The organism is Micromonospora sp. WMMD1274, from assembly GCF_049179035.1.
Taxonomy (GTDB): Bacteria; Actinomycetota; Actinomycetes; order Mycobacteriales; family Micromonosporaceae; genus Micromonospora; species Micromonospora tulbaghiae.
The window spans coordinates 5,857,501-6,088,186 of the sequence record NZ_JBMHMG010000001.1; the positions used below are offsets into that span (position 1 = coordinate 5,857,501).

A 230,686-nucleotide genomic window follows, 5' to 3' on the forward strand; every position below is an offset into this window, starting at 1 on the left:
TGTTTCAGAGCCTTGGAGACGAGCGGGAGCTCGTCGAGGCGCCAGGCATGGCCTGGTCTCGCATACCGCCGGCGGTGGCCGGGTCGTTGGTGTGGGGCTGTGGGTTGTGGGTTGGTTGTTTGTTGAGAATTGCACAGTGGACGCGAGCATCTTTGTGGTCAAGTTGTCAAGGGCGAACGGTGGATGCCTTGGCACCAGGAGCCGATGAAGGACGTGGGAGGCCGCGATAGGCCTGGGGGAGCTGTCAACCAAGCTGTGATCCCAGGGTGTCCGAATGGGGAAACCCGGCATCAGTCATGTGATGTCACCCGCACCTGAACACATAGGGTGTGTGGGGGGAACGCGGGGAAGTGAAACATCTCAGTACCCGTAGGAAGAGAAAACAAATAGTGATTCCGTGAGTAGTGGCGAGCGAAAGCGGATTGAGGCTAAACCGGCGGCGTGTGATACCTGTCAGGGGTTGCGTGGTCGGGGTTGTGGGACCCTGCTGAACAAGCTGACACTTGTTCGAGGAGTTACAAAGCCAGTGGTTAGTCGAACAGTCTGGAATGGCTGACCGTAGACGGTGATAGTCCGGTAGGTGAAAGCTGCTGGTCTTCTGTGGGTGTTCCCGAGTAGCGGCGGACTCCTGAAATCTGCCGTGAATCTGCCAGGACCACCTGGTAAGCCTAAATACTTCCTGGTGACCGATAGCGGACGAGTACCGTGAGGGAATGGTGAAAAGTACCCCGGGAGGGGAGTGAAATAGTACCTGAAACCGTTCGCCTACAATCCGTCGGAGCCTTGCGGGGTGACGGCGTGCCTTTTGAAGAATGAGCCTGCGAGTTAGTGGCATGTGGCGAGGTTAACCCGTGTGGGGGAGCCGTAGCGAAAGCGAGTCTGAATAGGGCGTTTTTAGTCGCATGCTCTAGACCCGAAGCGGAGTGATCTAGCCATGGGCAGGCTGAAGCGCGGGTAAGACCGCGTGGAGGGCCGAACCCACCAACGTTGAAAAGTTGGGGGATGACCTGTGGTTAGGGGTGAAAGGCCAATCAAACTCCGTGATAGCTGGTTCTCCCCGAAATGCATTTAGGTGCAGCGTCGCGTGTTTCTTGCCGGAGGTAGAGCACTGGATGGTCTAGGGGGCCCACAAGCTTACCGAAATCAGCCAAACTCCGAATGCCGGTAAGTGAGAGCGCGGCAGTGAGACTGCGGGGGATAAGCTTCGTAGTCGAGAGGGAAACAGCCCAGATCACCAGCTAAGGCCCCTAAGCGTGTGCTAAGTGGAAAAGGATGTGGGGTCGCATAGACAACCAGGAGGTTGGCTTAGAAGCAGCCACCCTTTAAAGAGTGCGTAATAGCTCACTGGTCAAGTGGTTCCGCGCCGACAATGTAGCGGGGCTCAAGCACACCGCCGAAGCTGTGGCATTCACATAATAACTTCGCCTGGCCTTGATGCCGGGTGCAGGTGTGTGGATGGGTAGGGGAGCGTCGTGCCGGGGGTGAAGCAGCGGGGTGACCCAGTTGTGGACGCGGCACGAGTGAGAATGCAGGCATGAGTAGCGAAAGAAGGGTGAGAAACCCTTCCGCCGGATGACCAAGGGTTCCAGGGCCAGGCTAATCCGCCCTGGGTGAGTCGGGACCTAAGGCGAGGCCGAGAGGCGTAGTCGATGGACAACGGGTTGATATTCCCGTACCCGCGAAAGAGCGACCCTGACGAACCTCGTTGTGCTAACCACCCGAGCTGCCGGCGGTCTTCGGACCAATGGTGGGGAGCGTGGGAACCTGGCGGGTAGTAGTCAAGCGATGGGGTGACGCAGGAAGGTAGCTGAGCCCGGCCGGTGGTTGTGCCGGGGTAAGCGTGTAGGCCGGTGTGTAGGCAAATCCGCACACCACTAGGGCTGAGACGTGATGCCGAGCCGATTCAGGTGAAGTCAGTGATCCTATGCTGCCGAGAAAAGCCTCTAGCGAGTTCTTAGCGGCCCGTACCCCAAACCGACACAGGTGGTCAGGTAGAGAATACCGAGGCGATCGGGCGAACTGTGGTTAAGGAACTCGGCAAATTGCCCCCGTAACTTAGGGAGAAGGGGGGCCGGAGACGTGAAGCCCCGCGCGGGTGGAGCGTTGTATGGCCGCAGAGAGCAGGGGGAAGCGACTGTTTACTAAAAACACAGGTCCATGCGAAGAAGTAATTCGATGTATATGGACTGACGCCTGCCCGGTGCTGGAACGTTAAGGGGACCTGTTAGCTCTTCGGGGCGAAGCGGAGAACTTAAGCGCCAGTAAACGGCGGTGGTAACTATAACCATCCTAAGGTAGCGAAATTCCTTGTCGGGTAAGTTCCGACCTGCACGAATGGCGTAACGACTTCCCCACTGTCTCAACCACAGGCCCGGCGAAATTGCATTACGAGTAAAGATGCTCGTTACGCGCGGCAGGACGGAAAGACCCCGGGACCTTTACTATAGCTTGACATTGGTATCTGAATTAGCTTGTGTAGGATAGGTGGGAGCCGGTGAAGTCCATACGCCAGTATGGGTGGAGGCAATCTTGAAATACCACTCTGGTTGATTTGGGTATCTAACTTCGGACCGTTATCCGGTTCAGGGACAGTGTCTGGTGGGTAGTTTAACTGGGGCGGTTGCCTCCTAAAGGGTAACGGAGGCGCCCAAAGGTTCCCTCAGCCTGGTTGGCAATCAGGTGTTGAGTGCAAGTGCACAAGGGAGCTTGACTGTGAGACTGACAGGTCGAGCAGGGACGAAAGTCGGGACTAGTGATCCGGCACTGGCATGTGGAAGCGGTGTCGCTCAACGGATAAAAGGTACCCCGGGGATAACAGGCTGATCTTCCCCAAGAGTCCATATCGACGGGATGGTTTGGCACCTCGATGTCGGCTCGTCGCATCCTGGGGCTGTAGCAGGTCCCAAGGGTTGGGCTGTTCGCCCATTAAAGCGGTACGCGAGCTGGGTTTAGAACGTCGTGAGACAGTTCGGTCCCTATCCGCCGTGCGCGTAGGATACTTGAGAAGGGCTGTCCCTAGTACGAGAGGACCGGGACGGACGAACCTCTGGTGTGCCAGTTGTCCCGCCAGGGGCACGGCTGGTTAGCTACGTTCGGAAGGGATAACCGCTGAAAGCATCTAAGCGGGAAGCTCGCTTCAAGATGAGGTATCCCACCCACATTTGTGGGGTAAGGCCCCCAGCTAGACGACTGGGTTGATAGGCCGGAAATGTAAGCCCGGTAACGGGTTCAGTTGACCGGTACTAATAGGCCGAGGACTTGACTACTAAGCTGCTACGCGTCCACTGTGCAACTCTGAACAAACCACCACCCATGTTGTTGGGTTGGTTGACATGTTCATAGAGTTACGGCGGTCATGGCGGAGGGGAAACGCCCGGTCACATTCCGAACCCGGAAGCTAAGCCCTCCAGCGCCGATGGTACTGCACTCGGGAGGGTGTGGGAGAGTAGGACACCGCCGGACAATCTTCCAGTCGAGGGCCGCCCCAGCAGGGGCGGCCCTCGACTGCGTTAGCGTTCTCGGCGGAAACGCCATCAGGAAGGATGTACCTGTGAGCTCAGGACCCCAGGGCGGGGACCGCCCCCGTCGTTACGAGGATCGCGCCGACCGCGGCCAGGGGCGTGGTGACGCCGGCCGCGACGGCCGTCGCGATGACCGTCCCTCGTACCGGGGCGGCCGCGACGACCGCCCCGGTGGCTTCCGTGGTGGTGACCGTGACAGTGGCGCCCGTGGCGGCGACCGTCGCGAAGGCGGTTTCCGCGGCGGCGACCGTCGCGAGGGCGGCGGGTTCCGTGGTGGCGACCGTGAGGGTGGCTTCCGCGGCGGTGACCGTCGTGAGGGCGGTTTCCGTGGTGGTGACCGCCGTGAAGGCGGCTTCCGTGGCGGTGACCGCCGTGAAGGCGGCTTCCGTGGCGGTGACCGTCGCGAGGGTGGCTTCGGCGGCGGTGACCGTCGTGAGGGCGGTTTCCGTGGCGGCGACCGCGAGGGTGGCTTCCGGAGCGGAGGCCGCGACGGCGGCGACCGTCGCGAGGGCGGGTTCCGTGGCGGTGACCGTCGTGAGGGTGGCTTCCGTGGGGGCGAGCGCCGTGAAGGCGGTGCCCGTGACGGTGGTTTCCGTGGTGGTGACCGTCGTGAGGGCGGCTTCGGTGGTGGTGACCGTCGTGAGGGTGGCTTCCGTGGGGGCGAGCGCCGTGAAGGCGGTGCCCGTGACGGTGGTTTCCGTGGTGGTGACCGTCGTGAGGGCGGCTTCGGTGGTGGTGACCGTCGTGAAGGCGGTTTCCGCGGTGGGGATCGTCGTGAGGGCGGCTTCCGTAGCGGGGATCGTCGTGAAGGCGGATTCGGCGGTGGTGACCGTCGTGAGGGCGGCTTCCGCGGTGGCGACCGTCGTGAGGGCGGTTTCCGTGGTGGTGACCGTGACAGTGGCGCCCGTGGCGGCGACCGTCGCGAAGGCGGCTTCCGCGGTGGCGACCGTCGTGAAGGCGGCGGCTTCCGTGGCGGCGACCGTGACGGTGGCTTCCGCGGCGGTGACCGTCGCGAGGGCGGTTTCCGTGGTGGTGACCGTGACAGTGGCGCCCGTGGCGGCGACCGTCGCGAAGGCGGCTTCCGTGGCGGTGACCGTCGTGAAGGCGGCTTCGGCGGTGGTGACCGCCGTGAAGGCGGCACCCGTGAGGGTGGCTTCCGTGGCGGGGAGCGTCGTGAGGGCGGCACCCGCGAGGGCGGTTTCCGCGGTGGCGACCGTCGTGAGGGCGGCGGGTTCCGTGGTGGCGACCGTGAGGGTGGCTTCCGTGGGGGCGACCGTCGTGAGGGCGGGTTCCGTGGTGGCGACCGTGAGGGTGGCTTCCGTGGCGGTGACCGTCGTGAGGGCGGTGCCCGTGAGGGCGGGTTCCGTGGTGGCGACCGTCGCGAAGGCGGTTACCAGGGCGGCGACAACCGCCGGGAGAGCTACGCCGGCGGCGAACGCCGTGAGGGTGGCTTCCGGGGTGGTGACCGTGAGGGCGGTTTCCGTGGGGGCGACCGTCGTGAGGGCGGTTTCCGTGGCGGCGACCGCGACCGTGGCTTCCGTCGCGACGACCGGCAGCCGGGCGGCTACCGGGGCGAGCGGGACGGTGAGCGCCGTGGCTACGGCGACCGGCCGGATGGCGACGACCGCCGGACCGGCAGCTACGGCCCGCAGCGGGAGCGCCAGGACGAACGTGGCGAGGGGCGTACCGGTGAGGCGCCGGAGCTGCCCGACGACGTCGTCGCGAGCGACCTCGACTCGGCCGTCCGGGCCGAGCTGCTCTCCCTCGCCAAGCCGGTGGCGGAGACGGTCGCCCGGCACCTGGTCGCGACCGGTCTGCTGATCGACGAGGACCCGCCGCTGGCGCTGGCGCACGCCATGGCGGCCCGCCGGCTCGCCTCGCGGATCGCCGCAGTGCGGGAGGCCGTCGGGCTGGCCGCGTACCACGCGGGTGAGTGGCAGACCGCCATCGCCGAGCTGCGGACGTACCACCGGATGACCGGCCTGCAGAGCCACCTGGCGGTGCTGGCCGACTGCGAGCGGGCGCTGGGCCGGCCGGAGCGCGCCATCGACCTGTTCCGCGGCGCGGACCGGGACAAGCTCGACCAGGCCGTCGCGATCGAGCTGCTGATCGTGGCCGCCGGGGCGCGCGGTGACCTCGGGCAGAAGGACGCCGCGGTGGCGATGCTCCAGGTCCGCGAGCTGACCGGGGACTCGACCGAGCCGTGGGCGGCGCGGCTGCGCTACGCGTACGCGGACGCCCTGCTGGCGGTGGACCGGCGCGAGGAGGCGCGGGAGTGGTTCTCCCGGGCCGCCGACGTCGACTCCGAGGGGGAGACCGACGCCGCCGAGCGGCTGCTGGAGCTGGACGGCGTGGTCATCGAGGGCGACGACGAGCCGGAGGACGACGCGGACGCGTCCGAGCCGTCGGCCGAGGCCGCCAGCGACGAGGACGACGACCTCGACGATGACGATGACGACGATGACGACGATGATGACGACGATGACGACGACCTCGACGACGACGAGGACGAGGACGACGAGGACGAGGACGACGATGACGCGCGGCTGAGCGGCGGCGACGACGTCACCTCGGGTGCCGGCGGGGACGCGGCACGGGCCGGCTACCGGGACCGTGACGCCGGCGATCTGGCCGACGACGAGCTGACCGACACCGAGGCCGGCTCGCTCGCCACCAGCACCGCCACCACCCCGACCTTCGTCGCGGCGAACGAGGAACCGGCCAGCACCGCGCCGACCGGCACCGCCGCAGCTGCCGAGGCACCGGCCGCCACCCCGGCGGACGAGGCCGACGGCGACGACCGGCCCGCACCGGGTGACACCTCGGGCGGCGAGGGCGAGGCGGCGGACCGCCGATGACCGGGTACGCCGGTGACTCCGCCTCCGGCGCGGATCGGGGACAACCCGACCGCGCCGGGGCGGGCGGCCCGCTGGCCGAGGCGTACTCGCTTGTCGTCTTCGACCTGGACGGCGTCATCTACCTGATCGACCGGCCCATCCCCGGCGCGGTCGAGGCGGTCGGCCGGCTGCACGCCGAGGGGCGGGCGGTCGCGTACGCGACGAACAACGCCTCCCGCCGCTCCAGCGAGGTGGCCGACCTGCTCACCGGCATGGGCGTACCGGCGCAGCCGGCGGAGGTGCTCACCTCCGCGGCGGCCACCGCCGAGCTGCTCCGGGACCGGCTGCCCGAGGGCGCGGCCGTGCTCGTGGTCGGCGCGGAGGCGCTGCGAGCCGAGCTGCGCGCGGTGGGCCTGCGGCCGGTGTCCACCGCTGACGAGGAGCCCGCCGCGGTGGCCCAGGGCTACGGCCCGCAGGTCGGCTGGTCCGACCTGGCCGAGGCGTCCCTGGCGGTACGGGCGGGCGCACCCTGGTACGCCACCAACACCGACCGCACCCTGCCCAGCCCGCGCGGCCCGCTGCCGGGCAACGGCTCGCTCGTCGCGGTGCTGCGTACCGCGCTGGGCCGCGACCCCGACGTGGTGGTGGGCAAGCCGGAGCCGGCGCTGTTCACCACCGCCGCGCGGCGCGCCGGAACCGGGCGCACGCTCGTGGTGGGCGACCGGCTGGACACCGACATCGAGGGCGCCCGCCGGGCCGGGCTGGACAGCCTGCTGGTGCTGACCGGGGTCAGCGACGCCGCCGAGCTGCTGGCCGCACCCGAGGAGCGCCGCCCCGCGTACGTCTCGTTCGACCTCGCGGGCCTGTTCGACCCGGCCGCGGTGGTGGCGGTGCCGGGCCGGGCGACGGCCGGCGGCTGGTCGGTGACGGAGTCCGGCGCGGACCTCGTGCTCGACGGCGCGGGAGCGCCCCTGGACGCGCTGGCCGCGCTCTGCGCGGTGGCCTGGTCGACGGCGGCCGGGCCGCGCGTGCGCGCGCAGTCCCCGGCGGCGGCGGAAGCGCTCGCCGCGTTCGGTCTCGACGACTGAGGCGCCGGCCCGCTCAGAGCAGCTTGCGGAGCTTCATCAGGTCGAACGGGTTCGCCTTGATCGACACCCGCCGGGAGGCCACCGCCGACATGACGTCGAGCCGGCCGTGCACCAGCGCGACGAGGTCGTCGCTGCCGGTGCTCAGCGCGACCTTCGCCTTCGGGTCGTCGCCGTCGGCCAGGTCGACCAGCCGGCCACCCTCCAGCCGCCCGTGGAACGCGGTGCCGAGGTCGGTGATCCGGCAGGCCAGGGTGCGGTCGAGGTCGATGCGGCCCTGTGCCTCGGCGTTGCGGTCCAGCCGCGCGGCCAGGTCCTGCAACGCCTGCCGGCACTCGTCCACGCTGGCCACATCGTCTCCTCACCACGAACCACGCCGTTCCCGGCACCGTACCGCAATGGGGCGTCCAGGGTGCCCGGTAGCGTGGCACCTGCACACCTCGCCCCGCGGAAGGACTCAGGCATGCAGGACGCGTGGCGCGCCTACCTCGAGCTGGCCATGGGCCTGACGGAGGCGCCCCGGAAGAAGGCACAGGACGCGGTCATGCGCGTCGTCGGCCAGGGCGGCGCGACGGCCGCCCAGCTCCAGACGCTCGCCGAGGAACTGGTCGCGACCGGCCTTGCGAACCGGGAGTCGCTGACCAAGCTGGTCCGCTTCGAGGTGGACCGGGCGCTGGGCGCGGTCGGGCTGGCCACCGCCGACGAGGTCGCCGAGCTGACCCGCCGGGTGCACGACCTGGAGCGGCAGCTCCGCGAGGCCCGCGGCACCCTCGAACCGGGCGCCACGCGGCCCGAGCCGTCCGCCGGACCGGCCGGGACCGCCCCGGCGCAGACCGAGCCGGACGCCGCCGAGTCGTCCGAGGCGGAGTCGCCCGAGGGCGGGCCGTCCAAGAGCGAGTCGTCCGAGGCCGGGCCGTCCGAGCCGGAGCCGTCCCACGCAGAGGCGTCCCCCGCCACGACGCCGCCGAACACCCCGGCCACGACACCCTCGAAGGCCCCGGCGACGACGCCGTCGAAGGCGGTGGCGAAGAAGACGGTGGCCAAGAAGGCGATCGCGAAGAAGCCACCGGCCACGGTCTCCCGCACTCCGGACGCCGCGCCGGCGAAGAAGGCCACCGGGCGCCGGGCGGCCGGCTCGTGACCGCGCCCCGGCCCGGTCCGCCGCCGGGTCCGCGGCCCGGACCGCCCCCGGGGGTACGCCCCGCGCCGGTCGAGGAGGTCGGCGAGGCGCGGCACCCGGCGGTGGACGCCGCGGTGCTCGGCATGGCCAACGCCGAGGCGCTGGCGCCGGCCGACCAGATCGCCCAGTACGAGGCGGCGTACGAGACGCTGCGCGAGACCCTCGCCACCATCGACCAGGCCTGAGCAGAGGCGGAGAGACACCTGATGGCTCGTCGTACCCGGCTGGACGCCGAACTCGTCCGGCGCGGGCTGGCCCGCTCCCGCGAGCAGGCCGCCGCGCTGGTGGAGGCCGGTCGCGTCCAGCTGCGCGGAGTGCGGGCGCGCAAGCCCGCGGCGATGGTCGACCCCGCCGATCCGCTGCTGGTCACCGGCGAGGACCCGGCGCAGGAGTACGTCTCCCGGGGCGGCCACAAGCTGGCCGGCGCGCTCGCCGCGTTCGCCCCCGGCGGGCTCACCGTCACCGGCCGGCGCTGCCTGGACGCGGGCGCGTCGACCGGCGGCTTCACCGACGTGCTGCTGCGCGGAGGCGCCGCCGAGGTGGTCGCCGTGGACGTCGGCTACGGGCAGCTCGCCTGGTCGCTGCGTACCGACGAGCGGGTCCGGGTGTTCGAGCGCACCAACGTGCGTACCCTCACGCCGGAGGCGATCGGCGGCCCGGTCGACCTGACGGTGGCCGACCTGTCGTTCATCTCACTGCGGCTGGTGCTGCCCGCGCTGGCCGCGTGCACCGGCCCCGGCGGTGACCTGGCGCTGATGGTCAAGCCGCAGTTCGAGGTGGGCAAGGAGCGCGTCGGCGCCGGCGGTGTGGTCCGCGACCCGGCGCTGCGGGCCGAGGCGGTGCTGGACGTGGCCGCGGCGGCCGCCGGGCTGGGCCTCGGCCTGGCCGGCGTGGCGGCCAGCCCGCTGCCCGGGCCGAGCGGCAACGTCGAGTTCTTCGTATGGTTGCGCGGGGACGCGCCCGCCGCGGATCCGGAGCGGGTCCGCGCGGTGGTGGCCGCCGGTCCGCAGGGCGCCGCCGCGACGGCGGCCACGACCGAGGAGGTGTCCGGGTGAGCCGTACCGCGCTGCTGGTCACGCACACCGGCCGTCGACGCAGCACCGAGCACGCCCGCGCGGTGGCCGCCGACCTGATCGCCGCCGGGTTCGAGGTGCGGGTGGTGGCCGAGGAGGCCGACGACCTGGACCTGCCGGGCGTGGTGCCGGTGACCGGCCCGGAGGCCGCCGAGGGCGCCGAGATCGTGTTCGCGCTCGGCGGGGACGGCACGTTCCTGCGCGCCGCCGAGCTGGCCCGCCCGGCCAAGGTGCCGCTGCTCGGCATCAACCTGGGCAAGGTCGGCTTCCTCGCCGAGGCGGAGATCGACGACCTGGACACCGCCGTGCGTGACGTGGTCGACCGCAACTACACGGTGGACGAACGGCTCACCCTCGACGTCACCGCCGAGTTCGAGGGCGGGCCGACCATCGAGTCGTGGGCACTCAACGAGATCAGCGTGGAGAAGGGCGAACGCGCCCAGATGCTGGAGCTGCTCGTCGACGTGGACGGCCGGCCGCTGTCCCGGTACGGCTGCGACGGCGTGATCTGCGCGACCCCCACCGGCTCGACGGCGTACGCGTTCTCCGGCGGCGGTCCGGTGGTCTGGCCCGAGGTGGAGGCGCTGCTGCTGGTGCCGATCAGCGCGCACGCGTTGTTCAGCCGCCCGCTGGTGACCGCGCCCACGTCGACGTTCGTCATCACCGTCGACCCGTTCACCACGCTGGCCGTGCTCTGCTGCGACGGGCGGCGCGTCTACGACCTGCCGCCCGGCGCCCGGGTCACGGTGCGCCGGGGCACGCTGCCGGTGCGCATCGTCCGGCTGCGGGCCCGCCCGTTCACCGACCGGCTGGTGGCCAAGTTCGACCTTCCCGTCCAGGGCTGGCGGGGCAACCGTCGCTGACCAGCGGCTCAGCGGAAATCTCCGTTCGGCCCACCGGTCCCGGCGCTCGCGCGCGTTACGGTGGGCGTACGGGCCGCGATGAGGTGAGTCCGGGCGCGGCGGTGAGGCCCGCCGCTTCCCGGATGCGGCCCACCTGTCGCGGGCTCGGCCAGGGGGTGGTCGGGGCCGCGACGGTCGGGACGCCGGAGCGTCGTAAGCCGGCCGCGGCGGGCGGACCGGCACGCCGTGTCCGGTCGGGTGTCGACCCCGGCCGGGCCGACAGGTCGCAGGGCGCCGCCGGAGGAAGCGGCGGCACGCGAGCTGGGCGACACGGTCTCCGGCGTCCCGGCCTCCACTCCGCCGTGCTCGTGTCCACTCGGCGACATGTCGCCGGTGCGGCGGCCCGTACCCGGTGACCCGGCAGCGGACGCCGTCGCAGACTCCGATCGCCGGCCTTACGAGGCCGGCCTCGGAGTAGAGGAGCGTCACATGCACCGGTTCCCCCGCTGGCTCGCCGCCGGCGTGGCCGGGGCGTTGGTGGTCGGGCTCGCCGTACCGGCGTCCGCCGTACCGCCCGCCCGGCCCGCCGGCCCGCCCCCGGGCACATCCGCCCAGGGTGCGCCGCCCGCCCGCGTCACGCTGATCACCGGCGACCAGGTCGAGCTGGTCCGGGCCGCGCCGGGCCGGATCGCCGCCACGGTCCACCCCGGGCCGGGCCGTGACCGGATCGTCTTCCAGACCACGCAGGTCGACGGCGGGCTGCGGGTGCTCCCCGCCGACGTCGTGCCGTACGTGTCGGCGGGCGTGCTCGACCCGGACCTGTTCGACGTGCAGGAGCTGGCCGAGCAGGGCTACGGCGACGCGGGCCAGAAGGCGCTGCCGCTGATCGTGCGCTACCGGGAGCCGGCCGCCGGGCGCGTGCGCCCGCTCGCCGTCGCCGCCGAGTCCCGTCCGCTGTCCAGCATCAACGGCGCCGCGCTGCGCGTCGACAAGGACGACCTGGGCGCGCTGTGGACGTCCCTGCGGCAGGCGCCGCAGGCCCGCGCCGCGGGCGCCGGAGCCGTCCGGCTCGGCGCCGGCGTGGAACGCGTCTGGCTCGACGGGCGGGCCCGGGTGGCGCTGGAGCACAGCGTCCCGCAGATCGGCGCGCCCGCCGCCTGGGCGGCCGGCCGCGACGGCGCCGGGGTGCGGGTCGCGGTGCTCGACACCGGCGTGGACGCCGGCCACCCCGACCTGGCCGGCCGGATCGCCGAGGCGCGCGACTTCACCGGCGGCGGCAGCGCCCGGGACGGCCACGGCCACGGCACCCACGTGGCGGCCACCGTCGCCGGCAGCGGCGCGGCCTCGGCGGGGCTGCGCAAGGGCGTCGCGCCGGGCGCGCGGCTGCTGGTCGGCAAGGTGCTCGACGACTCCGGCTCCGGCTACGACTCCGGCATCATCGCCGGCATGGAGTGGGCCGCGCGCTCCGGCGCGAAGGTGGTCAGCATGAGTCTCGGCGGCGCGCCCACCGACGGCACCGACCCGATGAGCCAGGCCGTCGACGACCTCACCGCCGAGACCGGCGCGCTGTTCGTGATCGCCGCCGGCAACGACGGCGAGCCGCGCAGCGTCGGCTCGCCCGGCGCGGCCACCGCCGCGCTCACCGTCGGCGCGGTCGACCGCGACGACGTGCTCGCCGACTTCTCCAGCCGCGGCCCGCGGCTGGGCGACAACGGCCTGAAGCCGGAGATCACCGCGCCGGGCGTCGGCATCGTCGCCGCCCGCGCCGCCGGCACCACGATGGGTACGCCGGTCGACGACGCCTACACCCGCGCCTCCGGTACCTCGATGGCCACGCCGCACGTCGCGGGTGCCGCCGCCGTACTGGCCCAGGAGCATCCCGGATGGACCGCCGCGCAGCTCAAGGACGCGCTGGTGAGCACGACCCGGCCGAGCACCGGCGCGACGGTGTTCGAGCAGGGCGCCGGGCGGGTCGACGTGGCCCGCGCGCTGCGCCAGCGGGTGTACGGCACCGCCACCGCCGACTTCGGCCGGCTGACCACCGGCGGGCCGGCCGCGACCCGGACGGTGCGCTACGTCAACGGCACCGCTGCCGCGCAGACGCTGCGTCTCGCGCTGGAGCTGCGCAACCTGGACAGCGGCGCGGCCGAGACCGACGGCCTGACGCTCGGCGCCGCCACGGTCACCGTGCCGGCCGGTGGCGGCGTGGACGTGCCGCTGCGCGCCGACCCGGTCCGGCTGGACCGGGGCCCGCACGGCGGCTGGCTGGTGGCCACCGGCGCGGACGGCGTGACGGTGCGCACCGCAGTCGGCCTGACGCTCAGCGGCCCGCAGCACACCGTGACGCTGCGCGCGCTGGACCTGGCCGGTCGGCCCGGACCGGCGCCGGTGGTGACGCTGTTCGGCGAACACCCCGAGTCGGACGCGCTGGGCTGGCTCGGCGGCGGAGACGAGTGGCAGATCCAGGTGGAGGAGGGCCCCTACCTGCTGCACGCGCTGATCGAGCACGGCGCGCCGCTGGACGAGCAGCTCACCCTGGTCACCGACCCGGAGCTGACAGTGGACCGGGACCTCACCGTGGTGCTCGACCCGCGGCGCGGCACACCGGTACGGATCGAGACGCCGAAACCCTCCGAGCAGCGGGCCATCCTCAGCTTCTACCAGCACCGGGTGTTCGGCAACGGCCGCCAGGTCGACCACGGCGTCATGACGTTCAGCACCGTGCAGCAGCTCAACGTGACCCCGACCCGGCAGGTACGCCGCGGCGAGTTCGAGTTCTCCTCGCGCTGGCAGCTCGTCGCGCCGATGGTCGACATCGACGTCAGCGGCGTGTCCGGCGCGCCGGACGTCAACCTGATGGGTCAGTCGCCGGCCCCGGCGGGGCGGCAGCGGCTGCGCCTGGTCGCGGCCGGCACCGGCGCGCCGGGTGAGCTGGCCGGGGTGCGGGGCGCGGCGGCGCTGCTCACCGCGTCCGCCGACCGGTCCGAGGAGGAGCAGGTGGCAGCCGCGGCGGCGGCCGGCGCGAAGGCGGTGCTGATCGTCCGGCCGGCGGACCAGAGCGCGTGGACGGTGTGGCGTCCGACCGGGGACCGGCTTCCGGCGCCGGCGCTTGCGGTGGCGTACGACGACGGGCAGCGGCTGCTCGCGGCGGCGCGTACCGGCCGGGCCCGCATCGACCTCACGCTGACCGTGGACAGCCCGTACCTCTACGACGTGTTCCAGGTGTCGCGGGGCCGGGTGCCGGAGCGGATCACCCACCGGGTGACCGCCGCCAACACGGCCGAGGTGACCGCGCGTTACGGCGACACCGGCGGCCTGGACTGGGCCACCGAGCAGCGGTTCGGGTGGCGGCCCTGGCAGGAGTTCTCCTGGAACGACGACCAGCGGATGGTGCGTACCGGGACGACCCGGCGGGAGTACGTCAGTTCCGGTGACTCGTGGTGGCAGCACCGGGTGCTGCACCGGCTGATGTTCTCCAGCATGGGGACGCTGACCGGCGGCCTGTCCGACCGGCCCCGGCGCTACGCGGCCACCGACCGGACCACCGAGTCGTGGCACGCGCCGCTGGTGCGCCCCGCGGTGCCGGCCGGCGCGGCCGCGCCGAGCCGGACCGCCGACACGCTCGACCTGCGGGTGGCCGAGTTCGTCGACGCCGACGGTCACGCCGGCGTGGACAGCCGCTCGGAGGAGCAGGACACGGTGACCCGCCGGGTCAGCCGGGACGGGCGGCAGATCGCCGACCTGTCCGACGGCTGGGCGCCGGTGCCTGCCACCGCCGGTCCGGCCCGCTACCGCCTCGACGTGACCACGGCACGGTCGTCGGCCCAGTGGCGGTGGGCGACCCGTACCGAGACGGCGTGGGAGTTCACCTCGGCCCGTCCGGCCGGTGACGCGGCCCGGCCGCTGCCGCTGCTGCAGGTGGACTACCGGGTGCCGGCCGACCTGCGTGGTGAGGTGCCCGGCAAGCGGAAGCACACAGTCGGACTGACGCTGCGCCACCCGGCGGGCCTGCCCGCGCCGGCCGGCGCGACGGTACGCGCCGAGGTGTCCTTCGACGGCGGACGCACCTGGCGCACGGCGCCGGTACGCGGCTCCGGCACCCGGTTCACCGTCGAGGTTCCGGCCGGACGCGGCACGGTGTCGCTGCGCGTGTCGGCGCGGGACCGGGCCGGCAGCGCCGTGACGCAGACCGTGGTCGACGCGTACGGGCTGCGGTGAGACGCCGGGGCGGGGCGGTCCTGGGGCCGTCCCGCCCCGGCCCCGGTCAGATCCAGCCGCGCCGGGCGGCCTGGAACGCCAGCCCGGGCCGGGTGTCGACGCCGGCGGCGGCCATCAGGTCGGCCAGCCGCCGCTGCACGGTACGGCGGCTCACGCCGAGCTGTGACGCGATCGACTTGTCCGGCACCCCGGCCACGAACAGCGACAGCAGCCGTGCCTCGTCGCCGTCGGGCTGGTAGCCGGTGGCGGCCCGGTCGGCCGGCGTGCCGAGCGGCGTGGCCATCAGCCAGTGGCTCTCGAAGAGCGCGACCAGCGCGTCCAGCAGCTGACTGCGGCCGATCACCGCTGCGGTCGGCTCGCCGCCGTCGCGGTCGGGCACCAGCGGGCAGACCGCGGTACGACCGTCCACCACGGCCAGTCGAACCGGCAGCCGGTCCAGCACGCGGGCCTGCTCCCCGGCGTGTACGCCCCGCTCCACGTCGGCCAGCGCGCCCGGCTCCAGCAGCATCGCCCGTTCGTAGATGGCCCGGTAGCGCACGCCGCGGGCGAGCGCGTCGAACTCCTCGACGTTCTCCGGTCCGGGCATCGCCAGCGGGTTCGCCCGGCAGAACCAGAGCACCTCCTCGCGCGCGCCGTTCTGCAGCTCGCGCAGCCGTTCGCGCAGCGCCCGCGCGCCGGTGACCACCTCGACCAGGTGCGCGGCGTCGTGGCGGCGCATCCCGGCCCGGTAGTCCTCGGCGAGCTGGGTCACCGCGGCGCGGGCCTCCTCCAGCGCCGACTGGCGGCGCAGCAGCGCCTCACCGAGCGGTACGTCCGGCGCGAGCGGCCGCAGCGGCGCGTCCGGTCCCGGCCCGGTCGGCAGCACGAGACCCTTGTCCCGCAAGGCGTCCAGCCGGGCGACGACCTCCGCGCGGGGCCGCCCCAGCCGCTGCGCGAGCTCACCGACCCGGGCCGTGTTCGCCCTGACCAGGCAGCGGTAGAGCTCCTCCTCGTCCGGGGTCAGGCCGATCTCCTCCAGCACGGGGCTGAACTGTACGGGTGCCCGCGCCCCGCCCTGCCGGCTGGTCAACTGTCACAGGGCGGGGCTACTGTCGGGTGCTGTGCTGGAAGAGCTGCGCATCACCGGACTGGGCGTCATCGAGGACACGACGCTGCCGCTGGCCGCGGGGATGAACGTCATCACCGGCGAGACCGGCGCCGGCAAGACCATGGTGGTGACCGGCCTCGGCCTGCTCTTCGGCGGCCGCGCCGACGCCGGCCGGGTGCGCGCCCAGCCGGGCCGCGCCGTGGTGGAGGGCCGGCTGCGCCTGAGTGGGCGGGTGGCCGAGTCGGTGCACGCCCGCATCGTCGACGCCGGCGGCGAGCCCGACGAGGACGGCTCACTGCTGCTCAGCCGCACCGTGACGATCGAGGGCCGCTCCCGGGCGCACCTGGGCGGGCGCGCCATGCCGGTGTCCACGCTCGGCGAGGTCGGTGAGCAGGTGCTCGCCGTGCACGGCCAGTCCGACCAGCTCCGTCTGCTGCGCCCGGCCGAGCAGCGCGCCTCGCTCGACCGGTTCGCCGGTCCCGAGCACGAGAAGCTGCTCGACGCGCTGCGCGAGACGTACGCCCGGTGGCGCACTGTCGTCGACGACCTGGCCGACCGGCGACGCAACGCCCGCGAGCGCAACCAGGAGGCCGACCTGCTGCGCCTGGGCCTGGACGAGATCACCCGGGTCGACCCGCAGCCGGGGGAGGACGCCGAGCTGAAGGCCGAGGCGCAGCGGCTGGAGCACGCCGAAGGGCTGCGCACCGCCGCACAGGTGGCGCAGCAGTGCGTGGCCGGTGGCGTCGAGACGACCGACGAGACGCCGGACGCGACGGCGCTGCTGGGCACCGCGCGGCGCACGCTGGAGGCGCAGGCCGGCACCGACCCGGCGCTGGGCGAGCTGGCGGCCCGGCTGGAGGAGGCGGCCACGCTCGTCACCGACGTGGCCGCGGAGCTGTCCACCTACCTGGCCGCGCTGGACGCCGACCCGGCCCGCCTCCAGACCGTCTACGAGCGGCGGGCCGCGTTGCGCGGGCTGACCCGCAAGTACGCCGACGACGTCGACGGCGTGGTGGCGTGGGCCGAGCGGGCGCGGACCCGGCTGTCCGATCTGGACACCTCCGACGAGCTGCTGGACGAGCTGGACCGCGAGGCGACCCGGCTCGCCGGTGAGGTGGCCGACCTCGCCGGCCGGGTCTCGGCGTCCCGGCGGGAGGCGGCGGTCCGCTTCGCCGAGGAGGTCACAGTCGAGCTGGCCGGGCTGGCCATGCCGCACGCCCGCATCGAGGTGGCGGTGCTGCCGCGCCCGGCGGGCCGGTCCGAGCCGAGCCTGCCGGTCAACGGCGTCGAGACCGGCGTTGGCGCGGACGGCGCCGACGAGGTGGAGTTGCGGCTGCTGGCGCACCCGGGCGCGCCGGCGCTGCCGTTGCAGAAGGGCGCCTCCGGCGGCGAGCTGTCCCGGGTGATGCTCGCCATCGAGGTGGTCTTCGCCGGTTCCGGCGGCCCGCCCACGCTGGTGTTCGACGAGGTCGACGCCGGTGTCGGCGGCCAGGCCGCGGTGGAGATCGGCCGCCGGCTGGCCCGGCTGGCCCGCAGCCACCAGGTGCTCGTGGTCACGCACCTGCCGCAGGTCGCCGCGTTCGCCGACCGGCACCTCGTGGTGGCCAAGGACACCGGGGGAGCGGTCACCACGAGCGGGGTGCGCGTGGTGGAGGACACCGAACGCGCCCGGGAACTGGCCCGGATGCTCGCCGGTTTGCCGGACTCGGATCTGGGTATCGCCCATGCCGAGGAGCTCCTGGCCGTGGCGGCCAAGGAAAGACGTCCGTGACGTCCCTATTGTGAGCGCAAGCACACCGCCGCGGGTTCCGGTGTGCTTCCCTGGGTAGGCGGCCCTGCTCAGGCATGTCGCGACAGCAAAACCTGCCTCACATGCCAGGATGGTCACGATGCGTCTACCCACACTGCGCCGGAGCCGGAACCCGGAGCCGGGCTCGATCATCGGCACCGCGCGCCTCGACCGCCGGACGAAACGGCTGGTCGGGCGCCTGCGACCCGGCGACATCGCGGTCATCGACCACGTCGACCTGGACCGGGTGGCGGCCGACTCGCTCGTCGCGGTGGGTGTGGCGGCGGTGCTCAACGCCAAGCCGTCGGTCTCCGGGCGCTATCCCAACCTCGGCCCGGAGGTGCTGATCTCGGCCGGCATCCCGCTGCTGGACGATCTCGGCGAGAGCGTCTTCGAACAGGTCCGTGAGGGCGACCGGGTCCGCATCGAGGGCAACACCGTCTTCGCCGGCGACGAGCCGGTCGCGCACGGCTCGTTGCAGGACGCCGAGACAGTCGCCAAGTCGATGGCCGACGCCCGGGAGGGCCTGTCGGTGCAGTTGGAGGCGTTCGCCGCCAACACGATGGACTACCTGCGGCAGGAACGCGACCTGCTGCTCGACGGCGTCGGCGTACCGGAGATCCAGACCCAGATCCAGGGCCGGCACTGCCTGATCGTGGTGCGCGGCTACGACTACAAGGCCGACCTGGACGTGCTGCGCCCGTACATCCGGGAGTTCAAGCCGGTGCTGATCGGCGTCGACGGCGGCGCCGACGCGCTGGTCGAGGCGGGCTACACCCCGGACATGATCATCGGGGACATGGACTCGGTCACCGACGACGTGCTGCGCTGCGGCGCCGAGGTGATCGTGCACGCCTACCCGGACGGGCGGGCGCCGGGCCTGGCCCGGGTCAACGGGCTCGGCGTACCGGCGATCACCTTCCCGGCGGCGGCCACCAGCGAGGACCTGGCCATGCTGCTGGCCGACGAGAAGGGCGCCTCGCTGCTGGTGGCGGTCGGCACGCACGCCACCCTGGTGGAGTTCCTCGACAAGGGGCGCGGCGGCATGGCGTCGACGTTCCTGACCCGGCTGAAGGTCGGTGGCAAGCTGGTCGACGCCAAGGGCGTCAGCCGGCTCTACCGGCAGAGCATCTCCGGGTCGTCGCTGCTGCTGCTGGTCCTGTCGGCGGTGGCCGCGATGGCCTCCGCGGTGGCGGTCTCCACCGTCGGGAAGGCGTATCTGGGCGTGGTCTCCGAATGGTGGGACAATTTCGTGTTCCAGCTCGGCCAGCTCTTCTAGCTCCCCGACGATCAAGAGGCTGCAAGCGTGATCAACTTTCGCTACCACGTGGTGTCCCTGACCGCGGTGTTCCTGGCGCTGGCGATCGGCCTGGTGGTCGGCACAGCCGCCCTCAACGGGCCGGTCGCCGACTCGCTCCGGGAGAACGTCAACGGCCTGCGCAAGGACAACTCGCTGATGCGCCAGTCGGTCAACAGCATGCAGAAGCAGCTGGAGACCGAGGAGGACTTCGCCGCCGAGATGGCCCAGCTCGTGCTGCCCGGCAAGCTGACCGGCCGCCGGGTGCTGGTGCTCACCCTGCCCAGCGGCCGGGACCAGGCCGAGGGCGTGGTGAAGATGCTCCAGACAGCCGGCGCCGACGTCACCGGCCGCATCGACGTGCAGGACAAGTTCGTCAATCCGGACAGCAACAACAACCTGCTGGAACTGGCGGTCACTGCGGCCCGGCCGAACAGCGCCCCCACCGGCAACCTGCCCGGCAACGGGCACGGCGTGGAGACCTCCAGCGCGTTGCTGGCCAACGTGCTGGTGGACCGCCCGGCCGGGAGCCCGCCGGTCAGCGACGCCGACCGGCGCGCCGTGCTGGAGCAGTACGCCACCGCCGGATACCTCACTCCGGCGGACCGGATCTCCACCGCCGCCGAGGCGGTGGTGATGGTCACCGGCCAGCCGTACGTGGACAAGGACTCGGCGAAGAAGGACGAGTCGGTGGTGAAGATCGCCGAGCAGTTCGACCGGGCCGGCGCGCTCGTGGTCGCCGGCATGGGCTCGACCGGCGGCAACCTCGTCTCCGTGGTGCGCGGCGACCCGGTGCTGTCGCAGACCATCTCCACCGTCGACAACGCCAACACCGTGCAGGGCCAGCTGGTCACCAGCCTCGCCCTGGCGCAGCAGCTCACCGAGAAGAAGACCGGCCAGTACGGCGTGGGCGACAACGCTGCCGCCCGGGTGCCTACACTGCCCCGGTGACCGCTCCGGGCCGCCCGGTCCGTGCCGCGTCGCGTTCGAAGTCCGGATCGAGGAGGTCCCGTGAGACTGGGTCGGCTGCTCGCAGTGGGCGCGGGGGTGCTGGCCGCCCGGTACACGCTGCGCCAGACGCGCACGTCGCCGGGCGGGCCGGCGCTGGAGCGCACCAACTACCGGGGCCGCACCGTGACCCTGGCCGCCGGTCCGGCCCTGGCCGTCGGCGCGGCCACCGGGGCCGCGCTGGGCGCCGGTAGCGCCCCGGCCGGCGCCGCCGCGCTCGTCGCCGGGCTCGGCGCGGGCGCTGTCGGCCTCTACGACGACGTGGTCGGCGCGCGCCCCGAACAGAAGGCCGCCAAGGGGTTCGCCGGGCACCTCGCCGCGCTGCGCGAGGGTCAGGTCACCGCCGGGATGGTCAAGGTCGCCGGGGTGGGCGTGGCCGGGCTGGGCGCCGCCGCGCTGCTCGCCGCCGACCGCCGGGTCGCCGCGCACCCGCGCCGCCGGCGCGCCGGGGCGTTCGGCCGAGGGCTCGACGTGCTGCTCGGCGCCGGCGTGGTGGCCGGCACGGCGAACCTGGTCAACCTGCTCGACCTGCGGCCCGGCCGGGCGTTGAAGTCCGGCATGCTGCTCGGCGCGCCGCTTACCACCGGCCCATACGGCGGCGTCGCCGCGGGCGCGGTCGGCGCGTCGGCCGCGCTGGTCGGTGACGACCTCGGCGAGCGGGTGATGGTGGGCGACAGCGGCGCCAACGCGCTCGGCGCGCTGCTCGGGGTGAGTCTGGCCGCGCGTACCGGGCCGCTCGGCCGGGCCGGCGTGCTGGCCGTGCTCGCCGCGCTCACCGCCGCCAGCGAGAAGGTCAGCTTCACCCAGGTCATCGCACGGACGCCGGGGCTGCGGCACCTCGACGAGCTGGGCCGGCTCCCGGACTGACGTGACGAAACCGGCTCCTCTCGCCGCCGCCGGCCGGGTCGCCGGGGCGGCCGCCCTCATCGCCGTCCTCACCGTCCTCAGCCGGCTCGCCGGCTTCGGCCGGACCGCGGTGTTCACCTGGATGCTGGGCCCCACCGATCTCGGCGGCGCCTACCTGGTGGCCAACTACGTCCCGAACTTCATCTTCGAGATCGTCGCCGGCGGGGCGCTCGCCAGTCTCGTCGTACCGCTGCTGGCCGGCGCCGTCGAGGCGGGTGACCGGCGCGCGGTGGCCGCCACCACCGGCGCGCTGCTGACCTGGACGCTGAGCCTGCTGGTTCCGCTGGCGGTGCTGCTGGCGGTGTTCGCCGACCCGCTGCCGGGTCTGATCGGAAACGGTCTCAGCGAGGCCCAGCAGGCGTCCGGCGCGCGGATGCTGCGGGTCTTCGCGCCGCAGTTGCCGCTGTACGGCGTGGGGATCGTGCTGACCGGTGTGCTCCAGGCGCACCGCCGCTTCGCCTGGCCGGTGATCGCGCCGCTGCTGTCGAGCGTCACGGTCATCGGCGTCTACCTGGGCTTCACCGCCGCCGAAGGGCGGCTGGCGACGATCGGGGAGGCCGGGCGCGGCGGTGAGCTGCTGCTGTCCGCCGGCACCACGCTCGGCGTGGTGGTGCTCTCGCTGTCGCTGCTGATCCCGGTGCGCCGGCTGCGGCTGCGGGTCCGGCCGGGCTACCGGTTCCCGGCCGACGCCCGGGCCCGGGTGGGCGGTCTGGTGGTCGCCGGGGCGGTGACGGTGGCCGCCCAGCAGATCGCCCTGGTGGTCGCGCTCAACCAGGTCACCTACGGCCGCACCGCCGACGTCAGCGTCTACAACCTCGCCCAGACCGTCTACTTCCTGCCCTGGGCGGTGCTGGCGGTGCCGCTCGCGGTGGCCGCGTACCCGACGCTCGTCGCGGCCCGGGCCACCGGCGACGAGCGCGCCTACCGGGAGACCCTGGCCCCGGCGGTACGCGGGGTCGTGCTGCTCAGCCTGCTCGGCGCCGCCGCGCTCGTCGGCACCGCCATCCCGGTCGGGCACTTCTTCTTCTCCGACCCCCTCGACGCGCGCACCGCCGCGGCCGGGATCGCCGGTTTCGCGCCCGGCCTGGTCGGCTACGGCTTGTTCGCGGTCCTCACCCGCGCGCTGTACGCGCGGGGCGAGACCCGGGCGGCCACCGTCGCCACCGCCGTCGGCTGGCTCAGCGTGCCCGTGCTGGCCGTCCTGGCCGCCCAGGTGGCGCCGCTGGCCGACCGGGTGCTCGCGGTGACGCTGGCGTCCTCGGCCGGCATGCTGCTGCTCGGCGCGCTGCTGATCGCCGCGGTCCGGCGGGCCGCCGGCGGCGACGCGCTGGCCGGGATCGGCCGGGCCGGGGCCGCCGGGCTGCTCGCCGCAGTGGTCGCCGGAGCGGGCGGGGCGGCCGTCGCGGCGGGACTCGCCGGGCTCGGCGACGGCACCCCGACGACACCGTGGGCCCTCGCGCAGGGCATGCTGTCCGGGGTCGTGGTCGGTGTCCTGTTCCTCGCCGTCGCCTGGCTGACCGACGCCCGCGACCTGCGGCCGCTGCTCGCGACCGTGACCCGCCGGCTGAGCCGGCGACGCCCGGCCGGCGGGGACGACGGCCCGCCGGCGCAGCAGCACCCCGGCGAGCGGGGTGACGGAAGGGAGACCGTTTCCTCATGACGGACGCCTCGCCGGCACCGCGCTGGCCCGGGTCGGTGGCCCTGGTGCTCGCCTCCAGCACCGGCGGGGTCGGGCAGCACGTCCGCTCGATCACCCGAGGACTGACCGAGGCCGGCGCGTCCGTACTGGTCTGCGGCCCGTCCGCGACCGAGGAACAGTTCGACTTCACCGGCGCCGGGGCCCGGTTCACGCCGGTGGAGATCCCGGCCAGCCCCACCCCGGGCGACGCGCGCGCGGTCACCGCGCTGCGCCGGGCGCTCGCGGACACGCCCGCCGACGTGGTGCACGCGCACGGGCTGCGCGCCGGCCTGGTCGCCGCACTCGCCCGTCCCGCCGCGCCGCTGGTCGTCACCTGGCACAACGCGGTCCTCGCCGGTGGCCTGCGCGGTGCCGTGTCCCGGCTGGTCGAACGGGTCGTCGCCCGGTCCGTGCGGGTCGCCCTGGGCGCCTCCGCCGACCTGGTCGACCGCGCCGCCGCGCTCGGCGCCGCCGACGCCCGCCTGGCCCCGGTCGCCGCGCCGGCGCTGCCCGCGCCGCGCCGCCGCCGCACGGCGGTACGCGCCGAGTTCGGCGTCGCCGCCGACCGGCCGCTGATCCTCTCGGTGGGCCGGCTGCACCCGCAGAAGCGGTACGACGTGCTGATCGACGCCGCCGCCCGCTGGCGGACCCGTACTCCCGCCCCGCTCGTGGTGATCGCCGGCAGTGGTCCGGCGTACCTGCCGCTGGCCGCCCGGATCTCGGCCGCCCGCGCGCCGGTGACGCTGCTCGGGCACCGCGGCGACGTGGCGGACCTGCTGGGCGCCGCCGACCTCGCGGTGGTGACGAGCGACTGGGAGGCCCGCCAGCTGTTCGCGCAGGAGGCGCTGCGGGCCGGCGTACCGCTCGTCGCGACCGCCGTCGGCGGGCTGCCGGACCTGGTCGGCGACGCCGCCGTGCTGGTGCCGCCCGGCGACGTGGACGCCGTCGACGCGGCCGTGCGCGACCTGCTCGACGACCCCGTACGCCGGGCCGACCTGGGCCGGCGCGGCCTGGCGCGGGCCGCGACCTGGCCCACCGAGGCGGACACCGTGGCCGCGCTCGCCGGCCTCTACGCCGAGCTGACACCCCAGCTCTCGACCGGGAACCGCTGATGCTGCGCAGACTCACCCCGGTGCTGCTGACCCTGGTCGTGGTGGCGCTGGGCATCACCGCGCTGTCCGCCCGCCCGGACGACGGCGCGACCCGGCCGAACGCCGACTTCGTGGTGCTCGTCGGCGCGGCGGGCCTGCGGTGGGACGACGTCGACCCGGAGAACACGCCGACGCTGTGGCGGATGGCCGAGCAGGGCGCGATCGGGTCGCTCTCGGTACGCTCCGCGCACCGCCCCACCTGCCCGGTGGACGGCTGGCTCACGCTCGGCGCGGGGAACTTCGCCGCCTGGCCCGGCGCCCGCCCGGGCGGTGGCTGCCCGGCCGCCGGGGTGACGATCGAGCGGCCCGATGGCATCGGCGCGAACCTGCCCGACCAGGCCAGCGCGGTCGTGCACAACCAGGAGCAGCTGTCCTGGGGCGCGACGCCGGGCGCGCTGGCCGAGTCGGTGCGCTGCTCGGTGGCGGTCGGGCCGGGCGCCGCAGTGGCCGCCGCCCGCCCGTTCGGCCGGGTCGACAGGTACGCCCCCTCGCTCCCCGAGAACCCGGCGGAACTGCTCGGCTCCTGCGTGCTGAGCATCGTCGACGTCGGCACCGTCGACGACGACGATCCGGCCGTACGGGCCGCTCAGGCGCGGCAGGCCGACGCCCGGCTGGCCCGGGTGCTCGCCGCCCGGCCGCCGCGCTCGCTGGTGCTCGTCGCCGGCGTGTCCGACACCGACTCCCCGTCCCGGCTGCACGTCGCCATCGCCGACGGTCCCGGCTGGGAGGGCGGCTGGCTGACCTCGCCCAGCACCGCCCGGTCCGGCTACCTGCAACTGATCGACCTGGCCCCGACGGTGCTCGCCGTGCTCGACAAGCCGATGCCGGAACGGGCGTTCCTCGGCCGGCCCGCGGTGACGGTCGACGACCGGCCGGACGACCTGCGGGCCGCGATCGAGGCGCCGGCCGACGCGGACCGGGAGGCAGCCGCCCAGCGCCGCGTCGCCGGCTGGTTCTTCACGCTGCTCGCCGCCGCCCAGATCGCCCTCGCGGTGGCGGTGCTGCCGCTGCTGCGCCGCGCCCGCCGGCTCGCCGGACCGCACGGGCCGGAACCGGTGTCCCGGCGGATCGTCGCGGTGGTGGAGTTGCTGCTGATCGCCGCCGCGCTGGCGGTGCCCGCGGCGCTGCTCGCGGACGCCGTGCCCTGGTGGCGCGGGGACCACGCCGGCCTCTGGTACGCCTCGGTGACCGCGCTTCTGATCGTCGGCGGCACCGCCGCGGTCCGGTTCAGTCCCGGGCACGAGCGCACGCTCGGTCCGCTCGGTGCGGTCGCCGGCCTGGCCACGCTCGTGGTCGGCGTGGACGTGCTCACCGGTTCCCGGTTGCAGCTCAACGGCGTGGTCGGCTACTCGGCGCTGGAGGGCGGCCGGTACGCCGGGCTCGGCACCGTCGGGCTGGGCGTGTTCATCGCCGGGGCGCTGCTGTGCGGCGGCTGGCTCGCCCAGCGGTTCCGCAAGGGCTGGCGGCCGATGGTGATGGTGACCGTCGGCGGGCTCGCCGTGGTGGTGGTGGGCAGCCCGTACCTGGGCGCCGACTCGATCGGCGCGATCGCGCTCACCGCCGGGGTCAGCGTCGCGGCGGCGATCTGCAGCGGCGGCTGGCTGACGGTGAGCCGGCTGGCCTGGGCCACCATGGCCGCGCTGGCCGTCACTGTCGGGTTCGCCCTGGTCGACCTGGGCCGTCCGGCGGACGAGCGCGGCAGCCTGGGCCGGTTCCTGGCCGCTGTGGGCGACGGCACCGGCGGGCTCACCGTGCACCGGTCCAGCAGCTCCAACATCCAGACGCTGGTGAACAGCCCGCTCACCGTGCTGGCCCTGGCCGGGGCCGCGCTGGTCTGGCTCGCGCTGCTCCAGCCGTGGGGTGGGCTGATGCGGCTGTTCGGCATCTACCCGGCGATCCGGGCGGCGATGGCCGGCACCGGCGTGGCCGTCGGGCTGGGCGGCGTCCTCGGCGGGTCGGCGCTGGACGTGGCGGGCGCGGCGGCGGCCCTCGTGGTGCCGATGGCGGCCCTGGCGGCGCTGCGGGTGCTCGACCACTCCACCGACCGCACGGTGCCCGACAGCGGCCGTGGCGGGGGCGAGACGGGGGCGGTCCCACCGGGCGGGCCGGACGGCTCCTCCAGGGGCGGCGCGGCCGGCGACGGCCCGGCCGCTGACCGTGCGAGTGGCGACGGTGCGGGTGGTGGTCGGTCGCCTGCCGGAGGCTCGGCCGGCGACGGTGCGGCCGGTGACGGCGCCGGCGACCCGGGGGAGGCCGGGGAGCCAGCCGGACCGGACGGGCAGGACTCCGCAGGCACGGAGGCGCCGGACGGGCAGGACTTCGCTGGCCCGGAGGCGCCGGACGGGCCGCGCGCCGCTGGCACGGCCCGTGGGGCGCAGGTGCCCGCACAGCCGACCCCGGCGTCCTCGGAGATCCCCGCCGGTTGACCCGGGCCGCCCGCGCGGCCCGCCAGGTCTGCCGCCCCGCCGGTCCGGGGAGGTGGCGGGGTCGAGGCCCGGTGGAAGGCACCACATCGGCGAGATGGTGTCGATCAAGGGCCCGGATCCGGGCCGGGGGAGGGCCGGCACCGGCCTCACGTGCGTCGACAGCGGGTGCGACGCCGGCTCACGGTCCGGATGGTGTTACCGTGGAATCCCGTGGATCGCGTGATCACTCTGCTGATCGGCACGGCGGTTCGCACGACCGCTACGGACGACACGGGAGCAGGCCTTGGCCCCAACAGCACGGACGACCAGGCACATTTTCGTCACCGGGGGCGTCGCCTCCTCGCTGGGTAAGGGCCTCACCGCCTCCAGCCTCGGCAGTCTGCTGACCGCGCGCGGACTGCGCGTGGTGATGCAGAAGCTCGACCCGTACCTGAACGTCGACCCCGGCACGATGAACCCGTTCCAGCACGGCGAGGTCTTCGTCACCGAGGACGGCGCCGAGACCGACCTCGACGTCGGCCACTACGAGCGGTTCCTCGACCGGGACCTCTCCGGCAAGGCGAACGTCACCACCGGCCAGATCTACTCGGCGGTGATCGCCAAGGAGCGGCGCGGGGAGTACCTCGGCGACACGGTTCAGGTCATCCCGCACATCACCAACGAGATCAAGGCCCGGATCCGCGGCATGGCCGACCCGGACGCCGACGGCCAGGTGCCCGACGTGGTGATCACCGAGGTCGGCGGCACGGTCGGCGACATCGAGTCGCTGCCGTTCCTGGAGTCGATCCGGCAGATCCGCCACGACCTGGGCCGGGACAACTGCTTCTACCTGCACGTGTCGCTGGTGCCGTACCTGGCGCCGTCGGGCGAGCTGAAGACCAAGCCGACCCAGCACTCGGTGGCGCAGCTGCGCAGCATCGGCATCCAGCCCGACGCGCTGGTGCTGCGCTGCGACCGGGAGATCCCGGACAAGGTCAAGGAGAAGCTGTCGCTGTACTGCGACGTCGACCGGGAGGCGGTCACCGCCGCGCCGGACGCGCCGAGCATCTACGACATCCCGAAGGTGCTGCACCGGGAGGGCCTCGACGCGTACGTGGTGCGCCGGCTCGGCCTGTCGTTCCGCGACGTGGACTGGACCCGCTGGGACGACCTGCTGGAGCGGGTGCACCAGCCCCGGCACACGATCACCGTCGCGCTCGTCGGCAAGTACGTCGACCTGCCCGACGCGTACCTGTCGGTGAGCGAGGCGATCCGGGCGGCCGGGTTCGGCCACCGCGCCCGGGTGCAGCTCAAGTGGGTGCCCAGCGACGACTGCGTGACCCCGGCGGGTGCCGCCGCCGCGCTGTCCGGCGTCGACGGCATCGTGATCCCCGGCGGCTTCGGCGTCCGTGGCATCGAGGGCAAGGTCGGCACCGCCCGGTACGCGCGGGAGAACGGCATCCCGCTGCTGGGCCTCTGCCTCGGCCTGCAGTGCATGACCATCGAGGTGGCCCGCCACCTGGCCAACCTCGACGGGGCGAACTCCCTCGAATTCGACGAGGAGGCGGTGCACCCGGTCATCGCCACCATGGCCGACCAGGAGGACATCGTCGCCGGTCGCGGTGACCTGGGCGGCACCATGCGGCTCGGTGCGTACCCGGCGAAGCTGGCCGAGGGCTCGATCGTCGCCGAGGCGTACGGCAGCACCGAGGTCAGCGAGCGGCACCGGCACCGGTACGAGGTGAACAACGCCTACCGCGACCAGCTCACCAAGGCCGGCCTGACCATCTCCGGCACCTCGCCGGACGGGCGGCTGGTCGAGTTCGTCGAGCTGGACCGCAACCTGCACCCCTTCTTCGTGGCCACCCAGGCGCACCCGGAGCTCAAGAGCCGGCCCACCCGTCCGCACCCGCTGTTCGCCGCGTTCGTCGGCGCGGCAGTGGCGTACTCGCAGGCCGACCAGCTGCCGGTGGACCTGGACGGCGCGTCGAAGAAGGCCGCCCGCGGCGGTGGCGCGAAGGCGTCCGCGAAGTGAGCGGCCGGTCCGCGCGAGCGTGCGGGGAGGCGCCGTGAGCGGCGTCGAGCACCGGTACGAGGTGACCGGCCGCCGGGAGATCTGGTCCGGCCGGATCTTCTCCGTGGTCAGCGACGACGTCACCATGCCCGGTGGCGGCAGCGCGACCCGCGACTACGTGCGGCACGTCGGCGCGGTCGCGGTGGTGGCGCTCGACGACGCCGGTCAGGTGGTGCTGATCCGCCAGTACCGGCACCCGGTCGGCCGGCACCTGTGGGAGCTGCCCGCCGGGCTGATGGACGTCGGCGGCGAGGACCTGGCCGCCGCCGCGCTGCGGGAGCTGGCCGAGGAGGCGGACCTGACCGCGGGCCGCGTCGACGTGCTCGTCGACCTGCACAGCTCGCCCGGGTTCGCCGACGAGGTGGTGCGGGTCTTCCTGGCCCGCGACCTGGACGACGTGCCGGCCGACCAGCGGCACGACCGGCACGACGAGGAGGCCGACCTCCAGGTGGTGCGGGTGGACCTGGACGAGGCGGTGCGGATGGTGCTGGCCGGCGAGATCACCAACGCGTCCTGCGTGGCCGGGCTGCTCGCCGCCGCCCGCGCCCGCGACACCGGCTTCACCGAGCTGCGCCGCCCGGAGGCGCCGCTGCCGCGCTGATCCGCAAACGGAAGGGGCCGCCCGGCGCACTGCGCGCCGGGCGGCCCCTTCCGTTTGCCGCAAGTCAGTCGCGCAGCGGGCGTCCCTGCCCGTCGACACCGCCGTTGACGAGGATCAGGATGCCGTCGACGAGGCCCCAGATCGCGCCGAAGCCGCACGTCACGAGCGTGACGATGAGCTGGATGACACCGGTCTTGGTGTCGCCCATGTAGAACCGGCCGATGCCGAAGCCGCCGAGCAGGATCTGGAGAACACCCGCGACGACCTTGCTCTTGTCCGAGACGCCCTGCGGGTACTGCTGATAAGGAGTGGTCATGAGCGGACACAATAGTGATCGGTTCACGTCCTGTCGGCCTCGCCACCCAGCCGGTGGGAAGATGTCATCGAAGTTTGTCCTCTCGGCGGATGGCGTCTCCACCGGGCAGTCCGACGCATGCCTGACACACCGTCAGGACCAACGGGCACCGGATGTCACAGTGTTGCCGTCCGTGGGCTTCCCACGGGCCTAGACTGCCGCCGGCGGGACAGGAGGACCGCGCCGGCAACGGAGCCGGCGCGGCCACGCAGTCGGGGGTGAGCCGCCCCGGAGGAAGGTGTCTGCATCGTGAAGGTCGGAATCCCCCGCGAGGTCAAGAACCACGAGTACCGGGTGGCGATCACGCCCGCCGGAGTCAACGAGTTCACCCGCCACGGCCACGAGGTCTTCGTGGAGGCAGGCGCCGGAGTCGGTTCCAGCATCACCGACGACGAGTTCGCCGCCGCGGGCGCGAAGATCCTGGCCACCGCCGACGAGGTGTGGGACACCGCCGAGCTGGTGCTCAAGGTCAAGGAGCCGATCGCCGAGGAGTACCACCGGATGCGCGAGGGGCAGGTGCTGTTCACGTACCTGCACCTGGCTGCGTCCCGCGAGTGCACCGACGCGCTGGTCGACCGGAAGGTCACCGGCATCGCGTACGAGACGGTCGAGCTGCCCGACCGGTCGCTGCCGCTGCTCGCCCCGATGTCCGAGGTGGCCGGCCGGCTCGCCCCGCAGGTGGGCGCCTTCTACATGATGCGCACCGGTGGCGGGCGGGGCGTGCTGCCCGGCGGCGTGTCCGGCGTGTACGCGGCCAAGACCGTGGTCATCGGCGCGGGCGTGTCCGGCCTGAACGCCGCCGCCATCGCGCTGGGCCTACAGTCCGAGGTGCTGCTGCTGGACAAGAACGTGGCCCGGCTGCGCTCCGCCGACGCCATCTACCGGGGCCACCTGCAGACCGTCGCCTCCAACGCGTACGAGATCGAGCGGGCCGTGCTCGACGCGGACCTGGTCATCGGCGCGGTGCTGGTGCCCGGCGCGAAGGCCCCGAAGCTCATCTCCAACGAGCTGGTCTCCCGGATGAAGCCGGGCAGCGTCCTCGTCGACATCGCCATCGACCAGGGCGGCTGCTTCGAGGACTCGCGCCCGACCACGCACGCCGACCCGGTCTACAAGGTCCACGACTCGATCTTCTACTGCGTGGCGAACATGCCCGGCGCGGTGCCGAACACCAGCACCTACGCGCTGACCAACGTCACCCTCCCGTACGCCCTCGAACTGGCCAACCAGGGCTGGCAGCAGGCGCTGCGCAACGACCCGGCGCTGGCGCTGGGCCTGAACACCCACGCCGGCAAGGTCGTCTACGGCCCGGTCGCCGAGGCGCACGGCATGGACGTGCTGCCGCTGGACGAGGTGCTGAGCTGACCGAGACCGCTGTGCGCGCGGCCGGCGCGGAACCCGCGCCGGCCCTGCGCCGTGCGGTCCGGACCTACCTGGACCACCTCACCGTCGAACGCGGGCTGTCCGCGAACACGCTCGCCTCGTACCGCCGGGACCTGGACCGCTACCTCGCCACGCTGGCCGCGGCCGGGGTGGACGACCTGGCCGCCGCCGGGCCCGCGCAGGTCGAGGCCCACCTGGCCCGGCTGCGCGCGGGCGACGACGACCACCCGCCGCTCGCCGTCTCGTCGGCCGCCCGCGCGGCCAGCGCGGTCCGCGGCCTGCACCGCTTCGCGCTGCGCGAAGGGCTGGCCGGCGCCGACCCCAGCCGCGACGTCCGCCCGCCCGCGCCGCCGCGCCGGCTGCCCCGCGCGCTGCCCGTCGACGCGGTCCTGCGGCTGCTGGAGGCCGCCGGCCCGCCCGGCGCCACCGGCGACCCCGCCGCCCGCGCGCTGCGCGACCGGGCGCTGCTGGAATTCCTGTACGGCACCGGCGCGCGCATCTCCGAGGCGGTCGGCGCCGCCGTCGACGACCTCGACCTGGACGCCGGCACCGTGCTGCTGCGCGGCAAGGGCGGCCGGACCCGGCTGGTCCCGGTCGGCGGGTACGCGGCCGACGCGCTGCGCGCCTGGCTGGTGCGGGGCCGCCCGGCGCTGCTCGCCGCCGGGCGCGGCACCCACGCGGTGTTCGTCAACGCCCGCGGCGGCCCGCTCACCCGGCAGGGCGCCTGGACCGTGCTGCGCAGCGCCGCCGCCCGCGCCGGCCTGCCGGTCGACGGACCCGACGCGGTCTCGCCGCACACGCTGCGCCACTCGTACGCCACCCACCTGCTCGACGGCGGCGCGGACGTGCGAGTGGTGCAGGAACTGCTCGGCCACGCCTCGGTGACCACCACCCAGGTCTACACATTGGTGACAGTGGAACGGCTGCGCGAGGTGTACGCGACAGCCCATCCCCGGGCTCGCTGAGCGCCGGCGTCGGGAGACCCGGCTGACGGGCGGCCGACACGCCGACCCGCTACCGAACGTGCTGCTGGCCGGTGGCGTACAGTCGGCATCGGCGCGGGCCTCCAGGTACGACGGACCGGGGGTGCGCAGCGGCGCCGCGAGGGACGTCGGACGGCTCCGACGCCGGGTGGTCGTCGGGAGGGGGCAACGAGGACATGGCAGGAAACGGTGACCGTGCCGAGACCTGGACGTCGGAGCTCCGTGAGCAGCAGGCGACGCTCGGTGCCGATCTCGGCCCCGCCGACCCGGCCGCGTACACCATGCGCAAGCCGATCCCCGAACCCATGCCGACCGACCGGCACGGCCCGGCGCGGATCATCGCGATGGCCAACCAGAAGGGCGGCGTCGGCAAGACCACGACGACCATCAACCTGGGCGCGGCACTGGCCGAGTACGGCCGCAAGGTGCTGCTCGTCGACTTCGACCCGCAGGGCGCCCTCTCCGTCGGGCTGGGCGTCAACCCGCACAACCTGGACCTGTCGGTCTACAACCTGCTGATGCAGGACGACGTCACCGCCGAGGACGTCCTGATCAAGACCGACGTGGCCGGGCTGCACCTGCTACCGGCGAACATCGACCTCTCCGCCGCCGAGATCCAGCTGGTCAACGAGGTCGCCCGGGAGATGGCCCTGGCGCGGGTGCTGCGCACCATCCGCAAGGAGTACGACTTCATCCTGATCGACTGCCAGCCCTCGCTGGGCCTGCTGGCGATCAACGCGCTCACCGTCGCGCACGGCGTGCTCATCCCGCTGGAGTGCGAGTTCTTCAGCCTGCGCGGTGTCGCGCTGCTGCTGGACACCATCGACAAGGTCCGCGAGCGGCTCAACTTCGACCTGGAACTCGAAGGCATCCTCGCCACCATGTACGACAGCCGCACCACCCACTGCCGCCAGGTGCTGCAGCGCGTGGTCGAGGCGTTCGGCGACAAGGTCTACCAGACCGTCATCACCAAGACGGTGAAGTTCCCCGAGTCCACGGTGGCCGGTGCCCCGATCACCACCCTCGACCCGGCCTCCTCGGGCGCGCGCAACTACCGGCAGCTCGCCCGGGAGGTCATCGCCGCCCAGGCGGACCGGTAGGTCGCACGCCGGCCGCCCGCCGCGTCGTCTACGGTTTCCCGGTGACCGCACCGCCCCTCGACCCGCCGCACGGCACCGGCGACGCCGCCGTCGCCGCGGAGCTGGCCGCCGAGGTCGACGGTGTGGTGCCCGCCGATCCGGGCACCGGCGAACAGACGAGTGGCTTCACGGTCCGGCTGGACAACTTCACCGGCCCGTTCGACCTGCTGCTCCAGCTGATCAGCAAGCACAAGCTGGACGTCACCGAGGTCGCGCTGCACAAGGTCACCGACGAGTTCATCGCGTACCTGCGCGCCATGGGCGACCAGTGGGACCTGGACGAGACGAGCGAGTTCCTGCTCGTCGCCGCCACCCTGCTCGACCTGAAGGCGGCCCGGCTGCTGCCCTCGGCCGAGGTCGAGGACGAGGAGGACCTGGCGCTGCTGGAGGCGCGGGACCTGCTGTTCGCCCGGCTGTTGCAGTACAAGGCGTACAAGGAGGCCGCGGCGCACATCGCCGAGCTGGAGGCGGTCGGCGGCCGACGCTACCCGCGGGCGGTCACCCTCGAACCGCGGTACGCCGAGGCGCTGCCCGACCTGGTGCTCGGCATCGGTCCGGAGCGGCTGCGCAAGCTCGCGGTCAAGGCGATGAGCCCGAAACCGGTGCCCGAGGTCTCCATCGCGCACGTGCACATGGTCCGGGTCAGCGTCCGGGAACACGCCGGCATCATCGCCGACCGGCTGCGCCGCGCCGGGGTCGCCACGTTCTCGCTGCTCTGCGCCGACTGCGAGATGACGCTCGAGGTGGTGGCCCGGTTCCTGGCGCTGCTGGAGCTGTACCGGCAGGGCCTCGTCGCCTTCGTGCAGGAGCAGGCGCTGGAGGAACTGACCGTCCGCTGGACCGGCCCGGTCGACGGCGAGGCGGAGCTGACTGTCGACGAGTACGCCGGCAGCCCCGAACCCACGACCACGTCCGTCCCCGCCGCCCCGGCCGACGACTCGGCCGCGGTGGCCGGCGATGCCGCCGAGTCCGCTGGCGCCGCTGTGCCGGGCGACGTCGCCGCAGATGCCGCATCCGACGCCGCCGTGCCCGCCGAGGCGGCGGACGAACACGCACCGACGCAGGAGTGAACGGATGAGCGACCAGGAACGCCGCGACTCCCTGGCCGACCAGGCCGCCGCATGGGTGCCACCGTGGGAGCGCCCCGCCCCGCCCAAGCCGGCGCCGGACGATTCCGACGCACCGGCCGAGCACCCGGACCCCGACATCGCGGACACCACCGATTCCCAGGGGGCAGATCTCGACGCGACACCGGATTCCTCGGCGGATCTTGGAAGCGAAGGGCCCTCAGAGGGGCCCATTCCTTCCAAGATCGCCACGGTTCAGGGGGATCTTGGTACGGAGACGCCCCTCGGAGGGCGGGACCGTACCAAGATCTCGGCGGAGAGCGTGACGGAGGACGCGGAACAGCGGGCGAGCGGGGGAGCGGGGGCTGACGGCGTACCCCCGAAGCGGGGACGGCGGCGGGCCGCGCCGGAACCGGTGCCCGCGCCGGTCCTGGACGACGCGGAGCTGCGCGGCGCCCTGGAGGCGATCCTGCTCGTGGTGGACCAGCCGGTCAGCGAGCTGGTCCTGGCCGAGATCCTCGAACAGGCCCCCGAGCGGGTCGGCGCGATGCTCGACGAGATCGCCGCCGGGTACACCGCCGCAGGGCACGGGTTCGACCTGCGCCGGGCCGCGGGTGGCTGGCGTCTCTACACCCGCCCGGAATACGCGACGTACGTGGAACGGTTCGTACTGGACGGGCAGTCCGTGCGGCTGACCCAGGCCGCGCTGGAGACCCTCGCCGTGGTCGCCTACCGGCAGCCGGTGACCCGTTCGCGCATCTCGGCCATCCGGGGTGTCAACTGCGACGGGGTGCTCCGTACCCTGGTGGGTCGCGGCCTGGTCGAGGAGTGCGGCACCGAGGCGGACAGCGGTGCCTACCTCTACCGGACCACCACCATGTTCCTGGAGAAGCTGGGGCTGAACTCGGTGGACGACCTGCCGCCGCTCGCCCCGTTCCTCCCCGACGACGTAGAAGAGCTTGCCGATGCGACGCGATGACCGTGCCCCGAAGCCCGACGCCCCCGTGTACGAGGGCGCCGAGCGCCTGCAGAAGGTGCTCGCCGCCGCGGGGGTGGGTTCCCGGCGCGCCTGCGAAGACCTGATCTTCCGGCGCCGGGTCACAGTGAACGGGCGGGTGGCACAGCTCGGCGACAAGGCCGACCCGGCCCGCGACGTGATCGTCGTCGACGGGGAGCGGCTGCAGGCCGACGTCCGCCTGGTCTACGTGGCGATGAACAAGCCGCGCGGCGTCGTCACCACCATGGCCGACGAGAAGGGCCGCACCGAGCTCGCCGACTTCATCGGCGCGCGGCTGGAGCAGCGGGTCTACCACGTCGGGCGACTGGACGCCGACAGCGAGGGCCTGCTCCTGCTCACCAACGACGGCACCCTCGCCCACAAGCTCATGCACCCGTCGTACGAGGTACTCAAGACCTACCTCGCCGAGGTCGCCGGGCCGATCCCGCGCAACCTGAGCAAGCGGCTGACCGCCGGCGTCGAGCTGGAGGACGGTCCGGTGAAGGTCGACGGGTTCAAGCTGGTCGACACGCTGGGCAAAACCGCCCAGGTGGAGCTGACCCTGCACGAAGGGCGCAAGCACATCGTCCGGCGCCTGATGGCCGAGGTGGGACACCCGGTGAGCCGCCTGATCCGTACCTCGATCGGTCCGATCAAGCTCGGCGACCTGCGCACCGGGCGGATGCGGCGGCTGACCAACGCGGAGGTCGCCGCCCTGTTCAAGGCCGTGGGTGACTGACCCCGACGATCGGGGTACGGCTCCCGGTAGGCTTCGACGCGGTCCGCGGGCCGGCACACGCCGGCCCGGCGGGACGCCCGCGCGGCGCGGGCATGATTCAAGACGGAACATCCGCTCAACGGCGCCCGAAAACCGGGCGACCCGCGAGGTACGGGCTGAGGAGGACAACGGTGGAGGAAAACGTACCGGCCGGGCGATGCGTGGTCGCTGTGGACGGGCCGTCCGGTTCGGGGAAGTCCACCGTGTCGCGGCGACTGGCCACGGGCCTCGGCGCCCGCTACCTCGACACCGGCGCCATGTACCGGGCGCTGACCTGGGCGGTCCTGCGCTCCGGCGTGGAACTCACCGACACCGAGTCGGTGGCCAAGGTCGCCGCCGAGGCCGACCTCCGCATCGGCACCGACCCCCAGGGGTACGCCGTGACCGTCGACGGCACCGACGTGTCCACCGCCATCCGCGGCGCCGAGGTGACCAAGGCGGTGTCCGCTGTCGCCGCCGTCGCCGCCGTACGCGAGCTGCTGGTGGACCGGCAGCGGCGGGTGATCGCCGACGCGGGCCGGATCGTGGTCGAAGGCCGGGACATCGGCTCGGTGGTCGCGCCGGACGCGGAGCTGAAGGTGTACCTGACCGCCTCCGAGGCGGCGCGCGCGAAGCGGCGCAGCGCCGAGGACGCGGCCGACGTCGCGGCGACCGCAGCCGACCTGGCCCGCCGGGACCGGCTCGACTCGACCCGCAAGGTCAACCCGCTCCAGCAGGCCCCCGACGCGGTGGTGCTGGACACCACCGAGCTGGGCATCGACGAGGTCGTGGCTCGCTTGCGCGAGATGCTCACGGAGCGGGGCGTGGCATGAGTGACAATGACTTCGGTGGCTGGGTGGAGTTGCGCGAGCCGGAGGCCGACTCCGGTGAGCCGACCGGCCCGCAGCCCGTCGTGGCAGTGGTCGGCCGCCCCAACGTCGGCAAGTCCACGCTGGTCAACCGCATCATCGGCCGCCGCCAGGCGGTCGTGGAGGACATCCCCGGCGTGACCCGGGACCGCGTGCCCTACGACGCGCAGTGGAACGGCCGGTCGTTCACAGTGGTGGACACCGGCGGCTGGGAGCCCGACGCCAAGGACCGGGCCGCGGCCATCGCAGCCCAGGCCGAGATCGCGGTGGGCACCGCCGACGTGGTGCTGTTCGTGGTGGACGCCATGGTCGGCTCGACCGACGTGGACGAGGCCGCGGTGAAGATGCTGCGCCGCAGCGCCAAGCCGGTGATCCTGGTGGCCAACAAGGCCGACAACACCAACATCGAGATGGAGGCGACCGCGCTGTGGTCGCTCGGCCTCGGTGAACCGTTCCCGGTGTCGGCGCTGCACGGCCGCGGCTCCGGCGACCTGCTCGACGCCATCCTGGACGCGTTGCCCGAGGCGCCGAAGATCGTGGAGAACCGGCCGCGCGGCCCCCGCCGGGTCGCGCTGGTCGGCCGCCCCAACGTCGGCAAGTCCAGCCTGCTCAACCGCTTCTCCGGCGAGGAGCGGGCGGTCGTCGACTCGGTCGCCGGCACCACAGTCGACCCGGTCGACAGCCTGGTCGAGATCGGCGGCGAGACGTGGCAGCTGGTCGACACCGCCGGCCTGCGCAAGCGGGTCGGCAAGGCCAGCGGCACCGAGTACTACGCCAGCCTGCGCACCGCCTCGGCCATCGAGGCGGCCGAGGTCGCCGTGGTGCTGATCGACTCCAGCGAGGTGATCAGCGAGCAGGACCAGCGGATCCTCACCATGGTCGTCGAGTCCGGCCGGGCGCTGGTCATCGCGTTCAACAAGTGGGACCTCGTCGACGGCGACCGCCGCTACTACCTGGACAAGGAGATCGACCGGGAGCTGCGGCGCATCCCCTGGGCGATTCGGCTGAACCTGTCCGCGAAGACCGGCCGCGCCGTCGACAAGCTCGCACCCGCGCTGCGCAAGGCGCTGGCGAGCTGGGAGACGCGCATCCCGACCGCGCAGCTCAACCAGTGGCTCACCGCGCTGGTCCAGGCCACCCCGCACCCGGTACGCGGCGGACGCGCGCCACGCATCCTGTTCGCCACCCAGGCCGGGGCGGCCCCGCCGCGGTTCGTGCTGTTCACCACCGGTCCGCTGGACGCCGGCTACCAGCGCTTCGTCGAGCGCAAGCTCCGCGAGGAGTTCGGCTACGAGGGCAGCCCGATCGAGATCTCGGTACGCCCCCGCAAGAAGCTGGGCCCCGGCGGCCGGGGCAAGGCCCACGGCTGACAGGGCTCTTCGCTGCACGCCACCCTCCTAGGACGCTCTAGGGGGTGTGGCGCGCGGCGCGGTAGGGGCCTCTGCGCACGGTGCGAAGATCCTGCGCTAAGCTGTACCGGCTGCCGCGGGGGAGACCTGGCGGGGGCATCGGGACGTGGCGCAGCTTGGTAGCGCACTTGACTGGGGGTCAAGGGGTCGTCGGTTCGAATCCGGCCGTCCCGACAAAGAAAAAGCCCTGACCAGCGGGAAAACTGGTCAGGGCTTCGATTTTCTTCGATGGAGATTTGAACCGCCCCCCGAAAACCCCCCGTTTACGCGGTGCGGCAACCAAGTTCGTCATCGGTGTGCATCGTTCTCTCCTGGTGACGATCCTTGGTTGCTCGGGTGGCTGCCGAGCCGTTCGAGGATGCCGGATACGTCTGGGGCTTGTACCGGCTTGGCGATGTAGTAGGTGTCGGTGACCTCCTCGCTGGAGTGCCCGAGTTGCGCTGCCGCGCTCTTGGTATCGATCTCCTCCTTGATGAGGGTGGCGACGGTCTTTCGGAAGGTGTGCGGGGTGACCCAGTCGAGGTCGGCTTCGGCGCGGGCCTGGCGCCACTGACGGCGGACGTTGTTGGGGGAGAGCCAGGTGCCTCGTCGGGAAGCGAAGATCGCGTCGTGGGGGTTGTCCGCGGCGGTGAGTTTGCGGGCCATGAGCATGCCGACCGCGAACCGGGGGAGGACGACCCTCCGGTAGCCGACGTCGCTCTTGGTCCAGGGCTGTCGGAAGAAGCCCTGGCTCTTGATGAAGACCAGCGTTCCGCAGATCGTCAGGGTTGGTCGTTCGGCGGCGAGGTCCAGGTCCTCCCAGCGGAGGGCCAGGATCTCGCCGATACGGGCGCCGGTGGCGAGCATGAGGTCGACGACGTCGGCCAGGTCGCCGCTGTGCCGGGGCCCGGGCTTGCCAGGGATCGGTCGCTGCCATTCGCGGATCGCCGTACGGACGGCTTGGAGTTGCTCGGCAGTCAGGACGACGACCGTGCGGCGGGGTTTACGGAGTCGGCCGGTGTCGCGGACCGGGTTGGTGGGGATGGCGCCGTGACGTACGGCCAGAGCGAACATCTGACTGAGTACGACCTTCACGCCTTTGGCGGCTGAAGGGCGGTCCTTGGCGATGTCGCGCAGGAACCGGTCGAGGCGTCCGACGCTGGCTTCCCGGATTCGGAGGTTGCCGAGGGCGGGCAGGATCGAGGTGCGGACGCTGGTCGCGTATCGGTGGATGGTTTGTGGCGCGATGCGTTCCTCGGCGGTGATCTCTTCGACCCACAGTTCGGCGAGGGCGCTGATGCGGGTTTCGCGGGTGATCTCGTCGTCGGTGGGGGTGGCACGGTCGCGGAGTTTGACCTTCAAGGCCCGTTCGGCGGCCGGGCCTGTGGTGTCGGTGGCCTCGATGTCGCGGGTGATGCCGTCGTAGTCGCGGAACCGGGCGCGTGCCCGGAATCTCTTCGGACCGAGTTTCTCGATCCGGATTTTTCCGGAGGTGCCGATGGCCAGTTCAGGTCGGGCCATGGTTCACCGCTCCGCGTCGGTGTGGTCTTCGAGCCAGCGCTCGACCTCGCTGCGCCGGTAGCGCAGGGTGTTGCCGACGCGGATGGCGCGAGGGCCCTTGCCTCGGCTGTGCCAGGCGTAGAGGGTGTTCTTGGGCTTGCCCAACCAGGCCGCGAGGTCGTCGATGGTCAGGAGCGGGTCTGGCCGCCATTCGGAGGCGGCGGGGCCGTTCATCGCCGGTCCAGGACGTCGGTCGAACCGGGCTGCCAGCGCCGCGTCGTGCGGTTGGCAGTCGGCCGGCGTGGGTCGGCACCTGGTCTGAATTCCGGGCCGGTTCGGGGTCGGGGCGGGCATGGATCGTGCTTCCTTTCGTTGGCCCGGCGTTGCTGGGGCCGGGGGTGAACGGGGTCGTCGCTACGACCCGCGGGTGCGGCATCTGACAGCTGTGGCCGTCTATCCATCCGTTGTGTCCCCCAGGGGTCAAGCCAAGGGCTGGGCTTGTCCTCGAAGAGGCATCGCAGGCTCGGTGTCGATTGCAGACGGACGGCGTCCCCCTGGTCCTGCGGACCGCTGGATGGCGGACAGAGGGCGTCAGTCGAGCCCTCGCTCGCCAGTTGCGAGACGCGGTGCGTCCCCGTACCGAGCTGGGTGTGGAAACGTGCGATCCGGGGCGCGGTGCTTGTGCGCCCGGTCATCTCGATGCAGATTGGGAAGTTCTGGAGTGTTCTCATCGTCAGTTGCCTTTCGGTCAGGCTGATGTGTGGGTTGGTGCTGGTCGTGGTCTGCGATATCCGGGCGCGTGGAACCGGTGACCTCCTTGCGTCAGAGGGCATGCGTGGCTGGCCCGCCGAGCAGAGAGGCTCGGCAGGCTGGCTGGATTGAATGGACGGCCCGCCTAGATCGGCGGGCCGTCATCTGTTGGAGCGCTGCCTGGTGCTCACGCCGGTGGCGCCGTCATTGGCCGGACAGCGGTGAGTCCCGAGGGTTGGCGCCGTTGTTTGCTCTGACGACTCGTCAGGCTGTGTGGCTGCTGCCCGCGAGTCGGCGCAATGCCTGCCCGGCGCCGGGGTAGGCGAGCCGCAATGTGTAAGCGGCGAGTTGGACGGCCCACCAGGTGAGGGCGACGAGGTAACCGACCAGCAGGGCGCTGCTGGTGTCGCTGGTGAAGACGATGGCGTAGCCGATGGCGAGGCCGGGGACTGTGATGGTGCGGGTGGTGCGGCTTCGGCTGGTGGTCAGGGCGGTGGCGATGCCGAGCAGTGCTGCTCCGGCGCTGCCGATGAGGCCGGGCATGCCGGTCAGGTCGACCGGTGGGGTGAGGGTGATCGCCGCGCGCATGAGGCAGATGCCGGTGGCGGCTACGGCGGCGGGCAGGGCCGCCGGACGGGTGCGCGCGAGCCAGTTGGACAGTTGCGGAGCCGCGATGCGGGGAGCGGTGGCGGCGATGATCGCCGCGCAGGCGGCGAGGGGGAGCGCGGAGCCGAGGGTCCATTTCAGGTATGGCTCGTAGCCGAACTGGACGGCGGTGCCGGTGGCGAGGCCGTAGAGGGCGGCGGCGGTTGATCCGCCGACGGCGGCGGCGAGGTATCCGCGTCTGATGAGGTGGCCGGTGGTGGGTCTGGTGGCTGCGTCGGTGGTGCCGGCGAGCCAGGTGGTGGGGGCGAGGTGCGCCACGGCGAATGCGGTGAGCATGGTGAGGGCACCGGCGATGCCCAGTTGAGGCAGGGAGAGGCGGACGCCGACGACCTGGACGGAGTAGGTCGTGACGATGTCCGCGGTGAGGATGGTCTGTAGGAGCACGGTGAGCGAGCAGACGCCGAGGATGATGGCGCTGGTCAGGTCACGGACGCGGAGCCGAACTCGTGGCAGTGCGGTGTCGTTGGCGGTAGTTGCTGTCTGGTGATGGGCTGCGGTGAGCGCGAGGGCGCCGTCAGCGAGGGCGTGGGAGTGACCGTCGAGGGCGGTCGGCGTGTGCCCGGTGACGGCCGCGAGGCGTTCCTGCAGGCCCGGGATTGCTCTGGCTTCCCGGTGGATCACGTGGCTGAGGTGCTGCTGGCCGATGTCGGCGGCGTCGAAGATGTCTTGCACGGCATTGGCGGTCTCGTCGAGGAGGGGCTGCGCTGCGGCGGTGACGTCGTCGCGGGTCAGAACGGCCGGCGGGCGGGGCGAGGGCAGGAGAACGGGTGCGCGTTCCTGAGTTGAGAGGGCGGTCCTGGCCTGGCGGATGGACTCCAGCAGTGCCGCGTCGGCTGGCTCGGGTGTGGCCTCTTTTTCGGTGCGGTGTGAGGGGTCGTCCGTGATGCTGCGGGTCAAGAGGTGCTGCGCGAGGTCTCGGTCCAGGTCGCGGCTCGGCCTCACCTGGCGGGTGGCGAGTTCCCGGTACCCGTCGGGGCTGACTTGCAGGACGGTCAGCGTGATTGGACGCCGCTCGGCATCGCAGATCAGCAGACATGTGCCATCCGGGACGTGGCCTGTCGTCGCGTAAGCGGCGAGTGCTGCTGGCGCGGTGACCATGGCCGGTGCGGGCAGGCCTGCCCGGGCTGCCGCGTCGGTGAGATGCCCCCGTCGGCGCGGTCCCCAGGCCGACGGGATGGTCACGGTCAGAGCGGCGACCGGTACGGCGACTTGGCGGACTGCCTGGTCCGCGACGTACCACAGCTGCCCGGCGAGCAGCTGTACGGCGTCCACCGGCGGCTCGGCGTCAGCCGCGTGCAGGAGGTCCACCGGGTCGCGGATGAACCGGTGACCTACCGAGGGCTCCGGCAGCCCGTTGACGCCGGGGTGTAGTTGACCGGCGGGGTCGATCACGATGCCGTGCGGCATGACGATGCGGCCGTTGAGCAGCACGGGGATCCGGGTGCCATCGAGGTCGACGGTGGCGGCGATTACCGACGACGTGAGATCGATCGATAGTCGCGTGCCCCCGCTTGGCATGCGAGGCAGTCTCTCCCGACCGGGGAGTAGATCGTCAACCACGTTCTCGTCCCGTGATCGATTGTGCGCGCATGGTGAGAATCCTTCCTGAGGAGATGGCCCTCGATGGGTATCGCCGTGTATGCGAGAGGAAAGGGATCTACCAAGCGGGGGGACGGACAGGATGTCGCAGCAATCCCCGGACAGCGGCAACCGGCTAGCCGAATACGCGCGTCCCACGGTGTACGTCCCGCCCGCGTCGACACCGCCGCGCCACACAGCGGGGCGGGTGTCCTCCGTGATCCGACCGGTCCGGGCCACCGTAGCCACGGTCGTGTTCCTGGCCGGGGTACCGGCGTTGCTGGTGTCCCTCGACGGCAACCCGCTGAGGAGGTGGCCGTCCTGGACGCAGGTGGTGGCATGGTTCGATCAGCCGAACGAACGGTTCACCTCGACCGTCCTGGCCGGCGCGGCTGTCTGGGCGGTGTGGCTGTTGTGGGCCATGCTCGCGCTGCTGCTGATCGCCGAGCTGATCGCGCTGGCGACCCGATGGCGGATCCCGGTGCTACGGCTTCCCGCACCACTGCACCGGTTCGTGTTCGGCCTGGCCGGCACCGCGGCGATCGCCGTCACCTCCGTCGGCCAACTGAACACCGGCGGCGTTCGACCACCGGCGGCCATCGACGCGGCCGAGGCAGTAGCTGTTCCTCAGCAAGCTCTCGCGCAGGGGCCGGCACTGATTCAGGTCGGCAACACCCGCTACCTGTACACCGTCGAGCGACACGACACCCTGTCGAAGATCGCCAAGCAGTGGCTCGGTGACGCCGGCCGCTGGCCGGAAATCTGCCGCATGAACAAGCACCGCCACTTCCCCCAGGTCGGCGGCACACTGCGTGACTGCGACTTGATCTACCCGGGCTGGGAACTGCGGCTACCCGCCGATGCCCAACCCCCACAGACCGCCATCCCGGGCCGCCCGCGCTCACCGCGACCTGGCACCGTCGCCCCATCCCCACCGCCGAGCAACCCGCCGGAAGCCCCGCAGCCCACCGATCCACCCACACCCGACAACCATGAGACGGTCGCCACGCCCAGAAGCTCTTCGCCGACCACACCCACCGCACCGGACTCCGGGTCACCCACCGACGCTCCCACGCGGCCTTCGTCCTCGCCGGAAGCCGACGGCGCGCAACGCCCGCAGGACACCGACCACCAGCGGGGTCTGCAGCTGACCTCCGCGGAGTGGCTTCCCTGGTCCCTCGCCGCCGCCATCAGCGCGGCCGCAGTCCTGGTGTGGCGGCAGCGCCGGCGCCGCTACACCGGCGACCCCCACGACGATCCACCCACCGACCTGCCGCCCTCGGTGGCCGAGCTACGCCGTGCCGTGGCCCGAAACCCCGACCTCCCGCACCCCGACGACGGGGCACCACTGGCCGCCCTTGTCCCGCTGCCGTCCGGTGGCGTCGGCCTCGTCGGCGACGGCGCAGCTCCCGCCGCACGCGCCACCCTCGTAGCAGTGCTGGCCTCCGGCGACCCGCAACACCCCGACGCGCGCGGCGAAGTCGTCATCGACGCCGCCACCCTCACCACGCTGCTCGGCACCGAAACGACGACCGTCAGATCATGGCCGCGCCTGCACATCACCGACACCCTCGACGACGCACTCACCACGATCGAGACCCAACTGCTGCACCGCAGCCGCCTTCTCGACGAACAGACACTGACCGACCCCGACGAGCAGCAACAACCCAAGACTCCGGAAGCAAAGGTTCTGCCTCCGGTCGTCCTCATCACAGAGACACCAGCCGCCGCAGCCGCAGCCCGCGTCGAAGCGGCTCTGGCCGCGGGCGCCAGCAGGCAGGTATTCGGGGTACTGCTCGGTGAGTGGCACCCCGGCGTCACCATTGACGTAGCCCCAGACGGACAGACCACCCTCATATCCGGTCAGCCAACCGAACCACTGCCGCCGCGCCTACCCGTGCTCGAACCCACCACAGCGATCCAGACCCTGACCACGCTGCGAGAAGCGCAAACCGGCGAACCTCCAGCGAAAACCTCGCCAGCCGGACCGGCCACGGTCATTGCCCTGCACGCCAGCCGGAACGACGCGGCATCTCAGGATCAGCCCGCGGCAACTGCAACTCCCTCCGCCGCTGTCGTCGGGAAGGCCCGGCTTCGGGTGCTCGGCTCGCCGCGGATCGAGGACATCACCAAACCGGGACGGCCCCTGCGCGCCAAAGCCCTCGAACTCGCCGTCTTCCTGGCCTGCCACCCCGACGGCGTCACCACCCGCGACATCGGCGAATACCTCGAACCCGACGCCCGCCTCAGCCAAGCCGACCAACGCGTACACACCAACGCCTCGAACCTGCGACACGTCCTCGGCCGTGCCGGCACCGCCGAGACGAAAAGCGCCTACGTCATCAAAACCGCAGGCCGGTATCGACTCGACCCGACGACGGTCGACGTCGACGTGTGGACTCTCCGTGACCTCATGCGTCGAGCCACCATCGCCACCGGACTGCGCCGCCACGAACTGTTGACCGCCGCCTGCGAGCTCTACGACGCGCCACTGGCCGAGGGGCAGGACTACGAGTGGCTGCAGCCCCACCGAGAGACGGTGCGCCGCTGGGGTACCGAAGCCCACCTACTCCTCGCCGAAGACCTGCTTAAGAGCTCCTAACGAAATGATGTTGGGCGTGTCCTCGGGACGCGAGGATCGTTCTGTCTGAACGTGAGGAGGGGTGAGCAGCCGCCGTGGGTCGTCTCGGACGAACTCTGGGCCGAGGTCGCACCGCTGCTGCCGCCCCGTCCGCCCCGGCGGCGACGGTTCCCGGGCCGCAAGCCTCTCGATGACCGCAAGGTGCTGTGCGGGATCTTGTTCGTGCTCTACACCGCGATCCCGTGGGAGTACCTGCCCCAAGAGCTGGGTTTCGGCTCAGGAATGACCTGCTGGCGCCGGTTGCGGGACTGGAACGACGCTGGCGTGTGGCAGCGCCTGCACGAGGTGTTGCTCGGCAGACTCCGCGCCGCGGGCCAGTTGGACATGTCCCGGGCGGTGATCGACGGCTCCCACGTCCGGGCGCTCAAGGGCGGCCCAAAACCGGTCCGAGCCCGGTCGACCGCCGCAAGCCAGGCTCGAAACACCACGTCATCACCGACGCGGGCGGCATCCCCCTCGCCACGGCACTGACCGGCGGCAACCGCCACGACGTCACCCAGCTCATGCCCCTGGTCGACAAGATCCCCCGCATCAAGGGCATCCGCGGCCGGCCCCGGCAGCGACCCGACCGCATCTACGCTGATCGCGGCTACGACTTCGACAAGTACCGCCGCGAGCTACGGACCCGCGGCATCACACCTGTCATCGCCCGACGCGGCGTCCCACACGGCTCTGGGCTCGGCACCCGACGCTGGGTCGTCGAGCAGACCATCGCCCTGCTGCACTGGTTCCGCCGCCTGCGCATCCGCTGGGAGATCCGCGACGACATCCACGAAGCGTTCCTCACTCTCGCCTGCGCCATCATCTGCTGGCGCCGACTCCAACGCTTAAAGAGTTAGGAGCTCTAAGCCAGACCCGCAGGCCGCATCTGACCTGCTGAACAAAGCCATCGTCCTAGACCGGTACAACGAATCCCTCTACACCAAGGCTATGCAGGCCCGGCACGCCCTCGGCGATGCGGACGGCATTCGTACTCTTTCGCGCGCCCTGACGAGAGTGCTCGCCGACCTCGACGCTCAACCGAGCGAAGACACGATCGCCCTAGCCGTCCGGCTCGGTGCGGACTTGACCCGTGGGTGACCCGAACACATGAGAATCCGCGCGGCGGCGATGCGGATCCGTACCGGTGTGAACGGCACGGAGGACACCGACGGAAAGGTGGCTGGCGATGATCTCCTCCGGTGAGGCGAGCGAAGGATCAATCTTTCAGCATTAGCAGAACGCTCCTGGGATTGGGGCGGTGGACGAGACCACGACGTTCCAGTTCTTTGACCACTGCGGTACGAATGCCTTTGACCTCGCGCCTATCGAGGCGGAACTCTTCCATCATCCACGGATAGAGCGGCTCGCGACAGACCCGGCACCCATCCTCAATCGTGGCGTGTTCCTGAATGAACTGGTAGACGGCCTCCGCGTATTCGGACGTCCGCGGCATGAGTTCCTCCTCCGAGCGCAAGTCGGAAGCTACAGCTACGCCTAGCCGATCGGTATCGTTCTCGTGGCGGATTTCCGAGAGCCGTGTCCGGCGATCCTGCGGCTTGGCGGTCGAGCCTCCGCTGGCTCTCGCGCCCAGCCATGCCTCCTGTCCTGCTCTTCTGCCGCCCTCAGAGTGGGCAGCCGGCGGGAGGCATGTGCGCGCCGGTCAGCTCACGGCGGGACCGTCGAGACAGCCGACTTCGGTCGAGCCCGAAGCGACGCGGACGTAATACCCCAGTGGCGTAGGACCAGCGCGACCCTTGTGGCGCCGACTGGGTTGGCGGAGTGGACGTTGATGACGCCGACGTCAAAGGGGCGCTTGTCGAAGGCCGCCCGTTCCAGGACCTCCACGACCGGCCAGATCGTGTCATCCCCGCCGAGGTCATGGTCCAGCCACAACTCGTCCAAGCGCCGGTCTCGGTACCGACCAAGGAGCTCAACTCCGGCGTCGCTGGTGCGGGCCACCTCGGCGGTGCGGCCATCCACGAACGAACGTAGGTCATCCACCAAGACGATCATTCGGCCAGCGTTCACACGATGATGATGCCTGGCACCGTCGCGATCCGGCATTCGGATTAGCCGCGATCCGAGGGCCAGTGAACGCCCACCGAGCACTCGTCGTGAGTAGCGGACTTAGGCCGTCGAGTTGCACTTGAGGTCGTTGGTTGAGCAGGCGCGAGGGCTACGACGGTCGGCAAGCGGCATCCGGCGGCATCGACTGTCCCGAACCCAGGAATGTGCCCTTCTCAAGCAGGCTCCTGAACGATCCGTCGGATCTTGGCGATCTGGTCATTCCAGCTGCTCAGCTGAGTGATCTTGATGACGTCGCCGGTCTGCGGTGCTTGGATGATGAGTCCTTCGCCGAGGTACATGCCGACGTGGCGTGGGTGGGCCGGGGTGCCGTTGCTGCCGGGGATCAGGATGAGGTCGCCGGGTAGCAGGCGGGTCGGGCTGGCTACTGGTGTGCCGGCGTTGGCTTGGTCGGTGGTGACGCGAGGAATGGAGATGCCGGCTGCTCGGTAGGCCGCTTGCATCAGGGATGAGCAGTCGCACTGTTTGTGGGGGTCGTTGGAGTGCGGGTCGGTGCACGAGCCGCCGAAGTGGTAGGGCGTGCCGAGCTGGGCAACGGCCCAGAACACCGCGGTTGTCACCGCTGGCGAGGTGTCGGAGGGCAGCGTGAATCCGGCAGGTAGGGCGGCCAGTGCATCGGGGGTGCAGTCGGCGAGGGTGCTGGTGAGTTGCTCCACCAGGCGGAGGGCATCGTTGGTCCATGTGGCGTACGCATCGGGGAAGGCCGAGGCTTGGACCGCCTGGGCGACCTGGGTGAGCGGCATCGACTCCCAGCCGGGGATTGTGAGGAGCTTGTCGAAGAACTTGCCGGCCTGATACGCGGGTTCAGCCAGTTGTGCGACGGTGCCCCATCCCTGGCTGGGGCGTTGTTGGAACACCCCGATGGAGTCGTGGTCGTTGCGGGTGCCTCGGTGGGGCAGGTTGCGGAGGCTGGATTCCTGCATGGCGGTGGCGACGGCGATGACCCAGCCCCATTGAGGGACGCCTTTGGTGACGCCGGTGTCGATGATGGTCGCGGCTACGTCAAGTTGCTCGGCATCCCAGGCGCCGACGGTGGGCGGTCGCCCGGAGGGATGCATGTTGGGTGTGGCGGCGATGCCGCACCCTTTGGAGCCAGCGCCCGTGACGGCCGTCAGCAGGAGCATGGGCAGGCCGAGGCAGGCAACGGCGACGAGGCTGACAATGCCGGTGATGGCTCTGGTCATGGCGGCGGCCTCTCAATATGGCTGGGATGGCGGATCGGACAGGAGCCGTCGCGAGCAGGCTCGTCGGCGGCGCGGTAGGCGCGGTGCATGGAGGGCCTTTGAAGGTGATGAAGCGGAGAATGACCGTGGGCTGCCTACGTGGGCGGCCCACCTCATTTGCTCGACCGGCCGATGAGTGCGCGGCGCGTCAACACCGGCTGCCCTCAGACCTCTGTACCTCGGTTGTGCCTGGACTGGTCCTTGGCCGTCTGGTCCTCGGTGACGCGGCGGTAGATCGCGATGCATCGGAGGATCAGCTCGTGTGATGGCAGGGTCAGTAGCCGCTGCCGTTTGTCCTCGCGGAGCTTGTCCCAGATGAGGACGGTGACGGTGGCGGACCACACGTCCACGAGAACGCCGTCGATCTTGGCGTACTGCCGGGCGGCGACGATGCGTCGCAACGTGTCGATGAGCGTGGCGTCGCCCGGTGGATGGTTGGCGTCGTCGGGCCGGGCGGCCTCGGGCAGCAGGGTGTAGCAGTCCTCGCAGGTGTAGTCGATGCGCGGCGGGTTGTCGGTCGCCCACTGCTGCACGTCGGTGGCGGGTAGGCCACATACCGACTGCCGTAGATCGCGGGGGTGGCGGAGGTGGCCGGTCATCGGCGGGCCCTTTGGTATGCATCGAGCCCTCGGGTCCTGGGCGGAGTCACGTGAGGTGTCCGTTCCTTCGGGCCGGGGCAGCGGCGCGGGTGACCGCTGCCCCGGAGGTGTGGGTGTGCGGTCAGATCTTCAGTAGGTCGAAGGCGGCGACTTTCAGGTCGCCGGTGTTGCCGGTCAGCACCCGGTTGGCGCGGACGAGGTCGTTCTTGGCGGGCTGGTAGTGGTCGAGGTATTCGGTGATGGCCTGGTATCCGGCCCACCGGCTGCCGGTGATGGCTTTCTGGGTGTCGGCCTCGCCGATCAGGTACTTGAGGGTGCCGAGGCGTTGCTTGGCGTTGTTCTTGGCCTGCTCGGACGCGGTGTCCTTGACCGGCCATACCTGCGCGACGACGTTCTCGAACTCCCGCATGGTCAGCTCCGCGTTGAGCATCCGTTCGGCGGCCTTCTCGAAGGTCTCCATGTAGGTCCACATCAGGCCCAGGGCTTCGCGGGCCTGGCTGATCTGGGAGTTGACGTTGGAGGTGTGCCGGAAGGTGTAGTGGCCGACGGTGTGCTGGAAGGCGGCGCGTTGGGTGTTGGCGCAGACCACCCGGATCGGGCTGGCGTCTACCCGCAGGGCGGCGCTGCCGTCGTGGGAGGTGGTGCCGATGAGGTACAGGTCGAGGCGGTCTACCCCGGCGATCTCCATCGCGTCGGGCAGCTTCATCGTGACGAATACGCTCTTGCCGCGGCGCAGGCTGCCGGCGGTTTCGAAGTGGGCGCCGCCGACCTGGTCCACGAGCCGGTCGAGCATCTCGGCGCACTGCTCGTTCTGGACGACCGTGTAGTCGGTGCCGACGATGCCCAGGTATTCGGTCTGGCCGGTGACCGGGTTGCGGCGTACGGTCATTCGCTTGTCGTCGGCGGGGACCTGTACCTCGGCTCCGTTGACGATGTCGATGCCGACGGTGCGGATGGTGCGGACGCCCCAGTCGCCGAGGCGGGCGGAGGCCATGATCTCTTCGGCCTTCATCGTGTCCTGGGTGACGGTGCCGAGCTGGTGCCAGGCCGACAGGCGTGCGCTGGCAAAGGCAGTTGTTCCGTCGGTGAAGGTTTCGAGTTCGTGCGGCACGGATTCTCCTCTCGATGTGCTGGCGGGGGCCGAGTACGCGGCTCGGCCCCCGCAGGGGAGTGGCGTTGGTCAGGACTGGTCGGTGCTGCCCGCGTCGGTCTCGACGGGGTTGTCGCTGTCGGGTTGCGTCGGGTGGACGAAGGTCAGCGGCGCGTCGGAGACCAGGACGATCCGGCCGCTGGCGGCGGCCTTGGTGCAGTTGTTTCGCACGGCCCCGGAGCTGATCGCGCGGCCGAGTTGGCCGGCGAGCACGGTGGCGATGTCCTGCGGGGTCATCTGCTGGCCGGGGTTGGCGGCCAGGACGTCGAGGGTGAGTTTTTCCAGTTCGCCGCGGCTGAACGGTGGGCTGCCGTCGGCGTTGACGGTCCCGTCACCGCGCGGGCCCGTGCTGCGGGCGACGCGCGGCGTGCGGCCGGGTGCGCGCAGCGGCATGGCGACGACGTGGGTCTCGCCGTCTGCGTCGACGACGTGCAGCGTGCCGTCCGGTTGGATCAGGGGCAGCACCGCCGCTGCGGCGATCGGCATGCTCGTTTGGCCGCGGATGACCTGGGAGCACAGCGGGCAGCGGGGCGGCTCCGGGTTCGGGTCCACCTCACTGGCCCGGGTCGGGCCGGCGACCCACCGCTCGGGCAGGCCGGGCAGTCGACGGGCGGCGGCGGCCTGTTCCATCGCGGTCAGCAGCCGGGACGCGGTGGCGTGTCCGATGCCGCTTTCGGCCACGATCAGGTCGATGGTGGCGCCGGCGTCGCCGTAGTCGGCCAGGACTCCCTTGATGGCCATGACCTTGCGGTCACCGGGCCGCGCCGGCTGCACCGCAACGACGGCGGAACTCTCACCGGCCTCGCTGCTGTCGTCGTCGCGTCCGCGGCTGTCGTCGTGATCGGTCTCGTCTCCCGCCTCATCCGGCGCCTTGTCCGCGTGGTCGTCGCGGGATGGATCAGCTGCGCCGCCATTGGCAGGTCCGCTCGCCGAGGTGTCGAGATCCGATCCGATGAGCTGCTCGCTCTCGTCCGCGGCGGCGGTCTGCTGGTCGCCGAGATCGACGGCAGCGTCCGGTTCCGCAGCGGCGGCGCCGTCCGGGGCGGGCAGGGCCCACCGGGTGGACGCGCCGTCGGCCGCATCGGCGTCGGTGTCCACCGCAACGATCAAGCCGGCGTCGGCCAGGGACTTGAGTGCCTTGTCGGTGGTCGAGCGCGCCTTTCCGGCGCGGTCGGCCAACTCGTGCACGTCGCCCTGGCCAAGGTCGGTCAGGGCGTCGAGGACAGCCTGCGCTGCAGGCGTCAGGGACAGGTCTTTCATGGGGTTCCTCTCTTGGGGACGTAGTTCGGATAGCGGCGCGAGTGAGGCCGCCCGGATGGTGAGCCGGGTCGCGGGTGACAGCCGGGGCGGCAGGCGCGCGTCGGGAGCGCCGTGTCGTGCGAGGTGTGCCATTCGTCGCCCGGTGAAGGGCGCCGCGATGCGACCGGTCACGCGGGCTGCAGGGTGTAGAGGCGGTTCTCGGTGCGGTCCCGGTAGATGCCGGCGTCGCTGTGGGACAGCCGCACCGAGCTGACGCTGCCGGGCGGCCGAAATTTGACGTCGGAGCTGCCCACCCTGACGTCGGCCGTGTGTCCCGCGAGGTTGCGGGCGCGGCAGGAGTCGGTGTGCGGCAGAACGACCAGCACGGTGTCGCCGGGGTCGACGTAGCGCCGCCGTACCTGCTGCCCAGGGTGGGTTAGCGCGTAGGCGGTCCGTGTCTCGTCGCCGATGAGGGCGTCGATCCGAGCGCGGGCGTTGCCGTACTCGCCGGCCAGGTTCTGGAGCGTCTTCGCCGATCCCGTGATGGCGGCGGCGGATGCGTGTAGGTCGTCTTCGTTGAGGAGTCTGGTGCGCAGGTGGTCGACGGCGAGTAGCAGCTCGTCGCGTAGGTGTCGGAGATCGTCGGCGGCCTCGGGTAGGTGCGCGGCGGCGGGGACGGGGTCGACGGCGTGTTGGTCGAGGGTGCGGCCGGTCGCCGCGGTGATCCACCGCTCGACCAGGTTGAGGTGCGGCATCACGCTGCGTCGTCAGTCGGTGAGGTGGGCGAGTTCGGCGGGGGTGAGCTGTGCGGGGGTGCGGTTGTGCCAGGCGTCGGAGTGGCGCAGGTTCCACCAGCGCAGCAGCGTCCGGCAGGCCGCGGTGAGCTCACCCCGGATCGGCAGGGAGTACACCGTGGCGAGCGGGACCTGATGCGCACGGGCGACGTAGGCGGTCGGCGCCCATCCCCGTTCGGTGTGGGTGACTTCGCCGACGATGCGCTGCGGGTAGGGGATGTCGAAGGCGGCGGCGGCTTCGGCGTCGGGTATCACCAGCCACGTGTCGGGATCCTTGCGTTGCAGGGTCGCCACGCCACGTGACGGGTCGCAACGCCGCAGAAGCAGGTGTCGCTCGTCGCCTTCGTTCATCGGCCGGTGGTTGCGCCAGGCTCGATAGCAGGTAGTGAGCGTGACGCCGAGGACGGTGTGCCGCTCGCGGGCGGCGAGCGCATCGGTGACGACCTGGTGGTGACCGGGGAGGTGAAGGCCGGCGTGCGCAGCCAGTCCTCGTCGGCCTGTTTCGGCGAGTGCAGCCAGTCGGGTGAGGGCCTGGTCGAGGTTGGTGGTGCTGTCGGTGAAGTCGAGCGCGGTCTTGTGCAGGAGGCGGGCGAGGTCACCGATCGGTTGGGCGGTGGCGGTGTCGTGGCGCCACTGTTGCTCGGGGAGGACGTCGTTGGTGTCGGCGGCGATGCGCCGCAGCACCGGATCGGTCAGGAACATCAGGGGTCTCCTTCCAACGGTGGGGAGATGGCGAAGGCCGGTCGCAGCGGGGCTGCGACCGGCCGTGGTGTTTCGGGTCCGGGAGGGGTGTCAGGCGATGGTGACGGCGCACAGCCGCGCGCGTGGGTCGAGGCTGCGCAGGTAGGCGCAGGCGTCGTTGAGGAAGCGGAACCGGTCGGCGATGGAGCCGCCTGCGGGGGTGAGGAGGCGACCGTCGGTGGTGATCAGCGCGTCGCCGACCAGGGCGATGCGCCAGTGCAGGCCGGTGTAGGTGGCTTCGCCGGCTTGGTAGGCGGGCAGTTCGTATGGGTCGAGGTGGTGGGCGAGCATCGCCAGGACGCGGGGTTGCTGCTCGAAGCGTCGGCGGGCCTCGTGGGCGCTGACCTTGGCGGGATCGGTGTGGTGCTGGGCGAGGTAGTCCTCGAACGGCCGGGCGACGGGAGTGGTCGCGGCGACGTGGGTGTGCCAGGTACGCCAGCGCAGGGCGGCGTCGTGTGCGGCGGTGGCGGCGGTGCCGGTCAGGTCGAGGCGATTCTTGCGGCCGCCGGCGGCGATGGTGATCGCGCCGAAGCGGCGGGCGGCGTCGAGCAGGTAGTAGCCGATGAAGCGGGTCAGCCAGCCGATGAGGCGGCGGTGTCGGACGCGGTAGCGGCGCGACGGCGTGCCGTTGGCTTGCAGGAGTTCGTGGACCTTTTCGGAGGCGGCGAACCAGTCGGCGTCCTGGCCGGGGGCGAAGCAGACGGTGATGACCTGGTCGGTGAGGGACGTGTTGGTGGGTGCGGGCATGACGGGGTGCTCCCTTCGCGAAGGCGCGGTTCGACTGCGGGTGTGGTGGTGCCACCGGGATGCGGCGTCTGTGGCGAAGTGCTGCCGGGAATGGCGGGGGCGGGGTCACGGGGCCGACCGGATGGTGGGCTGAGGGGTGACCCGCTGGCGCGGGCAGATCCGGGGAGAACAGACGGGCTGCGGTGCGAACAAAGAGAAGAAGCTGCACCGTAGCGTCGTGACCTGACAGCACGCCCTCGACCAGGAATCGTGATCATGTGCTTCACCTGCGTTGACAGGTTCCGGCGGGTCGGCTGACAGGTCGTGTCAGAGGACGAAGACTCCGTCGTCGTCGAAGTTGGGGTTGTCCGCCACCGGCTGACCGTGGTCGGTGGGTAGCTGCGCGAGTCCGACTCGGCCGGTGGCGCCGGCCGGCAGCCACACCGCTTGCGCCGGGTCCGTGTCATGGGTGGCGGTGGCGACGAGGACGTCGCCGCGTCGCCCGCGTAGGAGCCGGTGCAGGTGTTCCTCCCGGGCGGCGCTGCCGAGCCAGAACAGCACCGGGTACCGGATACCGACGCGTCGGGTCAGGGTGGCGTAGCGGTCGAGTTTGCCGGTCAGCCGGCCCAGCGGCTCGGTGCCGGTGTCGGCCTCCAGCCAGAACCCGACGCTGGCGTCGGCGGCGGTCCAGATGCCGTGGCCGTCGGCGGTGATGGTGCGGAACTGCCGGGTGGTGGTCCGCTCCGACCACCACCGGTCCAGATGCACGTCGGGATGGCGCCGGGTGTGGGTCTTGAGCCGGACGAAGAACTCGTTGACGGTGAGCAGGTGGGTCAGGGTCGGGCTGGCTGACACCCGTTGCACGGCTTGCCGGCTCGCCCGGGCGGTCGGCTCGGGGCGTTCGTGGGCGGCGGCCTGGAAACGACGCCCGTTGTGGCCGAGGGTCCAGTGCCACGGCTGGCTGCCGCCGCCGGTGCGCGCGAACCGGAACCGGTCCAGCAGGCCCAGTCCGTACAGCTCGCTGAGGCGGATCTGGCAGGTACGTCGGGCCAGGAAGAACAGCTGGTGGATCTGATCGGTGGTCAGGACCTGATGGTCGTCGAGGAGGTGGAGCAGCTGCCGGTCCCGGCTGGTGATGTGCGGGTAGATGGCCAGCAGGTCAGCAGAGCGTGATTGCGGCATGGGTACCCCTGCAGAGAGAGTCCCGGTAGGGAGTCTGGACGAGTTGATCTCGCGGACAGGCCGACGGCAGGCCAGGTGCAGGCAGGTCAGGAACCTGACAGGCCGGTGGGGGAGGGCTCGGGTGAGGTCTCGTCTCCCGGACACCCCCAAGCGAGCCCTCACCGCAGCACCCGGACGAGGCCCGAAACGAGCAGGCCTTTGCTCAGCGCTCCCGGCTGGCCATCCGCCGTTTCATCGCCGAGCGGGCGACCTGCTGCATCGGCGGCTCACCGTCGGCGCGGCGGTGCGCGGCGGCGCACTCCTGACGGATCGCGGTCGCCTCACCCACCACCTCCGCCGGCGGGTTGGTGGTGAACGTGAACGCAGGCAGCTCCCGGTTGCCGACCAGCAGCCGCGCGGCGGCGGTGTAGACGTCGAGGTGGGCGAGGTCGTGCTCGTCGAGCTCCGGTCTGGTGTGGCGGGACAGTTCCCGGGCGTCGGCCGGGTCGACGTTGAAGAACAGCTTCGACCGGGCGTTGGCGGACACTGCTGCGGCGACATCCTTCGGGAGCTGGGCCAGGTCCTGGTGCGCCAGCACCAGACCCAGCCGGAACCCTCGTGCCTCGGCCAGCATGTCCCCGACCGAGCCGGGCAGGGTCAGGAAGTTGTGACACTCGTCGACGTACAGCACGGCGTCGCGGCGCTGGTCCTCCGGGATGCTGGCGCGGGCGATGGCGGCCTGCCAGACGCGGGCGACGATGAGCGAGCCCAGGATCCGCGTCGTCTCCTCCCCGAGCACCCCCTTGGGCAGCCGGCACAGCAGCACCCCGCCGTTGAGCACCCGACCCATGTCGAACGAGCTGTGCGCGTTGCCGATGACCGACTTGACGAAGTCGCGCAGCAGAAACGCGCGTAGCCGGGCCAGGACGGGGGCGATGACCTGCCCGCGGAACTGCTCGTTGATGCCATCGTACCAGACCCAGAACCCGCCGAGACCGTCCGGGTCGTCCAGGCCGTGGGTGAACCGGGCCCGGAAGTCCTTGTCCTGCAACAGCGACGGCACGAGGCTCAGCGTCGGTTTGGCGTGGCGCATCAGCGTCAGGCACGCCACCCGCATCGTGTCGTCCATCCGCGGGCCCCACTGCCCTTGGAAGATCTTCGCGAAGATCCCCACCAGGTTGTCCACCGCCAGGTGCGGGTCTCCCCGGTCGTCGAGCGGGTTGAAGCAGCCGGGGTTCTCCTGGTCCGGGTCGATGATCACGATCTTGTCTGCGGAGGTGGCGGGGAGCCGGTCGAGGATGTCGGTGATCAGGTCTCCGCGCGGGTCGATGACCACCGTGCCGCGGCCGGCTTTGATGTCGCCGAGGATCATGTTCAGCAGCAGCGTGGACTTCCCGACGCCTGTCTTGCCGACCACGTGCACGTGCTGGCGGGCGTCGGTGACGGTCAACCCGATCTTGTGGCGGCCGATCTGCGCGCGGCCGAGCATCTTGACGCCACGCCCGCCGCCGGGGACCTGCACGGGCGCCAGCACAGCTTTGGCTCGGGCGCGATCCAGGCCGGGCACGGCGAGGTCTTGCGGCAACGCGGCGAGGGCCGCGAGTTCCGCCACGGTGGCCAGGAACCCCCGCCGTAACCGGCGCCCGGCGAGGGTGGCGATCGGGTGGGGCATCTTCATGCGCCGTAGCCGGTTCGGGCCTGTGTACGTGGCGGCGGCCGAGGCGATGGTGTGTCCCAGCCCGATCAGCCGCTGACGGGTCTGCCTGGCCCGCTCCGTGTTTGGTGGTGTGGTGTCCGGGTCGCGGGCGACGGCGAACCGGACCGCGATCTCGAAGTGCGGTACCCGCACCGCCTTGTCCACGACCGTGCGGGCCTCAGCCGCGGCCACCGGATCCCGCTCGGCCACCCGACCCGCCGCTGCCGAGGCGCGCGGCGGCCTGGACGGGCCGGTTGTGAACACGTCGAGCAGCCACAGCAGCGGCTCGACGGCCAGCCTCGCCATGCCCGACACCGCCCGCGCGGCCAGGTCCGGCCGCCCGTGCGGGTGGGTGGCGGCGGTTGCCGCGGCCCGGCGGGCGGCGCGGACCCGGCGGGCTCGCGCCGGCCGGGCGAGGACCTGCACGCAGGCGTGCTCGCGGGGGCCGACCTCGGCGCCGGCGGCGAGCAGCGCCCGCAGCGGATCGGTGTCGTGGTCGCTGCGCAGCGGCAGCCCATCGGGGTGCTGCGGCCAGTGCGCCCCACCCACCCCCTCACCGACCTGCGGCGGGATCGGCGCGGCGGCGTCTGTGGTGGTGATGGTGGCGGCGGGCCAGGCCGCGCGGACGGCGGCCTCGACCGCGCCGGGCGGCACCGTGCCGGGCACCCAGACCCGGATGGTCAGCGCGCGGCCGTTCCACGTGTACTCCCAGCCGACATGCGGGTAGCCGAACACCCGGCGGCGCCACACCGACGGCGTGAGGACGCCGGTGAGGGTGGTCCAGAACGCTGCGGCGGCCTCGGCGGTGACCTGCGGTGGGGCGGCGATGGTCAGCCATCGCGCGCCGGCGGTGAACCGCCGGTGCCGCCAGGCGAGCATCTGGTCATGCCCGAACACCGCCGCGACAACGATTGCGGCGGCGACGAAGGCCAGCCACGGCCGGGCGAGCACCCAATGCCCCATCTCGGCGGGCCAGCCCGGGGTGGCGGTCACTCGGTCTCCCCGATGCCCGTGACGGCGATCGTGTGCTCCGCGGCCGACCCGACGCTGCGGAACGGGATCCGCGACCGGCCCGCGACGAGCAACCCCTCGCCCCGGGGCGAGGCCAGCAGCAGCCGCGCCTCGCCCGCGGTGAGGTTGAACGCCTCCACGACAGCGTCGATCGACTGGGTGCTCTGGCGCATCAGCACCTGCGTCGCGGCGTTGGACACCACGGCGAGCCCCAGGTCGGTCGACAGCACATCAGCCGCGTCCTGCGTGACGACGCACAACCCCGCCGACCGCTTGCGGGCCGCCTTCGCCATCCGGAACAGGAACCGCGCGCCCTCGCCGTCGCGCATCAGCAGCCAGGCCTCATCCACCACCACCAGATGCCGACCCCGGCTAGGGCCGGCTGGCGGGGTGTCGATGCCCGACCAGATCGAGTCGAGCGCCAGCAGCGTGCCGATGGTCCGCAGCTCGTCGGGCAGGTGCCGTAGCGACCAGACCACCAGGTGCCCGTGCGGGACGGTGGTGGTAGGCCCGTCGAACAGGCCGGCGAAGTTCCCCACCGTCCAAGGGGCCAGCCGGGCGGCCAGCTGCCCGGCGGCCGGATCGCCGTCCCCGGCGAGCACCTCGGCCAGGTCGCGCAGCAGGGGAGCGGGTTTGGTCCAGGTGGCCGGGTCGGCGTTGATGCCGGCGCGGGCGTAGGTGGCGGTGATGGCCCGGTCCAGGGCGGCACGTTCGGCCGGCAGCGGGGCCGCGCCGAGCATGACCGCGATCAGCGTGTGCAGGTACAGGCCACGTCGGGTGAGCGTGTCCGGCCGCCGGTCATCGGGCAGGTCGAGCGGGTTGATGCGCACCCCGGGCACGCCCAGCTGCACGACCGTGCCGCCGACGTGGTCGGCCAGCGGCGTGTACTCGTCCTCGGGGTCGATGACGCTGACGGTCGTGCCCTGATAGAGGTTGCGCAGGACGTCGAGCTTGACGAAGTAGCTCTTGCCCGCCCCGGAGCGGGCGAGGACGACCGAGTTGTGGTTGTCCTGCGCCCACCGGTTCCACACCAGCACCCCGTTGGAGGTGGTGTTGACTCCGTACAACACCCCCTCCGCAGAGGCTATGTCGCCCGGTGTAGGGGCGGGAAGGTCCGGGGAGGCGAGGGGAAACGCCGCCGCGAGAGCGGTGGTGTCCAGCACGCGGCGCATCCGCAGCGGATCCACCCCGACCGGCAGCGTCGACAGCCATCCCTGCTGGTGACGGAACGTCGCCGGCTGCAGGTCCAACAGCACGCTCGCCGCAGCGGACTTCACGCCCGCGGTGAGGGCGGCGAGGTCGTCGAGGGTGCGAGCGTGGAGGGTGACGTAGATGCCGACCTCGAACAGCTTCGCCGCCCCGCGGGCGACCCGCTCAGCCAGGTCCGCAGCATCGGCCGCGGCGGCCTCGACCATCGGGTCGCCCAGCCGCCCGGCGTCGGCGTCGAGCCGGCGCGAGGATTCGAGGCGGGCGCGTTGCCGCTTCAGCATCGGCGCGGCCAACTGCGGCACCACCGGGTCCAGGTGCACGGCGACGTCGACGCGTCCCGGGTAGGACAGCAGCGGGTCCAGCCACGCCGGGCCGACCTCCGCCGGGTAGCCGCACACGACGTAAGTTGCGGCGTAGCCGTCACCAACCCGCACATGCGACGGGGTGACCGACAACGCGGCCGGCGACGGCATGCCCTCTACGCCTCGGACACTCTTCTTGGGGGTTTTCAACAGGTTCATGTGCTGCTCCGCAAGGTGATCGGGACGCCGGGCACCGCGCGGGGGCCGGGTGCCGGTGGGGAGAACGGGTCGACCGCGCCCGCGAGCGCGGCGCACACCGCAGACCCGTCCAACACGGCGGCGTGCACGCCGAGCCCGGACAACGCCCGCACCGCGGTGTCGCCCGCTCGCGCGCCGGCGACGACCGCCAGGACCTGCCGGCGCAACGGATCACGCTCGCCGTCAAGCTCCAGCAAGAACGCGGCGTGGTCCTCGGCGGCGGCCTGCAGCGCCCGGTGCGGCAGGCGCCGGGCGTTATGGGCGACAGCCCGCGCATGTGCGGCCAGGTCGTGGCGCTGCGCGGCGACGACGATCTGCGCCGGCCCGGTCAAGCCGTTGAGGAACCGGCCGAACCCGTCCAGCAACGCGCCCTGCTCCCCGCCGGTGCGCAGGTGAATGTTGGTGGTACCGCAGGCGATCACCACCTTGTCGCTGCCCCCGCTGGTGAGCACACCAGAGGGGCTGACCGCCGTCACCGGCGACCGCAACAGCGCCGGCACGATCGGCTTCCCCTCCACGGCCGCGCCCGGGACCGCGCGGGCCGTCCCGGGTGTCCGCACGCGAGGGCTGTGCGAGAGCGTGAAGGCGTACCGCAGCCACACGTCCAAGGGCAGACCGTCGCGGCGGCCGAGCGCCACCACGACCGCGACAGCGAACACGACAGCACCGCCGACGAGCCACACGGGCCGCGGCAGCAGATGCCCGAACGAGCGGTAGACACCGGCAGCGGCCAAGCCGACGCCGCCGATGATGCCGAGCTGACGGAAGGTGAGCCCGAACGCGACCCGGTCCGGCTCGTTGACGTTGGCCGGCACCACCGCACGCGGCGCCGCATCATCCAGATTGTTCATTGATCACTCCGGGCTGGGGTAGACGCCGGGCATGTGGCGGTAGGGCGGGCGGATGGGGTTGCTCGACGCCAGCGGCGTGCGCCGGACCGGGGCGGCTCTGAATCGGCCCAGGTTGCGGGTCATCCCCTGCACGGCCACCGTTCGCAGGACGACGCCGCCGATGCCGACGCTGCGGCCCTGCTGACCGGAGAACCGCCGCACCAAGCTCGGAACCTTGACCGTCATCCACAAGACGACGACCACGAGCAGCAGGTTCAGGGTGTCGGAGCCAGGCAGGCCGAGCAGGACCGGCAGGTTCCCCCGCGGATCGATCACCAGGTTGACGCCGGCCGAGAACGTGACCGCCTGGATCGTCGGGGTGGCCAGACAGCCCAGCACCGACCGCCACCACAACTGCGCGACCCCCTCGGTCCAAGGGGTCGCGTGGCACGCCAAGGCCACCGGCGCAACACCGGCCAACACGACCAGCACCGCGATGCGGGTCAGCCAGCCGCCGACGAGCAGGAACATCAGCACCACGATCAGCAGCCCGATGATCAGCATCAGCAGACCAGAACTCGGATCACCCACCGCGGAGGCGAGCCGCGCCTTGACGAAGGTGACCGCCTCGGTCGTCGGGGCGTCCACCCCGGCGATTGACGTAGTCAACGCGTTCGCCACCTCGATGAGCACGCCGGTCAACGGAACCGCGAACGCCGACAGGACCAACCCGACCACGAGCCGCGGCACGAGCTGCTTGACCGTGTAGCGGGTCTCGACGGAGTCGCCCAGCATGACCGCGGCGCCCGCGGCGACGATCGCGAGAATGAAGCAAGCGTCGACCACAAGGGCGCTCTTCCCGGCGATCGACTGCACCTGCGGCAGCCCGGTCACATCCGGCGACACGAAGATCCAGGACGTCAGGAAAGCCAGCAGCCCGCCGAGAAGATCGATCACCCGCTCGGCGAGCCAGCGGACCAGATCGTTCATCACCCAGGTGGTCATCCTCAGCCGCCGAGGATGCCCTGCAACACCTGCAGGATCACCGGGGCCAACACCGCCAAGGCGTAGCCGACCAACGCGGACTTGAAGTTGCCCTTGGCCTGCTCGACCTGGGCCGGGTCACCGCCGGCGGCCATGTACCGCAGACCACCAATGACCAGGAACATCGTCGCCACCAACGCGATAACGCCCATGATCCAGCCAGTGACGTTGGAGATGACCTGATTGATGGAATTGACCGCCACCGGCTGCGGCGCGGCGGCGATATCCGACAGGACGGACAGCGTCAGGTGCATGACGGCACTCCAGAACAGTTCTGTGTGCCGCCCGGCGGGGACCTCGGGGAGGGGCCGCTGTGAGTCGGTGGGGGCGCTCCTCCCTTGCTGTTTAGCGCAGGGACCACGGTGTCAGTACGCCGCGCCAGCCATGCCGAACTCACCTCAGACCCCGCCGCAAACGACCCCCGCCGGGCGGGCATGCCATGGAGGACATGCACCGCCCAGAACGGCGCTGTCAGACAGATCGAACTCGCCTGTCGCCTGTCACGCCCCGACACGACCAGTCAGCGAGCGAGCGAACATTAGACCCTTGGCCCTGCTCGGGCCGGCCCGGCGCCCGCTCAGCGCACGCTGCTGATGCTCCTACAACGCGCTCAACTGCCGATGAGCGGACGCCATTCTCGGATGATCAGCTGTGTACTGGTTTGATCACCTTCAGTATCGTGCGGGTGTGCTTCGCGCTGGGTTGAGGTGGGTCGGGCGCTGCTGGTGGGCGTTGCTGGTTCCGGCAGCGGTCGCTGCGGCGGCGGTGTGGGCGTTGGTCACGGATGACAAGCTGGGTTGGACGGTGTCGGCGGGCGCGACGGCGGCGGTGGTAGGAGCGTTCGCGCCGTCGGTCCTGGAGTGGGTTCGGGCCGCGCGGGAGCGGCGGGAGCGGCGGGAGCGGGTGGTCGCGAGGGCTTTGGTGGCGGAGTTGCCGGAGTCGGTGGTGTGGCTTCTGCGTCCGCAGGCGGCGGTGGTCGGGTTCGTCGGTCGTGGGTGGCTGCTGGCAGCGTTGGACGGGTGGTGCGCGGATCCGGACGCGAGCGTGGTGCGGCTGCTGGTGGGTGCAGGTGGGGTGGGCAAGACCCGGTTGGGTCAGCACTTCGCCGGCCGGTTGACGGGCTGGGTGTGCTGGCCTGTGGCACCCGGTGGGGAGGCGACGGTCGCCGGGCAGCTTGAGGCGGGTGACCGGCCGGGCCGGTTGCTGCTGACGGTGGATTACGCCGAGACCCGTGACGCGCAGGCGTTGGCGCACCTGTTGTGTGTCGCTCAGCGGGCCGGTGGTGTGCGGGTGTTGTTGCTGGCCCGATCGGTTGGGTTGTGGTGGTCGTCGCTGTCGGCGGCGTACCCGCCGCAGGCGCATCTGGTGGACGCGTTGACCGTGTCGGCGAACGTCATAGAGGTGCCGGCTCGTATTGAGGACCACTCCCCGCAGCAGATCGTGGCCCAGGCGATGGTGGCGTTCGCCGCCCGCCTGCGTCGCCGTCCTCCGGGTGATGTTCCACCGGGTGTGGCGGGTCCGGATCTTCCAGTGTTGCGGTTGCATGCGGAGGCGCTGCTGGCGGTGTTGGGCGGGCCGCGTGGGGATGACCGGTACGACGTGCTTGCTGAGGTGCTGGGCCATGAGGCTCGGTACTGGCGGCACCGGGCCCGCCGCGGCGGTCTACCGGGTGCGGGTGAGTCAGCTGCCGACGCCGTGTTGCGGCGGCTGGTCGCCGTGGCGGCGCTGCTGGGCGCGGACAACCGGGAGCAGGCCATGGAGTTGGTCCACCGGGTACCGGGCCTGGGCGGGGCACAGCCAGAGGTGGTCAACGGGTATGTGGACTGGTTGTATGGGCTATACCCGGGGACGGATGGCGGGCTAGGGGCGTTGCAGCCGGATCTGCTTGCCGAGTACCTCGCAGTCGCGGTCCTGTATGAAAGCACCCCGGCCGAGCGCAGCAGGATTCTGCAGGGGTTGGCTCCCGGTCAGGCGGGGCAGGCGTTGACGGTTCTGAGCCGCGCGCGCAGCCACCAGTCCGGCGCTGCGGAGATGATCGACGTGGCACTGAACGCGGATCTTCCGGTGATGACTGAGGCGGTGCTCCAAGTCGGCCTCCAGTTCCCCGGTCTGCTCGCTCCCCGGGTCACAGACCTGCTCGCCACGGCTGAACTCGACCCTGACTGGGCTTGCCGGACAGCGCGTCGGGTGCCGTACCCGTCGATCGAGTTCGGCCAGATCGCGGTCGCGTTGACCGCCCACGCCCTGCGCACCACGGCATCGGCGACCGCGCCGAACGACCGAGCGTCCTTACTGAACTGGCGTGCCCTTCGGTTGGGGGAGGCAGGGCGGCGTGTCGAGGCGCTGGCCGCCAGCCAGGAAGCCGTCAACGTCATGCGTAAGTTGGCCGACGGAAACCGCGACGCCCACCTGCCCAACTTCGCCACGTCGGTGAGCAACCATGCTCCTCGGTTGGCGGAGGTGGGGCGGCGTGTCGAGGCGCTGGCCGCCAGCCAGGAGGCCGTCGACTTGCGCCGTGAGTTGGCCGACGGAAACCGCGACGCCCACCTGCCCGACCTCGCCACGTCGGTGAACAATCACGCCATTCGGTTGGCGGAGGTGGGGCGGCGTGTCGAGGCGCTGGCCGCCAGCCAGGAGGCCGTCGACTTGCGCCGTGAGTTGGCCGACGGAAACCGCGACGCCCACCTGCCCGACCTCGCCACGTCGGTGAACAATCACGCTACTCGGTTGGCGGAGGTGGGGCGGCGTGTCGAGGCGCTGGCCGCCAGCCAGGAGGCCGTCGACCTGCGCCGCGAGTTGGCCGCCAGCAACCCCGACGCCCACCTGCCCAACCTCGCTGGGTCGGTGAACAACCACGCGAACCGGTTGGCGGAGGCAGGGCGGCGTGACGAGGCGTTGAACGCCAGCCAGGAGGCCGTCGACCTGTACCGAGGGCTGGCCGCCAGCAACCCCGACGCCTACCTCCACTACCTTGCCGGGTCATTGAGCAACCACGCGAACCGGTTGGCGGAGGCAGGGCGGCGTGACGAGGCGCTGGCCGCCAGCCAGGAAGCCGTAAACCTCTTCCGGAAGTTGGCAGACGGCAACCGTGACGCCTACCTACCCAGCCTCGCCAGGTCCCTGTGGGGCGTCGGATACGTAGCGCGCATTCTCGGAGTGGTGTCGGAGCAGATCCTTGATGCTGTTGCCGAAGGGGTGCGGTACTTCGACGAACTCGCAGCCGCCGAACCGCGGGCGTTCACCGCACGCCGAGACGCGGCGGCCTCCACCTTGACGGACCTGCGAAAAACACCGCTGTCCATCAGCGCGCCTACTGACACCACCCAGGACACTCCACTAAACAGCCCCTGACACTCGCGTAACTAGAACCTCAACTGGTCATCTCCACAAGCGGTCTCATCCAAGATCGGGTGCATGGACATGCGGCGGACCGGGCACCGCGCAGCGTCACGATCGCTTGAGTCAGGGGCCGTCCGGTCGCGCCGGTAACGGGCCGAAGGGATTACCGGTTGCGCTACGGATTGGCGGTCTGCTGGATGAACGACAAGACCCTCGGCAGGACGTGATAGAACTCGCCGCCACCCCACGAGTCTACGAGGCCACCGGCTCGTTCCATCGCATCCCAAAATGGCTCAGTCGAGCGGATGATGTCCTCAGCAGTAGCCGGATGGATGTCGATGGCAGCGCAGACAGCCGCCGTTAGCTCCGCGCGAGATTCGGCGGGCATGTCCTGCAGCGGATCATGAAGCATCCGCAGAAGCCACCTCAGGCGACGTCTACGCTCATGCCGTCGCGTGCGGAAGAGGCGCGGGTCGGTTCGTTGCGGGCTTCATGCCGCTGGCACCCGGTACCCGCAGGGAATTGGGCCGGACAGGTCGCCCCGGCTGACAGCGGCGGCCACGAGGTGCTCGGCGCGACGCCGGCGCATCCTCAGCGCGGGTGCGGTCACGCCTTGTTCGGCGGCTAGGTGCTCGATCAGGGCGTTGCCGAAGCGGGTCGCGCTGATCAGTTCGGCGGTGTCGGGGGTGATCAGGCCGGCGGCAGCTGCCCGGCCGAGCAGTAGATCCGGGTGCCCGTAGGGCATCCTGGGTGTCCGCGAGCCGGTTGCGAGCTCGGGTGGCAGTTCCTCACCGTCGTCGACCTTGACGACGGCGACTGCGGCGCGCCAGGCGGCCCAGCACAGCCGGAGCCATAACCGCGGCGGCGCCAGGTCTGCGGTGCGTAGAGCGTCAAGGAAGCCTGCGAGGACTTCGGAGTCGACATCGTCGGCGTGCCTCGGCCTGCCACGGCTGATCCTTGCTGCAAGGTGCGTCAGTGCGGGGAGCGCGACGCCGATCGCGCCGACGACCCAGGCAGGTCCCCACTCGCGGGCGTGGTGGGCCAGCTGTCGCCACAGCACGTCGGTGGTGTCGCTGCTGTGATGCTCGTCCAGCAGCAACGTGCGCAACTCGTCCAGTGGCAGTGGCCTGTCCGGTAGACCTGGGACCGGCCGTGCGTCGAACATCAGCGGTGCGGGTTCGTAGGTCAGCAGTTCGAATGCCTTCTCGGCGGTGGTCAACGCCGTGTGGGTCGGTGTTGCGTGCGTCGTTGGTGCCATGGTGAGGTCCCCTCGACCGGAGGACGTCGCCTGGTGCGACGTTCCCGAGGCCCTCGATTGGGTCAGCTCGGCCTGACACCAGGGTCGGTTGTCAGGGTCGGACGGTTCGTGTCTGGCCCTGACGGGTTCACAGCGGTCAGGGCGGGTCGTGCCTGCTGGCCTGGCGCCGCTTGCCGTCGGGGTGATGGGTCCTGTCAGACCGGGGGTGGGTTCGATCGGCCTGTCAGCGTGGTCCTGGGGATTGTCAGTACGTCCGCCGGTCCGGGGGCCACCGTGCCTATGACCGACAAGAAGCCGCGTCGCGCACCCGATCCTGTGGGGGATGTGGTGCCTGGCGACCCGCCCGTGCCGATCACCGTGTGGCCGGTTCCTGCGCCGCAGGTGGGGGAGACCATGTCCAACGCGATGGGGGTGCGGCTGGTCCACAATCTCAGCCACCGATCCGATCTGATCATCGATTTGGCGGTGGGGCCGCAGTTGGCCCGCGCGATCATCGGCACGCAGCGCCGTGCTCATCTGAATCTGGCGGGTCCCGGGGAGCGGGGCCTGGAACCGGCGACGCTGATTGTCTCCGGCTGGCCGCCCGCCGAGGCTGCTGCACCGGAGGAGTTCTTCACCCGCTGCCGGACGAGTCTGCTGCCTGGTGGCTGCGTCGCGGTGCTGCTGCCGCACGACGACGTTGCCCTGCCTGTCGATGTGGTCGTCGCCGCCAAGCGTGCCGGGCTGATGTATCTGCAGCACGTCGTGGCGGCTGACCGTCCGCCGTGGCGAGGCGTGCGCACGCATCTCGACATCCATACCGACGTGCTGATCCTGACCCGAGGCACCACGCAGCGCGGCGACGGCCATGGGTGACTCGCTGCCGGTCACCTCGGTGTGGCTGACCTGTCAGATACCCGCCCGTGACCAGCGGCGCGGCCGGTACGTTCCAATGACATCGAGCCATCCGGCCAAGATGCTGCCCCACGCGGCCGCTCATGCCATCACCACCTACAGCCAGCCGGGGGACCTGGTGTTCGACCCGATGTGCGGGGTCGGGACCACCCTGGTCGAGGCCATGCACCTCGGCCGTCATGGACTCGGCATCGACATCGAACCCCGCTACACCGCCATCGCCGAGGCCAACATCGCTCTCGCCGCCGAGCAGAACGCCCCCGGAACCGCGCGGATGTTCACCGGCGACGCCACCGGCCTGCTCGACCTGGTACCCGCCACAATCGTCGGCCAGGTCGCACTCGTGCTCACCTCGCCGCCCTACGGACGCGGCACTCATGGACTGGTCCAGACGACGAGCGCCGGCGTGCGCAAGCGACACCACCACTACGGGGACCGGCAGAGCGGCAACCTCGCCTACGGTGGTTGGTCGCGTCTACTCGACGGGTTCGCCGCGATCCTTGCCGCCAGCTACCGGCTTCTGCGCCCCGGCGGGATCGTCGTGATCACCTGCCGGCCGGTGCGCCGCCAGCGCGACGACCTGATAGATCTACCTGGCGAGCTGCTCACCGTCGCCCGGTCGGTCGGGCTGATTCCGGTGCAGAGGTGTGCCGCGATGCTCGCCGCTGTCCGCGACGGGCATATCGTCCACCGGGCCAACATGTTCGTGCTGCTGGCTGTGCGCCGCGCCCGCGACGACGGCATTCCCATGCACTTGATCGCGCACGAGGACGTCCTCGTGCTACGGCGACCATAGACGCCTGCGTTGGCGCCGCCGCCGAGCTGCCGGCATCGCGGTGGTGGGGCTGCCAGGGCCTGACAGATGGCCAGGTCTGACACGTCGGGCCCTGTCTGCGGGAGCCCGAATAGCCTGAGGGCTCCTTCATTTCTCTTCCTTTCGCGCTCGTCTGACGCGTCCGCGACGGCATCGCGCCCACCGCTTCCGGTCGGCCGCCACCGCCAGTGTCAGCCTCAGAACGCCGCAATCCATCAAGCCCGCTCGCGACTTTGGCGATCGGGCGCCCCATCCGTCAGTCAGGCGGCCACCAGTCGGGTGGCCGTCTGCTGCCGTATGTCACCAGCCGGACGCCGCCGCCGGTACCACCAGCCGGCATCAGGTCGACGAATCCCACCGGCCCGCATGCCGTCGGCAATCCCATCCCTCGACCCGAGTCACATCGTGGAGGTCATCGTGTCGTTACCCGAGAACAAAGTGACAGTCCGCTCGCCGGCCGATCTGGCCGCCGCCGTGCCGTATCTCATCGGTTTTCATCCCAGCGACGGCAGCGCCGTCGTCATCGCCTGCAACGACCGACGGATCGTCTTCGCCGCTCGCGGGGACCTGCCGACCGGCTCAGAGTACGCACACGAGCTGAACGCCTTCGCCGATCAGCTCATCCCCGTCGTGCAGCGGCAACAGCCACTCACCCACGTGGTGATCATCGGCTACGGCACGCCGGACCCCATCGACCCGGCGCTGCGCGCCCTCAGCGACGCCTTCGCCGCCGCCGGACTGCCCGTCGTCGACTTGCTGCGGATCGCTGGGGATCGCCTGTTCAGCCTTATCTGCGACAACCCTGCCTGCTGCCCGCCCCAGGGAACCCCGTTCGACCCCATCGCATCAACGGTCGCGGTCCGGGCGACCATCGCGGGCGTCGTGGTTCGACCCGACCGGGCGTCGGTCGCCGGCCAAATCACGCCGGTGAGCGGCGCCGCGCGCGACGCCATCCAACGGGCCAGCCGCGAGGCGCGCATCCGACTGGAGGCATTGCAGGTCGTCGGCGGCACCGCGATGTATGAGGCCGGTGAGCGGGCCGTCCGCGACGCGCTACGTCGACACGACGCGGGAGCGCGACTCACCGATGACGAGGTGGCGTGGCTGACCACATTGCTGGTCGACCGGGATATCCGGGACGTCGCCGTCGGCCTCACCGAGCCACACAGCCGGCACGTCGACTTCTGGGCCGACATCACCCGCCGCGCCGACGAGCCGCTCGTACCGGCGCCGGCCACCCTGCTCGCCGTCACCGCCTGGCGCTGCGGCGACGGTGTCCTCGCCGCCATGGCCGCCGAACACGCCCTCCACATCGACGGCACCTACCAGTTCGCCGAGACGGTCCTTCAAGCCCTACAGGCCGGGGTGCCCCCGACCGTCGTCGAGGAAGTCCTCGCCGACGCCGACTCCGAACCGACCGCCCTGCCCGACGACCCGGTGGAACAGGAGTAACGATCATGGATCCCGTTCGCGCCATCCTGCTGGCCCTCGCCCGTAGAGCACAAGAAGCCCGGCTGTCCTGGTATGCCGAGCGCGCCGCCCTGCGCGCCCGCGGCGAAACACCCACCCACGGCAACTCGTGGCCTTACAGCGTCCAAGCCGACCTCTGCCTGATCACCGCCATCACCGCAGCCGACCTGCCCGCGAACTTCCGTCTCTACGACACCTCGCTGTCCCGAGACCCCCTCGCCGCAGCCGCGCAACTCCGCGAGGTCGCCTCCGCCTACGACCACAGCGGCCCAATCGAGGCCGAACACGAAGCAGCCCGACTGGCGTACAAGCAGGCCTTCGCCGAACCGCTCACCCCACAGGAACAGCACTACGTCGACCTGCTCGCCGATCTTCCCGCCGCACGCCGAGACAAGATCATCGAGGCGGCGGAGGAACGTCTCCGACACCGCCCGGCTTGAGCCCCAGCTCGCCGCGACGCCTGCTACCAGGGAGGTCAGTCCCCCGTCGCGCCCGCCGCAGTACGCGCGTGACAGGCCCGAGCAGCGCCAGCCTTTCCCGCCGGGGTCAAGCAGGGGAGTGCGGCGCCGGAGCGCCAGTGCCGCTGGCGGCCTCCGGGCGGCCTTCGGCAGCCAGCAGGTCGTGGGAGGCAACGACTCGGCAACGTCGCGAGATCTCCACGAAAGGAACCCATGAGCCTCTACACCCTCATGCCCAAGCCGGGCTTCGACCGGTACACGATCCAGGTCGGCTGGAACCCACACCGCACCTACGTCGCCACCCTCATCGACTTCACCTGGGACCCGGTGACCGAACCCGATCGCCAACCCGACGTCATCCACCTCGGCCGGGTCGAGACCATCCTCGACCCGGCCGAAGTCCTCGCGGCCCTTGACCCCTACGCCGAGATCCCCGCCGACCTTCCGGCCAGACTCCGCGCCGACCAGGCCAAACACCCGGTACGCCGCTGACACCACCTCACGACCAGTCAGGAGGTGAAGAACGACTGTCATACCTGAAGCGCAGTCCGACGTGCCTCCGCCCGGCGTCGCCAGTCTGACCCTGGCCCGAACGCTCCCGTCACCAGTGCCACTAGCCCTTGCGGCAAGAACCGAAACCGGCCCGCCACTGGCGGGCCGTCGTCGTATCAGGACCCGGGACGCGCCGCCTGGAAACGACCGCGTCCCGGGTTCTCCAACAAGGGAGGACCCCAGTGTCCCGACCACTGCTCATGATCGCCACCGCGATGGTGGCCTACACCCTGGGCCGGCTCACCGCCTGGCCGACCATCCACCGCCTACGCCACCAACTCGCCGACACCCACCGCTCGATGCTCCACGACCCGCTCACCGGCATGCTCAACCGCGCCGGCCTTCACGCCGTCCACACCGCCCTCGCCGACGAGACCCCCGCCCAGCCGATCACCGTCGCCCTGATCGACCTCGACGACTTCAAGCACGTCAACGACACCCACGGCCACGACCATGGCGACGAACTCCTCATCGCCATCGGCGACCGCATCACCGACCTCGCCGCCATCCACGGCGGCGCCGCCGCACGGCTCGCCGGCGACGAATACGCCGTCCTCCTACCCACCCACGCTGGCGACCCGGACCGCATCGCCGACGCGCTCGCGACGATCATCGCCGAGCCCGTCGCCCTCGGCGCCAACAAGCACTCCGTCACCGCCAGCATCGGCCTGGCCCTCGTCGAAGCCACCGACCCGCTCACCGACATCGCGCTCCACCGGGCCGACGTCGCCATGTACCACGCCAAGCGCAACGGACGGAACCGTCACGCCACCTACCAGCCAGGCATGACCATGCCACCCGCCCCGCACCGCCGCGGACCACGCCTGCGCGACCGCCGTCGCCCGATCGACGGGACCCCAGCATGACCGCCCCGCCCGAGGAGATGGCCTGCCGCACCTGCCTGGTCCCGCTCAACACCATGGGCACACCACCCACCCACGTCCACCCGGTCCACCTCGCCACCGACGGACACGCCCCCGCGCCCGTCCCGGTCAGCCAACTCGCCACCGTCCGCCGGACCTGCGACTTCTGCGGCGACCCCTACCCAATCTGGACGCTGCACGGCGCAAACGTCACCGCCGTCGCCATCGGCTCCACCGCCACCCTCGTGCAGAACTTCGGCGAGACGTGGGCAGCATGCGCCACCTGCCAAACCCACATCGACGACGGCCGCCCAGATTTGGTCGTCGACCGAGCCGTCCAAGCCCTCGGCGTCGGTACCAACCCGGAGGTACGTGGGCGTATCGAGGAACTGCACCTGGCGTTCCTCGACGACCGCCTCCCTGGCCGCACGCTCCTCACCACGACCCCCTGGCCAGCGGCATCCATCGCAGCCAAGGACCTGCCCAAGGTGCGCGACCGGCTCACCCACTTCTACCGAGGCAACGACGACCTGCCTACTGCGCTCGGGCTCACCGGAGCACGCAGCCAGGTCGCTGACGGGCTCGACCAGTCGCGCCTGTTCTGGGTCGACGACGACTTCACCGACCTCGCGGAACACGCCGCTACCCAGCTCACCGCCCTCACCATCGGCCACAACCTCGGCCCGCCGGCCAACGTACTCATCACCTGGTCGCGGCCCATCACCCAAGACCAGATCACCGCCGCCTCCTGGACCTTGGCCAACGACGGCTGGCAGGTGGTCCTCTACCGCGCCATCGGGGCAGGCCTCGACGGCAAACCCCTGCAACGGCTCCGGGAGCAAGTCGGCTGGCTCGTACCCATGACGGCCGCCCACCTCGCCGAGCAGTATCTGATCGATGCCGACCACTCCGCGGCGACCCTGATAGCTACCTGGCTGCTGATCACCCAGAAGGCCGCGGAGGTCGACATCGCGAAAATCGACAAGCCCATCGCCAAGGCCTACGCCCGCTCCAAGCGGGACCTACCAGAGGTGCGCATCGTGCGGATCCGCGGCCGCCGCAGCCCGAGCGACGCAGCCGACGCGGGGCCAGGGGAGCAAGGGCGCCGTCAGAGTAGCCGGTTCTGGGTCTCCGGCCACTGGCGCAACCAAGCCCACGGACCAGGCCGATCACTTCGCCGCCCGGTCTACATCAACCCATTCCTGAAGGGGCCAGCCGAGTCGCCGGTGGAGACCAGCACCACCGTTCGCATGCTCAGCACCCACAAACCACAGGGTGAGAAGCCGACCCCACGACCAGCGTGACCTGATGTCAGGTGAGTGGCAGGGGCCTCGTCCCCTGTCACCACCAACAGCTCACCTCTGCGTACAGCAGCCTCCACGGCGAGACCATCGACCGACACTCACCAGGCACTTGCCATCGGAAGTCAAGGGGAGGATGCACCTCTATGGCTAGGGATGGTGACGCTTCGTCGTCCGGATCCCGGCCGAGTAGACGACTACGTTCACACCGAAGAGGTCACTGGTTCGATCCCAGTATCGCCCACCGTGAGTATGTGCAGGTAGGAAGCCCGTCACCGGTTCAGCCGGTAACGGGCTTCCGCGCTGTTGCCCCTTAAATTGGGAGCAGATTGGGAGCAGTGGCAACCGGCTCGCGATCTCGACCTCGGGGAACGCGGCACTCCTCTACGGCGCAGCAACGCGCTCGTCGATGTCGTCAACGACCTTCACGGCGACGCACCCGGTCAACCACCGGGTACCGATGTCGAGCGGTCCGCCCACCGTCTCTCTCAACGGCCCGCCCTGCTCAGGGCCGGCAGCTGAGCACCTTCGACGGCTGCTGGCCGGGCCTCGGCGGGGGGATCACCGTCCACTCGCTCAACGTCTGGCAACGCGCCGAGGAGCATGCCGTGATCGCCCAGCTCCGGGACCAGGCCGCGGCCGGACTCCTCACGCTGCGCGTCGCCGAAATGCTCTGGGCGAGGGCTAGAGGCGGTAAGAAGCCGGCTGCCGGCTGGTGGATCAAGCGTCGCGCGTGGGCAGGTAGGTGACGGTGTCGCCGACCGTGTGGGTGTGGCCACCTCCCGCCCAGTGTCCGGTGGTGAGCCACAGCTCGTAGTGAATGAGCCATTCGGCGGTCCAGGGCAGGATGGTGGCGGCCAGCAGCATGTGGTGGTTCCACTCGCCGGGGAAGTAGAGGCACAGTTCGTCGCCGGGGTAGACGTGAGGGAGCGCGTCCGCGCCGGGATGGAGCTCAAGTGGCGGATCGATAACGGTCACCCGAGGGCGGCGGCCGTGCCGGTAGATCAGGCGGACGGTGTAGGTCTGGCTGGCCGGGGTGGGCTGTAGCCGGGTGGTGCAGTCCAGCTCGCCGCGGCGGACGGTGCCCTCGACGTTGGGCAGCACGGCGGTGATCGCGACAAGCTGGCGGGTGAGGTTAACCGCGCGGGTCGGTGTGCTGGCCATGGAAGGTGTGCTGCCGGACCCGCGGCCCCGCCGTGGTCGTGGTGAGTAGGCCGCCGACGCCCATGCGGAGGGCGCCGGTCGTTGTCTGCTGCCGGAGGCGTTCGCCGTAGCGCTGCACCGAGCGCTGCACGGCGTCCGGGGTGAAGCTCTCCGACATCCGTGTGGCGAGCACGTGCAGCCCCTTGCGCTGCAGCTGGACGAGGTCGTCGAGGACGATGCTGAGGTCTGTGTGCCAGCGGATGAAGGCTTCGCGTCGCTCGGGGTACTCGTTCCACTTGTCGGCGAAGTTCTCCTCCTCGTGCGCGGGGTTGGGCACCCACCACCGGCCGTGACGGTTCTCGACGAAGTTGCCCATGCCATGGAGGACGTTGCGGGTGCCGGTGAACAGGTCGTGCTCTCCGGCGTAGGCACGGGCGGCCAGGGTGGTGATCAGGATCGAAGGGGGCCGGTTGTCCGGGTCGTCAGCGAAGTACAGCATGGCGTGCCATTTGAGGACCTGCACGAGCCGCTGCAGGGTGCTGCGGACGGCCCAGTCCGGCACGTCGGCGACGTTCGCGTGCCGCTTCGCCTCGACCAGGTGGCGGTCCAGCTGCGAGCGCAGCTGGAACCAGGTGGCGTAGCCGATCGGGTTGCTGTGCTGCCACGCGCGCAGCTGCTTGTCGGTGAGCAGGATGCCGGTCGGCGGGACCGCCGGGTCGGGGATGGTGGGCAGCACGTCGAGGTGGAAGCCGTCGTCGGGGTAGCTCAGCGTCCAGCAGCGGCGGGTGGCCTTACAGCTCGCGGGGCCGTCGCCGTGGCCCTGCCGCTGCTTCCAGTGCAGGAAGGCGTGCAGCATGCGCCCGACGCGCTCCTTCAGCTCGGCCTGCGTGGTGGACTCCTTGGCGATCGGCAGCCAGCACACGAGGTCGATGTCGTACTCCCCGGTCGGAGTGTTGGGGCGTACGACGGTGCCGAGCCGGAAGGATCCCTGGGGGTAGATGCGCCAGTCCGGCGTGCCGTGCTCGGCGAGCCAGCTGCCGACCTCCTCGTACTTGTCGACGGCGAGCTGGTGCAGGTGCGGGGAGATGTCGAGGGTCTCGACGGCACCGTCGAGCAGCATCGAGAGCATCTCTTCCATGGTGTCCACGGGTCAGTCCTTCCGGGCCGGGTAGTGGGGGACGTACGCCGGCGCGGTGTGGTCGGCGAAGCAGCGGGTGAAGGTCGGTGACGCGGCGCGGCTCTCGTGGCCGGCCAGGCCGATCAGGGCGTCGGCGTCGACCTTGTCCAGGGCGAGCGCGCCGGTGGGCACGGTGGGATTGAGCCGCAGCACCCGCTCCTTGCCCAGGAAGTGCCGGATCTGCTTATCGGCGCTCTCGCTCTGGGCTCGCATGAGGACCTCGACTGCGTCGCGGGCCCACGGCAGCAGACCGCCGCGGTCGAGGCGGCGGCTGCGGTGGCGCATGTCGGTCGTGGTGCCGAGGCTGAAGATCCGGATCTGCTCGAGCGGCACGCCGAGCGGGCCGACCGCCTCGGTCAGAGCGACCATGGCCGGATTGTTTGCCCAGACGCCGCCGTCGATGAGCCGCGCGCCGCCGAGCGCCATGCCGGGCAGGTAGGTCGGTGCGGCGGCGGTGGCCATCGCCACGTCGACCGCTCGTTCGCGCCAGTCCCGCTTGAGCGTCTCCAGGTGCGGGGTCCGGAACAGGTAGACGTCGTCGGCGCCGATGTTGTACGAGGTGATCAGAAGGCGCTTCGTGCTCTCGCCGAACGTGCGCTCCCCCAGCACCTCGGTCAGCGCCGCCCGCAGCGGTCCCGCCGCGTACTTGGCCCGCAGCATGTGCCGCATGCCGCGCAGCCGGCTGCGGTCGCGGAAGATCTGGGGACCGTGGTCGGTGTAGAACTGCAGGATCTGGCGGGGCGTGAGGCCGAGTCCGAGGCCCAGCGCGATGATCCCGCCGGTCGACGTACCGGCGATCAGGTCGAAGTGGTCCGTGACTTGCATGTCGAGGTCCTCCTCGAGACGCGCGAGGACCGCTGCGGAGAACATCCCCCGCAGCCCGCCGCCGTCCAGTGACAGGATCTGGAACCGCTCGCCGGTCACCGGACCGCACCCACTCTCGCCACGTCCGCGTCCTCCGCCTCTCCAACAGCCTCTTGTCGACCTTGGTCACCATACGCCATCGTCCGGGAATTTCATGCACCAGTCAGGTGTACGGAACAGTTCCCTGGATCGAACCCGTGCATGAAACGCTATAGTCCGGGGTGATGGACATCTGGTTCGGCGACGACGAGACCGCCGACTTGTGCAGCCGGGCCGCGAGGCTGACCGCACGCTGGGGATCGACGGGCGGTATGGCGGTCGGCCGCAAGCTCATCCAGATCGAGGCCGCTCCGACCGTGGAGGCGCTGCAGTCGCTGCCGGGCGACCTGCGCCGCGATCCGACCGACGGTTCCTGGATGATCAGCGTGGGCGGGGTGGCGATCATCAAGTTCGAGATCAACAACGGCACGGCCGACGGGACACACGTGGTCCGCGTGCTCGCCGTGACCGACCAACCAGCGGGAAGGACGCGCCGATGACAGGCACCAGCAGCACCCGGCGGTTCCGCCCCGACTACGCCATTCCGCCGGGCGAAACCCTGGTGGAGGTCCTCACCGAACGCGGCATGAGCCAGGCCGAGCTGGCCCGGCGGACCGGGTTGTCCACCAAACACATCAACCAGGTCGTCCTCGGCGCCGCCACGCTCAGCGCCGAGACGGCCCTGCGGTTCGAGTTCGTGACCGGCGTACCCGCACATGTATGGACGGCCTTGGAGTCGGCGTACCAGGTTGCCCAGACCCGACAAGACGAGTCCAACCGCCTGGAGAAGCAGGTTGACTGGCTGCACCAACTGCCAGTCGCTGAACTTATCCGCCGAGGATTCATCCGCAAAGACGCTCCACCAGTCGAACGCCTGCGCGATGCGCTCGCGTTCTTCAAGGTCGCATCACCGGACGCGTGGGGCCAGGTATGGGCAGCACCGACCGCGTACCGGCAATCCCGCGCGTTCGAGATCGACTATGGCGCCTTAGCCGCGTGGCTTCGGATCGGCGAGATCCGCGCCGAACAATCCGACCTGCCGCCGTTCGACCGCACCAAGTTCAAAGACGCGCTGCCCCGCATCCGAGCCCTGACCACACTCGAGGACCCGGAAGACTGGCTCCTGCAACTTGAAGCGCTCTGCGTCGGGGCCGGGGTCGCCCTCGTCATCGAACGCGAAATCGTTGGCGCACGCATCAACGGCGCCGTTCGCTGGCTCCCCAGCGAACGGCCGCTCATCCAGCTCAGCGTCCGGCACCGCTGGGCCGACATCTTCTGGTTCACCTTTTTTCACGAGGCGGCACACGTTCTGCTGCACGACCGCAGACGATTCACGATCGTCGACGGCGTGGAGCGCGCGGACGCCGACAACGTCATGGAGCAGGAGGCCGATGATTTTGCCGGGCGCATTCTGTTACCGCGGACATTCGACGCCCGACTGGCAACCGTCCGGTCGCAGGCCCAGGCAATAGCCCTCGCCGAAGAAGCCGGCGTCCACCCGGGCATCGTCGTCGGTCGACTCCAGCACGACAAAACCATCCCCTACAGCTATTTCAACCGGCTTCGCACCCGTCTCGCCTTCACCCCCTGACTTTCGTGTCCACCTGCCTCGCATCCGAGGGAGCTCGCAGCTGTCACAAAGTCGCCTCGACGTGCCCTTTCGGACAGGAATCCGGCGGTCAGCGACGCGATCACGCTCAGCCCGAACCAGCCCTTCACCTCTCATGCGATTTGGTGAGCGCCTCATCCGCCTCATCACGCTCGACCACGAGCGGATGAACAACACCAAGGTTGGCATCCTGTCCTGGCGGGCGGTGGCCCTTAAACAGCATGCAGCGTCGGTAGCCCGCCATCGCCGTGGGCCGCCCAAGCCGACTTCGCCCTCCACGAGCAGAATGCGGACTAAGGTGTTCCCTTCAAACCTCAAGCCCTGGTCGTTTCCTCACCCGCTGTCGCCCTGGGCCGACATCGCTGCTTGACCGACGCTCGAATTTCACCGGATTGCAGTCCGGCCTGCTGCACGAAGATGGTCCGTCGAGCGGTGGCATCGCCCTTGTTGTTGAGTTGATAGCCCTCGAGCCAGAGCCACCCGTCGTACGTCCGCCAGCCGAGCACCCGGATCACTCGGAAGAAGATCGGGTTAGTGAACTGCACGCTGGCCGATCGGGTCACGTAGAGAAGGTCACCGGAGCGGGGTGCGGTCACCGCACCCATCCGAGGAACCGGCGATGGAGGAGCCCGGCTGGAGCCCAACCCATGTCCTGGCTGGCGGCCACCAGGCACGACCCCATGTAGAGAGCTAGGGATATGGGCGCTTCTTCGTACTCGGCTTGCAGCTCCTGCCTCCGGGTGCGACACGGCCAAGGGGCACCACACCCACCACAACTCCAAATAGGCAGAACAGGCGCGTGAGATGTCATCACGCCTCCCCTGGCCAATGCCGGCGGCTGATGGGAATGCGGTGTCTCGATCGGCACGGCAGCTCACCGCCGCAGCGACAAATCCTCCGGGCTCTCCTCAATGACCACACCGGCCGATGTCGACGCGCCAGGGTCAGGGCGACTGCGATCACGTACTGGTCGTAGGAGACCTGTCTGCCCACCGTGACCCCTCTCGCATATGGGGCATGGCAGCCGGGCCACGCTCGGTCATCCGGCCACCACGCCCGGCAAACACGTTGCCACGCATGACGGTAATCCGCAATATGCGGATCACCGTCATGCGATCCGCGTGTCTGCGAACGGGAGTCAGGTGTCCCGCGTGGCAGTATGGCCACGTGCCTCAACGCCAAAGCCCTACCGTCAGGCGCCGACGACTGGCGTTGACCCTGCGGCAGCTCCGTGACCGGGCTGGCATCACCTCGGCCGAAGCGGCCAGGCGGGTGGACCACGATGCGAGCTGGCTCAGTCGTATCGAGACGGCAGAGGTACGGCCCCATCCCAACGACGTGCGGGCGCTACTGGCTCTGTACGGGGTGGAAGGTGACCAAGCGGAAGCCGTTATCGCGGTAGCCCGGCAGGCGAAGCAGCGCGGCTGGTGGCAGCGGTATAGCGACGTCTTGCCGGACTGGTTCGCCGCGTACGTCGGGATGGAGTCCGAGGCGTCGGTCATCCGCACCTATGAATGCCAGATGGTGCCTGGCCTGCTGCAGACCGAGGAGTATGCGCGGGCCGCGTTCGAAGGTGCGCCGGTCCCGATGCGCGAGGACGAGGTAGAGCGCCAAGTCGCGCTGCGGATGGAGAGGCAGGCCATCCTGTCGGGTGACGATCCGCCGCTGCTGCGCGTGGTCATCGACGAGGGAGCAGCTCGGCGGATGGTCGGCGGACCCGAGGTGCTGCACAGACAGCTCAATCGCTTGATCGAGGACTCGACCAAGAGCAACGTCCAGATCCAACTTCTTCCGTACTCCGCCGGAGTTGGCTTCGACGGGAGCTTCGTGATCCTCGACTTCCCGCCGATGCCCGAGCCCTACCCTGACGCCGCCGAGGAGCGGATGGTCTACGTCGACACGCTGACCGGCGCGCTGTATCTGGACCGGCCATCTGAAATCACCGCATACGCCGCAGCCCACGAGCAGCTCCAAGCCCTCGCACTGGCACCCAAGCCGACGCGAGATACGCTGCACGCGATTGCTGGGGAGTTGATGACGTAGGAGGGCGAGAGCCATGGACCTGTCTCGCGCTGTCTGGCGCAAGAGCACCAGGTCCGGCTCAAGCGGCAACTGCGTCGAGGTCGCCGCGCCGGCCCAGGTTGTCATGGTTAGAGACAGCAAGCAACGGCAGGGACCGGTGCTGTCCTTCTCCCCCGGCGAGTGGGTCGCCTTCATTCAGGGCATCAAGGCCGGCAACTTTGAAGCGTAGGAGCGGATTGCTCCCGCGCCACAGCCCGATCTTCAGCTTCACACCGTCGCGATCGTGCTCGCCTGCGGCGGCCTGCCGGGCGGCCTCCAGATCTTCGTTGAGCGGCTGCCGGGCGCCCCCGAAGCAACAGGTGGTGCCCGTGAACTACGGCGGGCGCCGCGGGCGGACCGAGCACGAAGACCGGTCACGGACTCGATCTTCTAGCTCCGTCGACGTGGACCGCCTGATCGCGATCGTCAAATCCGTCCGAGACACCGCCGCCCCTGTTGGCAAGGTGGCTAACTAGCGCCAGGCCAATTGGCCAGTCGGCGTCGAGTCGTCGCCATCCGGCCCGATCAGCCGTGCCCCGACCGCCATGGCAAGACAAACCGCGCCGTTGCCCGTCTGCCCGCGCTCTCGACCATCGGCTCGGCGTCAACGGCCTCAGCACGACATCCCCGGCTACGCTGGCCACTCCCTCACCCGCTTGGTGGTGCGCGGCGCGCATCGCGCACGCGAAACGGATCCGTTCACTCGGCGTGACAACCTAGCCTATCGGCGCCATGCCTGGCTGCAGTGGCCGATATCTATACAGCAGCCTGGCCGTTATCCGCTCACGACACGCCTTCGCGGCCGACCAGGGCCCCTGGCTACCCGAGGTTGCGGCTACGGTAGGACCGAGTGCGGATACGTGACCGCAGCTCGCGAGGAGACAACAGCAATATGCCCCTTTCTCGGGTGACCGGTGTTAATGGCCGCTATGCGCGACCCTCCGCGACGGTGCATGACACGCTCGCCGTTCCTATGAGCCTGTCAGAGTTGGAGCAGTATCTCGGCCGGGCCGCCGATTTGCTGCGCGGCAGCATCGACCAAGCGGACTTCAAGGCGTACATCTTCCCGCTGATGTTCTTCAAGCGGATCAGCGACGTCTACACCGAGGAGTACGAGCGGGCCCTGGCGGAGTCCGACGGCGACCACGAGTACGCGTCGCTCCCCGAGAACCACCGCTTCGGCATCCCCACCGGCAGCCTCTGGGAGGACGCGCGCGCCCGCACCGAGAACGTCGGGCAGGCCCTGGTGACCGCGTTCCGGGCAATAGAGAAGGTCAACCCAGACGTGCTGTACGGCATCTTCGGCAGCGCCGCCTGGACGAACAAGGACAAGCTGCCCGATGCCAAACTGCGCGACCTCATCGAGCACTTCTCCACCAGAACGCTGAGCAACGCGGCCGTCGAGCCGGACGTGTTCGGGCAGGCGTACGAATACCTCATCAAGCGGTTCGCGGACCAGTCCAACAAGAAGGCCGGGGAGTACTACACACCGCGACCCGTGGTGCGACTACTCGTCGACATCCTCGACCCGCAGGAGGGCGAGACGGTCTACGACCCGGCCTGCGGCACGGGCGGCATGCTCATCGAGGTCATCGAGCACGTCAAGCGCCAAGGCGGCCGGCCGCAGACCCTCTGGGGCAAGCTCTACGGCCAGGAGAAGGTGCTCGCCACCTCCGGCCTCGCCAAGATGAACCTGCTGCTCCACGGGGTCGAGGACTTCAATATCGCCCACGAGGACACCCTGCGCTCGCCGGCCTTCTACGATGGCGCGCGCCTTACCCGGTTCGACTGCGTCATCGCCAATCCGCCGTTCTCGCTCAAGAACTGGGGTGAGGTGGCGTGGGGCGCCGACCGGTGGGGCCGTAACCGGTTCGGGGGCGTGCCGCCCAAGGGGTACGCCGACTGGGCCTGGGTCCAGCACATGATCGAATCCACGGCGACCGGGACCGGCCGGGTCGCCGTCGTACTGCCGCAGGGTGCGCTGTTCCGCCAGGGCGCCGAGGGGCGCATCCGCGAGTTCGTCCTGAAAGCGGACCTGGTCGAAGCCGTGATCGGCCTCGCGCCCAACCTCTTCTACGGCACCGGCCTGGCCGCGTGCGTGTTGATTCTGCGCCGACGCAAGGCCGACGACCGCAAGCGCAGGGTGCTGTTCGTCAACGGCGAGACCCTGTTCAAGCGCGGCCGTAACCAGAACAGCCTCGAACCCGAGCACGCCGACACCCTGCTGCGGACCTACCATGCGTTCGCCAACGCACCCGGCCTGGCGGCGGTGGCCACGCTCGACGACATCGGGGCCAACGGATTCAACCTCAACATCCCGCTGTACGTGGCTCCCGCCGACGACGGTGAACAGCGCACGCTGGAGCAGGCCCTGTCCGACCTCGAAGCGGCGCACGCCGCCGCCCGCGAGACCCGCGCCGCGCTGGAAGCCGAACTGGCGAAGTGGGGCTTCTGCCAGAGTGAGGTGACGGCATGAGCACCCGCATCACCCAGCGCGAACTGGAGTCCTACCTGTGGGGCGCGGCCGTCGTGCTGCGCGGTCTCATCGATGCCGGCGATTACAAGCAATACATCTTCCCGCTGGTCTTCCTCAAGCGGCTGTCCGACGTATACGACGAGGAGCACGTCGCGGCGCTGGAGATCTACGGTGACGACGAGTTGGCCGACCTGCCGGAGAACCATCGCTTCGCCATCCCCGACCGCGCCCACTGGCAGGACATCCGCGAGGTCAGCAGCGACGTCGGTACGGCGGTCCTCGCCGCCATGCGGGCGATCGAGTCGGCTAACCCGGAGACCCTGACCGGCGTCTTTGGCGACGGCGACTGGGGCAACAAGAACCTGCTGCCCGACCGGACGCTCAAAGAACTCATTGAGCATTTCTCCGCCAAGACGCTCTCTGTGGCGAACCTGCCCGAGGATGAACTTGGTCAGGGGTACGAGTACCTGATCAAGAAGTTCGCCGACGACTCCGGCCACACCGCCCAGGAGTTCTACACCAACCGCACCCTCGTCCATCTGATGACGATGATGCTCAAGCCCGAGCCAGGGGAGTCGGTCTATGACCCGACGTGCGGCACCGGGGGAATGCTCATCTCTACCGCCGCCGAGCTGCGCCGGCAGGGCAAGGAATGGCGGAACCTGCGCCTCTACGGGCAGGAACTAAACTACGGGACGTCAGCCATCGCCCGGATGAACCTCTTCCTGCACGGCATCGCCGACGGAGACATCGCGCACGGCGACACGCTCACCAAGCCGGCCTTCCTCGACGGTGCCGGGCTGCGCACCTTTGACGTGGTGCTCGCCAACCCGCCGTACTCCATCAAGGCGTGGAACCGAAACGCGTTCGCCAAGGATCCGTACGGCCGCAATATGTGGGGCGTCCCGCCGCAGGGCCGTGCCGACTATGCCTTCTTCCAGCACATCGCCGCCAGCCTTGACCCGAAGACGGGCCGCGCCGCGATCCTCCTTCCTCATGGCGTGCTGTTCCGCCGCGACGAGGCCGAGATGCGGGCGGGGCTGGTCAAGTCGGACCTCGTCGAGTGCGTACTGGGGCTGGGAGAGGGCCTGTTCTACAACTCGCCCATGCCAGCTGCCGTCGTGGTCCTACGGGCGCGCAAACCAGTCGAACGGAAGGGAAAGATTCTCTTCATCGACGCCCGAACGGAAGTCGCGCGCGAGCAGAGCCAGTCGTTTTTGCGTGGCCACCATCAGCAGAAGATCCTTGCAGCCTACGAGGGCTTCGAGGACCAAGAAGGCTTCGCTGCGATCGCCACCCTCGACGAGATCGGCGACAAGGGCCACAGCCTTGCCATCCCGCTCTACGTCACCCGCACTCCCACGACCGAGGCAGCCGGAGCCATGAGCGTCACCGACGCGGTCAACGCTTGGCGGCTCTCAGCAGCGCAAGCAGACCTCGCCATCCACAGCGTGCTCGCCATGCTGGGACAGGAGGTCACCAAGTGAGCCTCACCCTCGACAAGAGCGGCTGGAAGCGAGTTGCGCTCGGGGACGTGATCAGACACGTCACAGATCGGGTCGACCCGGCGACCTCCGGCCTCGAACGTTTCTTGGCCGGAGAGCACATCCCGAGCAACAGCCTTCATATCAAGGAGTGGGGCGTCATTGGGCGCGACCCAATCGGCCCCATGTTCTACAAGCGCTTCCGGCCCGGCCATGTCCTCTACGTGTCGCGCCGTTCGTACCTACGCAAGACGGCCGTGCCCGAGTTCGAGGGGATCACCGGCGAGAAGACCTTCGTCCTCGAAACCCGCGATCCAAGCATCCTGCTTCAAGAGTTCATGCCGTTCCTGCTGAGCGCGGAGGTATTCCACTCCTACGCGGTGGACAACTCGCGCGGCTCAGTCAACCCCTACATCAACTGGACAGACCTAGCGAACTATCAGTTCGACCTGCCACCCGTCGACGAGCAGAAGCGCCTCGCCGACCTACTCTGGGCCGTCGAACGCCACCGCTTGTCGGTCGCCTCTCAGCGGGAGGCTCTGCGTGCCGTACGAATGCGTTGGCTTTCAACGGCGATTGATGGGCTGCTTGCGGAGGGGACCGCTCCCTTCGAAGAGACATGGGCACGTTCACCTGAAAGCGGTTGGTCCACTCCACCGGTCGACAACGCGACAGGGCGTTATGTGTTGTCGTTGGCGGCCTTAGGACCCGACGGCTATCGAAGGGGTCAGCTGAAGAACGTCCCGGACAGCCCGGAGTTGCGATCGGCCACTCTGGCCGCCGGGGACCTTTTGGTCTCAAGAGCGAATACTGTTGACGCCGTGGGGCGAGCTGGGATCTTCGACGAGCGGCGAGAGGACGTCTCCTTCCCGGACACCATGATGCGGCTCCGACTAGTGGACGGTATTAGGCCGAAGTTCGCTGAAGCGGTCCTTTCGAGTCCACATGGACGTGCGCATATGCGACGCACCGCAGCTGGCAGCGCGACGAGCATGGTGAAGATCAATCGACGATCCCTTGCAAAGCTGGCCTTTCCGGTCGTATCGATCGACCGGCAGGAACAGTTGCTTGGAGAACTCTCGGGATTCGACAGTGGGGTGACGTCGCTGGACAGCCTGCTGGTCGAAACCAGAGCTCTGAACAGCAGTCTTCTTGCGCAGATATTCGGAGGCCCCCGATGACCTTCAACGAGGCCAACACGGTTCGGGACTTCGTACGGGACCTTGTCGCGTCCACTGACATCCAGTTCGTGCCTGGCAAGCAGTTGCCGCGCCGGGAGGATGAGGCGCTCCTGGAGGGGCCGGTCAAGGAGGCCCTGATTCGGTTGAACCGGGTCATCGAGGCCGATCCGCGGCTGGCCGACGAGGTCATCTACCACCTGCGGGCGGTCATCCTGTCCGCTCGGCGTACGCCGAATCCCGTGGTGGCGAACGAGCAGTTCGCCGCCTGGCTGACCGGGCAGAAGTCGATGCCGTTCGGCCCGGCCGGAGAGCACGTCACCATCCGGCTCATCGACTTCGACAATCCCGAGCCGAGCGCCAACCAGTGGATGGTCTCCACGGAGGTGACGTATCGGGTCGGGCTGGTCGAGCGGCGCTTCGACCTGGTGCTGTGGTGCAACGGTTTCCCGCTGGTCGTCGGCGAGGCGAAGTCGCCGGTCCGCCCCGCGTACTCCTGGATCGACGCGGCGGCGCAGATCGACGAGGATTACGAGGTCAACGTACCGGCGTTCTTCGTTCCCAACGTCTTCAACTTCGCTACTGAAGGCAAGGACTTCCGGTACGGCTCGGTCGGCATGCCGGTCGGCCTGTGGGGCCCGTGGCGGGAAGAGACAGACGACGCCCCGGCGCGGACCGGCCTGGCGGTGGTGCGCGAGGCCGTCGAGGGCGTGCTGTCGCCGGCGGCGGTGCTGGACTTCCTGCGGTTCTTCACGGTGTTCGCCACCGACAAGAAACACCGCAAGATCAAGATCATCGCGCGCTTCCAGCAGTTCCAGGCGACGAACCTCATCGTGGAACGGGTGCTGCACGGCCGGATCAAGCAGGGCCTGATCTGGCACTTCCAGGGTTCGGGCAAGTCGCTGCTCATGGTCTTCACCGCGCAGAAGCTGCGCGCGGCGGCCGGTCTGACCAATCCCACGGTGATCATCGTGGTCGACCGGATCGACCTGGACACCCAGATCACCGGCACGTTCAACGCCTCGGACGTGCCGAACCTCGTCTCGACCGACAGCCGCAGGGAGCTACAAGCGCTTCTCAAAGCGGGCGCTCGGAAGGTCATCATCACCACCGTGCACAAGTTCGGCGAGGCGCCGGGGGTGCTGGACGACCGCGACAACATCATCGTCATGGTCGACGAGGCCCACCGTTCGCAGGAGGGTGACTACGGGCGCAAGATGCGCGAGGCACTGCCGAACGCTTTCCTCTTCGGCCTGACCGGCACCCCGATCAACCGGCGGGACCGCAACACCTTCATGTGGTTCGGGGCCACAGACGATGACGGTGGCTATCTCTCGCGGTACTCGTTCCAGGATTCGATCCGCGACGGGGCGACGCTGCCGCTGCACTTCGAGCCGCGCCTGTCGGAAATCCACCTTGACGAGGCCGCGATCGATGCGGCGTTCGCCGAGCTGGCCGAGCAGCATCGACTCACCGAGGCAGACAAGAGCACGCTGTCGAAACGGGCCGCATCGCTCGAGGTGTTGATCAAGGCGGACGAGCGGGTCCGCCGGATCGCGGCCGACATCGCCGAACACTTCCGGACCAAGGTCGAGCCACAGGGGCTCAAGGCACAGGTGGTCGTCTACGACAAGGCGACCTGCGTCGCCTACAAGGCGGAGTTCGACGAGATCCTCGGTCCCGACGCCTCCACGGTCGTCATGAGCCGCACCGCTCGTGACCCGGAGGAATGGACGGAGTACACCCCCGACCGGGACGAGTTGGAGCGCATCACCGCCCGATTCAACGACCCGGCCGACCCGCTGAAGATCATCATCGTGACGGCGAAGCTCCTCACCGGGTTCGACGCGCCGATCCTCTACGCGCAGTATCTCGACAAGCCGCTCAAGGAGCACAACCTGCTCCAGGCGATCACCCGCACCAACCGGGTCTACCCACCGAACAAGACGCACGGGCTGATCGTCGACTACCTGGGTATCTTCGACGACGTCGCCAAGGCGTTCGCCTTCGACGAGAAGAACGTCCAGCAGGTAATCAGCAACATCGCCGTACTGCGAACCCAGCTCGGCCCGGCCATCCAGGCCGCACTGGCGTTCTTTCCCGGCGTCGACCGCACCGTGGGCGGCTACGAGGGTCTGATCGCCGCCCAGACCGCAATCAGCAGCGACGAGGCCTGCGACGCCTTCGGCGCATCCTTCAGCGTCGTCGCCCAACTCTGGGAAACCCTCAGCCCGGACCCGATCCTCTCCACCTACGCGGCCGACTACCGGTGGTTGACCGACATGTACGAGTCGGTGCGGCCGTCGGACATCGCCGGTCGGCTCGTGTGGCACACCCTCGGTGCCAAGACGTTGGAACTTATCAACGAACACGTCACCGTCGAGGTGCCCCGTACCGACCTCGACATGATCCTCCTGGACGCCCAGGTGATCGAAGACCTCATGACGGGCCGGCGGAAGGACGTCGACCCGGTCGAGGTCGAAAAGTGGATTACCGCCCGTATCGCCAAGCACCTCGGTAATCCTGTCTTCATCGAACTCGGCAAGCGGCTCACCGCGCTGCGGGAGAAGTACGCCCACTCCCAGCAGGCCAGCCTGGACTTCCTCAAGGAGCTATTCGCCCTCGCCCGGGACACCGTGGCCGCGGAGAAGGCCGCCGCCGAGGTACCCCGCGAGGACCAAGGCAAGGCGGCGCTCACCGAGCTGTTCCAGTCCCTCAAGGGCAACGGCACCCCGATCATCGCCGAGAGAATCGTCGACGAGGTCGACGAGGTAGTTCGGGCGGTGCGGTTCACGGGCTGGCAGGACACCCGCGAGGGTGACCGTCTGGTCCAGCAGTCCCTCCGCAAGACGCTCTGGACCAAGTTCAAGATCCGTGATAACGACGTGTACGAGCGGGCACTCGGCTACATCCGTGAGTACTACTAATGCTGCGCACTCCGCGCTGGCGTAGACCGCAACGACGGGCCATCTCGTCACTGATCTCAATCAGCTTCCAGCCGAACCGGCGCAGCTTCTTGAGACGTGCGGCTAGCACATTTGTGATGCCGCTCCTCCGCTGCTCCTGCCCTTCGTAGGTGCGGCGAAGCCGGTACAGATGCGCGGGCAGGGTCGGGCGGAACCCGGTGACGTGGCACGTGGGATATCCATGTCCCGTGCCAGCCGGGCCGGACCAGGCGCCACGAGCCGGTGCGGCGGATCGTCGGGGACTTCCTCGGCGTCGACGAGCTGACGGCCGCCGGGCGGTGGGGGCCCCGCTCCTCGCCCGGATCCAGACGGCGGGCCGAGACCATCGGTCGAGGCCCCCTATGCCAGGATGCCGGCACGGCGGCCTGCAGCTCAGTAGAGCCGCGGGTCGCCGTCCTCGTCCGGGCCGATCGTTCGGTCACCCCGCTCCAAAGCATCAAGGTCGAGTTCGATGTCGTGAGCGGCCAGGTCTGACAGCTTGGCGGGGCCGAGCACGAAGACCTGATTCGGCCCAGCGGCGACGCCGACGTACTCGGGGTTGGGAGCTACGCAGAACTGCAGGTCCCAGCCGATCTTTCTCCCGACTTCGCGGGGGCGGTCGTTGAGGCGTTGCACGTCCTCGGGCTCCAATGCCATCCCTCGCCTTTAGCACGGTCGATCAAGGAGTGATGACGGCAAGGCCCGGCCGAATGCGCTCGGCGCCGAAGTCCGCATCGCTCTGCTGCCTGGTCGGGTGTGGAATCCCTATCGAGTCTTACGTGGGGGAATGGGTCGCAGCGTGGCCCGCTTCATCTTTTGCGGTGGTATAAGGCGCGTGGCCGCCTCGTCGAGCACCGGGTCCGGTCGCGGAGGCCGGTTGTCGTAGAGGAGCCGTAGCAGGTCCCTACCGGTGGGATCGAAGAGCATGCACGTGGCCCGGTAGGCGCCTGTCTGATGCTTCTTGGCATGGAGGTATTGCCACAGGTCGGACGCAGCGGTGTCGGCGTCTTCGTCTGGTCCGTGGCATACCCAGACGAGCAGGATGTGCTTGCCGGACGTCTCGCCCATCAAGTGAGTGATCGAATGGTGTTGGCCATCGCGACGTACGCGTTTTGCGAGGTCGCCAGCGTATCGGCCGAATGCTCGGTGGACTTTTACGTTGCCTTCCAGCAGGGATGTTGCCGTCGAGAGCCAGCCCGGCGCTCCGGTGCTGGTGACCTGGTCGACGAGTTCGAGGAGCTTCTGGTCAGTGGCGAGTCGCGGCTTGTCGGCCGGTGTTGCGGTCGGGTTGAGTTGCGAGTCGTACCAGGCGTCGAGTGGTTCGGTGTGGCTGGCGACCAGTTGGGGGTGCTGGGCGGCGTACCGACGCAGGTCGGCGGTCGACGGCGGCCCGGTCCACGGCAATGCCTGTGCTGTGTGGTGGGGGTCGGGTTCGACGTAGAGGCCTCGGGCGAGGAAGAGCAGGAAGAGGTCAAGCTCGTCAACGGCGCGGTATTTCCAGGTCGCTTCAAGCTGGGTGCGGCGGCGCAGGTAGAGCAGCAGTTCGCTCGGGCGGTCCAGCAACTCGGTCACGATGCGCAGGTCGTGCACGGACACTGTCCAGGGGATGTTGTCTGACTTGAGGATGCCGGCGGCGACCAGCATCGTTGTCGCGGTCGTGACACCGGAGAGATCTTCGAGCCCGACCGCGATCGTGTGTATCTCGCGGACTTCGCTCACGTCGATCCAATGGCCATCATCAAGCCGTATCCGCTGGTCGGTGATGATGCGTTCACGGAGCCGAGCGGCCTGGTTCGCAGCGTTGGTCACAATGTCGCGCAGCTTTCCTCGCAAACGACGAGCGACGCCGCCGCGTGCCTCGGCTGTCAACGCGACGGACTTAACCTCGATGATCAACGCGACGTCGTCGATGAGGATGAGGCCGTCGCCTTCCACTCGCTTGGTGAACCTGTCGGGATCGGTCTGAGGTGTGGCGGCTTTCGGGTCGGGGACGAAGTAGTTGAAAGCCCGGAAGACCTTGGCATCAGGAAACACGCCGGCCAGCAGATCGATGGCGGCGTTCTCGACCCACTCGCCACGGTGATGCTCGTAGGCGTCCTTGCGGTTGGCCGCTTTGAGTCTGGTTTCGATCACCTCGCGCACGGCAGGCAGCGCGAGGGCGTCGTGGACGAGCATGCGCCGGCCCTGTGTGTCGGTGACGATCGGCGCGGTGCGCAAGGGGTTGTCGCCTCGGAAGAACCGGTCGAGGGCCTGGTCGATGTCAGTCAAAGGGCTCAGAGTGAAGGCGTCGAGAACGGCCTCAACGGTGGAGGGCTCGTAGCCCGTGTGCTCGGCGATGGCGTCAGGGTCGATGACAGTCGCTTGGGCGATGTTCGTGGTGAGGTCCTGGACCGCGTCGAACACTTCCTGCGCGGCTGCGCGTTGCTCGTCGGATGGCGGCTCCGCCTCGTCCTTGTCACGGTCCTTCCACGACCGGATGTACGGGAGGCTGGCATCCCGAGCAGCCTCCATTCGCGCAAACCGCTTCGCCAACTCAGTGGTGGACAGCAAGCGGGCCGCTTCCATCACGTTGACGGCTTCCAGGCCTGTAAAACCCAGCGTCGCCCGGCAGCCGTCGTTCACGGCTGGGTCGCCGAACAGGCCACGCAGGGTGTCCAGCAACATGTGCGGATACACCGGGTTGCGGAGGGTGATTTCGCGTTGGACTGAGTGGAAGAGGATTGCGCTCTCGGCATCTGACGGCGGTGAGTCGAACAGCGCAACCATGCTGCCGGCGGCCAGAGCCTCCTGAGCCGCTGCCTCCACGTACGGTGGCATGAACTCGGACTCCCGAGTCACCGCAGAGGCTTCAGAGGCGGATGAATCTCGGCACACCAGCGCCAGTGCGATCAGCTCTAGGACCGCGGCCGATGGCTCGGCTCCGGTTATGGCGCGATTCATGATCATGCCGACGCGGACACTCGAGACGACTTTGCTCAGATCGAGACCGCACGCCAGCCGAGAAACGACCTCGACCGCCGCTTGCAGGTCCGCCCGCGCCGCCGCGGCAGCTTCCTCGTGACTGCTGGCCGACTGTACGTACCGAGCGAAGCGGCCGAGTGCCTCTGCGGCCGCCATCTCAATCGAAGGCACGGCGCGCTGGTCGGGGCGCGACCGATGGGTGTCTGCTCTTTTTCTCTTCGCGCGACGTGCCCGCCGTTCCCGTCGCCTGCTCATCGCTTGCTCACGCCGGCAACATACATCCCGCGGGCGACAGGCTCTGCCCGCAGTCCTTCCGGCCGGATACCAATCCGGAGGTTACGCACCGGCCCGTAAGACCGACCTCGGAGCGTCGGTGGTCGTTGCTACCGTCGTCGTGAACAAGAAATGGCTGCATTCGAAGAGCCGTCGCAGCCGCGCTCTTACTTGACCGCCGAGGGCTCTGGGGGTGCGCAGTGGACAGCCAAGAAGTCGGTTTCGTCTACGTTCTGGTGAATGCGGCAATGCCGGGCATGGTCAAGATCGGCCAGACCAGCTTGCTGTCGGAGGATCGGGCGAGGAAGCTGTTCGGCACAGGGCTTCCTGTGCCGTTCGAAGTGGCATTTCGTGTCTTGACTGCACGCCCCGCCGAGCTGGAACGCGCTGCACATGCGGCGCTAGCGCCGTGCCGGGTCGCGAGCAACCGGGAGTTCTTCAACATCGGCGCCGAGGAGGCCGCAGAGGCTATCGTCAAGGTCCAGCAGGGCGTGGACGGCATCGCGGCTTGGGCGCCTCATCCGGTGCGACGCGTAAGGTCACGCGAGCGGCTTGTGCTTTCGTTGCGTGCCGGTCAGATCTTCGTCGTTCTGGCCCGCCAGGGCATCTGGAGCCCAATGGAGGTGTTTGACCTCTGGCAGGCCCACAGTGACGGTGACATCCTGGAGATCAACGGACACGACGCTAGCTATCGGAGCGTGAGTCTCAGCGACGGTGACGTCGACCTGTCCGATCCTGTTCCTTATCTCAACCGCGAACACAGTGCCCGCAATGTCGAGCCGATCCTTCTAGAACGGCTGGTCTCCGGCGAGCGACTGGTGTGGATAGACCGGCCAGACGCTGACGGAGTGTGCGCAAGCCAGGTCTTCGAGGCCACCGATGATTGTCAAGTAGTCGGTCGTACACGCAATCCCCAGTTACATGAAGGCCGGCCCCTGCTGCTGAATCATGTCATCGGCCAGCCTGCGCCAGGCATGGGAGACGCGCTCCGAAAAGCACTGGCACTGCCAGAGCCTCGCGTTTGGTCCAAGCGCCCCGAGCCATCCAGTTGGCAGGTTGTCTATCCTCGTGCCGCCCCGTCCCATTACTGGCTGCCCCAGCTGGCGAGCCGGGACCGCCGTCGGGGACACAACGCGTAGCAGGTCGTGCAGCCATACATCCTTGATTCCGTCAGGTCGGAACGGCGGCGTGACAGCTCTGGTGGAGGAGGCTGGACGACTAACCGTCGGCGGAAGCCAACGTTGCCGCATGACGCAGTTGACGATAGGAGTTTGCCCTCGGCGGCCGGCGAGTCGGGTACCGCCATCACGCGGCGTCATGAGCCCTTTCAACCGAGGGGCCGGGGCAGCTGTGCAGTTTGGCCGGGATTTCCAAGTCTTGAGGGTCGGGACTGCCACAGTGCGAACCGTCGTTTCGCCGATGCGCTCTGCCTATGCCGGCGTCGCTGAGGCCTCCCAAGACTGCCAGGCGCCACACCAAGCCGCGGACGTGATGCCACTGCCCAATCCCGCGAGGGCCGACGGTATACCAATAATCGTCACTATGCTCGAGGTGTAACCATAATTGTCATTCTATGGGCCATCGCCCAGGAGTCGCTCTCGCGGTAGTCACGGAGGGGCTGGCGTCACCGTCGGCGCATGATTGCGTAGACCATCCTGCTGCTCGCGAACTCGGAGATTGTGATCAGTTCCCAGCCGAATCGTTCCAGCACCTCCGCAGCGGCGACGGCCTGGGTGACCTGGTCACCGCCCACTCCACGATGCGACAGGACGGTGAGAAGCCGGTACGGGTAGACGCGTAAGTCGACACTGCCGCCGAGGACCGCTTCGGCGGTGACCGTTCTCGTGCGGGCTATGTGCTCCGGTGTCTCACGGGCGGCCATACGTGAACCCTAGTCGTCGCTTGCACGGACAGTCGCGTTCGGTGACAGCGGGTATGTTCGGGTCGTGCCTACCTCGGTCCGTCTCCCGGCCGTCGCCGCTGCCGTCCTGCTCGCCGTGGCGGTGGCTGGCTGTGACAACGCCGATGATGGTCCAATCGCGGCGCCTACCCCGCCATCTGTCTCGGCTTCCGGCGTCACGGCCAGCCCGACAGCACCTGCAGAGCCGGCGTACACCGCGGATGGGTTGGACTTGTGCGCGAGGACGGATGTGAAGGTCGTGGCGGACCTGGCGCCCGAGGTGACGCGCGAAGATCCGCGGCCGCCGCTGGCTCGGCCCGGTGCCGCCTGCCTGTTCGAGATGCGGACTAAGGCCGGCTACCAGGCGAATCTTCGGGTCGAGGCGTCGACGCTCGCGACGGCGGACGAGGCGCGGCAGCTGTATCGCGGGACGCGGCGGGCTACGGGGATGACGCCCGCCGGAGCTGTGCCGGGCGTGGGGGAGGAGGCGGAGGCTTTCACCAAGCGGTCATCACCGGGGTTCAAGTACGCCGAGTACATGGTGCACGCGCGTACCGGCAACCTGGTGGTGAAGGTGTGGCTCGCCGTCGGCGGCGAGTCTTACGTTGCGAACTCGGTGTTGGCGGAGAAGTCGTTGGCGATCCTGCGGGCCACGCAGGCGGCGGTGCCGACGGCCTGAGAGGACTTGACTCGTCGCCCCGGGCCACTGCCTTTCCGATTTGGGGTGGGACACCCACGCTTGCCGGGTAGCGCACGCTGTGGCCTTTGGAGAGGGGTGCCTTGTGCTGGGTCAGTCCCGTACGGCTTGCGGCCATTGGCTTCCGGGTAGCTTCGAGTAGTCACCGACCTGGGTGGCGATGTCCCGGATGTTGCCCAGGGCGTCCATGAAGCGCTGCCCGACGGTGAGCAGGGTGTTGAGGCCGGCGGTGACGAGGTCACCGACCGATTTGGCGAGGGTGGAGATGGCCCAGGGGATGTCGATGACGGTTGCGGCCTCGGTGGCGGCCTGCGCCAACTTGCCGGCGAGTCCGGTGACGATCTTGGCCAGCTCGACGGCGTAGTCGACGTTCGAGCGGGCGATCTTGAAAAGCCATTGGCTGATGAACTCGGCCTTCAGCACCGACTCGTCGATCGCGGCTTTCTGCTTGGTGGCCTTGGCGTTGTAGGCGATCGCCGCGTCACCGCTCCACTTGGCGATGTTGTCGCTGCGCGGCTCGGTCGCGGTGAACGACAGGTCGGAGACGGGAGTCTTGACGTCGTTGACCCACCGGAAGCTGACGTTGATCAGCGACAGCACCGGCACCTGGCGTTCCAGCGCGTGGTCGACCTGGTCGAGCACCGTGTTCATAGCCCGGCGCGTGGCGTCGAGGTTCTGCTTGATCCACCACAGCCCGGCGGGGCCGAGAAGCCAGCTGTGCTCGTTGACGCGTTCCACGATGTCGTTGAAGGAGCCGACGGCTCGGTCGATGCTGGAGCGGATCTGGTCGAACGCCTTGTTGAACGGCTCACCGTACTCAAGGTCGCTGCTTGCGGGCTGCACCTGCACTGCCTTCCATCGTCATGCGCGGTAGATCTTGTCGAGGTCCAGGGAGACGACCTCGTCGGCCCGGTCGTACTCGTCAGCGATGCGCCGCAGCGCCGCGCCGATCTGATCGAACTCCGTGACGGCGCCGCTCAGGATCCGCACCATGAATGTGTGGAAGTCCCGGTAGGAGCCGGCGTGCAGGACGACGCTCGCGTCGCCGATGAAGAACGCGGACGGCTCAAGATGCAGCTGTTCGGCGGCTGTCTTGACCTCCGCGATGCTGTCGGACATCGCCAGCCACTTCTTGCCCTCGTCGCGCAGCGCGTCGGTGATGACTTCCAGGTCTTTCATGATCGCGCCTCCGTCTCGCCGGGGCGGGCGAGCTCGTAGGTCCGGAAGAGTGATCGAGCCTCGAGCCGGAGTTGTTCGGTGTCCATGCGGGCGACTCGCGCGGCGTCCGCGGTGATCGCCGTGATGCCCGTGCCGCGCAGGTGAAGCGTCAGGCATCCGTGTGGACTGGAGATCGTCCGTTGCTCGGGCTGCTCCGGTGCGTGGGTCAGCCGGGCGAGTTCGGCGTCGATGTGGTGCAGGGCGCCCCACGTGCGCTGCAGCCAGAGGGCTTGGTCGAGTTCGGGCTCCGTGCTGGTGGCCGGCGGCTGCGCTGGTTGTGTTGGAGGCTGGTCTCGCTGCAACTCCTCGAGTGCGGTGGTTTCGAGGAGGCTTCCCAGCGCGCGGGTGTACGCCTCGTAGACGGCATTCCCGATACGGGTCACGCCGGCCTGGCGTCGCCAGTCGCGGCTGATCGTCACGTCGTCCACCTGTCCGGACCTGGCGAGGACGAGGCGCACGGACGCTGTGCGGTCCTGACCGGAGTGAAGCCTCGGCGCGGACCGGGAAGCGAACTCGTCGACAGCGTGTGCGGCGTTCGTGCGCAGCGTCTCGTCGTCGCCGAGGAAATCGAGGTGTGCCATGGACAGCCGGACGTTGGCTCTGTCTCCGAACATCAGTCTCAGCCCCCGCGAGATGGCCAACGCATACGGTGATTTGCTCGTTACGGCGCAGGGGACACCGTACGGGAAATGCGAGAGCCTATGGGGGTGGCTTGCTCGGCTGGTGGTGAGGCAGGCTGCCGCGGAGGCCGAGGATTCGTTGCGGTGGAGGCGATGCTGACCGCAGGAGCGGCAGGGTGTGTGCCGGCGGCGGTAGGCGGGGAGGGCGCGGCAGTGGATGCTCGTATGCGGTGGAGGCTAGCCGTTCCGTTGATCGGTCTGAGCCTGCTGATGGTCGTTCCCGCTATCGTCGGTACCTGGGTGTTCTGGTTCGAGTTCGGGAACACGTATCGGGTGCTGAGTGTCGCCGTGTGTGTGCTATTGCTGGCTCAGTTGGGACTGGCTGCATCGATCGGTGTCTGGCCGACACGGGATGTGCCCTGGCTGCGGATGGCGATGATCGCGCTCGCGTTCGTGGTGGCCTGCGGAGTCGCGGCGGTCCGCAGGTCGCTTTGACCGGATACGGGTTGGGCTGCGGTGTGCTGCGGGGATAGCAATTGGGCGCTGCACCGTCATGGGCCGGCCTGCCGTCCTCTGTTTGCGACGGTGTTTCGCGCAGGCGTGGAGGGTTCGTTGCTGGTTATGCGGGCTGGCCGTTGCTGGTCCAGGTGATCGCGATGGTGGTGTGCGGGCGGGGGATCAGTAGCCGCAGGTGGTTGGTGGGGTGGGGTGCGGTGCCGGTGGGGTAGACGGCGATGCGCGGGCCGGGTAGGTGTCGGTGGTGACGGTCCCAGGCGCCGATGAGGTCGAGCATTCGGCCGGTGAGTGCGGCGGCGTGGGGTCCGTAGCCGTGGGTGCCGAACTGCCAGGTGGTGTCGTCGAGTTGGCGGGTGGCGAGGTAGGCGATGCTGTCGGCGGTGAGCAGGGCCGGGCAGGCCACCCAGTTCTGCGGTGCCAGGTCGGCGGCGCGCTGCCGGTCGACGGCGAGCAGACCGTGAGGGTGGGGTTGGCTGGCCAGCCACAGGTGCAGGGTGTCGAACGGGGTCGCCGGTGGGGTGGTGACCGGCGACCAGGCGTCGTGCCGCGGTCCGTCGAGGGCGGCGGGCAGCGCGTGGAGATCCAGGGCCTCGGTGACAGGGTCGTCGATGAATACGGTGACGTCGTAGCCGCGTAGGTGGTGTGGTGTGACGGGGTTTGCACCGGCGCCTTGCATTGGGACGAAGCCGCAGACGAGGGCATTGGTGGCAACGAGGTGTACGCCGTCGCGGATGAGGGTGAGGCATCGGGTGTGGCCTCGCATCCGAAGCGGGGCGACGAGGACGCCGTCGGGGGCGAGCTGGTCGGTCCAGGCGGGTGGGATGTCGCTGGTCTCGACGGTGACGATGATGGCGTCGTACGGGGCGGCCGCCGCCCATCCCTCGTCCGCGTCGGCGTGCACCGCCGCAACGTGCGGGTAGCCGGCGGTGTCGAGGGCGGTGCGGGCGTGGGCGATGACGGCGGGGTCGATGTCGATGCTGGTGACCGTGCCGTGCGGGCCTACGACCTCGGCGATGAGCGCGGCGTTGTAGCCGCCGGATCCGACCTCCAGCACCCGTGCGCCGGGCTGAAGGTGAGCGGCGTGCAATATGGCGGCTTGAAGCCACGGCGCGGAGATCGAACTGGTCGCCTTGCCGTCCGGGCCGCGGCGGGTGACCACCACGTCGTCGGCGTACGCGGCCTCGACACTGACTCCCGAGGGCGTGAACAGGTGCCGCGGGACCTGTCTGAATGCCGCTTCGACGGCCGGTGAGGTGATCGCACCGTCGGCGAGCAGCTTGTCGACCAGTCGAGCGCGAGCCGTCTTCGTGAGCTCGGTGTCGAGCGGATCGGCCATTGTTGGCTCCCTGCGGTTCGGGCGCTCAGCGCGCGTGTTCATCCCTGACTTTGTCGGGCCGAGATCCTGGGGCGTGGGGTGACCTTGTACAGCCTGTCGGTTGTCAAGACTGTCGGGCCCTCGGCCGTGGCTCACGGCCTTGAGCTACGCGCCCGTGGGCCCGGTGGATTGCCCACTCTCCGGTCCATTGGGCGAGGTCGTGTACCCAGCGCTCGGTGTTGTGTCGGGCCTTGGTCGCCCACTTCGCGGCGTTGGCCGAGGCGAAATGGTTGAGCACGTCAGCGCTTGTGGCGGTCCAGGCCGGGAATTGCCCGAGCCAGTCTTCGGCTTGGTCGGGGGTGTGGCCGCTGCCGATCAGCCATTGGACGAGTAGTGCGAGTTCGACCCAGGCAGCTGCTTTGGTGGCCCAGGCCCAGTCGACGATGCGCAGGCCGTGCGGGGTGGCGATCAGGTTGGTCGGGTTGAGGTCGGAGTGCACGAGTGTCCCGCCGTCCATCGCCGGGTGCGCGAACCCGAGCCGGCCGGCTGGGGTGAACCACCGATCGCCCGGCGCCGGCGTCTGCTGAAGGTCTTTCAGGGCGGCGGTGAGCAGGTCGAGATCGGGGCTGTCGGGGGTTAGGTCGGGGTGGGGGCCGGCGAGATGCTCGGTCCCTACCACCAGCCAGCCATCGGCCTCGAAGTGCCACCGCAGCGCTGGCGGGTACCGGTCGACGGCCTGGGTGACGGCCAGCTCGTAGCGCAGCGACTGGACGGCCCATTCGCCGTAGGCCGCTTTGACGAAGACCGGTCCGGACGGGCCGGTGATGGTCGAGGCGATCTGTGCGTGGTTGCCGTCGGGTGCCGGGGATGCCTCGAACGCTCCACCGACCTGTTCGGTGATCCTGGTGATCACGCTGCGGGGCAGGGCCGTCCAGTCGCTGCGCATCAGGTTCTCCTGTTACCGGCCGGGCTGTGGCGGGTTCGGCGGACAGCAGGACTCGGCCTCACCGTCCCAGAATTCCATGTCGATCTGGTAGCCGGTGTCGTGCAACGCCGCGAGGGTGTAGGTGATCGCGGTGCCGTCTCGCATGGCTTCGGTCAGGATCGGCCGGTGGTGCACGTAGTGGCCGGCGATCTGGTGGCAGGCGGCGGTGTAGGGCTCGCTGATCTGCAGTAGGGCGTGCTAGACGGCGTCGACCGGTCGGGTGGGCACGACCCGGTAGGACTCGCCGGTCGGCAGGAGCATCCCGAAGTTGGGCTTGCCGGCCTGGTCGGCGTGGGCCTTCAGGAAGACCAGGAATTGCCCGACGGCACGCTCGGCGTAGGTGTGGCTCACCTCCTGCCGGGCGGCGAAGTAGCGGGTCAGCTTGTCGAACACCTCGCCCGACACGAGCGTGCGCGGGTCCTGTGCGACGGTCGTGCCGGGTCTGTCTGCGGTGATGCTCAAGATTCCTCCTTGATCGCGAACGGGGATGAGCGCGTATCACGTCGCCTTCGGGGCGGTGATGCGAGCGTTTGTCGGGCGGTGATGTGAAGGTGACGTCGCGGCCGGTCGTCGCGGAGGTCCCCTCACCATGGGCAGGCTGCGGTGCTTGCTCACCGCTGCTCCAGGATCGATCTGCGGAAGGGGCCCCAGGCCACGAAGCGGTCGAACATCTCCTGCGGGCTCGGTCCGTCGTGTGGGTTGAGGTGGAACAGGTCGCGCATCGCCTCGAACATCAACCCGCTGAGGTAGATCGAGAGCGCGGGGAGCGCCGATTCGTTCTCCACTTTCAACAGCAGCCGGGCCTGCGGGCACGGCCACGGCTGACCGCATGCCCGGCATGCCCACGTCGGCCGCAGCGGGGTGTGAGGAGGAGTCGTCTCCGTTCTGTAGCGCGGCCGATCTGGCGTGGGTCCGGCGCCCGGCGTCTGCAGCTGCGACGACATCACCGACGGCTCCCAGGTGCTCGCACCTGCCATTCCTGGCGGGGTTGCTCGCTCGGGCCCGTTCGACGGCCAGAGCCGGCCCACGTTCGTAGATCCATGAGGAAGTACCTCTTTCCGTCGCCGCTGTCGGTTGGCGGTGGCGATGATGCGGTGGCCTGGTGCTGCAGTGGCTACGCGTCGCAGCTCCGGTGACCCCTGCTGCTGATCGCGCCTGAGACGGTGGAGGTTGGTGGCTGGCCGGTCAGGGTCCGACGGGGCGCCGGCGTGGGTGGTGTGGCCGCGTTCGAGGATGAGGACGTACGAGAACAGGCCCGCCCGGCGGCCGGTCAGCCGTCCGTGCGCGGCGAGGACCTCGCCGCTTTGCGGGTCGACCAGGAGCTGCGAGGTGGATCCGTCGGCGGTGACAGCGAACGTCAGGCCGGTGCTCTGGCCGCGGTCGGTGATGCCGGGGATGTCGGCGAGGACACGCAGGATCGTCGCCCGCGGGGCCTGGTTGAGGTAATGGCTGCTCGCGAGCGCGACGACGCCGCTGATGAGCAGCCGGGGATAGGCGAGGTCGGTGGCCCGTTCTCGGGGCGCTACCGCGCCGGCCAGCACGTCCGCGTCTTTCAGGAGTGCGTTGAGCAGATATGGGTGCAGGCCGCCGGGCAGGTGCTCGTTCGTTTTCTTCGGCGCCTCGCCGGGTGTGGTGTCGATGGGGTCGGCGAGGGCGGTGAGCCGCTGCCACGGGGTCAATCCTGGCCCGATGGCGCCGGGATGCGTGGTGGCGGATCGGCTGCCGGTGGCCGCTGGCGCAGTCGACGCGGGCCTCGGATGGCCGGGGGCGCTGGCGAAGCACTCGGCGAGCAGGGCGCTGCCGACCGGGTTCACCGCCAGGCGCCCGGGGGCAGCCGAGGGGAGCATCACGGTGTCGGGGGTTCCTTCCTCGTGATTAGCGGTAGGTGGCGGTAGCGAGGTCGCCGACGGCGGCGTCGACGGCGGTAGTGATGTCGCGCACGGGCCGGTGTGTTGGCCGGCGATGGCGCGCAGCTGGTTGGCGACGGTGGTGGTGTCGTCGTGGAGATAGAGGTGACCGGTGAGGTTGAGGGCGACGACGAGTCCGGCGAGGGCGGCGGTGTGGTTGTCGGGTTGTTCGCGGCCGTCGGCGAGGTAGCGCAGGCGAGCGCGCGCGATGACGGGCCACCGCTGATGGGTGGGTAGGTAGGTGTCGGCGCGGATCAGCCCGGCGAGTCGGCGGTGGCTGGTGTGGCGGAGGATTCCTGCGGCGTGCAGGCCGGCGCGGGTGCGTTCGTAGAGGTCGTCGGCGAATCCGCGCAGCCAGTGGCGCAGCGGTGGGGCGGGCCGGGTGTGGCGCAGGCTGGTGAGGGCGGCATCGGTGATGAGGTCGCCGACGGGCCGGTCGATGTGCAGCCGAACCCGCTGCTCCCCAACCTGGCCGTGGCCGTCGAGGACGGTGCGGCCGGTGAGGACGAGGTCGATGAGGACGGCGCCGGCGAGACCGACGGCGAGGGCTTGGCGGTGGATGTGGGGTTGGCCGGTGTCGTCGTTGTGGGCGAGCAGGTACAGCTCGTCGCGCAGCGGCAGCCCGGGCACCGGCGCGGTCATGGCCGCCCCTGGGTGAGGTCACGGAGCCGGGCATGGGCGTCTGCGTAGGCGGGCTGCGGCTGGGGGAGGTGGGCCTTGCCGATGGCGGCCAGGATTGTGTAGTTGGGGTCGCAGACGTTGCCGATCGGCGCCCGTCCGGCTTGGGAGATGAGCTGGTAGGCGTCAAGGGTGTCCAGCCCGCACAGGTCGGCGGTCCAGCCGGTGAGGTCCTGGTGGGCGATGCGGTAGGCGTCCTCGAGTGGTCGGGCACAGCCGACGGACATGATCGCGGCGTCGGTTTCCAGCCGCGGCCAGGCGGTGGGAAGGCCGCCCTTGATGACCTCGACGGCGAGGGTGGTGACGGTCGCGATCTCCACCGCGACCCCGCACGCTTCACCCTCGCCCTGGCGGGCGTGTCCGTCACCGAGCGCGAGGAGCGCACCGTGGACGTTGACCCCGAGGTAGAGGGTGGTGCCGGCGCGCAGTTCGGGTGTGTCGAGGTTCCCGCCGTAGTAGTCCGGAACGATCGTGGCGCGGGTCTCCATCGCGGCGGGGGCTACACCGATCGTGCCGATCATCGGATCCAACGGCAGCTCAACCCTGTGGTCGCTCGTGGTGGCGCAGTACCACACGGTTCCGGCGGTGGGATCGATGTGGTAGACCCAGACGCGTTCGTCGAGGGGTGGTTGGAGGGTCGCGGTGTGCCCGGTTGAGGTCAGCGCCCCGAAGTACGGGAACGTCGCGGACACCCCCCAGTCGTGGGCCGGGACGATCGAGGCGATGTGGACGGCGAGGGTGTCGCCGGGTTCGGCGTCCTCGACGAAGAACGGCCCCGACACCGGATTCAGGTACGGCATCGCGCACACCTGCGACGGCAGGTCCGCCGGCCCTCGTACCCGGCCGCCGAAGCAGTCCTCGGTGTGCACGGTGAAAACGTCACCGGAGCGCACATGCGCCACCGGGATCCGCCCGCCGAAGGTGTAGGCCAACTCGTCGCGCGCCGGCCGGTAGGTGAAGTGACTTCCGGAAGACATCGTGGTCACACCCGCTCCAGGTCACGAGCGGACCGCTGCACTGGCGCCAGGCCGGACAGCGACGGGCGGCGGCCGGACAGGTAGAGGCCGGCGAGCACGACCATGCCGAGGGCGAGCCAGGCCAGGCCGAGGCGCTGCGCGGCGATGTTCGCGTTGACCACCACATAGGCCAGGATCGCGAACCCGATACCGGGCATGACCAGGTGCGCCCACCAGTTGCCGCTGCGCCGCCGGATGAGGTGGTGCACGACGACGGAGACGTGCAGGACGAGGAACGCGACCATCGCCCCGAAGTTGATCAGTGATGACAGCAGGGTGATCCCGTCGGCGCGGGTGGCCATGTACAGGCCCAGGGCGAGGGACACGACGCCGGTGAGCAGGGTCGCGTTGATCGGCACGTTCCGGCGGAGCGACACCTTCGCCAAGAAGCTCGGGAGCTGCCGGTCGCGGGCCATCGCGTACAACAGCCGGGACGTCGCGACCTGCGCGACCATCGAGTTCGGCAACCCCCACGCGATGGCCGTCGCCACCGCGCACAGCGTCGCCAGCCAGCCGCCGCCGGCAACTGCGGCGGCATCGTAGAAGGCGGTGCCGTTCGGGTCACCCTGCGCCAGGAGCACGCCGGGGTCGGGGACGAGCATCGCGGCAAGCCACGTCTGGGCGATGAACAACACCCCGGCCAGGATCAGGACGGCGGCCATCGCCCGGCCGATCTGCCGAGAGCCGCCCCTGGTCTCCTCGGCCAGCATGTTGATGCCGTCGAAACCCAGAAAGCTGAGCACGGCGATCGACACCGCCCCCGCGACCACGGCCCAGGTGAACGTGTCGGAGTTGTAGAACGCGTCCCAGCTGAACCGGCCCCTACCTGATGCGAGAGCCCAGCAGGCGACGGCCAGAAAGACCGCCAGGACGATCAGCTCGCCGACGAGCATCACCCGAGTGACCATCGCGGTCATGCGGATGCCGACCGAGTTGACGATCGTGTTGACCGCGACGAACCCCAGCAGCCACAACCACACCGGCACCGCCGGCACGGTGGCGTGCATCGCCACCGACGCCACCAGATACAGCAGGCCCGGTACGAGGACGTAGTCGAGCAGGATCACCCAGCCGGCCAGGAAACCGACCGGTGCGCTGATGCCCCGGCCGGCGTAGTTGTAGACGCTGCCCGACATGGGGAACGCCTTCACCATCTGCGCGTACGAGAACGCGGTGAAAACGAGGGCCACCACACCGACCGCGTACGCCAGGGCAACCATCCCGCCGGAGCCGGCGTACACGCTGCCGAAGATCGCCATCGGCGCGATCGGCACCATATACACCAAGCCATACGCGACCAGGTCCCGGAACCGGAGGCGACGCGCCAACTCCTGCGTGTAGCCGTAGCGCGCCAATTCATCCTGTGGCTGCATTAGACCCTTCCATCAAAGTCGTAATCGGGGCCGGAAGATCAATCACCGTGCCACCCGTGAAAGGCTTATCGCTCCGAATGGTGGCTCGCGCTGAATGGCTTGGTCGATACCGGAGATGCGGACAAGGATTGTTGTCCGCATCGACGCTGCCTCGAGAGCCGACACGAGAGGGCGGGCACGTTACAGGGACGCCTCCAGCGGCAGGGACACACCGCTCGGGCGTAGAGTCGGTCGTCTGAGCACTCGCGGCACCTGCAGGACCGAGACCAGCCGCTGGCCTGGCCGACGTCCGGACGACCGGTTGAGGAACCTGCCGTCGCCCGGCCCGCTGGATGGTCGTTCGAGGAGGACATGTGAGGGTGGCGCACAGGACCGCCGAACTATCGGTCGACGACGCCGTCCGCGCCTCGGTTAGCTACGACCAGCTACGTACCGGTGAAGATGGCCTTTATTGGCTTGAGACCCGCCCCGGAGCGGACCGAGGTACTACGGTGACACGCTGGCGGGCAAGCGATGGCAAGCGTGACGTCAGTCCGAAAAACCTCGATGTCGCCAGCGAAGTGCATGCGTACGGAGGCGGATCGTTCGCTGTTGCCGCGGGGACGTTGTGGTGCGTCGCTAGAGACGGCCTGTACCGAAGCCGCCCTTATAGCAATGAACCCGAATTAGTCAGCCACGGATGCTTCGGCGACTTAACAATCGGTGACGGCGAGTTGCTGGCTGTACGGGAGTCGGAGCAGAGTGACCAGCTCGTCGCTGTGTCGTTCACTTGCGCCTCGCAGATGCGGACTCTCGTCTCGTCCCCAGGGTTCCTCGGTGCTCCTCGGCCAGGCCCAGGTCGGTTGGCTTGGACCGCTTGGAGTGAGCGCGACATGCCATGGGATGCCTGCGAGGTGTGGACCGCCTCCTACTCACCGCAAGGTGAGGTCGAGAACCCTGTGAAGCTGGCCGGCGGTCCAGAGGAATCCGCGGTGGAGCCGCAGTGGGGGCCCGACGGAGCGTTGTACTTCGTGTCGGACCGTAGCGGCTGGTGGAACCTCTATCGATGGAACGGCCTTGAGGTAGAGGCTGTGGCGTCGATCGCAGGTGAGTGCGCTGCAGAGCCGTGGGAGTTGGGCTACACGTCGTATGGGTTCCTCGACCAGGGTCGGATTGTCGCGGCGGTGCAGGAAGGGCCGCGACACCGTCTTGTCGTAATCGAGCCCGACGGCACTGTCCGCCCGGTCGACCTTCCTTACACGTCGATCAAGCCCTACCTGGCCGTTCGAGGGACGACAGTGGCGTTGATCGGATCGTCGCCGACCGCAGCCCCGCAGGTCGCTCTCGTGGACCTGGCGGGCGCTGACCCCCGGGCGGAGGTACTTGCCAGACCGGAGCACGCGGGACTCGACCGTACGCGAGTATCGACGCCGACGGAGCTGCGCGTTCGAGTGGCCAGTGGGCGAGAGGTGCTTGGCCTGGTGTATCCGCCGACGGGCTCGGCGGCGGACTGGCGGGCGCCGGTGATCGTGCGGGCGCATCCTGGGCCGACCGCGTCCTGCCTGCTGCGCCTGGACTGGCAGGTGCAGTTCTTCACCAGTCGCGGGTTCGCCGTCGTTGATGTCGACTACCTGGGCAGCACCGGGTATGGCCGGCTATTCCGGGAATCGCTTTACGGCCGGTGGGGCCTGGACGATGTCGGCGACTGCGCGGCGGTGGCGGTTCACCTGCTGTCGAGGGGGCGGGCGGTGCCGGGGCAGGTGTTCATCCGTGGTGCCAGCGCCGGCGGCTACACCGCGTTGCACGCGGTGGCCCAGGACGGCCCGTTCGCCGCTGCCACGGCCGTGTCGGCGATCGTGGATCCTGACCGGTGGGCGCAGACGGTGCCCCGGTTCCAGCGGGCGCACGCGATGCGGCTGCGAGGTGGTGCTGGCCGGGTCCGTGCCGCTGCTGTCCAACGGCCGGTGCTGCTTATTCATGGCACCGCCGACGAGGTGGCCGTGGTCGAGGATGTCCGCGAACTCGCCGGCGAGTTGACGTCTCTCGGCATGGCACCTGAGGTGTTGCTTCTTGCCGATGTCGGCCACTATGTGGCGTCGTCCCGTCGAGCGGGCGCGGCGCTGGAGGCGGAGCTGGGTCACTACCGCTCGGTGATGGCGGATGCGGCCAACGACTAACGGGGGGCTACACGGCCGCCAGCGGTAGTCGGTGACGCACGTACTCGCCGAACTCGCGGACCTCCGGCTCGCACCGGTAGGGCTCGAGGTCGGCCTGCACCTCGACCATGCGCTGCAGGCAACGGTGTGAGGTGGTTCGTGCGGCGTGGTCGACTGCCTCGCGTGCGGTGGCGCAGGCTTCGTCGATGCGGCCGGCGGCGGCCAGCGACGAGGCCAGGAGCGCGGTGTCGATGGCGAGTCGCCGGACGTGGGTGGGGCTCAGGGCGGTGAGGGCGTCGCCCAGGTGCCGTTGGGTGTGCTGCGGTCGGCCCAGGTCGTGGAAGCAATGGGCGATCTCGTCGGCGAGGTACGCCGCATCGAAGTACCCGATCCACGCCGGCTCGTCCTCGGGCTTGGCACGGGCCAGGTGCCTTTCCGCGACGTCGAGGTGGGCCAGGCAGTCGCCTTCGCGTCCAAGGCGGGCGTGGGTGCGCGCTACCACCGCGTGCAGCGCGGCTGCCACGGCGGGCGTCGCCTGGGTCTCGCTTCCTCTCACCGCCATCAGCGCCATCCGGCGTGCCGGCTCGGGATGGCCGCAGTGCAGCGCGAGATGGCCGATGTTCACGGCGAGCAGGTAGCTGCCGTACGGGCGGTCGTCGGCGGCTTCCGTCAGACGTAGGGCGCGGAGGTAGCGGCGCTGGGCGAGGCCATGGGCACCGGTGTCGACTGCCTGGTACCCGCAGAGCTCGAAGAATCCCGCCGCGAGCGTGTAGAGGTGCCGGCCGACAGCCTCGGAGGTGGGAGTGTTCGCCAACAGCCGGTTCAGTTCGCCTTCGACGTACCGCTGCACCTGCGCGTGGACTCGTCCGGCGCCGTGGGTGTGGTCCAACTGCCGGAACATCGCCAGAGCGGTCTCCGCCGCATGAAGATCCTCTTCGTCAACCTGGTCAGGCGATCCGGGTCGTCCGACCACGGGCGGCCGAGGGTCCGCCGCAGCGTCCAGCCAGTCAAGGGCGGCGCGATCGAGGACACCGGGCTGGAAGGGAACACGGACGACCATGCCCGCCACCCCGGGCTTCTCCTTCAATTGGGCGGGCAGCAGGGTGTCTGCGTTGCCAGAACCGCTCGGGAAAGTTGTCCGCATGTTCTCCCTGTTGCGACTTTCCTCGAGAAGAGGTAGCAGGCGGGTCAAGGCCCCTCCGGCTTCCAACGCCCTGTCGCAGGCCTCGACGAATTCCCGGGATGGAAAGCGGTCCGCTGTCTCGATCCGACGCACCAGGTCGGCGCTGAAGCGGATCATCGCGCCGAGTCGCGCCTGGGAGAGGTTGGCCCGCTCCCGCAGCCGACGCAGCTCGGCACCGAAGAAGTGGCGCTCGGACAGGGACGGCTGGAGCATCCGCGGGGTCTGGCCCATAGCACCGCCTCCTCGGGACTGTGCGCACCACTATGGCGATGATCAGCGTGACTATCGCGCACATAGGGTCACTCGATGTTCAGCGCGGCGCAACTACGAACACCGAGATGTGTAGGTACGGGAGACGCTCACCGGTGGCGCACATGCGGACAGCTGCTTCGTCCGCATGCTCGGCATTCACTCCACCGACTCGACGGGCGATTGTGGAGACGTGCCGTTGGCTGCTCGTCAGATCCGCCACCGATTTAGCACGGGAGGCTGCAGCGCAGCAGGAGTCCGCTCCGCGCCGCGATCTTGGTACAACGGCTGCGCCCCGGCCTTCCCGTCGCACGAACGATCACGCCCGTGGGCATCTGGGCGCTAACCCGGGCATCTATGACCGTCAGTAGGACGCGAGCGGGTCCGCCGGGTGGCTGCCGGGCTGCGATCTTCGATCGGCACCGCATCGACTTGAGATACCCGTGTGACTTGGCGAGTCCAGCGGCTTGACGCTCTGTTGAGCCCGAGAAGAGCGCTACGGCGGGCCACCCGATCGGGAGGTCCTGATGGAGGGGGGGTCCGCAAGCGGCCCGGCCCCGGCCTGCTGGCGACCTCCGGCAGGCGTCGGCCGGCCGGCCAGGGACGATCAGTTGTTCCACAGCCAGTTCGCGAACAACCCGCCACAGCACAGGAGCGGCATGAGGAGCACTGCCATGAGGACGACAACGTGCCCCGCCACTTGCAGCCGATCGCTCAGTGGGTCGTCCTGGTTCACGACGGGAGTATGTCGGAGCGTCCAGGATCATGAAGACCTCGGGGCTCCGCCCCGAACCCCCGGCCCTCCTCAGGGATGCCGCTCCAAACTGACAGTGCGGACTGCGATGATCGCGCCGTGGGTGGTGGCGATGACAGCAGCGAGGACTGGCGTGAACTACGCACGCAGTTGCACGTAGGCCAACGCCTGACCGGTCGCGTGTTTTAAGTTCCAAGTCCCGGCGTAATTGGGGTCGGTGTTGACCTCGGTCTTGCCGTGAAGGGCTTCGTGGATGTCCTGATGCTGCCCTACGACGCGGCGCAGTGGCCGACGCTCGACACCGTTACGGAGTTCGAGATCATCGATATAGCTGAGCGGCGGCCTCAGATCCGTCTGCGTCCCGTCGAGCCGAGCTACCGAGCGGATCATCCATAGGCGGGCGGTCCGCATCCAGTCCGCAAGAGGTCGACGGACAGGGGGAGTAGTGCGAGATGCCGAAAAGTGTTTCCGCTGCTAGACAGCCATGTGCCAGGCCGACGGAATGGGCGATTTGATCTCATAATCCACAGGTTGGCCAGCGTCAGCCTGCTGGCATCTACCGCTGCATCGGGCATGGCGGGCAGACTGCCGGCATGAGTTACGACTTGGCGGTCTGGGAGGGCGAGCTGCCGATTGACGACGGCGCTGCGGGTGAGGCCTACGACCAGCTCTACGCCCTGTACATGGAGGATGAGGAACTTCTGCCGACCCCGCGTATCCGTGCCTACGTCTTGGCGCTGCTTGAGCGGTGGGTCGATATGTCTGATGACGAGCACGATGTGAGCCCGTGGTCTGCTGGTCCTTTGATGGACGAGGCGTCGGGTCCTTTCGTCTACTTCACCATGCGGTACAGCATGTGCGAGGAGGTGTCGGCCGAGGCGGCTCGTATGGCGGCAGACCATGGGCTGGTCTGTTACGACCCGCAGTGGGAACGCCTTCGCCCGACGGCCGACGAGCGAAGCATCGCGTGCCCCTCGCGTGCCCGATCGAGTGGGTGAGGACGGTCAACGGCGGTCAGCTCCTGGACGTGGCGGCAAGCGTGGCGGCGCAAGTCCTTCCAGGTCATGCCGTGCGGCTTCCGCCTGCGTCCACACTTCTAAACCGGCGTGGCCGGTTCGTATTCTGCGGGGGCACCTCGAAGATCAGCTAACGGCCGGTCACGTGCCCTGGGAGACGAGAGGCCGCAGAGTCAGTCGTGTCTTCTGGACGCCCTCGCCCAACGAACGTTGCCATTTATCGCGTCGCCACCGCCGCCGAGCTCGACGACATCTTGGCGCAGCGTCGGTCGCTGCGTTTCCCCGGCCGCCCGTCTTACCCGTGGAATCGGGCGACGACGGGGGCGTGGTCTGGTACGACGGCGTTCTCTCGGCTGCGGGTGGAGGCGCCGATGGAGGTGATGTCGTCGACGAGGGAGTCGATGTTGGTCAGCTGGAGTTGGAGGTCGCGGGTTGCCAGGATGTGGTCGATGAGTTCGCCGTTGCCTTGGTAGATGCGGGAGTATGCGCGGGTTGGGGGGAGGCGTCGTCCGAGGTTGTACAGCCGGACGGCGTCGCCTTTGTCGGGGCGGTTGACGTCTCCGTCGGCTGGGCCTTCGAGCAGGACGGTGGTGATGGCGTCGGGGCCGTCGTTGAGGTCGCCGCAGAGGATGGTCGGCATGCCTGGTTGCCCGTTCGTGGCGGCTGCGGCGAGGGCCTCGTTGAGGTGTACGCGCAGGGCGACGGCTTCGGCGGTGCGCCGCAGGAGGGCGTAGCCGGCGCCGCGGGCGCGTTCGTCTTCGTTGAGGGGGTAGCGTCGCCCGCCCGGGTAGGTGAGCAGTTTGCTTTTCAGGTGCGCGGTCAGCAGGCGCAGCCCGGCGCCGCCGCAGTCGACGTGTACTTGAAGTGCTCCGCGTCCCATGTGGGTGAGGGTGTCGCCGTCGACGTCGGGGACCGCGGGCAATCCGGAGGGCGGCAGCGCGAGGATCTGCGCTTCCTCGGTGAGGGGATGGCGGGCGAGAACGGCGACGCGGATGCCGCGGCTGTCCGGGTGGGAGGACACGACGGCCTGCCAGGGCTCCCCGAGGGCAGCTTGCAGGTCCTGTGCGGCCCGGAGGCTGCCGATCTCTTGAAGGGCGACGACGTCGGCGCCGGTGCCGGCGATCAGACCGGCGAGGTAGGTGAGCTTCGCGGTGTAGGTGTCGGGCGCCGACGTGTCGGTGTCGTCGGGTGGGAACAGGTTCTCGACGTTCCATGTCATGACGATCAGGTTGTTGGCCACCGTCGCTCCCGGAATTGCAGGTGTCGTGCCAGCCTGAGAGTCGCACTCTAAGGGATGTCTCGTAACCCTGGTGTCTGTCTGTTGAGGACGATCGGGCAGGATGCCTGGGTGCAGGTGATCACCGCGGCCCACTCTGAGTGGATCTTTCCGTTCACCGGGTTGCAGCCCGCCCAGTTCCGCAGGCTGGTCCGGCTGGTCGCCGAGCGTGGCGGTGACGGCATCGCTGACGGCCGGCCGGGTCGGCAGTGGGCCCTGGACCTGGCCGATCGGGTGCTGCTGGTGGCCACCTACTGGCGGACGAACTTGACGATGCGGCAGGTCGGCCCGCTGTTCGGGGTGTCGCACTCGGCTGCGCATCGGGTCATCGACACTCTCGCGCCGCTGCTGGCCCTGGCGCCGGTGCGTAAACGGCCGGTCGAGCAGATCGCGATCGTCGACGGGACTCTGATCCCCACCCGCGATCACCGGCTGGCCGCCCGGAGTAAGAACTACCGGTACTCGACGAACCTGCAGGTCGCTATCGACGCCAGCACCCGTCTGGTCATCGCCGTCGGCGACCCGCAGCCGGGCAACCGCAACGACACGATCGTCTACCGCACCTCGGGCATCGCCGAGAAGCTGGACGGGCGGCCGGTGATGGCTGACGGCGGCTACCGCGGTAACCCGGAGGTGATCATGCCGTACCGCAAGCCCGCCGACGGCAGCACTCTGCCGGACTGGAAAGAAGCCCTCAACATCGAACACCGCACCGTTCGAGCAGGGGTCGAACACGCCCTGGCCAGGATGAAGTGCTTCAAGATCCTGCGCGACTACCGCCGCGCCGCCCACACATTGGCCGACGCCGCTTCCGGCATCGCCAACCTCCACAACATCATCCTCGCCGGCTGACCACCAGCCCGGTGCCGGGCAACGCCTTCAACCAGTTACGAGACGTCCCTTAGGACGTCGGATCGTCGCTGATCGCCGGTTCGTCGCCATCTCGACAGGCGCGATCGGCGGCGGGGCAGCGGACCGGCGTGTGCTCCCCCCGGGGCCGGTGGTGCGGACAGGGAATGGCTGTGATCAGTGTTCGCGGGAGCCTTCCCCACTCTTCACAGTGGTGACTGTCGATGGACATGATGGGGTGAGATGGTCGCTGTCCACGACGGATGCCCGAGGAGGCACTCATGCGACTCACCCGACGACTCACCACATCTGCGTTGGCACGGCGTGCCCTGACCGGCGCAGCGGCCGTGATGGTCGCCAGCGCCGGCCTGGCCGCCGTCGACGCCTCGGTGGCTTCGGCGACACCTCCCGGCATTCCGTCCAAGGCGAGCGCCCAGTCGCAGCTCAACGCTCTGACGGTAAAGAGCGAGGGGTCGACGAGTGGGTACTCCCGGGATCTGTTCCCGCACTGGATCACCATCAGCGGTGCCTGCAATACCCGCGAGACGGTCCTCAAGCGCGACGGCACGTCCGTGGTCACCGACAGCAGCTGCGCGGCGACCTCGGGCCGCTGGTACAGCCCGTACGACGGCGCAACATGGTCCGCCGCCTCCGATGTCGACATTGATCACGTCGTGCCCCTGGCTGAGGCGTGGCGCTCGGGCGCCAGCGGTTGGACCACCAGCCGGCGGCAGAGCTTCGCCAATGACCTGACCCGCCCGCAGTTGATCGCCGTGACCGACAACGTGAACCAGGCCAAGGGTGACCAGGACCCGTCGACGTGGCAGCCGCCTCTGTCGTCGTACCGCTGCACCTACAGCAAGATGTGGATCACCGTGAAGTACAACTGGGGGCTGAGCCTGCAGTCGTCGGAGAAGTCCGCCCTGCAAAGCATGCTGAACACCTGCAGCTCCTGAGGGGCAGCGTGCGGCTTCGCCTCAACTCGGCGCACCGGTGACTGTAGGCCGGGTAAGCGATTGCACCACGCGCCTGATGGGAGGCGACGTGGTTGAGGGCATGCCGGCAAACTGAGCCTGCCCTCGACCACCGCAACGGCTCCGGTGATCTCGCTCCGGACCGCCCTGCGTCACCGGATTTCACAGGGGCTGCAGAGAGCTACCGCCGCTGCCTCTAGGACGCGTCCTGCCGATCCTGTAGTGGTTGATCGTTGACGATGTGCCGGTGGTGCGTCGCGGTGAGTTGACCGATGAGGCGTGGGCGGTGATCGGGCCGCTGTTGTCGGGGCCTGGCGGGTCGCGAGGACGATGGAGGGATCACCGGCAGGTCATCAACGGGATCTTGTGGAAGCGCACGGGTGCTCCGTGGCGTGACTTGCCGGAACGGTATGGGCCGTGGAAGACCTGCCACGAGCGGCTGCGCCGGTGGACCGCGGACGGGACGTGGGATCGGATCCTGGCAGCGGCGCAGGTCCATGACGACGGCTCACCGGTGCAGTGGACGATCAGCGTTGACTCGTCGATCGTGCGGGCGCATCAGCATGCCGCTGGCGCCCGCAAAAAGGGGGCTCTCCGACAAGTGAGGCGACACCTGGTGCGCAGGATGGCGGGGCCATCGGCCGATCACGAGGCGGGCTGAGCACGAAGATCCACCTCGCGGTCGACGGACGCGGACGCCCGTTGCCGATCACTACTGGACGCGATCCGGGTCAACGAGCCTGGACCAGGGCGGCCCCGCAAACGCCCCGATGCGCTGATCGCCGACAAAGGCTACGCGCACGACTCGACGCGCCGGGCGCTGCGGCAACGCGGGATCCGACACGTTATCCCAGAACGATCAGACCAGGTCGCTCGCCGGGCCGCCAAGGGCAGCACCGGCCGGCGACCACCGGCCTTCGATCGAGCGGTCTACAAGAATCGCAACGTCGTGGAACGTTGCTTTAACCGACTCAAGCAGTGGCGTGACCTGGCCACCCGCTACGCCAAACGGGCGTCGCTCTACCGCGCCAGCCTCGTCCTGACCGCCGCCATCATCTGGCTTCGATGATCGGATCCGGTCGCCGCCCGGATCCGGAGGGCTGTGCAAGGAAACGTGGGGGGACTTCGCGCATCGATGCTCGATCTGTTGGGCGCAGGCTCTCAGACGAACGAGGCGGCGACGGTGTTCTCCGACGGCACGCTGGTCGGCACAAACTGGGAAGAGGTCCTCACCCTCAACGAACGGTACTCCTGACCGGCGCCGGTGGCAGACGGCCCTGCTCGCGCCGCACAGGCTGGCCGGTACGCGGTCGAATGAGGGCTCGCCGACGGCGATCTCCGTGGTGCTGGCCCTGCTGGACAAGGCCGCCGTGGGCTACCTCGGTGAGGCTCGGCATGGCCAGCGACGAGCGGTTCACTTCACGGGAGGCGACTGTCGTAAGACGGCCTCTACCTGCTGGGTCGTGACACTCAGGCCATACCGGCGCTTGACCGCCCGCCTTATATCTTGCGGCGGCCTGTTCCGGTCTTCGTGGTAGACCTCAAAAATCCGCTTCTGAGCTTCCTCGGCGAGCTCCACCGGAGGATCGGAGCGGGCGCGTCGCGGGTCGAGCCGTGCCTCGTCGTCGAACCAGAGCCGCCGATACGGGTCGTCTCCGCGTTCATCGTCAAAGACCATGGCCGCCCCCTAAGGTCGTCTCAATCGACGCTAGGCATCGCCCCCTTGGCAGGTCCACGACGTGAATGCGAGCGGAAACCTGACCGGCAAGCGGCCGGATGATGTCTTTCTCCCGGCCGTTTGAGTGGATCGCCGCCGCGTCGCGTAGAGCGGACAGGGTGCTGTGAGACCCTGGTTCGACGAGCGAGCGACAAGCACGTGAAGGGGTTCTGACGACGACGTGGTCTGGATAGCCGTCGCGGATCCCCTGCCGCTGTTCCGGGCGGGGGTGGCGGCCACCCTGACTGCGGAGGGCCATCAGGTAGTGGCACCCTCGGACCTCGCCAGTTGGGTCCGGGCTCGGGACGGGTGCATCGTCGTCATCACGTTGGCGGCCGGACCGGATTGGTTGCTGCTCTCCGACATCGCTGGGATTGGCAGTGACGCTTTCATCGTGGCGCTGCTTCCGGAGCAGGACGGTGTCTTGGGCTCGCAGGCGGTGCGAGCCGGTGCCCACTCGGTGCTCGGGCGGGATGCGCCGCCAGCAGGGTTGCAGCGGATAATCCAAGCTGCGGCCGCTGGTCTGGCTCAGCTTCCGGTCAACGTGGTCCGCGAGTTGCGGGTCACACCGGCGTTGACCGCTTCTCCACAGCGCCCGACCGCGCGTCAGCTCTCGTGGCTACGCGCGCTCGCGGCCGGTGGCACAGTTGCCCGACTCGCTGAGCTGGAAGGCTACTCGGAGCGCGCGATGTACCGCATGCTCCAGCGCCTCTACGCTCAGATCGGGGTCAAGACGCGAACCGAGGCATTGATTCGTGCCCAGACGCTCGGCTGGTTGGTCGCCGATGGCCGCGAGTAGCCCGTGTGGTTGCTAGGCATCGAGCGCCTGTAGTGCTCGGTCGAGCGTTCTCGGCCGAGCACATTCGGCGAGGCAGGTGAGCAGGGTCCGCAAGCGGGCGGTGAGTTGAGCCGGGGTCCGCCGCGTTGCTGCCTGGTCGTTATCGCATGTGGGGTGCGCGTACCGGCTCAGTGAGCGAACGGCGTGCTCGAGCGGTTCATCGGTGCAGACGTGGCGGCCGCAGAGTGCGAGGCCCAGGAATCCCTCGGCGGCGAAGTCGCGTGGGTCTTGCCGGATCCGATCTGCGGCCTCGTCCCTTAGCAGGCCGAAGTCCTCGCGTGCCGAGAAGCGATCGCCTGCGCGCAGGGCGGTCAGCGCGCGCAGGGCCAGGATCAGCAGGTTGCGCCCGCCCGGGCGGTCCCGGGCCGCCAGCACCGCCCAGTGTCGGGCTTCGCTCGGCGTGCCGGACTGCAGCGAGGCGAACGCGAGTGTGGTTCGTGCACGCTGGAGCAGGATCGGGTCACCAACTCGCCGGGCAATGACTTCCGCCTCCGTCGCGCGGGCCGCCGCCGCCTCGATGTCCCCCTCGGCGAGCAGCTGGTCACCGAGTTGGTCGAGGTACGCCGCGCGGGCCCGGTCGCCGGCCTTTTCCTCCGCTACGGCTGCTAGATGCTGTCGGGCCCGCGGGTCGCCCTCCATGGCATACCAGCGTGCCAGGCGCAGGTTCAGCCGGAACCGGGTGTCAACGCCGGCGTGCGCCAACGCTCGGTGTAGGTGGTCGAACGCTGCGTCGAGCTCGCCCCACCGGCGGTGACAGTTGGCGATACCTTCCAGGGCAAGGACCTGCTCCGCAGGGTCATGCCGCGTTTCGGCGATCGCCAGCGCCTGTCGGTACTGAGCGAGGGCGTCCTTCGTGCGTCCCACACGCATAAGCGCCGTGCCCAGGTTGACGTGCGTCGCCCAGTTCAACTCCTCGGACGGAATCGAGGCCGCCAGCGTTTTGGCCCGCAGCAGGATCATCAAGGCCTCGCGGTACAGGCCGTTATCCAGGTAGATTTCCCCGATGGCCGTGTCGTTGACGAACTCCAGGAAATCCCGGGGGAGCCGGCCGCGGAGCCGCAGGCGCTGCTGGAGCAACAGAGGGCTGCGATTCCACCGGACGAGATGCCGGTCGATCTCGTCGATGCGCCCGGCGGCGTCCTCGTACTCCTCGGCAGTGATCAGCGCATTGATCGCCGCGATGGGGTGGTCGAACTCGTCGGTGCTGCGGGGGCGCTCCGGACGCTGCCGCCAAAGCACGTCCGCGGCCGTGGTCAGCAGGGTCCAGCGGCCCCGGCGTGGCACGTCCAGGGTGTCGTCGTCCTCGAGCGGCATCCATCGCAATATGCGCTGCCGGTCCGGATCCTGGAGGTAGAAAAGGCCTGCCGCGGTGCTGATGGCATTGCGCGAGACCAGCCAGCGCAGGATATTGCTCAGCCGCCGTGGCTCGAGCGTGATCGTCGCGGCTTCAACGATCATGTGCCGGATCGTCGCTTCGTCAACCGGCGTCCCGAGCGCGGCCAGCGCCTCCAAGACGATCCTGGCATGGCCATCGAGGGCGGCAATGAACTCGTCGAAGACGTACTCCGCCGTGCCGGATGGATCGATCGCCTCAAGTTCGGCAACCACTTCATGAATGGTGTCGAAGCCGCGAGAGGCACGGGCGTAGACGAACTCGGCGAGCCGCGGGCGCCCGTGCAACAGCCGGCACGCGTCGGCGATGACCGTGTCCGGCGTGGTCGGCGGCACCAGATCCGACCGTCGGTCGAGGTCCTGCAACAGCCGGCCGAAGCTCTCCGGATCGAGGCCGTTGTCGACGCGAACGTGCCGAGCGGTGAGCAGCCAGTTGCTGCGGTGCCGCGGCCGCGGCAGGTCCCGGGTAACCACCAAGACTTTGAGGCGATGGCTTGGCATCCGGGAGATCCTCTCAAGCAGTTCCTCAAGGTCGAGGTCGTGCACACCGGTGCCGTGACGGTCGACGAGGTTCTCGAAGGAATCGATGGCGAGAATGGCGTCCGTGTCGCTAGCCAGGTCGAGGAGTTCGTCGATGTCGGGAGCAGGGTTGTCGCTGGCGGAGCCGTCCTGCTCGCGGGCTCGGGCCGGATTCGTGATGACGGACTCCAAGATCGCGGCGCCGAGCATCCTGCCAGGCCGAGCCACGTGGTAATGGATCGTCGGACCGTCCATGCCTTCGAGCTCCGCCAATTCGCTGCGGACGATCGCGGACTTGCCGATGCCCTCAGGCCCCGACACGACGATGATGCCGACGTCGTCGCGGGCGAGGAATCCGCGCAGGTCTTGGCGGGGCCGTTCGTGGCCATGTATCTGGATCGGCCAGGGATCGCCGCGCGTCTCGCCGGCCTGCCACGTCGACGACGCGGGCGTGCCTCCCCGCCCACGCAGCTTCCGGTCCTGTGCCCGGTGCAGGCGGTAGCTTTTCAGTTGGTCCTGCACCTCGGGGCTCTGCCACTGTCGAACGCGCTCGTGGAGCGTGGCCAGTCCGAGTTCCCGGCCCTGACTGAAGTCGATGCTGCTGTACCGGTCGGTGTACTCGTACGGCGGCGTGTCGGCCTCTATGTCGAGGACCGCGATCAATAAGGCGTAGTGATCGGCGACCTCCACCTCGAAGCGGCAGTACGGCGAGCTAAGGCTGAACCGCGACCGGACGAAGAGCAGGATGTCGCAGCCGCGGATGAGTACCGGCAGGCTCTCCCGCCACGGCGGTCCGAGCGCGAGGTTCTTACGGTCGATGAGCGGATCGAGGGCTGAATCGTCTCCCTTGAGCTTGTCGTAGAGCCAAGATGCGAATCGCCGATCGTCCGGTACGTGCGAGTAGCTGATGAACGCTCTCATTGCGTTGTCGTCCCCGGGTTCATCGGGGCGAGCTCGTCCGCGTCGGGAATCTTGAGCTGGTGGCGTACGGCGCGGTAGAAGGCGAACAGGCTGTCGAGGGTCCGGCTGCGATGCCGAGCGGCGTCCGCGGGTTTCGTGGACGCCGTCATACGCAGGCCGTGCGTGGATGCCACGATGCCGCGGGCCGCCGCCTGTACATCGAGCCCGCCGAGGATACGGACCTCCGCCATGTGTACCTGAAGCATGCGGTGCTCCGCTTCAAGGGCATCCTCGTTGCCGGTCGGCTCCTCGGCCAGATCGATGATGCGCCGGGTGCAGGCAGCGAATTCAGCACATACCTTCTGCAGGTCCTGGTCCCAGCGGGTACGCAGAGCGGATGCGATCCGGATCCGCTCCAGCAGCAGCGTCGGAAAGACGCCGATGACCGCGCCAGCGAGGACTGGGAGCAGGAGCAGCAGCAGTTGCGCCCAGGTGACACCCATGCCAACCTCCGGAACGAAGGACCACCGACGGCGCCGCTAATGAGCGACTCTTCCCGATGGCGTGGATCGATGCAACGGCGCCAGCTGAGTCTGACGCGAATTTGACAGACCCGGTTACCGAAGTTGCTCGCGTAAGAAGGGGCACCGGTATCGACTCGGCTCACCTGGTCTGGCCAGCCCTGAACGCGGTGCTGCGAGCCGCACTCATTGCAGCGGAAGCGATGCTATCGGGCCGCCCTCGCAACGAGGGCTATGTCTGCCGTTGTCCATGCCGCGGCAGTATCCACGGCGACCATCGATGTTTCGGACATCAGGTGCTGCTGCTCCTTGATCAGGGGGTTATCCCGTTCGTCTTACAGTCCCATTCCAGATCGATGCCGCCACGGTGATACCTGCTGGTGAACCGCCTCGCCTCGTCCTGCCCGACGGCATGGAGGTGCGGGGAGCTCGTACCTTCTGCCGCGGTCTCGAGCTCCACGTCATCATCGGAACATCCTGGTACCGCACCGATCTTGGACTACTCGGCCAGCGCTTGGGGCTTCGACATCTCCTCGCTCAAGACCTCGTCGCCCGTTGCGGCTCGGGCACCCAGCGTGGGGCGCACGCTGAAGCACAATACGTGCGTGCAGTTTGACGATCGCCAACTCACGGCACGCCTCGGCGTCACCCTGGTTGATCAACTCGCGCATGGCGACCATTCGGTGGATTTCCGGGAACTCCAGGTCAGTGACGTCGGCGTCGACGGGCACATCGAGCAGCGAGTCGCCGGCAAGCCGACAGGCCGCCCCCGCCTCACCCCTGCTGAGGGGTGAGGCGGCTTCATCGCGCCCTGATCGGGCCAACGCCCGGAGCCGGGCAGTCAGCTAGCCGACAGCACCACCCCTCCGGCAGGTGCCCGCCGCTAACGTCCACCCGGTGAGCACCGAAGGTGTTGCCGGTCTCGTCGGACTCCTCGCTGTCGTCGGCATCGGCTACGCCTGGTTCAACCGCGACCGCAGCGACGACTACGACGGCGGCGGCTACGAAGAAGTCTGGTACGAGGAAGAGTGGCACTACGAGGAACACTGGCGCGAAGACTAAGCCCGCGGGGCTCTACGCAGCGATCCTCGGTACCCGGGCTTCCGCCGCGCAGTGTGGTGCGGCAATTGGCTATCGTCGCTCCATCCGCATAGCCTTGACGCTCTGAGACCCCGAAGGCGGTGGCGTCGTGCAGGGCAAGCAGGGCAGTGCGCAAAGCCTCGAAGATGTCGTTCCTGTGATCTCAAGTTGGGTCAGCGGCGCGCTAAGCGATTTCCGTGCGAGTGACCTGGACCTCTTGGATTACTCCGTAGGTGAGTGGTCCTGTGCCTTCCGAATTGCTGTCTACCTCGAGCAACGCGTTGATTCAAGATGGCGCGTTGACTGCGAATACGACAGGCAGGGGGTTCGCGGTCAGCAAAAGAGGCGGGGGCTGGACTCCGACGCCTCGACGATGCGGCCGGACGTTGCAATCCATCGGCGCGGGTCGAAGGATGTCCGAGACAACCTGCTGCTCATGGAGATCAAGAAGATCTGGGCGCCAGGTGGCGACCCTGACGACCTTGCGAAGATTCGCCAAGCCGTGTCTGGCGAACTCAAGTTTCAGTACCAGTTTGCGGCAGCCATCGGTCTGGGTGACTCGGGGTCGCGTTTCAACCCGACATGGACGCTGATGGCGGTCGGTGGTGTGGTGATAGTCGATGAGAAGCGCATCCCTGAGTTGACCAGCTGAGGGCAACGGACCAGGTTGTTTCTCGTCGAGGTGATGCAAGCGTCATCTCGTGGCGGGGTCATCGGTGGCATCGGGTACGAGCGACGCCCTCGATCAGACCAAGGTCAGGCCTGGGTGCCATAAGGGCCAGCGCCCTGAACAGATGCCGTCTCGGCATGTGCAGCGTTGAGTGCAGTGAGGGCAGGTGGGAACATGCTCGTATGGAGCAGGCGCGGGTGTGGTTCTTCCAGTCGAACGCCAAGCTGTACGACATTGACGCCGCGCTCACTGCTCTAAGAGCTCCTAACTCTTTAAGCGTTGGAGTCGGCGCCAGCAGATGATGGCGCAGGCGAGAGTGAGGAACGCTTCGTGGATGTCGTCGCGGATCTCCCAGCGGATGCGCAGGCGGCGGAACCAGTGCAGCAGGGCGATGGTCTGCTCGACGACCCAGCGTCGGGTGCCGAGCCCAGAGCCGTGTGGGACGCCGCGTCGGGCGATGACAGGTGTGATGCCGCGGGTCCGTAGCTCGCGGCGGTACTTGTCGAAGTCGTAGCCGCGATCGGCGTAGATGCGGTCGGGTCGCTGCCGGGGCCGGCCGCGGATGCCCTTGATGCGGGGGATCTTGTCGACCAGGGGCATGAGCTGGGTGACGTCGTGGCGGTTGCCGCCGGTCAGTGCCGTGGCGAGGGGGATGCCGCCCGCGTCGGTGATGACGTGGTGTTTCGAGCCTGGCTTGCGGCGGTCGACCGGGCTCGGACCGGTTTTGGGCCGCCCTTGAGCGCCCGGACGTGGGAGCCGTCGATCACCGCCCGGGACATGTCCAACTGGCCCGCGGCGCGGAGTCTGCCGAGCAACACCTCGTGCAGGCGCTGCCACACGCCAGCGTCGTTCCAGTCCCGCAACCGGCGCCAGCAGGTCATTCCTGAGCCGAAACCCAGCTCTTGGGGCAGGTACTCCCACGGGATCGCGGTGTAGAGCACGAACAAGATCCCGCACAGCACCTTGCGGTCATCGAGAGGCTTGCGGCCCGGGAACCGTCGCCGCCGGGGCGGACGGGGCGGCAGCAGCGGTGCGACCTCGGCCCAGAGTTCGTCCGAGACGACCCACGGCGGCTGCTCACCCCTCCTCACGTTCAGACAGAACGATCCTCGCGTCCCGAGGACACGCCCAACATCATTTCGTTAGGAGCTCTAAGGCGTGTTTCAGAAGTCGTGGGTGGCCGGTGAGGTCACGGCGTGGCGGTGATCGATAACTGAAGAGGTCTCCGGTAAACGGTTCAGCGACCAAGCTCGAACTTCATACCGGAGACCTCGTGGCCACCTTAGCGGTGACGAGGCGGCACGACCTCACCGACGCTCAGTGGCAGCGGCTTGCTGCGCTGCTGCCTGCCGCGTCGGTGAGGGGTCGTCCGCCGAAGTGGGAGAGACGGCAGCTCATCGACGGGATCAGGTGGCGGATCCGGATCGGGTCGCCCTGGCGTGATGTGCCGGCCGAGTACGGACCCTGGCAGACGGTCTACGGCCTGTTCCGTCGCTGGCAGCGCGACGGAACCTGGGACAGGATCTTGGCCGCTTCACAGGCGATCGGCGATGCGCAAGGCCGGATCGCCTGGACGGTCAGCGTGGACTCGATGACCAGCCGCGCACACCAGCACGCCGCAGGCGCCCGCAGAGACGGCCACCTGCAGAAAGAGCCACCCGGCGGTGTGCATGACGAACCCGCCGATCATGCCCTCGGACGATCTCGCGGCGGGCTGACCACCAAGACGCATCTGGCCTGCGAGCAGGGACAGAAGGTCCTATCGATGGTCGTGACCGCCGGGCATCGTGGTGACAGCCCGCAGTTCATTCCGGTCCTGCGCCGTATCAAGGTGACTCGTCTCGGAGTGGGCCGGCCTCGCACCAGCCCCCACCTGGTCTTGGCCGACAAGGCGTACACCAGCCGAGGCAACCGCGCCTACCTGCGCAAGCGTGGCATCAAGGCGTGCATCCCGAGCAAGAAAGACCAGGACGCCTACCGCAAAGCCAAAGGCAGCCGCGGCGGACGGCCGCCGAAGTTCGACCCAAACCTCTACCGGATGCGACACGCCGTCGAGAACGGCATCAGCAGGCTCAAGCGCCACCGCGGCGTGGCCACCCGCTACGACAAGTTAGCCGTCCGGTTCCAGGCCGTCCTGACCATCACCATCATCTGCGAGTGGCTCTGACCCGGCTTATGAAACACGCCTTAGTCCCAGAGCCGGTGGACCACCTGTCGTACTCGATCGTGATGACCCGCACACCGTCGCCGATGACCTCCGGGTGGACCACCACCCATTCCTGCAGGTCCTCGCGTTCCTTTAGCCCCGCCTCAGCCAGGGAGACGCGGACGGCGGGGGTCGCTACCGACCCCTCGACGAGATAGACCAGATCCTGCGCCATCGGCTCCCCGCATACGGCTTCTGTCGACTGACACCGAGCCTACCGGCCGGCTCAACCACCTCTTCCGAAGCAGTTCGGCTAAGAAGTATGGGCAGTTGAGACTCGAGTCTCACAGGCAGCCATCTGACCAGGGTTTCTTTGGGCGGTGATCTTTGGGCGGACCGAAGAGATTACCGGAGCAGCTGTGGGTGCCCGCTGAGGAGTTGTACGAGTTCAACCGGCACACCCTCGGGCCGATCAAGCCGCCCACGAGTTTCGTGGTCAGGACGCGGAGTCGGCTAGCGCGGTGACCTCATGCTTCAGGGCGGTACGAAGGTTGTCCGCAGCGCTGTCGCTGATGACGGTGATGTTGGCCGCCGTGGCGCTTCCGCCGATGGTGACGAACCGCACCTTGGGATAGGCGGGCGCGGCGGCCACGACGGCGTCGATCTGGGCGGGGCCGGTGGCTATGACGAGGCCGCATTTGCTGCCGGCCAGCGACGCGACGTGGTTTCGGGCGTTGTCGACCGTCTGCGGGCCGTTGACCGCCAGGTACTGAACCTTGACGAGGCTGGAGACCGAGGCTTCCTGCATGGCGGCCCAGACCGGCTTGGCCGCATCGTCGCTGATACCCGCGCCGTCGGTGAGCAGGCATGCGGTGGCGTTGAGGTATTCCCGCTGGCGGGGCTCGGGATCGGGCCACAGCATCCAGGTCGTTGCGACGGCTGCGACGAGGAGGCCCAGTGCAACCAAGGCGATGCGCCTCGGCCACCCGTCCGGCAGCCGGGCAGCCGGGCGCCGTCGGGGTGGCAGCTTCTGAAGCCGCCGTCGCCGGTTTGCTGCTGCTGGGCGCGGCCGTACGCGGTTGGACATCGGCGCACGTTAAGGCACCTGAGGTTCGAAAACAAGATCTTGCGCCGACGTCATCGGCAGGCGAGACTTCCCGAGCTGTTTGATCATCTTCAATAGTGGAGGGCCCATGAGGCGCCGGATCGCTGTCGTCACCACGTTGGCGCTGGCGCTGTCGTTGGGTGTGCCGCAGGGGGCGGTGCCCGAGCAGGGCGGCTTTCCGCTTCCGTCGCTGTCGTCGTGGTTCCGGCAGTTGCCGGCGTGGGCGGCCGTCACGGGCGTGCCGGTGCAGAAGTCGGCTGGTGGCGCTAAGAACCGCGACCACTACGTGTCGGCGGAGCAGACTCGGGCCGACGGCGGACAGGGCCGGGCGCCTGGTCGAGGGCGTGGCGCAGTCGACGCGGAGGTCCCGACCCCGGATCCGAAGAAGCCGTGGACGACGCCGGTGCTGTCCGGCGAGAACAGCTTCAACGAGCAGACCAGTAAGCGGGTGCCGCAGCGGTCGAGTGCGCGGTACGACGAGTTCCAGAACGCTGACGGTTCGTTCACGCGTCGGCTGTACGGAGCGCGGGTCAATTTCAAGGACAAGAGCGGCACCTACCAGCCGATCGACACGCAGCTGACCCGCCGGGACGGTCGGTGGGCGATGCGTGCCAACTCCATCGAGGTGGACCTGGCCCCGCGTGGTGCCGCGGATGCCGCCGATCCGTTGGCTTCGGTGACGACCGCGTCGGGTCATTCGTTGGCCTACGGGCTGGCCGGGGCGGCGGAGGTGCCGGCGATCGTCGATGGTTCCACGGCGACGTATCCGGAGATCCTGCCGTACACCGATGTCGAGCTGGACACCTTCGGTAACGGTCTCAAGGAGACCTTGATCCTCAAGTCGCCGATGGCGGGTAACCAGTGGGTCTTCCCGCTTCGGCTGAAGGGGCTGACCCCGCAGCTGCGGGCAGACGGTTCGCTCGCGTTGCTGAACGCGAGCGGCGATGTCGCGTTGCGGGTGCCGCAGGGCTACATGGAAGACTCCAACGTCCACCCCAGGTCCGGTGCGCCGGCCCAGTCGTCCGCTGTCACCTACGAGCTGATCACGGTCGACGGTCAGCCGGCGCTGCGGGTGACGGCAGACGCGGCGTGGCTGGCCGACCCGGCTCGCCGGTATCCGGTGCGAGTCGATCCATCGACAGTGGACACCTTCGACACCGGTGACGTCTTCGTCGACAACGATTCGAGCACGACCAACCACAACACCAACGATCTGCCGGTCGGCACCTGGAACAACGGTACGTCGGTCTCCCGCTCGTTCATTCACTTCGACGAGTTCGACAACAACGGGTTGGTGGGTACCCAGATCAGGGCAGCGAAGCTGTTCCTGTACCACACCTGGTCATGGAACTGCGGCGACAACACCCCGTTCTTCGTGCGGCAGATTCACGAACCGTGGACAGTCGATTCGCTGACCAACAACGCAGGCCTCGCCGCAGGCCCGACCTTCGGCACCGCGATCGGAACGTTGACGATCACCAACAACTCGCCGGCGTGCGGGAACACGTCGGGGGACCGCAGCGTCGGCAGATGGTGGTCGGTTCCGCTCGCGGTGACGACCTTCAACGCCTGGTCGACCCGGGACATCGGCAACAACGGCCTGGCGATCACCGCGTCGGAGACCAGTTCCACCGGCTTCAAGAGGTTCACCTCCGCCAACTACGGCGCGGCGTACAAGCCCTACCTTCAGTTGACCTACGACTCGAACGAGCCCCCTCAGGTCAACGAGCAGTACCCGGGCTACGGGCAGGCCACGCAGACGTTGACGCCGGAGCTGCTGGCCGACGCGCACGACCCGGACAAGTTCCCGAAGTCCCTGCAGTACAAGTTCATCGTCTACGGCAGCGACGGCAAGACCCAGATCGCCACCTCGAACTGGCTTACCAAGAAGTCGTGGACCGTGCCCTCCGGCGTACTCACCTGGAGTGAGTCGTACTACTGGACGGTGCAGGTTTCCGACGGCCTGCTCACCAACGCCGACGCCCTGACAAAGCACCTGCTGGTCACCCCAGTGCCACAGCCGTCGATCACCTCCGGGCTGTCGCAAAACTCGGGACGCGGGTTCGACCCGAGCATCGGCAATTACACCACCGCGACCCGGGACGCGATGGTGAACACGGTCGGCCCACCGCTGGAGATCGTGCGGTCGTACAACAGCATCGACCCGCGCAGTGGTCACGCGTTCGGTGCCGGCTGGTCGACCATGGCCGACGCCCATGCGATTGAGCGGTACGCCAGCGGAACCACCACCGTCAACACCGTCGTGGTGACCTACCCGAACGGCCGACAGATGGCCTTCGGCCGCAACGGCAACAGCACGTTCTCGTCACCAGCCGGGCGTACGACCACGCTCGCGACAGTCACCGGCGGTTACAAGCTTGTCGAGAAGGACGGCACCAGCTACGAGTTCCTGAGCTCCCAGGGCTCAGGCCGGTACGCGGTGACCAAGGTCAAGGATGTCTCCGGGCGAGCCCTGACTTTCACCTATACCAGCGGCCGGATGACCAAGATGACCGCCGCATCGGGACGGACCTTGACGCTGAACTGGGCCACCCCACCGGGGGCCAGCGCGCCGCACGTAACATCGGTCAGCAGCGATCCCGTCACTGTCAACGGTCAGACCACGCAGAACACGTGGACCTACAGCTATTCCGGCGACGCGCTGACCCAGGCCTGCCCGCCGACGTCCAGCACGCAGTGCCACACCTACAGCTACACCGGCGGCTCTCTCTACCAGACCGCGGTGAGCAACGCCCTGCCCCACTCCTACTGGCGGCTGACCGAGACCAGCGGTACGACCGCCGCGAGCTCGGTGCTGGAGAACGCCGGTGCCGACAACGGCGTCTACAGCAATGTGACCCTCGGGCAGCCCGGTCCGCTGGCGGCCTCGACGGCGACGGCGGCCGGTTTCAACGGCTCCTCGTCACGGGTGTCGGTGCCGGCCAAGCTCGTCGGCGACGCCTCCGCGCAGGCGATCAGCATGTGGGTGAAGACCTCCGGCGGCGACGGTGTCCTTTACGGCCAGTCCTGGGAACCGGCCACGGCGAGCGCCGCCAAGGGGGCTTACAACCCGACGTTGTACATCGGCTCGAACGGGAAGCTCGTGGGCGGTTTCCCCACCGCCCCGACGCCGGGCACCGCCATCGGCAGTCTGCTCGCGTACGGGCAGGGGCAATGCCTGGAGGTGCCCGGGAACTCGTCGGCGAGCAATGTTGTGCTGGCGCTGGGCCCCTGCACGGGGGCGGCGAACCAGCAGTGGACCTGGACCGCGGACCGGGAGTTGCGCGTGACCAGCGGCGGTTCGGTGAAGTGCGCGGGCGTGTCCGGCGGCGCCACCGGTAACGGCGCGGACGTCGTCACGTGGGCCTGCACCGGCGCGGTCGACCAGAAGTGGGACGTGCGGGCCAACGGCCAGGTCATCAACGACTACTCGTACAAGTGTCTGGACTCGGTCGGGGACGGGACCCAAAACGGTGCCGAGATGCAGATCTGGGCCTGCGGCCGGTTCAACCAGGCGGACCAGTCGTTCGTGGCGCGGACGCACAACCCGATGCAGTCACCGGCCAGCGTCGCGGACAACCAGTGGCACCACGTGGTGCTGTCGGCATCGGGCAACAAGCAGCAGATGTTCGTCGACGGCGTCCAGGTGGCGCAGCAGACCGGCATCGCCGTCCAGGACATGAGCCCGGTCTACTCGTATATCGGTACCGGGTTCCTCGGCGGCGGCTGGCCGAACCAGTCGCGCGGCAGTACGGTCAGCAATCTCGGCACGCCGGACCATTTCACCGGGTCGGTGGCGGAGGTGGCGCTGTTCGACACGCCGGTCACTGACCAGATGGTCGGTGACATCTACGGGGCCAGGACGCCGGTGACCCCTTTGACGGAGGTGCGGCGTCCGTCGGGCAACGCGACCGCGCAGGTCTCCTACGACGGCGTGACCGGCCGGGTCAGCCAGATGACCGACGGCAACGGCGGCGTGTGGCGTCCACTCCCGGCGTCCGTGGCCGGCACCACGAAGATCTATGAGAGCGCCGTGCTGGGCGGCGCGCCGTCGAACTACTGGCGGTTGGCGGAGACCGGCACGATCGACGCGGTCAATGAGATCAACGGGGACGTCGCCAGCTACAGCTCGGTCACGCTCGGCAGCGCGCCCGGGCCGTTCGGGTCGTCCGCCCCGGCGGCATCCTTCAACGGCACATCCTCTTACCTGACACTGCCGAGCACGGAGATCCCACCGGCGACGGCCGATGACCGTTCGATCGGGTTGTGGTTCAAGACCAGCAGCTCCGCTGGTGGCGTCCTGGCCGGATTCCAGACCAACGCGCTCGGGCAGGGCGGGGACGCCCAATGGCTTCCCGCGCTGTACGTCGGGATCGACGGAAAGCTGCGCGGCACCTTCTGCTACTGCACCGGCGCCGGGGCGATGACCTCGACCACCACGGTCAACGACGGCAAGTGGCATTCGGCGGTGCTGACCCGCACGGCGAACGGTCAGGCGCTGTACCTCGACGGCAAGCAGATCGCCACCAAGACGACGACATCGACGGAGACCCGCACCCTGGGCTACGGCTACATCGGCGCCGGAAAGATCAGCACCCACTGGCCGTCCACCCCGACGAACCTCAACGGCCACTTCAACGGCCAGATCGCCGAGGTCGCGTTCTACCGCACCTCACTCGACACCAAGCACGTCGAGACGCAGTTCAAGGCCCGGGACGCGGTGAAGGCCGCCGCCGTACCGGGAGTCACCTACACGGTGGTGCACCCGGACGACGCCCAGAGCAAGGACGTGCACGACCTGCAAGCCGGGCGCAAGGTCGCCGAGGTCGACGCACGCGGCTTCGCGACCCGATTCGGCTACAGCAGCAAGGGCTACCTGCGCACGGTCACCGACCCCAACGGCAACATGACGATCAACGAGCACGACGTGCGCGGCAACGTCGTCTCCACCACCACCTGCCAGGACAGGTCGGCGAACAAGTGCTCGACGAGCTACTCCACCTACTACCCGGATGCCACCACTCAGAGCCCTCCGGCGAACGTGCTCAACGACCGGTTGCTCGAGAAGCGGGAAGCAGGGTCGACCTCCGCGTCCGACAACACCTACCTGACCACCTACACGTACGACCCCGTCACCGGCAACCGCACCGCCACGACCGACCCGCTGGGGCGCAGGACAACCGTCGCCTACACCGACGGCACCACCGTCGCGGCGTTCGGCGGAGGATTCGCTCCGCCCGGCCTGCCGTCGACGATCACCAAACCGGGCGGTGGCGTGGTGCGCATCGTCTACTACACCAGCGGCGACATCGCCGAGGTGACCGACCCGGCAGGCCTGGTCACCCGGTACGAGTACGACCAGCTCGGACGCACCACCAAGGAAATCGACATCGTCGGGGGCGTCCCCCGCTCAACGACCGCCTTCAAGCACGACGCGCTGGACCGGGTGGTCGAGCGGACGGATCCAGCGACCACCAACCAGGTCACCGGCGCGACGCACACACCGGTCACCAACGTCACCTACAACGAGGACGGTCTACCCGTATCGGAGACCGTGTCGGACAGTACCGGCGGGGACGCACCGCGAACCGTGACCTACGGCTACGACAGCCACGGGAGGCGGGTGACCGAGACCGACGCCAACGGCAAGACGCTGACCCTCGGCTACGACCCGTACGGCCGGGTGCACCGGCAGACCCACGCCGACGGCAGCATCCTGCGCACCGACTACGACGCCATCGGTAACGAACTCGCCGTGGTGGTGGAGGACTACACCGGAGACCCCAACGATCCCTCGCCGCCGACGGATCTCGTCGTCAAGTCGATGGCGTATGACCCGGGCGGCCGCCTGGCGTCAGTGACCGACGCGATGGGCTGGAGGACGGAGTACACCTACACCGACAACAACCTGCTCGCCACGGTGACCCGGAGCGACCCCAGCACCGGCGCGTCGTTCACCCAGGAGAACAACAGCTATGACGCCGCCGGCAACCTGGTCTCGCAGATCACCAACAACGGCCTGACCAGGACCGATCGTACGTACGACGCGGCCGGCCGGGGCCTGACCGCGACTCTGAATCCGGGTGGACTCAACCGCACCACCAGCCACACCTACTCGGCCAACGACGACGTGCTGTCCACCGTCCTGACCCAGGGCGGCACCTTGGTCGGCGCCTCGGAGGCCCTGTACGACCCGCTGGGCCGGGTGCTGTCGAACACGACGTACACCGGCAACGCGGCAACGCCGGTCGGCCGGTGGATGCTCGACGAGACGACCGGCGGCAAGGCCGCCGACTCGACCGGCAACAACGCCGGCATGCTGCCGGCCAGCGGAGTCGGCTGGTCCACCGACCACGGCGGCTCGGCGCAGTTCGACGGCACCAGCGCCATCGAGACGGCGGGCCCGGCCGTGGACGCCACCGCAGGGTTCACCGTCGCGGCATGGGTCTACCTGACCGACGGCACCGCCAAGCACAAAGTCGTCGCCGCGCGGGGCGCGATGCAGGACGCCTTCTCCCTCGGCTTCGACGACGCCACCGTCGAGTGGCGGTTCAACATGAAGGACTCCGACACCACCAGTTCGCCGGGCAAGGCCGCCAAGACCTCAGCGGCCGGGCAGCTGAACACCTGGACCCACCTCGTAGGTACGTACGATCCCGCCTCCGGCACGATGAGTCTGTACGTCAACGGGGTGCTCAAGCACACCGCCACCGCCACCACGACGTTCACTCCCCGCAAGTCGATGCTCATCGGCGCCGGCACCTGGAACGGCGTGTTGGAGAACTTCTGGCAGGGCCGCGTTGACGACGTGCAGGTCTACTCGCGGCCGCTGAGCGGTAGCGAGGTGGGACAGGTGCGCTCCGGCGCCCTGCCGGCGGCGGACGCCCGGGTGATCCGCACGAGCTACACCCTGGACACCGACGGGTCGATCACGTCGACAACCAACCCGAACGGCGACACCACGTACGTCACGAACGACGAGGTGGGCCGCGCCGTGGTCACCACCTCTCCAGCGGCAAGCACGGTGGCGGGAGAGCAGGCGCCCGTCACCGCGGTGTCGACGGTTCGACTCGGCTACAACACCTTCGACGAGCTGACCGAACAGCAGGACCCCAACGGCAACGTGACAGTTGTCCGCTATGACGCCGCTGGCCAGCCGGTGGAGACACAACTGCCTGCCTACACCCCGCCGGGCTCGTCCACCCCGATCGTGGCCAAGACGACCAACGTCTACAACGCCGTCGGACAGGTGGTGTCCACGTCCGACCCACTCGGCGCGGAGACCTCGATCGTCTACGACCAGCTCGGTCGCACCGCAAAGGTCACCGCACCCGACGGCGGCGTGAGCCGCTTCGAGTACAACCTCAACGGCGACCTGCTGTCACAGACCGACCCGACCGGGGCGAAGGGCACCGCCACATACGACTACCTGGGACGCACCGTCACCTCCACCGAGGTGGTGCGCCAGACCGCAAAGGCCCACACGACCACCTTCGGGTACGGGACCGGACCGTGGCCGACGTCGATCACCTCGCCGACCGGCGTGGTCACGACGCAGGACTACAACACCGCCGGTGAGCAGACCAGCGTCACCGACGGGGCCAACAACACCACGACCACCCAGTACGACGGCGCCGGCCGCCCGATCAGGGTCACCGCCCCCGACCAGACCTACCAGACCATGGTGTACGACCTGGCCGGACGCGCGATCAACGCCAAGTCGTACTCGCCCGGCCCGACCAACGCGCCGGCCGACGACGTGCTGCTGCGGACGGTGTCCAACCAGTACGACGCCGCCGGCAACCTGGTAGCGGCCACCGACGCGCGGGGCACGACGAAGACGTTCGCCTTCGACGCGCTCGGGCAGATGGTGTCCCAGACCGAGCCGATCAGCGGATCCGACCAGATCGTCTCGACGTTCGGCTACGACCTGGCCGGCCGCCAGACGCGGTTCACCGACGGCCGGGGCAACAAGTTCATCACCACCTACAACCCCTGGGGCCTGGTCGAATCGCAGATCGAGCCCGCCACGACCGCCCATCCGGCACTCGCCGACCGCACATTCACCATGTCGTACGACGCGGCCGGCCAGCTGGTGCGACTGGACTCACCGGGCGGGGTGAGCGTCACCTCGGAGTACGACGACCTGGGCCGGCTGGTACGCAGCTCCGGCACCGGCGCGCAGACGACGACGGTGGACCGCACGTTCGACTACGACGCGGCAGGCCGGATGACGTCGTTCGTCGGTTCAGCGGGCCAGACCACCGTCGAATACGACGACCGCAGTCTGCCCGTGACCATCGGTGGGGTGTCGGGTGCCTCGTCCTACAGCTACAACGGCGACGGGGCATTGACCTCCCGCACGGACGCGGCCGGAACGACGTCGTACACCTACGACACCGCTGGCCGCCCCGCCACGGTGGTCAACCCGACCGCGGGGACGAACCTGACCTACGGGTACAACACCATGTCCCAGGTGTCGTCGATCACGCACGGCACCGGCGGCAACGTCCGGTCGCTCAGCTACGACGAGCTGCACCGCATGACAGCCGACGAGCTGAAGACCAGCGGCGGCACCAGCATCGCCAAGATCCAGTACGGGTGGGACCTCAACGACAACGTCACCTCGAAGACGACCATCGGACTCACCGGCGCGGCAGCCAACACCTACACCTACGACCTGGCCGACCGGCTGATCGGCTGGAACAACGGCACGAACCCCGTGGTGTACGCGTACGACAAGTCCGGCAACCGTGTTCAAGCGGGCAGCAAGACGTTCACCTACGACGCGCGCAACCAGTTGCAGTCGTCGTCGGACGGGACGAGCTACGAGTACACGCCGCGGGGCACGCTCACACGCACCAGGTCGGGCGGCCAGGACACGACCACCGTCACCGACGCGTTCAACCAGGTGTGGTCGCAGGGCGCGCCTGGCGGTGCGGCCTCCACCTACACCTACGACGGCCTGGGCCGGCTCATCCAGCCGAACCTGACGTACACCGGTCTGAGTAACACGGTGGCCGGCGACGGCGGCGCGGTGTACGTGCGCGACGCCACGGACGGGCTCGTAGGTGTCGCATCCGGCGGTACGCAGCGCTACGCCTGGACCGATCTGCACACCGACGTGGTGGGCGAGTTCACCGGCACAGGCACGGCCCTGACCGCGTCGGTCGCCTACGACCCCTGGGGCAAGGTCCTGTCCAGCACCGGGATGCTCGGCAAACTCGGCTACCAGTCCGAGTGGACCGACCAGGGCACCGGCCGAGTCAACATGTGGGCGAGGTGGTACAACCCAGAAACCGGCGCGTTCGACACCCGCGACGATGTCACGCTCAACCCCACTCCCAGCTCCGGGGCGGCGAACCGGTTCGCGTACGCGGAGGCGGACCCGCTGGGTAACACCGACACCACCGGACATGCGGTGGACGGCAAGTGCGGCCAATACGACTACGCGTGCGAGCTGAAGAAGTACGACGCCGCGATCGCCCAATACACCCGTGACCTCACCCAACACCAGCGAGACGTCAAGTTCGCCGGCGAGGAGATCGCCCGGCAGGAAGCCGACTACCAGCGGGCAGAGCGGGAGAGCCAAACCTCACTGTTCGACATCCTGCTCCAGGTCGGTGTCGGGATGCTCCTCGACATGATCGGCTGGACATCGCTGATGGGATGCCTCGACGGAGGCGTCTGGGACTGCATCGACCTCGCGACCAACTTCCTCGGACCGATCAAGGTATTCAAGATCGGTAAGTCGCTGTTCCGGGCGGTCGACCGTGCCTTCAGTGGGTACCGGATGTGGAAACGCATCGTTGAGGGCGCCCGCACGATGATGCGCCGCGCCCAGGACCTGATGAATCAGGCCCGAAAGCACCTCAACGACCTCATGCATAAGGTGCCCAAGAAACCCAAGCCTCCCAAGAAGAAGCCCAAGCCACCGGTCAAGCCGAAGCCCAAGCCGAAGCCGAAGCCGAAGCCCAAGCCGTCCAAGCCGGCCACGCCACCGAAGGCGAAGCAAGCGCCGAAGCGGCAGGAGAAGCCCGAACGGTCCTCGCCGAAGCAGAACCGGCCCGAGCACCAGCGTGACCGAGATCGTGTTCAGGACAACGAGCCGAAGGCGGCCGGATGCGACCGGCACAGCTTTGACCCGGACACCCGGGTCCTGATGGCCGACGGCACCGCACGACCGATCGCTGAGGTCAACATCGGTGACACGGTAGCCACAACCGACCCCGCCACCGGTGAACACAGCGATCAGCAGGTGACCCTGCTACACGCCAACCGAGACACCGAGCTGACCGACGTGACCGTGTCGGCAAAGCCTGCCGACCAGCCGGCGAGGTCCACCGGCGAGGGTGAAGGGGAACGCAGTACCCGCGGACCGACCGCGGCGGTTCTGCACACCACCGCGCACCACCCCTTCTGGGACGCCACCACCGGCGACTGGGTCGGCGCTGCCGACCTGATTCCAGGCGAGTCGGCCCTGGTCGGGCCCGACGGACAGATCCAGTACGTCACCGGCGTCCGTAACTTCACCGGCGCCAAGGTGATGCGAGACCTCACCGTCGCCATCACCCACACGTACTATGTGATCGCCGGCAAAGAGCCGGTCCTCGTCCACAACTGTGGGTATGAGCAGGAGGCGCGGGCGGCTCAGGATCGGGCGCAGGCGTTGAAGGATATGTGGACCGAGAGCACGGGATACAATGGTGGAACTGTCGCAGTTATCGGGGTCCGAAACCTTGATACCGGGGAGATCGTCAACCGAATCGCAGTAAATGGGAATCGGCGTATGCCGAAGTGGGTTATTGGTGCTGGTGAGGAGTTCCATAAGGGTCCCGGGCATGCGGAACAGTCGATCTTCAATAGTCTTGCTGACAATGAAGAGATCCTTTACGGCGGAACTTCTCGGAATGTCTGTAAGCGAATATGTGCACCGAACATGAGGCCGCGAGGTTTGCGACTCGATGGCGATGCATTCAGAGGTAATGACGACAAAACCGCGTTCCGAATGTTCTGGCGGACCTGGCGCTATTAGATGGAGTGAGGATGAGCTACGCAAAATATGCGGCAGGTTTTCCCGATGATGTGGACGTCGACAATTTGATCGCTGACGGTTCCAGGTTCCTTGAGGTTCCGGGTTTTTGGGCAGCGCATTATCTGAGTCAGACCATGGACGATGAGGCTTTCGTCGACAAGGTCTGGGGCCTTGATCGTGTCGCCGTCAGGGCCGTGCAGGATCGGCTCAGCGACCCGGGGACTTGGCCGGCTTTCGAGGTAGATCTCGGTGTGGGTGGAAAGCTCGTCGTCGTTTATCGGAACTTCGACGAAGATGCCGGTGTCGACTACCTGCTTGTTCCAAGCAACGAATCGGACTGTCTGAGGGTCGCCACGACCGAAGGGGAGTACGAGGGGCCCGGCATTTCTTGGCCGGAGTTGATGGCGGTGGCGGGCGGTTTTACTGATCCCGCACGGCGGGCCGAGGTTCTGCTGCTAATTGCGCCGATGCTCGGTGACGTCGAGGCGGACAGCCCTGCAGCAATCTCTCTGCTGACTGAAGCCTTGCGGCTGACCGGTGCAGTGGACAGCGTCGAGGAAATGGCTCGGTTGATCGTTTCGGAGAACCTGCAGTGGGAGCCGGCGAGCTGGTACGTGACCGAGTCGGGGGCAATCTGTTGTGACGGTGAGGCGAGTCCCCGAAACCCAGAGAGCGCATGTGCGCTGGAAGAATCGGAACTGATCGCGGTCTCAAATCTACTTGGCGGAGCGGACCGCTAGTTCGTTGACTTTGACAGGTTGCCGAGTCGTGAGTGGGAAGGCGAGCGGAGTAATTGGCTATCAAGCCATTGCTCGACTCCTCAGCACGTCTTCGTCAAGTGGTGTCGAAAGTCGCTCAGTATGTATCTAATGCTCTGACCGGGAAGGTTCACCGGGTTGTGGCAGGACGTGTAGCGTTCGCGGAAGTCCGTTTCGAGCGTTGCTGCGGTGCCTCTACTGTGGCGCGGTGACGACTGAGGTGATCGTTCTCAACGGTGGTTCCAGCTCGGGGAAGTCCGGGATCGTTCGGTGTCTGCAGGCAGTCCTGCCGGATCCGTGGCTGGCCCTGGGGACAGACACGCTGGTTGAGGCGATGCCCGCGTCCATGCAGGCATCGGATGCCGGATCGAGTTCGCTCCGGACGAACAGGTGATCGTCGAGCCGGAGTTCCGGACGCTGGAAGCGGCATGGATCGAGGGGGTCGCCGCGGTGGCCCGTGCGGGTGCCCGGGTCATCGTTGATGAGGTCTTCCTCGGCGGAGCGGACTCGCAGAAGCGATGGCAGAAGGCTTTGGGCGAACTGCGGGTGCTGTGGGTCGGCGTCCGATGCGACAGTGCGGTTGCCGCAGGCCGTGAGGTCGCACGAGGTGATCGGGTCATCGGCGAAGGCGCTACTGCGTAGGTCGGCCGATCGCCTGGTCGTGCCGGCCTCGCGGGTGGTGGCGGTGGCGCCGCACTGTCAGCCATCGACCCGGACATGCCGAGCAGACCGCCGCCCGGCGCGCCAGCGTAGGGGAGGACGTCCAGCTTCGCGGCGGTGGCGGGCCGGGCACCGGCCCGCTCCCCAGCGGGCGGGTCGACGGCAGACAGGACGGCGAAGATCTTCGGTGACCGGTGCGTCTTCATTGGGCTGCTTCTGGCGGGGCGCTGCGGCTCCAGGATGACCGGAGGTCGCCTGTGGCCGCAGGCTCTGTGGGTGGCAGCTGCCCAGAACCCCCTCTGTTGCGTCGAGGTTAGGTGATGGCCAGCAGCACGGCTTGGCCTTCTGCGGCTGCGCCGCGGTAGAACCGGCGCAGTTCGGTGTAGTGCGACATGAGGTAGTCGAGGGCCTCGGTGCTGTTCGTCCAGATGTCCGGGTAGATTTCGGCCGCAGTCATGGCGTCCGTGTCGTAGCGGACGCGCAGCACCTTCGCGTCGAGCGCGTCGAGCGCGGTCGCCACGGTGCGGACGGCGTCTCGGTCGAGCAGTCGAGGGCCACCATAACCGCCATCCTGGCCGACCTCGACACCGCCGAGGATCGCCGCGCCGGCGCCCTCACCGATCTGCCAGGCAGTGCCGGTGAGAAGGTAGTGGATGCCGTGCCATGACTTGTCCAGGTCGAGTTCCGGCTCGGGCATCTCGGCATCATCGTCGTCGAGGTCGCCGTAGAGCAGCGCGTCGACCGCCGTCGGGTCGGCGCGTACCACCGCCAGTTGCTCGGCCGACAACCTGCGCCCGATCAACACCATGCCCACGCAGCGGTCCTCTTCCCTGTCGGTGGCGCTTGTCCCCACGTTCAAAGGCCTCGTGGAGCGGACCGTACCTCAACCCGGTTCTGCGCCGACAAGACAGGAGCCGCGCGTGGGCGAACAGGATGGCGCGTAGGCGGGTCGACGCCGTGAGGAACAGGGGCAGTGGCGGGACCGTCGGGCAGCATTGCTGTATCGGCCGGGCGGACGGTGGCCAGGGGAGCCGAGGGTGGGGGCCGACAGTACATGGCCCCCCGTTTACCCCCCGAAAATCCCTGCCTGCAGTCAACAATCAGTGACAAGGAGTGCCCAATGCCTGGTCGCGTCTACACAGGTCAACGCAACTATTTGATAGTCAACGACAAGTCCAGTCCGGCTACGGTGGGTAACAAGGGGTTTTGACAACCAATGACAAGTCCTCAGGGGACTCGACAAGAGGTTGTCTTGGGTTCGAGCCCCTCGTTCCTCAGAGCGGCTGGTGCTAGTCGAGCGTCCCAGAAAGCGTACCGCCGGTTCATAGCAGTCTCGATAGGTAGCCCATCTCGCAAGGCGATCAAGGCTGAGCTTCGACGCCGTCGCGGCCGCCGCGACGGCGTCGAAGCTCAGGGCAGGGCGGCATGGGCCTCGGTGAGGAAGCGGTCACGGTCGTCGCCGTGGGCGAACGCTGCGTCGTAGACGGCGTCGATTGCGGCGGCCAGCGGGTCGACGTTGGCCAGCGCGGTCAGGGCGGGGAATGCGGCGGCCTGCTGGAGCATCTCGGTGACAGCCTGTGAGCCGAACGCGGTCGGGCTCGGCCGCAGCGGGATGGTGGTGCGGGGTACCTCCGGGTCGGACAGCAGCCGCCGGTATGCGGCGGCACCACGCTGCTCGGTGAAGGCGGGGGGCAGTGGGCGGCCGTCCTCGGCGGCGGCGAGAGCGTCGGCGATCCAGCCGAGTTGCTCCAGGCCGGCCACCCGCATCGCGCGGCGGGCTGCCCAGCAGGCCACCTGCCGCTGGCGCTCGGGGGGCAGCGCGTCGATCCGGTCGAGCAGCCGACGGTCGAGGCGCGCCAAGGGTTGGGCCTGGCCGCGCAGTTCGCGGACACGCCTCGACGGCGGAGGACCTCCCCACCGCTCGGCTTCCTGTTCGGCCCGGAACCGGCGGAGCTCCTCCGTCCGTGCGGTCGCTTCGGCGGCCCGCGCCCGCAGAGTCTCGACCCACGGGTACGTCCCGGTGCCGTCGAGCAGGTGGTCCCAGATCAGGCCGAGGGCGGCGGCGTGCCGGCCCTGCACTCCCTCGTGCCGCAGCGTCACGCCGTCGGGGCCGGTCGTCAGCCGTACCGTGGTGGGCTCGTCGTCCGGCAGGGTGGTCAGCGGTTCGGGGAAGATCGGTGCGTCGGCGGTCTCCCATGACCACCGGAGGGTTTCTGCGTCGATCCGTTCCAGGCGCACCTGCAGATCACCGACGGGCAGCACGCCCACCGGCAGGCCGACCGGTGCGGGCCGGTGGCGCACCACGGTCACCCGGGCGAGACCCGTGTCGTCCTCGTACGGGTCGGGCGGCAGCGGCGGCAGGATCGCCGGCCGGGTGGACGGGCGGGGGACAAGGGACAGCATCGCCCACTCGGCGGCCTTCTCCGGTTTCTGCTCCCAGCCGCGACGCTCGGGGCCGGCCAGCACGGTGCGCCACGGTGTCTCCTCACGCGCCGCCCAGACGTGCAGCTCGTGTTGCTCGGGCGGGTCGTCGTCGGTGCGCACCGTCTCGTGCAGGCGGTGACGGGCGTGCACCCGTACCCGGATCAGCCCGCGCGGGACGGCGACGTCGACGAGGGCCTCCGCGACGCCACCCATCAGGCCGATGACCGACAACCGGCCGCTGGGGCTCCACAGGGTCGCCTCACTGATCGCATCCCAACCGGCGTCGATCTGCGTCGGGGGCTCCGGCAGCACCCGGAGACGTGCCTCGATCGGCCCCGTGTGGATACCGCAGAAGCCGGTGAGCCGGCTCGGCCCGCCCACCTGAAGGAGGGTGTCACCGATGGTGTGGATGCCCAGGCCGGTCACGCCGGGCACGGTGGTCACCTCGTACTGGCAGTAGCTGACGTGCAGTCGCGCCCAGTTGGTCATGAGGCGAGCTGCCGCAGCACGGTGGGGTCGGTGATCGTGTCGTCGGCGGCAAGCATGATCGCCTTGGACAGGATCGTCGACAGCATCGGGTCGTCCTCGAACGGCAGGTGTAGCCGTCCGATGCCGCCGCGTGCGGGGACGATGCACAGGTAGATGTCGTGGGGCTCCATCATGATGTTGCCCGAGCCGAGGTGGATCCGGTAACTCCGCAGGTTGCCGCGTACGTGCAGGTATCGGTCCGCGAGGGTGACCCGGTCGGCGATGGCCATGCGGGGGAGCAGCCGGGCCAGGGCGTCGCGACGTACCTGCGCCGACGGGTTCAGCGCGCCGGCCACGGTGCGGTGCCAGTAGTCCCGGAACCGGTCCTCGCCGCGGTCGGCCCACTGCGGGTCGGTGGCGATCGAGGTGACGCCGACGAACAGGTCCACGTCCCGCATCGCCTCGGTGAACACCAGCGGCGGTACGTCCGTGACCGGTGCGGGTTGCCAGGTCGTGCCGTCGGATCGGGCGAAGCGCACCTGGTCGGTCGAGCAGTAGTGGGCGTCGTAGTCGCGCGGGTCGTCGGTGTCGACGAGTTGGTGGTGGAAGGACGCCCGCCACGCACCACCGCCGAAGAGCTTGGTGGCTTCGCTGTCGTACCCGCCGTCCCACGTGCCGAGGTAGCCGGCCTGCCAGCCGCGGGCGCGCATGAGCGCGTTCGCCTGGCGGTAGCGCAGGATGTGCGCGGCGAACCGGTTGGAGTAGGAGCCGGTCCGCTCCTCGGCCGGCGTGAGCAGGTAGACCTCACGGAAGGCCTGCTTGAACGGCTGCGTCAGGCCGGTGGCGAGCACCCGTTCCCGCCAGGCGAGGGTCTCGTCCACGGTGGCGCGGATGGGATGCCACAGCCGGACCCGCTCACCACGCGCCGGTCGCCCGTCGAGACCGGCGAGCGTCCACCCGTCGCCGTCGGTGTGGGGCAGGCCCGCCGACCAGTCGCGCCCGTCGGTGCTGGTCTCCCAGAGCAGCCGCCGCCCGTACGTCCCGGTTATCGGGTGGTCGAGGAAGCGGGACACCCAGTCCGGGTACGACCAGACGCGGTCCTCGGACAGCAGCGTCTCCACCCTCTGCCGCTCGGCGGTCAGCGTCGCGCTGATGCCCTTCACCACGTCACGTAGCTGCTTCAGCTCGTCGGCGTGCGTCTCCTTGAGCACGGCCGGGACGCCCTTCAGCCCAACGCCGCCGCGAGCGAAGGTCAGACGGGCCTTCTCGCCCACGACCCGCACCGTCGCCTCGTACGGGCCGACCTCGGTCAGTCGGCTGCCGGTGGAGTCGAGCCCGTGGTCGTCGACGGCGAGCCCCATCACCTCGCTGAGCGACCACCCCCGCGACGCGCCGAGGTGCGCCAGCGCGGACTGCACCCGGGCGCGCACCGCCTTGTTCTTCACGGTCACCGCGAGCCGGGCCAGGGTCCGCACCGGTGCCTCACCGTCGCGCCCGGCGAGCAGCTGCACGGCCGCGATCGCGGTGCGCTGGGCATGGGGGAAACCGGACGCCTGGCGGGGCGCGGCCGAGGCGGTGGCGGTGACCCGGGCCAGCAGGTCCGTCGCCGCCTCGTCCGACTCTCGCGACAGCGCCCACACCAGGCCACGCAGGAGGCGGTCCGAGTCCTCGTGCACGCGGCGACGGTGCGCGGTGAACGCCTCCAGGACCGCGCGGACTGCCTTCGCGCCGTCGGCCGCGGTCGTGAGCCGTTCGTCGAGGACGCGCAACCACTTCGCCGGTGGCGCCGGCTTGTCGAGCGAGGCGCAGTGCGTCAGCAACTCGGGCACGCCCGGCGCGGCGAGGACGTCACCCATACCGGCGCGTACGAGGGGCCGAACTCGTCGCCGTGGTGCAGCAACCAGGACGGCACGCGGCGACCGGTGGCACGGTCGAGCGCCCCTCCGATCAGCATGGCGACGCGCCGACGTGGCCCGGCTGCCATGAAGTAGTCCTCGGCGATCTCGTCGAACAGGGCCGAGAGCGCCGGCGCCAGATCCGCCAGGTCCGCGGGAGCCAGACGCACGGCGATCATCGCCGGCAACTCCAGGTGGGCGCCGTTGTCGTAGCCGTGCCCCTGGCCGGCAACCTCCAGACTCCATAGGAGATCCGCCCGGGTCCAGTCGTGCACGCCGTCGGCGAGGCTCCGCACGACGTCGTTCAGCGCGGACGGGATCGAGCTGTTGTTCGCCTTGAGGTGCACGGCGAGCGCGGCGCGGCGGCGAAGCTCACCCGGCCACGCCTTGGTGGCCGCCCATTCCGGCGTGCGGGTCACCGACGTCGCCCAGAAGTAGGTGTCCATCGGACGGAGCAGCGGCCGAACGTGGACGTCGGCTTCGGCGATTCCGGTTTCCACCCGCCGGCGATCCGGGGCGCTCAGCGCGGGAAGCAGGCGCGTCCAGTCACCCATCTCAGCCACCTACCAGGGGGACGAGTCGCACGAAGGCCACCTCGGGGTCCGCAAGCAGGTCGATCTCCTCGTCGAGATCCTCGACCTGGCGGTCACCCACCAACAGCACGAAGCCGTTGCGGGCGAAGGCGGCACACGCGGCGTCCGCCTGACGCTCCCAGTCCAGCCGCCGTCCCCGACCGACCCGATAGCCGTTCAACGTCGCCTCCGCGTTGGTCGGTCGCACCAGACCCCGGAAGAGGTCGGCCTGGTCGGCGTTGAACCGCGCCACCTCCTCGCGCACGCGCAACCGGACCAGCTCCCGCGCGGAGATGCGCTCGGGCAGGCCTGCCAACGGCCACTGATCGATCGCCCTGCCTGTCGCTGTCTCGTCCCGAACCGTAACCGTGGCCATCGCGCCGTGCTCCTTGCCTTGAGGTGAGCGGCATCATGGCACGACAGTCCGACGGAACCGCCGCGGTCATCCGCCGGGCAGCGGGTGTCAGCGCCGCTGTGTTCAACGCAGTGCCCCGGCGGGCCGGGCGACGTCGCTGCCGGCGCCGGAGCGAGGTCCCGGCCGGCGAGCACGATCAGCGCGGCGGCGGCATCGACAATCCGCTGCCGGCTGAGCAACGCCTGCCTCGGCCGGGTCTGGACGTACTTAAACTTGCAGCGCTAGTTTATGCCGCATGGACCTTCATCTCTCCGCGGAGCAGGCGGCGGTTCGTCAGCTCGCCGCCGAGTTCGTCGACCGTGAGGTGGTCCCGCACGCCGCGGCCTGGGACCGGCGCGAGTCGGTCGACCCGGAGATCGTGGACAAGCTCGGCCGGCTGGGCTTCCTCGGGCTGACCATCTCCGAGGAAGACGGCGGGTCCGGCGGCGACCACCTCTCCTACTGCCTGGTGCTGGAAGAGCTCGGCCGGGGCGACTCCGCCGTCCGGGGCATCGTCTCGGTGTCGCTCGGGCTGGTCGCCAAGGCCATCGCCGCGTACGGGTCCGCCGCGCAGCGGGCCGAGTGGCTGCCCCGGCTCTGCGCCGGCACCGCGCTCGGCTGCTTCGCCCTGACCGAACCGGACAGTGGCTCGGACGCGGCCGCGATGACCACCCGGGCGACCCGCGACGGCGGCGACTGGCTGATCACCGGCGCGAAGACGTTCATCACCAACGGCACCGTGGCCGACGTGGTCCTGCTCTTCGCCCGCACCGGCGGACCCGGACACCGGGGCATCAGCGCGTTCCTGGTGCCCACCAACGTCGCCGGGCTCACCCGGAGGGAGATCCACGGCAAGCTCGGGCTGCGCGGGCAGGCAACCGGTGAGCTGCGCTTCGACGCCGTCCGGGTGCCCGACTCGGCGCGCCTCGGGCCGGCCGGCGGCGGGTTCCGGCTGGCCCTGGCCACCCTGGCCAAGGGCCGGATGTCGGTGGCCGCCGGCTGCGTCGGCATCGCCCAGGGCTGCCTCGACGCGGCGGTCGGCTACGCCGGGCAGCGCACCCAGTTCGGCAAGCCGATCGCCGGGCACCAGCTGGTGCAGCAGTTGCTCGCCGCCATTGCCGTGGACACCGCCGCCGCCCGGCTGCTGGTGTGGCGGGTGGCCGACCTCGTGGACCGGGGCGAGGCGTTCGCCACCGAGGCCTCGATGGCCAAGCTCTTCGCCAGCGAGGCAGCGGTCCGGGCGGCCAACAACGCCGTCCAGGTCTTCGGCGGGTACGGCTACATCGACGAGTACCCGGTCGGCAAGTACCTGCGCGACGCCCGGGTGGCCACCCTCTACGAGGGCACCAGCCAGATCCAGCAGCTGCTCATCGGGCGCGCACTTACCGGCGTCAACGCCTTCTAGCAAAGGGGAGAACCGTGACCAGATTCGCCGACCGGGTGGCCGTCGTCACCGGCGCCGGGCAGGGCATCGGCGCGGCGACCGCGCACCGGCTGGCCGCCGAGGGCGCCGCCGTCGCCGTGGTCGACCTCGACGAGGAGCGCAGCCGGGCGGTCGCCGACGAGATCACCGCGGCCGGCGGCCGGGCCGTCGGCATCGGCTGCGACGTGACCGACCCCGCGGCGGTGGCCGCGATGAGCGACCGGGTGGTGCAGGCGTACGGCGGGTTGCACGTGCTGGTGAACAACGCCGGCATCACCCGCGACGACCTGCTGTTCAAGATGCCACTGCCACACTGGGAGGCGGTGCTGACCACCAACCTGACCAGCATGTTCCTCTGCTGCCAGGCCGCCCAACAGCACATGGTCGCGGCCCGCTACGGCCGGATAGTCAACCTCAGCAGCCGCTCCGCCCTCGGCAACCGGGGCCAGGTCAACTACGCGGCGGCCAAGGCGGGGGTGCAGGGTCTGACGGCCACCCTCGCCATCGAACTCGGCCCGTACAACGTCACGGTCAACGCCGTCGCCCCGGGCTACGTGGCCACCGCGATGACCGCCGCCACCGCCCAGCGGGTCGGCAGCAGCCCGGAGGAGCATCAGCGGACGGTCGCCGAGCACACCCCGCTTCGCCGGGTCGCCCAGCCGACCGAGATCGCTTCGGTGATCGCCTTCCTGGCCAGCGACGACGCGTCGTACGTCAGCGGACAGACCCTGTACGTCAACGGCGGCGCGCGCTGAGGCGCGCCGGCGGACCAGCACCCGGAGGGGACATGGACTTCGCGCTTTCCGACACCGAGCGGGCGATCCGCGACACCGCCCGCGACTTCATCACCCGGGAGGTCATGCCGCTGGAGCAGGAGCTGCTGCGACGGGAACGGGCGCACCGGCCCGGACTGGAGCACAGCGAGCTGCGCGAGTTGCAGCTCAAGGCGCGCAAGTTCGGGTTCTGGGGGCTGGCCACCCCGGAGGAGTACGGCGGCATGGACCTGCCGGCCGTCACCCAGTCCCTGATCTGGACCGAACTCGGCCGCTCGTTCGTGCCGTTCCGGTTCGGCGGCGAGGCGGACAACATCCTGTTCCACGCCAATGACGAGCAGAAGCGTGAGTACCTGGTCCCGACCATCGAGGGGGAGCGGCGCAGCTGCTTCGCGATCACCGAGCCCGGCGCCGGCTCCGACGCGGCCAACATCAAGCTCAGCGCCCGCCGTGACGGCGACGACTGGATCCTCAACGGCGAGAAGACCTTCATCACCGGCGGTCACGACGCCGACTTCGCCATCGTGATCGCGGTGACCGACCGGGAGAAGGGGGCCCGCCGCGGCGGCGCCACCGCGTTCCTGGTGGATCGGTCGATGGGCTGGCGCTCGGAGTTCATCCAGACGATGGGCGAGGGTGGCCCCGCCTCGCTGGTCTTCGACGACGTCCGGGTACCCGGGCGCAACATCCTCGGCGAGCCCGGGCAGGGCTTCAGCCTCGGCATGGAATGGATCGGCAAGGGCCGTTACATTATCCCGTCGCACGCCGTCGGCATCGCCGAGCGGGCGTTGTCGATGGCCATCGACTACGCCAACACCCGGGAGACCTTCGGCGCGAAGATCGGCACCAACCAGGCCATCCAGTGGATGATCGCCGACTCGGAGACCGAGCTGGAGGCGGCCCGCTGGCTCATCCTGCGCGCCGCCTGGACCGTCGAGCAGGGCATGGACCCGCGGCACGCCTCCTCGATGGCGAAGCTTTACGGCGCGGGCATGGTCAATCGGGTGGTCGACCGCGTCCTGCAGATCCACGGCGGCATGGGCTACACCAGGGAGCTGCCGATCGAGCGCTGGTACCGGCAGGTCCGGCTGTACCGGATCTTCGAGGGCACCGACGAGATGCAGCGACTGATCATCTCCCGCGACCTGCTGCGCGGCTACACGAAGCTGGGAGGGCACCTGGCATGAGGGTCTTCGCGTCCATCGAGGAGTTGGCCGAGGCGACCGGCGAGACCCTGGGTCCCGGCCCTTGGTTCCGGATCGACCAGCAACGGGTCGACCGGTTCGCCGACGCCACCGACGACCGCCAGTGGATCCACATCGACCCGCGACGGGCCGCGGCCGGCCCGTTCGGCGGCACCATCGCGCACGGCTACCTCACGTTGTCCCTGCTGCCGGCGCTGGCCGGTGGCCTTTACCGGGTCGAGGGGGTGGCCATGGGGGTCAACTACGGCCTCAACCGGGTGCGCTTCCCGGCCCCGCTCCGGGTCGGCAGCGCGGTCCGCGCCACCGCGACCCTGGCCGGGGTGTCACCCGTGGACGGCGGCGTGCAGGTGGTCACCGCGGTCGCCGTGGAGAGCGACGCCGGCGGCAAGCCGGTCTGCGTCGCCGAGACGGTCAGCCGCCTGGTGCGGGGCGTGGCCCGATGACCGCGCTGTCGCTGGCCATGGTGCTGGCCGAGTCCGCCCGCCGGCACGCCGAGACCGTCGCCGTGGTCGACGGCGACACCCGGGTGACGTACGCCGAGCTGTGGCTGGAGGCGCGCAGCTACGCCGCCGGGCTGCGCGAGCGGGGGGTCGGCCCCGGCGACAAGGTGGCCCTGCTGGCCCCGAACGTGGTGGACTTCCCCCGGGTCTACTACGGGGCCCTCGCCGCCGGCGCGGTGCTCGTCCCGGTGCACCTGCTGCTGACCGTGGACGAAGCGGCGCACGTGCTGACCGACAGCGGCACGAAGCTGCTGGTGTGTCACAGCTCCCAGCTCGCCCTGGGCGCCGCCGCCGCGGCGGCGGCCGGCGTGCCGCTGGTGACCGTCGGGCCGGCGGCCGCCGGCGCGGTCGCGCCCCGCCTGGAGGAGCTGAGCCACCCGCTGCCACCGCTGCCGTCGTACGTCACCCGGTCGGCGGAGGACCCGGCGGTGGTGCTCTACACCAGCGGCACCACCGGGGTGCCCAAGGGCGCCGTGCTCACCCACCTCAACCTGGTCATGAACGCCACCGTGAACGTCTTCGACGCCAACGACGCGCGCAGGACGGACGTAGTGCTCGGCTGCCTGCCGCTGTTCCACAGCTTCGGCCAGACGGTGGCGATGAACGGCACCTTCCGGATCGGCGCGACGCTGGTGCTGCTGAGCCGGTTCACCGGGCCGGCCGCCATCGACCTGATGCTGCGTGAGGGGGTGGACGTCTTCCACGGCGTGCCCACCATGTACGTGGCGCTGCTCGACGCCGCCCGGGACCGGGACGACCTGCCCCGGCTGCGGCTCTGCGTCTCCGGCGGGGCGTCGCTGCCGGTGGCCGTGCTGGAACGGTTCCACGCCGCCTTCCAGACGACGGTCTTCGAAGGGTACGGGCTCTCCGAGACCTCACCCACCGCCACCACCAACCAGCCGCACTTCGGCACCCGCGCCGGGACCATCGGGCACCCGGTCTGGGGCGTGGAGGTGGAGATCGCCCGCGCGGAGGTGGACGAGCGAATCGAGCTGCTGCCGACCGGAGAGCTCGGCGAGATCGTCATCCGGGGGCACAACGTCTTCGCCGGTTACCTGGGGCGGCCCGAGGCGACCGCGGAGGCGGTGGTGGATGGCTGGTTCCGTAGCGGTGACCTGGGACGCAAGGACGCCGACGGGTTCATCACCATCATCGACCGGAAGAAGGACATGATCATCCGGGGTGGCTTCAACGTCTACCCACGCGAGGTGGAGGAGGTCCTTGCCGGGCACCCGGCGGTCGGCCAGGTGGCGGTGATCGGGGTGCCCGACCCGCGTCACGGCGAGGAGGTCTGCGCGGTGGTGGTGGTGGACCCGGCCGGCCCGGACCTGCCTGACGAGCAGGAGATGATCGACTGGTCGCGGGAGCGTCTGGGCCGGCACAAGTACCCGCGGCAGGTCCGGTATGTCGACGACCTGCCGCTCGGGCCGAGCCACAAGGTGCTCAAGCGGGAACTGCGTCGCCGGATGGCCCCGCCCGACTGACCACCGCCCGCCGTCCACTGCCACCCGCCCAGGCCGCGGCCCTCGTCGCGCTCACCGCGCATCGAGGGCCGCTTCCTCCGGCTGTCGCGCCGGCGAGCGTCGCCCGCCGTCGTGCTCGGCGGGCGGTCCCGGCGGTGGCGTCGAATACTGAGCCGATGACCAACCCCGACCTCGATCCGAGGTGTACCCGCCGATCGACCCGCGTGTGGACGTGCCGGACGGTCCCGGCGCACTCCTCCCGGACACCCCCGGGGTGACGATCGTGCTGACCGAGGACGGGCTGCCGCAAGTCCGGGCGGGCTGTGCGAGCGGTGAGGCCGAAGGGCGGCGTGCGACATCCCTGCTCGGCGACCATCGAGCCTGCTCGCTGGCTTGCGACAGATCCACGCCCACCTGCCTCAGTGGGGTGGCAGTGGTGCGGCCGGGCGTACGGCCGTGAAGTCGGCGTGTTCGTACCGGGTGGCGGAGAGCAGTAGCAGCCACTCGTCACAGCCCTGCCACGGGTATAGATCGGCGGCTCCGCCGCGTACGGACCGGGGCCCGTCTCCGGTCCGCGGTCGCGCGTCTGACGGCGCGCCGTCGAACCCGGGGATCCATACGTCGGCGCAGAGCTCGTTCGCCGAGCCCATCGCCACCAGCCCGAACGCGTTCTCGCCGGCGGCCGTCCGCGTCTCGTCGCCGAAGTCGTCGAGGAGTTGGCCCTCGTCGGGTTTCCCGTCACCGTGGAAGGTCAGCGTGGTGGTGCCGGCCCGGGCTGCGTATTCCCACTGCGCCTCGCTGGGCAGGTCGAACGGCAACAGCTCGAGCAGGCCCTCCAGGTCGCCTTCGAGCCGAGCCGTGCCGGTGTCCGCCTCGGCGTAGTCGTCTTCGTACTCGGGCAGCCAGTACCGGACCTGCGCCACGGTCAGCGGGTGCCGGGCGAGCAGGAACGACTCGACGCGCACCTCGCGGACCGGTTGTGCGTCTGTGGCGCTGGCAAGGAACGGGTCGATGGTGTCCTCGACACCGCCGCTGCGTTCGATGGCGCGTACCGCGTCGAGCTCCGCCTCGGACAGGCCCATCCGGAACGCGCCGCCGGGAACCTCCCGGAACACGACTCCCGACGGGATGTGCCGCCACGCCGGTCGCCCGGCCACGATCTCCTCGGTCCACATGGCGGCGAACGCTAGCAGCCAAGCCGTCCGGAAGTCTCCCGATGCCCCGCAGCTCGCGCACAGACCAACTGCTGTCGATGCTTAAGGCCGAAGCTGGCAGAGCCCCTGGATGGGCCTGGCTATAAAGCTGGCAAGACCGGTGGATAGACGGTCAGACGTGGCGGACGTTCAACCTTCGCCCCCCGTTTACCCCCCGAAAACCCGGGCCAAATGTTGGCGAAGAGTGACGAGAGCCGGTGAGGTCCTAGCAGCGTCCTTGCAGCTCAACGACTATCTCAGGCAAGTAATGACAAGCCGACTTCGGCTACTTTCCGTTACAAGGGGTTTTGGCAAGCAATGACAAGCCTTGAACGAGGCTCGACAAGAGGTTCTTCTGGGTTCAAATCTTCTCGTTCCCACGTGCCGCCGTCGTCCGTGCGCTTGAGCTCGATGACCACGAGATGCCCGGCCTTGTCTACGGCGAGCAGGCCAACCCGGCACCGGGTGTCCTTCCAGTTGCCGAACTCCTCGGCCACGACCAGAAGGTCGGGGTGAGCACGGCGATGTCGTTCCGGGAGGAGCCGTTGCAGGTCCTTGCGTTCGTACAGCCCGAGGGTGGTGAACCGGGCTGCGTCGTGCCGCCGCAGGTGTCCGTCGTTGATCTCGTGCAGTGGCATGCCGCCTCCTCGCCGCTTCCCCTCACCGAGGATGGTGCACCGCTAGGGAGTGATGAGCGGGGCCAGGCCACCGGCTTCGGCTATCGCCAAACGAAGGCGGGTCTGAGCATCGATGAACCAGGTTATGTACTCGGGCCAGTCGTCCCCGTTGTTGATGTCACCCTTGCGGTACTCCGCGATGCGGCAGCCCTTCCTGGCCTGTAGTGGTTCGTACGACAGGGTGTTTCCGAAAGTCGGCTCCAACTTCGCGCGGGCGGCGGCGAAACGCGCGTCGTTGACCGCAGGATCGGGGTCCTGAAAGAAGATCTCGCTCGACAGGCCGGATCGGCCGAACGTGCACGTGTACGACATGCCGTTCATGCCGGCGGGCAGGGACTGCCAGTTCTGCGGCGAGCCCTTGGTCGACGTCGTCCACCCGAGCTTGCGGTCATGGACCGCCTCAAGGAACCTCGTCCAGAACTCCTGGTAGGCCAATGCTCGTTCGCTTGCCGTGGTGTCACCCTTGGCGATCGCCTTGACCTTCTTGCCCCAGTCGTTCGGCTGCACAACTAGGCGCATGAGGGGCGCCGGCATCGACTCGCCGATCCGTACTGCACTGATCTCAATACCGAAGAACCGCGTGTTCTCGTCCGTACGGGTGTTGAGCCAGTCCAACGCGGCCCGATGCTCCTCGCGAAATTCGGTCGCGATCCACACCACGTTGACCGGGTCCGTTCCACCGGCGTAAGTCAGCAACTGACCCAGGTGGCCGTGGTCTGTCCTCGTCAGCTGGTTTTCGATGATCACCGTTTCGTTCGTCGCCTCATCGACGCCGATCAGGTCCAGCGAGAATCCGCCCACTGGATGTTCCGCTGACGACAGCGCCAGGTCCATGCCCAGCAGATCGCCGAGCACGTCCGCGTTCACCAGCAACCAAGGCGTGAACGTGTGCGCCTCGTGCTTCCAGACTTGCCGAACGTCGAGTAGTTCGAGCTTGCCGAGCGTGGGCAGTCCCTCGCCGGAATCCACAGAGGTCATATCGGCGACCGTATCGCTCAGAGGCCGGTCCTGACGCCCCATGACCACCCTATTGGTGCTGGTGTCGCAGGGTCGACGGTCACGAGGCCGCTGAAGTCCTTCGGTCCGGCATCCAAGCGAGGATGTCCAGCAGGCGTACGTCCGACAGGCGATCCGCCGCCTCGGCGACCAGCGGATCGCCGTGGTCGCGTGCCGCGCCCCGCAACAACGCGAGGCCCTCGGCGGCCTGTAGCAGATCCGTGCGGTATGCCGCCCAGTAGGCCCGCCGCGGTGGTGCGTGCCTGCTGCCTGCCTGCTGCAGTTCACGTGCCGCGACCTCGGCGGCCCGCCGGTACCGCCGCAGCAGTGCGCTGTCGAGGATGAGGAACAGGCCAGGCCGCACCAGGTGTAAGGCCTTGCTCACCTTCGCGTGCCCGAGCCCTCGCGGACGATCCTGGAAAAAGTGCTGGTACAGCCGAAGCGCACTGTCGTAGCGACCGTCGTTGAGCATCGGGTCGGCGTCGCGGAGGTGGGCGTTGAGCGGGACGTCGTCCCAGGGCGCGGTCTCGCTCAACCGGAGCAGGTGGCGCTCCTGCTCCCGACTCATTCTGCTGCCCATGTACGGTGCGCGAGTTACCTTGATGAGCTTCGGCGTCAGCACGGGGTGCGTGCCGGCCAGCCAGTCGTAGGCGCGGACCGTGTGGGCATGCCGCTTGCAGTAGCCGACGAAGACGCCAAGCGGGTCGTTCACCGGCCGACCGGCGACCTCGATCGGGACCACCGTGGCGCCTGCTTCCTGTTTACTCGGCGGAGTCTCCATCAGTTCCCAGCCTGATTCCGTCCAATAAGCCGTGCCAACCTCCCCGGCGGCCACCGAGAGGAGCGCTTGGGTGACGACAGCCACCCGGGCGGGCCGTCCCACATCGGCTGTTGGTCCCGTTCTGACCCCCGACCTTCTCCGGTGGCAGCGTGCTCGTCAGCGCATTTACTAGCATCACCATTCCTTCATCGCCCACTTGGGGGCGCTCGGGTCGTCGGCCTCAAGGCCGGGACGAGGAGTCGGCGAAGCATATGGTGGCCAACGGCAAAAACCAGTTCGAGCGGCTGAGCGAGAGCGGTTACTACTCCGCCGTGGTCGAGGCGAACCGGGCGTACCTGGACGTCGCGGTGCCCAACCCGGCCGGCACGGAGCGGGAGTACTGGACCCTTTCCTGCCTGCCGAACACCAAGAGCAGCCCGCGTCGGCTGTCCGCGGTGTGCATGCGAACGCTGGAGACGTTCGTTCTGCACCAACCGCTCGATCCGGAGAACCAGGACGTAGCCGAGGGGTTCGTCGTTGTCCGGCGGTCCGTGCTCCGCCGGCACTGGCCGACCGGCCGAGCCCTGGCCCGGGAGTTTCCGGGTCTCACCGAGGAGCGGTCGGACTACCGGGACGCGGGACCGGACCAGGCGCGGGTGTGCGGTCCGTACGACCAGTTGGTTGCGGCGCTCGCCGACGAGCGCTTCGCTGCCGCAGTCCGGCACCTGACCTCCGCTCTCCTCACCGCGCGGACCATGCAGGGCGCCGGGCATAGCCCTCGGCTTGTCGACGAGGTGCTGGGCCGCGCGCGCCCGGACGCCGAGTGGATCTATCCGGTAAGCGACCGGACCGAGATGTGGGGCTACGACCAAGACGTGCCGGAGATGTTTGGGAGCCTGCCAGCCGACGGCGCATATGACGACTGGCACCTCTCCTCCTGCTTCCATCAGATCCGGGCCGGGGACCGCATCTGGGTCTACGCCAGCACCCCATACCGGCGGATCGTGGCCGCTGGGACCGCCTGGGCTGACCCGTACCTCCGCGCCGACGGCGACGGTTCGGAGTGGCGGCTGGAGATCCGCTGGGAGGTGCCGCTGACCCGTTTCCTGCTCAGACGCGGCGTAGCGGGGACAGACGTATTGGAGAAGGTCGTGCAGGGCGTTCGCGCCGTCCAGCCGGTAGAGTCGGACCGCCTGGCCAAGATTCTGGACGAGGCCCGGGCGCCCGAACCCGAGGGACTGCCGGAGGGCCGCCGTCGGCGGCTGGCACAGGTGACGGCCCGACAGGGGCAGGCCGACTTCCGTCGCCGGCTCATCGAGGCGTACAAGGGCCGCTGTGCGATCAGCGGTTGCAGCGTGGAGGCGGCGCTGCAGGCCGCGCACATCAAGCCGTACGACGGACCAGCCACCAACCGAGTTTCCAACGGCCTTCTACTCCGAGCAGACCTACACAACCTCTTCGACCAAGGGCTGCTCTGGATCGACGACTCATACCGGGTCCAGGTTGCAGAAGGGCTCGACCACTACGGCGAGTTCGCCGGGGTCGAACTGCCGCCGACGGCGGATCCCGCGCACCGGCCGGACCAGCGGGCGTTGGCGGCGCACCGCCGCGACCACGGCGTTGAGTGACGATTTCCGCAGCCGACCGATCCGGACGGTGCGGTCGAACGCAGGGCGGTACTTACGAGGGGCACGTTCGCGTCGGGGCCAATTCCGGTAGTCGGTGCCTGAGCCGGCAGATCCCCTCGTCAATGAGGGCAGACCGGCGGCCTTCGTCGCCAGTTGACGCGTCTGACAAACGACGCCCGGTTGGCTTTCTAGCGCGGGCGCCGGTAAGGCGCGGTTGTGCGCCTCGGGGCGCAGCTACACGCTCGGTGGTGCGGCGCCATCGGGTCGCCAGTCGGTAAACAGCTCGGCAAGCCGGGCCTTGGTCTGATCGGTGACGATCTTGGTGACATCTTCTCCGAGTGGCTTCAGAGCGAGTTGCCGTACTGCGGGGTGCTGTGCTGGTGCGGGGCAGATGAACACGGCGAGAATCCGGAGGGCGCGCAGGGCTTCGTCGTTGGAGATGAGGTCGAGCAACGGAACACCTGAGAACGCTGCGATTTGGAGCCCGTGCCATGCCTTGTCGACGATGAGAGAGACGACCGCCTCGGTGACGGTCGGTCGGTCCGCTTGTAGCGGTGAGCGCAGGATCATGTCTTTGACCTTGCCGGGGATGCTGTCGAAACCGTGCCGGGTCACCTCGATCACCTCCGCCATGGCGATGAAGAGGTCGCACCAGCCGTGGTGGGTGAGATCGCGCTTGACGGCGGTGGCGTCTGGAGCGGCGCGGTCAAGCTCCGCCACGATCTCGCGCCATGCGCCGCGAGTCATCTCTTCGGCAAGTGCGGTCACCTGCTCGGCGGGCGACGGGTAGGGCTCGCCGTCCACGAATCCGGTGTGCGGGGGCGGCGGGGTGGCAAGCCAGTCCGCGACGTCCAAGCGGGCCAGGTCCGTGGTGATTTCCCGGTTGACGCGGGTCTGCTGCAAGCTCCGCGGCTGATGCGGCGTCCAGGTCAGTTTGCTCTCGAAGTTCTCCCGTCTCCTGCGACGGCTCGCGTGGTCATAGTCGACGTGGTCGAGCCATCCCTGCACACCGTGCTGGGAGCCGCCGCACTCGGTGCAGCGGCAAAGATGTCCTTGAGCTGTCGCGCAACCAGGGTTGTGCCTGCTGGTGTCCATGTCACGGCCACCTCGATCGTCCGGCAGACCCGAGGTCGCGGAATGGCCGGAAGTTGACTCAAGGGAATTAGAGCGATACCTTACGTCACTATCCCATTGATGCCAATGGCACCTCGCTTTACCAAGGCGACAGCATCAGCCGCCGTGCAGCCAGCCTCGTACGGCTGGCGAAGCCCGCTGCTGGCCGCTCTGTGATGCGGAGCCCGAGGACCCGGCCCCCGAGGTCGACGGGCTGAGACCCCGCCCCGCGGCCGCTCTTCAATCCCTTCGCTGCAGTCGCCGACGGACGGCTGCCTGTTCATGCACTCCTTCGCAGCGCGTCGCTTGACCCGTTGGCGTCGCCTCAACCCGTAAAGAGCGCGGCGACATCCAGGCAGGCCCTCACCCGGAAAGGAACGCTCACTGATGACCTCGCACGCTATTGGCCCTGGTAGGGGACCAGAGTCGAGGCGATGGCTCGCCCGGCAGTTCCCACACCGGAGCTGGCTCATCGCCGATCTGCAACGACGCATCGACCGCGCCCCTGCCCCCATCCACGCCTACCCTCCGAACCCCGACCGATTCGGTCAGGCGCTGGAGAGAACGCTCGCTCTCGACCTGTGCGACGACCCGCCATACCCGTACCTGATCGCCAAACTCCCCGAGGCCGGACGCCGACGCCTACTCACCGCCGCCGGCTACACACCCACCACCTGCGCCGCGGACGGGCCGTGGCGCAAAACAACCGATCACATCCCCGGCGCTCGACTCTTCACCGTCGGCAACCTCTTGCCCGACCTAGACCGGGCAGTACACGCACTCGGTCAGGCCGCACCCGACCCAATCGGCCAGGCGATTCACGCCGCGGTCCGCGACCGACGGACCATCACCACGTACGCGACCGCAACACACGCCGCGCGCCCTGCCTTCGCGGCCTTCTGGGCCAGCTACACCAGCGGCTTCCGCGACACGCTGCGTGGCTACGGGCCTGTCACCGCTTCCCTGAACCTGCTGGACGGACTCCGGATCGTCGACTTCCTCGCCGGCACCACCACTGTCGAACTCAAGACGGGACACCTCGACGACGCCCGCGCCTTCGACGCCCTGATCGACCAAGTCCTGACCTACGCACTACTTGCACCCGTCTGCGGCCATCCAGTCACCGCAGCCGCCATTTACCTGGCCCGCTACCACGTCCTGGCCCACTACACCCTCGACTCGCTGCTCCGCCGCCTCGCCGGACAACCAATCAACACCCTTCAAGCAGGGCGCCACCTCACCGCCCTTATCCGAGCGGAAGGCCGACGCCCGCTGCCAGCTGGACTCCCACCCGAGGGGCGACGCTCGTACGCGGTATGAGCGAGAGAAATCCGGATCGTTCGTCTTGGAGCCAGGTGGTCATTGCCTTGAGGTGAGCGGCATCATGGCACGACAGTCCGACGAAGCCGCTGCGGTCATCCGCCCGGGCAGCGGGTGTCACCGCCGCTGTGTTCCACGCAATGCCCCGGCGGGCCGGGCGTCGTCGCTGCCGGAGCCGGAGCGAGGTCCCGGCCGGCAAGCACGGCAACCGGTCCGCCGGGCACGGCGATCACGACGGCCAGCACCAGGAAGACGACCGCGGTCCGGACCAGCCGCAGCCGGTACGCGACGAGCGCGATGACGGCCGGTCCGGCCATCGCCACCGACGCGGCGACCATCAAGGCCCGGCTCGCCCGATGTCGAAGGTCCGCGAACTCGCCGGGCTGGTCGCCGTAACTGACGCTCCACTGCTCCAGGCCGATGCCCGCCCACCACATGGCCGCCGCGATCAACCCGCACACCCAGACCAGGACCAGGAATCCCACGATCGGGCCACCTCGCCGACCGGTACCGATCGCTTCAGACGTCATGCAGCCAGCGTGGACGGCTCAACCCGGCCGAGCATGAGTCGGCGTACTCAGCTTCACCGGGCGAGAACGAACATTCCGAAACTTGCTCGTGATCAGGCTCGTGGTCGGGTAGGACGATGTCATGGTGGTTGAGGAATCGCGGTCCGGGACAGGCGGTCTCCGTGCCCGTCGTGAGGATCTGGTGCGGGGCGACCGCTGGCAGGGCCTGCTCCTCGACGTCACCGCCGCGCCCCGGTGTCCCGGGATCGTGGTGGAGGTGACCGGGGGTGGGCGTCTGCAGATCCGGCAGGGGCCGACGGTGGTGTTCCTCGCTCGCCTCGACGCGAGCCACTACCACGTCGACTACCGGGCGGCTGCCGGGCTACGACCCGATCTTGCCGCCGGTGCGGTCGGCGGATGCGCGGCGCATCGGCGGGGGCCCGGCAGAGGATCGTGGTTTGCGGTGGGTGTACCGGTTCGCCGATCTGCTCACCGCCAGCGGGGTGGGGCCGCTGTATCCGGGCCGGTGGTTGTTGCAGCCCAGCGCACCGAACCTGCGGTACGTGGAGGCAGCCGCGTCGGTCCGGAAACCTGCCGGGACCGCCGAGCGGTGGTCCGAGCTGCTGGTTGACGACGATGCGGGGCAGCTCGACTGGTACGTTCACGGCGGCAGTGGCCTCGTCCTGGCCATGCGTCCGATGTCCCGGGCCGACGACGCGCGGGTGAAGAGCTACCGCAAGCAGGTCCGCAGCGGCACGCTGCCGCCGATCCTGTTGTGGTGGGTGAGCAGCCTCGACTCGTACCTTCTTCTCGACGGTCATGATCGGCTGGCCGCCTGCCTGGCCGAGGTGGTCGAGCCACCCCTGATGACCCTGACGGCGGTCGTCGACGCCGACGAGGTGCAACGGTGCCACGCCTGGTCGGTTCGCCGTCATGCCGAGACCACCGCGCACATCGAGCGTGAGATCTCCAAGGGCACGCCGGGCGCCGCCGACGCGCTGGTGGCTGAGCGAGGGCGGTTCGCCGACGATCTCGTGGCACCGCAGCTTCGGGCGAAAACCAGCAGGGCCTGGATGCTCCCCGGCGGAGTGGCGCAGTGGGAGCGTGTGGCAGCCGTGACCGATCTCGCCCGGGTAGAGAACCATCGTTGAGATCGGCGGTTCACGAGACGGGCGGTTCAGGGGTGGCCGGGCCTGGTCAGCCTCGACGTCGGCCCGGAAAACCGGGTTCATCGCCATGAGTGGCGGGGCAGGATGTCGGGGTGATCTGGGGAAGACGTGACGGCCGGGTCCTCTTAGCTTTGCCGGTGGAGGAGGATGGGCTGCTTCCGGTGGTGCGAGTTGTGGTCGAGCACGCCGGGGCCGGTGGATGGGAGGCGTTGGACCGGTTGGTCGACGTGCTGCTTGAGGTCGATGCTCATGGCGATGAGGTGGCGGCGCGATCGGCGTTGGCGCTGGTGACCGCTGCGCCCGGGCTGGTGGTTCGGCTCGACGAGCACGCGCGCTCGGCCCCGTGGTACGGCCGGCACCGACAACCCTCGTGGCGGCGGATCGCGGAACGGGCTTCTGCGCCGCCGTCGGGGCCGGTGACGACGGCGATGGCGAGCATGCATGGCGATGGGCGAGTCCGGGAGCGGGCGGTCGCGGCGATGATCGCCCGCCCATACACGGAGGCGATGCCGTTTCTGGTGTTGCGTACCGCCGACTGGGTGGCCCCGGTGCGGGATCGGGCACGGGCCGGAATCGCGCTGCTGCTCGCCGACGACGCTGATGTCTACCTGCCTGCAATCTTGCCGACGGCGCTGCGCATCGAGGCCCGCGCTCGCGCCGGCTTCGCGGTCGCCCAGGCGCGGGTGGCGGTGCTAGCGGCGACGGAGCAGTCGTGGCGTGGCCTGCTCGCCTCGGCTGGTCGCCGGGAGCGGCGCTTCGTCTTCGATACCGTGCTGGCGCGCGGTGGGCTGCGTACGCCGGAGCTGGTGACCTTGGCCGAGTCGGATCCGGACGTGTGGGTGCGAGCGCGGGCGGCGGAAGCGGCGTGCCGCGACGCGGTCTGGACCCGCTGGCACGACGTCCTTCGTCGGCTGGCTCGCTCGGCTCGGGCGGAGGTGCGGGTTGTGGCGTTGACCGGGCTGGTTCGGGCCGGTCGGGACGCCGACGTCGCCGGACACCTTGACGACGACGCGCCGTTGGTGCGGGCCGTGGCCCGCGACGCGGCCCGCCGTCTCGGTCGGGACGCGCGGGAGCACTACCGCGCAGGCGTTGACGTCGATGAGCCGGTCGTGGGCGCGATCGCCGGGTTGGCCGAGACCGGCTCGGTGGCGGACGCCCCGCGGTTGCTTCGCCTGCTCGGCCACGAGAAGCCGAAGGTCCGGGCCCACGCAGTACGAAGTTTGCGGTTGCTGGACGCGGTCGTGGTGGGGGAGTTGGTGCCGTTGGTGCGGGATCCGTCGCCGGCGGTGGTGCGGGAGGTGACGCTGGCGCTGCGCCCGGTTGCCGGCGCGTTGCCGCCGGCCCTGCCGTGGGAGTTGCTCCGGGACGGCCGGGTGGAACTGCGGCGCGCCGGCTACAAACTCCTGCGTGGTCGTGGCGTCGGCGTGGAGCTGCGGGCGGCGTTGATCCTGGCCGCTGACAGGGATAGGCGCTTGGCCGAACGGGGCAAGTCCGATGCGACCCGCCTCGCCAGGGACGCGGCGAGCACGACCTGGCGCCGTTCTCCTCTGCCGGAGTTGCGGGTCACCGAGGCAGAGCGCGTGGAACTGCTCGCATTGGCGGACCGAGCGGCGGTGATGCTCGGAGACGAGACCAGCCGGCAGCTCGCCGGTTGGATCGCGGATAGCAACCCTGTCGAGTGACTGAGCGCCACACGCCGAAGGTTCTCAGCAATCTCGACGTTGGCAAGGGCGCAACACCCTAGCCGTCGTCCCCTTCGCCGCTCGTCGGCCCGAATGAGCACGATGATCGCTACGATCGCGCGGTTTCGCCTGGCGCAAGTCCCGAGATCCAGTCGGCGAAGATCTCAGGTAGGCGATTCAGATCCGGTGGCCGGACCGTGACCAGCCGGATGCCCGAGAGGTCGGCGAGCTCGGTCTTGCGCTGGACCTTGGCGGCGTAGTCGTCCTCCTGCAGCATGCCGAGGGCCTCGACGTACGTCCCGTCGCTCAGAAGCCAGTCCGCACGCAGGCCGGTGGTGTTGAGCAGATGGTGCCTCGGGTAATGCGGCTCCACGTCGTGCGCGATGCCATGGTGGTGCAAGAAGTCGTCGATGTGCCGCTCGAACATCGACCGGCACAGGTGCCCGTCCGCCGCGACGGAGAGGATGCCGCGTGCCGGCCGGGAGGCGTCGGTGAGCAGCCCGGCGACCGTGAGCCAGTCCGTCCAGGTGCGTTGCTTGCGGCCGGGGCGGGCGGTGAGGGCGTAGGTGCGGGGGATGAGGAACCGGCAGAGCATCGCCTCGTCGGCGCGGGCGGGGTCGGTCAGGGCGATGCGGGAAAGTTGCTCCTGCGATGGCGGACCGGAGAACTCGATCTCCGCGAGCTGGCGCAGCGCCCAGATCGTCGCGTCGGTCCATGGTCCGTCGGTGCCGTTGTCGCGAAGCACGCCCCTACCGGCGAGGATGCAGCAGTCGAAGCAGTACGCGAGCCCGGACCGGGTGCTGTGCGCCGACGTGCCGCAGAGGCGACACGGGCGGATGTTGTCGTCGATGTCATTGGTGCGGAACAGGTCGCTGAGGGTCTTGCGCTGCAACTGCAGCGTGAAGGCAGCGACATTGGGTGCGGGTTCGTGCTTTGCTCGTACGTTCAGCCAGACCCGGTGTGGCTCCGGCACAAGATCGGTGGCCCGCGCCGTCAGGCTGCACGACGCGGGGACGACCGCCAGATCGTCGACGATCGGTCCGTCTCCCAGCGGGTAGATCGAGTTGTCGCGGACGACGGGACGAAACGGTCCGACCCCTGATGCCAGGAAGGCAGCGGCCCGTCGGTTCCGGCCGATGGTGATGGTCGACGGCGCCGCCCAGCGCACCTGCCCGGGATGGACGTCGTGCCGTTTGAGCAGCGTGGTCATTGGGGTGCGGTGGGGGCGGGCGTAGACGGTCAGGACGTCGGATTGCGGGTCGTACATGCCCGCCTCCGGTAGTTCGTCGAGGTCGACGCCGTCGCGCACCAACCGGATGGACCAGATGTGCTGCCGATCCTGTGGGTCGTCGCGGAACCGGTCCGTCGTGACGATCGCGTCCGGGAACTCGCCGAGTTCGGCGAAGTCGTCGGGAAGCGACACGTCTACGCCGTGCTCACGCAGGGCCACCACGGCGTCGGGCCGGGCGCGTTCGTCGATCAGCGTAAGGGGACCCCCGGGCAGCTCGTACCGACCGATCTCAAGGCCTGATCGGTCGGTGACAACGATCCGCTCGAAGCCCCAAGCGGACCGGCTGATGGCGCGAACTCCCTCGTACGGGTGCGGGATCTGCCGGTAGTCCGCCCAGGCCCGCAAGTCATCCGACGCCGCGGCGTCCCGCCGGTCCTGCTCCCGGCTCCGCGGCGTCGGGGCGCCCCAGCGTCCCGTGGCCACCCGGGCGGCGAAGGCACCGCCGAGCAGGCGAGCAAACTTGGCGGTCAAGCCCGAGCGGACGTCGTCGACGGGGGCATCCACCGTCGGTGCCGTCACCTGCTGGAACCTGTCGACGAGCAGGCGCAGCGCGCCAGCGTCCGGCAGGTCCAGGCGGACACGGCCGATGCGGTACCCGAAGCGGCGCTCCTCCTCCGAGGAAAAAGGGGTGTGGCGGCTGGGCTGCCACGCCCTCTCATCCTCCTGCTCATCCTCCCAGTCGTCATCGCCGATCCGGGACACGTCGATCCAGCCGTGGCAGCCGATGGCATGTGGCGTGGCGGTCGCCGCGAGCCGATGCAGGCTCTCGCCCACCCAGTGCAGGGTGCTGTCGTACAGGAAACCCATGTGCCGGTCGACGACCGAGCCGCCACCGCCCGGCGGTGCGGCTGCCGAGATCGCCTTACGGTTGTAGGTGTTGTCCGGGCGAGGCACCAGACCGAGCACCACGGGAAGCCGCAGTTCTATCTCGTCGTGCCGGTTGCGGGCCTCGACGATCTGATCGGCACGCGTTAGGTTGTCGAACACGAAGCGGCGCAGCGCTGCCACGGAGTCGTCGAAGACCGCGATACCGGCTCGGGAGGATGTGTTCCCGCGCGGGATGACGACCATCCCCACCTGGGGCTGGTAGGCGATCTGATCTTGCTCGGCAGGCATCAGCGGATCATGCCAGAGACCTGAGCAATGGCTCAGTGGGTGGGTCGCTTCGTCCCTGCTGGTCGAAGAGGGCGTAGCCGAGGCTCGGACGCCGAGACCAAAGTCCTAGGACGCTTTAGGGGACGTGTCAGCTATCTCGCTGTGCCGGTCCGAGCGCGCCTCATCTAGACCCTCGCAGCGCTCGTTCCCTCTGCCCGTCCCGTGGGTTGTCGTCGATCTCTACGGTGTGGTTGCGGGTGTTCGGCAGGGGAGGGCATCCATGGGCATCTGTGTCGTGTGTCGGGCGGATCAGCGCACGGTTGTGCTCATCAGCAGTTGGGGTGTCCCGCACGGTGCCTCGGGGCACCAGGTCAACTATCGCTGGAGCAGGGTGGTGGCCTGCCCGGAGTGTGGTGCTGGTCTTCTGGTGCGCTTTGATCACGATTGCTTCCACCCGCCGTGGGAGGAGCCGTGGGACATGGACTGGTCGTGGCCGGTCGACGTCGACGGGGTCCAGCGGCTGATGTCTGCCCTCGTCGGGTGCCCTGACCCGCTGCAGCCATCGTGCGAATGTCCCGCGCACCGCAGCTTGCGCGAGACGACCGAGCGATCGTCACCTCGTGAGGTTCCGGTGACGATCGTGTTGACCGAGGACGGGCTGCCGCAAGTCCGGTCGGTACACGATCTATAAAGCTGGCAGGACCGGTTGATAGACGGTCAGACGTGGCGGACGCTCAACCTTCGACCCCCCGTTTACCCCCCGAAAACCCAAGCCAATTGTTGGCGAAGAGTGATAAGAGCCGGTGAGGCGTTAGCGACGTCCTTGCAGCTCAACGACCACCTCAGGCAAGTAATGACAAGCCCACTTCGGCTACTGTCCGTTACAAGGGGTCGTCGGTTCGAATCCGGCCGTCCCGACGCAGGTCAGAGGCCATTCGGAATCTTCCGGGTGGCCATTTCTGATCTTGTACAGCACCGAAGTGCAGCAACGGCTCATTGATCGAGGCTCTGGCCGAGTTTCCGCAGGGCCTCCCGTCGCCTTCGATGGGACCTGGCTGTAGATCTCCATCGTGATCGAGAAGTCCGCGTGGCGCAGGATCGCCATCGCGATCCGGGGATGGACGCCACGACCAGCACCGCGTCGAGATCGCCTGTCAGACGTGGTCGGAGCACCGCGGCGTCTATGGCGCCTGCCGGCTTACCGCTGAGCTGCGCGAGCGCGGTCACCGCTGGAGCCGCAAGGCGGTAGCTCGGTTGATGTGGCTGGCAGAGATCGAGGGTGCTCACCGGCGGCGGCGCGGCAGGCCCCGCCGCAAGGCCGCGTCCACGGCGACCGCACCGGATCTGGTGCGGCGGCAGTTCCACGCAACTGCCCCGAACCGGCTCTGGGTTGCCGATATCTCCTACCTGCGCGCCTGGGAAGGCTTCCTCTGCCTCGCCGTCCTGTTCGACGCCTACTCGCGCCGTGTTGTCGGATGGGCGATGGCCGATCACCTGCGCACCGAGCTCATCCTCGACGCGGTCGGCATGGCCATCCAGCATCGCCGACCGGCCCGTGACCAGCTCATTCATCACTCGGATCGGGGAACGCAGTAAACGTCGTTCGAGTGCGGCCGCACCCTGCGCTCCTGCTGCATCCTCGCCTCCATGGGTTCAGTCGCCGACTGCTACGACAACGCCATGGCCGAAACGTTCTTCGCCACCTCAAGACCGAACTGGTCTACACCCGAGCCTGGCCCAGCCGACACGAACTGGAAATGGAGGTCTTCTCCTAGATCGAAGGCTTCTACAACCCTCGCCGACGGCACAGCCGGCTGGGTAACTCAGCCCCGACACCTACGAGAAGATCCACCGAGAGTCCCCGACAGACATCAAGGTGTCCGGCCGATAGGGGTCACTTCAAACGGGCTGCTGCCAACGCCGAGGTAAACGCAGGTGCGAGATGTTGCTCAGCCAGCCAGCCAGCCAGCCAGCCAGCCTGGCCGCCCGCTCGACGGTTCCTACCATGTCGAGAGCCTAGGGCTCGTGGAACTCCGGCGCTAGGTCGGTCCTTCTTCCAAGACGGACAGTCGATACCTAGAGTAGTCGGATCGACAGTTATCGTAGTGGGCGGAGGTGTCGCGTGGCTCAAGGTGGTCGCTCAGGTGAGGCGCGCCAGTTGGCGGCGGAACGGCGAGAGGCTGACCGGCTGGCACGGGAAGTTGCCCGTCAGTCCAGAGAGCAGCAGAAGGCTCGACAGGCGGAGCATGTCGCGAAGCAGCAGCGCCTGGCTGAGACGAGAACCGCAGCGTTGGCCAAGGAAATCGATCTACTTGAGAAAGTGCTTGTGAATGTATTAAATCGCCCGACATTGTCTTTTGCCGGACTTGAGGCGAAGTTTGAACCGCCGACTTTTCAGCCAGGACCGTTGGCAACCCCTCTTGCTGAACCGATATGGCAGCAGTACGCCCCTGTGGAGCCCCGAGGGCTTGGACGATTTTTCGGCGGAATGAGCCAGTACCACCGAAACCTCGCCCAAGCGCGACGTTCATTCGAAACTGCAATCGCCGACTTTCAGCGGGCCGAGGGTGAACGTTTGCGCAAGCTAGCGGCGGCCCAAGCTGAGCATCATCGAAAGGTAGCAGAGGCGCGCGCCGGTGCTGATCTGTACAACAACAATCTGGAGGCTCGTCGACAAGGGTTCGTTTTGGGGGAAGCCGAAGCTGTCGAGTGGTTTGTAGATAAGGTGCTTCGGGCTTCTGTATATCCGAAAAGCTTTCCACGTAAGTGGCAGGTTGCGTACCGGCCCGAAAACCGAGACGTGGTTGTTGAGTTCGAGTTGCCGGCGCAGCAGGTGGTGCCGAACGTTCGAGAGTATCGTTACATAAAGAGCCGCGATTCAGTGGATCCTGTGCCCAGGCCGGTAACAGAGGTCAAGCAACGGTACGCGCGACTCATCGCGTCTATGGCGCTCAGGACGCTACATGAGATTTTCCGCAGCACGCCGACCGAGGTCGTCGAGGCTGTGGTATTTAACGGTCGCGTCAGCACCACCGACAGAGCCACTGGTAAGAAAGTTCGCCCGCACCTCATCAGCGTCGAAGCTGAACGATCCGCATTCGCCGAACTGAACTTGGCCGAAGTGGATCCGGCTGCGTGTCTCAAGTACCTCAACGCGTTGGTGTCGCCCAACCCGTTTGACCTGGAAGCGGTCGAACCGTTTATCGCTTTTGATCTCAGAAGATTCAGATTCGTCGACGCTGCGGATGAACTGGCCGGACTCGACTCTCGACGGAACCTGTTGAAACTGTCGCCAACTGAATTCGAGCATTTAGTCAAAGACCTGTTTGCGGCGATGGGGGCAGAGGCTTGGCGGACGGTTCCGTCGAAAGACGGGGGCGTCGACGCCGTCGCAACGAGTAGGAACTTGTTCTTCGGCGGGGTTTGCCTGATACAGGCCAAGAGGTGGACCAAGCTTGTTGGGCTTGACGCTGTGCACGCGCTCACGGGCGTGATGACTGATCACAATGCCACCACCGGTGTACTCGTAACTACGTCGTGGTTTAGTAGGACCAGCGAACAGTTCGCGCAGCGGAACCGAATCACTCTGATCAACGGTGCCGAGTTGAAACATCTAATCAAGGAGCACTTGGGATTTGATGTAATCCCGGGCACAAGTCCGCCGACTAGGATCCGCGCGTCCGATAACAACCAGACTGGCCGGCCCGGACCAGCCGGGTAGATAAGCGTTTGCGCAATTGGGGGCGGCATGTCCACGACGCAACTGGCTGACACGCGCGACGAGGGTTGTCGGGCTCCACTTTGATGCGTGACGCATTGGTGTCAGATTTTGGGTGACACGTCCGGCTAGACGATCACGTGCCTTTGCTTGACTTCGCCTCGGGGCTCAACCCGCGAGACTGTTTTGGTAGCGGATCCACAGCCTCATGATCCATGGGTTGGAGCCTTCGGTTGGCTCAGACGTCACCGGTGGGTTGGGGGCAGACTCTACGAGGTGCAGTAGGGTCCAGGCTAGTCCGAAGCAGTTGTCGTCTCCGAAGCATGTCGTGAGAAGCCGGGCCTCTTCGTTGGTGACGGGTGGGGTGATGGCGTGTAGGAGCTGCTCCCGGTTTTCGAGGTCGGCGTCGGCATGCTCTGAGTCGTCCTGCTCTGAGGGCAGCGGGCCGTGTCGGCAGAACTCTCGGACCTCGTCTGTGATCGTCACGGCTTCTCCTCGGGATTGACTGTTTCGCTCGCCGCATTATCGCGGGGTCGGCGTGGAGGTTCGGGTTTGCGGACCGTGAATCGTGCGATGGGCTTGGTGGTGGTGCGGGGCACTTCGGTGAGGAGTTGGTCGCCGTCGTGGATGCGGAAGGTGGTGTCGGCGGCTTCGACGGTGAGGATTGCTCCGGCGTGGGCGATGTCGACGTGGATGCGTTGGCCGGCGACGACCAGGGTTCCTCGGCAGCTGACGCGGGTTCGACCCGCACCGGTTCGGACGCCGGGATGGGTGGGGGTCCGGCGGGGCGGGCGTCGCGGACGCGGGCGGTCTCGGCCGGGGTGAGGGGGTTGGGCAGGCTGCGTAGCAGGATGCCGTCCGTGGTGATCTGCATGAGGTCGCGGTCGAGTCGGACGGTGACGCGCCTGCCGGCGAAGTGGTAGCCGACGGGGGCGTTGTCGACCGGCGAGGCTGATCAGTCCGGTGGGCGTTGACCAGCCGTTCGACTTCAATTGGGGCGCCGGCGTGGATGGGGCCGGTGGTGATTGGTGGTGGCCCGGCCGGTTGACCATCGTCGGCGCGAAGTTGCCGCAACTCCACCAGCACTCGGCCGAATATCACCCATCAAGTGAAGCCACCGTGTAACGCATCATCCGGAGTCGGACAACGCGCGACGAGGGCTCATGTGAGAACTTTCTGTACGAGATCAAGGCGGCCCGCTTCGCAGGCCGCTCGCGCCGCCGACCAGGGGCCGACCCAACGGGCCGCCGATCGGGGGGCCGCGCCCTTAGCGCAGGCGTACGGGCGCACCCTGAACGGTTTGCAGCCCGCCGGCGGCGCGACATACGAAGAAGTCCGGGCCGCTATGAGTGATGGCAGATCCGGAGCTTTGATATCGATGGCAACGACCAACGTGTGCCTCCGGCGGGGCGCTCAGGCGCTCCAGGATGGTTGGCGCCATCCCAACAACCTCCGTCCGGGCAGAGCCGAGTTGGTGGGGCCTGCTCGGTCAAGGTCGTTCAGACGGTGGGGTGCTTCACCTTGACCGGGCAGGCCCCACCAACTCCACAAGTGTGCGGACGAAGGCCGACGGGATGGCTAGACGCGAAGTGAGGGGAGTCGGGCACAACATGATCAGGCCACGGTCACCCTTCGAGGCCAGCTTGGACTGTCCGATCAGGTGGTCGGACCGAGGGTGTATCTCTGCCAAACTGTGACGATGGGTTCTACCGATCAGACGTCCGGTAGCGAAAGACCGGAGAAGCAATTCGGGTCAAGCGTACGCGGCCCTTCGCGAGCATTCCCGGAGCAGCAGCAGCCGACAGATGGTGTACAGGCCGATGTGGCGGATGAAGTTGCAGCGGTGGAATTTTCTCCGCAAGGAGAGCAACCTGCCTCAGTCTCCGACTCCGCAGATGACCACCTACAAGAAATAGCCAACCGGCTAGAGAGTGATACTGCATGGCTAGACTCGGCAGAGAGACGCCGGCTCATCAGAATCTCTTACTACGTCGGAGGCCTGGTGGTACCCGGCGGGATTGTCGTTGGATTCGCTACATATGTGCTGGCTAAAACGATTAATCCATCGGCTTACTACTATGAGTCGCAGTTCAGGAATATGGCCGCCATCGTTGCGGGGGTATACGCCGCCGCCGTGCTCTATCTCGGGCTGTTCTTCCTGTTCCAAGAACGCCTCAGGGCCCGACGGATGGTCCGGGACCGACTCTTGCTTGCGAAGGCGAAGAAGGAGGTCAGGAAGGCCGAGGATGCGCTGGTGGAACATAAGACCAGTGCCGAGCTGGACCTAGTGTCGTTGTGGGCACTGACTCATCGACGTTTGGACTACTATCACGAGTTGGCTACCAGGCAGGCTGATACAAGTTTCCGGAATGCTCAATTTGCCATGACGGCTGGCTTTGCAATTCTGGCGCTGGCCGTAGTGCTGATGCTGCTGCCGACGTCGACAGCAGGGCGCTTAATAATGGGTTCTTTGGGTGCTGTTGCTGCGCTTCTGGGCGGATATATAGGAAATACATTTCTGCGATCTCAAGAGAACGCAGCCTCGCATCTTCGTGCCTACTTCCTTCAGCCGCTTGAGTTCTCCAGGTATTTGGTTGCAGAGCGCCTGGCGGCCTCGCTCTCGACGGAAAACCGTGACTCCGGATTTCTTGAGATAATTCGCGGCATTTCTGGTGTTCCTGTAGAACATGAGCGGGAATGATAACCGAACGAACGCGTTTCTGTAATCGACACGCCCGATCTTGTGCCGACGATGCAGGCAGCTCTTAATCGATGAGTGCAATTGCTGAGTGGTGGCGGCAAGCTAACCTACGCAGTACAGCAGCAAAGTACAGCAACCGACGGCATCAATCGAACCCTCGATAGCCACCAGTAGACCGTGGACTAGCGGTGCGAGCCGAACCGGACTGCATTGCCGATCCATGGGGGTCAAGGGGTCGTCGGTTCGAATCCGACCGTCCCGACAGCACGAAAAGAGGCCGTCAGCCGGGGTGAAATCCTGGTCGCCAGCCGGGAGTCATTCACGTCCCGCCGACTGCCATGCGGCCCGCTGGCGTCCGCAGCCCGTTGAAGAAATATGACGCGAGGTGTCAGGTTTTGGGTGGAGCATGGGTTCATCGGTCGGCGCCGGTGAGAGGCGCGGACCACGGCGCAGACAGATGCGGAGAGACAAGAACTTCCATGCGCGAAACCCCAGAAGATCTCGAAAAGCTCCAAGCCCTCCTTGACGCCTCCCTTGCCGGCTCCACCGCCCACCTCCGCTCGATCATCAACACCGCGCGCACACTGAACGCGGAGCAGCTCACCCAGGTCCTCACCGGCATGTGCACCCTCGCTCTGTCCAGCGTGACGGCGAAGGGTGAGCCGCGGATCAGCGGTGTCGACGGGCACTTCCTGCGAGGCAAGTGGTACTTCGGCACGGCGCCCGACGCCGCCAAGGCGCGTCACCTCGCGGCGCGGCCCGCCGTCAGCGCCGCACATATGCGCGGTGAGGACCTCGGCGTCTTCACGCACGGCAAGGTGGAGATCCTCAACCCCCGCAACGGCGACCAGGCCACGGACTGGCCGGACGTGCTCGCGTACTTGAAGGACTTCTACGGCGACGACCTCTTCGACTGGGACAACGACGTGGTCTACTACCGGCTGCATCCGCACTGGATGGCCGTCTATGCCCCAGACATCGCAAAGCTCACCGTGGCGTCCCAGCCCTGAGCCCAGGGCCAGTCCTGCCGATCATGGCAGCCCGATGACAGCGGCGACACGACATCCGGTTTCCGCCACTCGTGGTGGTCGGACATCCCTGCGGGCGACCAAGACGGCCGGCAGCGGCGACGGTACGTCCCACACTGCCGGCCACCTAGGTGGATTCATCGAGCGGGACGCCACCAGGGCGTGGTGCCGCCCAGGTCGCGCTGGACGTTGGTGACACAGTGGATGTCGCCACCGGCCGTACCGACGTAGTGCGAGTAGTCCCAGTCCCGGTGCCCGTGCTGATGCCGTTGGTTGGCGGCGTCCGGCAAGTACGTGACGGTCAGGTCCTTGCGCGGGTAGTCGTCGGGCCCGGTCACGACAATTCAGTCGTCGAGCGTCTTCAACAGTCCAAGCGTGCGCGACTCGATCAGGCGGTAACCGGCTTCGTTCGCGATGCGTAGCGCGGCCTTGGCGTGCTCGCGAGCGACGTCGGGCTGCTCGGTGGCCAGGCACACCGCCGCCAGCCCCACCAGCGCACTCGCCTCGCACCACACGAACCGGGTCTGCCGGGCCAGGTCGAGCGCCAGGCGGTGTTCCTGGGCTGCCTCTGCCGGCCGTTCAGCGGCCAGCAGCACGCGGCCGTACGCCTCGCGTGCCCACGCCTCGGTGCCGGCGTCGCCGATCTCCTGCGTCAGCGCCACTGCACGTCGCGCGTCGGCGCAGGCACCTGGTGCGCGGTCCGTCATCGACCACAACAACGCACGTCCGCTGAGCGCCGTCGCCTCGCCGTACTGATAGCCCAGATCGCGGTTGGCGACCAGCGCCCGGTCGTACAACTCCTCGGCGGCTTCCCGGTCTCCACGGTCGCGGCGGATGCCCGCGAGGTCAACCAGAAGTACCGCTTCGTTGTATCGTGAGCCGCTCCGTTCCGCGCAGGCCAGTGCGTCCCGGATGTGCTGGTCCGCCTGTGACAGCGCGCCGAGCTGCCAGTGTGCGAAGCCGAGGTTGGCGAGGGACATGGCCTCGCCGCCGTCGTTGCGGTATTGCCGGTTGAGCTCCAGGGATTGTCGGGCGCAGTCGATTGCGGCTCGGGGGTTGCCGAGGCGCTGGTGCACCGCGCTGAGATTGTTCAACAGGGCCGTGCGTCCCTCCGGCCACCGGTCATGGGCGTTGATGCGGAGGCCGTCGAGGAGATGTTGGCGGGCTTCCTCGTATCGGCCGGCGGTGACGTGGGCGAGGGCGATGCTCAGATGCATGCTGGCCTGGGCTGTCAGGTCGTTCGCGGCCTCCGCGGCGGCCAGCCCTCCGGTGGCTGCGGACAGCCACTCGGCGCGGCGTCCACGCTGGTGGAACCAGGCGCGTAGGGCGTCGGCGAGCTGCCAGACAAAGCGTGCATGCCCGTGGTCGGCGGCGTGGTTGATCGCCGCGATGACATTGGCTGCTTCTGCGTCCAGCCACGCCGATGCCTCGTCGGCATCGGGAAACGATTGTTGCGGGGCCGGCCCGGGGAGCCTGAGGAAGTGGGGGATGAGTTGACGTCCGGCGGCGTCGGCTTTGCTGCGATAGTGCTCAAGCAGACGCTGCCGGGCGTCGTGACGGGTGGTGTCGTCGTCCTCCGTGACGAGCCGGTCCACGGCGTACTGGCGGAGCAGGTCGTGAAACCGGTATCTGTCGCCTCCCTGATGCTCGATCAGGTGTGCGGACGCGAGGGCGCGGAGTGTTCTCGTCGCGACGGGGGGCGCGACCCCCTCGATCGCGGCCGCGACGTGGGCGGTGAAGCTGCCACCGGGGACCAGCCCGATGTGACGGAACATTCGTTGCTGAGCGGTGGGCAGGGCCCGATACGACATCGCGAAGGCCTTCGTGACCGCGCCCTCGTCGGCACCGTCGACGGTCAGGCTGGTGAGAGGACCGCCCTCGTCGAGTTCCTCGGCCAGTCCGGCGATGTGGGGATGGCCGCTCGTCTGCAGGTTCGCCGCCGCTATCCGCAGTGCCAGTGGCAGGTGCCCGCAGAGGTGGGCGAGGCGGGCCGCGGCGCCGGCCTCGACCCGAACGGCCTCGTCGCCGAGCATCGCCGCCAGCAGCCGTACGGAGTCCGTCGGGCTGAGCACGCCCAGCAGCAGAGATCGGGCGCCGGCCCGGACGACCAGCTCGCCGAGTCGGCGACGGCTGGTGATCAGAACGGTGCCGCTGGGCGGGATCAGCGGTATCACCTGGTCAGCGTCACGAGCGTTGTCCAGCACCAGCAGAATCCTGCGGCCGGTCGTCGTCGAGCGGAACAGCGAGACCCGGCCGTCCTGATCGTCCGGAACGACGCGGGGGTCGACACCGAGCCCACCAAGTAGCTGTCCGAGCGCGGCGGACGGCGTGACGGGTGGGCGCTCGACGTCGAAGCCGCGCAGGTCGATGAACAGCTGACCGTCGGGGAAGGCGTCACGTACCCGATGCGCCCAGCGCACCGCCAGCGCCGTCTTGCCGACTCCAGGGATTCCGCTGAGAACCCAGACCGTCGTGGCGCTGGATCCGCCCGACAGCTGGTCGAGACGGGTCATCTCGTCAGTTCTACCGATGAAACCCGGTACGTCCTGTGGCAGCTCTTCCGGACGGTGCGGGACGCTCGACAGCGCGTCGTCGCGTTCCGCCGGCAGCACCGGATCACCCCTGAGGATGAGCCGGTGCAGGCGGCTGAGCTCGCCTGACGGTTCCAGGCCGAGATCGTCGTTCAGCCGGGTGCGGAGATTGCGGTAGACCTCCGATGCTCGATCGGCCTGGCCCTCCAGGTACAGGGCTGTCATGAGCTGGCCGACGAGGCGATGCCGGTAGGGCTGTCCGGCCACCTGGTCGGACACCTCGCGCACCACTCTCCTGGTGCGACCCAGCCGCAGCAGCGCGTCCGCCCGGTCCTCCGCAGCCGTCCAACGGGCCTCGATGAGACCCGAACAGAGCAGTTGGCGTCCGGAATCGTCGACGACGTCGAGCAGTGGCTCACCTCGCCACAGGTCCAACGCCTGGTCCAGCAACTCCACGGTGGTGAGATCGTCGGAAGCGCCTGCGGCCTGCTGGACGAGGGCGGAGAAGCGGTGCGCGTCGACTGTCGCCGGATCGGTGTGCAGCCGGTAGGCGCCGCGCTCGCTCAGCAGCTGCGCGGATGCACCGATCTGCCGGAAGGTGGCCCGTAGGCGCGAGACCATGGCCTGCACCGTCGCTCGTGCGCTGGGTGGGGGCGCCTGCGCCCAGATCAGGTCGATGAGCCGGTCCGCAGGAACCGGTCGATTGGCCTCCAGGACGAGCGCCGCCAGGAGCAACCGGGGCTGTCGCCCTCCGATGGCGACGCGGACACCCTCGGACCAGATCTCCACCGGCCCGAGGACCCGAAACTCCATGTGCACTTCCCTGCCGTCGCTGCGTGTGCGGGCCGGCGCGACTCCTCTGCAAGCATTTTGCAAGATCGCTGCATGCGCCGGCCCTGATTATGGTCGAGCCCGCTGACGGTGAGCGGGCGGTACGAGCGTGCGCTTCGCGGCGCGGCCAGCACGGGGTGGCTGCGAACGACGAAGGGTGCGCAGAGTCCGGTGCGCTCATCCGGGGGGGCGATGAGCGACGCATCGCCGGGGTGCGACGCCTGCTGGCCGAGCACAACGATCCACCGGCCGGACGCGCCGTCCACCGGCCGGCACCGGCACCGGCCGGTGATCGAATAGAGGGAGTGCGATGAGAGACCCCCTGGCCCTGCTCGGCGCGACAGTTGTGCTGGCAGCGGCCGTGTTGACCAGTGGCGCCGCGCAGGCGGCGCCCGATTCGGCCGCGGCGCCAGCCGCCGTGGGAGCCGTCGCGCCGCCGCAGACCGAGCCGCGAGTCGCCACCCCGCCGGTCCCGCAACCGACGCCGTTCAAGGAGGCGCCGCTCAGCACCACCACCGGCAGGACGGCCGCCCCGCCCGACTTCGGCCCCGGGGAACGCGTGCTCTCGGCGTACCACCGGGGGAAGCTCTCCCGCGACGACGCGGTGCGGTACGGCCTGGGCGCGGTGCGCTCGCCCCGGTCGGTGCCGGCGCACCTTCGACCGACCGGGGCCATCCACGACCCGCAGCGATATCTGACATACCTGTCGATGTTGGCGGCGAGCGCCGATCCGGAGGCGGCGCGGACGATCGCGCCAGATGTCGCGGTGCCCGCCGGCGCCGCGACGGCCGCCGGCTACGACGACTGCGCCGCCGAACCGTACGACTACCTCGGGGTCACCTATCGCTGCCGGGCGTCGGCCGGCGAATTCCTCGTCCTCTACAACATCGCCGGCGGAGGCAGGCCGGGCATCCCGGCGGACGCCAACCCGAACGGCCGGGCGAAGGCGGTGCAGCATCTGCTGAACGCGCTCTCGATCGCCGTCGACGAGTATCGCGAGATGGGCTACCCGCTGCCCGTGCGGGACGGCAAGCCCTGGGTGCTGGTCTACGGCGTCGATGAGATCCCGCTCGTCGGCGGGGCCGGCCTGCCGATCGACGCGCCGTTCGTCCTGCCGTTCGGCTTGAACCAGCAGGCGACCATGCTGGTGCCCAACGGGCAGGACGACTGGGACTACCTGCCGCGGCATGAGCTGTTCCACGTCATGCAGTACCAGTACTGGGATCGGTCCGACGTCGGCCTGGACTACCTGGCCCTCTTCGTGGGCGGCAAGGAGTTCGGCTCGATGAACTGGTGGATGGAGGCCACCGCGGAGTGGGCGACCCGCCAGACCTACGCCCGGGCGCCGTACGTGCCCATCCCCGGCGAGGAGAAGCTGTACGCCCGCAACGTCTACGACGTGCTCAGCAAGCCCGGGGCGGCACTGAACTCCTGGGGCGGGCTGGGCGGCGGTCCCCAGTATGGCGCGTTCCTGCTGCCGACCTACCTCACCGAGCAGGTCGACGCCTCCTTCGTGCGACGCACGTGGGAGAGCATCCGGGACCACGACCATCTGCCGATCGAGGCGATCCGGCACACCGCTGAGGGCTACGGCCTGAACTTCGCGGACATGCTCCTCAACTACCACATCGCCAACTATCGACTGGCCAAGGCGAACGCCGCGCCCGCCCCGACCGTGGACGCCTGGCGCATCTACGGCTACTCCGACTCCGACGCGAGCCTGTGGCGCAGCAACCTCACCGGCGCGAGCGGGACGAGCGGCGACACCCTCGGGGGCGCCAGACCGGCCCGCAAGAGTCACTCGACGCCCGCAGGCACCCAGGCGGAGTACCAGGACATCCTGCGTAAGGGCGGTGCTGTCTACCACGACTTCCGCGCGGTCAAGAACTCCGGCGACGCGAGCTGCGGATACTGCTCGACACTGATGGTGGACACCACCAGGGACACCAACCGCAGATCAGCCGTCGTCGTCTGGTCGCCGACGGGAAGCACCGGCACGCTGGCGAAGTACCCGAGCATCCACACCGTGCGCCATCCCGACGCGGGTGGACTGATCACGGTGCCGGACTTCGCGTACCCCATGGTTGCCACTCTGGTGACCACCTGGACCGAACTGGACATCCACTCCGCCGACGCGGACAGCAGCCCGAAGACGTTCACCACGAATGTGGAGAGCGTGCTGCCACTCACCGCCCGCTCGTGCGCGCTGCGCCCGCTCTCGGTGCGCAGCGTCGAGACCACGGTCGAGCCGGAGGGCGCGTTCAACAGATACGCCGCCAGCACGCCGGACGGCTGGACCGGTGGCGACTCCACGTACTCGGTGAAGCTGCCCGACGGCCGGATCGTCTGGCTGTTCTCCGACACCTGGATGGGCCCGCTCAACAGCGACGGCACCCGCCCGGTGAGCGCCCCCCTGGTCAACAACACCTTCGTCGTGCAGAACGGCGCCAGCCTCACCACCTACCAGGGCGGCACCGCCGGGGCGCCGCGGGCGTTGATGCCGCCGTCCGGGCCCGGAAAGTGGTACTGGGTCGGTGACGGCCATCTCTCGGGCGGACAACTTCAGGTGGTGTACCAGGAGTACGAGCGTTTCGGCTCCGGCGCCTGGGACTGGCGGTTCAACCGCAACGTCGTCGCCAACTTCGCCCTGTCCAACCTGCGGACCCCGGTCAGCGTCCGGGAGTTGCCCTCTGCCAGCGGGGTCGCCTGGGGCTCGGGGCTGCTGCCGGCCAGCCGCAGCGGCGACGGCTACACCTACGTCTACGGCGTCGACGACTCCCCGATCAACAAGCAGATGCGCATCGCCCGGGTGTACGGCAGCGACCTCGCCAACGGCACCTGGCAGTACCACACGCCGTGGGGCTGGACGCTCCGCGAGCAGAACTCCCGCAACCTGCTGACCGGCATCGCCAACGAGTACAGCGTCAGCCCCTGGGGCGGACAGTTCCTCCTCCTCAGCCAGGACAGCACCGAGGCGTTCAGCGGGCAGATCAACGCCTGGACGTCCTGCTCACCGTTCGGCCCCTTCACCCAGAAGACCCCGGTCTACCGCATGCCGGAACCCGGCCCCTACGGCAGCTACTGGAACCCCGACGTCATCTCCTACAACGCCCACGTGCACCCCGCGCTCAGCTCCGGTGACACCTTCATCGCCTCCTACAACGTCAACAGCATGGACACCCGCGTCTCCCCGGACGCGGACCACTACCGCGATCCGGGCATCTACCGCCCCCGCTTCTTCCGATTCGTCCTCGGATAACTACTGCGGTTCCGCCGGGCGTAGGACACGCCCGGCGGAACCATCGGGCATCACCGGTACCGGTGTGTGCCTGCAAGAGCGCGACCGCGACGTGGGGGCAGCGACCTCGACGACCTGCGGGACCCCCACGTCGCGGCGTGTCTGGGGGCCGCCGATGCCGGGCGTGCCGGACCCCGGCCACGTACCTGCTCATCGCCGGCGACCTGGCGCCCGCCGGCACCGCCGATCTCGAACCAGGCCTGGTCACCGTCGAGGGGCGGGCCGACCGCGGCCGGCGACGCAACTGGTCAACCGAGCCGGCCCACCCCGCAGTATGTGGCGAAACGGCGCGGGTCCTCGTCCGGGTCCACCGGCCAGTCGGGCCGCCACTCGGGCAGCTGCACCAGCCCCGGCGCAACGAGCGTGTAGCCGGTGAAGAGCCGTTCGATCTCGGGCCTGCTGCGCAGGGTCATCCGGGCGGTGTTGGCGTACCCCTGGTTGTAGGTGTCGCGTAGGGCCAGCGCGTCGGCACGCTCGTCGGAGGAGGCGTGCGACAGGGCGAGGTAGCTGCCCGGGGCGAGCCGGTCGCGGTAGTGGGCGATGATCGGCGCCGGGTCGGTCGTGAGCTGGTGCAGCACGCCGACCAGCAGCACCGCGACCGGCCGTTCGAAGTCGAGCACGTCGCGCAGCGTCGGGTCGTCGAGCACAGCGTCCGGCTGGGTGAGGTCAGCGTGCAGCACCACGGTCCGCGGGTCGTCGACGAGGAGGCGTCGGCTGTGGTTGAACGCCACGGGGTCGATGTCGACGTACGCGACAACGGTGTCCGGGGCGAGCTGGCCGGCGACCTCGTGCACGTTGCCCGCCGTGGGGATGCCGGAGCCGAGGTCGAGGAACTGCCGGATGCCTGCGTCGACGAGCGCGCGGACCGCGCGACGCAGGAACGCGCGGTTGGCCCGCATGATGTGCCCGATGTCGGGCATGGCCTTCTCCATGCGGGCCGCCAGCGCACGGTCCGCGGCGAAGTTGTGCGACCCGCCGAGGAAGTAGTCGTAGACCCGCGCAGGGCTGGGCGTGTCGAGATCCGGGGTGAGGTCCATGACACAAGTGTCAGCCGATACGCCTGTTCCGCGCTGCCCGGCCCGATCGGCGCGGGAGGTGTAGGCGCGATCTGCTCGTCGCTGTAGCGGGCGCGGGTGGTGGTCTTCTCTTCGAATGGCGTGTGCTGGTGGCGATCGGCGCCCTGACGTTCTGCCTGGGCTTTCGGCGATCCGACCGGCGACGACGGGCGGGTCGATCGCCAGCGTCGAGTACCGCCAGGTAGCGGGCGAGTTGGCGTCGTACTCGGCGATTGTGGTTGTGTTCCGCCGGGCACGTCCTGGCGACTGCGGTGGGCGTGCCGGTGTAGGCCTGGTCGAGAAGCGTCAGGCCGTACCTTGGCGGTTGACCCGCCCCTCCCGGGCCACCTTCGACCGGCTGTGGTCGCGCTCGGTGCCGGCTGATCCGGTCGCGGTGCGCTCGTGCCGCTGATTCGGGGAGTGCTCCACGGTGGACCCCTGCCGGCCCCGTGCTCCGCTGCCCGGGTGCCGGCGGCCCCTCGCCGACTCGCCACCGCTGTCATGCTTGTTGCGCTGTTGGCTTCCCATACCCGGGGATACCCGGTGCCTGGGAGCCCATGCTTTCGCGCGACGGCTCGTGAAGGATGTCGCCCTCTTCGAGTATGACGGTCAGCGGCTGAACGGGCAGTTGCCGCCGACGCCCGGTACCAGCCCTGTGAGGCTCAGGGACGACCACTACACAACTCGGTCCTCGGAGCCTCCGCGATTCCGGAGATTCACGCCCAATCCGGTGATAGCTCCAGATTTTCCGTGCCCCACCCGGCCCAGCCGGAACGCTCGACGGATGGAGCAGGGATCGGGAGGGCGGGATCAGGGGCGTCTGCTGTCGGTCAGGCGTGTCCTGTGGTCGCTGGTCGTCGGTGTTGTCGCCGGGACGGTCACCGCACTGACTGGGGCGCCGGAATTGACGCCGCTGGTGATCTGGACAATCGCGGCGGGCACAATCCTCGTGTGGGTGTGGCGGTCCTGCTGGCCGGCGAGCCCGCAGCGTACCGAGCAGCTTGCCGAGGCGGAGCAGCGCTCCCGATCCACCGACACGGCGATCCTGATCGCGTCTGTTGTCAGTCTCGCCGCCGTGGCCGAGGCGCTCGTCCGCGCCTCGGACCGGCAGGACGTGGTGGCTGTCACGCTGGTGATCCTCAGCGTCGTTGCGGTGGTGCTGGCGTGGACGCTGGTGAACACAGTCTTCGCGTTCAAGTACGCCCGGATGTACTACTGCGACGACGGCCGTGGCATGGACTTCAAGCAGGACGATCCTCCGGCGTACGCCGACTTCGCATACGCCGCCTTCACCGTTGGCATGTCCTACGCGCCGGGAGAGAACGAACCGACCAGCAATCGCATGCGCCGGGTGGCGCTCGGACACGCGCTGCTCTCGTACACCTTCGGAACCGGCATCCTGGCCGTCGCCGTCAACCTGGTAACCAACCTGGGCCAGTCGTGACGCACGGGGGATGTCCTTCGCGCGCTGCGGCGACGGAGCCGAGTGGGCGAAATCGACCCGTGCTTCGTCCATGCCGCGACGCGCGGCGGACATCCGCGCGGGCCGCACCAGGAGGGGCGAACGGCGGCGATCGGATCGAGGCTCCGACCGCTTGGGCGCGCCGCGTGACCGCGAGCGTGACGGATGGGAGTGCTTCGGTGAGGGCCGCCGCTAGCAGGAAAGCTGGTTGATGACCACGAGGATGGTCGCGGTGGTCGCGGTGGCCGTGGTTGTCGCGGCGGGCCTGCTGGTCCGCGTGCTGTTCCGGCGTCGCGCCGCTGTTCATAGTTACCGTTGGCTGCTTGCGCCGCTGTACCGCGCGTCCCGACGCCCTGCCGTCGCAGTGCTGCTTCTCGCGGCGCTGTATGCCGGGATCCGCGCATTCCCCGGTTCGGGGCCTCGTGTCGTCCAGCGCGTCGTCGTGGTGCTGTTGATCGCGGCCGTGACGTGGCTGGTGCTTCGCGCCCTGCACATCGCCGAGAGGGCCGCGTTCAGCCGGCTGCCGGGCGAGACACGGGCCGACCGCCGGGCCCGCCGCGCCCGCACCCAGATCCGACCGGTACGGCGGCTCACCTCGGTCGTGGTGACGGTCGTGGCGATCGGCCTGGTCCTGATCACGTTCCCTCCGCTGCGCACAATCGGGTTGTCCGTGCTCACCTCGGCGGGTGTCGTGGGCGCGCTGCTCGGGTTGTCCGCACGCACCGCGCTCGGCAACGCCTTCGCCGCTGCAGATGGTGGATGCGACGCCCCAGACCGTCGTCGTGCAGGTCCAGGCATCGGCGGCCGACGGACCGAGCGCGTGGGACCTTCGCTGCGACGTGCGTGAGGGGCTCATTCGGTACCTGCGCGACCACCACCCCGAGTGGCTGCCCCGCACCCGCGGCGAGTTCCACCCTTGAGCCGCCGAGGTCCCGAGCCCGCTTCTCAGTTCTCCGGCCGGGTACCGGTCGGCCGCCTGGGTGCCTGACCGCGCGCTCGAACCTCCGCCATCCCCTGAGCAGAAGCAGGTCCTCCATGTGTGCTGTTCCGTCAGCTCTCGACGAGATGGAACGATGGGCGCTCGCGCTGGATCTGCGCCGTGGCCCCGCTCCACCGCCGAGTCGTCCGGACGCTACAACATCTCCAGCGGTTGCGGGCCGGCCGGCGGCGGGAACGCCGCGTCGAGTGCCGCCACATCCTCCTCAGCCAGATCCAGGTCGCGCGCTTCCGCGTTCTCCCGTGTGTGTTCGGGGTTGGACGACCGGGGGATGGCCGCTATCGCCCCCTGCCGCAGCAGCCAGGCCAGCGCGACCTGAGCAGCGGTGGCCTCGTGCCGTGCGGCGACCTCCGCGACCTGGGGGTGCCCGAGCAGCCTGCCCTGCTCGATCGGCGAGTACGCCATCACCGGGATCTGGTGCTCGCGTAGCCACGGCAGCAGATCGAATTCCGGACCCCGGCGGGTGAGGTTGTACAGAATCTGGTTGGTCGCGCAGGCGCCCCCGCCCGCCTCCAGGAGGTCCTGCATGTCAGAAAGGTCGAAGTTGCTCACGCCCCACTGCCCGATGTCACCGGCCTCGACGAGTTCGCCGAAAGCCTCGATGGTCTCGGCGAGCGGATGCGCACCGCGCCAATGCAGCAGATAGAGGTCGATGTGGTCGACGCCGAGCCGTTGCAGGCTCCGCCGGCAGGCCCGCACGGTTTCTCGTCGGCTCGCATGGGATGGCAGCACCTTGTCGACCAGAAACACGTCAGCGCGTCGTCCGACGATCGCCTCGCCGACGAGCTCCTCGGAAGCACCGTCACCGTACATCTCGGCAGTGTCGATCATGGTCATGTCCAGGTCGAGCCCGGCGCGTAGGGCGGCCAGCTCATCCCGTCGCCTCGCGGGGCGCTCACCCAGGTACCACGTGCCCTGGCCGAGCACGGGCATCGTCTGGCCGGACGGCAGTTCGATCGCGTCGGCGGCGAGGGTCATGTCGTGACCTTTCCCGAGCCTGGGTACCAGTGGGTTGTCGAGTGCCTTCCCACTGGGACAGCAAGCACTCTCGAGGCAGGACCATTCTCGGCGCAGCGGCGAGCGCATGTCCGGACTGTCTGCCCTCGAACGCGTGCGTCGCCCTGTTTTACGGTGCCGACATCGGGAAGGCGGCCGCGACCGAGCGATGCGCCGCCGACCGGGCGGCACCGCGAAGGGAGGCCCGCAAGATGGCGCAGAGCCAGCAGCGACTGACCGGCAAGCGAGTCGCATGCCTCGCCGCCGACCGGGTGGAGGACGTGGAGTACACGCAGTCGAGGGCCGCTGCGGAGGTCAGGGAGCGGTCTGCAAAACCGCGTACGCCGGTTCGAATCCGGCCACGGCCTCGACTGCCATCCACTGCGGATTGCGGGCGGGATGCTGCCCGGGATGCCGTTGCCGCCGGTTGACGCATGGCGATACCGGGCCGCGCGGTGCAGGTGGTCACATTCTCGGCGGCTACCGCGACCGGTCCAAGAGTGGTCGGCTTCCGGCTGAACGTAGGTGTCACCGCCGCGGCCTGCCCCTCGGCCGGAGCCGCCCGCCGCATCGCGATCGCCGCGCAGTGTCAGCGGCATGAACGCGCACCTGATCAAGCGGTCCTGGCGACCGCGCCGCGCCTGGTCGGCGGTAGATGTGCGTACTGGCCCCGACTCTGTGGCCGTGTGTTATGGGTCGAGTGGTTCGATGACCTGTTTTCGGGCGTGTTGGTAGATGACGGAGCTGCGGAACCCGACGATCTCGCGACGTCCGCTGAACTTGTCCATGAGGAAGGAGTGCAGGCTGTCGACGCTGGGGACGGCGACGTGGACGAGGAAGTCGTCGCCGCCGGCCACGACGTACACCGACAGCACCTCGGGCAGCTCCATCGCATATTTCTTGAAGCCGTCGATGACGGTGCGGCTCAGGGGCCGGACCTGCACGTGCAGCAATGCTTGTACGCCGCGGTTGAGGGCGGCCAGGCTGATCTCGGCGTGATAGCCGGTGATCACGCCGCGGTCCCGCAGTGCGCGCACGCGTTCCAGGCAGGTGGACGGCGCGATGCCGACCGCGCGGGCCAGTTCGCGGTTGGTCTGCCGCGCATGTGTCTGCAGGTGCTCGATGATCGCCGTATCAAGTTCGTCCACGACCGGGATCTTGTCATCTTCTCCGAACGATGTTCGCTTTGAGCTGGTCGGCGCCAACCACCTGCCTACTGTCGATCCCGTTCCGGCGAGCGCACGACAGGAGCCCTCATGGTCGCGACCCACCTCGACACCGAGTCCATGCACGAACACGTCGTCATGAAGCGGGGCGTACGATCCGGCCTGCCGATCGTTGTCGCGGTGCACTCCACCGCACTCGGTCAGGCCATCGGCGGCTGCCGGATCGCGCACTACCCGCACTGGCGTGACGGGCTCACCGACGCGCTGCGGCTGTCGGCCGCGATGTCGGACAAATGCGCGCTGGCCGGGCTGCCCAACGGCGGCGGCAAGACCGTCGTCGCCCTGCCCCCGGGCAGGACACTCGACGCGGCCGCCCGTCGGGCGGTGCTGCATGACGCGGGCGACGCGATCGCCGGGCTGGACGGCGCCTATGCCACCGGACCCGACGTGGGAACCGGACCGGACGACATGGTCACGATCGCCGGGCGGACCCCGCATACGTTCTGCCGACCGGTGCACGCCGGTGGCAGCGGCGACTCCTCCGGACACACCGCCGTCGGCGTCCTCGCCGCGCTGCATGCCCTGTGCGCCGAGCGATTCGGGTCAGCCGACCTGTCCGCGCGCAGCTTCGCCGTGCTCGGCCTCGGCCGCGTCGGCGGCCACGTACTGCGCATGCTCGCCGACGCCGGCGCGACCCTGGTGGCCGCCGACATCGACGAGAGTAGACGAATGCTCGCCGACACAGCGGGTGCCGCCTGGACCAGCCCGCAGGACTGCCTGACCGCCGACGTGGACGTCCTCGTCCCCGCCGCCCTCGGCGGTCTGCTCACCCCGCACACAGTGCCGACACTGCGCTGCGCCGCGATCGCCGGCCCGGCCAACAACCAACTCGACATCCCGGCCACCGCCGACCTGCTGCACCAGCACGACATCCTCTGGGCACCGGACATCATCGTCAGCGCAGGCGGCATCATCCACGCCACTGCCGTCGAACTGCACCAGGAAACCTCCACCCAGGCCACCGCCCGGGTTCAGGGCATCGCCGACACCCTCGCCGACATCCTGCGCACAGCCCGCGCCACCGGCTCGACCCCGGCCGCCGCCCACTCCCGCGCCCGCCACCGCATCGAACACGGCCGCCGCTGACACTGCCGCCACCCGACCGCAAGACAACGGCCAACCGCCACCGTTCTCGACGCAGCCGCACCACCGATACCCGGCCGAACGCCCTTCCCGTCATGATCAGGTGCACCGTTCTCGGCATGACAGCGCACAATGCCAGGCGCTACCAACACGCGACGGCGGCAGATGAGGGCAGTGCAGAGCGAGCGCTCCACCAGCTAGAGGCGGAGATGGAGCTGGGAGCTCGTTCTTGCCGAGCTAGCGCGCGTATCACGTTCAAGGAGCCGTCTCGCCAGGCCGCGAGGCTGCTCAGCAGCTGGATTGTCGCTTCAGTCGCTGTCTGCCGAGGGCGGCCGAAACAGGCCCGAACCCGGTCGCCCGCGGCAAGCCAGGCTCGAAACACCACGTCATCACCGACGGGGGCGGCATGCCACCCCGCCGCGTTTCTGCCCGGCGGCAACCTCCACGACGTTGCCCAACTACTGCCCCTGGTCGACAAGATCCCGCCGATCAGAGGCATCCGCGGCCGACCCAGACAGCGACCGAAACGCATCTACGCCGACCTTGGCTGACGGTGACTGCGGCGGACGGGTTCGGCCTGAGCTGGCACCAGGTGATGACCCGGGCGCGGTGGTGGCGGGGCGTCGGCTGAGCGCGATAGCCGCTCACCGTGAGCTCTCACCCGATATACGACCGGGCGGTGGCGTGCCGCGCACGGGGACCTGAGCGAGAATGGGCCGGTTCGAACTCCGCGCAACCCTGGAAGGACCCCTCCCTTGGCCGGTGGACTCGTAGCCCTGCTGGATGACGTGGCGGTGCTGGCCCGAGCCGCTGCCGCGTCGATCGATGACATCGGGGCGGCCGCCGCGAAGGCCGGCGCCAAGGCTGCGGGCGTCGTCGTCGACGATGCTGCCGTCACGCCGCAGTACGTGCGGGGCCTGGCGGCCGAGCGTGAGTTGCCGATCATCAAGCGCATTGCCCTGGGGTCGCTGCGCAACAAGTTCTTCATCATCCTGCCGGCGGTGCTGCTGCTCAGTCAGTTCGTGCCCTGGCTGCTCACTCCGATCCTCATGCTCGGCGGCGCCTACCTCTGTTACGAAGGCGCGGAGAAGGTGTGGGCCAAGATCGCCCATCACGATGCCCACGGCGCGGGCGAGGAGAAGTTGCAGGACGAGACGACACTGGTGTCCGGGGCGGTACGAACCGACCTGATCCTCTCGGCGGAGATCATGGTCATCACCCTCAACGAGGTGATCGATGAGGCGTTCTGGTCCCGCCTGGCGATCCTGGCTGTCGTCGCCGTCGTCATAACCGTCCTGGTGTACGGCGTGGTGGCCCTGATCGTGAAGATGGACGACGCCGGGCTGCGCCTGTCGCAACGTTCCGGCGCCGTCGCCACGTTCGGCCGCGGTCTGGTGAGGGCGATGCCGGTAGTCCTCACCGTGCTGACGGTAGTCGGCACCGCGGCGATGCTGTGGGTGGGCGGGCACATCCTGCTGCTGGGCACGAACGAGCTGAACCTGCACTTCCTGTACGAGGCCGTGCACCACGTGGAGGTCGCCGCCCACGACGCCACGGGTGTTCTCGGCGGGCTCGTCGGCTGGCTCGTCAACACGGTGGCCAGCGCGATCCTCGGGCTGATCGTCGGAGCGTTGGTCGTGCTGGTCATGACTCTCACGCTCCACCGCCGCAAGTCCAAGACTGCGGCTGCGACTGCGGCGGCCACGACTCGTACTGACGGCATCATCCCCGCCCCGCCGAGCCGTGCAGCTCAGCGTCGCGACGCTCCTGCGGACCGAGCGCCGCGCGGTTGACCGCAAAATCATCGCCACTCGACCACGGGGTCAGGCGTTCTGGTGCTGAACCGGGCTCAGTACTCCAGCCGCACCTGGCGGAGTCGGAGTCTTCGCTGGTAGTGGGCCGTCTTGGCGCGGTATTGGTGTCGCCGTCGCCATCGTGACCTACCGACACAAAGGCCGCGCCCTCGTCCGCGTCCCCGCAGCCAGCAAGACCAGCAATATCGGGTTCGGCCCGGGCGGTTCTCGGGCCGGACGGGATTGGCGGGGCAGCCATCGGGGAGGGGAGCGGCCGTGTCGGGCAGGATAGCGGGGTGGCGGTGGGCTTGGACTGGGCGAGCTTCGAGCGCGTGCTGGTAGACGGCCTGGTGCAAGCCGTCCGGTCGACCATCGCCGAACATCCTGACGAGCGGTTCTACGCCGCGGCGTTGGACCGGATCTACCGCGAGACCGATGGCCAGATCAGCCTGCCCAGCCTCGCGATGAACAGTGTCGAAGCGTTGGCGCGGCTTCCCGCCGAGGAGCAGACGGATGTGCGGTGGAACGCCGCCGACTGGGACCACTACGACGACGAGTGGCTCGCCGAGGACCTGACCCGGGATTGGGCACGGCAGCTGACCGCGGAGGCCTGCCGAGGGACGCCCCGGCAGTGGGAGGCGACGTTCCGCCGGTACCTGTCGATGCTCGTGCGCGTGTGTAAGCGAGCCAGGGTCGCACTTCGCACCAGCGGCTTCACCGACCGGGACTTCGTGGTGCTGCTGCTCGACGACGAGTACCACGAGACGCTGATCAAACGCGTCCTCACCGAACGTGAGGTGAGCCGGCACATCCCTGAGTACGACCAGCGGGCGGTCGTGATGGCCCGGGTCGCCGCACTACCGGAGGCCGAACGCGCCGCGTACTACGTCGCCCGGCTGGACGCGTTTGACGGCCCGATCAGCGGCGAGGACGCCCAAGTGGCGCTGCGTGATTTCGGCCCGGCCGCGTTTCCCGCCTTGATCCCCCTGCTCTCTGCCAAGGACCGGGCGTGGCGGGCCGCCAAGCTGCTGGCCGACATCGGCCAACCCGACGACGGCGTCCTGCGGGCACTGCACGAGGCGCTGACCGAGCGGGAAGGACCGGACCAGTCGTGGGCGGGCCGTGCGCTGGCGCGGCTGGGCCGCCTCGATCTCGTGCTCGATCAGATCCACCGTCTTCCGCAGGAGGTTGTGATCACCGCCGTCGCCGCCCCGTACACCAGCTTCCGCAACCAGGCGGTCATCGCACGGCGGTTGGACTACCGGCCCTTGCAGGACGTCATCGAGCGCCGGCCGGCGTATGTGCCGGCGCTGGCCGAGGAGCTCAAGCCAGGGCGGGGGTACTGCGACATCACCGTCGACGAGGCCGACGAAGCGATCCGCGGACTGGCCTCGCCGCACGTCGTCATCCGCCGGCACGCGGTGTGCGTGCTCGGCGAACGGCGTCTCGGTGCCGCCGTCGCGAGGCGGGTCCTTCCGCTACTCGGACAGACGGTCAGCCAGGACCCGGACGCCACCGTGCGACGGCTGGCGATCCTCTCCCTGCGTGGCTGGCGCAAGGAGTCCTACCGGCACGCGAACGTGATCAGCGAGGCGCTCAACGACCCAAACGAAGACGTCCGCGAAACCGCCGCCTACTGGCTACGGGAACACAACGGGCGACCCGCGTGACCGCGTAGGGGTTGAGCTGCCGGACCTTGAAGGAGCGTTAATTGGTGGACGAACGGACCCGCGGGCTTCTCGACGCCGCGGTGCGCGAACAGCTTGACACTCACAGCCGGGTCCTACCGCCATGGCGAGCGCACCCGGAGATCGAGAGGTACAGCATCGGCTGGCGCATGGGCGACGGCGAATGGCACCTGATGCTCTGGTGGCACTGGTGGGAGTCCGCCCCCATGGACCAGGCGGCGCGAATCGCGTACTTCCAGGCCGACGAGCCGCCGCACCAGTGGCTGGACTGGGCCGCGGACCAGATCTGGCCGGATGAGGACTTCGGTGAGGCGAGGGTACGCCGCCTCGCCGCACACGGGATCGGTACGCGTCCGCTGTTGTTCCTGGACGTGGACGGAACACTCCTGCCGTTCGCCGGCGCCGCGTGGCAGATGGACGACGACCCCAACCCGTTGCTGGCCGGACTCAGCCCTGAACACGGCCGTCGCCTGGCCGCGTTGCCGTGCGACCTGGTCTGGGCCACGACCTGGATGGCCGAAGCGAACGAGGTACTCGCGCCGCGGCTCGGCCTGCCTCAGCTGCCCATCGTCGACTGGCCGGACGAAGATGACGACGACGGTCGGCTGCACTGGAAGACTCGCCACCTCGTCGAATGGGCCGCGGGACGCCGGTTCGTCTGGGTCGACGACGAGATCACCGACGCCGACCGGTCCTGGGTGGCCGCGAACCACAGCTCTCCCGCGCTCCTGCATCGTGTCAACCCACGCCAGGGCCTCACCGATGCGGACTACAACACCATCGCAGGATGGCTGATGAAAGACGGCTCCGCATGCATGTACGAGGAGACCACGTCCTAGGACGCTCTAGGGGGTGTGCCAGCAACCCCAGGCTCCAGTCGGTCGCTGAGTAACGATCGGCGGCAGATGCGTGCGACCGGAATCAGTTGAAGCGCGTCGCTCGGCGCTGGCTTGATAGGTCGGGAACCTGTTGGTGAGGGCGTACTCCTGCGGAAGCGGCAGCGGTAGTAGGCGTCGCCGTGGTTGTACTGGCCCTGCATGCGTCGGTTGCAGGCTGCGGAGTAGATGAGGCTGCGGAGCACGTACGGGTTGCGGGTGCGCTGCCGGACGTGTTGTCCGCGGGTTCCGGTCGGCATCCGGACGGACCCGTGCGGCGCTCCGGGGTCGATGCCGGGCCGGCCGTCGGTACCGCATCTCGCCCTCAATCGATATCCTTCTATAAATGTTCGTGCGAGGGAGCCCATCGGGACGGCATTCGCCGTTCCTCGGAAAGGAGTGCGGATGAGAGACATGTTGCGGCGCGGTCCGCGATACGCGGCGGTGGTGCTCGGCGTGTGGGCGCTCGGGGTGAGCATGCTGCCGGCGTCCGCCTCCGGGGCGGATCCGACCCGGCCGGTGGCTCCGGCGTCGGTCCGGGCGCCGGAGGCGGCACAGTTCTCCGCCGAAGGCGTCACCACTGTGGGTGAACTGCGCACACTCGACACCACCCGCACCGCCGACCGGGCGGGTGCGCGTCAGCTCATCCGGCATCCCGGCGCCACGTACGTCAAGGTCCACTTCAGCGCCCTGCGGCTGAACGATGGGGACTACGTCACGGTGTCCAGCCCGGATGGCCGGGAGACCTACCGGTACGACCGGAGCCTCGACCGGGCGACCGGCTCGGACTACACCACCGACGGCGGGCCGGGCTTCTGGGCGATGTCCGTGACAGGGGACACCGCCGTGGTGACGCTGCACAGCGCGCGGCCCGCTCGCGCGGTCGTCGACATCGACCGGTTCTGGCGAGGGTACGACCAGGCCGAGATCGCCCAGCACAACTTCTCGACCACGTCCGTCTGTAGCACCGACGCCCGCCGGGACGTGGTCTGCTACCAGAGCACCCACCCCACCGAGTACGCCCGTGGGCGGGCGGTGGCACGGTTGCTCATCGGCGGCGGCGGACTGTGCACCACCTGGCGAGTCGGGAACACCAACCGGATGCTGACCAACAAGCACTGCTTCTCGACCCAGTCCGCGGTCAGCGCCAGCGAGGCGCAGTTCAACTACCAGTGCGCCACCTGTGGTGGCAGCAACCCCGGCCCGGGCACGAAGGTGAGCGGTGCGACCCTCTACCGGGTGAGCAGCGGTGGCTCGGGTGAATTGGACTACGCGCTCTACTCGGTGAACAATTTCGCCGCGATCCAGGGGTTCGGCACGCTCTACCTGAGGACGACCGCGACCAGCACCGGCACCCGGATGTACGTGCCCGGGCACGGTGATGGCAGCCCGAAGCGGCTGTCGATCTACGAGGACACGCAGAACGGCGGCGTCTGCACGGTGCGCAACGCGAACTACAACACCTGGAACATCAGTTACAGCTGCGATACCTCGGGCGGCAACTCGGGCTCCCCGGTACTCGACGCCAACCACCGCGTCATCGCCCTGCACCACCTCGGTGGGTGCCCGTCCAACCAGGGGGCGAAGGCACACCTGATCTACAACGAGATCGCCGGCCTGATCGACAACGGCTGACGGGCGCTTGCCGGTGGCTCGCCGACCGCACCCTGCGGGCGGGCCACCGGCGCGTCGCGTCACGCGAGGGCGGCTGGCTGTCCGGGCCCGACCGGTCGTCCGGCGCGGCGGTTGGGCTCCCCGGCTGCCAGACATCCCGCCGTGCTGCCGGTGAGCCGCCCGGGGCGCCTGGATCAGGCCCGCTGGTGGTTCGCCTCGAACCGCTCGCGGGTCAGGAACGCCAGCTGTGCCCGCTTGTCCGGCATGTCGATCTCGGAGGCGAATGTGAAGCCCTCGGTTCGTAGCCGTCGCAGCGCGGCCTCGTTGCGCACGTCCGGCTCGACCACGATGCGCTGCGCGGCGGGATCTCGCAGGAGGAAGCGGGCCAGGGCCGGGCCGACGGCGGTGGTGAGGCCGCGGGCGTAGCGCCGAGGCGGGTTGAGGAGCAGGTGCATCCCGACGTCGCCGGGCTGGACCGGGTAGCGTTCACCGACCGGGTCCGCCTCGGGCTGGTAGGTCTGGAACAGCCCGACCGGCTCGCCGTCGAGCAGGACCAGGTACGCGTGATGGGTGTCCAGCCCGTCGAGGAAGGTGTAGATCTCGCGCACGTCGTCGAGGTTGTGTCCACCCATTCCCCAGAACGCGTTGCGGGGCAGGGTGACCCAGCCGTGCAGCAGTACGGCGTGCTGGTCGGGGCGCACCGGCTCCAGCGTCAGGTCGCCAAGGTCGGGAATCTGCTCCTGGTAGATCACGATCGTGTCCTCCTTCGGGGTTCGGGCGAGGGCGGTGGGCAGCGGGATCAGGTCGCCGACGGCCCAGTCGGCCAGACACTGCTGGGTGCCAGCGGGCGTCGGAGACGCCCTGGACGCTGCTGGTGTTCAGCCCTCGCAGCCGTATCGGCGAGGATCACCCGCCAGCCCTGGAGTGGCAGTTCCCCCAAGTGGTCAACTTAGGGTACCCTCACCTAACTAAGGTGGACCTTACATGGAGGGGCTCGTGAAACGGAACTGGGAGGGCCTGGTGCTCAAGGCCATGGGGGGCCGGGACTTCCGGCTCACCGTGCTGGACACCGAGTCGGTCGATGGGCACTACCAGCGCCTGCTCCTTGATGACGGCGGGCTGCTGGCGGCCTGCGGCACGCACCCGACGATGTGGATCCGGCTCTGGTTCGACAACGACGGACGGGCCCACCAACGGGCCTACACGCTCGTCGATCCTGACCCGGCCACCGGGCGGTTCACCCTCGAGTTCGCCGTGCATGAGGGATGCGCCGCCCGCTGGGCGACCACCGCGCGGGTGGGCGACACCATCGACGCGACCGTGCAGGGCAGTGCGTTCGCGCTGCCCGACCCGGTGCCCGAACACCTCTACCTGGTCGGCGACGCAGCCTCGCTGCCGGCGGTCAACAGCCTCCTCGACGCCGGCGCGGACATCCCGGCAACGGTCTGGCTCGAGTACGCCCACGAGGGCGAGAAGGCGCTGACCCTGCGCACCCGCGCCCACCACGACGTGACGTGGGTGCGCCGCCGCGACGACGGCCGGCACCTGGTCGACACCGTCTGCACAGCGCTGCCCGCCGTCGGGACCGCGCACTACTGGGTGGCCTGTGAGGCGGCCAGCACTCGCGGCATCACCCGGCACCTACGGCGCACGCTCGGCGTCGGCAAGCACCAGCTCACTGCGCTCGCGTACTGGCGTGCCGCCTGATGGGCCGCCTCGGGACGCTCACCGCGCTCTACGTCACGCAGTATCTCGGCATCGGCTTCACCACGGTCGGGATGTGCCGAACGTGATCGCCGGCGAGGTTCGGATGACCGCGGAGATCAGAGATGCGGAGCCGGAGCGCCTCCGTACCGCCGAGATGGCGGTCCGTGCCGCAGTGGAGCTGATGTGCGACGCCACTCCGCCAGGTGATGTGCGACCGAATCCAGCAAGCTAGGGGCGACAGGATGGCCGCCCACGCAACGTCCTGTCATGGCCGATAGGCGGATGCTGTCCCGGTCAGGTGCTCGCAGGACGGCAACCCGTCGGGGCATCGCCCCGTTGAAAGTCACCGAGCAGCAGGCGGGCACCTTCGCGGACGAGGTACCAGTCGGTCCTCGGGGAGCGGTCGAGGTTCTTGGCAAGCCACTGCCGTCGGTCCTCGTGTTCCCGCCTCAGATGGACGAGGTCAAGGTCCACACCAGGTATCCCGCCGCGGCGCTTCAGCTCCTCGACCCGCTGCCCCATGGTGTTCAGCAGCTCGCGGTTGAGGGTGTGCACGGCCTCAACGTATGCGGTGGTCGGGACGCTGATCCGGACTGAGGGGTCGGCGGTGAAACCGATCTCGCCGTCGTCCTCATGCCGCCAATCAACGGTGACCTCGTCGTGATCGCCGCGGATGGTACGCCAGAACCGGAGCTTGGGAGGATTGCGCAGGTAACCGAAGTCCAGATGGTGCTCGCCGTGCCAGATCGCGGCCGTGACGACTGGATGGTCGGGCGCGTCCGCGTTCCCGTCGTCGGTCCGTTCCTCACCCGGTTCGGCCACGAACTCGAGCGGGTCACACGCCCACTGCCCGGGGTGGGAGGCAATGAATGGCTGCAGGTCGTCGGGCACCGGCTCCAGCACCTCGGGTGTAAGGACAATGACGTCTTCCCAGAGCCGGGCCAGGTAGTAGTCGATGTAGGGATGCGGGTGAGCTTCCCGGCTGCGGCGCAGCAGCTCCTGCCCGCCTGCTTCGAGCCAGTACCAGCCCTCGGTGAGCCCGAACCAGTGGAGCTTCGGCTGGTCACTGCCCCACGGCGATATCTCGTCCAGTGGGTACAGCTCGAACCGGAACCTGATCATTGAGGCAGTATCCCGTAGCGCCCGGCGGTCGATCGAGAACCCGGATCTGCCGCGATCAGCGCGTGGAGGTGTCGCAGATCAGCTGACGGACAAGGTCGCGCGTCAGTCCACGGAGGGCAAGTGTCCAGCCGGGATGATTGCCGAATCGCTTGCTCTTTACCAAGGCGGCTCGGCCTGCTGGCGGCGCAAGCGTCGGCATCGGTCGGCGCGCCAGCCGATAGTTGCAGACTGCGCCGAGGGCCGGAACCGATACCTCCGGCGGGGATCTTCGACAGAGCTGGGCTTTGAGGCAGAGGAGCGGTACGTGCCAGACGAGGTGTTCCCCAGCGATCTTTCCGGCCACTTCTGGGCAACGCTGGAGTGCCAGCCGGAACTCGATCGATGGCGCTTCGAGATCCTCGACTATCAGAACAACGTCCTGCTCAGCGGCTTGGCCTGTAGCGAGCGGCAGGCCGCAGCCATCGTCAACGCGTGGGACCAGGTGATCGCAACGTCGCCCGACGAAGAGGACCCAAGCATGGACTGGGTCGATGACGCCGAGTGATGGCTGGATCACTGCCCCTGGGGCGCGCGGTCCCTAAAGCAGCGCGATCTGGCCGGGCAGTTCGGGCGGACCGGACAGCGCTGCGCGGAGCTTGTTGATTTGCGGGAACTCACTCGCTCCCGCCTCGCCCCACAGGCTCCGCCACTCCGAGTCGTCGCCGAGCACCCGGTCAAGTGCTTCGACCGCCAGCCGTGGCAGGTCGTCGTCCAAGGCAAGGGGCTCACCAGCAAGCAGGAAGTCCGGCGCGTACGGCGAGGTTATCGGGTCTCCGCCGGGCATCTGAGACGCCACGATGGCTGCTGCGGCGATGGCCGAGGCGGCGTCGTCATGGTCGAGGTACCCGGTGTTGAGCGCTGCCGTTGTCAGAGCAGCACGAACCATTGCCGGCCGGGCAGGCGGATCGGCATCGTGGAGATCACCGCACCAGTCGGCGGCGCTGTCGTTGTCGAACGGGCCGTCATCCCAGGCGCCCATGTGCTCCTCCTTCACGTTCCCGGTGAGCGGATCATGAAGCCAAGCGAGGGCGGACGCAAGGGCGCGAGAGCGCCTGGCTGTACAGCCATCGCAACAGCCGAGCTGGCCGACAGTCGTGGGTGACGAGCGACAGAGCCGGCAAGCGGAGCGGGTCAGCTACACGGCCTGATCTTGGGGACAGCGTGCGTGACGTGCGGGAAACGCTTACCGGATCGTCCTGTGGATCTCACAATTCATCACGTACGCGCGTACTGCTGATGTGTGCCACGCGAGTCAGCCGAACCGGCCCGATTCGAGGTGCTCGGCTGCCACCTTCAGGTGGCTGCTGTCGGGGTGGACGTAGACCCGCTTGGCGAGCGTGCCGCCGTCGGCGTGACCGGCCCCAGGCCGCCAGCACGACATCGGGGTACCCCGGCGCCAGCGAGGTAGGTCACGAAGGCTCGGCGACAACATCAAGCGTTTGCAGGACCGCTGACCGGCAACGGTGCGAGGGCATGCCTGCCGAACCGCCCTCTCAATCCAGCTTCGGTTGTTCGTACAGTTCGCGGGCGGACAGGTTCACCGCGCTGCCGTCTGCGAGGCGGACGGTCAGTGTGGTGGTGTTGCTGCTCGACTCGTCGAGGCCCTCGGGGTACCAGGCGCCGAAGTAACCGTCGCGAACGGTTGCCCGCGCCGTCCGTGACGAATGGCCATCCTTGGTCCGCAAGTTGATCTCCACACTCGTCACCTGTGAGCCGACGTGTCCCGCCATGATCCGGACGTAGCCTTCGTCGGTGCGGAGTTGACCCCACGAGTACAGCTCGACACCCCCGGCGCCGAGCCGCTCGGTGCTGGTCAACACGGTAAGGATGCTGGTATTCGTCACGTCTCCGTTGCGGTCGCGGAAGCACGTCTGGCTTCCAGCCGGCGACACGGCGTTCACGTATGCGTACTCGCCGCGTTTTTCACCGATGACCACCCTTGCGACGCTCGCGTCCTGGCCAGGCAGGCATTTGGCGGCGAGGTCGCGTGCCTCGGTATCCGAGATCGGACTCGGCTCGGGCGTCCACGACGCAAACGCGGGACCAGCGTTGACAAGTGTCAGGGTGAAGGCGACAGCGGCGGCGAGCGCTCCGGCCGCGCCGGCGATCGCCAGGCGAGGCCGACCGTGCGGTTTGCGCGCTGGTGCTGGGCGTGGTCGCCGATCAGTGGCGACGATCCGCTCGAGCAATTCTCGCGCGGGTTCCTGCCCGACGCGTGCGGGCACCGGGACCGCGGCAGCGCGGATTGTCTGGTCGAGGACATCGTCGTGGGTCATGCGGAGCCTCCGCGTCGTGAAGGGCCGGCCGGTGCGGGGATGCTTGTGGGTTCGCTGTTCGGCCGCTGACCAAGATGCTGACGTAGGCGGCGGCGGGCACGCAGCAGGCGCAGGCTGAACGCGGGCCGGGAGATGCCCAGGACTTGTGCTGCCTGCGGCCCGGTGAGGTCTTCGATCGCGGTCAGCGTCAGCACTTCCTGATCGGCGGATGACAGGCGCTGCCACGCCTTCACCAGGTCGATGCGGGTAGCCGCGAGGTCGGCCTCGGCGCTGCTCGGAGCATCGGGTTCCCGTAGGACGCGAAGCGCGAGGCTCTGCTGCCGCTGGTCGCTGCGCTGCCGATTGTGCAGAACATTGCGGGCGACTGTGAACAGCCAGGCGCGGGCCTCGCCGAGTGATTTCGGTACTTCGTCCAAGCGGCGCCACGCTATCAAGAACGTCTCGGCGACCACGTCTTCGGCGACGGCGAGGTGTGCACGGCGTTCGACGAAGAGCAGCAGATCGTCATACGCGGCCTCGAACAGCTCGCGGAAGGCGGAATCGGCATCCGCGGTCGTCGGATCCACACTCTTCCTCGTGTTCGGCGCGTTTCGTCTGGTGGTCATTGTCGTCGCTGGTCCAATACGAAGCCGCGAACCAAGGGTGCGAGTGGGCGCTCGACGAAGCGATGGACAAGCCAGGCTGCCGCCAGCAGCCCGAGCACGGTGCCGCCGATCAGTATCGACGCGGGGAGGTTGGTTTCCTCGTACACGTTGCGGATCACGCTGTATCCGATGCGCGGGTGCAAAAGGTAGAAGGGGTAACTGAGTGCACCCGCGGTGGCCAGCCAGAGCATCTTTACCCGGTCGGTGTAGCCGAGTGCGATGATGAGCATCAGAAGGTACACCCCGGTGAGCAGTACCGGTGCCGGCCAGACGGGCACCTCGAAGCCGGGCTTCAACTCCAGGGTCCGCTCGTGCACGCGCTGCAGGCTGACCAGCCACGTGGCGAGCAACAGCACCCACAGCCATCGATCGGATCGGTTGCGGCGAAGCAGGAACAGGGTAATCCCGGCGATGAAGTACGGCGCGAAATCGGACATCACGATCTCATCCAGGGCGGCACCCCGGAAAACGGGCATGACCACGGCGACGGCCAGCCACACGGCAGCGAATATTTTTGCTCCCCGGTCGGTCAGCTTGGCTGCAAGAATGCACGCCGCGATCAGATAGAACCGGAGCTCGATCCAGAGGGTCCAGTACACGGTGTCGACAAGCGGCGTGTTGAGGGGCTCCGCCAACATGGTCAGGTTGACCAGCACGTCCCACCTGTCCGGCGGAGGTGGGAAGGGGAGCCCGCCGCTGATGGGCAACACTGCCGTTACGGCTGTCGTGGTCAGCACGCATGCCCAGAACGCCGGATAGAGTCGTGCGGCGCGGGAGGCAGCGAACTCGCGAACGGTGCGCCCCCAGCCGCTCATGAGGATCACGAATCCGCTGATCAGAAAGAACGTCTCGACTCCGAGGAAGCCATAGATCAGCACCGGTGCCGCGTCCGGCAGGAAGTATGCCGGCGGGCGCACCCCGTCCAACCTCCACGAGTCGCCGAAGTGGTATCCGGCCACCGCAAGAGCACAGATCAGCCGCAACCCGTCCAGCACGTACAACCGTGGCGCCCGCCCGGGAGGGCTGCTGACGGGCGGCGGCGTCGGCGCGCGGTCGAGCAACGCGGTCGTCATGCTCTGCTCCTGTCCTGGATACAGGACTGCATCCAGGACAGACATGTGCAGCACCGCGTCGAGTGCTACAGGTGATCACCGTCACCATCCTTCGACGAAGCCGGGCCAGTGTCGCGAACCAGAACGCGGTCCCGCTGCGACAGGTGGGCATGGCCGCCCAGGACGACGCCGAACTCCTGGCCCTGACCGCAGGTGGCGACCGGAGCGTTCGAGGCGTTCTACCGCCGGCAACGCGGACGGACCGCCGCGGGGAGGACGTTCTCGCCAGGGTCGGCTGCGGCTGGCCGTCGGCGACCAGCGGCCAATCCGCGTGAGCGTGAGGGTGTCGTAGGGCCTGGAGGCTCGAGGCGCATGACGGCTTGACCAGTCATCCGAGACCTTCTTCTAATCCCAAGGCACCCTGCCCCGGTCAGGGTCCTCCCTGTGGCAGCAGGTGGCGACTCCGGCGAAGTCTGGCGGGTCTACGGTGCCGGCGGTGAACCACTCGGCGAGGTCGAGGTCGAGGAGCACGACATGCCCTGACATCGGGGCAGGTTCAGACCTCAGCCAGCGTTCGAGCAGTTGCGACCGCTCTTTGATGAATGGAACCGTGCGGTTGACTCCGGCGATCCGGAGCCGATCGACCAGGCGTACGAGGCGATCCGCGCCGCAGTCACGATGACCTGTCCCGAGGGCCGCCAGGTCCCCGAGTGCGTGCTTGGAGTCGAAGGTGACCAGGCGGGGTTTCGATGGCACGACGAGCCCTTCGGTGACGACTTGCTCGCCTCGGGATCGCCCAACACCGAGTGGGACGGGCCATCCGTGGGAACAAGGCCGGGTTACGGAGGCCAAGCTGGGCCGCCAGCGACCAGGCCGAGCAGGAGAATCGCCGTAACCGAGCCCGATCTTGCCCAATTCCCAAGCTGTCAGTCCGCCAGGTCGTCCTCGACCAGGTAGCCAACACCATCGCAGGTGGGGCAGGGCCCGAAAACGCTTCCCATCCCCTTACCCATGCCGGTGGTCTTCACCATGCCTGGAAGCCGCGCAGCCCCACGGCATTCCGGGCACCGGCGACGAACGCTCCAGCGAGACGCAGATGGCTGAGTGCCCTGAGGATCTGGTTCCACACTGTCGAGGGTATGCGTAGGGCCCACCCGGGCCCAGGCGAGCGATCAGCATCTGGTCCGCAAGAGGCCGACGGACGACGGGGGAGCGGTGTGAGATGCCGAGAGGCGTTTCCGCTGTCGGAAGCCCGTCCACGCAGCTCGCCGAGTCGCCCGTCCTGATCTCATGATCCCTCGGTCGCAAGTTCGAGTCCCGCACGCGGTCGCAGCGGGTCCTATCGACCGATTCCCGTGGCGTACCTACGTAGCTAGCGTCCGTTCATGCCCCCCTCTCCTACGCCTTGGCCATGGATCCCGCCCCGCGATTCCGCCGGGACACCCCATCCGATGCCGGGTGGCGGCCGCTCTGCCCCCGTTTCCTATCGAGCGGTGTACGTGTTGGCGGGCCTGGCGACGTTGTGTTGGTGCGGCGCGGCGTACGGCGGTCGGATTGTCTTTCTCGGCCGCGACATGGTCGAGGGCCTGCTGAGCTTCGTCGGACTCCTCTGGCTCGCCGCGTTCGAGATGCTCGCGTTGCTGTTCACCCTCACCACGGCCTTCGAACTGCGCCGGCGCAACTCGCCTCGTGCCGCCCTGGCGACCGGGCTGGTCGCAGTCGCCGGGGTGGTCGTGACGATCGTGTTCGTGCTCTGGGTCGCAACGGCGACAAGTCAGACGGGCCCGTAGCGAGGCTCGGGGCTGGCATCGCCTCGGGTCGCTGCCGAGCCGTTCGGGGACGCCGGACACGTCTGGGGCTTGCACCGGCTCGGTGATGTAGCAGGTGTCGGTGACGGTCGACGTCAAGATCGAACGCCACGGCTCGCTCGCCCAGACGCTCCGCCGACCGCTGGGACGCGCTCAGCACGGCAGTGGGATCCGGACCGACGGGGAGACGGTAGGATTTCGGCTCCTGCACGGAACGGGGCCGTGTTCGGCCGGTCGCGCCGATTCGGCCTCGCCGGGCGCCGTGGCGTCCGGGACGAAGGGTGGACACCCCGGATGCACCAGCGGATCCTGCTGCGAGCCCGCAAGGGCCCGTTCGACGTCGTCACCGCCGAGGAGACCTACGAGCGGGACTGGATCGGCAAGAACAGCGGCAACCTGGTCTTCAGCCACGCCGCGCACAAGCTTCTGGCCACCTCGGCGGCGGAGATCACCCCGTCGCGGTTCCGGGCGGACCCGCGCGATGCCGACGAGATCAACGAGAAGTACGACGTCTTCGTGATCCCGCTGGCCAACGCGTTTCGCCACGACTACGCGAACCGGCTGGTGTCGATGACCCGGCTGATCGAGCGCCTCAAGATCCCGGTGGTGGTGCTCGGGGTCGGGGCGCAGACCGACGTGGACGGCGACCTGGAGTACCTGCGCCCGATCGACGAGCCGGTGAAGGCGTTCTGCCGGGCGGTGCTGGACCGGTCGCACAGCATCGGCGTACGGGGCGAGATCAGCGAGACCTACCTGCGTACGCTGGGTTTCTCCGCCGTCGAGCAGATCGGCTGTCCGTCGATGTTCCTGCACGGCGACAGCTTCCGGGTCGAGAAGGCGAAGGCGACCCTGGGTGCCGAGGACCGGCTCGCGTTCGTCATCTCGCCATACGTCCGCGCGTTGGCCCCAATCGTCCGCCACCACCACCAGCGCTACCCGAACCTGCGCTACCTGGCGCAGGGCCTGTACACCCTCGGCACCCTGCTCTACGGCGACGCACCGAATTTGCGCGGCAAGACCGACGACATGCCGATCCACACCTCGCACCCGCTCTTCGTCGAGGACAAGGTGCGGATGTTCGTGGACCCGTGGCCCTGGATGGAGTATCTCGCCGGATTCGACTTCGCCTTCGGCACCCGGATCCACGGCACCATCACGGCGCTGATCGCCGGCACTCCCGGGTATCTCCTCGCGCACGACTCGCGCACCCTGGAACTGGCCCGCTACTTCGACATCCCGCACCGGTTGATGCGCGACGTACCGGCCGACGTCGACGCCGCCCAGCTCTACGAGGAAGCCGACTACACGGCGCTGAACGAGGGTCACAAGGAGCGCTTCGCGCGGATCACCGCGTTCCTCGCCAAGCACGACCTCGGCCTCTCGTTCGCCGACGGGGACAGCGCCACCCGCTTCGACGAGCAGGTCCGCCAGACCGTCTACCCGCAGGCGGTCCGGCCGGCCTCCGCCCACACCACCGACGAACTGCTGGCGCGCATGCAGTGGCTGCGGGACGAGAACCGGACGCTGCAGCAGAAACTCAAGGCACACCGCGCGCAGCCACTGCGCGAGCAGGTCAAGCAGGCGGTGGGCGGCCGGGTCCGCCGGATGCTGTCGCGCTGACCGTCGTACGCCTGCTCAGCAGCGGAGTAGCCGGCGCCGGCGCCGCGACGGCGCCCGGTCCGGTGACCGGCGTCGATCACCCGCCGTCCGGCCCGGCGGATCGGTCAACCGGCCTGACGCGCTGCTCCCGCAGTTCGTCGGCGGCCGGCAGTTCCTTCGGTCGGCAGTCATGCCCCGGGTGCTGCAGCACCGCCACACAGCGCCACAAGTCAGGTGTCACCTATCCGTGCGGCAGACCCGGCCGGGACCGGTGACCGTGCGTGGACACGTCGGCTCAACGGCACGAAGCCAGTCGGACCATGGGTCACACGTACGGCCACCAGGACACCGCCCAGCACGATCAGGCTGCGACAGCCATCCTCACAGTCAGCCCAGGATCGCTCGGATGACCGCGGTGTTCCCGTCCAGTGCCAGCAGGTGCACTACCCACCCTCCCGGTCCGGGCTCGGCTCCGGGTTGGTCGCATCCGACTCGCCCGCCGCCGTCGGCGTGAACCGCCACACTGCACCCGGGCCCTGCCATGAAGCCGCCACCGGCGCCCCTGCCATTGGCGTCGGTCAGTCGCACACTGGCACCGCCATCCTCCACGGAGGACGACACCGTCCACTTGCCGAGCGGGAACTTGACCGAACGGGAGAAGGACACTTTGCAGTCGCCGTCGGCACACGCCGCGTACGTGGTGCCGCCCCCGCTCGGCGCCTCCGTCCTCTTTGCCGCTTTGGTCTCCCCTGCCGCTCTGGTCTCCGGCGAATCGTTCGCGATGGGGGAGGAGGACGCGGAAGGTCCGGCGTCACGGGGACTTGGGGAGGAAGGAGCGCGGGAGGCGGTCGCGGTAGCGGCGGTGTCTTGGCTCGACCAAGTGGCATCGGAGGACGATTCCACTTTGGAGTCGCAGGCGGCCACGGTCAAGACCAGCAGTAGCGCCCCGATCGCTGTGCGTTTGGTGGCGGAAAGTCGGCAATGCTGCATGCGCGGATTTTAGTGGCCCGATTCTGCCGGAGCTCCTGGGGTGGGACCACCCTGCCACGTCGATATCGAGGGGATGCGGACAGGCAGGGGCGCGATCGTGAAGATCGTCGTCATCGGTGGCAGGAGCTCGTCGGCTCCAAGCTCGTGCGAGAGGGTCGCCGGCGGCCTCCTTCCGAGAGGGTAGCGCCATCCGCTCCGAAACTTTCGGTACTCGTCCGGTCGGAAATCCACCCCGCCGTCCGGCGCTCTTGCTGGCAGCGAGGTCATTGACGGATGACGGGGCAGTTAGTAGCCTCAGCGCACAAAATCATGGCATGTAAATATCTCGATAAGTTTCGGAGGCGACGAGCTCACCGTCGGCGGGACAACGACTGACCCGTCGGTGAGGCCGCTCGCCGGATCCCGCCTGCGCGTCCGCGCCGGCGGGAACCCGCCACCCCCACCACCGCCGCTCACGATCACACCGCTGGAGGGCCGTTGAAACGCGTCCGGACCACCGCCACAGCAGTCATCGCCGCCGCCGCGCTCCTCCTGGCCGGCTGTGGGGGATCAGACGGCAAGTCCGACCCGAAGACCTTCGAGTTCTGGTCGTTCGCCAACATCAACCAGAAGGCCGACGTCGACGTCTACACCAAGGCGCACCCCGATGTGCGCGTCAAGCTCACCGAGGTGGGCAGCACGACCGAGACCGCGCAGGCGCTCACCGCCGCGCTGGCCGGCGGCAAGGTGCCCGACCTGGTGCTCATCCAGGCCGACGACCTGCCGAAGTTTATGCAGTCCCCGGACAACTTCGTCGACCTCACCACGCTGGGCGCGAACGACATCAAGGGCAACTACCTCGACTGGGTGATGGCGCAGTCGACGACCAGGGACGGCAAGATCATCGGCGTGCCGACCGACGTCGGCGGCTTGGCGGTGGCCTACCGTACGGATCTGTTCAAGGCGGCCGGCCTGCCCACCGACCGGGACGAGGTCTCCAAGCTCTGGCCGACGTGGGACGAGTTCATCAACGTCGGTAAGCAGTACGTCCAGAAGACCGGGAAGCCGTTCGTGGACAACACGCCGACCAGCGTCTTCTTCCAGGCGGTCAACCAGGGCAGCCAGCGCTACTACAGCGCCGACCGCCAGCTCGACTACGACAACGAGCAGGTCAAGGCGGCGTTCGACGTGACGCTGAAGGCCTTCGACGCGGGCATCTCCGCCAAGCAGGGGTCGTTCTCGTCCGGCTGGTCCGCGGCCATGAAGAAGGGCGACTACGCGGTGGTGTGCTCACCGTCCTGGATGCTCAGCCAGATGAAGACGAACGCCCCCGAGACGAACGGTAAGTGGGACATCGCCACCATTCCCGGTGGCTCGGGGAACTGGGGCGGCAGCTTCCTCGCCATCCCCAAGCGCGCCAGGAACGCGAAGGCGGCGTGGAACTACATCTCCGAGATGCAGTCGCCGAAGGGCCAGCTGGACCACTTCCTGATGCAGGGGTCGCTGCCCACCACGCCGTCGGTCTACACCGACCCGCAGCTGGTCGGGAAGACCGACCCGTTCTTCAGCAACGCACCGATCGGCAAGATCTACACCCAGTCGGTGCTGGGGATCAAGCCCTTCTACTTCGGCCCGCAGGACGGCCCCATCGGCACCGAGTTCCTCAACACGCTCACCAGCGTCGAGCAGGGCAAGGTGGCCCCGGCCAACGCCTGGAACACCGCGCTGACAAACGTCAAGAACGCCGTACGGGAATGACGGAGGGCTGATGCGCGGCGGCCGGGTCCTGCCCGGCCGCCGCACATCGGGAAGGTGACGCTTTGACCACCATGCTCGGCCCGGCCCCGGTCCCACCGGACGTCCGCAGGCCCGCTCGCAACCGGCGGATCCAGCAGGGCGTACGGGAGTTCCTGGCGCCGTACGCGTACATCTCGCCGTTCTTCGTGCTCTTCCTGATCTTCGGCCTCTTCCCGCTGCTGTTCACCTTCTACATCTCGCTGTTCGACTGGGATCCCATCGGCGAGCACCGTTTCGTGGGGCTGGACAACTTCTCCGAACTCCTGGACGACCCGCGCTTCTGGGGGGCGCTGCGGAACACGTTCAGCATCTGGGTGCTGTCGACAGTGCCGCAGTTGCTCCTGGCGCTCGGCCTGGCCCACCTGCTCAACCACGCGCGGCTGCGGCTGGCCGCGTTGTTCCGGATGTCGGTGCTCGTTCCCTACGTCACCTCGGTGGCGGCCACGACCATCGTGTTCGCCCAGATGTTCGACCGGGACTACGGCATGATCAACTGGTTTCTCGGGCTGCTGGGCTTCGACCACATCGACTTCACGGCGTCGCTGTGGGGCAGCCACGTCATGATCGCCACGATGATCGCCTGGCGCTGGACCGGATACAACACACTGCTGTACCTCGCCGCGCTCCAGGCGGTTCCCCGGGAACTGTACGAGGCCGCCGCCGCCGACGGTGCGAGCGGCTGGAGACAGTTCCTGCACATCAGCATCCCGTCGCTGCGGCCGATCATCGCGTTCACCGTCGTGACGTCGACCATCGGCGGGTTGCAGGTCTTCACCGAGCCGCTGCTGGTCAACCCGGTGGGCGGCCTCACGTGCGGGGCGGCGCGGCAGTGCCAGACCGTCACCCTCTACCTGTACGAGCAGTCCTTCGGGCAGTTCCACTTCGGCTACGGCGCGGCGGTCGGCGTCGCGCTCTTCGTCATCGTGGTGGCCTTCTCCGCACTCAACTATCTGCTGACCACCCGAATCCGTTCGGAGCGCCCATGAAGCCCGTACCCCCGACCGCCGTGCCCAGGCGGGCCCGGCGGCGCCAGGCCAATCGCGTCCCGATCCCGGTGTACGCGCTGCTCACCCTCATGGCGCTCGTCAGCGTCTTCCCGCTCTACTGGATGTTCGTGGTGGCGACGACCGACTCCGCCACCGCGACGACCCTCCCCCCGACCCTCACGCCCGGAGGCAACTTCCTGCACCTGGCGGAGCTGGTCTTCACCATCGTGCCGTTCGTGCAGTCCCTGCTGAACAGCCTCATCGTCGCCGGCACGATCGCCGTGGGCCAGGCGGTGCTCTGCGCGTTGGCCGGCTTCGCCTTCGCCAAGCTGTCCTTCCCGGGCCGCAACACGCTGTTCCTCATCGTCGTGCTGACCATGACGGTGCCGGCGCAGCTGGCAGTGGTGCCGCAGTACCTGATCATCTCGCAGCTGGACTGGGTGGACAGCCTCCAGGCGGTGATCGTTCCCGGGCTGGTGAGCGCGTTCGGCATCTTCTGGATGCGCCAGCACATCGGCAGCACCATCGACGACGAGCTGATGCAGGCGGCGCGGGTGGACGGCGCGACCACCTGGCAGATCTTCTGGCGGATAGCCTTCCCGCTGGTCCGGCCGGCGGCGTACGTGCTGGGGCTGTTCACGTTCGTCTACGCGTGGAACGACTTCCTGTGGCCGTTCATCGTCCTGAAGTCGCCGGAGAACTACACCGTCCAGATCGCCATCAAGGCGCTGCAGCAGAACCGGGACATCGATCTGGGCCTGGCGATGTCCGGCTCCTTCCTGGCCACCATTCCGCTGCTGGTGTTGTTCGTCTTCGTCGGACGCCGTCTGGTGCAGGGAATCATGGAAGGCGCGTTCAAGGGGTGAGGTCCCGTGCCGGTCTGTCATCCGGCCGGCCGGTAGTCGAACCAGTCGAATGCGGCGGTTCCCTCGGTGACGTACATGCCGATGACCCGGCCGGTGAACCCGGAGGCGACCTCGGTGGACAGGTAGCGCCCGTCGAGTTCGGCCAGGGACGACCAGCCGTCGCCGGTCTCGACCTCGAACCGGATGGTGTCGCTGCCGGCAGCCGTGACGCCCAGGAGGCCCGCCTGCGCGAGATCGTCGGACGAGGTGACGGTCGGTGGCAGCACGTCGGCGGTCCGGGTGCTCAAGGCCACGGTCACCGCCCCCGCCGGCACGGGACATTCCCCGAACACCTGGCGGAACGGCCCCACCCGGCCGATGACCCGAGCCCGCCCCCGCGCGAGTTCCAGGTCGTAGTGGTGGGCCTCGTCGATCCTGATCGTCAGGCCGGCGCGGCCGGAGCCGGGATCGACGCGGGCGCTGACCCGGCAGTCGTGGTGCTGCTGGCGGCGGCCGACGACGGTGGCGCCACTGCGGTCGAGGCTGTCGCCGGTCGCGTGCAGGGTCAGCCAGCCGGGCCGGTCGGTCAGCGACCAGGCGGCTGCGGGCCGCTCACGGGGAGAGATCCACTGTGGCCCCAGCCGGTCGTCGTCGAAGTCGTTCCGGTCGTCCCACCGGCCCGTCTCCGCCGGGCCGGTCGCGCGCGAGACGGGATCGACCACCGGCCACCCGTCGACCCAGCGCACCGGGACCAGGAACGTCTCCCGCCCCAGGACGTGGTACGGCGGCCACTGGCCCCTCGGCCGGATGCCCAGCAGGACCATCCACCAGCTGCCGTCGGCGGCCTCGACCATGTCGGCGTGCCCGGTCGCCTGCACCGGCCGGTCGGTACCGCGATGCGTCAGGATCGGATTGGCCGGCCCGGGCTGGAACGGCCCGCGCGGCGAGCGCGCGCGGGCGACGCTCACCGCGTGGCCGGTGTGGGTACCACCCTCCGAGACGAGCAGGTACCACCAGTCGCCCACCCGGTACAGATGCGGAGCCTCGGGGTACTGGCCACCCGTTCCCGACCACATCGGCACCGGGCCTTCGAAGACCTCTCCCGTACGCGGGTCGATCCGGTACGACTCGACCCCGGACACCGTCATCCAGCAGTTGCCGTCGTCGTCCCACGCCAGCGACGGGTCCACGTGCGGCAGGTCCAGACAGACCGGATCCGACCACGGGCCGGCGGGATCGGTCGCCGTGACGATCAGGTGCCGGTCGAGCGTGACGTTCGTCGTGACGACCCAGAACCGGCCGTCGTGGTAGCGGATCGTCGGCGCGTAGATGCCCCGCGAGGCGAGCGTGTCGGCGGGCAACCGGAGTTGACCGGGGCGGTCGAGCACGTTGCCGATCTGGCGCCAGCGGAACAGGTCGCGACTGTGGAAGATCGGAACGCCGGGCGTGTACTCGAAGCTCGAACACACGAGGTAGTAGTCGTCGCCGGCACGGCAGATGCTCGGATCGGGCCAGAAGCCCGGAAGGATCGGGTTGCGGTAGCCACCGTCGGCGGGCTTCGGTTCCATATCCGCTCCTTCTCGTACGGGCACGGCGCCGGCCGGTGGCAGGGCGCGCATCCGCACAGCCGGCCCGGCGTGAACTCCAGAACCAAGGATGAGGGATGAGGAGTCTCCGCCGCCGACTGTCCGGGCGGCTTCGCCGCGCGGCCCCGGAGCCCTCGTACGCCTTCACGGTGCGGCGCGGGCTGCGCGTGCCGATGGACGACGGCGTCGAACTGATCGCCGACCTCTACCTGCCGGCCGGCCCGGTGGAACCGCCGTTGCCCACGATCGTCGTCCGCTCGCCGTACGGCCGGCACGGCTCGCTCACCCACGCGCCGGCGCTGGCCGGCGAGGGGTTCACGGTCCTGGTGCAGAGCTGCCGCGGTACGGGCGGCTCCGGTGGCAGCTTCCGGCCGCAGCTCGACGAGCAGCGCGACGGCATGGCCACCCACCGGTGGGTACGCCGCCGGCCCTGGTTCACCGGCACCGTCGCGACGTACGGGGAGAGCTACCTGGGCTACACCCAGTGGGCCGTGGCGGGACGGATGTGCCGGGACGACCCCGGTAACGCCCCCGATGCCCTGTGCCTGAACGTCACGATGGCCGACTTCGGCGCGGTCACCTGGAACAACGGCGCCTTCTCGCTGGGCGGCTCGCTCGGCTGGTCGCGCCTGATGGCCCTGCGGGGCATGCGCGGCGCCCTGGTCCGGGCGCGGCTCGCGCGGCGGCCGGACCGGAAGCTGGCCGAGGCCTTCGACGTCCTGCCCCTGTCCCGTGGCGACACCGCGGTGGCCGGCCACCCGATCGGCTGGTACCAGGACTGGCTGGCCCACGAGAGGCTCACCGACGACTACTGGACCCGGCAGTCGCACACCGCGTCGGTGCCCGACGTCACCGCACCGGTGTACATGGCCACCGGCTGGTACGACATCTTCCTGCCCTGGCAGCTGCGCGACTACGCCCGGCTCGCCGCGGCCGGTCGCCCGCCGTGGTTGACCATCGGCCCGTGGGGCCACAGCAGCGAGCAGAGCCCGTTCCTCGCCGAGTCGGTCGCGTTCCTCAAGGAACACTTCGCCGGTACGCCCGCGGCCCGGCCGGCGCCCGTGCGCGCCTTCCTCACCGGCGCGGAACAGTGGCGCGACCTGCCCGCGTGGCCGCCGCCGGGCACCGCCGCGCAGCGGTGGTACCTGCATCCGGACGGGCTGCTCGACCCCGCCGCTCCCGACGGGGGCAGCACCCGCTACACCTACGACCCGGACCGGCCCACGCCCGCACTCGGTGGTCCCGGCCTGGGCCCGGCCTCCGGGCCGGTCGACAACAGCGCCCACGAACGCCGTACGGACGTGGCGGTCTTCCGCGGTCCGCCGCTGGACCACGCCGTCGTCCTCGCCGGGGAGCCGGTCGCCCGTATCCGGTTCCGTTCGACGGCAGCCAGCGCGGACGTGTTCGTCCGGATCTGCGACGTGCACCCGGACGGCCGCTCGATGACCGTGTGCGACGGCATCCGCCGCATCGGAGGCGTCGGCACCGTGGCGACCGACCCGCGGCCCGACGGGGAGGGTTACGTCGAGCTGGACGTGCCGCTGTGGCCGGCGTTCCACCGCTTCGCCGCCGGCCACCGCGTCGCCGTGCAGGTCAGCTCCGGAGCGCATCCGCGTTACGCCCGCAATCCCGGCACCGGCGAACCCGCCGCCACCGCGACCACCACGGTACGGGCGCAGCAGGAGATCTCCCACGACGGCGCCCACCCGTCCGCGATCGACCTGCCGGTGTGGACGTGAACGGGTGCGCCCGCGCCGCCCGCGGCGCCGAAGGCATCTTCATCAATCGACAAGGAGGGCTCCCCGGATGACATCCGTATTCCATGTGGCGACCAGCGGTTCGGATCGCGCCGACGGCTGCGCCGAGCGGCCGTTCCGGACGATCGACCGGGCGGCCCGCGTCGCGCAGCCCGGTGACACGGTGGTGGTGCACGCGGGGGAGTACCGCGAGTGGGTCAAGCCACGCCGAGGCGGTCTCAGCGACTCCCGCCGCATCACCTACGAGGCGGCGCCCGGCGAGCACGTGGTGATCAAGGGATCGGAACGCGTCACGGGCTGGGAGCCGCTCGGCGGGACGGTATGGCGGGCGGTCGTCGACAACTCGCTGTTCGGCTCGTTCAACCCGTTCGCCGAGGAGGTGACCGGCGACTGGATCGTGTACGGCAAGGATGCGCCGCGCAGGCACCTCGGCGACGTCTATCTGAACGGCCTGAGCTTCTTCGAGGTGGCGAGCCGGGCGGAGGTCGACGATCCGCCCCGGCGCACGGAGGCCGTCGACGACTGGACCAGGCTGCCCCGTCCGGTCGGCGATCCCGACCAGACCCGGCTCGTCTGGTACGCCGAGGTCGATGAGCGGACGACGATCTGGGCCAACTTCCAGGGCGCCGACCCGAACACGGAGCTGGTGGAGATCAACGTACGCCGCAGCGTCTTCTACCCGGAACAGCCGCACCTGGACTACATCACCGTGCGCGGATTCGAGCTGGCACAGGCGGCCAGCCCGTGGGCGCCGCCGACCGCCGACCAGCCGGGCCTGATCGGGCCGAACTGGGCGAAGGGGTGGGTCATCGAGGACAACGTGATCCATGACGCCAAGTGCTCGGCGATCTCGATCGGGAAGGAGGGGTCGACCGGGCAGAACCATGCGGCTCTGCGCGGCGACAAGCCGGGCTACCAGTACCAGTTGGAGTCGGTCTTCGCGGCCCGCCAGATCGGGTGGGACCGGGAGCACATCGGCTCCCACGTGATCCGCCGCAACACGATCTACGACTGCGGCCAGAACGCGATAGTCGGTCACCTCGGATGCGCGTTCTCCACGATCGAGGACAACCACATCCACCGCATCGGCGTGAAGCGCGAGTTCTACGGCTACGAGATCGCCGGCATCAAGCTGCACGCCGCCATCGACGTGGTGATCCGGCACAACCGGATCCACGACTGCTCACTCGGCACCTGGCTGGACTGGCAGGCCCAGGGCACCCGGCTCTCCCGCAACGTCTACCACGACAACTGCCGGGACCTCTTCGTCGAGGTCAGCCACGGCCCCTACCTGGTCGAGCACAACATCTTCGGCTCGCCCGCCGCGCTGGAGCTGTTCAGCCAGGGGGGCGCCTTCGTCTGCAACCTGATCTGCGGCACGGTGCGGCTGGAGCCGGTGCTCGACCGCGCCACGCCGTACCACCGCCCGCACAGCACTCAGGTCGCCGGGTACGCGGTGATCTACGGCGGCGACGACAGGTACGTGGGGAACCTCTTCGTGGGCGGCGACCCGGGCGCGGCCTACGGGACGGGCGCGGAGGGTGAGGGACCGCCGCTGGCCGGCACCGCCGGATACGACGGGCATCCGGCGTCGTTCGCGGAGTACCTGGCCCGCCTCGCCGACCAGCCGCCCAGCGACCAGCAGAAGTACGTCGAGGTGAGACAACCGGTGTACGCCCGCGCGAACGCCTACGCCGCGGGTGCCCGCCCGTTCGAGGGTGAGCGGGAGCCACGGGTGCTGGGCGCCGCGACGGCGACGGTCGTCGTCGAGGGCGACGCGGTCTGGCTCGTCACCGGCCTTCCCGAGGCGTTCGACGAGGCACGTGTCGGTGTGGTCACCGGCCGGGACCTGGAACGGGTCCGGTGCGCCGACGCGGATTTCGAGGAGGCGGACGGCAGCCCGGCCGTCATGGACGTGGACCTGGTGGGAGAGCGCCGGCAACCGGGACACGACGGCACCGTCGGCCCGATCGCGGGCCTCGCGTCCGGGGCGCGCCGCACTCGCGTCTTCTGACCGCGGACCCGCACGTACGCGAAAGGAGACGGTGACGTCCGGCCGGACGTCACCGTCTCCGTCGACCTCAGCCGCGTGCGGCCCAGTCGCCGAGGGCCCAGTCGCGGACCTCGGGCATGTCCTCCAGGTGCTCCACCACGTACGCCTCGTGGCGGTCGAGCTGACTGCGGCACCACGCCTTGAGGTCCGCCGCACCGCGTGGCAGACGCTTGGCGTTGTTGATGGCGTCCATCACGAGGTGGTACCGCGACGCCTTGTTGCGCACCGTCATGTCGAACGGGGTGGTGGTCGTGCCCTGCTCGATGAAGCCGCGAACGCGGAACCGGTCCGCGTCCGGGCGGCCGTGGACGAGCTGGTGGATCGCGCCGGGGTAGCCGTGGAAGGAGAAGACCACGTCGACGTCGTCGGTGAACAGCTCGGTGAACAGGGTCTCGCTCATGCCGTGCGGGTGGTCCTTGGGCCGGACCAGCGTCATCAGGTTGACCACGTTGACGACGCGCACCTTCAGACCGGGCAGCCGGTCGCGCAGGATCTGCGCCGCCGCGACCGTCTCCATGGTGACGACGTCACCGGCGCAGGCGAGGACGATGTCGGGGTCGCTGGTGCCGTCGTCGGTGCCGGCCCACTCCCAGATCCCCGCGCCGCGGGCGCAGTGTTCGATCGCCTCGTCCATGGAGAGGTACTGCAACTGCGGCTGCTTGTCGATGACGATCAGGTTGATGTACGACCGTGACCGGAAACAGTGGTCGGCCACCGACAGCAGGGTGTTGGCGTCCGGCGGCAGGTAGACCCGGGCGACGTCGCCGCGCTGGGTGAGCACCACCTGGATCAGGCCCGGGCCCTGGTGGGAGAAGCCGTTGTGGTCGTTGCGCCACGCCGTCGAGGTCAGCAGCACGTTGAGGCTCGGCACCTTCGCGCGCCACGGCAGGTGCTTGGCCTCCTGCAGCCACTTGCCGTGCTGCACGGTCTGCGAGGCGCTGACCATGGCGAACGCCTCGTAGGTGGCGAACATGCCGTGCCGGCCGGTCAGGTTGTAGCCCTCCAGCCAACCGTGGCAGTTGTGTTCGCTGAGTACCTCCATGACCCGGCCGTCGCGGCTGATCGCGACGTCGTCCGGCGTCACCCGCTCCATGAAGGCGCGGTCGGAGACGTCGAAGACGCCGCCGAGGCGGTTGCTGTTCGTCTCGTCCGGACAGAACAACCGGAACCGGTCGGCGTTGCGGGCGTAGATGTCGCGCATCATCTCGCCCAGCTTGCGCGTCGACTCGGCCCGCTGCCGCGCCGGCTGGGGCACCTCGATCGCGTAGGAACGGAAGTCCGGCAGGTCCAGGTCCCGGGTGAGCAGCCCGCCGTTCGCGTGCGGGCTGGCGCTCATCCGCAGGTCGCCGTCGGGGGCCTGGTCGCGGACCAGCGCCACGGGCGCGCCGGTGGAGTCGAACAGCTCCTCCGGACGGTACGACCTGAGCCAGCGCTCCAGCAGCGCGAGGTGCTCCGGATTGTCCTTGACGCCGGACAGCGGCACCTGGTGGGAGCGCCACGTCCCGGTGACGGTGACCCCGTCGACGGCGTCCGGCCCGGTCCAGCCCTTCGGCGACCGCAGGACGATCAGCGGCCAGGTCGGACGCGTACCGCCCCAGGAGCCGCCACGGGCGGCGGTCTGGATGTCGCGGATCCTCGTCCAGGCGGTGGCCAGGGCGGCGGCGAAGCGGTGGTGCATGCCGGGCAGGTCGGAGCCCTCGACCTCGATGACGTCGTAACCGTGGCCCCGCAGCAGGTGGCGCACCTCCTCGGGGTCCTTGCGCCCCAGCACGGTGGGACCGGAGATCTTGGCGTCGTTGAGGTGCAGGATCGGCAGGACCGCGCCGTCGCGCTCCGGGTTGAGGAAGGACACGCCCTTCCAGGAGCCTTCCAGGGGCCCGGTCTCGGCCTCGCCGTCGCCCACCACCGCGATGGCCAGCAGGTCCGGGTTGTCCATCACCGCGCCGAACGCGTGGACCAGGACGTAGCCCAGCTCACCGCCCTCGTGAATGGAACCCGGGGTGGTCACCGACACGTGCGAGGGGATACCGCCGGGGCTGGAGAACTGCCGGAACAGGCGCAGCATCCCGGCCTCGTCCTGGCTGACGTCCGGGTAGATCTCGCTGTAGGTGCCCTCCAGGTAGCCGGCGGCCACCAGTGCCGGCCCGCCATGACCCGGACCGGCCAGGTAGATCGCCTGCTGGCCGGTGTGCCGGATCAGCCGGGAGACGTGCGCGTAGATCAGCGACAGGCCGGGGCTCGTTCCCCAGTGGCCGAGCAGGCGCGGCTTGATGTGCTCAGCCGACAGGGGCTCGCGCAGCAGTGGGTTGCCCTGCAGGTAGATCTGACCGATGGTCAGGTAGTTGTTCGCCCGCCACCACGCGTCCAGACGGGCGAGTTCGGTGTCGTCGAGTTCGGCGAGCGTACGGAGTTCGGATTCGACCGCGGTCACCGTGCTTCCTTCCACTGATCTCGTCTTGTCCGGACCCAGCCTAGGCCGGGCGGCGCCCGGCCGCGGGGGGCCGCAGGCCGGAAGCCGCGGGACCTTCGGCCCTCGCCGGCGACCGCCGCGCACCGCCGGGCACATTCATGACGTTCGTTCCGCGCGCTGCTTGATCCCCAGCAGCATCCGGCGCTCCATGACCAGACTGCCCGGTTCCATCACCATTCGGTACGCGGTCCGGCCCGGCCCCGGACGCCCGGCCAGGGAGATCCGGTTGCGGCTGATCAGCCGGGTGCCCGCGCCGTACCGTCGCAGGTGGAAGCCCCACACCCAGGCGCCGTCGGCGGACCGGAACACCAGCGTCCGGCGGGGGTCGAGGATCTCCACGCGCATGGCCGGGCCGTCGGAGCACTGTTCCGGTTCATGACCTCTCCCTCCTGAACGAAGCGGCGGTCACCGCGGCGTCAGCCGGTGGTCGCCGGTCCGTGGTACGCGCGCGCATCAGCTCCCGTAGGAGTCGTAGCGGGCCGGCGCCGTGAGACGGTTCTCCACCAGGGTTCCGATCATGCTTCCGCCCTCCACCGGCCCGCGCCCGTACGCGTGGGCTACGTGACCCTGTGCCGGGACCGGCGAGGCACAGTCACGGCGCCGGCTGCGGCGCCGCGGCCGGCCCGCGCTTGGCCCGCTGGATCTGCTCGTACACGTGGGTCCGCAGTTCGGTGAACCGGGGCAGGGCCCGGGTGGTGAGCTGATCGCGTTCCCGGGGGAGGTCGATCACGAGGTCCTCCTGCACCCGGGTCGGCGAGTTCGACAGGACGAGCACGCGCTGGCCCAGATACACCGACTCGTCGATGTCGTGCGTCACGAATACGGTGGAGATGCCACGGGTCAGGTGCAGTTCGCGGACGAGATCCTCCAGGTCCGCGCGGGTCTGCGCGTCCACGGCGGCGAACGGCTCGTCCATGATCAGCACGTCCGGCTGATACGCGATGGCGCGTGCGATCGCCACCCGCTGCTGCATCCCGCCGGAGAGCTGCCACGGATGGCTGCGCGCCGACTGCGGCAGCCCGACCGCGTCGAGGGCGTCGGCGACCGCCCGGGCACGTTCGGCACGGGACAGCTTCTTGTGGCGGAGCGGAAGCTCCACGTTGCCCCGGACCGTCAGCCACGGATACAGGCTGCGGCCGTACTCCTGGAAGACCACCGCCATCGCCGGGCTCGGGCCGGTCACCGGCGACCCCTCCATCTCGACGAGGCCGCTGGTGGGCCGGAGCAGCCCGGCCAGGCATTTCAGGAGCGTGGTCTTGCCGCAGCCCGAGGGGCCGACGACGCACAGCAGTTCGCCGGCATCCATGGTGAAGCTGATGTCCCCGATCGCCTCGACCTCGCCCCGGCCGGACGCGTACACCTTCCGCAGGTGCTCGACCCTCAGCAGAGGGCTCCCGTCAGCCACGGCTCACCTCCTTCATTCCGTGGTACCAGCGCAGAACGCGGCGTTCGACGACACCGAAGACGACGGCGAGGACGACGCCGATGAGGCCGAGCAGCAGGATGCCGCTCCACATCTCGGCGATGAGGTAGTTCCGCTGGAAGTAGGCGATCCGGTAACCCAGACCGGCGGACGACGCGAACATCTCCGAGATAACCATGAGGATCAGGGCCACCGAGAGCGCCTGCCGTACGCCGGTCATGATGCGCGGACTCGCCGCCGGGAGGATCAGCAGCCACAGCCGGTCCCACCGGGAGATCCGGAACGAGCGCGCGGTCTCCATCATCACGCTGTCGGTCGCCCGGACGCCCTCGATCGTGTTCAGCAGGATCGGCCAGATCGCGCCGGACACGATGACGACGACCTTCATCGTGTCGGTGATGCCGAGCAGCAGCATCGCGACCGGGATCAGCACGGGTGGCGGAATCGCGCGGAAGAACTCCAGCAGTGGTTCGAGGATCTCGCGTAGCGGGCGGAGCCGGCCGATGACGACGCCGGCGGCGACGCCGAGCAGGATCGACGCGAACAGTCCGATCAGGAGCCGGTACAGGCTCGGCAGGACGTCGTCGACGAACGCCGGGCCGATCCAGGTCTGCCGGAACGCGTCGAGGAGGGCGCGGGGGCCGACGAGGAACCGGTTCGTCGACCGGGTGGACCAGACGGCCCAGAGCCCCACGGCCAGGACGGGAAGCCCGACCGCGAACAGGACGTTCTCGGCGACCCGGACGCCCAGGTCGCGGGGACGGGCCCGGCCCGCGCCGAGGGCGGTCACCGGGCCGCCTCGTCGGCGAGCACCGACTGGTGCCAGGCCAGCGAGCGGCGTTCGACGAAGCGGAACACGACGTTCACCAGCAGGCCGAGGACCCCGGTGACCACGACGAGGCCGTACAGGCCGACGGCGTCCCCGGAGGAGCGGGACAGCTCGATCATGCGCCCGAGACCGGGGTTGCCGATCACCATCTCCGCGGTGACGGCCAGGATGAGTGCGACGGCCGCGCCCAGGCGCAGCCCGGTCATCAGGTACGGCAGGGCGGTCGGCAGGACGAGGTAGCGCAGCCGTTCGACGCGGGTGAGGCCGAAGCTCCGCGCGGTGTCGCGGGCGACGGTGTCGACGTCGGCGACGCCGTAGATCACCTGCACGAACACCTGCCAGAACGCGGCGTAGACGATGATGACGAGCGCGGCGCGCATCTGCAGGCCGAACATCAGCACGGCGAGGGGGATCAGCGCGACCGACGGCACCGGCCGCAGGAACTCGACTGTCGTGTGCGTCGCGCGACGCAGGAACGGCACCATCCCGACCACGGTCCCCAGTGCGAGGGCCGCGAGCGTCGCCAGTGTCAGGCCGATCGCCCAGGACGTCATGGTGAGCCGGAGCCGCCGCCAGAACGCCAGGTCGCGGACCTCCTGGAACAGCCACCCGAACACGTCCGTCGCGTACGGCAGGTCGTGCGGGTCGGCCAGCCCCAGTGTCGGGATCAGTTGCCAGACGACGAGGAATCCCAGCAGACCCACGGCGCCCAGCAGGATCTTGCGCATCGGCCGGCTACTGCTGCTGGATGAGGCGGTCGAAGTCGGGTCGCCGGTCGAGGACGCGGTACTTCTGGGCGAGCGCCGCCAGTTGCTCCAGGCCGGCCCGGTCGAGTTCCCACCCGAATGCCGGGAGCCGTACCGAGTCCGCCACCGGCTCCGGCAGTTCGAGGTTGTCCTTGATGGCCTGGCGGAGGTCCTTCTCGTTGGCCGGATCCTTGGCCCAGGTGAGCGTCTTCTTCATCGCCGCCGAGAAGTCGGCGATCAGCTCGGCGTCGGAGTCCTTCAGCTTGCTCGACGTGATCGTCGTCAGGGTGGTGAGCCCGGGAACGGTGGCCTGGTACGGGGCGACCACAAGGACGTCACCGCGCTTGCGCATCTGGGTGATGAACGGCTCGGTCACCCAGGCGGCGTCGATGTTGCCGGCCGCGAGCTGGGCCGGCGCGTCCGGGAATGCCACCTCGACGAACTTGATTCTGGTGGGATCGCCGCCGTCCTTCTCGACCGCCGCCATGATCGTGACGTCGCCGGCCGCGCCAAGGCTGTTGACCGACACCTTGCGCCCCGCGAGCTGGGCCGGCCGGGTGATGCCGGACTTCCCCGACGCGACCACGGCGTTGATGTCGTCACCGTCGGCGTAGGACGACGCGTAGTTCCCGATGATCACCACACCGAGGTTCTGCAGATCGGCACGGAACGGGCCGAACGGCTGACCGATGGCGAAGTCGATGTCGCCGTTGATCAGCGCCGGGATGGCCTGCGCGCCGCCCTGTGCGGGCACCACCTCCACGTCGAGCCCCTGCTCCCGGAAGATGCCCGCCTTGATGCCACCCCACAGCGCGGCGGTCTCGCTGATCGGCAGCGCCGCCACGCGGACCTTCCGCAGATCGCCGCTCGTCCCGGGGGACGGATCGGTGGCGTCGGAGTCCGTACAGCCGGTCAGGGCGATCGTGAGGCCGGCGAGAACAGCGAGGGCGGTGACCTTCTTCATGGACGAGCCCTTCCAAGCGAAGCGCTGGTGCATCCGGAGGAGTGAGGGCCGGTGAGGAGAGGTGAACCATCCGACCGCGTCGATCAGCGTCATGCAGAGATGATTGATTGTCAAGAATTCCGATAAGGCGAATCGCAATGCGGGACGAGTGGTCCGGCTTCGATGTGAATACGTCTTGACGCGTCACGATTTTGTGACCAAACTGTGTGGTTGGTGGTGCGGCGGCGGAGGGAGCGACGACTTGGCGATCGTGGTCGTGGGCGCTGGTATCGGTGGCCTCACCACCGCCCTCAGCCTGCATCTGGCCGGCTTCCGGGACATCGCCGTCTATGAGCGCGCCGCCGCGCTGCGCCCACTCGGCGTCGGGATCAATCTGCTTCCGCACGCCGTCCGGGAGCTGACCGAATTGGGTCTCGGCGAACGCGTGGAAAGGCTCGGCGCCGCCCCCGGTACATTGGCGTACTACAACCGGCACGGTCAGCAGATCTGGAGCGAGCCGCGCGGGCTGGACGCCGGATATCGCTGGCCGCAGCTTTCCGTGCACCGCGGCCGGTTCCAGATGGAACTGCTCGCCGTGGTGCGGGAACGGCTGGGGGCCGACGCGGTGCGCACCGGGCACCGGCTCGTCGGCGTCCGGGACGGCGTCGCCCGCTTCGAGACGGCAGCGGGGGAGGTGAGCGTCGCGGGCGACCTGATCGTCGGAGCGGACGGCATCCACTCCGAGTTGCGCCGGCACCATCAGCCCGGCGAGGGGCCGCCGATCTGGAACGGGCTGACGCTGTGGCGGGGGACGGCGCGGGCGCCCGGATTCCTGGACGGTCGAACCATGATCATGGCAGGGGACGCGGAACAGAAGTTCGTCGCGTACCCGATCGGCGCCGGCCTGATCAATGTCGTCGCGGAGCGGCGCGGGCCCGGTTTCGCCGGGCCGAACGCGGACTGGAACCGGGCGGTCGACCCCGCGCCGGTCGTCTCGCTCTTCGCGGGCTGGCGTTTCCCGTGGCTCGACGTGCCGGAACTGCTGGCCGCCGCCGACGAGATCCTCGAATACCCCATGGTGGACCGCGACCCGATCGACACGTGGACCCACGGGAACACCACGCTGCTCGGCGACGCGGCGCACCCGATGTATCCGAACGGCTCCAACGGGGCGTCGCAGGCGATCCTGGACGCGCGTACCCTCGCCTTCCACCTCGCCACCGCGCCGACGGTCGGGCAGGCGCTCGACGCCTACGAGGCGGACCGGCGGCCGGCGACCACGGCGCTCGTGCTGAGCAACCGGCGGCAGGGCCCGGAACAGGTGATGGTGCTCGCCCGCGAGCGCGCGCCGGACGGGTTCGACCACATCCACGACGTCATCCCGCCGGAGGAGCTGACCGAGATCGCCACCGGATACAAGAAGGCGGCCGGCTTCCTGCCCGCCGACCTCAACGAACGGGCCTCCCTGACGCCGACGGTCTTCTCGGGCGTCCTGCCGTGACCGGCCCGGAACCGACCGAGCTGGACGCCGCGCGACTGGCATCGGTGATCTCACCGCTGCGCCGCACGCTACTCGCCGCCGCCCGGGCCGCCGAGCACCTGCCGGAGATCCCGGACGCGCAGATCGAGATCGTGCGGGCCCTGCCCCGGGGCACCGTCTCCGGTCCCGGTGAGCTGGCCGAACGGCTCCGCCTGAGCCGCTCGACGGTCAGCAACCTGCTCACCACGATGGAGGGCAGGGGTCTCGTCGAGCGCCGTCCCCGTCCCGGCAACCACCGGCACGTCGACGTGCTCGCCACCCCGAAGGCCCTCGACCTGTTCGACCGCTTCGACCTCGCGAGCGGAGACCTGGTCGCCCGCGCCGCGGCCACCCTGCCGGCGGCGGACCGCGCGGCCCTCGCCGCCGCGGTGCCCGCGTTGGAACGCCTCCGCGACGCCCTCGCACAGACCAAGGGCACCCCATGAGTACGCGCCGACCCGCCGGCCGGACGCCGTGAGCGCCCCGCCGGTGCCCGGTCTGGAGGCCGCGTTCGAGGTGGAGGCCCGGCTCGGGGTGCTGGAGGACCACGGGACGACCCGCGCGGGTCACCGCCGCGTCGTGCCGATCGTCGGCGGCCGGGTCACCGGCCTGTTCGAGGCCGACATCCTTCCCGGCGGTGCCGACTGGCAGGTGATCCGCCCCGACGGCGCGATCGAGATCGACACGCGCTACTCGGCGCGCACCGCGGACGGCGGTCACGTCTACCTCCGGACGTTCGGCGTCCGCAGCGGCCGCCCGGCGGTCCTCGAAGCGCTGCTGCGCGGCGAGGAGGTCGACCCGGCCGAGTACTACTTCCGGCTGGGCGTACGGCTGGAGACGTCGGTGCCCGCGCTCGCAGTCCTGGAGCAGTGCGTCTTCGTCGCGTCGGCGATCCGCGAGGCCGACCGGGTGCGCTACACCGCCTACCGCGTCACCTAGGAGTTCCCGGCCGACGCGTTGTACGCGTTCGCCCTCCCCGTGCCCGGTCGCCGTGATATCCCATCTACTATGCGCCTGTAGTAGACGCTGGCGCCTGCGGAGGGGGTGGGATGGGACGCGCTCACCCGCTGCTGCGGTCGGCGCTGTTCGTCGCCGTGGCGTTCGGAGTGTTCGGGATGCACACCTTCGGTCACCCGGCCGGACCCGACGCCGCGCACGCGAGCGCCGTTCACGCGAGCGCCGCCCACGCCGGCACCGGCCACGCCGCCGGCGCCGGCCACGAGATCGCCGCCGCGCCCGACGCCGCACCCGGAGACGGCGGCTCGCCCGGGCACCGCGACGGCCTGCACGCGTTCACCGTGTGCCTGGCGGTGCTGGGCGGCGCCCTGATCCTCGGCGTCCTGGCCCTGCTACGCCGACGCCGCCGGGGCGCCGGCACGCCGGCCGGCCCCTGGTCCCGGGTCAACCGCCCGGACCGGGGTCCACCCCGTCCGCCCATCGGGCTGCGACTGCGCGCCGCAACGGTCCTGCGCACGTGAGGAGAGCACGGTCCGGCGTCCCGCCCGGACCCGACGACTCCGTTCCGGCACACCTCACGACAAGGACCACGTACCGATGAAACCGACCATCCTGCGCCGCGCCGCCCTCGCGGGCGTCGCCCTGTCCGCCCTGCTCGCCGTCGCCGCCTGCGGCGGCGACGACACCGGCGGCATGACGCACGGCACCGGTAGCAGTTCCGCTGCGGGCGCCTCGCCCTCGGCCGGCACCACCTTCAACGACGCGGACGTGATGTTCGCCCAGATGATGATCCCGCACCACCAGCAGGCGGTCACGATGGCCGACCTGGCCCCGACGCGCGCGAGCGACACCGAACTGAAGGACCTGGCCGCCAGGATCAAGGCGGCGCAGGATCCGGAGATCACCACCATGAAGGGGTGGCTCACGGCCTGGGGCAAGCCCACCGACCTGCCCGGCGACCACAGCATGCCCGGGATGAGCGCCACGCCCGGGCACGACATGCCGGGGATGACCTCGGGGATGCCCGGCATGATGTCCGAGCAGCAGATGAAGGACCTCGCCGCCGCGAACGGCGCCGCCTTCGACAAGATGTTCGCCGAGATGATGATCGCCCACCACGACGGCGCCATCGACATGGCCAGGACCGAGCAGGCCGACGGCCGCAACCCCGAGGCCAAGGCGCTCGCCGCCAGGATCGCGGCGGATCAGGCCACCGAGGTGCAGACCCTGCGGAAGATCCTCGACCGCCTGTAGACGGCCGGGTGCGGCCGGTCCCGGCCTCGGCGTCGGGACCGGCCGCACCGCCACGACAGCTGACGTACCCTGACCGGCACGAAGGGAGAGCACGTGGCGGAACTGGGCAGACTCGAGTCGGCAGTGATGGACGTCCTGTGGCGTGCCCCCGAGCCCGTGCTCGTACGCGACGTCCTCGACGCGGTGACCACCGACCGGGCCCTGGCGTACACGACAGTCCTCACCGTGCTGGACAACCTGCACCGCAAGGGCTGGGCCGTACGGGAGAAGGACGGCAAGGCCTACCGCTACCGTGCCGCCGGCACCCGCGAGGAGATCATCGCGCGGACGCTGCGCCGGGTCGTCGAGACGAGCACCCATCCCGACCTGGTGCTCCTGCACTTCGCCCGGTCCGCCTCCGACCACGAACTGCACATCCTGCGGCAGGTCCTCGACGAGCGGGAGTCCGAGGCGTGAGCCTCGCGCTCGCCCTCGTCACCGGCGCGGCAGTAGTCGCCTGGTGTGGCCCCGCCGCGTTGCGGCTGTGCTTCCGGCACGTCGCGGACCCCGTCGCGATGCTGCTCGGCTGGCTCGGCCTGATCGTCGCGGTGATCGGCACCTTCGTCCTCGCCACCGTGATGCTCCTCGCCCCCGGCAGCACCCGGCAGTGGGCGCTGCACGACCTCGCCCGCATCTGCTGGCACTGGGCGCAACCCAGCCGGCCGCCCGCCGTCGACGAGATCGTCGGGGCGACCGGAGCGTTGCTCCTGCTGGCCGTGCTCGCCCGGTTCACTGTGGCGTGCACCCGCCGGGCGATGCGTGCCCACCGTGCTCGCCGCGCCCACGCCGACCTGCTGACGCTCGCCGGCGGCCCCTCGGAGCGCGGCGAGGCGCCGGTGCTGTGGATCCCGCACCCCACCCCGATGGCCTACAGCCTCGGCGGGTCCGGCGGGCTGACGGTCCTGGCCAGCGCCGCCGGTGACCTGCCGGCGGACCAGCTCGCCGCGGTGCTCAGCCACGAGCGGGCACACCTGCGGGAGCGTCACCACCTCCTGGTGGCCGCCGTGGAAGGGCTCGCCGCCGCCGTACCGTGGCTGCCCCTGACCCGTCAGGCGCCCGCGGCCGTGCGCCTGCTCGTCGAACTGCGCGCCGACGCCGCCGCCGTCCGCGAGTGCGGTCCGACCGCCGTCCGCGACGCGTTGCTGACCTTCGCCGGCGCGCCGCGCCCGCCGTCCGCGCTGTCGATGGCCGGCGCCGACGTGGCCATCCGGCTGCAGCGCCTCCAGGGACGCCGCCCGCACCGCCGCAACCTGGTCGCCCGTGCTCTGCTCGCCTCGACCGCCCTGGCGGCACCCCTGGGCACCGGCGTGGCCACCGGCATCCTGTTCTGCCTGTAGCCCCCGGGACGCCCCGGCGGCGCGGGCCCGACTACTACATGCCGGTGTTGACCAGGATCGCGGTGACCAGCAGGACGGCGACCATCAGCACCGCCTCCGCCAGCACCGTACGGCGCAGGCGACGCATGCCCTCCGGGGTGGGGTCGTCCAGCCGGGGGACCACCCGCCTGCTGTTGTAGAGCCCGACGACTGCGACGACCGCCACCAACGCGACCTTGACCAGGAGCACCCGTCCCCAACCGGTGCTCACCAGGTGAGCGGGCCGGTCCAGGATCGCCACCGTCAACGCGGCACCGGCGACGCCCGTGAGCGTCACCGCCGCGGTTGCCGGAACGGAGAACCGCACCGCCATCTCGGCCGCGCCCGTCGGCACACCGAGGCGCGCACGCCCCAGCAGCAGCGCCGCCAGGAGCAGAACCCCGCCGACCCACACCGACGCGGCGACCGTGTGCGCGACGTCCGCCGCCACGACCATGGCCCGTGGCCGGGCGGTGACGGTGTGCCCGTCGAACAGGAACGAACCGACCAGCAGAGCCACCGTGACGCCGAGGAGCACCGGCCGGACCGCTCGCGCGCGTACCCGTTGCGTCTCCTCGCCGTTCGCGTCGCCGGCGGACGGCACGACCAGAGGGCGAGGGGCGGTCGGGATCGCGGCGACTGTGGCCACGGCGTGCCGCCCGGCCGCGTGCCGGCCCCGGATCAGCGCCGTCTCCAGGGAACCGGCCACGAGCAACCCGGCCGCGCCGGCGAACCGCAGACCCAGCCCGGCGGCCACCGGCGTACGGCCGAGCGCGGTCAACGCCTGCACGCTGACCGCCGAGGCGAGACCGTCCCCGCCGAACACCGCCGCCAGCGCCGCCAGTTCGAGCACCACGCCGGCCGCCACCGTCAGCCCGGCGGCCCGCACCCAGACCTGGACCAGCCGGATGTCGCTGCGCGTCCCCACCAGTGTGGTCAGCGCGAAGACGAGACCGCCCACGCCGAGCAGGATCGCCCCGTAGGACAGCCAGCGCCCCGCCGTGCCGACCAGCCGCACCGGACCCTGGTCGGCGTCGGCGGTGTGACCCACCGCGTGAGCGCCGGAGTGGGCCGGTGGAGACGCCGACGGAACGCCCGGTCCACCGTGACCGGCGTGCCCCTGCGCACCGGCGGTGGGCCGAGGCGTGGCGGTCGCGCCCGGCGGCGCGGCGGCCGGGACCACTGTGAACGTGACGTCGCCGGTCAGCGGATGGGCGTCCGGGGCGGCCACGCTCCAGCGCAGCGTGAACTCCCCGCCGGTCAACGCGGCGGAGGGGTGGACCAGCCACGTACGGCCCCCGTCGGGGGTGTGACTGGTCACCGGGACGGCAGCGCCCTCGCGGGAGAGTTTGAAGCCGGCCGCTGTGGGCGTGCCGGGGGCGCTGAACGTCAGCCGGATCTCCGCTACCGCGCCGTCCACGCGCGCGTCGTCCGCCGGTACGACCTTGAGCAGCTTGAAATGCGCGGCGGCGGGCGAGGCGAACCCGAGCACCACGAACACGGCGGGACACAGCGCCAGCCACACCAGCAGCACCCATCGGGCCACGCCGCGCGCCGGCAACCGATGACGCCGCGGGAGAGGCACAGATGGTCCCTTCGTCGGGGAGACCTGGACCCGACGCCCATAGCTCCGACCTGATGCGGTCGCCATCCTAGGGGAACTACTAAGAATTGGTAGTAGACCCCGACCGCGCCGAGGGCCGCGGTCAGCCGGCCGTCATGTACGCCAGGGCGCGCTTGTCCGGCTTCCCGCTGGGCGCCACCGGGACCCGGTCGATCGGCTGGATCGTCCGCGGGACCGACGCCTCGCCCAGCGCCTCCGCCACCACTGCCCGCAGCCGCCCGGCATCAGGCACGCAACCGGCGGCCGGCACCACGTACGCGTGCACCGCCTCCCCGGTGACGTCGTCGGGACGGCCGACGACGTACGCCTCGGCGACTGTCGGGTCGGCGGCGAGGACCCGCTCGATCGGGCCGGCGTACACCAGGTTGGCCTGCACGATGACGACGTCCCGGATCCGGCCGAGCAGGTGCAGGTAGCCGTCGCCGTCCAGCCGGGCCAGGTCGCGGGTGCGGACCCAGCCGTCCACGAACACCTCGGCGGTCTCGACCGGATCCTTCCAGTAGGCGGCGGCCTGCGCCGGTGTCCGGACGAACAGTTCCCCCTCGGTGGCGGGACGGCCGTCGGCGTCCCGGATGGACAGCGTGGTCACCGGGGGAGGACGGCCGACCGAGGCGAGCGCGGCCGGGTACGCCAGCATCTCGCCCGGCGTCACCATCGTGATCATGCCGGTCTCGGTCTGGCCGTAGCCGTGGAAGACCACGGGGCCGAGCACGTCGAGCGCGTCGGCGAGCCGGCCCGGTGGGAGCGGGGAGCCGGAGACCAGCAGGGCCCGCAGGCTGCTCAGGTCGGCCGGATCGGTGCGCTGGTCCCGCACGAGCTGGTTCAACTTGCCCACGGTGATCACGCTCGCGGTCGCCCGGTGCCGGGCGATCATGCCCGGGAGACCCGGGGGCCGGGCCGCGACCAGGGTGCCGCCGGCGGCCAGGGTGAGGATGCCGTACTCCAGCATCACCTGGCTGCTCAGCGAACCGAAGACGAGGTAGCGCTGGAGCCGGGTGGCGAGGTCCGCGACCGCCGGCGGCCAGCGATCCGGGTACGGCGCCCAGGCCGCGCTCATCGCCGCGTACGTCTGCGCGCAGCCCTTCGGACTGCCGGTGCTGCCGCTGGTCCAGATGATCCGGGCGACGTCCTCCGGGCGTCCGGCGGCGACCAGCGGCCTTCCGTCGTCGGGTGTGCGTGCCAGTTCGGCGACCCGGGCGTCGTCGACCAGCAGCGCGTTGCCGCCGAGCTGCCAGGCGCGGTGGGCCGGGGTCAGGTCGGGGCGGATCCCGGAGACCCGGGCGCCGACCGCGAACGCCGCGATGATCGTCGCGAACGCCTCCGCGGTGACGCCGAGCCGCAGGGCCACCCCGACGCCGGGACCCGCGCCGGCGGCCCGGAGACCGGCCGCGATGCGGCGGACCATCCGGTACATCTGGGCCGTGGTGACGGTCCGGTCGCCGTCCTCGAAGACGGGCCGGTCGTCGCCGGCGGCGAGCAGGTCCAGTACGGGCTGCGGCCAGACCTCAGCCGGCATCGGAGAGCACGCCCTTGACGAAGAGCACGAGCGGCTGGTGGTGGACGTCCGGCAGGTTCCAGTGGTTCTCCAGGTTCTCCGCGAGGTGGTGCACGGCGACGACCCGGCCGCCGCGGTGGACCCGGACGACCGGGTGCAGGTAGCTGGCGTCGTGCGCGTGCGCGGCGTCGTTCTCGGCGATCCGCGGCACCGTGATGTCGAACGGGTCGACCTGGTCGTGGTCCGGCCCGTACTCCAGCGTGGCCACGAACGCGAACGGTTCCGGGCCCAGGCCGCCGTCGTGCAGGTACGCGACCGGCACCTCCTCGTGGTACCGCGCGGTGTCGCCGGAGATGACGACGACGTCACCGAGGACGGCGAACTGCTGCCACAACGCCGAGGTGCGGTTGATCCGCCCGATGATCGCGTCGGTGATCGCCTCCGGGGTGACCTCCAGTGGCGTGGCCGGCCAGGGCGTGTCGTGGTGGCGGGCGTCGAGGATCCGGTGCAGGGCCCGCACGCCGTACCGGAAGCCGTGGATGAACCCGTTCGTCGAGCGCTTGAAGTCGCGCTGCTGGGTGAGTGTGCCGGCGAAGTACAGGCCGGGGACGTTCACCGACTCGTACGCCGAGGTCTGCTCGGGGAAGCGGTCGTTGATGACGAGCCGGGGCCGGGCGGACGGGTCGAAGATGCTCGCGTCGAACCGGAATCCGGTGCAGAGGATCACCCGGTCGTAGTCGATCTGCCGGATCGCCTCGACCGTGCGGGCGTACCGGAAGTCGATCCGGTAGCCGCCGTCGTCGCGCCGGGCGATCCGCTCCACGGTGCCGTCGAGGACCGCGTTCTGCGACTTGAGCTGGTACGTGTCGAGGAAGTTGTTGTTCACCGCACGCAGGTGCCCGACGTAGTGCGACTGCCACGCCAGCTTGACCGAGTGCGGGCCGGCGACGTGGATGACGGCGGCGGTCTCGACGAGCGCGTCGGCGGTCTCGAAGGCGGAGTTGCCCTTGCCGATGATGAGGACGCGCTGGTCGGTGAAGTCGTCCGGGTCGACGCTGACCGTGTCGTACCGTTCGGCGAGTTCGGCGCCCGCGATCGGCGGCACGTACAGCTGGGAGACGCCGGTGGCGACGACCACGCGGCGGGCGGTGAGGGTGTCGTCGCCGGCGTGGACGGTGAACAGGTCGCCGTCGCGCGCGACCCGGGACACCCGGGTGTCGTACCTGACCCGCAGGCCGCGGGCGACGTCCGCGAGGTAGCGCACCAGGTCCGCGGCGTCCGGGAAGTAGCGCCGGCTGTAGTTCTTGAACAGCAGCGCCGGATCGTCGGTGAGCAGTGAGTTCCAGTCCGCGCGCAGATTGAACTCCGGGTCGTCGGAACCGGTCCACACCTTGTTGATCGAGATGAGTTGCCGGTGCCGGGGGTAGGTGGTGAAGAACGTGCCCGGCGCCGGGCCGGCTTCCAGGACCAGGTGGTCGCGGCCGTCGCGCTCGAGCAGGTGAGCGAGCTGCAACCCGGCCGGTCCGGCTCCGATGATCAGATAGTCGAGCGTCATGCGCCGCAACGTAGCGACCCGATCTCAGAGCGTTCTGAGAATTCGTCTCTAGGGTGCGATCGCATGACGACAGAGGTGGACTTCGATGTCCCGCTGCGGATCGCCGATCTCCGCGCCGCCCGTGACCCGATCAAAGTCGTGGTCGGACCGCAGGCCCGCGACCGGGTCACGGCCGCCCGTACGTTCCTGTCCACCGTGCTCGGCGACGACCGCGCGGTGTACGGCGCCACCACCGGCTTCGGCGCCCTCGTCGGGTACGCGGGCCGCGCCGACCTGCGTGACCAGGCCGACAACACGCTCGCCCACCTCGGCGCCGGTCAGGGCCCGGACCTCGATCCGGAGGTGGTCCGCGCGACGCTGCTGCTGCGGGCCGCGTCGCTGGCCCGCGGCGCGTCGGGCGTGTCCCCGCACGTGATCGACGCCCTCGCGGCGATGCTCGCGACCACGTTCGTCCCCGCGATGCCCCGGCTGGGCTCGGTCGGCGCCAGCGGTGACCTGATCCCGCTCGGCGCGGCCGCCCAGGCGTTGCGGGGCCGCGGCCACGCCTACCTGGACGGGGTGCGGATGCCCGCGGCCGAGGCGCTGAAGCGGGCCGGGCTGGAACCCCTGCCGCTGGACGGCCGGGACGCCCTCGCCCTGGTCAACGGCACATCCCTGACCACGGCGGCGACGGCGCTGGCGCTGGACACGGTCCGCGCCGCGCACCGGGCGGTCCAGGTGCTCACCTGCCTGCTCGCCGATCTGCTCGGCAGCGACACGCAGTTCCTCGACGCCCGGCTGCTGCGCGCGTACGGCCATCCGGGCACGGTCGACGTGGGCGCGCGGATGCGCCGGGTCAGCGACGGACTCGTCGCGTCCGGCCGACGTCCGTTGCAGGAGCCGTACAGCATCCGGTGCACGCCGCAACTGCTCGGCGCCGCCGAGGACGCCCTGCGCTACGTCGACGCCGTCGTCGCGGCCGACCTCGCGAGCGTCACCGACAACCCGCTGTTCTTTCCCGACGACGACCTCGTGGTGCATGGCGGCAACTTCTTCGGGCAGCCGGCCGCGTTCGCCGCCGACGTGCTGTCGATGGTCACGGCGCAGGTCGGCAACCTCGCCGAACGGCAACTGGACCTGCTCGTCGACCCGAACCGCAACGGCGGCCTGCCGCCGATGCTGGCCGCCGGGCCGGGCCGGCAGCACGGGCTCCAGGGGGTGCAGCTGGCGTCGACCGCGCTGGTCACCGAGATCCGCCGGGACACCATGCCCGCGAGCATGCAGAGCGTGCCGACCAACCTGCACAACCAGGACGTCGTCCCGCTCGGCACCCAGGCCGCGCTGCGGGCACTGGACCAGGCCCGGCTGCTGCACCTCGTCGTCGGGTCGCTCGCGCTGGGGCTGCGCCAGGCCGCGTACGTCGGGGCGCGTGAGCCGACCGCGTCCGGCTGCGCCGGGGCGCTCGCGGCGGTGGCCGCCGTCGTACCGCCGGTCGACCCGGACCGGCCGCTGGACGGTGACGTGCGGCGCGCGGCCGACGTGATCGCGGATTTCTCCGTTCTTTCTCCTGAGAGTGGGCGCACATGACGCTTGACTACCTGATCGTCGGGGCCGGGCCGGCGGGCCTGCAACTCGCGGCTCTGCTGGAGGCCGACGGCAAGCGCGACTACCTGGTCCTGGAACAGGCGGACAGCCCGGGGGCGTTCTTCGCCACCTTTCCCCGCCACCGGCAACTGATCTCCATCAACAAGCCGCACACCGGCTCGGACGACCCGGAGCTGAACCTGCGGCTGGACTGGAACTCACTGCTCAGCGACGACCCGGCACTGCGGTTCACCGGCTACACGGAACGGTACTTCCCCGACGCCGACGTGATGCTCCGCTACCTGGCGGACTTCGCCGCGAAGACGGGGGCACGGGTCCGGTACGGCTGCCGGGTGACGTCGATCGGCAAGGTCGACGGGGTGTTCGAGGTCCGGGCGGGGGAGGAGGTCTTCCGCGCGCGCCGGCTGGTCGTCGCCACCGGCGTCTCCCAGCCGTACCGGCCGGAGATCCCCGGGCTGGAACTCGCCGAACAGTACGCGGAGATGTCCGTCGACCCGCGCGACTACCTCGACCAGAAGGTGCTGATCATCGGCAAGGGGAACTCCGCGTTCGAGACTGCGGACAACCTGATGGAGACCACCACGCTGATCCACGTCGCCGGCCCGAGTTCGGTGCGGATGGCCTGGCGCACCCACTACGTGGGGCACCTGCGCGCGGTGAACAACAACTTCCTGGACACCTACCAGCTGAAGTCGGCGAACGCGATCCTCGACGGCGACGTCAGGCGGATCGAGCGCGACGGTGCCGGTTACAAGGTGACGTTCTCGTTCTCCCGGGCGAACGAGGTGGTCAAGGAACTGCGGTACGACCGAGTGCTCGCCTGCACCGGGTTCGCCTTCGACGCGTCCGTCTTCGACGACACCTGCCGTCCGGCGCTGGCGATCCGGGACCGCTTTCCGGCGCAGACCCCGGAGTGGGAGTCGGTGAACGTCCCCGGCCTGTACTTCGCCGGCACGATCAGCCAGGAACGGGACTTCAAGCGTTCGACGAGCGGCTTCATCCACGGCTTCCGGTACGCCGTCCGGGCGCTGCACCGGATCCTGGAGCGACGGTACGGCGACACGCCGTGGCCGGCGGAGAAGCTGGACGCCACCGCAGAGCTGATCGCCGACGCCGTCGTCGCGCGGGTCAACCGCACCTCCGCCCTGTGGCAGCAGTTCGGCTTCCTCGGCGACGTGGTCACGGTGGCCGGATCCGACGCGCGCTACCACGACGAGGTGCCGGTCGAGTACTTCACCGGCACCGGCCTGCGTACCGCTGACCACGACTACACGGACGCCTTCGTCGTCACGCTCGAGTACGGGCCCGAGCACGACCGGGTGGATCCGTTCGACGTCACAGTCAGCCGGGTCGCCCAGGACGTCCCCGGCCAGGCCCACGACGCCGCCTACCTGCATCCGGTCGTCCGCCACCACCGGGCGGGCCGGGTCGTCGCCACGCACCACCTCGCGGAGAACCTGGAGAACCGGTGGGATCGGCCGGAGACCCACGTCGCGCCGCTGGTCGCGTTCGTCGACCGCTGCCTGAGCGGCGTCGAGGGCTGAGATGCGTCCGCTGGACGGCACCGCGCTGGACGGCCCGGCGCTGAACCTGGCCGAGCTGGCCGCCGACGCGCGGGGCCGCCTGGACCCGGTGCACTGGGACTTCTTCACCGGTGGGGCCGGCGAGGAGCGCACGGTCCGCGCCAACGAGGCGGCGTTCGCCCGGCGCTACCTGGTTCCCCGCGTCCTGCGCGGCGCGGGCCGGCGCGACCTGGGGACCTCGCTGCTCGGCACGCGGATCTCGATGCCGGTGCTGATCGCGCCGACCGCGTTCCACCGGCTGGCCCACCCCGAGGGCGAGGTGGCCACCGCGCGCGCCGCCGCCGAGGCGGGCACGATCATGGTGGTCAGCATGGCGGCCACCCGGCCGGTCGAGCAGATCGCCGCCGCCGGGGGGCCGCTGTGGTTCCAGCTCTATCCGCAGGCGGATCTCGACTTCACCGCGTCGGTGGTGCGGCGGGCGGAGGCGGCCGGCTGCTCGGCCCTGGTCGTCACAGTCGACTCACCCGTGTTCGGCCGGCGGGAGCGCGATCTGCGGCACGGCTTCGCCGACCTGCCGCCCGGGCTGGTCTGCGAGAACATGCGCGACGCGAGCGGCCGGGTGCGCGACATCGGGATGGACGCCGGGCTGGACTGGGCCCGGATCGCCTGGCTGCGCGAGGTCACCACGCTGCCGATCCTGCTGAAGGGGGTGCTGCATCCCGCGGACGCGGCGCTGGCCGTCTCGTACGGTCTCGACGGTCTGCTGGTCTCCAACCACGGCGGCCGGCAGCTCGACGGGGCGCTCGCCACCCTGGACGCGTTGCCGGCCGTCGTCGAGGCGGTCGGCGGGCGGCTGCCGGTGCTGCTCGACGGCGGCGTCCGCCGGGGAGCCGACGTCCTGGTGGCGCTGGCGCTCGGCGCGAGCGCGGTGCTGGTCGGCCGCCCGGTGCTGTGGGGGCTCGCGGTGGGCGGCGCCGCCGGGGTACGCCACGTGCTCGACCTGCTGCACGCCGACCTCGACCGGGCGCTGGCGCTGGCCGGCGTCACCGGTCCGGCCGACCTGCGCGGTGACCTGGTCGCCACGGTGGCATGCGGATGAACGTCCTGATCGCCCTGCCGGTCCTGGCGGGGATCGCGTGGACCGTCCCGTACTGGCTGCCCCGGACCGTGGTCCGGCTGCGGGAGTGGGTGTTCGTCAAGGTCAACGGCGTCGAGGGCGTACCGGTGCCGGGCCCCACCGTCGGCATGGAGCACTTCGAGCGGGTGTACGCCGATCCGGCGGCGGACGGGCGCAGCCGGGGAGCCGGGTTGTCGGACCTGTTCTGGTACTGGCTGGCGCCCGGACCGCACATGCACCAGGAACATCTGGAGCCGGGGGAGCGCTACCGGACCGTGGCCGCCACGACCCGGCGGGTGCTCGCGGTACGCCGCCAGGGCTGTGACGACCTCGCGACCGCCGCCACCCGCCGGGTGCTCGACCGGCTGCCGGCCGGCCGGACCAGCCACGTACGGCTGCGCGACCTGATGATGCCGGTCTGGGCCGAGGTCTACTACGAACTCGTCTTCGGTGAGGCGTGCCCCCCTGACGCGCGGGCGCTGATCGTCGCCAACGCCGACGACGTGGTCAACGGGCTCAAGTGCACCGGCCTGCGGCACATGCGGCGGCGCGACCGGCTGACCGCCTATCTGCGCGACCGGATCGAGGCGGGTACCTGCCCGGTGACGCTGCCGCCGCCGTTCACCGTGCAGGAGACGGCCTGGTATCTCCAGGGCGCCTTCTTCAACACCGCCGTGGTGCAGATGTCCGAGGCGATGGCGCACGTGCTGCTCGCCCTCGCCACACATCCCGATCTCCAGCGAGGACTCGACGACGACGAGGCGCTGGACAGGGTGATCGACGAGACGCTGCGGGTGCATCCGCTCTTCGGCGTGGCACACCGGATCACGTCGGCGCCGATCACGCTGCCCACCGGCGTGTCCCTGCCCGCCGGGACGGTACTGCTCTTCAACTATCTGGCGTTCCACCGCGGCGGAGCCGCCGGGGACGACCGGTTCGACCCGGACCGGTGGCTGACGCTCAGGCGCGGCGACGCGCACTTCATCCCGTACGGGGTCACCGCGAACCGGGCCTGCCCGGCCCGTGGCGTCGCGCCGGTGATGCTGCGCGCCGCGACCCGCGAGGTGCTGCGCCGGTACGTCCTGACCTCCTCGGCCGCGCACACCCGCTCGCTGCCCAGCCGCGGTCCGGCGTATCTGACTCCGGCCGGGTGCACCGGTCCGGGGCGGCTGCGGCTGGCCGCGATGCGGTCGCGGGACCGGTGGGCGGACGTGGGCCGCAGCGTCCGGCAACTGGTGTTCGGCACCTGGATGGTGCTCGACGCCCGCCGGCAGCGGTTGTGCACCGACTACTTCGAGAGGGCGGTCCGATGACACCAACGGAGCTGGCGCCGCGGTTCTTCATCGCGGTCACGGTGATCCTGATCTTCTGCAAGGGGGTCGCCTGGCTGCTCGGCAAGGCGGGCCAGCCCGCCGTGGTCAGCGAGATGCTCGCCGGCGTGCTGCTCGGCCCGTCGCTGCTGGGGCTCCTCCTGCCGGACGTGCAGAACGCCCTGTTCCCGGCCCCGCTGCTGCCGGTCCTCTACGTGGTGGGTCAGGTCGGCCTGGTGCTGTTCATGTTCCAGGCCGGGTACGCGTTCAGCGCCCACCGGGTCACCGGGCTGGCCGGCACCGCCGGCGTGATCTCCCTGGCCGGGGTCACCGCGCCGCTCGTGCTGGGGGTGCTGCTGGTGCTGGTGACGGCGGGCGCTGTGCCGATCCGGGCCGACGGGACGTCACTCGGGGTCTCGGCCGCGTTCGTCGGCGTCGCGCTGGCCATCACCGCGTTCCCGATGCTGGCCCGGATCATCACCGAACACGGGCACGCCGGCACCCGGCACGGCACGCTCTCCCTGGCCAGCGGCGCGATCGACGACATGGCCGCCTGGATCATGCTGGCCGCCGTCCTGGCGTTCGCCTCCGGCGAGGCCGGCCCGGCGATCGTCACCGCCGGTGGAGCGGTCCTGTTCGGACTGCTGCTCTGGCTCGGCGGGCGCGCGGTCACCTCCGTGCTGATGACCCACCGCGCCCTGGGCGACCGCGCCCGGCTGCTCGGCACCGTCGCCCTGCTGTTCCTGGTCGCCTGGTACACCGACGAGATCGGGCTGTACGCGGTCTTCGGCGCGTTCGCGGTCGGCGTGGTGATGCCCCGCACCGACAACACCGACCGGGTCGTGGACACGCTCACCCCGGTCGCCGCGACGCTCTTCCTGCCGTTGTTCTTCACCTACTCGGGGCTGCGGACGGAGTTCGGGCTGCTCGGTTCGCTGCCGGTGCTGCTGTTCGCGCTGGCCTGCGTGGCGGTGGCGATCGCCGGCAAGTTCGGTGCCTGCTGGGCGGCGGCGAGGCTCCGAGGTGAGCCGTCCGGTGTGGCGTTGCGGGTCGGCGCGCTGATGAACGCCCGCGGCCTGATGCAGCTCATCGCGCTGAACGTCGGGTTGGAGGCGGGCATCGTGAACCCGTCCCTGTTCACCGTGCTGGTGCTGGTCGCGCTGGTCACCACGCTGATGACGACGCCGGCGCTGAGCTGGATCGAGCGGCGGGAGGCGCAACGGCCCGACGACGTCCGCGCGCCCGCGCTGGCGGTTTCAGATAGTTGAAGATGCAAATACTGATGATTGCATCGACCAACATCTATGGGATCGTTAACACATGCGGGGCGGAAGATCGAACCGGCTGCTGCTGGTCGAGGACGACGCGGATCTGACCGAGATGCTCACCGAGACGCTGGGTCACGAAGGCTACCTGGTCGACCGGGCCTTCGACGGCCAGCGCGGGCTGCATCTCGGGCTGACCCGCTCGTACGACGTGATGGTCATCGACCGGATGCTGCCGGCGCTCGACGGCCTGGACCTGGTCGCCCGGCTGCGCGCCCGGGCGGTCCCGTCCCGGACCCTGATGCTCACCGCGCTCGGCACCGTCGACGACCGGATCGCCGGGCTGGACGCGGGCGCCGACGACTACCTGGTCAAGCCCTTCGACCTCGACGAACTGAGCGCGCGGGTGCGGGCGCTGTGCCGGCGTACGCCCGAGCCGACCGATGTGCTGCGCATCGGTGCCGGGGTGCTCGATCTGGGGCCACGCGAAGCGGTGCTGCCCGACGGCACCCGGGTGGCCCTGTCCACCCGTGAGTTCGAGCTGCTGCGTGTGCTGGCGGCCCGGCCGAACACGGTGCATCCCCGCGCGGTGCTGCGCCGCAAGGTCTTCGAGGAGGCCGCGGCGGCGTCGATAGTCGACACCTACGTCTACTACCTGCGGCGCAAACTCGGCCGCGCGGCGGTACGCACCGTGCACGGCCTCGGCTACCGCCTCGGCACGCTCTGATGGAGGCGGCCGAGCAGACGATCGTGCGGCGGACCCGGCTCCGGATCGGCCTGTTCGTGGGCCTCACCATCGGCGCCCTGCTGCTGCTGGCGGGCGGCATCTCCTACGCGGTCCTGGTCCGCGGCCAGAACGCGCAGATCCAGCGTGAGCTGGCATGGGGCACCGCACACGGCACCATCGCCGGCCCGCCCGCCTGCAGCTGGATCTTCGAGTACGAGGGCGCCACGGTGCACACCGGCGCGAACCCGCCACCACCGGGCTTCCCGTTGCACGACGCGCTGGCCACGGTGGCGGCCACCGGGGCCACCGAGATCACCACTGTCACGCGTGACGGCACGACCTACCACGTCCGCACCGAGGCCCGCGGCGACGGTGTGGTCCAGGCGGTGTTCGACGCCCGTTTCCAGCTGTCCGACCGCCGGCACCTTTTGCTCGCGTTCAGCCTCGCGGCGGTGGTCGGGCTGCTCGCCGCCGTGCTGACCGGCATGGTCGTCGGCCGTCGAGCCGTCGCACCACTCGCGGAGGCCCTGACCCGGCAGCGCCGGTTCGTCGCGGACGCCAGCCACGAACTGCGAACCCCGATCGCCAGGTGCACACCCGGGCCCAGCTGATCGCGCGGCGGGCGCGCCACGACGGCGCCGCCACGAACCTGGAGGACCTGGAACGGCTGATCGGCACCACCCGCCGGCTCGGCGAGATCGTCGACGACCTGCTGCTCTCGGCCCGTCTCGCCGCCGCTCCCGCCGACCGGAAACCGGACCCGCCGGTCGACCTCACCTCGCTGATCGGCGCGACGCTCGCCGCCGAGGCCGAACGTGCCGCCGAGCGCCAGGTCACCCTCACCCTGGACACCCCCGCCGCACCGCTGCCGGTGCCGGGCGTCGAGTCGGCACTGCGCCGGGTCGTCGGCGAACTGCTCGCGAACGCACTGGCCCACACGCCCGCGGGCGGCCGGATCGACGTGACGCTTCGGGCCGTCGACAACGTCGCCGAGATCGTGATCGCCGACACCGGAAGGGGTTTCGACCAGGCGGACGCCCGGCGGATCTTCGACCGGTTCCACCGGGGCGCGGGCGCCGGAGAGCGCCGCTTCGGCCTGGGACTGGCCCTGCTCCAGGAGGTCGTGACGAGTCACCACGGCACGATCGAGGCGGAGGGCCGGACGGGCCGGGGAGCCCGCTTCACGGTGCGCCTTCCCCGGACGCGATCGCCGGGCACCACGGGCCGGG

The 230,686-nt window shown here is 69.4% G+C and carries 185 protein-coding genes, 2 tRNA genes, 2 rRNA genes and 7 pseudogenes (1 of these 196 cut by a window edge); 108 read left to right on the plus strand and 88 right to left on the minus strand.

Annotated elements, in window-relative coordinates:
- Positions 1-156: 156 nt before the first annotated feature.
- Positions 157-3,266, plus strand: a 23S ribosomal RNA gene (locus ACN27D_RS27765).
- A 79-nt stretch (positions 3,267-3,345) separates the two neighbouring features.
- Positions 3,346-3,462, plus strand: a 5S ribosomal RNA gene (rrf, locus tag ACN27D_RS27770).
- 94 nt (positions 3,463-3,556) lie between these two features.
- Here the strand turns inward: rrf and ACN27D_RS27775 are convergent.
- Positions 3,557-5,320 carry a hypothetical protein gene (locus tag ACN27D_RS27775; protein ID WP_421500370.1) on the minus strand — a complete coding sequence of 588 codons (1,764 nt, stop codon included), beginning with the start codon at positions 5,318-5,320 and terminating at the stop codon, positions 3,557-3,559.
- On the opposite strand from ACN27D_RS27775, the pseudogene ACN27D_RS27780 reads away from it, so the two are divergent.
- Together ACN27D_RS27780 and ACN27D_RS27785 are read left to right on the plus strand one after the other, a co-directional pair.
- Positions 5,297-5,897: pseudogene (locus ACN27D_RS27780) on the plus strand (Replicase polyprotein 1ab); the annotation flags it as partial. The gene ACN27D_RS27775 and the pseudogene ACN27D_RS27780 overlap by 24 nt on opposite strands.
- A 478-nt stretch (positions 5,898-6,375) precedes the next feature.
- Complete coding sequence (locus ACN27D_RS27785; protein WP_358173787.1) at positions 6,376-7,446, plus strand: HAD-IIA family hydrolase; 1,071 nt, start codon at positions 6,376-6,378, stop codon at positions 7,444-7,446.
- 13 nt (positions 7,447-7,459) lie between these two features.
- On the opposite strand, the gene ACN27D_RS27790 is transcribed toward ACN27D_RS27785, so the two are convergent.
- Positions 7,460-7,795 carry an SCP2 sterol-binding domain-containing protein gene (locus ACN27D_RS27790; protein WP_421500371.1) on the minus strand — a complete coding sequence of 112 codons (336 nt, stop codon included), beginning with the start codon at positions 7,793-7,795 and terminating at the stop codon, positions 7,460-7,462.
- Between the two features lie 111 nt (positions 7,796-7,906).
- Here ACN27D_RS27790 and ACN27D_RS27795 point away from each other — a divergent pair, with 111 nt between their 5' ends.
- The 5 genes from ACN27D_RS27795 to ACN27D_RS27815 all read left to right on the plus strand — a co-directional run bounded on the left by ACN27D_RS27795 (position 7,907) and on the right by ACN27D_RS27815 (position 14,756).
- A complete protein-coding gene (locus tag ACN27D_RS27795; protein WP_421500372.1) occupies positions 7,907-8,584 on the plus strand; it encodes a hypothetical protein in 678 nt (225 codons plus the stop codon).
- Positions 8,581-8,808, plus strand: coding sequence for a hypothetical protein (locus ACN27D_RS27800; RefSeq protein ID WP_073831637.1), 228 nt, complete (start codon positions 8,581-8,583; stop codon positions 8,806-8,808). The genes ACN27D_RS27795 and ACN27D_RS27800 overlap by 4 nt, the downstream gene beginning before the upstream one ends.
- 21 nt (positions 8,809-8,829) lie before the next feature.
- A complete protein-coding gene (locus ACN27D_RS27805; RefSeq protein WP_120570455.1) occupies positions 8,830-9,678 on the plus strand; it encodes a TlyA family RNA methyltransferase in 849 nt (282 codons plus the stop codon).
- Positions 9,675-10,559: an NAD kinase gene (locus ACN27D_RS27810; RefSeq protein WP_013285580.1), complete on the plus strand. Its 885-nt coding sequence runs from the start codon at positions 9,675-9,677 to the stop codon at positions 10,557-10,559. Before ACN27D_RS27805 ends, ACN27D_RS27810 begins: the two co-directional genes overlap by 4 nt.
- A gap of 468 nt (positions 10,560-11,027) precedes the next feature.
- A complete protein-coding gene (locus tag ACN27D_RS27815) occupies positions 11,028-14,756 on the plus strand; it encodes a S8 family serine peptidase (protein ID WP_421500373.1) in 3,729 nt (1,242 codons plus the stop codon).
- A gap of 46 nt (positions 14,757-14,802) precedes the next feature.
- On the opposite strand, the gene ACN27D_RS27820 is transcribed toward ACN27D_RS27815, so the two are convergent.
- The gene (locus tag ACN27D_RS27820; protein WP_120570452.1) at positions 14,803-15,777 is read right to left on the minus strand and encodes a helix-turn-helix domain-containing protein; all 975 of its coding nucleotides are present in this window, start codon (positions 15,775-15,777) and stop codon (positions 14,803-14,805) included.
- Positions 15,778-15,856: 79 nt separating this feature from the next.
- On the opposite strand from ACN27D_RS27820, the gene recN reads away from it, so the two are divergent.
- The 9 genes from recN (at position 15,857) to ACN27D_RS27865 (ending at position 28,752) form a co-directional block, all read left to right on the plus strand.
- Positions 15,857-17,614: a DNA repair protein RecN gene (recN, locus tag ACN27D_RS27825; protein WP_252453452.1), complete on the plus strand. Its 1,758-nt coding sequence runs from the start codon at positions 15,857-15,859 to the stop codon at positions 17,612-17,614.
- 118 nt (positions 17,615-17,732) lie between these two features.
- Entirely contained in the window at positions 17,733-18,911 is a 1,179-nt protein-coding gene (steA, locus tag ACN27D_RS27830) for a putative cytokinetic ring protein SteA (RefSeq protein ID WP_421500374.1), read from the plus strand.
- A gap of 27 nt (positions 18,912-18,938) precedes the next feature.
- On the plus strand, positions 18,939-19,880 hold the full coding sequence (locus tag ACN27D_RS27835; protein ID WP_013285585.1) for a copper transporter: 942 nt from the start codon (positions 18,939-18,941) through the stop codon (positions 19,878-19,880).
- 60 nt (positions 19,881-19,940) lie between these two features.
- Positions 19,941-20,804 carry a hypothetical protein gene (locus ACN27D_RS27840; protein ID WP_121684702.1) on the plus strand — a complete coding sequence of 288 codons (864 nt, stop codon included), beginning with the start codon at positions 19,941-19,943 and terminating at the stop codon, positions 20,802-20,804.
- Position 20,805: 1 nt separating this feature from the next.
- Positions 20,806-22,503: a murein biosynthesis integral membrane protein MurJ gene (gene murJ, locus ACN27D_RS27845; protein WP_393380259.1), complete on the plus strand. Its 1,698-nt coding sequence runs from the start codon at positions 20,806-20,808 to the stop codon at positions 22,501-22,503.
- Positions 22,500-23,633 (plus strand): glycosyltransferase family 4 protein, encoded by a 1,134-nt coding sequence (locus ACN27D_RS27850; protein ID WP_252453458.1) that lies wholly within the window; start codon positions 22,500-22,502, stop codon positions 23,631-23,633. The genes murJ and ACN27D_RS27850 overlap by 4 nt, the downstream gene beginning before the upstream one ends.
- Positions 23,633-26,098: a hypothetical protein gene (locus ACN27D_RS27855; protein WP_421500375.1), complete on the plus strand. Its 2,466-nt coding sequence runs from the start codon at positions 23,633-23,635 to the stop codon at positions 26,096-26,098. Before ACN27D_RS27850 ends, ACN27D_RS27855 begins: the two co-directional genes overlap by 1 nt.
- A gap of 283 nt (positions 26,099-26,381) precedes the next feature.
- The gene (locus ACN27D_RS27860; protein WP_120570446.1) at positions 26,382-28,112 is read left to right on the plus strand and encodes a CTP synthase; all 1,731 of its coding nucleotides are present in this window, start codon (positions 26,382-26,384) and stop codon (positions 28,110-28,112) included.
- A 34-nt stretch (positions 28,113-28,146) separates the two neighbouring features.
- Complete coding sequence (locus tag ACN27D_RS27865) at positions 28,147-28,752, plus strand: NUDIX domain-containing protein (protein WP_421500376.1); 606 nt, start codon at positions 28,147-28,149, stop codon at positions 28,750-28,752.
- Positions 28,753-28,816: 64 nt separating this feature from the next.
- On the opposite strand, the gene ACN27D_RS27870 is transcribed toward ACN27D_RS27865, so the two are convergent.
- Positions 28,817-29,131, minus strand: a complete 315-nt coding sequence (locus ACN27D_RS27870; RefSeq protein WP_254663846.1) for a TM2 domain-containing protein — start codon at positions 29,129-29,131, stop codon at positions 28,817-28,819.
- A 225-nt stretch (positions 29,132-29,356) separates the two neighbouring features.
- On the opposite strand from ACN27D_RS27870, the gene ald reads away from it, so the two are divergent.
- From ald to ACN27D_RS27915, 9 genes are all read left to right on the plus strand, one after another.
- Positions 29,357-30,472: an alanine dehydrogenase gene (ald, locus tag ACN27D_RS27875; RefSeq protein ID WP_018788824.1), complete on the plus strand. Its 1,116-nt coding sequence runs from the start codon at positions 29,357-29,359 to the stop codon at positions 30,470-30,472.
- 11 nt (positions 30,473-30,483) lie between these two features.
- Positions 30,484-31,455, plus strand: a complete 972-nt coding sequence (locus tag ACN27D_RS27880) for a site-specific tyrosine recombinase XerD (RefSeq protein ID WP_357896216.1) — start codon at positions 30,484-30,486, stop codon at positions 31,453-31,455.
- 194 nt (positions 31,456-31,649) lie between these two features.
- Positions 31,650-32,573, plus strand: coding sequence for a ParA family protein (locus ACN27D_RS27885; protein ID WP_013285595.1), 924 nt, complete (start codon positions 31,650-31,652; stop codon positions 32,571-32,573).
- A 41-nt stretch (positions 32,574-32,614) separates the two neighbouring features.
- The gene (locus tag ACN27D_RS27890) at positions 32,615-33,682 is read left to right on the plus strand and encodes a segregation and condensation protein A (RefSeq protein ID WP_421500377.1); all 1,068 of its coding nucleotides are present in this window, start codon (positions 32,615-32,617) and stop codon (positions 33,680-33,682) included.
- A 4-nt stretch (positions 33,683-33,686) separates the two neighbouring features.
- A complete protein-coding gene (gene scpB, locus ACN27D_RS27895; RefSeq protein WP_421500378.1) occupies positions 33,687-34,658 on the plus strand; it encodes an SMC-Scp complex subunit ScpB in 972 nt (323 codons plus the stop codon).
- Positions 34,645-35,415: a pseudouridine synthase gene (locus tag ACN27D_RS27900; RefSeq protein WP_030274358.1), complete on the plus strand. Its 771-nt coding sequence runs from the start codon at positions 34,645-34,647 to the stop codon at positions 35,413-35,415. Before scpB ends, ACN27D_RS27900 begins: the two co-directional genes overlap by 14 nt.
- A gap of 170 nt (positions 35,416-35,585) precedes the next feature.
- The gene (gene cmk, locus ACN27D_RS27905) at positions 35,586-36,266 is read left to right on the plus strand and encodes a (d)CMP kinase (RefSeq protein WP_252453470.1); all 681 of its coding nucleotides are present in this window, start codon (positions 35,586-35,588) and stop codon (positions 36,264-36,266) included.
- A complete protein-coding gene (gene der / locus ACN27D_RS27910) occupies positions 36,263-37,672 on the plus strand; it encodes a ribosome biogenesis GTPase Der (protein ID WP_120570441.1) in 1,410 nt (469 codons plus the stop codon). The genes cmk and der overlap by 4 nt, the downstream gene beginning before the upstream one ends.
- Before the next feature lie 139 nt (positions 37,673-37,811).
- Positions 37,812-37,885 (plus strand) — tRNA-Pro (locus ACN27D_RS27915).
- A 114-nt stretch (positions 37,886-37,999) separates the two neighbouring features.
- Here the strand turns inward: ACN27D_RS27915 and ACN27D_RS27920 are convergent.
- The 3 genes from ACN27D_RS27920 to ACN27D_RS27930 all read right to left on the minus strand — a co-directional run bounded on the left by ACN27D_RS27920 (position 38,000) and on the right by ACN27D_RS27930 (position 42,424).
- Entirely contained in the window at positions 38,000-39,211 is a 1,212-nt protein-coding gene (locus ACN27D_RS27920; protein WP_421500379.1) for a tyrosine-type recombinase/integrase, read from the minus strand.
- A 3-nt stretch (positions 39,212-39,214) separates the two neighbouring features.
- Complete coding sequence (locus ACN27D_RS27925) at positions 39,215-39,424, minus strand: helix-turn-helix transcriptional regulator (RefSeq protein ID WP_030504821.1); 210 nt, start codon at positions 39,422-39,424, stop codon at positions 39,215-39,217.
- Between the two features lie 780 nt (positions 39,425-40,204).
- Positions 40,205-42,424, minus strand: coding sequence for a hypothetical protein (locus ACN27D_RS27930; protein WP_421500380.1), 2,220 nt, complete (start codon positions 42,422-42,424; stop codon positions 40,205-40,207).
- On the opposite strand from ACN27D_RS27930, the gene ACN27D_RS27935 reads away from it, so the two are divergent.
- Together ACN27D_RS27935 and ACN27D_RS27940 are read left to right on the plus strand one after the other, a co-directional pair.
- Positions 42,402-44,786, plus strand: coding sequence for a transcriptional regulator (locus tag ACN27D_RS27935; RefSeq protein WP_421500381.1), 2,385 nt, complete (start codon positions 42,402-42,404; stop codon positions 44,784-44,786). The two genes, ACN27D_RS27930 and ACN27D_RS27935, sit on opposite strands and share 23 nt — an antisense overlap.
- Before the next feature lie 51 nt (positions 44,787-44,837).
- Positions 44,838-45,664 (plus strand): IS5 family transposase gene (locus ACN27D_RS27940; protein WP_085985943.1). Its coding sequence is split into 2 segments (ribosomal slippage): positions 44,838-45,201 and positions 45,201-45,664, totalling 828 coding nucleotides; the frame shifts between segments, so codons are not numbered across the junction.
- 359 nt (positions 45,665-46,023) lie between these two features.
- On the opposite strand, the gene ACN27D_RS27945 is transcribed toward ACN27D_RS27940, so the two are convergent.
- The 15 genes and pseudogenes from ACN27D_RS27945 to ACN27D_RS28015 all read right to left on the minus strand — a co-directional run bounded on the left by ACN27D_RS27945 (position 46,024) and on the right by ACN27D_RS28015 (position 61,129).
- The gene (locus ACN27D_RS27945; RefSeq protein WP_141722507.1) at positions 46,024-46,260 is read right to left on the minus strand and encodes a hypothetical protein; all 237 of its coding nucleotides are present in this window, start codon (positions 46,258-46,260) and stop codon (positions 46,024-46,026) included.
- Positions 46,261-46,467: 207 nt separating this feature from the next.
- A pseudogene (locus ACN27D_RS27950) lies at positions 46,468-46,871 on the minus strand (cyclic-phosphate processing receiver domain-containing protein).
- 176 nt (positions 46,872-47,047) lie between these two features.
- A complete protein-coding gene (locus ACN27D_RS27955) occupies positions 47,048-48,076 on the minus strand; it encodes a C40 family peptidase (protein WP_421500382.1) in 1,029 nt (342 codons plus the stop codon).
- 203 nt (positions 48,077-48,279) lie between these two features.
- Positions 48,280-48,714 (minus strand): hypothetical protein, encoded by a 435-nt coding sequence (locus ACN27D_RS27960; RefSeq protein ID WP_421500383.1) that lies wholly within the window; start codon positions 48,712-48,714, stop codon positions 48,280-48,282.
- A gap of 121 nt (positions 48,715-48,835) precedes the next feature.
- The gene (locus tag ACN27D_RS27965; RefSeq protein ID WP_421500384.1) at positions 48,836-49,825 is read right to left on the minus strand and encodes a DUF932 domain-containing protein; all 990 of its coding nucleotides are present in this window, start codon (positions 49,823-49,825) and stop codon (positions 48,836-48,838) included.
- 69 nt (positions 49,826-49,894) lie between these two features.
- Positions 49,895-51,295 (minus strand): helix-turn-helix domain-containing protein, encoded by a 1,401-nt coding sequence (locus ACN27D_RS27970; RefSeq protein ID WP_421500385.1) that lies wholly within the window; start codon positions 51,293-51,295, stop codon positions 49,895-49,897.
- Positions 51,292-51,858, minus strand: a complete 567-nt coding sequence (locus ACN27D_RS27975; protein WP_421501203.1) for a hypothetical protein — start codon at positions 51,856-51,858, stop codon at positions 51,292-51,294. The genes ACN27D_RS27970 and ACN27D_RS27975 overlap by 4 nt, the downstream gene beginning before the upstream one ends.
- Positions 51,859-51,870: 12 nt before the next feature.
- A complete protein-coding gene (locus tag ACN27D_RS27980) occupies positions 51,871-52,599 on the minus strand; it encodes a hypothetical protein (RefSeq protein ID WP_421500386.1) in 729 nt (242 codons plus the stop codon).
- A gap of 90 nt (positions 52,600-52,689) precedes the next feature.
- Positions 52,690-53,385 (minus strand): hypothetical protein, encoded by a 696-nt coding sequence (locus ACN27D_RS27985; RefSeq protein WP_421500387.1) that lies wholly within the window; start codon positions 53,383-53,385, stop codon positions 52,690-52,692.
- Positions 53,386-53,691: 306 nt separating this feature from the next.
- Positions 53,692-54,546 carry a replication-relaxation family protein gene (locus ACN27D_RS27990; RefSeq protein ID WP_421500388.1) on the minus strand — a complete coding sequence of 285 codons (855 nt, stop codon included), beginning with the start codon at positions 54,544-54,546 and terminating at the stop codon, positions 53,692-53,694.
- 202 nt (positions 54,547-54,748) lie between these two features.
- Positions 54,749-57,214 carry a type IV secretory system conjugative DNA transfer family protein gene (locus ACN27D_RS27995; RefSeq protein ID WP_421500389.1) on the minus strand — a complete coding sequence of 822 codons (2,466 nt, stop codon included), beginning with the start codon at positions 57,212-57,214 and terminating at the stop codon, positions 54,749-54,751.
- Positions 57,211-58,962 (minus strand): VirB4 family type IV secretion system protein, encoded by a 1,752-nt coding sequence (locus ACN27D_RS28000; protein WP_421500390.1) that lies wholly within the window; start codon positions 58,960-58,962, stop codon positions 57,211-57,213. The genes ACN27D_RS27995 and ACN27D_RS28000 overlap by 4 nt, the downstream gene beginning before the upstream one ends.
- Positions 58,959-59,852 (minus strand): PrgI family protein, encoded by an 894-nt coding sequence (locus tag ACN27D_RS28005; protein WP_421500391.1) that lies wholly within the window; start codon positions 59,850-59,852, stop codon positions 58,959-58,961. Before ACN27D_RS28005 ends, ACN27D_RS28000 begins: the two co-directional genes overlap by 4 nt.
- A gap of 3 nt (positions 59,853-59,855) precedes the next feature.
- Positions 59,856-60,836: a conjugal transfer protein TrbL family protein gene (locus tag ACN27D_RS28010; RefSeq protein WP_421500392.1), complete on the minus strand. Its 981-nt coding sequence runs from the start codon at positions 60,834-60,836 to the stop codon at positions 59,856-59,858.
- 2 nt (positions 60,837-60,838) lie between these two features.
- A complete protein-coding gene (locus ACN27D_RS28015; RefSeq protein WP_421500393.1) occupies positions 60,839-61,129 on the minus strand; it encodes a pilin in 291 nt (96 codons plus the stop codon).
- A 520-nt stretch (positions 61,130-61,649) separates the two neighbouring features.
- On the opposite strand from ACN27D_RS28015, the gene ACN27D_RS28020 reads away from it, so the two are divergent.
- Positions 61,650-64,226: a hypothetical protein gene (locus ACN27D_RS28020; RefSeq protein ID WP_421500394.1), complete on the plus strand. Its 2,577-nt coding sequence runs from the start codon at positions 61,650-61,652 to the stop codon at positions 64,224-64,226.
- A 163-nt stretch (positions 64,227-64,389) separates the two neighbouring features.
- Here the strand turns inward: ACN27D_RS28020 and ACN27D_RS28025 are convergent, their stop codons facing one another.
- Positions 64,390-64,626, minus strand: coding sequence for a hypothetical protein (locus tag ACN27D_RS28025; RefSeq protein WP_421500395.1), 237 nt, complete (start codon positions 64,624-64,626; stop codon positions 64,390-64,392).
- A 78-nt stretch (positions 64,627-64,704) separates the two neighbouring features.
- Positions 64,705-65,433, minus strand: coding sequence for a hypothetical protein (locus ACN27D_RS28030; protein ID WP_421500396.1), 729 nt, complete (start codon positions 65,431-65,433; stop codon positions 64,705-64,707).
- Positions 65,434-65,751: 318 nt separating this feature from the next.
- Between ACN27D_RS28030 and ACN27D_RS28035 the strand changes: the two genes are divergently transcribed.
- The 7 genes from ACN27D_RS28035 (at position 65,752) to ACN27D_RS28065 (ending at position 71,827) form a co-directional block, all read left to right on the plus strand.
- Positions 65,752-66,327: a hypothetical protein gene (locus ACN27D_RS28035; protein ID WP_421500397.1), complete on the plus strand. Its 576-nt coding sequence runs from the start codon at positions 65,752-65,754 to the stop codon at positions 66,325-66,327.
- Positions 66,320-67,162 carry a TRM11 family SAM-dependent methyltransferase gene (locus ACN27D_RS28040; protein ID WP_421500398.1) on the plus strand — a complete coding sequence of 281 codons (843 nt, stop codon included), beginning with the start codon at positions 66,320-66,322 and terminating at the stop codon, positions 67,160-67,162. The genes ACN27D_RS28035 and ACN27D_RS28040 overlap by 8 nt, the downstream gene beginning before the upstream one ends.
- 435 nt (positions 67,163-67,597) lie before the next feature.
- Positions 67,598-68,632 (plus strand): DUF4192 domain-containing protein, encoded by a 1,035-nt coding sequence (locus ACN27D_RS28045; protein ID WP_421500399.1) that lies wholly within the window; start codon positions 67,598-67,600, stop codon positions 68,630-68,632.
- 5 nt (positions 68,633-68,637) lie between these two features.
- Entirely contained in the window at positions 68,638-69,090 is a 453-nt protein-coding gene (locus ACN27D_RS28050; protein ID WP_421500400.1) for a hypothetical protein, read from the plus strand.
- A 231-nt stretch (positions 69,091-69,321) separates the two neighbouring features.
- The gene (locus ACN27D_RS28055; protein WP_421500401.1) at positions 69,322-69,600 is read left to right on the plus strand and encodes a hypothetical protein; all 279 of its coding nucleotides are present in this window, start codon (positions 69,322-69,324) and stop codon (positions 69,598-69,600) included.
- Between the two features lie 242 nt (positions 69,601-69,842).
- Positions 69,843-70,526: a GGDEF domain-containing protein gene (locus ACN27D_RS28060; RefSeq protein WP_421500402.1), complete on the plus strand. Its 684-nt coding sequence runs from the start codon at positions 69,843-69,845 to the stop codon at positions 70,524-70,526.
- On the plus strand, positions 70,523-71,827 hold the full coding sequence (locus ACN27D_RS28065; RefSeq protein ID WP_421500403.1) for a hypothetical protein: 1,305 nt from the start codon (positions 70,523-70,525) through the stop codon (positions 71,825-71,827). The genes ACN27D_RS28060 and ACN27D_RS28065 overlap by 4 nt, the downstream gene beginning before the upstream one ends.
- Positions 71,828-72,544: 717 nt before the next feature.
- On the opposite strand, the gene ACN27D_RS28070 is transcribed toward ACN27D_RS28065, so the two are convergent.
- Genes ACN27D_RS28070 through ACN27D_RS28080 form a run of 3 tightly spaced genes read right to left on the minus strand, consistent with a single transcriptional unit; the run spans position 72,545 to position 75,068 of the window.
- Positions 72,545-72,988, minus strand: coding sequence for a hypothetical protein (locus ACN27D_RS28070; protein ID WP_421500404.1), 444 nt, complete (start codon positions 72,986-72,988; stop codon positions 72,545-72,547).
- Complete coding sequence (locus ACN27D_RS28075; RefSeq protein ID WP_421501204.1) at positions 72,960-74,105, minus strand: cyclic GMP-AMP synthase DncV-like nucleotidyltransferase; 1,146 nt, start codon at positions 74,103-74,105, stop codon at positions 72,960-72,962. The genes ACN27D_RS28070 and ACN27D_RS28075 overlap by 29 nt, the downstream gene beginning before the upstream one ends.
- A gap of 12 nt (positions 74,106-74,117) precedes the next feature.
- Complete coding sequence (locus ACN27D_RS28080) at positions 74,118-75,068, minus strand: CBASS cGAMP-activated phospholipase (RefSeq protein WP_421500405.1); 951 nt, start codon at positions 75,066-75,068, stop codon at positions 74,118-74,120.
- Between the two features lie 164 nt (positions 75,069-75,232).
- On the opposite strand from ACN27D_RS28080, the gene ACN27D_RS28085 reads away from it, so the two are divergent.
- Both ACN27D_RS28085 and ACN27D_RS28090 read left to right on the plus strand, forming a co-directional pair.
- Positions 75,233-75,547, plus strand: coding sequence for a hypothetical protein (locus ACN27D_RS28085; RefSeq protein WP_421500406.1), 315 nt, complete (start codon positions 75,233-75,235; stop codon positions 75,545-75,547).
- Complete coding sequence (locus ACN27D_RS28090; protein ID WP_421500407.1) at positions 75,544-76,638, plus strand: HigA family addiction module antitoxin; 1,095 nt, start codon at positions 75,544-75,546, stop codon at positions 76,636-76,638. The genes ACN27D_RS28085 and ACN27D_RS28090 overlap by 4 nt, the downstream gene beginning before the upstream one ends.
- 332 nt (positions 76,639-76,970) lie before the next feature.
- On the opposite strand, the gene ACN27D_RS28095 is transcribed toward ACN27D_RS28090, so the two are convergent.
- A complete protein-coding gene (locus ACN27D_RS28095) occupies positions 76,971-77,252 on the minus strand; it encodes a hypothetical protein (protein ID WP_421500408.1) in 282 nt (93 codons plus the stop codon).
- Between the two features lie 616 nt (positions 77,253-77,868).
- On the opposite strand from ACN27D_RS28095, the gene ACN27D_RS28100 reads away from it, so the two are divergent.
- From ACN27D_RS28100 to ACN27D_RS28125, 6 genes are all read left to right on the plus strand, one after another.
- A complete protein-coding gene (locus ACN27D_RS28100; RefSeq protein WP_421500409.1) occupies positions 77,869-78,699 on the plus strand; it encodes a helix-turn-helix domain-containing protein in 831 nt (276 codons plus the stop codon).
- Positions 78,700-78,712: 13 nt separating this feature from the next.
- Positions 78,713-78,907, plus strand: a complete 195-nt coding sequence (locus ACN27D_RS28105) for a DUF397 domain-containing protein (protein ID WP_421500410.1) — start codon at positions 78,713-78,715, stop codon at positions 78,905-78,907.
- Between the two features lie 660 nt (positions 78,908-79,567).
- Positions 79,568-81,193 carry an N-6 DNA methylase gene (locus ACN27D_RS28110; RefSeq protein WP_421500411.1) on the plus strand — a complete coding sequence of 542 codons (1,626 nt, stop codon included), beginning with the start codon at positions 79,568-79,570 and terminating at the stop codon, positions 81,191-81,193.
- Entirely contained in the window at positions 81,190-82,680 is a 1,491-nt protein-coding gene (locus ACN27D_RS28115; protein ID WP_421500412.1) for a type I restriction-modification system subunit M, read from the plus strand. The genes ACN27D_RS28110 and ACN27D_RS28115 overlap by 4 nt, the downstream gene beginning before the upstream one ends.
- Positions 82,677-83,858 carry a restriction endonuclease subunit S gene (locus ACN27D_RS28120; protein WP_421500413.1) on the plus strand — a complete coding sequence of 394 codons (1,182 nt, stop codon included), beginning with the start codon at positions 82,677-82,679 and terminating at the stop codon, positions 83,856-83,858. The genes ACN27D_RS28115 and ACN27D_RS28120 overlap by 4 nt, the downstream gene beginning before the upstream one ends.
- Positions 83,855-86,782, plus strand: coding sequence for a type I restriction endonuclease subunit R (locus ACN27D_RS28125; protein WP_421500414.1), 2,928 nt, complete (start codon positions 83,855-83,857; stop codon positions 86,780-86,782). Before ACN27D_RS28120 ends, ACN27D_RS28125 begins: the two co-directional genes overlap by 4 nt.
- 411 nt (positions 86,783-87,193) lie before the next feature.
- Here ACN27D_RS28125 and ACN27D_RS28130 read toward each other — a convergent pair whose 3' ends face one another.
- Together ACN27D_RS28130 and ACN27D_RS28135 are read right to left on the minus strand one after the other, a co-directional pair.
- The gene (locus tag ACN27D_RS28130) at positions 87,194-87,457 is read right to left on the minus strand and encodes a hypothetical protein (RefSeq protein WP_421500415.1); all 264 of its coding nucleotides are present in this window, start codon (positions 87,455-87,457) and stop codon (positions 87,194-87,196) included.
- Between the two features lie 108 nt (positions 87,458-87,565).
- On the minus strand, positions 87,566-89,932 hold the full coding sequence (locus ACN27D_RS28135; protein ID WP_421500416.1) for a hypothetical protein: 2,367 nt from the start codon (positions 89,930-89,932) through the stop codon (positions 87,566-87,568).
- Positions 89,933-90,234: 302 nt separating this feature from the next.
- Between ACN27D_RS28135 and ACN27D_RS28140 the strand changes: the two genes are divergently transcribed.
- Positions 90,235-91,173: a GIY-YIG nuclease family protein gene (locus tag ACN27D_RS28140; RefSeq protein ID WP_421500417.1), complete on the plus strand. Its 939-nt coding sequence runs from the start codon at positions 90,235-90,237 to the stop codon at positions 91,171-91,173.
- A gap of 485 nt (positions 91,174-91,658) precedes the next feature.
- Here the strand turns inward: ACN27D_RS28140 and ACN27D_RS28145 are convergent, their stop codons facing one another.
- Entirely contained in the window at positions 91,659-91,916 is a 258-nt protein-coding gene (locus tag ACN27D_RS28145) for a transcriptional regulator (protein WP_421500418.1), read from the minus strand.
- 277 nt (positions 91,917-92,193) lie between these two features.
- On the opposite strand from ACN27D_RS28145, the gene ACN27D_RS28150 reads away from it, so the two are divergent.
- Positions 92,194-92,613: a hypothetical protein gene (locus tag ACN27D_RS28150; RefSeq protein ID WP_421500419.1), complete on the plus strand. Its 420-nt coding sequence runs from the start codon at positions 92,194-92,196 to the stop codon at positions 92,611-92,613.
- A gap of 111 nt (positions 92,614-92,724) precedes the next feature.
- Here ACN27D_RS28150 and ACN27D_RS28155 read toward each other — a convergent pair whose 3' ends face one another.
- The 3 genes from ACN27D_RS28155 to ACN27D_RS28165 are packed head-to-tail and all read right to left on the minus strand — an operon-like array spanning position 92,725 to position 94,463.
- Positions 92,725-93,474: a hypothetical protein gene (locus ACN27D_RS28155; protein ID WP_421500420.1), complete on the minus strand. Its 750-nt coding sequence runs from the start codon at positions 93,472-93,474 to the stop codon at positions 92,725-92,727.
- Between the two features lie 18 nt (positions 93,475-93,492).
- Positions 93,493-93,810 (minus strand): hypothetical protein, encoded by a 318-nt coding sequence (locus ACN27D_RS28160; RefSeq protein ID WP_013477357.1) that lies wholly within the window; start codon positions 93,808-93,810, stop codon positions 93,493-93,495.
- Positions 93,807-94,463 carry a hypothetical protein gene (locus ACN27D_RS28165; RefSeq protein WP_421500421.1) on the minus strand — a complete coding sequence of 219 codons (657 nt, stop codon included), beginning with the start codon at positions 94,461-94,463 and terminating at the stop codon, positions 93,807-93,809. Before ACN27D_RS28165 ends, ACN27D_RS28160 begins: the two co-directional genes overlap by 4 nt.
- A 159-nt stretch (positions 94,464-94,622) precedes the next feature.
- Here ACN27D_RS28165 and ACN27D_RS28170 point away from each other — a divergent pair, with 159 nt between their 5' ends.
- On the plus strand, positions 94,623-94,964 hold the full coding sequence (locus ACN27D_RS28170) for a hypothetical protein (RefSeq protein WP_421501205.1): 342 nt from the start codon (positions 94,623-94,625) through the stop codon (positions 94,962-94,964).
- A 124-nt stretch (positions 94,965-95,088) separates the two neighbouring features.
- On the opposite strand, the gene fxlM is transcribed toward ACN27D_RS28170, so the two are convergent.
- The 8 genes and pseudogenes from fxlM to ACN27D_RS28210 form a co-directional block, all read right to left on the minus strand.
- Positions 95,089-96,321: a methyltransferase, FxLD system gene (fxlM, locus tag ACN27D_RS28175; protein WP_421500422.1), complete on the minus strand. Its 1,233-nt coding sequence runs from the start codon at positions 96,319-96,321 to the stop codon at positions 95,089-95,091.
- 103 nt (positions 96,322-96,424) lie between these two features.
- Complete coding sequence (locus tag ACN27D_RS28180) at positions 96,425-97,246, minus strand: aminoglycoside phosphotransferase (protein WP_421500423.1); 822 nt, start codon at positions 97,244-97,246, stop codon at positions 96,425-96,427.
- Positions 97,247-97,258: 12 nt separating this feature from the next.
- Positions 97,259-97,390 carry a hypothetical protein gene (locus tag ACN27D_RS28185; protein ID WP_421500424.1) on the minus strand — a complete coding sequence of 44 codons (132 nt, stop codon included), beginning with the start codon at positions 97,388-97,390 and terminating at the stop codon, positions 97,259-97,261.
- 93 nt (positions 97,391-97,483) lie between these two features.
- A complete protein-coding gene (locus ACN27D_RS28190; RefSeq protein WP_421500425.1) occupies positions 97,484-97,747 on the minus strand; it encodes a hypothetical protein in 264 nt (87 codons plus the stop codon).
- A gap of 149 nt (positions 97,748-97,896) precedes the next feature.
- Positions 97,897-98,229, minus strand: coding sequence for a hypothetical protein (locus ACN27D_RS28195; protein ID WP_421501206.1), 333 nt, complete (start codon positions 98,227-98,229; stop codon positions 97,897-97,899).
- Positions 98,230-99,160: 931 nt separating this feature from the next.
- Positions 99,161-99,834, minus strand: a pseudogene (locus tag ACN27D_RS28200) (GOLPH3/VPS74 family protein).
- A complete protein-coding gene (locus ACN27D_RS28205; protein ID WP_421500426.1) occupies positions 99,831-100,847 on the minus strand; it encodes an acetamidase/formamidase family protein in 1,017 nt (338 codons plus the stop codon). The pseudogene ACN27D_RS28200 and the gene ACN27D_RS28205 overlap by 4 nt, the downstream one beginning before the upstream one ends.
- Positions 100,848-100,852: 5 nt before the next feature.
- A complete protein-coding gene (locus ACN27D_RS28210; RefSeq protein WP_421500427.1) occupies positions 100,853-102,259 on the minus strand; it encodes an APC family permease in 1,407 nt (468 codons plus the stop codon).
- Between the two features lie 872 nt (positions 102,260-103,131).
- Here ACN27D_RS28210 and ACN27D_RS28215 point away from each other — a divergent pair.
- Entirely contained in the window at positions 103,132-104,415 is a 1,284-nt protein-coding gene (locus tag ACN27D_RS28215; protein ID WP_421500428.1) for a S9 family peptidase, read from the plus strand.
- A 7-nt stretch (positions 104,416-104,422) separates the two neighbouring features.
- On the opposite strand, the gene ACN27D_RS28220 is transcribed toward ACN27D_RS28215, so the two are convergent.
- From ACN27D_RS28220 to ACN27D_RS28230, 3 genes are all read right to left on the minus strand, one after another.
- Entirely contained in the window at positions 104,423-105,808 is a 1,386-nt protein-coding gene (locus ACN27D_RS28220) for a helix-turn-helix domain-containing protein (protein ID WP_421500429.1), read from the minus strand.
- A 625-nt stretch (positions 105,809-106,433) separates the two neighbouring features.
- Positions 106,434-106,562 carry a hypothetical protein gene (locus ACN27D_RS28225; protein WP_334463822.1) on the minus strand — a complete coding sequence of 43 codons (129 nt, stop codon included), beginning with the start codon at positions 106,560-106,562 and terminating at the stop codon, positions 106,434-106,436.
- 156 nt (positions 106,563-106,718) lie between these two features.
- A complete protein-coding gene (locus tag ACN27D_RS28230; RefSeq protein ID WP_421500430.1) occupies positions 106,719-106,970 on the minus strand; it encodes a hypothetical protein in 252 nt (83 codons plus the stop codon).
- A 203-nt stretch (positions 106,971-107,173) separates the two neighbouring features.
- Here ACN27D_RS28230 and ACN27D_RS28235 point away from each other — a divergent pair, with 203 nt between their 5' ends.
- Complete coding sequence (locus tag ACN27D_RS28235; protein WP_421500431.1) at positions 107,174-107,578, plus strand: hypothetical protein; 405 nt, start codon at positions 107,174-107,176, stop codon at positions 107,576-107,578.
- A 313-nt stretch (positions 107,579-107,891) separates the two neighbouring features.
- On the opposite strand, the gene ACN27D_RS28240 is transcribed toward ACN27D_RS28235, so the two are convergent.
- Complete coding sequence (locus ACN27D_RS28240) at positions 107,892-108,836, minus strand: endonuclease/exonuclease/phosphatase family protein (RefSeq protein ID WP_421500432.1); 945 nt, start codon at positions 108,834-108,836, stop codon at positions 107,892-107,894.
- 108 nt (positions 108,837-108,944) lie between these two features.
- Here ACN27D_RS28240 and ACN27D_RS28245 point away from each other — a divergent pair, with 108 nt between their 5' ends.
- From ACN27D_RS28245 to ACN27D_RS28255, 3 genes and pseudogenes are all read left to right on the plus strand, one after another.
- Positions 108,945-109,724 carry a transposase family protein gene (locus tag ACN27D_RS28245; RefSeq protein ID WP_421498245.1) on the plus strand — a complete coding sequence of 260 codons (780 nt, stop codon included), beginning with the start codon at positions 108,945-108,947 and terminating at the stop codon, positions 109,722-109,724.
- Between the two features lie 278 nt (positions 109,725-110,002).
- Entirely contained in the window at positions 110,003-110,677 is a 675-nt protein-coding gene (locus ACN27D_RS28250) for an HNH endonuclease family protein (RefSeq protein ID WP_421500433.1), read from the plus strand.
- 268 nt (positions 110,678-110,945) lie between these two features.
- Positions 110,946-111,764 (plus strand): annotated as a pseudogene (locus tag ACN27D_RS28255) (IS5 family transposase).
- Positions 111,765-112,109: 345 nt separating this feature from the next.
- Here the strand turns inward: ACN27D_RS28255 and ACN27D_RS28260 are convergent.
- Positions 112,110-112,373, minus strand: coding sequence for a hypothetical protein (locus ACN27D_RS28260; protein WP_357711477.1), 264 nt, complete (start codon positions 112,371-112,373; stop codon positions 112,110-112,112).
- A gap of 220 nt (positions 112,374-112,593) precedes the next feature.
- Between ACN27D_RS28260 and ACN27D_RS28265 the strand changes: the two genes are divergently transcribed.
- Complete coding sequence (locus tag ACN27D_RS28265; RefSeq protein ID WP_421500434.1) at positions 112,594-113,211, plus strand: DNA-binding response regulator; 618 nt, start codon at positions 112,594-112,596, stop codon at positions 113,209-113,211.
- Between the two features lie 12 nt (positions 113,212-113,223).
- On the opposite strand, the gene ACN27D_RS28270 is transcribed toward ACN27D_RS28265, so the two are convergent.
- A complete protein-coding gene (locus tag ACN27D_RS28270) occupies positions 113,224-116,082 on the minus strand; it encodes a toll/interleukin-1 receptor domain-containing protein (RefSeq protein WP_421500435.1) in 2,859 nt (952 codons plus the stop codon).
- Positions 116,079-116,564, minus strand: a complete 486-nt coding sequence (locus ACN27D_RS28275) for a hypothetical protein (protein WP_357711452.1) — start codon at positions 116,562-116,564, stop codon at positions 116,079-116,081. Before ACN27D_RS28275 ends, ACN27D_RS28270 begins: the two co-directional genes overlap by 4 nt.
- Before the next feature lie 512 nt (positions 116,565-117,076).
- Between ACN27D_RS28275 and ACN27D_RS28280 the strand changes: the two genes are divergently transcribed.
- The 3 genes from ACN27D_RS28280 (at position 117,077) to ACN27D_RS28290 (ending at position 118,314) form a co-directional block, all read left to right on the plus strand.
- Positions 117,077-117,376: a hypothetical protein gene (locus ACN27D_RS28280; protein WP_421500436.1), complete on the plus strand. Its 300-nt coding sequence runs from the start codon at positions 117,077-117,079 to the stop codon at positions 117,374-117,376.
- Between the two features lie 103 nt (positions 117,377-117,479).
- Entirely contained in the window at positions 117,480-117,644 is a 165-nt protein-coding gene (locus tag ACN27D_RS28285; protein WP_421500437.1) for a hypothetical protein, read from the plus strand.
- 127 nt (positions 117,645-117,771) lie between these two features.
- Positions 117,772-118,314 (plus strand): hypothetical protein, encoded by a 543-nt coding sequence (locus tag ACN27D_RS28290; protein ID WP_421500438.1) that lies wholly within the window; start codon positions 117,772-117,774, stop codon positions 118,312-118,314.
- A 282-nt stretch (positions 118,315-118,596) separates the two neighbouring features.
- Here ACN27D_RS28290 and ACN27D_RS28295 read toward each other — a convergent pair.
- A protein-coding gene (locus ACN27D_RS28295) for an IS5 family transposase (RefSeq protein ID WP_085985943.1) occupies positions 118,597-119,423 on the minus strand; the annotation gives its coding sequence in 2 pieces (ribosomal slippage) (positions 118,597-119,060 and positions 119,060-119,423; 828 coding nt in all).
- A gap of 197 nt (positions 119,424-119,620) precedes the next feature.
- Between ACN27D_RS28295 and ACN27D_RS28300 the strand changes: the two genes are divergently transcribed.
- On the plus strand, positions 119,621-120,499 hold the full coding sequence (locus ACN27D_RS28300) for an IS5 family transposase (RefSeq protein ID WP_421501207.1): 879 nt from the start codon (positions 119,621-119,623) through the stop codon (positions 120,497-120,499).
- On the opposite strand, the gene ACN27D_RS28305 is transcribed toward ACN27D_RS28300, so the two are convergent.
- Positions 120,480-120,713 carry a hypothetical protein gene (locus tag ACN27D_RS28305; RefSeq protein WP_421500439.1) on the minus strand — a complete coding sequence of 78 codons (234 nt, stop codon included), beginning with the start codon at positions 120,711-120,713 and terminating at the stop codon, positions 120,480-120,482. The two genes, ACN27D_RS28300 and ACN27D_RS28305, sit on opposite strands and share 20 nt — an antisense overlap.
- A 261-nt stretch (positions 120,714-120,974) precedes the next feature.
- Positions 120,975-121,565: a hypothetical protein gene (locus tag ACN27D_RS28310; RefSeq protein ID WP_421500440.1), complete on the minus strand. Its 591-nt coding sequence runs from the start codon at positions 121,563-121,565 to the stop codon at positions 120,975-120,977.
- A 106-nt stretch (positions 121,566-121,671) separates the two neighbouring features.
- Between ACN27D_RS28310 and ACN27D_RS28315 the strand changes: the two genes are divergently transcribed.
- The 3 genes and pseudogenes from ACN27D_RS28315 (at position 121,672) to ACN27D_RS28325 (ending at position 134,018) form a co-directional block, all read left to right on the plus strand.
- Complete coding sequence (locus tag ACN27D_RS28315; RefSeq protein WP_421500441.1) at positions 121,672-132,618, plus strand: LamG-like jellyroll fold domain-containing protein; 10,947 nt, start codon at positions 121,672-121,674, stop codon at positions 132,616-132,618.
- Positions 132,619-132,629: 11 nt separating this feature from the next.
- Positions 132,630-133,358 (plus strand): hypothetical protein, encoded by a 729-nt coding sequence (locus tag ACN27D_RS28320; protein ID WP_421500442.1) that lies wholly within the window; start codon positions 132,630-132,632, stop codon positions 133,356-133,358.
- A gap of 238 nt (positions 133,359-133,596) precedes the next feature.
- Positions 133,597-134,018, plus strand: a pseudogene (locus ACN27D_RS28325) (phosphotransferase-like protein).
- A gap of 331 nt (positions 134,019-134,349) precedes the next feature.
- Here ACN27D_RS28325 and ACN27D_RS28330 read toward each other — a convergent pair.
- From ACN27D_RS28330 to ACN27D_RS28350, 5 genes are all read right to left on the minus strand, one after another.
- Positions 134,350-134,844: a YfbM family protein gene (locus ACN27D_RS28330; RefSeq protein ID WP_366623002.1), complete on the minus strand. Its 495-nt coding sequence runs from the start codon at positions 134,842-134,844 to the stop codon at positions 134,350-134,352.
- A gap of 602 nt (positions 134,845-135,446) precedes the next feature.
- Positions 135,447-136,949, minus strand: coding sequence for a hypothetical protein (locus ACN27D_RS28335; RefSeq protein ID WP_421500443.1), 1,503 nt, complete (start codon positions 136,947-136,949; stop codon positions 135,447-135,449).
- Positions 136,946-138,784 (minus strand): DUF4132 domain-containing protein, encoded by a 1,839-nt coding sequence (locus tag ACN27D_RS28340; protein ID WP_421500444.1) that lies wholly within the window; start codon positions 138,782-138,784, stop codon positions 136,946-136,948. The genes ACN27D_RS28335 and ACN27D_RS28340 overlap by 4 nt, the downstream gene beginning before the upstream one ends.
- Positions 138,742-139,377: a hypothetical protein gene (locus ACN27D_RS28345; RefSeq protein ID WP_421500445.1), complete on the minus strand. Its 636-nt coding sequence runs from the start codon at positions 139,375-139,377 to the stop codon at positions 138,742-138,744. The genes ACN27D_RS28340 and ACN27D_RS28345 overlap by 43 nt, the downstream gene beginning before the upstream one ends.
- 1 nt (position 139,378) lies before the next feature.
- Entirely contained in the window at positions 139,379-139,771 is a 393-nt protein-coding gene (locus ACN27D_RS28350; RefSeq protein WP_030504534.1) for a hypothetical protein, read from the minus strand.
- Between the two features lie 274 nt (positions 139,772-140,045).
- On the opposite strand from ACN27D_RS28350, the gene ACN27D_RS28355 reads away from it, so the two are divergent.
- The 5 genes from ACN27D_RS28355 to ACN27D_RS28375 are packed head-to-tail and all read left to right on the plus strand — an operon-like array spanning position 140,046 to position 145,174.
- Positions 140,046-141,194, plus strand: coding sequence for an acyl-CoA dehydrogenase family protein (locus ACN27D_RS28355; RefSeq protein WP_421500446.1), 1,149 nt, complete (start codon positions 140,046-140,048; stop codon positions 141,192-141,194).
- A gap of 14 nt (positions 141,195-141,208) precedes the next feature.
- Positions 141,209-141,967: an SDR family NAD(P)-dependent oxidoreductase gene (locus ACN27D_RS28360; protein ID WP_216933207.1), complete on the plus strand. Its 759-nt coding sequence runs from the start codon at positions 141,209-141,211 to the stop codon at positions 141,965-141,967.
- 32 nt (positions 141,968-141,999) lie between these two features.
- Positions 142,000-143,172, plus strand: a complete 1,173-nt coding sequence (locus ACN27D_RS28365; RefSeq protein WP_262015100.1) for an acyl-CoA dehydrogenase family protein — start codon at positions 142,000-142,002, stop codon at positions 143,170-143,172.
- A complete protein-coding gene (locus tag ACN27D_RS28370; RefSeq protein ID WP_013477301.1) occupies positions 143,169-143,633 on the plus strand; it encodes a MaoC family dehydratase in 465 nt (154 codons plus the stop codon). Before ACN27D_RS28365 ends, ACN27D_RS28370 begins: the two co-directional genes overlap by 4 nt.
- Positions 143,630-145,174: a long-chain-fatty-acid--CoA ligase gene (locus ACN27D_RS28375; RefSeq protein WP_421500447.1), complete on the plus strand. Its 1,545-nt coding sequence runs from the start codon at positions 143,630-143,632 to the stop codon at positions 145,172-145,174. Before ACN27D_RS28370 ends, ACN27D_RS28375 begins: the two co-directional genes overlap by 4 nt.
- A gap of 398 nt (positions 145,175-145,572) precedes the next feature.
- On the opposite strand, the gene ACN27D_RS28380 is transcribed toward ACN27D_RS28375, so the two are convergent.
- The 4 genes from ACN27D_RS28380 to ACN27D_RS28395 form a co-directional block, all read right to left on the minus strand.
- Positions 145,573-146,328, minus strand: coding sequence for a formylglycine-generating enzyme family protein (locus ACN27D_RS28380; RefSeq protein ID WP_151013934.1), 756 nt, complete (start codon positions 146,326-146,328; stop codon positions 145,573-145,575).
- Between the two features lie 314 nt (positions 146,329-146,642).
- Complete coding sequence (locus ACN27D_RS28385; RefSeq protein ID WP_421500448.1) at positions 146,643-146,984, minus strand: hypothetical protein; 342 nt, start codon at positions 146,982-146,984, stop codon at positions 146,643-146,645.
- Positions 146,985-147,026: 42 nt separating this feature from the next.
- The gene (locus tag ACN27D_RS28390; RefSeq protein WP_421500449.1) at positions 147,027-148,001 is read right to left on the minus strand and encodes a DUF4268 domain-containing protein; all 975 of its coding nucleotides are present in this window, start codon (positions 147,999-148,001) and stop codon (positions 147,027-147,029) included.
- A 79-nt stretch (positions 148,002-148,080) separates the two neighbouring features.
- A complete protein-coding gene (locus tag ACN27D_RS28395) occupies positions 148,081-148,884 on the minus strand; it encodes a hypothetical protein (RefSeq protein ID WP_421500450.1) in 804 nt (267 codons plus the stop codon).
- Positions 148,885-148,949: 65 nt separating this feature from the next.
- Here ACN27D_RS28395 and ACN27D_RS28400 point away from each other — a divergent pair, with 65 nt between their 5' ends.
- Complete coding sequence (locus ACN27D_RS28400) at positions 148,950-150,407, plus strand: HNH endonuclease (RefSeq protein WP_421500451.1); 1,458 nt, start codon at positions 148,950-148,952, stop codon at positions 150,405-150,407.
- 234 nt (positions 150,408-150,641) lie between these two features.
- Here ACN27D_RS28400 and ACN27D_RS28405 read toward each other — a convergent pair whose 3' ends face one another.
- Positions 150,642-151,502, minus strand: a complete 861-nt coding sequence (locus ACN27D_RS28405) for a hypothetical protein (protein ID WP_421500452.1) — start codon at positions 151,500-151,502, stop codon at positions 150,642-150,644.
- A gap of 405 nt (positions 151,503-151,907) precedes the next feature.
- Here ACN27D_RS28405 and ACN27D_RS28410 point away from each other — a divergent pair, with 405 nt between their 5' ends.
- The gene (locus ACN27D_RS28410; RefSeq protein ID WP_421500453.1) at positions 151,908-152,840 is read left to right on the plus strand and encodes a hypothetical protein; all 933 of its coding nucleotides are present in this window, start codon (positions 151,908-151,910) and stop codon (positions 152,838-152,840) included.
- A gap of 95 nt (positions 152,841-152,935) precedes the next feature.
- On the opposite strand, the gene ACN27D_RS28415 is transcribed toward ACN27D_RS28410, so the two are convergent.
- The gene (locus ACN27D_RS28415) at positions 152,936-153,325 is read right to left on the minus strand and encodes a hypothetical protein (protein WP_421500454.1); all 390 of its coding nucleotides are present in this window, start codon (positions 153,323-153,325) and stop codon (positions 152,936-152,938) included.
- A 491-nt stretch (positions 153,326-153,816) separates the two neighbouring features.
- Between ACN27D_RS28415 and ACN27D_RS28420 the strand changes: the two genes are divergently transcribed.
- Both ACN27D_RS28420 and ACN27D_RS28425 read left to right on the plus strand, forming a co-directional pair.
- Complete coding sequence (locus ACN27D_RS28420; RefSeq protein WP_421500455.1) at positions 153,817-154,500, plus strand: hypothetical protein; 684 nt, start codon at positions 153,817-153,819, stop codon at positions 154,498-154,500.
- Between the two features lie 110 nt (positions 154,501-154,610).
- Positions 154,611-156,200, plus strand: a complete 1,590-nt coding sequence (locus ACN27D_RS28425; RefSeq protein WP_421500456.1) for a hypothetical protein — start codon at positions 154,611-154,613, stop codon at positions 156,198-156,200.
- Positions 156,201-156,309: 109 nt separating this feature from the next.
- Here ACN27D_RS28425 and ACN27D_RS28430 read toward each other — a convergent pair whose 3' ends face one another.
- Positions 156,310-158,607 (minus strand): hypothetical protein, encoded by a 2,298-nt coding sequence (locus ACN27D_RS28430; protein WP_421500457.1) that lies wholly within the window; start codon positions 158,605-158,607, stop codon positions 156,310-156,312.
- Positions 158,608-159,579: 972 nt separating this feature from the next.
- Positions 159,580-159,709 (minus strand): annotated as a pseudogene (locus ACN27D_RS28435) (site-specific integrase); the annotation flags it as partial.
- A 134-nt stretch (positions 159,710-159,843) separates the two neighbouring features.
- On the opposite strand from ACN27D_RS28435, the gene ACN27D_RS28440 reads away from it, so the two are divergent.
- Both ACN27D_RS28440 and ACN27D_RS28445 read left to right on the plus strand, forming a co-directional pair.
- The gene (locus tag ACN27D_RS28440) at positions 159,844-160,182 is read left to right on the plus strand and encodes a DDE-type integrase/transposase/recombinase (protein WP_421500458.1); all 339 of its coding nucleotides are present in this window, start codon (positions 159,844-159,846) and stop codon (positions 160,180-160,182) included.
- A 526-nt stretch (positions 160,183-160,708) separates the two neighbouring features.
- Entirely contained in the window at positions 160,709-162,307 is a 1,599-nt protein-coding gene (locus tag ACN27D_RS28445) for a restriction endonuclease (RefSeq protein WP_358173748.1), read from the plus strand.
- 165 nt (positions 162,308-162,472) lie between these two features.
- On the opposite strand, the gene ACN27D_RS28450 is transcribed toward ACN27D_RS28445, so the two are convergent.
- Positions 162,473-162,790: a hypothetical protein gene (locus ACN27D_RS28450; RefSeq protein ID WP_358173745.1), complete on the minus strand. Its 318-nt coding sequence runs from the start codon at positions 162,788-162,790 to the stop codon at positions 162,473-162,475.
- Positions 162,791-164,003: 1,213 nt separating this feature from the next.
- Here ACN27D_RS28450 and ACN27D_RS28455 point away from each other — a divergent pair.
- Together ACN27D_RS28455 and ACN27D_RS28460 are read left to right on the plus strand one after the other, a co-directional pair.
- A complete protein-coding gene (locus ACN27D_RS28455) occupies positions 164,004-165,005 on the plus strand; it encodes a TRADD-N-associated membrane domain-containing protein (RefSeq protein WP_358173743.1) in 1,002 nt (333 codons plus the stop codon).
- A gap of 479 nt (positions 165,006-165,484) precedes the next feature.
- Entirely contained in the window at positions 165,485-166,015 is a 531-nt protein-coding gene (locus ACN27D_RS28460) for a pyridoxamine 5'-phosphate oxidase family protein (protein WP_421500459.1), read from the plus strand.
- A 155-nt stretch (positions 166,016-166,170) separates the two neighbouring features.
- Here ACN27D_RS28460 and ACN27D_RS28465 read toward each other — a convergent pair whose 3' ends face one another.
- A complete protein-coding gene (locus tag ACN27D_RS28465) occupies positions 166,171-166,371 on the minus strand; it encodes a hypothetical protein (protein WP_121684713.1) in 201 nt (66 codons plus the stop codon).
- 6 nt (positions 166,372-166,377) lie between these two features.
- Positions 166,378-169,377, minus strand: coding sequence for a BTAD domain-containing putative transcriptional regulator (locus tag ACN27D_RS28470; RefSeq protein WP_421500460.1), 3,000 nt, complete (start codon positions 169,375-169,377; stop codon positions 166,378-166,380).
- A gap of 328 nt (positions 169,378-169,705) precedes the next feature.
- On the opposite strand from ACN27D_RS28470, the gene ACN27D_RS28475 reads away from it, so the two are divergent.
- Positions 169,706-172,654, plus strand: coding sequence for a hypothetical protein (locus tag ACN27D_RS28475; RefSeq protein ID WP_358173734.1), 2,949 nt, complete (start codon positions 169,706-169,708; stop codon positions 172,652-172,654).
- 287 nt (positions 172,655-172,941) lie between these two features.
- Here the strand turns inward: ACN27D_RS28475 and ACN27D_RS28480 are convergent, their stop codons facing one another.
- The gene (locus tag ACN27D_RS28480; protein WP_252453497.1) at positions 172,942-173,730 is read right to left on the minus strand and encodes an SAM-dependent methyltransferase; all 789 of its coding nucleotides are present in this window, start codon (positions 173,728-173,730) and stop codon (positions 172,942-172,944) included.
- 802 nt (positions 173,731-174,532) lie between these two features.
- Here ACN27D_RS28480 and ACN27D_RS28485 point away from each other — a divergent pair.
- The gene (locus tag ACN27D_RS28485; RefSeq protein ID WP_233585783.1) at positions 174,533-175,192 is read left to right on the plus strand and encodes a DUF1345 domain-containing protein; all 660 of its coding nucleotides are present in this window, start codon (positions 174,533-174,535) and stop codon (positions 175,190-175,192) included.
- Positions 175,193-175,433: 241 nt separating this feature from the next.
- A complete protein-coding gene (locus tag ACN27D_RS28490) occupies positions 175,434-176,057 on the plus strand; it encodes a hypothetical protein (protein WP_421500461.1) in 624 nt (207 codons plus the stop codon).
- A 285-nt stretch (positions 176,058-176,342) separates the two neighbouring features.
- On the opposite strand, the gene ACN27D_RS28495 is transcribed toward ACN27D_RS28490, so the two are convergent.
- The gene (locus ACN27D_RS28495) at positions 176,343-177,185 is read right to left on the minus strand and encodes an aldo/keto reductase (RefSeq protein WP_358173726.1); all 843 of its coding nucleotides are present in this window, start codon (positions 177,183-177,185) and stop codon (positions 176,343-176,345) included.
- A 295-nt stretch (positions 177,186-177,480) separates the two neighbouring features.
- Between ACN27D_RS28495 and ACN27D_RS28500 the strand changes: the two genes are divergently transcribed.
- Positions 177,481-177,571, plus strand: a tRNA-Ser gene (locus ACN27D_RS28500).
- 321 nt (positions 177,572-177,892) lie between these two features.
- On the opposite strand, the gene ACN27D_RS28505 is transcribed toward ACN27D_RS28500, so the two are convergent.
- The gene (locus tag ACN27D_RS28505) at positions 177,893-178,351 is read right to left on the minus strand and encodes an Lrp/AsnC family transcriptional regulator (RefSeq protein ID WP_121684717.1); all 459 of its coding nucleotides are present in this window, start codon (positions 178,349-178,351) and stop codon (positions 177,893-177,895) included.
- Between the two features lie 108 nt (positions 178,352-178,459).
- Here ACN27D_RS28505 and ACN27D_RS28510 point away from each other — a divergent pair, with 108 nt between their 5' ends.
- The 6 genes and pseudogenes from ACN27D_RS28510 (at position 178,460) to ACN27D_RS28535 (ending at position 185,503) form a co-directional block, all read left to right on the plus strand.
- On the plus strand, positions 178,460-179,515 hold the full coding sequence (locus tag ACN27D_RS28510; protein WP_421500462.1) for a Glu/Leu/Phe/Val dehydrogenase dimerization domain-containing protein: 1,056 nt from the start codon (positions 178,460-178,462) through the stop codon (positions 179,513-179,515).
- Positions 179,516-179,846: 331 nt separating this feature from the next.
- Positions 179,847-180,060: pseudogene (locus ACN27D_RS28515) on the plus strand (transposase); the annotation flags it as partial.
- A 207-nt stretch (positions 180,061-180,267) separates the two neighbouring features.
- Complete coding sequence (locus ACN27D_RS28520) at positions 180,268-181,305, plus strand: DUF808 domain-containing protein (protein WP_421500463.1); 1,038 nt, start codon at positions 180,268-180,270, stop codon at positions 181,303-181,305.
- Positions 181,306-181,607: 302 nt separating this feature from the next.
- Positions 181,608-182,975: a DUF4303 domain-containing protein gene (locus tag ACN27D_RS28525; protein WP_421501208.1), complete on the plus strand. Its 1,368-nt coding sequence runs from the start codon at positions 181,608-181,610 to the stop codon at positions 182,973-182,975.
- A gap of 374 nt (positions 182,976-183,349) precedes the next feature.
- Complete coding sequence (locus tag ACN27D_RS28530; RefSeq protein WP_421501209.1) at positions 183,350-183,832, plus strand: HAD domain-containing protein; 483 nt, start codon at positions 183,350-183,352, stop codon at positions 183,830-183,832.
- 441 nt (positions 183,833-184,273) lie between these two features.
- Complete coding sequence (locus ACN27D_RS28535) at positions 184,274-185,503, plus strand: trypsin-like serine peptidase (protein WP_350816672.1); 1,230 nt, start codon at positions 184,274-184,276, stop codon at positions 185,501-185,503.
- 173 nt (positions 185,504-185,676) lie between these two features.
- Here the strand turns inward: ACN27D_RS28535 and ACN27D_RS28540 are convergent, their stop codons facing one another.
- The gene (locus ACN27D_RS28540) at positions 185,677-186,234 is read right to left on the minus strand and encodes a GNAT family N-acetyltransferase (protein WP_393159547.1); all 558 of its coding nucleotides are present in this window, start codon (positions 186,232-186,234) and stop codon (positions 185,677-185,679) included.
- A gap of 244 nt (positions 186,235-186,478) precedes the next feature.
- Between ACN27D_RS28540 and ACN27D_RS28545 the strand changes: the two genes are divergently transcribed.
- Positions 186,479-187,189, plus strand: a complete 711-nt coding sequence (locus tag ACN27D_RS28545) for a siderophore-interacting protein (protein WP_421500464.1) — start codon at positions 186,479-186,481, stop codon at positions 187,187-187,189.
- Between the two features lie 294 nt (positions 187,190-187,483).
- On the opposite strand, the gene ACN27D_RS28550 is transcribed toward ACN27D_RS28545, so the two are convergent.
- Positions 187,484-188,311 (minus strand): DUF5984 family protein, encoded by an 828-nt coding sequence (locus ACN27D_RS28550; protein ID WP_421500465.1) that lies wholly within the window; start codon positions 188,309-188,311, stop codon positions 187,484-187,486.
- A gap of 304 nt (positions 188,312-188,615) precedes the next feature.
- Here ACN27D_RS28550 and ACN27D_RS28555 point away from each other — a divergent pair, with 304 nt between their 5' ends.
- Entirely contained in the window at positions 188,616-188,855 is a 240-nt protein-coding gene (locus ACN27D_RS28555; protein WP_421500466.1) for a hypothetical protein, read from the plus strand.
- 33 nt (positions 188,856-188,888) lie between these two features.
- On the opposite strand, the gene ACN27D_RS28560 is transcribed toward ACN27D_RS28555, so the two are convergent.
- The 5 genes from ACN27D_RS28560 to ACN27D_RS28580 all read right to left on the minus strand — a co-directional run bounded on the left by ACN27D_RS28560 (position 188,889) and on the right by ACN27D_RS28580 (position 192,343).
- Complete coding sequence (locus ACN27D_RS28560; protein WP_421500467.1) at positions 188,889-189,329, minus strand: DUF4259 domain-containing protein; 441 nt, start codon at positions 189,327-189,329, stop codon at positions 188,889-188,891.
- 273 nt (positions 189,330-189,602) lie between these two features.
- On the minus strand, positions 189,603-189,731 hold the full coding sequence (locus ACN27D_RS28565; protein WP_421500468.1) for a hypothetical protein: 129 nt from the start codon (positions 189,729-189,731) through the stop codon (positions 189,603-189,605).
- Positions 189,732-189,843: 112 nt separating this feature from the next.
- On the minus strand, positions 189,844-190,626 hold the full coding sequence (locus tag ACN27D_RS28570) for a hypothetical protein (protein WP_421500469.1): 783 nt from the start codon (positions 190,624-190,626) through the stop codon (positions 189,844-189,846).
- Positions 190,623-191,192, minus strand: a complete 570-nt coding sequence (locus tag ACN27D_RS28575; RefSeq protein ID WP_350816677.1) for an RNA polymerase sigma factor — start codon at positions 191,190-191,192, stop codon at positions 190,623-190,625. The genes ACN27D_RS28570 and ACN27D_RS28575 overlap by 4 nt, the downstream gene beginning before the upstream one ends.
- 35 nt (positions 191,193-191,227) lie before the next feature.
- Positions 191,228-192,343 (minus strand): acyltransferase family protein, encoded by a 1,116-nt coding sequence (locus ACN27D_RS28580; protein WP_421500470.1) that lies wholly within the window; start codon positions 192,341-192,343, stop codon positions 191,228-191,230.
- A 1,472-nt stretch (positions 192,344-193,815) separates the two neighbouring features.
- Here ACN27D_RS28580 and ACN27D_RS28585 point away from each other — a divergent pair.
- The 5 genes from ACN27D_RS28585 (at position 193,816) to ACN27D_RS28605 (ending at position 200,347) form a co-directional block, all read left to right on the plus strand.
- Positions 193,816-194,112, plus strand: coding sequence for a hypothetical protein (locus ACN27D_RS28585; RefSeq protein ID WP_147457884.1), 297 nt, complete (start codon positions 193,816-193,818; stop codon positions 194,110-194,112).
- Between the two features lie 312 nt (positions 194,113-194,424).
- Positions 194,425-195,750, plus strand: a complete 1,326-nt coding sequence (locus ACN27D_RS28590; protein WP_358173694.1) for a polysaccharide pyruvyl transferase family protein — start codon at positions 194,425-194,427, stop codon at positions 195,748-195,750.
- 1,446 nt (positions 195,751-197,196) lie between these two features.
- Positions 197,197-198,456, plus strand: a complete 1,260-nt coding sequence (locus tag ACN27D_RS28595) for an ABC transporter substrate-binding protein (RefSeq protein ID WP_421500471.1) — start codon at positions 197,197-197,199, stop codon at positions 198,454-198,456.
- A 71-nt stretch (positions 198,457-198,527) separates the two neighbouring features.
- Positions 198,528-199,481, plus strand: a complete 954-nt coding sequence (locus tag ACN27D_RS28600) for a carbohydrate ABC transporter permease (protein ID WP_120570424.1) — start codon at positions 198,528-198,530, stop codon at positions 199,479-199,481.
- Positions 199,478-200,347 (plus strand): carbohydrate ABC transporter permease, encoded by an 870-nt coding sequence (locus ACN27D_RS28605; RefSeq protein WP_421500472.1) that lies wholly within the window; start codon positions 199,478-199,480, stop codon positions 200,345-200,347. The genes ACN27D_RS28600 and ACN27D_RS28605 overlap by 4 nt, the downstream gene beginning before the upstream one ends.
- 17 nt (positions 200,348-200,364) lie before the next feature.
- On the opposite strand, the gene ACN27D_RS28610 is transcribed toward ACN27D_RS28605, so the two are convergent.
- Positions 200,365-201,894 carry a glycoside hydrolase family 43 protein gene (locus ACN27D_RS28610; protein ID WP_421500473.1) on the minus strand — a complete coding sequence of 510 codons (1,530 nt, stop codon included), beginning with the start codon at positions 201,892-201,894 and terminating at the stop codon, positions 200,365-200,367.
- 95 nt (positions 201,895-201,989) lie between these two features.
- Between ACN27D_RS28610 and ACN27D_RS28615 the strand changes: the two genes are divergently transcribed.
- Together ACN27D_RS28615 and ACN27D_RS28620 are read left to right on the plus strand one after the other, a co-directional pair.
- Positions 201,990-203,651, plus strand: coding sequence for a CocE/NonD family hydrolase (locus tag ACN27D_RS28615; RefSeq protein ID WP_421500474.1), 1,662 nt, complete (start codon positions 201,990-201,992; stop codon positions 203,649-203,651).
- A gap of 67 nt (positions 203,652-203,718) precedes the next feature.
- Positions 203,719-205,683, plus strand: coding sequence for a right-handed parallel beta-helix repeat-containing protein (locus ACN27D_RS28620; protein WP_421500475.1), 1,965 nt, complete (start codon positions 203,719-203,721; stop codon positions 205,681-205,683).
- A 67-nt stretch (positions 205,684-205,750) separates the two neighbouring features.
- Here the strand turns inward: ACN27D_RS28620 and ACN27D_RS28625 are convergent, their stop codons facing one another.
- From ACN27D_RS28625 to ACN27D_RS28650, 6 genes are all read right to left on the minus strand, one after another.
- The gene (locus tag ACN27D_RS28625; protein ID WP_421500476.1) at positions 205,751-208,153 is read right to left on the minus strand and encodes a phosphoketolase family protein; all 2,403 of its coding nucleotides are present in this window, start codon (positions 208,151-208,153) and stop codon (positions 205,751-205,753) included.
- Positions 208,154-208,288: 135 nt separating this feature from the next.
- Positions 208,289-208,537 carry a hypothetical protein gene (locus ACN27D_RS28630; RefSeq protein ID WP_358173679.1) on the minus strand — a complete coding sequence of 83 codons (249 nt, stop codon included), beginning with the start codon at positions 208,535-208,537 and terminating at the stop codon, positions 208,289-208,291.
- 247 nt (positions 208,538-208,784) lie between these two features.
- Positions 208,785-209,597, minus strand: a complete 813-nt coding sequence (locus ACN27D_RS28635; protein WP_421500477.1) for an ABC transporter ATP-binding protein — start codon at positions 209,595-209,597, stop codon at positions 208,785-208,787.
- Positions 209,590-210,405 (minus strand): ABC transporter permease, encoded by an 816-nt coding sequence (locus tag ACN27D_RS28640; RefSeq protein ID WP_421500478.1) that lies wholly within the window; start codon positions 210,403-210,405, stop codon positions 209,590-209,592. Before ACN27D_RS28640 ends, ACN27D_RS28635 begins: the two co-directional genes overlap by 8 nt.
- Positions 210,402-211,172, minus strand: coding sequence for an ABC transporter permease (locus tag ACN27D_RS28645; protein WP_421500479.1), 771 nt, complete (start codon positions 211,170-211,172; stop codon positions 210,402-210,404). The genes ACN27D_RS28640 and ACN27D_RS28645 overlap by 4 nt, the downstream gene beginning before the upstream one ends.
- Before the next feature lie 7 nt (positions 211,173-211,179).
- Positions 211,180-212,247 (minus strand): ABC transporter substrate-binding protein, encoded by a 1,068-nt coding sequence (locus ACN27D_RS28650; RefSeq protein ID WP_421500480.1) that lies wholly within the window; start codon positions 212,245-212,247, stop codon positions 211,180-211,182.
- A gap of 157 nt (positions 212,248-212,404) precedes the next feature.
- Here ACN27D_RS28650 and ACN27D_RS28655 point away from each other — a divergent pair, with 157 nt between their 5' ends.
- The 7 genes from ACN27D_RS28655 (at position 212,405) to ACN27D_RS28685 (ending at position 217,239) form a co-directional block, all read left to right on the plus strand.
- Complete coding sequence (locus tag ACN27D_RS28655) at positions 212,405-213,634, plus strand: flavin-dependent oxidoreductase (RefSeq protein ID WP_421501210.1); 1,230 nt, start codon at positions 212,405-212,407, stop codon at positions 213,632-213,634.
- Complete coding sequence (locus ACN27D_RS28660; RefSeq protein ID WP_393159581.1) at positions 213,631-214,098, plus strand: MarR family winged helix-turn-helix transcriptional regulator; 468 nt, start codon at positions 213,631-213,633, stop codon at positions 214,096-214,098. The genes ACN27D_RS28655 and ACN27D_RS28660 overlap by 4 nt, the downstream gene beginning before the upstream one ends.
- Positions 214,099-214,141: 43 nt before the next feature.
- Entirely contained in the window at positions 214,142-214,591 is a 450-nt protein-coding gene (locus ACN27D_RS28665; protein ID WP_421500481.1) for a DUF3237 domain-containing protein, read from the plus strand.
- A gap of 110 nt (positions 214,592-214,701) precedes the next feature.
- Positions 214,702-215,130, plus strand: a complete 429-nt coding sequence (locus ACN27D_RS28670; protein WP_421500482.1) for a DUF6153 family protein — start codon at positions 214,702-214,704, stop codon at positions 215,128-215,130.
- Between the two features lie 76 nt (positions 215,131-215,206).
- Positions 215,207-215,863, plus strand: a complete 657-nt coding sequence (locus ACN27D_RS28675) for a DUF305 domain-containing protein (protein ID WP_421500483.1) — start codon at positions 215,207-215,209, stop codon at positions 215,861-215,863.
- Positions 215,864-215,956: 93 nt separating this feature from the next.
- A complete protein-coding gene (locus ACN27D_RS28680) occupies positions 215,957-216,319 on the plus strand; it encodes a BlaI/MecI/CopY family transcriptional regulator (RefSeq protein ID WP_421500484.1) in 363 nt (120 codons plus the stop codon).
- Complete coding sequence (locus tag ACN27D_RS28685) at positions 216,316-217,239, plus strand: M56 family metallopeptidase (protein ID WP_421500485.1); 924 nt, start codon at positions 216,316-216,318, stop codon at positions 217,237-217,239. Before ACN27D_RS28680 ends, ACN27D_RS28685 begins: the two co-directional genes overlap by 4 nt.
- Before the next feature lie 34 nt (positions 217,240-217,273).
- On the opposite strand, the gene ACN27D_RS28690 is transcribed toward ACN27D_RS28685, so the two are convergent.
- From ACN27D_RS28690 to ACN27D_RS28700, 3 genes are all read right to left on the minus strand, one after another.
- Positions 217,274-218,803 carry a CopD family protein gene (locus ACN27D_RS28690; RefSeq protein ID WP_421500486.1) on the minus strand — a complete coding sequence of 510 codons (1,530 nt, stop codon included), beginning with the start codon at positions 218,801-218,803 and terminating at the stop codon, positions 217,274-217,276.
- 160 nt (positions 218,804-218,963) lie between these two features.
- Positions 218,964-220,397: a class I adenylate-forming enzyme family protein gene (locus ACN27D_RS28695; protein ID WP_421500487.1), complete on the minus strand. Its 1,434-nt coding sequence runs from the start codon at positions 220,395-220,397 to the stop codon at positions 218,964-218,966.
- The gene (locus ACN27D_RS28700) at positions 220,387-221,931 is read right to left on the minus strand and encodes an NAD(P)-binding domain-containing protein (RefSeq protein ID WP_421500488.1); all 1,545 of its coding nucleotides are present in this window, start codon (positions 221,929-221,931) and stop codon (positions 220,387-220,389) included. The genes ACN27D_RS28695 and ACN27D_RS28700 overlap by 11 nt, the downstream gene beginning before the upstream one ends.
- Positions 221,932-221,994: 63 nt before the next feature.
- On the opposite strand from ACN27D_RS28700, the gene ACN27D_RS28705 reads away from it, so the two are divergent.
- The 8 genes in view from ACN27D_RS28705 to ACN27D_RS28740 are tightly spaced (at most 52 nt apart) and all read left to right on the plus strand, a layout consistent with a single transcriptional unit that may run on beyond the window.
- Positions 221,995-223,497: an aromatic amino acid ammonia-lyase gene (locus ACN27D_RS28705; RefSeq protein ID WP_421500489.1), complete on the plus strand. Its 1,503-nt coding sequence runs from the start codon at positions 221,995-221,997 to the stop codon at positions 223,495-223,497.
- Positions 223,494-225,059 carry an NAD(P)-binding domain-containing protein gene (locus ACN27D_RS28710; RefSeq protein WP_421500490.1) on the plus strand — a complete coding sequence of 522 codons (1,566 nt, stop codon included), beginning with the start codon at positions 223,494-223,496 and terminating at the stop codon, positions 225,057-225,059. The genes ACN27D_RS28705 and ACN27D_RS28710 overlap by 4 nt, the downstream gene beginning before the upstream one ends.
- 1 nt (position 225,060) lies before the next feature.
- Positions 225,061-226,137, plus strand: coding sequence for an alpha-hydroxy acid oxidase (locus ACN27D_RS28715; protein ID WP_421500491.1), 1,077 nt, complete (start codon positions 225,061-225,063; stop codon positions 226,135-226,137).
- On the plus strand, positions 226,134-227,468 hold the full coding sequence (locus tag ACN27D_RS28720; RefSeq protein ID WP_421500492.1) for a cytochrome P450: 1,335 nt from the start codon (positions 226,134-226,136) through the stop codon (positions 227,466-227,468). Before ACN27D_RS28715 ends, ACN27D_RS28720 begins: the two co-directional genes overlap by 4 nt.
- Positions 227,465-228,733, plus strand: a complete 1,269-nt coding sequence (locus ACN27D_RS28725; protein WP_421500493.1) for a cation:proton antiporter — start codon at positions 227,465-227,467, stop codon at positions 228,731-228,733. The genes ACN27D_RS28720 and ACN27D_RS28725 overlap by 4 nt, the downstream gene beginning before the upstream one ends.
- A gap of 52 nt (positions 228,734-228,785) precedes the next feature.
- Positions 228,786-229,457, plus strand: a complete 672-nt coding sequence (locus ACN27D_RS28730; protein ID WP_120570405.1) for a response regulator transcription factor — start codon at positions 228,786-228,788, stop codon at positions 229,455-229,457.
- A complete protein-coding gene (locus ACN27D_RS28735; protein ID WP_421500494.1) occupies positions 229,457-230,068 on the plus strand; it encodes a hypothetical protein in 612 nt (203 codons plus the stop codon). Before ACN27D_RS28730 ends, ACN27D_RS28735 begins: the two co-directional genes overlap by 1 nt.
- Positions 230,047-230,686, plus strand: partial view of a sensor histidine kinase gene (locus ACN27D_RS28740; RefSeq protein WP_421500495.1) — the 5' portion only. Its footprint extends 50 nt past the window's final position; the window shows 640 of its 690 coding nt (coding positions 1-640); it begins with the start codon at positions 230,047-230,049; its stop codon lies beyond the right edge, outside the window. Before ACN27D_RS28735 ends, ACN27D_RS28740 begins: the two co-directional genes overlap by 22 nt.

What these genes read in the sequence shown, in the direction of transcription:
- ACN27D_RS28460 (WP_421500459.1), top strand. Translation starts at nt 165,485, where the DNA reads ATGCGCGAAACCCCAGAAGATCTCGAAAAGCTCCAAGCCCTCCTTGAC.
- ACN27D_RS28115 (WP_421500412.1), top strand. Translation starts at nt 81,190, where the DNA reads ATGAGCACCCGCATCACCCAGCGCGAACTGGAGTCCTACCTGTGGGGC.
- ACN27D_RS28235 (WP_421500431.1), top strand. Translation starts at nt 107,174, where the DNA reads ATGAGTTACGACTTGGCGGTCTGGGAGGGCGAGCTGCCGATTGACGAC.
- ACN27D_RS28700 (WP_421500488.1), bottom strand. Translation starts at nt 221,931, where the DNA reads ATGACGCTCGACTATCTGATCATCGGAGCCGGACCGGCCGGGTTGCAG.
- ACN27D_RS28565 (WP_421500468.1), bottom strand. Translation starts at nt 189,731, where the DNA reads ATGTCGTGCTGGCGGCCTGGGGCCGGTCACGCCGACGGCGGCACGCTC.
- ACN27D_RS28010 (WP_421500392.1), bottom strand. Translation starts at nt 60,836, where the DNA reads ATGACCACCTGGGTGATGAACGATCTGGTCCGCTGGCTCGCCGAGCGG.
- ACN27D_RS28475 (WP_358173734.1), top strand. Translation starts at nt 169,706, where the DNA reads ATGAGAGACCCCCTGGCCCTGCTCGGCGCGACAGTTGTGCTGGCAGCG.
- ACN27D_RS28015 (WP_421500393.1), bottom strand. Translation starts at nt 61,129, where the DNA reads ATGCACCTGACGCTGTCCGTCCTGTCGGATATCGCCGCCGCGCCGCAG.
- ACN27D_RS28610 (WP_421500473.1), bottom strand. Translation starts at nt 201,894, where the DNA reads ATGGAACCGAAGCCCGCCGACGGTGGCTACCGCAACCCGATCCTTCCG.
- ACN27D_RS28430 (WP_421500457.1), bottom strand. Translation starts at nt 158,607, where the DNA reads ATGCCTGCCGAGCAAGATCAGATCGCCTACCAGCCCCAGGTGGGGATG.
- ACN27D_RS28560 (WP_421500467.1), bottom strand. Translation starts at nt 189,329, where the DNA reads ATGGGCGCCTGGGATGACGGCCCGTTCGACAACGACAGCGCCGCCGAC.
- ACN27D_RS27960 (WP_421500383.1), bottom strand. Translation starts at nt 48,714, where the DNA reads ATGACCGGCCACCTCCGCCACCCCCGCGATCTACGGCAGTCGGTATGT.
- ACN27D_RS28220 (WP_421500429.1), bottom strand. Translation starts at nt 105,808, where the DNA reads ATGGGCCAGACCCCGCGGATGCTCCAGCCGTCCCTGTCCGAGCGCCAC.
- ACN27D_RS28600 (WP_120570424.1), top strand. Translation starts at nt 198,528, where the DNA reads ATGCTCGGCCCGGCCCCGGTCCCACCGGACGTCCGCAGGCCCGCTCGC.
- ACN27D_RS28580 (WP_421500470.1), bottom strand. Translation starts at nt 192,343, where the DNA reads ATGACGACCGCGTTGCTCGACCGCGCGCCGACGCCGCCGCCCGTCAGC.
- ACN27D_RS28370 (WP_013477301.1), top strand. Translation starts at nt 143,169, where the DNA reads ATGAGGGTCTTCGCGTCCATCGAGGAGTTGGCCGAGGCGACCGGCGAG.
- ACN27D_RS28375 (WP_421500447.1), top strand. Translation starts at nt 143,630, where the DNA reads ATGACCGCGCTGTCGCTGGCCATGGTGCTGGCCGAGTCCGCCCGCCGG.
- fxlM (WP_421500422.1), bottom strand. Translation starts at nt 96,321, where the DNA reads ATGGCCGATCCGCTCGACACCGAGCTCACGAAGACGGCTCGCGCTCGA.
- ACN27D_RS28735 (WP_421500494.1), top strand. Translation starts at nt 229,457, where the DNA reads ATGGAGGCGGCCGAGCAGACGATCGTGCGGCGGACCCGGCTCCGGATC.
- ACN27D_RS28550 (WP_421500465.1), bottom strand. Translation starts at nt 188,311, where the DNA reads ATGATCAGGTTCCGGTTCGAGCTGTACCCACTGGACGAGATATCGCCG.
- ACN27D_RS28440 (WP_421500458.1), top strand. Translation starts at nt 159,844, where the DNA reads ATGTGGCTGGCAGAGATCGAGGGTGCTCACCGGCGGCGGCGCGGCAGG.
- ACN27D_RS28350 (WP_030504534.1), bottom strand. Translation starts at nt 139,771, where the DNA reads ATGGCCACGGTTACGGTTCGGGACGAGACAGCGACAGGCAGGGCGATC.
- ACN27D_RS28320 (WP_421500442.1), top strand. Translation starts at nt 132,630, where the DNA reads ATGAGCTACGCAAAATATGCGGCAGGTTTTCCCGATGATGTGGACGTC.
- ACN27D_RS28630 (WP_358173679.1), bottom strand. Translation starts at nt 208,537, where the DNA reads ATGCGCGTGGAGATCCTCGACCCCCGCCGGACGCTGGTGTTCCGGTCC.
- ACN27D_RS28480 (WP_252453497.1), bottom strand. Translation starts at nt 173,730, where the DNA reads ATGGACCTCACCCCGGATCTCGACACGCCCAGCCCTGCGCGGGTCTAC.
- ACN27D_RS28260 (WP_357711477.1), bottom strand. Translation starts at nt 112,373, where the DNA reads ATGGTCTTTGACGATGAACGCGGAGACGACCCGTATCGGCGGCTCTGG.
- ACN27D_RS28130 (WP_421500415.1), bottom strand. Translation starts at nt 87,457, where the DNA reads ATGGCATTGGAGCCCGAGGACGTGCAACGCCTCAACGACCGCCCCCGC.
- ACN27D_RS28050 (WP_421500400.1), top strand. Translation starts at nt 68,638, where the DNA reads ATGGATCCCGTTCGCGCCATCCTGCTGGCCCTCGCCCGTAGAGCACAA.
- ACN27D_RS28025 (WP_421500395.1), bottom strand. Translation starts at nt 64,626, where the DNA reads ATGCTTCATGATCCGCTGCAGGACATGCCCGCCGAATCTCGCGCGGAG.
- ACN27D_RS28075 (WP_421501204.1), bottom strand. Translation starts at nt 74,105, where the DNA reads ATGGAAGAGATGCTCTCGATGCTGCTCGACGGTGCCGTCGAGACCCTC.
- der (WP_120570441.1), top strand. Translation starts at nt 36,263, where the DNA reads ATGAGTGACAATGACTTCGGTGGCTGGGTGGAGTTGCGCGAGCCGGAG.
- ACN27D_RS28005 (WP_421500391.1), bottom strand. Translation starts at nt 59,852, where the DNA reads ATGAACAATCTGGATGATGCGGCGCCGCGTGCGGTGGTGCCGGCCAAC.
- ACN27D_RS28590 (WP_358173694.1), top strand. Translation starts at nt 194,425, where the DNA reads ATGCACCAGCGGATCCTGCTGCGAGCCCGCAAGGGCCCGTTCGACGTC.
- ACN27D_RS28035 (WP_421500397.1), top strand. Translation starts at nt 65,752, where the DNA reads ATGACCGACAAGAAGCCGCGTCGCGCACCCGATCCTGTGGGGGATGTG.
- ACN27D_RS27990 (WP_421500388.1), bottom strand. Translation starts at nt 54,546, where the DNA reads ATGCCGCAATCACGCTCTGCTGACCTGCTGGCCATCTACCCGCACATC.
- ACN27D_RS28390 (WP_421500449.1), bottom strand. Translation starts at nt 148,001, where the DNA reads ATGACCTCTGTGGATTCCGGCGAGGGACTGCCCACGCTCGGCAAGCTC.
- ACN27D_RS28490 (WP_421500461.1), top strand. Translation starts at nt 175,434, where the DNA reads ATGGTCGCGGTGGTCGCGGTGGCCGTGGTTGTCGCGGCGGGCCTGCTG.
- ACN27D_RS28710 (WP_421500490.1), top strand. Translation starts at nt 223,494, where the DNA reads ATGACGCTTGACTACCTGATCGTCGGGGCCGGGCCGGCGGGCCTGCAA.
- ACN27D_RS27900 (WP_030274358.1), top strand. Translation starts at nt 34,645, where the DNA reads ATGCGACGCGATGACCGTGCCCCGAAGCCCGACGCCCCCGTGTACGAG.
- ACN27D_RS28160 (WP_013477357.1), bottom strand. Translation starts at nt 93,810, where the DNA reads ATGAAAGACCTGGAAGTCATCACCGACGCGCTGCGCGACGAGGGCAAG.
- ACN27D_RS28355 (WP_421500446.1), top strand. Translation starts at nt 140,046, where the DNA reads ATGGACCTTCATCTCTCCGCGGAGCAGGCGGCGGTTCGTCAGCTCGCC.
- ACN27D_RS28510 (WP_421500462.1), top strand. Translation starts at nt 178,460, where the DNA reads ATGGTCGCGACCCACCTCGACACCGAGTCCATGCACGAACACGTCGTC.
- ACN27D_RS28695 (WP_421500487.1), bottom strand. Translation starts at nt 220,397, where the DNA reads ATGCCGGCTGAGGTCTGGCCGCAGCCCGTACTGGACCTGCTCGCCGCC.
- ACN27D_RS28720 (WP_421500492.1), top strand. Translation starts at nt 226,134, where the DNA reads ATGAACGTCCTGATCGCCCTGCCGGTCCTGGCGGGGATCGCGTGGACC.
- ACN27D_RS28495 (WP_358173726.1), bottom strand. Translation starts at nt 177,185, where the DNA reads ATGACCCTCGCCGCCGACGCGATCGAACTGCCGTCCGGCCAGACGATG.
- ACN27D_RS28000 (WP_421500390.1), bottom strand. Translation starts at nt 58,962, where the DNA reads ATGAACCTGTTGAAAACCCCCAAGAAGAGTGTCCGAGGCGTAGAGGGC.
- ACN27D_RS28570 (WP_421500469.1), bottom strand. Translation starts at nt 190,626, where the DNA reads ATGACCCACGACGATGTCCTCGACCAGACAATCCGCGCTGCCGCGGTC.
- ACN27D_RS28205 (WP_421500426.1), bottom strand. Translation starts at nt 100,847, where the DNA reads ATGTCTTCCGGAAGTCACTTCACCTACCGGCCGGCGCGCGACGAGTTG.
- ACN27D_RS28185 (WP_421500424.1), bottom strand. Translation starts at nt 97,390, where the DNA reads ATGCGAGACGGCACCGCGATCACCTACACCCTCGCGGCGTTGCACGAC.
- ACN27D_RS27985 (WP_421500387.1), bottom strand. Translation starts at nt 53,385, where the DNA reads ATGCCCGCACCCACCAACACGTCCCTCACCGACCAGGTCATCACCGTC.
- ACN27D_RS28650 (WP_421500480.1), bottom strand. Translation starts at nt 212,247, where the DNA reads ATGACGCTGATCGACGCGGTCGGATGGTTCACCTCTCCTCACCGGCCC.
- ACN27D_RS28670 (WP_421500482.1), top strand. Translation starts at nt 214,702, where the DNA reads ATGGGACGCGCTCACCCGCTGCTGCGGTCGGCGCTGTTCGTCGCCGTG.
- ACN27D_RS28085 (WP_421500406.1), top strand. Translation starts at nt 75,233, where the DNA reads ATGGACATCTGGTTCGGCGACGACGAGACCGCCGACTTGTGCAGCCGG.
- ACN27D_RS27795 (WP_421500372.1), top strand. Translation starts at nt 7,907, where the DNA reads ATGCAGGACGCGTGGCGCGCCTACCTCGAGCTGGCCATGGGCCTGACG.
- ACN27D_RS28410 (WP_421500453.1), top strand. Translation starts at nt 151,908, where the DNA reads ATGACCTCGCACGCTATTGGCCCTGGTAGGGGACCAGAGTCGAGGCGA.
- ACN27D_RS28380 (WP_151013934.1), bottom strand. Translation starts at nt 146,328, where the DNA reads ATGTGGACCGAGGAGATCGTGGCCGGGCGACCGGCGTGGCGGCACATC.
- ACN27D_RS27920 (WP_421500379.1), bottom strand. Translation starts at nt 39,211, where the DNA reads ATGGCCCGACCTGAACTGGCCATCGGCACCTCCGGAAAAATCCGGATC.
- ACN27D_RS28165 (WP_421500421.1), bottom strand. Translation starts at nt 94,463, where the DNA reads ATGTTCGGAGACAGAGCCAACGTCCGGCTGTCCATGGCACACCTCGAT.
- ACN27D_RS28715 (WP_421500491.1), top strand. Translation starts at nt 225,061, where the DNA reads ATGCGTCCGCTGGACGGCACCGCGCTGGACGGCCCGGCGCTGAACCTG.
- ACN27D_RS28215 (WP_421500428.1), top strand. Translation starts at nt 103,132, where the DNA reads ATGCCATGGGATGCCTGCGAGGTGTGGACCGCCTCCTACTCACCGCAA.
- ACN27D_RS27980 (WP_421500386.1), bottom strand. Translation starts at nt 52,599, where the DNA reads ATGTTCCTGACCGATCCGGTGCTGCGGCGCATCGCCGCCGACACCAAC.
- ACN27D_RS28535 (WP_350816672.1), top strand. Translation starts at nt 184,274, where the DNA reads ATGAGAGACATGTTGCGGCGCGGTCCGCGATACGCGGCGGTGGTGCTC.
- ACN27D_RS27855 (WP_421500375.1), top strand. Translation starts at nt 23,633, where the DNA reads ATGCTGCGCAGACTCACCCCGGTGCTGCTGACCCTGGTCGTGGTGGCG.
- ACN27D_RS28725 (WP_421500493.1), top strand. Translation starts at nt 227,465, where the DNA reads ATGACACCAACGGAGCTGGCGCCGCGGTTCTTCATCGCGGTCACGGTG.
- ACN27D_RS28055 (WP_421500401.1), top strand. Translation starts at nt 69,322, where the DNA reads ATGAGCCTCTACACCCTCATGCCCAAGCCGGGCTTCGACCGGTACACG.
- ACN27D_RS27945 (WP_141722507.1), bottom strand. Translation starts at nt 46,260, where the DNA reads ATGCCGCGGACGTCCGAATACGCGGAGGCCGTCTACCAGTTCATTCAG.
- ACN27D_RS27815 (WP_421500373.1), top strand. Translation starts at nt 11,028, where the DNA reads ATGCACCGGTTCCCCCGCTGGCTCGCCGCCGGCGTGGCCGGGGCGTTG.
- ACN27D_RS28365 (WP_262015100.1), top strand. Translation starts at nt 142,000, where the DNA reads ATGGACTTCGCGCTTTCCGACACCGAGCGGGCGATCCGCGACACCGCC.
- ACN27D_RS28705 (WP_421500489.1), top strand. Translation starts at nt 221,995, where the DNA reads ATGACGACAGAGGTGGACTTCGATGTCCCGCTGCGGATCGCCGATCTC.
- ACN27D_RS28615 (WP_421500474.1), top strand. Translation starts at nt 201,990, where the DNA reads ATGAGGAGTCTCCGCCGCCGACTGTCCGGGCGGCTTCGCCGCGCGGCC.
- ACN27D_RS28310 (WP_421500440.1), bottom strand. Translation starts at nt 121,565, where the DNA reads ATGTCCAACCGCGTACGGCCGCGCCCAGCAGCAGCAAACCGGCGACGG.
- ACN27D_RS28345 (WP_421500445.1), bottom strand. Translation starts at nt 139,377, where the DNA reads ATGGGTGACTGGACGCGCCTGCTTCCCGCGCTGAGCGCCCCGGATCGC.
- ACN27D_RS27885 (WP_013285595.1), top strand. Translation starts at nt 31,650, where the DNA reads ATGGCAGGAAACGGTGACCGTGCCGAGACCTGGACGTCGGAGCTCCGT.
- ACN27D_RS28230 (WP_421500430.1), bottom strand. Translation starts at nt 106,970, where the DNA reads ATGATCCGCTCGGTAGCTCGGCTCGACGGGACGCAGACGGATCTGAGG.
- scpB (WP_421500378.1), top strand. Translation starts at nt 33,687, where the DNA reads ATGAGCGACCAGGAACGCCGCGACTCCCTGGCCGACCAGGCCGCCGCA.
- ACN27D_RS28620 (WP_421500475.1), top strand. Translation starts at nt 203,719, where the DNA reads ATGACATCCGTATTCCATGTGGCGACCAGCGGTTCGGATCGCGCCGAC.
- ACN27D_RS28170 (WP_421501205.1), top strand. Translation starts at nt 94,623, where the DNA reads ATGCTGACCGCAGGAGCGGCAGGGTGTGTGCCGGCGGCGGTAGGCGGG.
- ACN27D_RS28210 (WP_421500427.1), bottom strand. Translation starts at nt 102,259, where the DNA reads ATGCAGCCACAGGATGAATTGGCGCGCTACGGCTACACGCAGGAGTTG.
- ACN27D_RS27925 (WP_030504821.1), bottom strand. Translation starts at nt 39,424, where the DNA reads ATGAACGGCCCCGCCGCCTCCGAATGGCGGCCAGACCCGCTCCTGACC.
- steA (WP_421500374.1), top strand. Translation starts at nt 17,733, where the DNA reads ATGCGTCTACCCACACTGCGCCGGAGCCGGAACCCGGAGCCGGGCTCG.
- ACN27D_RS28070 (WP_421500404.1), bottom strand. Translation starts at nt 72,988, where the DNA reads ATGGCCAGCACACCGACCCGCGCGGTTAACCTCACCCGCCAGCTTGTC.
- ACN27D_RS27975 (WP_421501203.1), bottom strand. Translation starts at nt 51,858, where the DNA reads ATGCCGCACCTCAACCTGGTCGAGCGGTGGATCACCGCGGCGACCGGC.
- ACN27D_RS28340 (WP_421500444.1), bottom strand. Translation starts at nt 138,784, where the DNA reads ATGGGTGACGTCCTCGCCGCGCCGGGCGTGCCCGAGTTGCTGACGCAC.
- ACN27D_RS28385 (WP_421500448.1), bottom strand. Translation starts at nt 146,984, where the DNA reads ATGCCACTGCACGAGATCAACGACGGACACCTGCGGCGGCACGACGCA.
- ACN27D_RS27805 (WP_120570455.1), top strand. Translation starts at nt 8,830, where the DNA reads ATGGCTCGTCGTACCCGGCTGGACGCCGAACTCGTCCGGCGCGGGCTG.
- ACN27D_RS28275 (WP_357711452.1), bottom strand. Translation starts at nt 116,564, where the DNA reads ATGGGTGTCACCTGGGCGCAACTGCTGCTGCTCCTGCTCCCAGTCCTC.
- ACN27D_RS28675 (WP_421500483.1), top strand. Translation starts at nt 215,207, where the DNA reads ATGAAACCGACCATCCTGCGCCGCGCCGCCCTCGCGGGCGTCGCCCTG.
- ACN27D_RS28470 (WP_421500460.1), bottom strand. Translation starts at nt 169,377, where the DNA reads ATGGAGTTTCGGGTCCTCGGGCCGGTGGAGATCTGGTCCGAGGGTGTC.
- ACN27D_RS28250 (WP_421500433.1), top strand. Translation starts at nt 110,003, where the DNA reads ATGCGACTCACCCGACGACTCACCACATCTGCGTTGGCACGGCGTGCC.
- ACN27D_RS28315 (WP_421500441.1), top strand. Translation starts at nt 121,672, where the DNA reads ATGAGGCGCCGGATCGCTGTCGTCACCACGTTGGCGCTGGCGCTGTCG.
- ACN27D_RS28405 (WP_421500452.1), bottom strand. Translation starts at nt 151,502, where the DNA reads ATGGACACCAGCAGGCACAACCCTGGTTGCGCGACAGCTCAAGGACAT.
- ACN27D_RS28090 (WP_421500407.1), top strand. Translation starts at nt 75,544, where the DNA reads ATGACAGGCACCAGCAGCACCCGGCGGTTCCGCCCCGACTACGCCATT.
- ACN27D_RS28040 (WP_421500398.1), top strand. Translation starts at nt 66,320, where the DNA reads ATGGGTGACTCGCTGCCGGTCACCTCGGTGTGGCTGACCTGTCAGATA.
- ACN27D_RS28330 (WP_366623002.1), bottom strand. Translation starts at nt 134,844, where the DNA reads ATGGTGTTGATCGGGCGCAGGTTGTCGGCCGAGCAACTGGCGGTGGTA.
- ACN27D_RS27955 (WP_421500382.1), bottom strand. Translation starts at nt 48,076, where the DNA reads ATGACCAGAGCCATCACCGGCATTGTCAGCCTCGTCGCCGTTGCCTGC.
- ACN27D_RS28335 (WP_421500443.1), bottom strand. Translation starts at nt 136,949, where the DNA reads ATGACCAACTGGGCGCGACTGCACGTCAGCTACTGCCAGTACGAGGTG.
- ACN27D_RS28730 (WP_120570405.1), top strand. Translation starts at nt 228,786, where the DNA reads ATGCGGGGCGGAAGATCGAACCGGCTGCTGCTGGTCGAGGACGACGCG.
- ACN27D_RS27785 (WP_358173787.1), top strand. Translation starts at nt 6,376, where the DNA reads ATGACCGGGTACGCCGGTGACTCCGCCTCCGGCGCGGATCGGGGACAA.
- ACN27D_RS28145 (WP_421500418.1), bottom strand. Translation starts at nt 91,916, where the DNA reads ATGGCCGCCCGTGAGACACCGGAGCACATAGCCCGCACGAGAACGGTC.
- ACN27D_RS28645 (WP_421500479.1), bottom strand. Translation starts at nt 211,172, where the DNA reads ATGCGCAAGATCCTGCTGGGCGCCGTGGGTCTGCTGGGATTCCTCGTC.
- ACN27D_RS28125 (WP_421500414.1), top strand. Translation starts at nt 83,855, where the DNA reads ATGACCTTCAACGAGGCCAACACGGTTCGGGACTTCGTACGGGACCTT.
- ACN27D_RS28270 (WP_421500435.1), bottom strand. Translation starts at nt 116,082, where the DNA reads ATGAGAGCGTTCATCAGCTACTCGCACGTACCGGACGATCGGCGATTC.
- ACN27D_RS28455 (WP_358173743.1), top strand. Translation starts at nt 164,004, where the DNA reads ATGGGTTCTACCGATCAGACGTCCGGTAGCGAAAGACCGGAGAAGCAA.
- ACN27D_RS27850 (WP_252453458.1), top strand. Translation starts at nt 22,500, where the DNA reads ATGACGGACGCCTCGCCGGCACCGCGCTGGCCCGGGTCGGTGGCCCTG.
- ACN27D_RS28105 (WP_421500410.1), top strand. Translation starts at nt 78,713, where the DNA reads ATGGACCTGTCTCGCGCTGTCTGGCGCAAGAGCACCAGGTCCGGCTCA.
- ACN27D_RS28485 (WP_233585783.1), top strand. Translation starts at nt 174,533, where the DNA reads ATGGAGCAGGGATCGGGAGGGCGGGATCAGGGGCGTCTGCTGTCGGTC.
- ACN27D_RS28605 (WP_421500472.1), top strand. Translation starts at nt 199,478, where the DNA reads ATGAAGCCCGTACCCCCGACCGCCGTGCCCAGGCGGGCCCGGCGGCGC.
- ACN27D_RS28305 (WP_421500439.1), bottom strand. Translation starts at nt 120,713, where the DNA reads ATGGCGCAGGATCTGGTCTATCTCGTCGAGGGGTCGGTAGCGACCCCC.
- ACN27D_RS28195 (WP_421501206.1), bottom strand. Translation starts at nt 98,229, where the DNA reads ATGTCGTCGCAGCTGCAGACGCCGGGCGCCGGACCCACGCCAGATCGG.
- ACN27D_RS28180 (WP_421500423.1), bottom strand. Translation starts at nt 97,246, where the DNA reads ATGCGCAGCGACTGGACGGCCCTGCCCCGCAGCGTGATCACCAGGATC.
- ACN27D_RS28065 (WP_421500403.1), top strand. Translation starts at nt 70,523, where the DNA reads ATGACCGCCCCGCCCGAGGAGATGGCCTGCCGCACCTGCCTGGTCCCG.